Genomic DNA, 228,093 nt, shown 5'->3' with positions numbered 1-228,093 from the left:
TCCCGGGGCCGTGGTGACTTCCTCGTCGGACAGTGGTCGTGATGTGGCAAGTCCCGCCAGCAGTCCCGCGCCGGCTGTCACCGTGGTGAAGCTCAGGGCATTGCCGACCGACGCGACGACGGCCAGGGCGGCCAGGGTCGCGCCCGCCGTGAGGGCGATCGGTGTGGGACGCGGCGAGCGCCACAGCGCGTACAGGACCCAGCAGAAAACCGCCGCGAGCAGCAGTACGCCGATAACGCCCTGCTCGGCCGCCTGCTGCAGTGGCGCCGAGTGGGGCTTGCCGTCCGGCAGGAGCGACTGCGTGACCGTCGGGCTGAGTTCCCCGTAACGCCCGGGCCCGGCGCCCAGAGCCGGATACTCGCGGGCGAGGTGCAGCGCGTCGCGCCAGAGCAGGATCCGATGCTGGGTGAGCGGGCCTTCCAATGTGGCGGTGAGGCCGTCAGGCAGCACGTCCTCGGCGATCGCCAAGGACACTCCGGTGGTCAGAGCCGCGGCGAGTGCGAGGCACGTCAGGCCCAGCGCGCGGCGACGTATACGGGCGGCGGAGAGGGAGCACAGCAGCACCCCCGTGCACAGGACGAAGCCAGTTGTCGAGCCCAGCACCGCCGCGGTCACCACGACCCCGGCTGCCAGCAGGCGCAGCGTGAGGCGCAGCACCGGGGGATGGGCCGCCCATGCCGCGCAGCACGCGGCTCCGGCGGAAAGGGCCAGCAGCGCGGCCGTGGCGCCACTGTGTCCGAGTGGCGAGGTGAGCAGCGCGGCGGGAGTGGTGTGCGGGGCGGCCACCGCGAGGCCGAGTCCGGCGAGCGCGCCCGCGCAGGGTGCGGCGACGGGCAGGAGCGCCCCGAGGATCCGTCCCGAGGCGTAGCCGGCTGTCACGGCGAGTACCGCCAGGAGCACGCCCTCGGGTCGGCCGGCGTGCGCGCCCGCCGTTATCAAGGCCCAGATCGCGCACGCCGCCAGCACGATCACGCCCGCGACATCGGACGCGTTGCGTCTGTCGCCCGCGGCCGCGGAATCGGCCGCAGACGCCGTCCCCGTGGACCCCACCCCGTCGCCCCCCGACTGTGCCGGGCCCTTGCCGTCGCGGCTGTCCGGCCGCACGTCAGAGGCTCGGGCACACCGTAACGGGTGATGCGCCGGTTTGTGGACAAGTTGCGCAGGAACGTTGCGGCAGATGTCGAGGACGCGCGGTCGGGCAGGGGCCCCCCGCCGGACCGGTTCCTGTCAGGGGCCGGGTGGACCACGCTGTCGGCGCCCAGGTCACGCGCCGTACACTCCCGGAGTGACCGCCACCGCGACATCCGTAGACGAGCCGGAACAGCTCGAACCCCAGGCCGTGCCCGCATCGCGCGTGGCCAGACTGGCCCTCCGTCTCGTTCCGGCCGCCTCCGCGGCGCTCTCCGGCGTCCTGCTGTACGTCAGCTTCCCGCCGCGCACGCTCTGGTGGCTGGCCCTTCCTGCCTTCGCGATCTTCGGCTGGACCTTGCGCGGTCGGACCTGGAAGGCGGGTCTCGGGCTCGGCTATCTGTTCGGCCTCGGGTTCTTTCTGCCGCTGCTCGTGTGGACCGGTGTCGAGGTCGGCCCCGGGCCGTGGATCGCTCTCGTCGTCGCGGAGTCGGTCTTCGTCGCACTCGTGGGCGCGGGCATCACGGCCGTCTCCCGGCTGCCGGGGTGGCCCCTGTGGGCGGCGACACTGTGGATCGCCGGCGAGGCCGCACGCGCGCGCGTGCCGTTCGGCGGGTTCCCCTGGGGAAAGATCGCCTTCGGGCAGGCGGACGGGGTCTTCCTTCCGCTCGCCGCGGTGGGCGGCACGCCGGTACTCGGCTTCGCGGTCGTGCTCTGCGGCTTCGGGCTGTACGAGGCCGTACGCCTGGTTCTCGAAGGCCGCCGTACCCGGACCGTGCGGCGCGGGGCCGCCGTCGTCGCACTGCTCAGCGTCGTCGTCCCCGTGGTCGGGGCGCTCGCCGCGCGGTCGTTGGTGAGTGACAAGGCCGAGGACGGTACGGCGACCGTCGCGGTCATCCAGGGCAATGTGCCGCGCGCGGGGCTGGAGTTCAACGCCCAGCGGCGTGCCGTTCTCGACTACCACGCGCGGGAGACCGAGCGGCTGGCCGCCGAGGTCAAGGCGGGCAAGGTCGCCCAGCCCGACTTCGTGCTGTGGCCGGAGAACTCCTCCGACATCGACCCGTTCACCAACCCCGACGCCCGCGCGGTGATCGACGGCGCGGCCAAGGCGATCGGCGCCCCCATCTCGGTCGGCGGTGTCGTCGAGCGGGACGGCAAGCTCTACAACGAGCAGATCCTGTGGGACCCGGTCAAGGGCCCGGTCGACACGTACGACAAGCGGCAGATCCAACCGTTCGGTGAGTACCTGCCCATGCGTTCGCTCATCGGGGCCATCAACAGCAACTGGACGTCCATGGTGAGCCAGGACTTCAGCCGTGGCACCAAAGCGGGCGTGTTCACCATGGACGGCACCAAGGTCGGCCTCGCCACCTGCTACGAGGCGGCCTTCGACTGGGACGTGCGCGACACCGTCATCGACGGCGCGCAGATGATCTCGGTGCCCAGCAACAACGCGACCTTCGACCGCAGCGAGATGACCTACCAGCAGCTCGCCATGTCGCGTGTCCGTGCCGTGGAGCACAGCCGCACCGTCACGGTGCCGGTGACCAGCGGCGTCAGCGCCATCATCATGCCGGACGGGAAGATCACCCAGAAGACCGGGATGTTCGTGGCGGACTCGCTCGTCCAGAAGGTGCCGCTGCGATCCTCCGAGACCCCTGCCACACGCCTGGGGATCCTTCCTGAGATGGTCCTGGTGCTGGTTGCGGCAGGCGGGCTCGGCTGGGCGGTGGCGACGACGGTGCGTGGACGACGTGGCAGCGGCGTTCAGGCCACGGTCTCCGGACGGTAACGGAGCTGTGGAACCGGGCCGTTAGGGTCGGTGCATGGCTACTCCCGACTTCATCCATACGATCCGGGCCACCGCCGGCCACCAGCTGCTCTGGCTGCCCGGAGTCACCGCCATCGTCTTCGACGACGAGGGCAGAGTGCTGCTGGGGCGCCGCTCCGACACGGGCAAGTGGTCCGTGATCGGCGGTATTCCGGACCCGGGGGAGCAGCCTGCTGCGGGAGCGGTGCGGGAGGTTTTCGAGGAGACGGCTGTGCGGTGCGTCGTCGAGCGCGTCGTGCTCGTGCAGGCTCTTGCGCCGGTCACCTACGAGAACGGCGACACCTGTCAGTACATGGACATCACGTTCCGGTGCCGGGCTGTCGGCGGTGAGGCGCGCGTCAACGACGACGAGTCACTGGACGTCGGCTGGTTCGACGTGGACGCGTTGCCGGAGCTGAACGAGTTCTGCCTGCTGCGAATCAAGCAGGCACTCTCCGACGCCCCCACATGGTTCGACCCTACGACCTGAGCGTGAAGTGTGTGCGGTGACCACATGTATTGGGTCCGGGGCCTTGCTTAGGGTCGAGACATGACCGTGCCCAGCACCCTCCCGGGAACCCAGTCCCCCGCACTCGACCTCGGCGGCCGCACCGCCCTCGTCACGGGCGCCGCGGGTGGTATCGGCAGTGCCTGCGCGCTGCGGCTCGCCGCCGCCGGGGCCACGGTGAGAGCGGTCGACCGGGACTCCGCGGGGCTGGGCACGCTCGCCGAGCTGGCCCAAGGCCTCGCGGGCGCCGTCGAGCCGCACGTCCTCGACCTCACCGACCTCGATGCGGCGGAGCGGTCAGCCGCGGGCACCGACATCCTCGTGAACAACGCAGGGCTGCAACTCGTCCGCCCCATCGAGGAGTTCCCGCCCGACGTCTTCCACACCGTGCTGACCGTGATGCTGGAGGCACCGTTCCGGCTCATCCGCGGAGCGCTGCCCCACATGTACGCGCAGGGTTGGGGCCGCATCGTCAATGTGTCGTCGGTCCATGGGCTGCGCGCCTCGGCGTTCAAGTCGGCGTATGTGGCCGCGAAACATGGTCTTGAGGGGCTCTCGAAAACCGCCGCCCTGGAAGGCGCACCCCATGGGGTCACCTCGAACTGTGTGAACCCTGCCTATGTGCGCACCCCACTGGTCGAGAAGCAGCTCGCCGACCAGGCGCAAGCACACGGGATTCCGGAGGAACGGGTGCTCGCCGAAGTGCTGCTCCAGGACAGCGCTGTCAAACGGCTCATCGAACCGGAGGAGGTCGCCGAGGCCGTCGCGTATCTGTGCGGTCCGCAGGCGTCCTTCATCACCGGTACGTCGTTGGTGCTGGACGGCGGCTGGACCGCGCACTGAGCGGGGGCGACGGGTGGCTACGGTGAGTTATCCACAGGCTGGCGGCGGCGATCCGCCGATGGGTGATCCTGGGAGCATGTCCCGCGATCACACGCAGTCCGCCGAGGCCACTGCCCACAGCGCCGAGGCCACGGTCTACAGCGCCAAGGCCGCCACCGACAGTGCCGAGGCGCCGTTCCTCGAGCTGCTGGCCACAGGCGCGTCCGCCGACGCCTACGAGCAGCCGGTGCTGCTCGCCCGCGCCGAGGGCCTGCCCGCCGAGCGCATCACCGCCCTCGAACAGGCAAAACTGCTCGCGCTGCGCGTGCGCTCGGAGATGGAGGGACGGCGCCGCCGCGAGGCGGAGCTCTCCGCGCTCTTCGAGACCGCCCACGATCTGGCCGGCTTGCGCGACCTCGACGCCGTGCTGCGGGCGATCGTGCAGCGGGCCCGGTCACTGCTGGGCACCGACGTCGCGTATCTCAGCCTGAACGACGCGGGCAGGGGTGACACCTATATGAGAGTCACCGAGGGCTCGGTCGCCGCGCGCTTCCAACAGCTGCGGCTCGGCATGGGCGAAGGGCTCGGCGGGCTCGTCGCGCAGACCGCCCGCCCCTATGTCACCGACGACTACTTCAAGGACGAGCGTTTCCAGCACACCCGAACCATCGACGCGGGCGTCCGGGACGAAGGCCTGGTCGCGATCCTCGGCGTGCCGCTCATGATCGGGCCCCAGGTCATCGGCGTGCTCTTCGCCGCGGACCGTCGTGCACGGGTCTTCGAGCGGGAGCAGATCGCTCTCCTCGGTTCCTTCGCCGCTCTCGCCGCGGCGGCCATCGACACGGCGAACTGGCTCACGGAGACCCGCTCGGCCCTCGACCGCCTGGGCCGCGCCAACGAGATCATCCGCGACCGCAGCGGGGTCATCGAGCGGGCGTCAGACGTCCACGACCGGCTCGCCGAACTCGTCCTGCGCGGCGGCGGAGTCCATGACGTGGCAGCCGCGGTGTCCGAAGTCCTCGACGGCACGGTCGAGTTCGCCGAAACGGGCACCGCACCCGCCGCCGCACTGGAGGCATCCAGGGCTGAGGGACACGCTGTGCGACACGGGCACGATTGGGTCGTCGCGGTGGCGGCCGGAGGTGAGCTGCTCGGCGCGCTGGTGCTGCGTGGCCATCCGGGCCTCGACCCCGTCGACCAGCGCACCTTGGAGCGCGCCGCGATGGTCACCTCGCTCCTCCTGCTCGCCAGACGCTCGGCCTCCGAGGCCGAACAGCGCGTCCGCGGCGAGCTGTTGGACGACCTTCTCGACGCCCGCGACCGTGACCCGCGGCTGCTGCGCGAGCGTGCCGCCCGGCTGCACGCCGACCTCGACGGCGCCCACGTGGTGCTGGCCGCCCGGCTGGAGACACCGGCGGCCGACGCCGACCAGGAGGCCGCCGCCCGCAGACGCCTGTGGTCGGCCGCCTCCCACCTCGCCACCACCCGGCGCGGACTGGCCGCCGCCCGCGGCGGCGGCACCGTCCTGCTGCTGCCCCTGCGCCCCGGCGACACCGCGACGGACCTGGCCCGTCGCACGGCCAAGGACCTCGGCACCGCCGTGCACGAGGAGGTCACCGTCGGCGCCTCAGCGCCCATCGAGCAACTCGTCCAGCAGCTTGCCACCCGCCCGGGCGCCGTGGCGGCGGCGTATGCGGAGGGACAGCGCTGTCTGGAAGCCCTGCGCCTGCTCGGCCGCGCCGGGGACGGAGCCGCCGCCGAGGACTTCGGGTTCCTGGGACTGCTGCTCGCCGGGGACCGGGACATCTCCGGCTTCGTCGACCGCACCGTCGGCCAGGTGGTCGCCTACGACGAACGGCGCGGTACGGATCTACTACGAACCCTCGACGCGTACTTCGCGTGCGGCATGAGTCCGGCACGCACCAAGGACGACCTGCATGTGCATGTGAACACGGTTGCGCAGCGGCTGGAGCGCGTGGGCCGACTGCTCGGGGACGACTGGCAGAGCCCGACCCGCGCGCTGGAGATCCAACTCGCCCTGCGGTTGCACCGGTTGTCGTCAGCCGCCCCAGACTGACCTGAGCGGACCCCGCATGTCGGCCGTCCGCATGGCCCCCCGCATTTCGGCGTCCGCATGGACCCGCGCGCGCGGGCGCGCCCACCGCGACTGAGGCGAACTGGGCGCCAACAGGAACGTCCACAGGCCCACCGGCCGCGCCCTGCAGAAGGCTGCTTGTATCCGCGGGCGACTGCGTGTACGCCGACGACCGCTCCGCGTTCCACGTCCACGGACTCCACTGCGCGATGCCGCTGGGCTCGAAGGACGCCGCCCGCGAGAGGCCGTGGTCGCCCGTTGTAGCATGAACCGGAAATTTACCCCCTCTCTGGGAGTCAAACGATCGAGATGGCGTCGAGCCCCGGGACTGACAGGCCCCCGCTGCGCCGGGACGCCGAGGCGAACCGCCGCCGTATCCTCACCGCGGCCCGTGAGGTGTTCCGGGAGCGGGGGACGGAAGCGAGCCTCAGTGACATCGCCGCTCACGCGGGGTTGGGCCTGGGGACCGTCTACCGGCGCTTCTCGAACAAGGAAGAGCTGCTGGACGCGCTCTTCGACGACATGATCGACACTCTCGCGGCCGTGGCGGAAGAGGGGCTCGCCGACCCGGACCCGTGGCACGGACTGGTGACGAGTATGGAGAAGGCCTGCGAGATCCAGGCCTTCGACCGGGGACTGCGCGAGGCGCTGCTCGGAGCCGCGGCCAGCCCGCGGCGGCAGGCCCAGGTTCTTACCCGGATCACGCCCATCATGGAGGCCCAGATCGCGCGGGCGAAGGAGCAGGGCGCGCTGCGCGCGGACGTCGTGCCCGTGGACATTCCCATGATCCAGCTGATGGTGGCCGCGGTCACCGACCGTACCGGGCAGCCCGACCTGTGGCGCCGCTATCTGCGACTGCTTCTGGACGGTCTGCGGGCGGAACCCGGCGTGCCCACCCCCCTGCCCGAAATGGTCATCGGTGACACGGGGTTCATGGACGCGATCGACGAGTCGATCGCACGCGAGGCCCGCGAACGGGCTCCTCGCTAGTTCCGCGTTCACCCGGGGTATTCCCCTGTCCGCCCGAGCCTCCGGCCAGGCCCCGCCCTCCAGAGCCTCCGGCCACACCTTCCCGCTTCCCGGCCTCCCATGGCGCTCAACCACGCCTCCACACTAAGTGGGAATCGAATTCCCACTTAGTGCTATCGTGACCCGAGAAGTGGGAATCACCTTCCCATTTATTGTGTGCGGACGACCAGAGGAGTGGCATGGCCAAGGACGAGAACATGAAGGCGGCCGGGAGCCGGAGGCGCAAGAAGGCCGGTGTCGGACTCGCGGCATCCGTGGTGCTCGGGCTGGCCCTCACGGCCTGCTCCTCGGACAGTGAAAGTACGGCCTCCAGCGCGTCGGCCTCCTCGAAGACGACGGACTGCCCGGCATCCCAGGCGCCGGGCGGCGCCGGGGGAGGAGCTCCCAGCGGGGCCCCCAGTGGGGGAGCTCCCAGTGGTGCGGCGGGAGGCGCGTCCATATCCATCGCGAAGACCGTCAAGGCGAGCGACACCAGCACGAGCACCGTCATCGACCCCACCGGTGCACAGATCCAGTGCGGGAAGACGGAGGTCGCGACACACAGTGACGTCGTCTACTCCTCGCCGACGACCAACGGCAAGAAGGCGGAGCTGAAGCTGGATCTCCAGGTGCCGGAGGGTGAAGGCAAGAAGCCGCTCGTCGTTTACATGACCGGCGGCGGCTTCGCCATGGCGGACAAGACAGGCAACCTGAATCAGCGGACGTACGTCGCCGAGCAGGGATACGCCGTCGCCAGCATCGAGTACCGGACCGTCACCAGCGGCGCCACCTACAAGGAGACCTTGCAGGACGTGAAGTCGGCGATCCGCTACCTGCGCGCCCACGCCGACGAATATGGCATCGACTCGGCGAACGTCGCCGTATGGGGGCAGTCCGCCGGTGGTTACCTCGCCGCGATGGCCGGCACCACCAACGGCGTCAAGGAGTTCGAGGCCGGCGACAACCTGGACCAGAGCAGTGACGTGCAGGCGGTCGTCGACGAATTCGGCCCCTCCGACCTGTCCAAGACCGCCTCCGACTTCGACGCCGCGACCCAGAAGACGTACCTGGCAGCCGGAACCAACACCGCGCAGTTCGTCTTCGGTGCCGGTACCAAGAACACGCTCACGGACGATCCCGCCGCCATCAAGGCCGCCGATCCCAGCACCTACGTCGACTCCTCGGACCCCGCGTTCGTACTGCTCCACGGAAGCGACGACCACCTCGTCTCACCGAGTCAGACCCTGACCCTGCACAACAACCTGCTGGCCAAGGGCGTCGACAGCACCCGCTACGTCCTCAAGGGCGCGGATCACGGCGACCTGTCGTTCATGGGGGGCGACTCCTCGGCAGGGCTCAAGTGGTCGACGGAGCAAGTGATGGGCGACATCGTGACGTTCCTCGGCAAGCACCTCGGCAGCTGACCGACCCGCCCAGGCCACCCGGAAATATCCCCCCACCCCCTGTCACCCGTAAATTGCGGCCCCGCAGGCCGCGCATTTACGGGTGAAGAGAACTTCATCAGGCGAACCAACGGCGAACTGACGCTCCCACTCCCCCTAGTGCACCGCACTCCCACTCCGCTCCCACCCAAGGGGTCGACGATGACTCTTCCCGGCACCACTGACGCGCTCCCGACGCGCCCCCAGCACACTTTCCGTTCCGTCTTCCCGGTGCTGGCCCTGTGCTGGCTGGCGGTGTTCTTCGACGGCATGGACGTCAATATCTATGGGGCTGTCATGCCGCACATGCTCGAGGACGACGGCCTCGGCCTGACCACCTCGACCGCGGGCACCATCGGCAGCTGGACCACTTTCGGCATGCTCATCGGCGCGCTCACCGCGGGCAACGTCACGGACTGGCTCGGCCGCCGCCCCGTCCTGGCGTGCAGCATGACGCTCTTCTCCATCGGCTCCGCCCTCTGCGCCATGGCCGGGACGACCACTCTGTTCGGCGCCGGACGGTTCATCGCCGGACTGGGGCTCGGCGGTCTGATGCCGCTCTGCCTGGCCATGGTGATGGAGTTCGCCCCGCCCCGCCGGGCGGCGCTCACCACGGGGCTGCTGATGACCTCGTACCACGCCGGAGGTATGGCGGCGACCGTCCTCGGACTGACCGTCGCCCCCTCGGCGGGCTGGCGCTGGGTGTTCTGGGCCGGCGTGCTGCCGGCCATGATCGCCGTCCCCCTGCTGCTGAAACTCCTGCCCGAGTCGCCAGGTGTCCTGCTCTCACGGGGCCAACGCAAGCAGGCCGACCAGGTCGCCGACCGCTACGGTCTGCCCCGGCCCACAGCGGTCGCGAGCCCGGCGGCCGGAGCCCGGGGACGACTGGACGCCGTCCTCGCGCTGTTCCGCCCCGAATCCCGTTGGGCGACCCCGCTGTTGTGGCTGGCGTCCTTCTGTGGGCTGCTCCTGGTCTACGGAGTCAGCACCTGGCTGCCCACGATGATGAAGGCGTCCGGCTACGGAATGACGTCCTCCGTGAGTTTCCTGCTGGTCATCAACGCGGGCGGAATCGTGGGCATGTTGATCGCCGGCCGGGCCGCCGACCGCTTCGGTCCGGTCCGGGTCTCGGCGATCTGGTTCACCCTGACCGCGGTAGGCGCGCTTCTGCTGAAGTCGCACCTGTCGCTCGGCCTGACGTATGCCGTCGTGGCGGTGACCGGAGTGTGGCTGTTCAGCGCCCAGGTGATGGTGTATGCGACCTCCAACTCCCTCTACCGGGACAGTGAACGGGCCACCGGACTCGGCTGGGTCACCGGTGTGGGCCGCGCCGGTGCCGTCGTCGGACCCTCGCTGGTCGGCACCCTCGCCTCCAACGGCAGCGAGAGCTGGGGTTTCATCGCCTTCGCGCTGGCCGGAGTGACCGGCGCGATCGCCATCGCCCTGGTACCCGCCGCAGGCCGCCTGGGCAGTCGCGCCCGTACCGGCCCGGTGCCCGAGACCGTTCCTACGGACGCCTGACCGGTTCAAGTGAGTTGCCTCGGCCTCCGCTAGAGTCGGCGCTTCCCCGGTCAGACGCTCTGTCGCGGGTGGGTTCGCGCTGGGGGATGACGGCACGATGGGGTTCGAACGACTGGAACTGTCCGGCTACGAGATCCAAGGGGTCCTGGGGCAGGGCGGGTTCGCCACGGTGTACCGGGCGTCCCAACTCGCCGTGGGCCGCGAGGTGGCGCTCAAGGTGGACAGCAGGGTGCTCGCCTCGCCCCGGGACCGGCAGCGTTTCCTGCGGGAGGTGACCGCGGCCGGCCAGTTGTCCGGGCACCCGCATGTGGTGTCCGTGTACGACGCCGGGGTACTCGGCGACAACCGTCCGTACATGGTGCTGGAGTTGTGTCCCGGCGGCTCGTTGGGCGACCGTCTGCGCCGCTACGGGCCGCTGTCCGTCAAGGAGGCGTGCGACATCGGCGTGGGCATAGCCGACGCGGTGGCCGCGGCCCATGCCGCCGGTGTGCTCCACCGCGACATCAAACCGGGCAACATCATGATCAACCGGTACGGCGGTGTCGCCCTCGCCGACTTCGGACTGGCCGCCATGCCCAAGCCGGGCCGGGAAGTCTCGGTCACCCGGGAGGCGTTGACCCCGGCGTACGCGCCGCCCGAGGCCTTCCACATGGTCGAACCGACCGCGGCAGGCGATGTGTACTCACTCGCCGCGACGATCTATGCCCTGCTTCTTGGCCGCCCGCCACACTTTCCCGAGGACGGCGGGCAGCTCAGCATCGCGGAACTGATCGTGCGTCACGCCTGGCCCTACCCCGATCTGCCGGGAGTGCCCCCGGGCCTCAACGAGGTCCTCGGACAATCCCTGGCAGCGGACCCGGCGTACCGGATATCCGACGCCGGCGTACTGCGTGACGCCCTCGCCGCCATGCACACGGGCGCCGTCCATCGCAGCGGCTTCGCGCAGACATTCCCCACGACCGCCACGCTTCCCGCCGACCGGGACGCCGCCCCGTCGCACTACGCCCTTCAGGACTCCGTACCCCCAACGCTGGCTCCCCGCATGCCGGATCGGCCGGACCAGGCGGGAACGACGGGCCCCGTCACGGGGTCGGGCGACCGGCAGCCGAACAGAAAACGCCCCCAGTTGATTGCCGTGCTGGCGGCGGTGGCGATCTCGGTGAGCGTGTCGGTCACGGTGATCACGTATCAGAACGGGACGTCGGACACCCCGGGGACCGCCTCGACCGCGACTCCGTCCACGGACACGAGCGCGAGTACGGGTACGAGCACCGACCGGAACGCGGGTTTCGGTGGAGTGTCGACCAGCACGCGGGACTGCCCGGCCGCAGCGGTCGAGGGCGTGGGCGGCAGGTGTGTCACGACCCCCGAGTGCTGGAGCGGCATCACCGACATCTCGGGGACCATCACCGTCAGCCGCGCGGACTGTCAGGTGAAACACGTCTGGGAGACCTTCGCCATCGCCCCGCTGCCCGAAGACGGCATGACGAACAACGCCCGGGACCTGATCAAGCACCCCGACGTCCGGTCCCTGTGCTCGCAGGAGGTCATGCTCAAGTCCAGGTCGACCGCGGGCCGGGAGGTGACCGCGCAGTGGAGGGCCGACATAATTCCGCCGTCCGCCCAGCAATGGGCGGACGGTCTGCGGGTCTTCCGCTGTGTCGGAGCGGCGAGCACGGAAGACGGCGAAATCACGGCCAGCCGCTTCGGCGCAGCAGGCTGACCCCCGACATCGTCACCTTGGTTTCCCCGACTTCCGTGGCGAACAAGGGCATCCGTCGAACGGCGTAGTGCGGGATGAACGCATGCCGGTGACTCCCGGTGAGGGTACGAGTCCATCCTGAGCTTGGAGTACGGGTGCGGCCCGCGCGCTCGGCCTCACCGGAGGCGCCGGTACGGGTCCTGCGAGCGCACGCGATCGAGTCGGAGGCGGTACTGCCCTACACCGTGCTCGCCGACCTGCGTCGAGCCAACGCAGGGCGCCGGAACGGTGCTTCGTGCTTGTCGACGCCGATGAGCCGAACCCGTCCGCAGTGTGCGCCGGGCCCCTGGGTGTGCTCGCTGCCGCCGGTGCCTGAGGAGCGTGTCCTTCATCTGAGTGCTGCGTGACCATGGGATCGAGCGTTGAGCCGACGACGCCCGGCCCCTTCCATCACCGCGGTGTTGCGCCGGCCGACGCGTAGCGCAACGGGACTCTGAGCCAGGGCTACTTGACGATGGTCGACCAGTCCGGCGACTGGGCCGGGTCGAGGCTGCGCAGGTGCTCCAGGACCTCGGGCTTCTGGACGTCCATCCAGTCGGCCAGTTCACGGAAGGAGACACAGCGGACCTCCTTGCGCACGCACACGTTCTTGATGACGTCGTCGATGGCCTTCATGTAGATGCCGCCGTTCCAGTCCTCGAAGTGGTTGCCGATGAACAGGGGCGCCCGGCTGCCGTAGTACACGCGATTGAAGCCGGCGAGATAGGAGTCGACGGTCTCCTTCCGCCACAACTCGTACTGGGCCGGGTCGCCTTCGGTCTCACCGTCGGACTGGTTGTAGAGGAAGTTGAAGTCCATGGACAGGCCCTGGTACTCGCCCCCCTCGTAGGGAAGCATCTGGAGCGGGAAGTCCCAGAGGCCGTCCTTCTTGGTGGGCCATATCTGGAAGTCGCCCGGCGAACTGGCGTCGTAACGCCAGCCGAAGCTCTTGGCCGCCTCGAGCAGGTTCTTCTGGCCCTCCAGGCACGGCGCCCGGCCGCCGATGATCTCCTTGTCCGCGTCGAAGGGAAGCGGTGGTAGGTCGGTGTAGCCGGTGTTGGTCTTCCAGTTCTCCACGAAGGAGTAGAACTGGCTGATCTCGCTCTTCCACTCCGCGACACTCCAGTCGCCGCCGCCCTTGGCCTCGCAGAAGTGGCCGTTGAAGTGGGAACCGATCTCGTTCCCTTCCTCCCAGGCCAAGGAGAGCTGCTCCAGAGTGGTGCGGATGTGTTCGTCGGTGGGGTAGCTGATCGCCGCCGCCCCTGGATCGTGCATCGGCGGATCGTAGAGCGTCTTCTTGTCCTTCGGCAGCAGGTAGATGCCGGTGAGGAAGAACGTCATATGGGCGTTGTACTCCTTCGCCAACTCCCGGTAGTGCGAGAAGAGTTGGTCGTCGCCCTCCAGGGCGCCGTCCCAGGAGAAGACGACGAACTGCGGAGGCTTCTCTCCCGGCTTGAGCGGCTCGGCCTTGAGCTCCTCGGTCTGCGGTCCGGTGTACGACGTGGAGCCGTCCCCGATCACCTTCGTCTTGCCGTCCCAGGAGGGTTCCGTGTCACTCTTCGTGGAGTTCTCCCCGTCTGCGGCGGCCTTGTCGTCCGACGACCCGGTGGCCACCGGATCGTCTCCGTTTCCCAGCACCAGCAGGGGTACGGCGATGCACACGATGGCGAGAGCGATGGCGGCGATCAGGATTCTCGGGCGGGCGGTGAGCCGGCCGAGGACGTGAGCACGGTTCCGTCGGCGGCGACGGCGGTGGGCGTTGGAGGTCATCGGTGGCGCATTCTGCGAGAAGGGATGCGGAATGGGGCTCTGTCGCCGTCGCGGCTCGCGTCAGCTGAGCGGGCTGGTGGCGCTCGACCAGATACCGAAGGGAACGTCGGTGGCGGGGGAGCCCGCCACCCCCTTCAACGGCAGCGGTTCGAGGCTCTTGGTCAGATCCATGCGGTAGATGACGATCGCCGTCGACACCGACGCCTGTGTGCCGACGTACCAGGCGGCCGTGTCCTTCTCGGTGGTGCCGCCCTTGCCGGCGACCTGGGCCGTCTCCTCAGCCGCGTCGGGGTGCTGGGTGACGAACGACTCCGTGAGCGCCTCGGTGACCTGGCCGGCGACCTTGGAGCTGATCGCGCGGTCCGACGCGGGCTTGTCCAGGAGGACATCGGTTCCGTTGCGGGTAATGCGGTGTACCGAGTACGGCTCTGTGTGGATGCCCTCGGCCGCGAACGTGGCGTAGGAGTCGGCCATTCGGATGGCGCTGGGCGTCGAGCTGCCCAGGGTCAGCGCGGGTACCTGCGAGCCCATGCTGGACGGCAGCATGCCGGCCGCCTGAGCCGTGAGGCGGACCTTGTCCAGTCCGGTGTCCATGCCGAGCTGCATGAACGGGGCGTTGACGGAATTGGCGAGAGCCTTGTGCAGGGAGATCTGCCCCCAGGACGTGCCGTTGTCGTTGTGGGCGGCGACCTTCTTGCCGCTGCGGTCCCAGTAGGGGCCCTCGGGTGTGCTGACAGGCACGTCACTGTCTCCGTTGTACAAGGAGTCCGGGCTGACAGGAGTCGCCGGCGCGCCCCGTTCCGTGCTGACCCCGTTTTCCAGGCCGGCGGCGTAGACGAACGGCAGGAACGCCGAACCGGCAGGGACTGTCGTCGCGTTGGACTCGTTGAACCCCTGCTTGCGGTGGTCGGGGCCGCCGTAGACGGCGAGGATCCGGCCGTCGTCGGCGACCGAGGCGGCGCCGTAGTGCGCGGTCTTCGCCGTCGAGGCGTCGCGCTCCTCGGCATCCTTGCGGGCGCTGGTGACGGCCTTCGTGAGGGCGTCCTCGCGCTTACGGTCAAAGGTGGTGTAGATCTGGTAGCCGCCCAGGTCGAACTGCTTGTCCGAGATATCCGCGGCCCCCTTGGCGTACTTGGTCGCCAACTCGACCAGATAGTCGCTCTGGTGGCCGGTGTCGTAGACCTGGGACTGCTTCAGGGGCTCGGGGAAGTCCTTGTACTTCGCGCGCTCCGTCGCCGACAGCTTGCCGATCTCCACCATGCGGTCGAGGATCCACGACCACCGCTCGACGGCGCGGTCGTGGTTGCTCGCACTCAAGGCGGGGTCGAAGAGGCCCGCTCCCTTCAACAGGGACGCGAGGAACGCGGCCTCACTGACGTTGAGTTCGCTGACCTCCTTGCCGTAGTACGCCTGCGAGGCCCGCTGGATGCCGTAGGTGCCCCGGCCGAACCAGCTGGTGTTGAGGTAGCCCTCCAAGATCTCGTCCTTGCTGAGCTGCTGGTCGAGCTTGATGGCTATCGTGGCTTCGGTGAGCTTGCGGCTGACCGAGCGGTCCTGGGACAGGTAGACGTTCTTGACGTATTGCTGGGTGATGGTCGAACCGCCCTGCGTGTCGCCCTTGCCCACCGTGTTCCACAGCGCGCGGGTGACGCCGCTGAGGGAGACTCCGGGGTCGGAGTAGAAGTTCGCGTTCTCCGCTGCCAGCACGGCCCAGCGCACGTCCTCGGGGATGTCCTCGAGGGGCATGTCCTGCCGCTGCACCCAGCCGGTACGGGCCATGGGGGTCCCGTCCGACCAGAAGAAGACGTTGTCCTGCTGGGTGGCGTACGTGTTGAGGTCCTCGGGGATGTCCGTGGTGACGTAGAGGATGGCCAGCAGGGAACCGGTCACCGCGAACAGCGTCAGGCAGGCACCCAGCCAGTGACGCCAGGACGGTATCCATCGCCGCCAGCCGGTGCGGCCCGGTCGCGGGTAACGGGGACGAAGGCGGCGGGTCGCGGGTGCGATGCCTTGGAGGACCGGCGCAAGGCGTGCGGTGACGCTTGCCGCGACGCGGCGTGCGGCTGTGGGTGGCGCGGGTTTGCGCCGTGGGCCGGGGCGAGGCGCTGTGGGCCTGCGGACCACCCGGAGCATGATGGTGGAGTCCGGGTCCGCCGGTGGCGCAACGGAGGAGCCTGCTTTGTCCTGCGCGTCGGGTTCATTGCCGGGCGCGGGAGGAGGGGAACCGGCCTGGGGATGCGAGGAGTCCGCCTCGGGGCGCGGGGAGTCGGCTGGGGGGTGAGAGGAGTCCGTCCCCTCGACGCCGTTGCGGCTGTTGCCATGGCGAAACCTGGCCTGTCTCGCTGCGGCCAGGCGGCGGCCCAGGCTGCTGCCTTCCTCCGGCCTAGTCATGGACAGCTGCCGGACGTGAGCCCCCTCCGGGGCGCACCTGATGTGTTCGCTGCCGTGGCCTGGCCATGCCTGCGTCTCCCTCCGCGCTCGTGCTTGCTCGCGCGGGTAGATGCAGCTGCCGCAAATGCGGCTGCGACCCCCCTCCCCGACCTTTCGGTACATCGCGGCTTCCATAAATTATCAGCGGTATCTGTGACCTCTTCGGTCGGATGCGGGACAGAATGTGGCCAACAGTGATCCATTTGTGTCGGATGCAGAGTTTTCGCGAAAAGTAAGGCCGGACGGCTCGCCCGGACGTCGCCGGGCGGAGAGGCGAGCAGGCTTGAAGATCGGCTGGAATTGATCGGGTGCCAAGAGGACTTGGCCGGTGCCAGGAACAGGCACGGCATTGAGGGCCGGGCGAACCGATACGCGTACGTGGCCGGATGAGCGGCCGAAGGAACTCAGTTGTTCCAGCTCTCGTCGTACGGATCGCGCGGTGCCGTGACCGGCTTGGCCTCGCTGACCTTGATGAAGGGGATGACACCGTCGTTGACGGGGTCCTTGGTCTGCTTGCTGGTGTAGGTGCCGGTGACCTCGAGCCAGGAGTCGGGTTGCAGGACCGGAGGAATCGTTCCGGTCAGGCCGATCTTGACGGGCTGGGCGTCGGCGGCGCAGCAGTTGAGGGCCATGCGGACGAGGTAGGGAGTGCCGTCGTGGTCCAGGGCGATGAAGCCGGTGACCTTGATCCGCCGGTCGCCGAGGGTGTGCCCGTGGTCGTAGGCCGCGCGGCCGGCGTAGTCGACCAGGCTGAGCGGAAGCGGGTCGGTGGCGGGCAGGGTGGCGTAGCCGAAGGGGGGCTGCAGGGCCGTGCCCGTGCGCATCGCGCTGTAGGAGCCCAGGGCGGGCGGGGCGACCAGGATGAGGGCGAGCAGGGGGAGGACCAGGAGCCAGGCGATGCGGGGCTCGCGGTGGGCGTGGCCGTGGGCGTCGTCATGACCGTCGTCTTGTGCCTTGTCGTCCCGGCCCTCGCGGTGGGCGCGCCCCTGCCGCAGCTCGTACCACACCGTGGCGATGGCCGTGACGATCAGGACGACGCCGGCCCCCAGCAGCAACGGGCGCAACCCGGCCTTGACGTACCGCAGATAGAGGTCGCTGGAGCCCGCCTTCAGCACCGCCGCGCCGACGAGGAACAGGACGGCCGCCTGAGCCTGCCGGTTCACAGCAGCACCGCCCCGACGAGCAGCGACATGAGGATCGCCAGGGTGAAGGTGGCGGGGGCGAACCGCAGGGCGAATCCGCGGCCGAACGTGCCGACCTGCATGGCGAACAGCTTCAGGTCGATCATCGGCCCGACGACGAGGAACGCCAGCCGGGCGGTGAGCGAGAACTGGGTCAGTGAGGCGACCACGAAAGCGTCGGCCTCGGAGCAGATCGACAGCAGTACCGCGAGGATCGCCAGGGCGAGGACGGACACCAGGAAGTTGCCCGCCGCGGCCTGCAGCCAGCTCTCCGGCACGACGGCCTTGAGTGTGGCCGCGGCCATCGCGCCGACGACGAGGAAGCCGCCCGCGTGCATCACGTCGTGCCGTACGGACCCCCAGAACGCGGCGCCCCTGCCGAGCCCTTCGTGTGCCGGGCGCGTCGGCGGGCGCAGCCAGTCCGCGCGCCCCAGCCGCTGCCAGAGCCAGCCCATCGAGCACGCGACGAGCAGACTCGCCACGAACCGGGCGAGGACCATCTCCGGATTGCGCGGGAACGCGACCGCCGTGGCGGTCAGCACGATCGGGTTGATCGCCGGTGCGGACAGCAGGAAAGCCAGCGCCGCCGCGGGCGTGACGCCCCGGCGCACCAGCGCCCCGGCCACCGGAACGGAGGCGCACTCGCAGCCGGGCAGGATCGCCCCGGCCATCCCGGCGACCGGCACCGCGAGGGCGGGCCGGCTCGGCAGGGCGCGGGCGAAGAACGAGGGCGGGACGAACACCGCGATGACCGCCGACAGGAGTACCCCGAGGACGAGGAAGGGGAGAGCCTGGATGATCACCGCGACGAACACGGTCATCCAGCTCTGCATGACCGGCGCGGACAACGCCTGCCGGATCGATCCCTGCAAGGTGACCAGCAGAAGCAGGACCATGGTCAGGACGAGAGGGGAGCTGAAGTGCCAGCCCCGCCGGCCCTGCGGGTCGCCCGCGTCGCGGTGCTCGACCGGGGGCGGGGCCGGCTTGGTGATGGTCACGAGTGAGGTACCTCCGGTAAGGAAGGGCTCGGTGGCTTGGTGCCCCTCCACCCTTCAGTACGCCGGTTCGGGCACAGCTTCTCATCGCGGCGGGCAACGTCCGCGGGCCGGTCCCCGGTTCGCTCGCACCCCTTGACGACGACGGGCGGCCGACCTAGCCTCCACTGGACACGTCTAGACAGGTAGGTCGAAGATGACGGACTCCCGAGACTCCTCCGAGAACAGCCCCGAGAACAGATCCGGGGGCAGGCAGCTCCAGGTGGAGAAACATGGCCTCGACGTGATCGGCGACGCCGAACGGAAGGGCACTCCACGGACCCTGTTCTGGCCCTGGTTCGGAGCCAACGTCTCCATCCTCGGGCTGAGTTACGGTGCCTTCGCGCTGGGCTTCGGTATCTCCTTCTGGCAGGCGTTGATCGCCGGAGTGCTCGGCATCGTGTTCTCCTTCCTGCTCTGCGGCTTCGTCGCCGTGGCGGGCAAGCGCGGGTCCGCGCCGACCATGGTGCTCAGCCGGGCCGCGTACGGCGTACGCGGGAACCGGCTGCCCTCGGTGATCTCGTGGATCCTGACCGTCGGCTGGGAGACCGTGCTCTGCGCGCTCGCGACGATGGCCACCGCGACCGTCTTCGGGCGGCTCGGCTGGGGCGGCGGCACGGAGACGAAGGTGATCGCCCTCATCCTGGTCGGCGCGCTGATCGTGGTCGGCGGTGTGATGGGCTTCGACCTGATCATGCGCCTACAGACAGTGATCACCGTCGTCACCGCGGTGCTCACGGTCGTCTACATCGCGCTGGTCGCCGACCACATCCACTGGAGCGCTGTCAGCGCCGTACCGTCGGGCTCCGCGCAGGAGTTCATCGGCGCGCTGGTCTTCATGATGACCGGCTTCGGACTCGGCTGGGTCAACGCCGCCGCTGACTACTCCCGCTATCTGCCGCGCGGATCCTCCAGCCGGGGCGTGATCGGCTGGACCACCTTCGGCGCCTCGGTGGCGCCCCTGCTCCTGCTGGTCTTCGGCCTGCTCCTCGCGGGCTCCTCCGGCGACCTCAGCAAAGCCATCGCCATCGACCCGATCGGCGCGCTGACCACGATCCTGCCCACCTGGTTCCTGGTCCCCTTCGCGATCGTCGCCGTGCTCGGCCTGGTCGGCGGGGCGGTCCTGGACATCTACTCGTCAGGTCTGGCCCTGCTGTCCGCCGGGCTGCCCGTGCCGCGCTATCTGGCGGCGCTCGTCGACGGAGTCCTGATGATCGCGGGCTCGGTCTACATCGTCTTCCTCACCGACAACTTCCTGGGCCAGTTCATCGGCTTCCTCACCACACTGGGCGTTCCCGTCGCCGCCTGGTGCGGGATCATGCTGGCCGACCTCGCGATGCGCCGCCGCGACTACGACGAGCGGGACCTGTTCCGCACCGGCGGCCGGTACGGCGACGTCGCGCTCCAGCCGCTGCTGCTCACCCTCGCCGGCACCGCGCTCGGCTGGGGCCTGGTCACCAACTCGGCCGCGAGCTGGCTGGACTGGCAGGGCTATCTGCTCGACCCGTTCGGACTCGGCGGCAAGACGGGCGCCTGGGCCTACGCCAACCTGGGTGTCCTGGTCGCACTCGCCCTCGGTTTCCTCGGCACGCTGGCGCTCGGCCGCGGCCGGGTGCACGCCCAGGAGCGGCAGGACCCGAGCGAGGAGGTGCTCAGCGCCGCATGAATGCCGAACCGGTTCACGGACTGCTCACCGTCATCGACATGCAGCGCGTGTTCGCCGAGCCCGACAGCCCCTGGGCGACGCCACGCTTCGACGAAGCCGCCCAAGGCGTACGTCGACTGCTGCCGGCCTTCGGTGACCGCGTCACGTTCACCCGCTTTCTCGCGCCGGAGAAACCCGTCGGCGCCTGGCGTGCGTACTACGACCAGTGGCCGTTCGCGCTGCGGCCGGCCGACGACCCGCTGTGGGAGCTGACGGACGAATTCGCCGAACAGGCGCGGCACTTGGTGGATGCCACCACCTTCGGCAAGTGGACCCCCGAGCTTGCGGCGCGTGTCGCCGCCGACGGGCGGCTGGTCCTGGCCGGAGTGAGTACCGACTGCTGCGTCCTGTCCACCGCCCTCGCCGCCGCCGACGCCGGAGCCGAGGTGCTGGTAGTGGCCGACGCCTGCGCGGGCGTCGACGACGACTCGCACGCCAAGGCCCTCCATGTGCTCGATCTGTACCAGCCGTTGATCCGGGTCGTCACCGTCGACGAGATCCTCGCCGGAGGTGCGGCATGACCGGAATCCCGCTGAAGCACCAGCAGATCACCGAGGAACTCGCCAAGGAGATCCGCAGCGGACACCGGCCGGCGGGGGAGCAGTTGCCGGGCGAGCACGCCCTGGCCCAGCGTTTCGGCGTCAGTCGCACCACGGTGCGCGCCGCGCTCGCCGAGCTGAACGACGCCGGCCTGATCGCCACCCGGACAGGCAAGGGCTCGTACGTACTCTTCGACGGCCGCCCACTCGACGTCGGGCTGGGCTGGGCGCATGCCCTGGCCGTCCAGGGCATCGACACGCGCGTTCGGACACTCGCGGTCAGCGAAGTCCACGACAAGGAGCTGGCCGGTCAACTCGCTCTGGACATAACGACGTTCATACGGGTCGAGCGGATCCGGGAGCTTGTCGCCGACGGCTCTGTGATCTCGTACGAACGCAGTTGTCTGCCGCCTGTTCCCGGTGTCAGGGAACTTCCGGGGCGCGGTCTCGGCGACCTCTCCCTCACCGAGGTGCTCCGGCAGGCCGGGCTCCGCCCCGACCACGGCGAACAGCGGCTGGCCGGGCGGCGGATCGACGTCCGGGAGGCGGAGGTGCTGCGCCGCGAACCGGGCGACTGGTTCCTCGACACCCGGCGCACGAGCCGCGCGGTCGACGGCTCCTTCGTCGAACATGTCGCGAGCCTGCTCGACCCCGAACACTTCCAGCTCTCCCTCGAGTTCGGCTGATCACTGACAGACAGTCCTTCGAACTCGGCCAACCCCATACGGAAAGTGCCCATGACCCTCCAGAGCCGCGCCGCCGGAGCCCTGTACGGGCTCGCCCTCGGGGACGCACTCGGCATGCCGACCCAGATGCTGTCGCGCCCGCAGATTCTCGCGCGGTACGGGCCGGTGCTGACCGGGTTCCACCCCGCCGACCCCGACCACCCGCTGGCCGCCGGGATGCCGGCCGGGGCGATCACCGATGACACCGAACAGGCTCTCCTGCTCGCTCAGTTGCTGCTTGATGGCAAGGGGAGTATCGACCCGGCGGAGCTGGCCCGGCGGCTGGTGGCCTGGGAGGAGGACATGCGGGCCCGTGGCTCGCTGGATCTGCTCGGCCCCTCCACCAAGCGCGCTGTCGAACAGGTCCTGGCGGGTACGCCCGTGGACGAGGTCGGACGGTACGGCACCACCAACGGCGCGGCGATGCGGATCGCGCCCGTGGGTATCGCCGTGGCCGCGGCGGATCCGGTCGCGCTGGTGGACCGGGTCGTGGAGGCCAGCCGGCTGACCCACAACACCGGGGTCGCCCTCGCGGGCGCGGCAGCCGTGGCCGCCGCGGTCAGCGCGGGACTTGACGGTGCGTCGGTTCCGGAGGCTGTCGAAGTCGCCGTGTCGGCTGCCCGGTCGGCGGCGGACCGTGGCCACTGGGTGGCCGCTGCCGATGTGGCCGAGCGGATCGTGTGGGCCACCGAGCTCGTACGAGGTCTCGATGAGGCCCAAGTCTGCGACCGGGTCTACACGTTGGTGGGCACCAGCCTCGCGACCCAGGAGTCCGTGCCCGCCGCCTTCGCCGTCCTCGCGGCCCACCCGGACGACCCGTGGCGGGCGACGCTGCTCGCCGCGTCCGTCGGCGGCGACTGCGACACCATCGCCGCGATCGCGGGTGCCGTCGGCGGCGCCTGCCACGGAGTGGACGCCTTCCCGGCCGACGCCCGGACGACCTTGGTGCGAGTGAACCCGCACCTGGATCTGGACGCGACCGCCGCCGCGCTCCTCACCCTGCGAGGCCGGCCGTGAGCCGGCTCCTGCATCTCGGCAACGTGATGATGGACCTGGTCCTGGAAGTTCCGGCGCTGCCCGAGCGCGGTGGCGACGTCCTCGCCACCCGCACCGACCGGACGCCGGGCGGCGGCTTCAACGTCATGGCGGCGGCGGCCCGCCAGGGACTGCCCGTGACCTACGCGGGAGCCCACGGTACGGGTCCCTTCGGAGACCGGGCCCGGAGCGCGCTCAACGCGGAGGGCATCGATGTCCTGCTGGCCCCCCGCCCGGACCTCGACACCGGCCTCTGCGTCTGCCTCGTCGACGCCGAGGGCGAGCGGACTTTTGTCACGAGCCCAGGCGCCGAAGCCACGCTGTCCTTCACCGATCTCGCCGAACTGCGGCCAGAGGCAACCGACTTGGTCTACGTCTCCGGCTACGGCCTGATGTACGAGGCCAATCGCGCCGCGCTCGTCGAATGGGTGCCCCTGCTGGACCCGGCCGTCACGGTGATCGTGGATCCTGGTCCATTGGTGGGTGAAATCCCTCTTGAGGCGCTGGAGTTGCTCATGGCCAGAGCCGACTGGTGGAGCTGCAACGCCCGCGAAGCCGCGCTGCTCACGGGAGTCGACGACCCTGCCGCCGCGGCTCACGCCGTGCGGTCCCGTCTGACGCGCGGCTCGGCCCTGATCCGTACCGGACCGGACGGCTGCCTCCTGCACCACGAAGGCACGCTCACCGCGGTCCCCGGATTCGAGGTCCGGGCCGTCGACCTCAATGGCGCGGGCGACGCGCACACCGGCGTCTTCATGGCCGCTCTGGCGGGCGGTCTGCCCCCGTCCGACGCCGCCCGTCGCGCCAACGCGGCCGCCGCGATGGCGGTCACCCGGTCCGGGCCCGCCACCGCGCCCGACGCGCACGCGCTCGACGAGTTCCTCCGTCAGTCGCGCCCGGCGCCCCGGTAGAGGTCCAGCTCCCCGTCCAGTTCGACGGCCAGCACGGTGGCGTACTCGTCGAGGTCGGCCGAGGCGGGAGCGTCGATCCAGGTCACGCCGGGTACCTCGTCCAGGCCGCCGGTGATGTGGTGACCCAGTTCGGTGCCTGTGCCCAGCACGGACACCCGGCGCACCGCGTTGCGCAGGCCACGGATCGACACGGCATCGCGCGGTGCGTCGAAGCAGGTCAGGTACAGCGTGCGCCGGTCGGCGGACAGGGTGCTGGGGCCGTAGTGGTGGCCGGCCGGCAGCCCGGCGACCGTCCCGTACACGGCGTCGGCGTGCTTCGCGATCCACGCGCCGAGGCCCTCCAGGCGTTCGACCTGCTCCGCGGGGATCGTCCCGTCCTCCATCGGGCCGACGTCGAGCAGCAGATTGCCGCCCATGCCGATCGTCTCGGTGAAGTAGCGCACCAGCTGGCGTACCGACTTGTGGTCGTGGTCGGTGGGCCGGTAGCTCCACGAGTCGTTGATCGTCAGACACAGCTCCCACGGGCCGTCCGGGGCGTGGAGCGGGACGCCCTGCTCGGGGGTCGCGTAGTCGCCGTGACTGAGCATGCGGGCGTTGAGAACGGTGTCCGGGTTGCCCGCGAGTACCAGCTCGGCCAGTTCGCGCATCCGCCACTGGTCCTCGGTGCGCTCCCACTCGCCGTCGAACCAGAGGAGGTCGGGGCGGAAGCGGTCGACGAGTTCGCCGACCTGGCCGTCGCGGTGGGCGAGGTAGCGCTCCCAGGCCACCGGGTCCTCCTTGCCGGGCTCGGCGTGGGAGAAGGGGCTGGGGGGCTCACCCGGCCTGACGTGCCGGATGCTCGGGTAGTCGGGGTGGTTCCAGTCGGAGTGTGAGTAGTACAGGCCGACCTTGAGGTCCTGCTCGCGCAGGGCGTCGACGAAGCCGGTGACGAGATCCCGGCCGGCGGGCGTGTCCCGGACCACGTCGAGACCGCGGTGGCCGGTGTCCCACAGGGCGACGCCGTCGTGGTGCTTGGTGGTCAGCACCGCGTACCTGGCGCCGACGCGGGCGAACAGCTCCGCCCAGCCGGTCGGGTCGTAGCGCGCGGCGGTGAAGCGGTCGAGCTGTTTCATGTACCGCTCGTGCGTGACCTCGCCCGTGTAGAAGGACCAGGACTCGGCCCATCCGTCCACGGCGTAGATGCCGTAGTGGATGAAGATGCCCAGCTTGGCATCGGCGAACCAGGGTTGCATCGGCATGTGCCCAAGCTAGGCGCGGGTGCGCGGCCCGCGCGTGGGCGTCGGTCACCACTACTGGTCGGTTTTCACCCTGCGGCCCGGACACTGGGGGATCCCTGGTCGAGGTCGGCGGATGAGAAGGGTGAGGAATGGCCTGTTCCTGGGTGGGTACGCGAAGAGGGTGTGCCTGGGGCGGACCCCGTCCCAGGCGGCCCGTCCGCACTACCCCGGGATTTGCTATGGACACCCCTTTGAACAACCACACCACGCCCACGACACCCGCCCAGGAGGCGTTGGACGTCCTCGCCCGGAACACCGAGGACGCGGTGGCCCTGGACACGCTCGCCGGCAGCGATGTGCTTGTCCCCGTGCCCGACGACGTCAGCGAGGAGGACGTGGCCGACCCGTCGGCCGTCGCGCTGCCCGTCCTGGAGGCGCCGGGCGGTGAGCAGGTCGTGCCGGTCTTCACCTCGGAGCTGGAGATGGCCGAGCTGCTCCCGTCCGTCTCCCGCTACCGCATGGTGCCGCTGGGCGCCCTCGCCTCGCAGTGGCCGTCCAGCGACCTGGCGCTCACGATCGACGGCAGTTCGCCGCACGGCCTGACCCTCACCTCCGAGGGTGTCCGCACCCTGCTTGTCAGGCCCCAGGCGTAGACCTGTCTAGAGGCTCTTGCCGGGATTGAGGATCCCGCGGGGGTCGAAGGCGTCCTTCAGGCGCCGTTGCAGCGCGTGGGCCGCGGGCCCCAGTTCGTCCGCCACCCACTGCCGCTTCAGGATCCCCACCCCGTGCTCGCCCGTCAGCGTGCCGCCGAGGCGCAGGGCCAGCGCGAAGATCTCGCCGGCCGCCTCCCAAGCGGCGTCCGGCAGGACGGGCAGCGACGGGTCCACGACGATGATCGGGTGGAGGTTCCCGTCCGCGGCGTGCGCGATCGTGAAGACGGGCACGTCATGGCGCGCGGAGATGGCGCGGATCTCACGGGCCGCCTCCGCGAGGCGGGAGCGGGGTACCGCGATGTCCTCGATCAGCGGACGGCCCAGGCGCTCCAGCGCCGGCAGTGCGAGGCGGCGGGCGGCGAGCAGCGCGTCGGCCTCGGCCGGGTCCGCCGCCGTCTCGACCGTCGTGGCCAGCGGTGCCAGCAGCCGGGCGACCGTCTCGGCCTCGATCGCCGCACCCGCACCGTCGCACTGCACGAGCAGCAGGGCCGCACCGCGCTCGCGCAGCGCGGGGTCGATGGCGTGCAGTACCGGCCCGTCGACCAGCTCCGCCAGCGCGGGCTCGACCCCGGCCCGCCCGATCGCGTACGAGGCCTCGGCGGCGTCCTCGAAGGAGGCGAAGTACGCGGCGAGCGTGGCCGTCGCCACCGGAACGGGCCGTAGCCGCAGTGTCGCCGACGTGATCACGGCGAGGGTGCCCTCGGAGCCGGTGAGCAGCGCCGTGAGGTCGTAGCCGGTGACGCCCTTGACGGTACGGCGGCCGGTACGCACGACGGTGCCGTCCGCGAGCACCGCCTCAAGACCGAGCACGCTGTCCCGCGTCACGCCGTACTTGGCGCAGCGCAGACCGCCCGCGTTGGTCGCGATGTTGCCGCCGATCGTGGAGATGGCCGCGCTGGCAGGATCGGGCGCGTAGCGCAGACCGTGGGCGGCGGCCGCCAGGTCCAGCTCGGCGGTGATCACACCGGGTTCGACGACGGCGAGCTGGTCGTCCGGCGACAGTTCGAGGATGCGGTTCATCCCGGACAGGTCGAGGACGAGTGTGCCCTCGCCCGCTGTCGCGCCGCCCGACAGGCCGGTGCCCGCGCCGCGCGGCACCACCGGCACGCGCAGTTCGTGCGCGTGTCGGAGGGTGACGGTCACGTCCTCGGTCCGTCGGGCGTGCACGACAGCCAGCGGGCTACCGTCGAGGCGGGTGCCGGAGCGGTCGGTGGCGTGCGCGGTGAGCGTGGCCGGGTCCGTGGTGAGCCGGTCGGGCGGCAGATCACGGGCGAGGAGGCCCAGCAGCTGGGCCGAGGCGGTGATGGCTGGTGCTGTCATGGGATCAGAGCCTTCGTGTCGGTCAGCGCCTTCGTGTCAGTCGGCGCCTTCGCTTCCCCCGGCGCTTTCGTTCCGTTCAACGCTTTCGTTCCGATCGCGAGCAGGGAGATGTCCTCCTGGGGTGCGTGCACGGGCGCGCACTGGATGTCGCGGAAGTGCCGTTCCAGGGGGTTGCCGCGGGCTAGACCCGGGTTGCCGAGCAGCCGTACGGCCAGTTCAACGGCTCGCACGCCGTGCCGGTCGGCCAGCACGCGCGCGCCGAGCGCCTGTTCCGGGGTGTACGACGAGTCGCCCGCGTCGACCAAAGCGGCGCCGCCGAAGACCAACTGCTCGGCGGCGGCGAGCAGTACCTCGATCTCGCCGGCCGTCCGCCGGAAGCGTTCCGTACGGGCCACCGGATGACCGAGGTTGGCCGGGACGCGTGCGTGCGCGAAGGTGTGGAAGAAGGCCTGCGCCGACCGGGCGACTCCCAAGTAGAGGGCGGCGAGCGGGAGATGGAGAGCGGCGCCCGCGCGGTTGTCCTGCTCGGAGGCGGGGCCGTGCGGGCCCAGGCCGATGACGTGCTCGTACGGGATCTCCACCTCGCGGAAGGTCACGTCATGGCTGCCGCTGGCCCGCAGTCCCAACTGGTCCCAGCTGCCGCTGATCTCGATGCTGGGGGAACCGCCAGGAACCAGAAAGGTGCCGACGCGCGGTTCCGGTTCGTCCGTGGTGGCCCACACCAGGAACCAGTCGAGCCCGTCGGCCCCCGTCACGAACCGCTTGGTGCCGCTGACCGACCAGCCGTCGGCGGTGCGCCGCGCGAGCGTGGCGGGCAGACCGCCCCGCGCGGGGGAGCCCAGATCGGGCTCCACACGCGCGTGGTTGATGAGAACGGGCCGCTCCGCGGACTCCTTGAGCACACGCGCGTACAGCTCGTCGGGCCAGTGCGGCTGGACGGCCTGCCGGGCGTGGGTGTTGAGGGTCATCGCCGTGATCAGGGCGACGGAGGGGTCGCCCTGGCCGAGGGTGTGCAGGATGTGCGCGGTCTCGGCGACACGGCCGCCCCGGCCGCCGTAGCGTTCGCCGACCGTGGCGGTGAGGAGTCCGGCCTCGTGGACGGCCTGGACGGACTCGGTGGGGAAGGTGGCCGACCGGTCGTATTGGGGGGCCAGTTCGGCGAGGAGTGCCGCTACCTGCGAGGTCACAGTGTCTTCTTCAGGTCGGTGGTCAGGGCGGTGTTGAGCTTGGTGGACCAGAAGGACTTGACGTCCAGGTGCGACTTCAGCGCGCCCAGTTCGGTGAAGACGTCCGCCACTTTCTGCTGGGAGGCGATCGCGTCGTCGCCGACCGTCCTGGCCTGCGTCGGACGCTGGGCCTGCTGGGCGAGGAAGTCCTTCTCCGCCTGCGCCTCGGGCTGGTGGGTTGTCTCCGCGATCACCTTGGCGAATTCGCTCTGGTGCCCGTCACGGACGTACGCGTACGCCTGGCTGATCCGGGCGATCAGATCGGTCGCCGCGGCACTCTGGGCAGAGCTGTCCAGGACGCTGTCGCGCGCCGACCAGAGGAAGTTGCCGGACAGGATGTCCTTGCCCGAGCCGACCGTGGTGGCGCCCCGCTGGTGTGCGGTGATGATCGAAGTGCCGTAGGAGGCGAAGGCGTCGATGCCGCCGCCGTTCAGGGCCGCGAGCCCGTCGTTGGGGAGGAGCGGCTTGGCATCGATGTCGGACCACTTCAGGCCGGCCTGCTTGAGCAGCTCGTACAAGAAGTAGTGCGCGGTGGTGTTCTGGACGTAGCCGACCTTCTTGCCCTTCAGGCCCGCGATGTCGGTCACCTGGGAGCCCTTGGGGACGACGACCTCCTGATTGAGGGTCGAACCGCGCTGTACGGCGACCACCTTGAAGTTCGGTTTGCCGTCGGCCGCCGCGAAGACCGGCGGGATCTCGCTGGAGTAGGCAAGGTCGAGCGCTCCCGCCCGGACGGCCTGGAGCTGCTGGTCACCGCCCTGGAAGACGCTCCACTTGACCTTGTACGGGGTGTCGTCGAGGTGGGCGAACTTGAGGACCGCCTCCTCGGTCTTCCAGCCGGTGGCGCCGACGCGCAGGGTGACCGTGGAAACGTCGGACGACGACTCGGCCTGCGCCTGGCTCCCGCAGGCGGCGGTCAGCGCGAGGAGCAGTACGGCGGCGGTCGTACGCAGGGTGCGCTTAGGGGTACGAGAGAACACGGAAGCTCCATGGGGTTCAGGCTGCCTGGGAGGTGGCGGCGCGGTGGGCGAGTTCCTGCCGGACCAGCGGGAGGACGTAACGGGCGTAGTCGATCGCGTCGTTGAGCGGGTCGTAGCCGCGGATCGACAGCAGGTCGCAGCCGATGTCGACGTAGTCGAGCAGCGCCTGGGCAACGGTCTCCGGGGAGCCGACCAGCGCGGTCGAGGCGCCGGCGGCGTTCGTCGCGATGGCCGGGGCCGTCCACAGGCAGCGGTCGTGGACCTCGCCGCGCTCGGCGATGTCCAGGAGCCGCTGCGAGCCGACGTTGGCCGGTCGTCCGGTCGTCCTGTAGTGGCGCAGCTTCTCCGTGCCGGCGGCCTGTTCCTTGAGCACGCCGAGGGTACGGTGCGCCTTTTCCCAGGCCAGCTCGTCGGTGGGCGCGATGATTGGGCGGAACGACACCCAGATACGGGGGTGGGGGCGCCCGGCGGCGTCGGCGATCGCGTTGACGGCGGCGATCTGCTCGGCCGTCTCCTTCAGCGGCTCGCCCCACAGTCCGAAGATGTCGCCCTGCTGCCCGCCCACCCGGTACGCGTCCTGCGAGGAGCCGCCCACCGAGATCGGCACGAGCCCGTTCACCGGGCGTACGTCGGAGTGGAAGCCCTCGAACTTGTAGTGCTTGCCCTCGTGCGAGACCGGCCCGTCCGCCGTCCACACCTTCCGCAGGATCTGGATGTACTCGTCCGAACGCTCGTACCGCTCGGTCTTGTTGAGGTAGTCGCCCTCCCTGTGCTGCTCCTCGTCACTGCCGCCGGAGATGATGTGAACGGACAGGCGTCCGTTGCTGATCCGGTCGAGCGTCGCGAAGGCGCGGGCCGCGTGGGTCGGGAAGATCACGCCGGGCCGGTGTGCCAGGACCGGGCGGATCCGCTCGGTGTGGTTGACGACGAACTGGGCGAGCTGGAGGGCGTCCGGTGAGGCCGAGTGGTAGGCGACCAGTGTGTGGTCGAAGCCGCCGTCGTCCAGGGCGCGGGCGTAACGGCGTACGTAGTCGGGATCGAAGCCGGTGCGCGCGCTGGCGGCGGGACCGCTGGCTCCCGAGTCGGTGTGGACGGCGCTGATGAACTCTACGGGCATGATGAACTCCTGGTGGTCAAAGGCGACTTGATGCCAGAGGCGATGTGATGTCGAAGGCGCCTCGCTGTCACAGGTGACTTGCTTCCAAAGGTCACTTGAGGACGGACGTGTCGGCCGACTTCGCCACGTCGACGTTCGGTTCCAGTACGCCGATGCCGTTCATGAGGTCGGCGACGTCCTGGACCTTGGAGGTCACCTCGGAGGTGATGGGGAGAACCTTGCTGTAGGCGGATGTGGAGAGCGTTTTCGCGACCGAGGGGTCGGCGCCGTTCAGCTTCACGATGGCGTCCGCGTACGCGGTCTGGTTCGTGTCCGTCCACTCCAGGGCCGTACCGAGGCGCTTGAGGAAGTCTCCGAGCGCGGTCTTCTTCGCCGGGCTCGCGAGGGCCTTCTCGGAGGCGCCGATGAAGCCGTATCCACTGATGCGTCCGTCGGTGCCGTCGACGAGGAGCCGGCCCTCCTGTTGCAGACCGACGGCCATGTACGTCCCGAAGGTCGCCCAGACCCCGATCTTCCCGGAGACGAAAGCCGCCTGCGCGTCGGTCGGCAGGAGGTACTGCACCTTCACGTCGGAGTAGTTGAGGCCGTTCTGCTGCAGGACGTTGGCCAGCAGGTACTCGGCGATGCTGCCCTTCGCCGAGGACACCACGACCGTCTTGCCCTTGAGGTCCTTGACGCTCTTCACGTCGGAGTTCTTGGGAACGATGATCCCGGTGCTGTGGCCGTCGTTCTTGAGCGCGGCGATGTTCTTGAACTTGACGCCGCCGCTGAGCGCCTGGAGGGCGGGCAGATCGGCGGAGTACGCGGTGTCGGTGGCGCCCGCCTGGACGGCCTGGTAGAGCGGCGCGGCGCCCTCGAACTCGGCCCACTTCACCTTGTACTTGGCGCCCTTGAGGGCGCCGGAGGCGTCGAAGATGGTCTGCAGTGTCTTGGCCTGGTCGCCGATGGTCAGGGTGACGTCGTCCTGGCTGGTGGCCGTGTCCGCGGAGGAGTCGGCGCCGCAGGCGGTCAGCGCCAGCAGTGCGGTGACGCTCAGGGCGGCGGCTGCGATTCTGCGTATCACGAGGGGGTTCCTTCGAGGGTGGGGGTGACACCGAGCCAGCCGAGGACGCGGGCGCGGAGGGTGACGAACTCGGGGGCGGTGAGATCGCGGGGGCGGGGCAGGTCGACGGTGAGGTCGTGGGCGATGCGCCCCTCGTCCATCACCAGCACCCGGTCGGCGAGCAGCAGCGCCTCCTCAACGTCATGCGTGACCAGGAGGATCGCGCAGCCGTGCCGCTTCCACAGCTCGCCCACCAACTGCTGCACCTTGCCCCGGGTCAGCGCGTCCAGCGCGCCGAACGGCTCGTCCAGGAGCAGGAGTTCGGGCTCGCGGACGAGAGCGCGGGCGAGTGAGACGCGCTGTGCCTGACCGCCGGAGAGGGTCTTGGGCCAGACGGTCGCGCGTTCCGCGATGCCGACCTCGTCGAGCGCCTTGTCGGCAAGCGCGCGGTCGGGGCGGCCGGGCAGCCCGAGGACGACATTGCGCCACACCTTCAGCCAGGGCAGCAGCCGAGGAGACTGGAACGCGGCACTGCGCCGCGCGGGCACGGTCACCTCGCCGCCGATCTCGTCGTCGAGCCCGGCGAGGATGCGCAGCAGCGTCGACTTGCCGCAGCCACTGTGTCCGAGGAGGGCCACGAACTCGCCCTCGCGGATGTCGAGGTCGAGGTCGTGCAGGACGGTGTTGCCGTCGAAGGCCCGTGAAAGCCCCCGTATTTCCACGCTGTTGGTCATGATCAGACCTCGCCCTCGAAGTTGGCGCGCCAGGTCAGCAGGCGGCGCGAGAGAACCCGTACGGCGAAGTCGCAGGCCAGACCGAGCAGCGCGTACACAGCGAGGCAGAGCACGATGATGTCCGTGCGGAAGTACTGCTGGGCGTTGCTCATCAGATAGCCGAGACCCGCGTCGGCGTTGATCTGCTCCGCGAAGACGAGCGCGAGCCAAGCGGTGGAGAGCGCGTACCGCAGGCCCACGAGTGCCCCCGGGAGCGCGCTCGGCAGGATCACGTATCGGATGAGGCCCAGCCTGCCGAGCCCCATCATTCGTGCCGCTTCGACGAGTTGGGAGTCGGTGGACCGGATGCCGCCGTAGATGTTGAAGTACAGCGGGTAGGTGACGCCGAGTGCGACGAGCGCGATCTTCGGGGTCTCGTCGATGCCGAACCAGACGATGAACAGCGGGATCAGACCCACCCACGGGATCGCCCGGAACATGCCCATCGACGAGTCGATGACGTCCTCGCCGAGCCGGAACAGCCCGGCCAGCAGGGAGAGGCCCAGCGCGATCGTCGCGCCGATCAGGAACCCGATGGCGGCCCGGCGTCCCGACGCGGCGATGGCTCTGGGCAGTTCACCGTCCTTGGTCAGATCCACGGCCTGGCGCAGTACGTCCACGGGCGAGGCGAGCACGGACTCGGGGAGGACGCCCGTTGCCGAGGCCAGGAACCACAGGAGTACGAGCCCGACGGGGCCGGAGGCGCGGCGCACTGAGCGGGGGACGGTGAAGCGGCGGGTGGAGCGGGCGGTGCCACGGATGATGACGCGGGGCGTGCTCTTGGGGGCCGGAGCGGCGGGGGTGTCGGGGGTGGGGGCGGGCAGCACGGCTGGTGCCGGGCTCAGGGGTTTCGTCGTCATGGCGGGGTTCCTCTCGCGTCGCCTCAGGACGGCAGGGGGCCGGTCGCGGCGGGGCGTGCGGGATCGGCGGACCAGGCGGACCAGGAGCCGGCGAAGAGGGTCGCCTCGTAACCGGCTATGGCGAGTGCGGCGATCTGATGGGCTGCGGTGACGCCGGAACCGCAGTAGACGCCGATACGCGCGGTCGCGTCGGCACCCTTGTCCGCGAACCTCTTGCGCAGCTCGTCGGGCGGCAGGAAGGTACCGTCCGCCGCGAGGTTCTCCCCGGTCGGCGCGGAGACCGCACCCGGGATGTGGCCGGCGCGCGGGTCCACCGGCTCGACCTCACCGCGGTATCGCTCGGCAGCGCGGGCGTCCAGCAGCAGCCCCGTCGTGGCGAGGTCGGCGGCCCCGTCCACGTCGATGGTCTGGAGACTGTCGGGACTCAGGACGACGTCACCCGGCGGCGGATCGGCGGGTGTGCCCGACTCCAGCGGCAGTCCGGCCGACCGCCACGCGCCCAACGCCCCGTCCAGGAGCGTCACGTCGGCCACCCCGGCGTAGCGCAGCAGCCACCACGCCCGGGCCGCGGCCGTGTTCCCCAAGTCGTCGTACACGACGACCGGTTGACCGGCCCGCACACCCCACCTCCGTGCCGCCGCCCGCAGATCATCGAGATCCGGCAGCGGATGGCGTCCGCCCTCCGGACTCGGCGGTGCGGCCAACTCGGTGTCCAGGTCGACATACACGGCGCCGGGGATGTGCGCGTCCACGTAGTGGTCGCGGCCGTGCGGATCACCGAGCGCCCAGCGGACGTCGAGGACCGCGGGCGGTTCGGCGGAGCGCAGCAGGGCGTCGAGCTCGGCGACAGTCGTCGTCACCCGGGCGGTCATGCGAGGCCCTCGGCGATCAGGGGCAGCTCGGAGGAGAGGCGCAGCCGCTCCAGGAAGAGGACCACCGTGGCGGCGACCGTGCGGTGCTGGGCGTCGTTCAGTACGTCATGACGGCCGCCGTCGAACGTCACGGTCCGCACTCCGGGGTGGCCCGCATACAGGCTCAGCGCCTGGTCGAGGGGGCTGACCGTGTCGTCGGCGCCGTGCAGGGCGAGGACCGGGACGCGCAGGAGACCGAGGCGCAGCTCCGGCAGATCGACCGTCGCGTCGAGTGCTCCGCGCCGGAAGTCCGGGTCGTTCGTGAGCCGGCCCTGGTGCGTGGTGCAGGCGGTGCGGGCCTGGACTTCGGCGTCCCAGCTGCCGGACTCCCAGGAGACGGTCGGCAGACCGACGAGGATCAGCGCGTCGATCCCCGGCGTCTGCTCGGCGACCAGGTGGGCGGCGTACCAGGCACCGGTGTCCGAACCGACCAGCACCTTCGGGCCGGGCAGCGACTCGTCGGCGAGGAGCTTGGCGGCCTGGTCCAGCACCGACGGGTCGGTGCCGGCATCGCCGAGGGCGCGTACGCGGTAGGCGTCGAAGCCGAGCCGGCGGCCGAACCGCTCGTACAGGCCGCCGTGCTCACCGCGCCCGGCCAGCACGATGAGCGTGCCGCGTGCGGCGAGGCCTTCGGGTTCGTTCCAGGAGGACAGGGCTGGGGATGCGGGCATGAGGGGGTGACTCCCTTGGCGGGGCGGGGCAGCGTGGGGGATGGACATACGGAGGTACGAGGGCGCGGCTCAGGACCGTTGTCACGTGTCATACGCGCAACCAGAAGTGGCTCGCGGGAAGTGTGAGTGCCGAACGCCTCAGAAAGGGCAGGCGGCGGAGTGCTTCAGCAGGTCAGCGACAGCGCGCGCTGCACGCCACGCCGAAGTCGATGACTCGGCGCTGCGTCAGGAAGGCAGCGGAAGCGGTGGCATGAAGCATGGCCTCATCATGACTGGCCGTGGCCGCGCACGTCCAACGACGATTCCGCATCGAAATCGATCAGCAATCGCGATCGGTGCCGGAATCGGGCTACGTTCGCAGCATGTCCCAACCTGTGCTCGACATCGTGGCCCTCCGCAGCCTGACCGCGATAGCCGACTGCGGCGGCTTCCATCGCGCGGCCCACTCCCTCGCCCTCAGCCAGTCCGCGGTCAGCCAGCACGTGCGCAGATTGGAGAAGACGCTGGGCCGCGCGGTCGTCGAGCGTGAGGGCCGCGGGATGCGCTTCACCACCGACGGACGCCTGCTGGTGGAGCAGGCCCGCCGGATCCTCGCCGTCCACGACGAGGCCGTACGCGCCCTCCTCGACGTGGACGGCGACACCGTGACCATCGGTTCCACCGAGCATGCCGCCGACCAGTTCCTGCCCCGGCTCACCGCGGCCGTGCAGGCGGTGCGGCCCGGCTGCCGGGTGCGCTTCCGCATCGACCGCTCGGCACGCCTCGTCGAGGCTGTGGAGCGGGGCAGCGTGGACGTCGCGGTGTATGTCACCGAGGCCGCCGCCACCGAGGGCACTCCGGTCGGCGGCCTGCCGCTCACCTGGCACGCCACACCCGGCTGGACGCCGCCCGGCACCCCCGATCCCGTGCCGCTGGTCGCCATCGAGGACCCCTGCGCGATCCGCCGCCGGGCCATCGCGACCCTGGCCGCGCACGGCGTCGCGGCCAGGGTGGTGGGCGACGCGGGGTATCTCGCGGGCGTCCTCGACATCGCGCGCACCGGTCAGGGCGTGGCCCTGCTCGCCGCGGTCGGACCCGCGCCGGACGGCCTGACACCGTACGACGGGCTGCCCCCGGTCACCCCGATCCCCATGAGCGCGCTGGCCCGCCGCGGCGCGGACCCGGCGACGGTCACGGCCGCGTTCGACGCCGTACGGGATCTGCTGCGGTGACGCGGGGCGGATGACACGGGGCGCGTGACGCAGGGCGGATGACGCAGGGCCGACGACGCGGGGGTGAGGACACAAGGCGGACGACGCAAGGCGCGTGACCTGAGGCTCAGGTGCACAGCGTGACAATGACCCCATGAAATGGATCTCGGGTGTGGCCGGGACACTGCTCCTGGTGGTGGTTCTCGTCAGCGTGCTGCGTACTCTCGTGGTGCCCCGCGGGCTCTACTCCTCGCTGGTGATCCGCTGGTGGCGCTCCCTTCGGCTGCTTCTGCGGCTCGCCGCTCCGGGCGGCAGTTACTCCGCCCACGACCGTGCGCAGACCTGGCTGGCCCCGCTGATGCTGGTCGGCATGCTGGCGACCTGGCTCGGCGGGGCGCTGCTCGGCTTCGGGCTCCTGCTGCACGCCGTGTCGACGCTGACCTGGACCAATGCCGTTCGAGAGGCCGGTTCCAGTCTGTTCACGCTCGGCTTCGCCAGTGGTGACCGGCTGCATCTGTCGGTCGTGGACTTCCTGGCGGCGGCCACGGGACCGGTCGTGATCGCGCTGCAGATCGCCTATCTGCCGACGCTGTACGCCGCCTACAACCGCCGGGAACTGGAGGTGACCCTGCTCCAGTCGCGCGCGGGCGAACCTGCCTGGGGGCCGGAGATCCTGGCCCGGCAGTGGCTGGTCGACACCGAGACCGCACTGCCCGAGCTGTACAGGGCCTGGGAGCGGCTCGCCTCGGACATCGGTGAGAGCCATTCCACGTACCCGATTCTGCTGACGTTCCGTTCACCGCGGCCCTACCGCAGCTGGATCGTCGGGCTTGTCGCCGTCATGGACGCCGCCGCCATGCAGCTCTCCCTCGCGCCGAGCAGTGCCCCGCCCGAGGCCCGCCTGGTGCTGCGCGCGGGCTTCACCGCGCTGCGCGATGTCGCCCGCGCGCTGCGCTTCGGCTTCGACACCGACCCGAACCCGGACGCGCCGATCCAGCTCACCTTCGCGGAGTTCGAGGCGGCAGTGGCGATGACCGAGGCGGCCGGGTTCCCCGCGGAGCGGTCGGCGAAGCAGGCGTGGCCGCACTTCCACGGCTGGCGGGTCAACTACGAGGCGATCGCCTACGAGTTGTGCCGTCGTTGTGACGCGGTACCCGCTGTGTGGACCGGGCCGCGGGACTTCGCCGCCGGCCCGGTCGGTCCGCTACGGCCGATGGACCGGCGCCCGGGCGGCGAGGGACGTTCGGGTAGCGAGGGGCACTCGGGCAGCGAGGGGCGCCCGGAACAACGCCCGCCTTCCGCCGGATAACCGGCCCCGGCTCGGTGCTATCCGTCCAACATGCGGGCGAGGGCGGCGCGTTGCAGTGGGTGTACCTCGGTGTGCAGGTCGTGTCCCTTTGCGGTGAGCGCCACCCACACTCCGCGCCGGTCGTCCTCGCAGAGGGTGCGCTCCACCAGGCCGTCCCTCTCCAACCGCCCGATGAGGCGGGACAGCGCGCTCTGGCTCAGATGGACACGGTCGGCGATGTTCTGCACACGGCACTGCGCTCCGGGCTCCGCGGCCACGCCCGAGGCGAGGATGTCGAGGACCTCGAAGTCGCTGGCGCCGAGACCGTAGGGATGCAGCTCGCGGTCGATCTCGCACATCGTGCGCGCGTGCACCGAGAGGATGTCCCGCCACTGGTCCTCAAGCCGAGCGCCCGGAGTATTCGCTGCCATAACTTAACGGTAACAGAGATCCGGCCAGTAATTGAGCGTGCAACTAGTGCAGCTGCATCCAGTCGCCGCGCGGCGACTGGATGCACGCGTTGCCTAGGTCGATTCCCGTCGCACCAGCTCCGTAGGCAGGATCACCGCCGCCGGATCCTCGCCCCCGATCTGCGCGAGCAGCACCCGCACCATCTCTGCGCTGATGCGGTCCCAGGGCTGGCGGATGGTGGTGAGGGCGGGCGTGGCCGCGGTGGCCGCGGGGGAGTCGTCGAAGCCGCCGACCGACACGTCCTCGGGGACACGGCGACCGGCCTTGCGCAACGCGGCAAGGACGCCCTGCGCCATCAGGTCGGAGGCGACGAACACGGCGTCCATGTCCGGTACCCGCGCCAGGAGTTGCTCGGCGCCCGCTTCGCCGCTCGCCCGGCTGTAGTCCCCGGAGACGACAAGCCTGTCGTCCGCCTCGATGCCCGCCTCGGCGAGCACCTCCCGGTAGCCCGCGAGACGTTCGACACCGCCCGGGGTGTCGAGCGGGCCCGTGACCATGCCGATCCGGCGGCGGCCGAGGGACAGCAGGTGTTTCACCATGTCACGGGCGCCGTCCCGGTCGTCCGCGGCGACGTAACTCACCTTGGACCCCATGCCGATCGGCTTGCCGCAGGCGACCAACGGCACGCCCGCCTCCCGCAGTTCCTCTGCCACCGGGTCACCGGAGTGGCTGGAGACCAGCAGTACGCCGTCGACATGGCCCGCGGTGATGTACCGCGTGATGCGCCGCCGTTCGTCCTTCGTGCCGGCAAGCATCAACAGGAGTGGTACGTCGTGCGCGGCCAGCGCCTGTGTACAGCCGCGCAGCAGGACGTTGAAGTTGGGGTCCTCGAAGAACCGCTCCTGAGGTTCCGTCAGCAGGAAGCCGATCGAGTCCGAGCGGCCGGTGATCAGCGAGCGGGCGTGCCGGTTCACGACGTAACCCGTCCTGCGGATGGCGGCGTTCACCGCTTCCTGGGCCGCGGGGCTGACGTAGTGCCCGCCGTTGAGCACACGCGACACCGTGCCCCTGGACACACCCGCCTCGCGCGCGACGTCATGAATCGTCGGCGGTCTGCGCCGGCCCCCCGCGTTGGTCATGGTCACGACTTTACGGCTCCCGACAGCAGATCGAGACTCCAGAAACGCTGGATGACCAGGAACAGCGCGACCAGCGGGATGATCGCGAGCAGCGCGCCGGTGATCACCAGCGTGTACAGCGCCGGGGTGTTGGAGCCCTGTTCGAGAAGCGTGAACAGACCGAGCGTGATCGGGAACTTCTCGTCGTCGCTGAGCATGATGTACGGCAGCAGGAAGTTGTTCCACACCGCCACGAACTGGAACAGGAACACGGTCACCAGGCCGGGCACCATCATCGGCAGCGCGATCCGGGTGAAGATCCGCCACTCGCTCGCGCCGTCCATCCGCCCTGCCTCGACCACGTCACCCGGCACGGCCGCGGCGGCGTAGATCCGGGCGAGATAGACGCCGTACGGGGAGAGGACGAGAGGCAGGAGCACGGACGCGTACGAGTCCGTCAGGTCCGCCTTCGCCAGCAGCAGGTACTGGGGGATCGCGAGGATCACCGGCGGCATCAGCACCCCGGCCATCAGGATGCCGAAGATGGTCTCGCGGCACCGGAAGCGGTACATCGCGAGCGCGTAGCCGCTGACCGCCGAGACGGCCGTCGACAGAAGGGCGCCGAGACCGGCGTACAGGGCCGAGTTGCCCATCCACTTCCAGTAGATGCCGTCGCGGTAGGCGTTGAGATCCCGCACGTTCTGGGTGAAACCGGTGCCCGGCAGGAAGGTGAAGGTGGAGAACAGTTCGCTGCCCGACTTGGTGGCCGCGATCACCACCCAGGCGACGGGCAGCAGACAGTAGAGCGCGCCGAGCAGTAGCGTCAGCGTCGGGACGAAGGCGATACGGCGGCGCGGCGGCGGCCCTTGGGCGGTCCCGGGTGTCGTACCCGCGGCCGGTGCAGCCTTACGCAGGGCAAGAGAACTCATCGTGCTTCCTCCTGCTTGTTACGGGAGTTCGCGGCGCGCAGGAATCCGAAGGACAGGACGAGGGTGATGACGGCGATGAGCGCGGCCTCCGCGGCGGCGGAGTAGATGTCACCCCTGCCGAAGGCGTCCTCGTACACCTTCATCAGCGGACTCCAGGTCGTGGAGACGGAGTTGGTGAGCGGTTTGAGGGTGGTCGGCTCGCTGAAGACCTGGAGCGTCGCGATGATCGAGAAGAAGAAGGTGAGCACCAGCGAGGGCGCCACCATCGGGATCTTGATCCGCAGCGCGATCTGCAGCGGTGTGGCGCCGTCGAGCTTCGCCGCCTCGTACACCTCGGCCGGGATGGCCCGCAGCGAGGTGTAGATGACGATCATGTTGAAGCCGGTGCCGCCCCAGACCGCGATGTTCGAGAGGGCGATGTACAGCGGACCGCCGTCCAGCAGGTCCGGCTGCGGCATGCCCAACTTGTCGAGGACGAAGTAGAAGGGGCTGACGTCCGGGAGGTAGAGGAAGCCCCAGAGCAGCGCGGCGACGACGCCCGGAATGGCGTACGGCAGGAAGATCGCGAGCCGGGTGAAGGGGGTGAGACGCACCCTGTCCGTGTCGAGCATCAGCGCGAAGAGCAGCGCCAGGCCGAGCATCACCGGGATCACGATGGCGCCGTAGCCCACCACGCGCAGCGCGCCGTCGAGCAGCTCGGAGTCGCTGAGCGCGTCGGTGTAGTTCTCCAGACCCGCCCACACCTCCTTGCGGGCACCGGCGCCCAGGCCGAGGCCCGAGACCTGGGCCTTGTGGAGGCTCAGCCAGAGCGCGTATCCGATGGGCAGCGCGAAGAAGAGGGCGAAGAGGATCGTCGCGGGGAGAAGGAAGGCGTACGGGGCCCCCTTGACCCCGTACGACTTCCGGCGTGCCTTGGTCACTGGGCGACCCCGAAGCCCTGCTTCTTGAGGTCGGCGACCGTGTCGTCCTGCATGGACTTCAGGGCGGCACCGAAGTCCGACTTGTCCTTGGCGGCGGCGCCGAAGGCGTCCCGGAAGGTCGTGTAGGCGACGTTCACGTTCGGGCCCCAGGCGGACGGCGCGGTGGTCTTCGCGATCTCGGAGGCCTTGGCGTAGAAGTCGGCCTGGTTGGAGAAGAAGGCCGGGGGCTCGGCGAACGCGCCACCGGTCTGCGCGCTCGTGGCGGCCGGGTAGATGCCACCTTCCTTCGCCATCGCGGCCACCGCCGTCGGGTCCGTGTTCAGCCAGGCGGCGAACTTCGCGGCGGCGGACTTGTTCTTGGAGTCGGTGGTCACCGCGGTGGACGAACCGCCCCAGCTCCCCGTGACGTTGTCACCGGCCGACCACTGCGGCAGCGGCGCCATCGCCCACTTGCCCTCGGTGTCGGGAGCCGCGGTGGTGAGGGTGCCCGGCGCCCACACGGCACTCATCCAGGCGATCTGCTTGCCGGTGTTCAGCGCCTTGTTCCAAGACGGCGTGTACATCGGCTGGTTGTCGATCGCGCCCTCCTTGACGAGACCGCCCCAGAAGTCGGCGACCTTCCGCGTCGCCGCGTCGTCGATCCCGACCTTCCACTTCTCGCCCTCGGTCGTCCACCACTTGGCGCCGGCCTGCTGCGCGAGACCGGCGAACAGGCCGGAGTCGTTGGCCGAGAACGTGGTCAGGTCCCTGTCCGGGGCCTTCTCCTTGAGCGCGCGGGCGGTCTCCGCGAACTCCTCCCAGGTGGTGGGAACCGTCAGGTCGTACTGCTTGAAGAGGTCTTCGCGGTAGTAGAACATCATCGGCCCGATGTCCTGCGGGACCGCGTACACCGCGTCCGTGCCCAGCGTCGTCTGCTGCCAGACCCCCTCGGCGAACTTGTCCTTCGCGCCGTCCACATCACCCGATATGTCGGCGAGGGCGTCGTTGCTGACCAGTGTCGGCAGCGCCTGGTACTCGGCCTGCACCAGGTCCGGCGCCTTGTTCGCCTTGTGCGCGGTGAGGATCTTGGTGACCAGCGTGTCGCCGGACGCCTGCTTCTTCACCGTCACGGTGATCTGCTGCTCTTTGCCCGGCCCCTTGTTCCACAGGTCCACGACCTTGTCCATGCCCGGCGCCCAGGTCCAGTACGTCAGAGACGCGGGACCGGACTGGGCGTCGCTCGTGTCGTCGTCGGACGAGCCGCAGGCCGCCAGCGCGGTGGCGCCGAGCGCGACGGCGATGGTGGTGGCCACGAGGCGGCTGTGCTTCGTGATGGGCATGGTTGTTCTCCCCTGACCTGGGCCCCCGCCTGCTGCGGACGACCTGTCATGCTTCTGTGAGCGTTCACAGTAGAGAAACATCCCGGACACTTGTCAATGGTTGATGCTGTGCGGTTATGTTGGGCTCTCGCCGACGGCGATGTCTGTGCACGTTCCCAAATGATCGACCAAACGGGAGAGATCCATGCCGGAGACCACCCCCAAGGGCCTCACCAGGCTCGCCTTCGGTGGGGACTACAACCCGGAGCAGTGGCCGGAACGCCTCTGGCCGGAAGACGTGCAGCTGATGCGCGAGGCGGGCGTCACGATGGTGAGCGTCGGGATCTTCTCCTGGGCGCTGCTCGAACCGGCGCCGGGCACCTACGACTTCGGCTGGCTGGATCGCGTACTCGACCTGCTGCACGAGAACGGGATACGCGCCGACCTCGGTACGCCGACGGTGGCGCCGCCCGCCTGGTTCTACCGCGAACACCCCGACGCGCTGCCCGTGACCGCCGACGGAACCCGCTACGAGTTCGGCTCACGCGGCGCCATCTGCCACAGCAACACCCACTACCGCGCCGCCGCCGCGAACATCGCCACCCAACTTGCCACCCGGTACGCCGACCACCCCGCGCTCGCCATGTGGCACGTCCACAACGAATACGGCGTGCCCGTCTCGGCCTGCTACTGCGAGTCCTGCGCCGCACACTTCCGCCACTGGCTCACCCGGGCCCACGGAACCATCGACGCGCTCAACGAGGCCTGGGGCACCGCCTTCTGGGGCCAGCGCTACACCGACTTCGACCAGATCAACCCGCCGCGCGTGACGCCGACCGTCGGCAACCCGGGCCAGGCGCTCGACTACAAGCGGTTCGCCGACGCCACCCTGCGCGAGAACTTCGTGGCCGAGCGGGACATCCTGCACCGCCTCGCACCCGGCATCCCGGTCACCACCAACTTCATGACGGCCCTGAGCCAGTGCGACTCCATCGACTACTGGGCCTGGGGCCGCGAGGTCGACCTCGTCACCAACGACCACTATCTGATCACCGACGGCCGCCGCACCCACGTGAACCTGGCGATGTCCGCCGACCTCACCCGCTCGGTCGGCGGCGGCGCCCCCTGGCTGCTGCTCGAGCACTCCACGTCCGGCGTCAACTGGCAGCCCCGCAACCCCGCGAAGGGACCCGGCCAGATGGCCCGCAACTCCCTCGCGCATGTCGCGCGCGGCTCCGACGGCGCCATGTTCTTCCAGTGGCGGCAGTCCCGGCGCGGCGCCGAGAAGTTCCACTCCTCGATGCTGCCGCACGCCGGAACGGACTCCCGTGTGTGGCGCGAGGTCGTCGAACTCGGCGCGTCTGTCGACTCGTTGGCCATGGTCAAGGGGACCCGCACCGTCGCCGACGCCGCCGTGCTCTGGGACTGGCAGTCCTGGTGGGCGCAGAACCTCCAGTGGCGGCCGAGCGAGGACCACGACCCGCGCGAGCGCGCCGACGCGTTCTACGAGGCGCTCTACGACCGCCACCTCACGGTCGACTTCGCCCACCCGGAAGCCGATTTGTCGGCGTATCCCCTTGTCGTCGTGCCCGCCCTGTATCTGATGACCGAGGCCGCCGGGAACAACGTCAGGGAGTACGTCGAGAACGGCGGCACCCTCGTCGTCTCGTACTTCTCCGGAATCGTCGACGAGCACGACGCCGTGCACGAGGGCCCCTACCCGGGCGCCCTTCGTGACGTACTCGGCCTGGCCGTCGAGGAGTTCTCGCCGCTCCTCCAAGGCGAGAACGTCCGTATCACCGGGCCCGACGGCTCCGGACTCACCGGCGACGTGTGGACCGAGTTCGTCGTCCCGCGCACCGCCGAGACCGTCTGGACGTACGCCGACGGGCTCACCGCCGGCCACCCGGCCGTCACCCGGAACCGCCTCGGCGAGGGCTCGGCCTGGTACGTCTCCACCCGTCTTGGCGCCCCGGGCCTGGACGCCCTGATCGGCTGGGCGGCCGACGACGCGCGCATCGCACCGCGCGCCGACCTGCCCCGCGATGTCGAAGTGGTGCGCCGCACCGGTGAGTCCGGCACGTACGTCTTCGCCATCAACCACACCGCGTCGGACGCCAAGGTGCCGCTGGAGGCGCACGGCACCGAACTCCTCACGGGCGAACGGGCCGCGGGCCGGCTCGCGGTGCCCGCGGGGGCGGTCCGGGTCGTACGGCTCGACGGCTGAGCAGGTTTGTTCCTTTCGCCCCCGCCGCCCCTACCTGTCCCGTACCTGGGGGCTGCCGCCCCCAGACCCCCGCTGTCGGCCTGAACGGCCTCGTCCTCAAACGCCGGACGGGCTGAAACGGGGCGGAGCCCCGGAAGGATGGGACGGGTAGGGGCGGAGGGGGCGAAAAGCCCACCCCTCACACCTGTACCCGCGGCTCCCGCGTGAACAGTGCTCCCAGCTCGGGTGCGTTCACCCGGCGGTCTGTCAGGCGTAGGGCCTCCCAGACGGTGACCTGGTTCGCGGTGAGGACCGGCTTGCCTAGTTCCTTTTCGAGGGACGGGATGAAGGACGCGGTGTGCAGGGCCGTGTCGGGGAGGAGGATCGCGTCCGCGTCCGGGTGGTCGGCGGCGCGGGCGAGGGCGAGGGTCTCGGCCTCGCCCCAGGTACCGACCTCCGCGGCGGTGATGATCCCGGAGGCACGCACCGCGACCACCTCCACCCCGGCGTCCTTCAGGAACGCGGCGAAGAGGGCCGTGACGTCGTCCGGGTACGTCGCCGCGATCGCGACCCGGCGAACCCCCATCTCCCGTACCGCGTGCGCGAAGGCGAACGACGTGGAGGAGGCGGGCAGCCCGGCCGCGCGGGCGAGGGCACGGACCTGCTCGTGGGCGCCCGCCCAGCCGTATACGAAGCTGCCGCTGGTGCACGCCCACACCACCGCTTCGGCGCCCGACAGCCGCAGCTCCTCGACGCCCGCCACGAGCCGGTCCTGCGAGCCCATCTCCAGCAGCGCGTCCACGCGATGCGCGTCCTCGCCGATGTCCGTGTGAACGAGCGGCAGCCGGATGTCGCTGCCGAGCAGCTGCTCCATGCGCGGATAGTCGTCCTCGGCCGAATGGCCCGGGTAGAGGAATCCCAGTGCGGTCATGCCCAACCTTCCTGCTGGTTCTTTTCCGGCAGTACGGGACCCCGACGAGCCGACTCGTCCAGCAGCGCCTGATAGGGGCCCACCGCTCGGGTACCCAGATGCCGCAGGGCTGCCCACATCGTGACCTGGTTGGCCGAGATCACCGGGATCCGCAGCTCCGCCTCCAGCTGGGGGATGACGTCGTACGTCGGAAGGTTGGTGCAGCTGATGAAGAGCGCGTCGGCGGAGTCCAGGACGCTCGCGCGGGCCATTTCGACCACCTCGCGGTACGGGACCTTCCAGATATGGCTGGTCAGGCCCATGTACGCGCGGCCGGTGACGGTGATGCCCGCCTCCGAGAGGTACTCCTCCAGGGACTGCGTGACGGAGACCGTGTAGGGGGTGACGAGCGCGATACGGCGGGCACCCAGCTCGTCCAGCGCTTCGAGCAGGGCGCCCGAGGTGGTGAGCGAGGGGACCGCGCCGGCCCGTGTCATCGCCTCGCACATCGCGCGCTCGCCCGCGACACCGCCGACGAAACTGCCCGAGGTGCACGCGTACGCGATGATCTCGGGCGCGACCGCGTTCAGCGCGCGCACCGCGTCGCCGAGCGTCTCGTGCTCGGAGACCAGGCGGGCCAGATCCAGGCTGACCTCGACCGGCACGAACGGGGTGCGGGTCAGGTGCAGCGAGACGTCGTCCGGGACCCAGCGCCACAGTTCGCGGTCGAGGGCGAAATCGAAGGGGGCTACGACGCCGACACCGCGTTGCGGACGAGGTCCGCCGAGAAAGGAGACGTCCATGGCAGGCACCGGCCTCACGAAGGGAAACGGGTGAGCAACGGACCGTAGGCGGGTCCGTGTTGACGAAGGTAGGTTCGGGTGCGAGCGTGGTCAATCCGCGCATCTCAGACGGCTACGGCCCACCTTCACCTCTTCAGCGAAGCCCCCTTCGACGAAGCACCCCTCCAGAGAAGCGGACCCGTATTGCGAAACGGTTTCCCGACGATGCCCGATACGACTCTGCTTGTCCTCGACGCCGAACCACTCCCCCGCCTCGGCAAGCTCACCGGGCGGGTGCGGATCGAGCACGCCGACGCGTCCACGCTGGCCGACCGGTTGCCGGGTGCCGATGTGCTGCTCGTCTGGGACTTCAGCTCGCACGCCGTGCGCCACGCCTGGCCCGGTGCGGGTCCCAGACCGCGCTGGGTGCACACGGCGAGCGCGGGGGTCGACCACCTGATGTGCCCCGAACTCGCCGCGTCCGACACGGTGGTGACCAACGCGCGCGGAGTCTTCGACCAGCCGATCGCGGAGTACGTCGCCGCGCTGGTCCTCGCGATGGCCAAGGATCTGCCGAGGACTTGGGACCTGCAACGGCGGCGGGAGTGGCGGCACCGGGAGTCCCAGCGGGTGGCGGGCACCCGCGCGTGCGTGGTGGGTTCCGGACCGATCGGGCGGGCGATCGTCAAGTCCCTCAAGGCACTTGGCATCACCACGGCCCTGGTGGGGCGTACCCCGCGCACCGGTATCCACGGCCCCGAGGAGCTGGACCGGCTGATGGCGCGTGCCGACTGGGTGGTGTCCGCGGCGCCGCTCACCGAGGACACACACGGCATGTTCGACGCGCGGCGCTTCGGGATGATGCAGCCGTCGGCGCGGTTCATCAACGTCGGACGCGGGCAGCTCGTCGTCGAGGACGCACTCGTCGAGGCGCTGTCGAAGCGGTGGATCGCCGGAGCCGCGCTGGATGTCTTCCAGCATGAACCGCTCGGCGCCGAAAGCCCGTTGTGGGAGGTTCCCGGGCTGATCGCGTCTCCCCACATGAGCGGCGACACGATCGGCTGGCGCGACGAACTCGGCACGCAGTTCGTGGAGTTGTTCGAGCGCTGGGAGGCGGGGAAGCCTTTGGCGAACGCCGTCGACAAAAAGCGCGGGTACGTGCCCGGTCACTGAACTCCCGTCACCACACCCACCATGCTGAACTCCCTTTGGAGGGGCCGATGTCGGAACTCACCGAGCTGACCGCCGTGCAACTCGTCGACGGCTACCGCAAGGGCGAATTCAGCCCCGTGGACGCCACCCGCGCGGCCCTCGCCCAGGCCGGTCGAATCCAGCCCGCCGTGAACGCGTTCGTACGGCTGGACACGGACGAAGCGCTCACCCAGGCAGGGGAGTCGACGGAGCGGTGGCGGCGGGGTGAGCCCTCGGGCCTCCTCGACGGGGTCCCGGTCACCGTCAAGGACATCATCCTGCTGCGCGGCGGCCCGACCCTGCGCGGCTCCAAGAACACTGATCCGCACGGCAGTTGGGACGAGGACGCGCCGTCCGTCGCCCGCCTGCGGGAACACGGCGCGGTGTTCCTCGGCAAGACGACGACACCCGAGTTCGGCTGGAAGGGCGTCACGGACTCACCGCTCTCCGGTGTGACGCGCAATCCGTACGACGTCTCACTCACCGCGGGCGGCTCAAGCGGCGGGAGCGCGGCTGCCGTGGCGCTGGGCGCGGGCCCGCTGTCCCTCGGCACGGACGGGGGCGGCAGTGTCCGTATCCCGGCCGCCTTCTGCGGGATCTTCGCGCTGAAACCGACGTACGGGAGGGTGCCGCTGTATCCGGCGAGCGCGTTCGGGACGCTGGCGCATGTGGGGCCGTTGACCCGGGACGCCGCCGACGCCGCGCTGATGATGGACGTGATCAGCGGGCCCGACGCCCGTGACTGGTCGGCGCTCGGGCCGGTGAGCGGCTCCTTCGTGGACGCGCTGGACGGCGGGGTGCGGGGGCTGCGAGTCGCGTACTCGCCCTCGCTGGGCGGGCAGGTCGCGGTCCAGCCGGCCGTCGCGGCGGCGGTACGCCGGGCGGTGGAGCGGCTCGCGGGGCTCGGCGCCTACGTCGAGGAGGCCGACCCCGACTTCACCGATCCGGTGGACGCCTTCCACACGCTCTGGTTCTCCGGCGCGGCCCGCGTCACCCAGCATTTCGGGCCCCACCAAAGGGAGTTGCTCGACCCCGGCCTCCGCGAGATCCGCGACCTCGGCGCCCGCTACAACGCGCTGGAATACCTCGCCGCGGCGGACGTCCGCATGGACCTGGGCCGGCGGATGGGCCTCTTCCACGAGTCGTACGACATCCTGGTCACGCCGACGCTCCCGCTGACGGCTTTCGAGGCGGGCGCCGAGGTCCCCGCCCGGTCGGGCCACCGCCGCTGGACAGGCTGGACCCCCTTCACGTACCCCTTCAACCTCACCCAGCAGCCCGCGGCGACGGTCCCGGTCGGGGTGGACGGGGACGGACTCCCGGTGGGCCTGCAGATCGTGGCCGCCCGCCACCGGGACGACCTCGTGCTGCGGACGGCGCACGCGCTGTACACGGCGGGCGCCGCGGGAGTCCCTGCCCCGAGCTCGCCTGACGCTGACGCTAGGCCCGCCGGAAACTGAGCGTCTCGCCCAGCGCTCCCGAGCGCCACAGGTCGTTGCAGGCCTCGGCCATCGCGTCGAGGCCCTCGGTCACCTGGCCCCAGACGATGCCAGGCACCCAGCCGACATCCCCGTTGAGCAGCAGGTTGTTGCGCTCGTAGAAGAGCGCGAGGTCGACGACGGTGGTGCCGGGGCGTACGTCGGCGTCGTAGCCGTACGACTTCGTGCCCAACTCCGTACCCGCGAAGGCGAAATAGCACAGATCACCCGGTATCGGGGTGACTGTCGGGTTCTCCAGGGGTGGCTCGGTGGGTGCGAAGGGCGGGAACAGGGCGTAGATCTCGTTGCGCGCGTACTTGGCGTGGTAGACGTCGCCGCTCAACGGGAGGGCGTCCCACACCGCGGCGCAGGTGATCGGCGCGCGGTCGTCGAGCAGTTTCGCCGTGCAGTGGACTCCCCGCTTGACCAGGGAGATTTCGATGTGCCGTGCGGTATCGCGGTCAGTCATGCATTCCATGGTCCCGCCGCGGTCAAGGGGGCGTCCGAGACGCAAGGAGCCGTACGGGGCTGAAATAGATCCGAATAAGTCGCATCGTCTCGGGTAGCCGCGCCGCCATGGCTCCACCACTTGAGAAAGACGCGAAGGGCAGACAGGAACGAAGGCCGAGCCGGCGGGCGCTGCTCGCCGGCGCTTCGGCGATCGGTGCCGTCGGGGCGCTGGGCGCGGCCGGTTGCAGCCGGGTCGCCACGGCCTCCGGCGCGGGCGGCGGTGAGCTGCTCGACCGGCTGCGGGCGCAGGGTGTCGTACGGCTGGGTATCGCCGGCGAGATCCCGTTCGGCTACATCGACACGAACGGCGAGCTGACCGGTGAGGCGCCCGAGCTCGCGAAGGTCATCTTCAAGCGGCTGGGGGTGGATCGCGTCCAGCCGGTGCCGATCGAGTTCGGCTCGCTCATCCCCGGGCTACAGTCGCAGACCTTCGATGTGGTGTCCGCCGGGATGTACATCAACCCCGAGCGCTGTGCGCAGGTCATCTTCTCCGACCCGGACTATCAGATGCTCGACGCGTTCATCGTGCGCAAGGGCAACCCGAAGAACCTGCACGACTACAAGGACGTCGTCGAGGCCAAGGCCAAGTTCGCGACCGGGACCGGTTACGCCGAGATCCAGTACGCGGTCGAGGCCGGGTACAAGGAGAGCGACATCCTGATCGTGCCGGATCAGGTCGCCGGGCTGAACGCCGTCGAGGCGGGCCGCGCCGATGTGTTCGCGGGGACCGCGCTGACCGCGCGCGAAGTGGTGAAGAAGTCCGCCAAGGCCGAGAGCACCGAGGCCTTCGCGCCGCTGGTGGGCGGCAAGCCGCATGTGGACGGCGGGGGCTTCGCGTTCCGGCCGACGGAGACGAAGCTGCGGGACGCCTTCAACGTGGAGCTGAAGAAGCTGAAGGCCGGCGGTGAGTTGTTCCGCATCCTTCAGCCCTTCGGTTTCACCAAGGCCGAGATGACCGACATGACCGCGAAGGAGTTGTGCCGCGGATGACCTCGGGACTCTGGGAACTCGTACTCGAAGGAGTCTGGGTCACCGTCCAACTGCTGTTCTTCAGCGCCCTGTTGGCCGGTGCCGTCTCCTTCGTCGTGGGCATCGCGCGCACGCACCGACGGTGGATCGTCCGCTTCCTCGCGGGCTTCTACACCGAGGTGTTCCGCGGTACCTCCGCACTGATCATGATCTTCTGGGTGTACTTCGTGCTGCCGCTCGCCTTCGGCTGGCAGCTCGTGCCGATGTGGGCGGGCACGCTCGCGCTGGGACTGACGTACGGGGCGTACGGCAGTGAGATCGTGCGCGGCGCGCTGAACGCGGTCGATCCCGCGCAGCGCGAGGGCGGGGTCGCGCTCAGCTTCACGCCCTGGCAGCGGATGCGGCTGATCCTGCTGCCGCAGGCGATACCCGAGATGATCCCCTCCTTCTGCAATCTGCTGATCGAGCTCCTCAAGGGCACGGCCCTGGTCTCGATCATGGGGATGGGCGACCTGGCGTTCAGCGGCAACCTGGTGCGCCTCGCGTTGCAGGAGAGCGCGGAGATCTACTCGTACATCCTGCTGATCTATTTCGTGATCGCCTTCCTCCTCACCCGGGTCATGCGCGGTCTGGAGAAGCGGCTGAAGGCCGGGGTCGGGAAGGCGCCGGAGCGTGGTGTGTCCCAGCGTGAGCCGCGCAGGGCCGAGGCCACCGGAGTCGGCGGAGGTGCCGTATGACCTGGGACTGGAGCGCTGTCGGCGACTTCATGCCGCACTTCTGGGACGGCCTGCTGGTCACCCTGCAGGCGCTGGCTCTCGGTTCGGTGATCTCCTTCGTGCTCGGCCTGGTGTGGGCGCTGCTGATGCGGACGCCCAGCATGGGGGTCCCCCCGCGCGAGCGAAGCCGAGCGTGGGGGATGGTGCGCTGGCCGGTCGGCGTCGTCACGGAGTTCATCCGCAACACCCCGCTGCTGGTGCAGCTGTTCTTCCTCTTCTATGTGCTGCCCGAGTGGGACATCACGTTCTCCGCGCTGACCACGGGTGTCGTCGCGATCGGGCTGCACTACTCGACGTACACGATGCAGGTCTACCGGGCCGGTATCGAGGGCGTGCCCGCCGGCCAGTGGGAGGCGGCCACGGCGCTCAGCCTGCCCCTGGCGCGCACCTGGACGGCGGTGATCCTTCCGCAGGCCATCCGGCGGGTGGTCCCGGCGCTGGGCAACTACGTCATCTCGATGCTCAAGGACACACCGCTGCTGATGTCGATCACCGTGCTGGACATGCTCGGTGAGGCGCGGCTGTATTCGCAGCAGCACTTCCAGTTCACCGAGCCGCTGACCGTCATCGGCGTGGCCTTCATTGTCATTTCCTATCCGGCCTCCCTCCTCCTGCGAGCTTTGGAGCGACGTCTTGTCCGCTGACACGAACCCGATGAAAGACACCGGCCTCGCGAGTGCCGCGGAAAGCGCGGCGAATCCGGCGGTGGACGGCAGTGAGCTGATCCGTTTCGACCACGTCACCAAGCGCTTCGGGGACAACACCGTCCTCGACGGGCTCGACTTCTCCGTCAACTCCGGCAAGCACGTCACGCTGATCGGCCCCTCCGGCTCCGGCAAAACGACGATTCTGCGGATGCTGATGACGCTGACCCAGCCCGACGAGGGCACCATCACGGTCGCCGGGGAGCGGCTCTTCCCGGCCGGGGAGAAGGAGATCCGCGAGGTCCGCAAGAAGATCGGGATGGTCTTCCAGCAGTTCAACCTGTTCCCGAACATGAAGGTGGGCAGGAACATCACGGAGGCGCCCGTCACCGTCCTCGGGCTGTCCAAGGACGAGGCCGAGGCGCGCGCCCGCGAACTGCTCGACCTGGTCGGTCTCGCCGACAAGTGGGACGCGTACCCGAGCCAGCTGTCCGGCGGCCAGCAGCAGCGCGTCGCGATCGCGCGGGCGCTGGCCATGCGCCCGCAGGTGCTGCTGCTTGACGAGGTGACGTCCGCGCTCGACCCGGAACTGGTCGCGGGAGTCCTCGATGTCCTCCGTGACATCGCCCACACCACGGACATCACGATGCTTTGTGTGACCCACGAGATGAATTTCGCCCGGGACATCTCGGATCAGGTGCTGATGTTCGATTCCGGCCGTGTCATCGAGTCAGGACCGCCGGAGAAAATCTTCAGCGATCCCGGCCAGGAAAGGACCCGGGAATTCCTCAGCGCGGTCCTCTGATTGCGGGGAGTGAACACGGCCGCGTACGAGAAGGCGCGAGGTCCGGATCGTGGGGCATGCCCGAAGTGCCATGACGTGGGCATATGCCAAGGTGGCGCGTTCCTGATGGGCGGTAGGGGGCGCGCCACCAATCTCGTCAACGGACGCTCACAGTAAGGGCTTTGACGGCTATCGTGGTGGAAGCTCAGCTGTCCTAAATACGGCCCAGAAAGCCAGGGAGAAACCGTGGCGCTGAAGCACGAGCCGACCGCGCCGTACCACTCGGCCCAGGACGCCCTCCGCGTCCTGGAGACGGTGTCACGGCACTCCACCGGCGTCCTCGACGCCGAAATCGGCCGCCGGACCGGACTCGGCGCGGACCGCCTGACGATACTGCTGCGGATGCTGCGCCGGGAGGGGTACGTCGAGCAGAACGCCGACGGCGCTTACGTCAGCGGCGCCGCCCTCGGCCGCCTCGCTACCGCCCATGGCCGCGACCAGGCTCTGCGCGAGCAGCTCCAGCGGACCATGGACAGGCTGCGCGACACGGTCGGCGCCGCGATCTACCTCAGCCGGTATGTCGACGGCGAGATCCACATCTCCCAGTACGCCGACGGCCCGTCGACCCCCGCGGTCAACGAGTGGGTCGACTTCCGTTCCTCCGCCCACGCCACCGCGATCGGCAAGAGCCTGCTCGGCCAGCTCGACCACAACGGCCGCCGCGACCATCTCTCCCGCCACAAGATGGCCCGCCTCACCTCGCGCACCATCACGAACGAACGGCTGCTGCTCTCCCGGCTCGGCGCCCAGCCGCCCACGGTCCCGGTCCTCGACCTCCAGGAGTACGCGATCGGCACGGTCTGCGCGGCGGTCCCCATCACGGCGGGCTCCTCCGTCGGCTGCCTCGCCCTGTCCCTGCCCGTCGAGCACGCGCACCGGCTCCGCGAGGCGGCGGACTCGCTGAACCGAGGGGCGGCCCCGGTGCTCCTTTCCATGGCTCTCTAGCGCGGCGTTCCCCGGTCGGAGCGTGGTCCGGAGCATCCGCGAGGACCAGGTAGTATTTCTTTTGTCGTCATCCGCCGAGTGCGGGAGGCGAGAGTCATGCGCCGCTAGCTCAGTTGGTTAGAGCAGCTGACTCTTAATCAGCGGGTCCGGGGTTCGAGTCCCTGGCGGCGCACAACTGATGAAGGCCCTCCACGATGTGGGGGGCCTTTCACGCATGTCCACCATCTGCCGGGGGCGGGCTCAGCCAGCTGTTCTCTGTCAGCTGTTCTCAGCCGGCCGTGACGAACTCCGTGAGCACCCGGGTGAGCAGCCCCGGGTCGCGCGCCCCGCACAGTTCGCGCGCCGAGTGCATCGACAGACCGGGTACACCCACGTCGACGGTGGTGACGCCGAGGCGGGCCGCGGTGATCGGGCCGATCGAGGTGCCGCACGGGATGGCGTTGTTGGAGACGAACGGCTGCCACGGCACCCCGGCCCGTTCCGAGGCGGCGGCGAACGCGGCGACGCCGGTGCCGTCGGTGGCGTACCGCTGGTTGACGTTGACCTTGATGACGGGGCCGCCGTTGGGGAGCGGCCGGTGGTCGGGGTCGTGGCGCTCGGCGTAGTTGGGGTGGACGGCGTGCGACATGTCGGAGGAGACGCAGAAGGCACCCGCGAGGGCCCGGTTCCAGTCCTCACCGCTGCCGCCGCGCGCCGCGACACCACGGCCGAGGACCCGTTCCAGGAGCGGGCCCTGGGCGCCGGACTCCGAGCCGCTGCCGACCTCCTCGTGGTCGAAGGCGGCGAGTACGGGAATGTGCGCGGGCGGCCGGGAGGTGGCCGCGGCGACCAGCGCGGTGACGCCCGCGTGCACCGAGACCAGGTTGTCCAGCCGCGGGGAGACGATGAACTCCTCGTCCGCGCCGAGGTAGCCGGGCGGCTGGATGTCGTGCAGCATCAGGTCCCAGCCGAGGATCTCGGAGGAGCCGGCGTCGGCCTCCTCGGCTATCCGGCCGAGCAGGGCGCCGGGTTCGCTGCCGCCGAGTCCCCACAGCGGGGTCATGTGCCGCTGCCGGTCGAGGGCGAGGCCCTCGTTGACGGTCCGGTCCAGGTGGATGGCGAGCTGCGGCACGCGCAGCAGCGGCTTGTCGACGCGGACCAGCCGGGTCGAGCCGTCGCGCAGTGTCAGCCGCCCCGAGACGCCGAGGTCGCGGTCGAGCCAGGTGTTGAGCGGTACCCCGCCGTAGATCTCCACGGCGATCTGCCGCCACCCCGCCGAGCTGGTGTCGGGCGAGGGCTTGATCCGCAGGTTCGGCGAGTCGGTGTGCGCGCCGATGATGCGGAACGCTGTGCGGGCGGGGGCGCCGTGCGGGACGTACCAGGCGATCAGCGCGCCGCCCCGTACGACATAGCGGCCGCCCTCGGCGCCGGACCAGTCGTCCGTCTCGCTCAGCTCCTCGAAGCCCGCCTTCTCGAGGCGCTGGGCGGCGCTCGCCACCGCGTGGTACGGCGAGGGACTGGTCCTGACGAAAGTGAGCAGGTCATCGCTGTGACGGCGGTCGTAGGCGGGGTCATACGCGGGGTCATGCGTGGGGGACATGAGTGCCTTTCAGGTGGTGTCGAGGGTTGTCATAACAGGCAGGCACATGACAACCGCTTATGAGGGAAGGCCGGGCGCCGACGCGGTTGTCGGGGTGCATCCTCCCCCCGTCGAGCTCGGGGGATTCCTCGCAAACTCACGGATCTGCCGGACTTTGGATCCACGGATCCACAGAGCTGTGGACCGGCGAATCCAAGGCCGCCGACCGAGCCCGGCGGTCAGGCCCTGGTCCCGTGGACAAGCCCCGGCCCCCTGGATAAACCCTGGTCCCGTAGATACGCCCTAGTCCCGTAGATATGCCAGTACGGCCAGCACTCGCCGGTGCGTGTCCTGCGCCGGGGGAAGATCCAGCTTCCCCAGGATGTTGCCGATGTGCTTGCCCACGGCTGCCTCGGTGACGACCAGTTGACGGGCGATCGCGCCGTTGGACTTGCCCTCGGCTACCAGGCCGAGGACCTCGCGCTCGCGCGGAGTCAGCGCCTGAAGCGGATCTCGGCGACGCCGCAGCAACTGTCGTACGACCTCGGGGTCCACGACCGTGCCTCCCTCGGCGACCCGCCGCACCGCCTCCGCGAACTGCTCGACCTGGCCGATGCGGTCCTTGAGGAGGTAGCCGACGCCGGTGCCGTCCCCGGTGTCGAGGAGCTCGGCGGCGTACGCGCGCTGGACGTACTGGCTGAGGACGAGCACCGGCAGCCGTGGGTCCGCCGCGCGCAGGGCGAGGGCCGCGCGCAGTCCCTCGTCCTGGAAGCCGGGGGGCATGCGTACGTCGGTGATGACGAGGTCGGGAGTGTGCGCCGAGACGGCGTCGCGGAGTGTGTCCGCGTCGCCGACCGCTGCGACGACCTCGTGCCCGAAGCGGTTCAGCAGCCCCACCAGTCCCTCGCGCAACAGCACGCTGTCCTCGGCGAGTACGACTCTCAGCAAGGGATCTCCATCGTCAGGACGGTCGGCCCACCGGGCGGGCTGTCGACGGCCAGTGTCCCATCGAGGACGGCCAGCCGGTCGGCGAGACCGGTGAGCCCGGAGCCGGATCCGGGGTCGGCTCCCCCGCATCCGTCGTCCCGCACCGCGATCCTCAACCGCCCCTCCTCGTAACGCCCTTGGATCCACGCCCGCCCCGCCCCGCTGTGTCTGCCGACATTGGCGAGCGACTCCCGCACCGCGAAGTACGCGGCGGACTCCACGGGTTCGGCGAACCTCGGCAGCTCCACGTCCACCTCCACCGGTACGGCGGACCGGTCGGCGGCGTCGGCGATCGCGTCGCCGAGGCCGTAGTCGGCGAGCACCTGCGGATGGATGCCGTGGATCAACTCCCTCAGCTCGACGAGGACTTGATCCGCCTCCGCGTGGGCTTCCGCGAGGCGCTCCGCCAGCGCGGGCGGCGCGTCGAGGCGGGCAAGGCCCAGCCTCATGCTCAGCGCCACCAGCCGCTGCTGCGCCCCGTCGTGCAGATCCCGCTCGATCCGCCGCCGCTCTGCCTCGAACGCCGCGACCAGACGGGCCCGGGACTTCGTCACCTCCGCGAGCCGCCCCTCGGCCGCGCGCGGTGCGAGGAGCAGCCGGGTGAGAGCGGCGCGGGCACGGGCGTACCGCACGAGGGGCCGCAGGAGTACGAGGATGAGGGCGGCCCCGCCGGCCGCGCACAGGAACGCCTGCCCGTAGCTATCGATCAGCCACAGCTTGACGCTCCGGGTTTCGCCGCCCGTGAGCGCGAGTTGCACCGGCGTCCCGATCATCGCGCCGGGGATCGCGAGCGCGACGGTCAGCACCAGCACGTCCAGCGGCCACAGCACGACCGCGAGCAGCACGGCGTACCCCAGTTCACGCCAGGTCGCCTGCTCCCTGAACCGGAGCCTGGCCCAGGCGGCGGGGCCGGGCTCGTCCGGGGTCCGGTGGGGGGTGGGCACCGGCGCCGGGTCGACGAGCCGCAGCCGCCGGCGCTCCAGCGCCCCGACGGGTACGCCGGTCAGCGCGAGCAGCGCAAGGAGCGGCAGTCCGACAAGCACGGGAGTCAGCGCGGCTCCGGCGATGCCGAGCAGCAGCATCCCGACGAGCAGCGGGGCGCCGACCAGAACGCCGCCGATGAGGTACCGCACCGAACGGATCACGCGCTCACGGTAGGCGGCGCGTGCCCCCACGGACCATGGAGGCAGTGGGCGTATCAGGGGTAGGGCTGGACTTACCTCGCCAGCAACTCCTCGCGTATCAGGAGTAAGACCGGGCCTACGTCGTCAGCGACTCCTCGCGCATCAGGAGTGAAGCCGCCCTACCTCGTCAGCAACTCCTCGCGCCCGCGCGCCCGGTACTCGGCGAGCAGCTCCTCGATCTCCTCCTCGGCCAGCCTCCGGTACGCGCACTCCCCTGGCGGCCGCCACCAGACCGGGTCCGGACACCTGAAGCCCTCGCGCCGCAGCCCGACCCGGTGGACCTTGTTCGTCGCCGTGACGGGCATCCGCCGCACGATCCGTACGAAGCGAGGGGCCATCTTGGTTCCCAAGTCAGGCTGGGACAGCAGGAATTCACCGAAGTCGAGCGGATCGAAGGAGATGGCGGACCGCAGGGCCATGGCCGCCATGACCTGGTCCCCCGCGACCGCGTCCGGCACGGCGTACACGGCCACGGCGGCAGCGTCCTCGTACCGGGCGAGGATGTTCTCGATGACGGCGGCGGCGAGGTTCTCGCTGTCGACGCGCAACCGGTCGTCGGTGCGCCCCGCGAAGTACAGGAATCCCTCGGTGTCCCGGTAGAAGAGGTCGCCGGTCCAGTACCAGCCGTCGCGCTGCCGGGCGGCGTCCGCGTCCGGGTTGCGCCAGTACCCCTCGAAGGGGTTGGGGCCCCGGTTCACCAACTCCCCTATCGCATCTGCCCCGTTGAGGAGTCTCCCGTCCCCGGTGAAGGCGGCGGCCGGGCACTCTCGTCGCGTCGCCGGGTCGACCACGGCCAGGTCGTCGCCTGGCGCCGCCCGTCCGATCGCCCCGGCCGGGGTCCCGGACGTCCGCTGGATGGCCGCGCCGCCCTCCGAGGAGCCGTACCCCTCCACGAGGCGCGCCCCGAAACGCCGCTCGAAGGCGGCCGCGTCGACAGCGCCGGCCTCGGTCCCGAAGCCCATGCGCAGCGGGTTGTCGCGGTCGTCGGGGCGGGCCGGGGTCGCCAGGATGTACTGGACGGCCCGCCCCACATAGGTGAAGTACGTCGCCCGGCACGCCCGTACGTCCGCGAGGAACCCGGAGGCCGAGAAGCGCCGCCGCAGCGCCACCCCCGCACCTGCGGCCAGCGCGGGCGCCCAGTCGGCGATCACCGCGTTGCCGTGGAACATCGGCATGCAGATGTAGTGGGTGTCCTCCCGGCGCACCCCGAAGTGGTCCACGAGCGACTGCCCCGCGGCGGCCAGCCGGCCCTGGGTGCAGATCGCGGCCTTGGGGGCGCCGGTCGAGCCGGAGGTGAAGTAGAGGAGCAGACGGTCGTCCGGGGAGGCCGCGGACGCGTCGGGCCTGGCGCCCTCGTACGGCGTGAGCAGGTCGGCGTACGCCTCCGTGTCGGTCACCAGGAGACGTACGCCCGGGAGTTGGAGACCGTCGAGCAGGGGCAGGTGGGCCTGTTCGGTGATCAGGACGCGGCACTCGGTGTGCAGGATGTCGCGGGCCAGTTCGGGGCCGCGCCGGGTCGGGTTGATGCCTGCGACGGCGGCGCCGTCGAGAGCGGCCGCGCCCAACCACATCGGGTACTCGGGGGTGTTGTCGAGCAGCACACCGAGGTGCGGCGGGTCGGCCTTCGGCGGCAGCAGGTCGGCGAGCAGCGCCGCCCGGGCCGCCGCGCCCGCCGCCACCCGGTGGTGAGTCAGGACCTGCCCCTCGAACCACAGCCCCGGCCGGTGGTCGTTCCACCGTTCCTGTACGAGCTCCGCGACGGTACGCCTCAGGGATCCCATGAAGGCGCACCATAATTGACGTACCGTCAGATGGGGAGACTCGCGGGTACGGAGTCTCCGGGAGGGGCTACGGCATGCCCGCGAAGGGGTCGTCGGACGCGAAGGCCGTGTGGAAGGTGACCATGAAGCCGATACAGAAGACGACGATCACGCCGAAGAACACCAGCATGCCGATCGTGCCCGCGGCGGCCTTGACCGGGCTCGGCGCGTGGGCGGTGGCCTTCTCGGGGCGCTCGGCCGCGTAGTGGACCGTGACGATGTCGCCCTCGACGACCGTGGAGGGACCGCCGCTCTCGTCGAAGCGGACCTCCCGGCCCTCGCGCGTCCGGAACTCGTAGACATGGTGCAGCGTCGTGGACGCGGAGCTGTCGCCGGCGCCGCCGCTGGTCTTGGTGTAGGTGCGCAGGCAGCGCGCTTCGGCGGTCAGCCCGCTGTTCCAGGCGTGCCGCAGCTCCAGCGAGCGGCGGATGATCCCGACCGCCGCGAATACCACCACGGTGATGATCAGCCCTGGCACGGCATAGAAGAACACGTCCATCACGAGCCCCCGGTGTTCGGTGCGGTTCCGCGCACGCCGGCACGGTCATGTCGGCGTGCGGGGAACTTACCCGCTGGGGAAGGGGGTGCAGCTCAAGGGAGCCTCAGAAAACAAGGTCCCTTCAGGACACCCTCGAACGTGACGACCGGAAAGCCTTGGAACGTGACGTCCAGAAGGCTTTAGAACGTGACGTCAGCGCAGGAGTAGAACGCGTTCGCCGTGTCGGCGATCGTCCACACCGCGACGATGACCTGGCGCCCGGTACGGCCCGTGGGAATCGTGCCGCTGTGCGAGATCGTGGACGGCGGGCGCGCGTTGTTGTAGGGGACGGTGAGGAACGGCGTGGTGTTCAGGTCCGCGCGGGTCAGCGCATGGCCCGCGTTCCAGCCCTGCTTGGTGAGGTAGTACTTGAAGTCGGTCGTGGCGTGCGAGGCCGTGAACTGCCAGCGGAACGTGTAGCTGCCCCCGGCAGTGACCTTGGTCGTCGGCCAGGCGCCGCCCGAAGGCGTCGTCGGGCTGTTGAGCGAGCCGAATTCGGTGTGGTTGGCCGAGCAGATCTGGCCGTCGGCCGGACCCGCCGCGGGGAAGCCCTTGGGACCCTCCACGCTCTGCGGTTCCCACTGGATGTTGCCGCAGTTGGCCACGGTGCCGTTCTGACACAGCTTCTGACGGCTGAGGGGAAGGTCCGTGTAGCCGTGGCCACTGGCACCGCCGCTGGAGAGCACGAGCGCTCCCGTCGTGGCGAGGCCGACCATGCCCGCGTACCACTTCGCTTTTCTCGTCGCACGTATGCGCATCCTGCTGCTCCTGAGGACGTGGGGGAGGTTCACATGAGCTGTGCGCGCTGTGTTGCAGGTCTAGACCAAGTCTTAGATTATTGCCAGTTGTTGAACATGTCCATACCAATCATCAAGTCGTTTACCCGTCACTCATCAAGACGTACCCCGACCGCTCAGGAAGACGAGTCCCTGCGGCCCGTGTAGAACGCCACCGTCAAGTCCTTGACCAGCGCCTTGCGTTCGTAGTCGTCGAGTTCGACGAGCCCCCGCACGGTCAGCCGGGTCACCGTGTCCTCGACCGAGTCGACGACGGAGGTGAGCACGGTGTCGCGGTGCTGGGCGTCCAGCGCGGCGATCCGGCGGCGCTGCATCACGGCGGCGACCTCGGGCGCGTAGTCGATCTTCGTCGGCTGCGCGGAGAAGACCTCAAGGCCGACCGGCGCCGTGTCCGCGGCCACCAACCGGGTCAGCGCCTCGCCGACCGCCTCGGTGTTGCGCAGGGTCGCGTCCTTGACGACAGCGGGCGGCAGTTCGGCCGGGAGCCGCGAAAGCACCCGCGAGAGCGCCGCCTCCACGCACTCCCGCAGATACGTCTCGTGGTCCTCCACCCCGAGCGTGGCGCGCGCGGTGTCCCTGACCCGCCAGACGACGAGCACGACCACCCGCAGCGCGACCCCGTTCGCGTCGACCACGGACATCGGCTCACTGCGCCAGTGCCGCAGCCGTACGTCGACCCGGCGGCGCAGCACCAGCGGGTTGACCCACATGAGCCCGGTACGCCGGACCGTGCCGCGGTAGCGCCCGAACAGTCCGAGCACCCAGGCCCGCCCGGTCCGCCCCCGGGCCAGACCGCCGAAGCCGAACAGACCGAGCGCGCCCGCCCCGGCGTACGCCGCCCACTGCGCCGGTCCGAGCCCGGCGCCGCCGCGCCATGGCAGCTCCAGCGCCTGGGCCACCGAGGGCGGCAAGGTGCCCGCCCACCACGAGGTGAGGACACATCCGGCCACCCCACAGGCACCGGCCAGCACTCCCGCCGCTCCGGGCAGCACCCGTGCGGGGCGCTCCACCAGTTCGGGGTCGATCTCCGGCACCGGGCGCGGAGCCGCTCCGGCTGCCGGACGCCGGATGCGCGGCTGCTCCCCCGTACCGCGCCGCCGCCCCACGACGGCGGGCGCGAGCGGGACGGACACCGGCTCGGGATCGTCCCTGAACAGCAGGTGGACGGGGATCTCGGTGGTCACCTCGTTGTGGATGAGCCGGGTGGACCGCGTGCCGCCCTCGCGCACGCCGCCGCCCTCCGGCGCCGATTCCGGACCGGGCGCCCGGAAGGACGGCCCTTCGGACTCCGGGGTGTGTCCGGACTCCGGGGTGTGTGAAGTCGTCGTACTCATATCTGCCTCCATGCCTCCGCGCCTGGAAGATTCGTGAGAAGTCGGGAACGGGAAGCGGTCAGGAGAACAGCCGCCGCCAGGTCTCCGGCCCCGGATAGCCGTCCGCCGCACCACCGCGCCAGCCCTGCGCCCGCTGGAACGCCTCGACGTTGCGCCGGTCCGCCTCGCCCCAGTGCGGCCCCGGGCCCGAGGTGTAGTACTTGCCGAACCCCTTCTTGACCAACTGCTTGCCGAGCTGGGTGACGTACGCGTTGGTCGCGCCCGGGCGGAACATCCCGCGCCCCGGATAGCCGGGCACCCCGTGCGAGGACGCACCCGGGCCGTGCGCCCCGCTCACGCCGGACCCGTTCACGCCGGAACCATCCGCCCCGGAGCCAGTCGTCCCCGACCCGTTCGCCGCCGGTCCGTTCGGTTCCTTCGGCCCGGGGCCGCTCGCCGGAGGAATGTCCTTGCCTTTCTTCCCCACCAGGTACGACCACGTCAGCGGCCCCGGCAGCCCGTCCGCGTCCGCCCCCGTCCAGCCCTGCGCCCGCTGGAACGCCTGGGTGGCCCGCCCGTCCGCGGCCGACCAGCGGGGGCCGGGACCCGAGGTGTAGAAGCGGCCCGCGCCGCGCTCCACGAGGAGCCGGCCCAGCTGGGTGACGTACTTGTTGTTCGCACCGGGCCCGAAGTACGCGGCCCCCGGGAAGCGGCCGGTCTCCTTCGACTCCGACGGCCTCGCCCCGCTCGCGCTCTCCGCCAGGCCCTTGTAGCGGTAGGCCAGATAGCGGTCCGCGTTCTTCCAGTACGGGTACGGAGTGGCCTGCTTCCGGGCGTGCGGGGGTGTCGCCTCGTAAGCGACGTAATAGGTGTGCGTGTAGTCCGTCCAGCCGCCGAAAATGACGACGTGCGAACCCTTCTCCGGGTTCGCCGGATTGTGGAAGAGAAGAATGTCGCCGGGCTGAAGCTGGTCGCGGGTAATACGGTCGCTGACGGTGTCGAGACTGCCGGTCCATTCGTTGCCCGGCAGGTTCCAGGCCATCGAGACAAAGCCGGAGCAGTCCTGCCGGTAGCCGTCCGACCAGTACTCGTTCATGCTGTACGGCACTTCCGCGTCGATCCATGTCTTGGCCCGGTTGATGATCTCGGCCCTGGTGGTCGCGGGTGCCTTGGACACCGTGCCGGGCTTTGTGGCGGTGGCCGGTCTGCCCGCCGGGCCGTGCAGCGGGGCCTTGCTCCCTTGCGGGGTGTCGGGCTCGTCACCTGTGGGGATGCCCGGCCGGGCGGGTGCGTGGGCGGCCGCGACCGCCGTCATCGACGGGCCCGCACCGAGGACCGTGCCCGCCGCCGCGGCCAGGACGAGAGCCCTGCGGACCGCCGGACGGCCCACGGCACCGGATACACAGGAAAAGGAGGAAGGAGGGGAAGAGGAAGGGGAGGAGGAATAGGGCACGATGCGTCGCCAGTGCGCGCATCCGGGGCAGTCGCAGTCACTCGCGGCATCGAATTCCTCGAATACCGGAGCCTTCATGCGAATCCCCTCACACTCCAGGTCGAAATCTCCGCGCTTGTGCACAGGCGCCAGTTTCTCAACTGTCATCCGGTGTCGCATGTTGACGGTCCGAATGATGTACAAGGGCGTACACCGGGGCCGCCCGCACCAGGGCACGGGGCCGGGGCACCCTGCCTGGTCAGGTACAGTTCCCGGGTCAGCACGCGCCGCTAGCTCAGTTGGTTAGAGCAGCTGACTCTTAATCAGCGGGTCCGGGGTTCGAGTCCCTGGCGGCGCACCGACCGGAAGACCCCTCGCAGCGGCGAGGGGTCTTCCGTCATATGCCACTACACCCCCTTCGTCGTACACACGTCTCAATTAGCGCGTATGACCGGTTAACACCGCGTTTCGCATCTTGCGATCATGATGTAAGGCGTAGAACCCTGGGCTTCAAGGGACTGTCGATACCTGACAGTTGGGGGCAAGGCCGGTTGCACGTGCGATGGGGATGGATGGGGGCCCCGTTCACGAACAGGTGCCGAGGGGGGCATCATGCAACCGGAAGGACATCGTTCCATGTCTCTGTGGTGGAGATGATGTGGTGACGCCGGCCTGCCAGTGATGCGTCCGGGACGGTCGAGGGGGACCCGACCGGACGACTGAACCGACGAACACGCGGACATCCGCGTGCGGGGGGATGACTCATGACGTCGACGCCGACGGGCGCCCGACAGGATTTCGACCCGTCAGAGACGACACAACTCCGGGTGCCATCGCACCGGACGGGTGGCTTCCGAAGAATCAAGAAGACGCTTCCGAGATACGACTACGAGCACTACAGCCGACTCGCGGGGCCCCTCACACAGCCTGATCCGACCAAACCGTACAAGGTGCAGTACCGCACGCTCCTGTCGCAGGAGCCGCACCGCATACGCGCGGCGCTCATGCTGGGTGCCGCGCCGCTGCTCTCGCTGGTCCTGCTCGTCTGGCTGCTCCAGCCCGCGCACTGGACCGAACGCGACTATCCCGCCTACGACTTCCTGCCCGCGCTGGACATCGTGATGCTGGTCTCGATCGGCCTCATCGAGCTCTTCCGCTGCCTGAACGTGCTGTCGAACGCGCACGCCACCCTGGTCGCCCGCGACCCGATCCCGGTGGTGCCCGAGACCGGCACCAGAGTCGCCTTCCTCACCTCCTTCGTACCCGGCAAGGAGCCCCTCGCCATGGTGACGAAGACCCTGGAGGCGGCCGTCAAAATCCGCCACCGGGGTCTTCTGCACATCTGGCTCCTCGACGAGGGCGACGACCCGGAGGTGAAGGAGGTCTGCGCACGCCTGGGCGTGCACCACTTCTCCCGCAAGGGTGTCGCGAAGTGGAACATGCCCAAGGGCCCGCATCGCGCCAAGACCAAGCACGGCAACTACAACGCCTGGCTGGACGCGCACGGCGGCGACTACGACTACTTCGCCTCGGTCGACACCGACCACGTGCCGCTGCCCAACTACCTGGAGCGGATGCTCGGCTTCTTCCGCGACCCCGACGTCGGCTTCGTCATCGGCCCGCAGGTGTACGGCAACTACGACAACATCATCACCAAGGCCGCCGAGTCCCAGCAGTTCCTCTTCCACGCCCTGATCCAGCGCGCCGGAAACGCCTACGGCTCCCCGATGTTCGTGGGCACCTCCAACGCCGTACGCATCAAGACGCTGAAGCAGATCGGCGGTCTGTACGACTCGATCACCGAGGACATGGCGACCGGCTTCGAGATCCACCGCGCCAAGAACCCGGCCACCGGCAGGAAGTGGCGCTCGGTCTACACGCCGGACGTGCTCGCGGTCGGCGAGGGCCCCAACGCCTGGACGGACTTCTTCACCCAGCAGCTGCGCTGGTCGCGGGGCACGTACGAGACAATCCTCAAGCAGTACTGGAAGGGTCTCTACTCGCTGCCGCCGAGCAAGTTCTTCAACTACACGATGATGATCATCTTCTACCCGATGTCCGCCCTCAACTGGATCCTCGCGGCGCTGAGTTGCGCCCTGTTCCTGGGCCTGGGCGCCTCGGGTGTGGACATCGACCCGACGGTCTGGCTGATGCTGTACGGCAACGCGTCCGCGCTGCAGATCGGGCTCTACATCTGGAACCGCCGCCACAACGTCTCGCCGCACGAGCCCGAGGGCAGCGGCGGCGTGGCGGGCATGATGATGTCGGCGCTTTCCGCACCGATCTACGCCCGCTCGCTCATGGACGCCGTGCTGCGCCGCAAGAGCAAGTTCGTGGTGACCCCCAAGGGCGATTCGGCGAGCCCCGACACGCTGTTCGGGACCTTCCGGATCCACCTGTTCTTCATTCTGGTCTTCGTCGGCTCGATCACCGCCGGTTTCCTGCTCGGGCACTCCCACCCCGCGATGATCATCTGGGCCACCTTCGCGCTGCTGATAACCGCCTCGCCGATCTTCGCCTGGCGCTGGACGATGCGGCAGGACCGGAAGAAGCCCAAGCCGGCCGAGGCCGAGCCGGCCCCGCTGCCACCGCAGGCCTCGGTGCCCCAGCAGGAACAGCACGCCCCGCACGCACCGCAGCACAAGCCTCACTGGGCCGCCGCGAACAGCGGGAACGACCAGACCATGCAGATTTCCCTTGGGGGACATAAGAAATGAAAGACGGTGCCAGCCGCCGCCGTGCCCGTCGTCTTGCGATAGGCGCGGCGGTGGTCCTCGCGCTGGCCGGGATGAACGGCCCGTGGCTCTATCGCTTCGGGACGGAGCAGTACCACCAGTACAAGATCAACAAGCCGGAGTACAAGGCCGAGAACGGCCACTGGGACGTCATCGACTTCCCCGAGGAGTTCCGCCAGAACACCATCCACGCGGCCCTGCTGCACACCGGCAAGATCCTGCTGATCGCCGGCTCCGGCAACGACCAGGACAACTTCGACGCGAAGAAGTTCGACACCCGGATCTGGGACCCGGTCAAGGGCACCATCAAGAAGGTCCCGACGCCGGCCGACCTCTTCTGCACGGGCCACACCCAGCTCGCCAACGGCAATCTGCTGATCGCGGGCGGCACCAAGCGCTACGAGAAGATGAAGGGTGACGTCACCAAGGCCGGCGGCCTGATGGTGGTGCACAACGAGAACCCGGACGAGCCGATCACCCTGCCCGCGGGCACCAAGTTCACGGGCAAGGAGAACGGCAAGACCTTCGTGTCGAAGGACCCGGTGCTCGTCCCGCGCGCCAAGAAGGTCTTCGACCCGGACACCGGCGCGTTCCTGCGCAACGACCCCGGCCTCGGCCGCATCTACGTCGAGGCGCAGCAGAGCGGCACCAAGTACGAGACGGGCACCCAGGACAACTACCGTGTCCAGGGCCTCACCGGCACCGACGCCCGCAACACGTACGGCATCGCGGAGAAGCTCGCCCTGGACAAGAAGGACTTCCAGGGGATCAGGGACGCCTACGAGTTCGATCCGGTCGCCGAGCGGTACATCAAGGTCGACCCGATGAACGAGGCCCGCTGGTACCCGACGCTGACCACCCTCTCGGACGGCAAGGTCCTCAGCCTCTCCGGTCTGGACGAGATCGGCCAGCTGGTCCCCGGCAAGAACGAGGTCTACGACCCGAAGACCAAGAAGTGGACGTACACCGAGGGCGTCCGGCAGTTCCCGACCTACCCGGCGATCTCCCTGATGCAGTCCGGCGAGCTCTTCTACTCCGGCTCGAACGCGGGCTACGGCCCCGACGACGTCGGCCGCGACCCCGGCATCTGGGACCTGGACACCAACAAGTTCACCAAACTGCCCGGCATGAGCGACCCGAACCTCCTGGAGACCTCAGGGACGGTGCTGCTGCCACCCGCGCAGGACGAGAAGTACATGGTCATCGGCGGCGGCGGGGTCGGCGAGTCCGACAAGTCCAGCGAGAAGACCCGGATCATCGACCTGCTGGCGGACGACCCGGCGTTCGTGGACGGGCCGTCGCTGGAGAAGGGCACCCGCTACCCGCAGTCCTCGATCCTCCCCGACGACACCGTGCTGATCTCGGGCGGCTCGGAGGACTACCGCGGGCGCGGCGACTCCAACATCCTCCAGGCGCGGATCTACGACGCGAAGTCCGGCGAGCTGGACCAGGTCGCCGACCCGCTGGTGGGCCGTAACTACCACTCGGGCTCGCTGCTGCTGCCCGACGGCCGTGTGATGTTCTTCGGCTCCGACTCGCTCTACGCCGACGCGGCCGACACCAAGCCCGGCGTGTTCGAGCAGCGCATCGAGATCTACACGCCGCCGTACCTGTTCCACGGCTCGCAGCCCACCCTCTCCGGCGGCCCGGAGACGATCGCCCGCGGCGACTCGGGAACCTTCAAGACACAGCACGCCTCGTCCATCAAGACGGCCCGGCTGATCCGGCCGAGCGCGTCCACCCATGTCACCGACACCGACCAGCGGTCCATCGCGCTGGACCTGAAGAAGACGGCGGACGGGATCACGGTGACGGTTCCCGAGAACCGGAACCTGGTCGAATCCGGCTGGTACATGCTCTTCGTCACGGACGACGAGGGGACGCCGAGCAAGGCGCAGTGGGTGAAGGTGCCCTGATTCATTGAGAGTTACGTGACTGGGGGCGCCCTTCGGAAAGAAGGGCGCCCCCAGTTTCGTATCGACCAGCCTTCAGTCACGTACGGACTAGCTCGAAGCCTTCGCGAGCTTGAGCGCGTAATCCGCCCACCACTCACCGGCCTTGGGGCCGCCCTTGCACTCGCCGTCCGACTCACCCGGCCGCTTGACCCACAGATACGCGGCGACGAGGGGATCCGCGGTCTTGGTCGTCGGTGTCTCGCCCAGCGCGCGGCCCGGCGGGTTGCACCAGTTCTCGTCGGCCTCGCCTTCCGTGTACGGGCCGTTGCCGTTGCGGCTGGTGTCGATGACGAAGGGCTTGCCGCCGACCTTCGCGGAGAGCTGTTTGCCGTACGCGATGGAGTCCTTGGTCGAGTAGAAGTTGGAGACGTTGACCGAGAAGCCGTCCGCCGCCTCGATGCCCGCCCACTTGAGGGGCTCGAAGATCTGGTCGGGGTGGCCCCAGCCGGCGTTGCCCGCGTCGACGTACACCTTCGTGTTCTTCAGGGCCTTGAGTGCGGTGATGGCGCCCTTGAGGAGGTCGTAGCGCTCCTCGTGGAACTCCTCCGGGGTGCACTGGTTGACCAGGTGCAGGACGGCGTCCGGCTCCAGGATCACCGTGGCGGGCCGGTCCGCGATGCCCTTGGCGACCCCGTCGATCCAGGTCCGGTAGGCGTTGCCGTCGGCGGCGCCGCCCTGCGAGAACTGGCCGCAGTCGCGGTGCGGGATGTTGTAGAGGACCAGGATCGCGTCCCGGTCGGCCTTCTCGGCGGCCTCGGTGAAGCCGCGCGCCTCCTGTTCCGGGTTCTCCGGGCCGATCCACTCACCCGTCGGCTGCTGGGCGATCTTGCGGATCTGCTCGGCGTCGTCGTCCTTGCCTGCCTTCACGTACGCGGCGACCTGCGCTGCCGCGTTGCCGTCCGGGTTGACCCAGAACGGGTCCGCGTTCTTGGGCTGTTGTGTGACCTTGGCACCGGAGTCGTTGTTCTCGTCGCCGTCGCCCCCCGACGAGAAACACCCCGCGAGCAGCAGTGCCGCCCCCGCCATCGCCACGGACGCCCGTGCACCGGCGTGCATGCTGCCGTACATCCAACTCCCCCTTGGGTGCACTGTCCGAAAGGTCAATCCTGACATAGTTCTCGCCTCGCCCACGAGATCGTCCGAGCCTTGGTGGAGAGCTGTTACAGCCCCGGGCCTCCGGGTAGGCGCGGGCTGAGCCGGGAGGCGGGGAACGACGGAATCGGGGTAGGTCACATGCACCTCAGTACCCGGGAAACGCTGCTGGCAACGGCCCTCCTCGATGCATCGGACACGCTGTCCGACAGTTTCGACGCCGAGCGCTATCTGCAGCGCCTGTCCGACCACTGCGTGGAGATGCTGGGCGCGCGGGCCGCCGGCGTCATGCTGATCGACGGCGGCGAGGCGGTGTCGCTCGCCGGGAGCAGTCGCCGGCAGGAGATCGCGCTCGATCTGCTGGCCGTCCAGCACCTCGGCGGGCCCTGCCTGGACAGCTACGGCACGGGTCGGCCGGTCGCACCCGTCTCGATCAGCGTCGCCCATGCCGCCGCCCGCTGGCCCGACTTCACGGAACGGGCGCTGCGCCACGACATCGCCGCGACCTTCGCGGTCCCGCTGCGCCGCCGCGAGACGCGGCTCGGCGCACTCAACGTCTTCGTGCCCACCCTGCCCGAGCACGCCTCACCGCCCGAGGACCACTGGAGTGTGCACCTGGCCCAGGTCCTCGCCGACGCCGCGGCCGTCGGGCTGCACAACCACCGGCTGTACGCGCAGTACCGCACCCTGGCCGAGCAGTTGGAGGGCGCCCTGTCCAGCCGCGTACGCATCGAGCAAGCGAAGGGCATGCTCGCCGAGCGCTGGAACATCGGGGTCGATCAGGCGTTCCGCACGCTGCGGCAGTACGCGCGCCGGCAGCGGCTGCCGCTCGACGAGGTGGCCACGAGGGTGATCGACCGCTCGGTGGACCGCGAGGAAATGGGCGGAGGGCCGGGCGGGCAACCGTCGTAGGGCCCCGGGAACGGTCCGCAAAGCACGCTCCACCTGCACGAACCGCACGAGGCGAGCACTGTCGACTTGACGTCAAAAAGACCCTAGGCCGGAGCCCTGATCCGTTCTACAGTTGGCTCAAACGGCCCCAGTCCCCGGCCAGTTGGCCGGACCGCGATATCTGCGGATTGGTCCCCCTACCTCCCGCGACGGACGCCGGGTTTCTCCCGCAGCCCGGGCGCGCGCGGTCGAGGACCAGCCCGGTCGGCGGCCCCGGGGGGAGCGGGTCGTCGACCGGGCCAGGTGACCCGGCGGGCTGGGTGACCCGACGGACTGGGAGCCGACATCCTGCGCCATCAGAGTCCGCCGGCCTGCCTCCTGCGCGATCTGAGTCCGCCGGCCGGTCTCCCGCGCGGTCAGAGTCCGCTTCCCGTGAGGTACGCCGACACGATCACGTTCGCCGTATAGGTGCGGCTCGTCGCGTCGAAGGTGCCGCCGCAGGTGATGAGCCGTAGCTCGGCCCGCCCCGACTGCCGTGTGCCGTAGGCCTGTTGGGCGTCGAAGTGGTCACGGGAGAGGACCTGTACGTCGTCCACGGTGAACTCGGCGACCGTCCCGTCGTCGCGGATCACCCGGACGGTCTCGCCCGGCCGTACCGTGCTGAGCTTGTAGAAGACCGCGGGCCTGGTCTCGGTGTCGACGTGCCCCACGAGCAACGCGGTCCCGGCCGCCCCCGGTTTCACCCCGGCGCCGTACCAGCCGACCACACCCGGCTGGTCGAAGGGCGGCGGATCGATCGCACCCTGCGGATCGAGCCCGCGGGCCACGACGGGCGCCTGCACCCCCATGGCGGGTATGTCGACGCGCTGCGGTTTCGCGTCCCCCAACGGCTTTCGCGCAGGCGGCAGTCGCACCTCCGGCGGCCGTCCGACCGCCGCCATGTCCCCCGTGGTCGGCGCCGATATCCCGGGCCGTACGTCCGTCACCTCACGACCCCACAGCCACAGCCCGAGCAGCAGTACCACCCAGGCGACACCTGTCATCAGGCGCCCGGCGGCGGAGGAGCGTTCCTGTCCGGACACGTCAGTCGCGGGCGTCGCCGTGCCGGCTCCGGCGGGCGCTGCGTACCGCCACGGCCACGGCGGCGACGCTGGCGAGGACCAGGCCGATCACCGCGTGCCAGGTGCCGGGGCCGGTCTGCCGGGCGTCCACCATGGCGAGCTGCGTCGCGGCACCTCCGCCGCCCGCGCGCACGGGGGCGACCGGCGAGGCATGGGCGGAGGGACTGGCGCTGCCGCCGGCGGCGACGGTGACAGAGCCCTTGATCTTGTCGTCGTAGCCGTCGCAGCTGACCTTGATGTCATAGGTGCCGGGCTCGAGCGAGGTCGGCACGCGGGTCTCGCCTGCGAGTGCGCCGTCCTTGCCGGTGAGCCGCGTGTCCGCGACGAAGGCGGCCGATTTCGCGGTACCCGTCTGCCCCGCGCAGCCCGTCGCCCACAGCTGGATGTCGCTGCCAGGGGCCGGGGAGGCGGGCGTCACCCGAACGCCCGCGTCAGCCGCGTAGGCGGTGGGGGTGAACGCGGCCGCCACCACCGCCCCGGCACAGAGAGTGATTCGCACTGAGCGCATCGTGAACCTCCAGATATCTGGAGACTCCTCCTCGGGGCGCCGGGGCGCATCTCCAGAGGGGTACGACTAGTGCGTACGGGTCCTGAATGGTTTGGATCGCGGGGATGGGCCAGGAGATCGCGGGGATGGGCCAGGAGTCGGGACACCGGCTTTCGACGGCGCATGACAGCCCCTCCCTCGGGGCAGCGCACGGCAGCCCCCTCCCTCAGGGCGATGCGGCAGGTCACGACTACGCTTGTGACACGTCGCACACCCCGAATCCCGCAGGAGCACCTCTCATGCCAGAGCGCACGCCGATCGAATCGTGGCTGACCGACATGGACGGTGTACTCATCCACGAGGGCGTGCCAATCCCTGGCGCCGACTCGTTCCTGAAGCGCCTGAAGGAGTCCGGGAAGCCCTTCCTGGTCCTCACCAACAACTCGATCTACACGGCGCGAGACCTGCACGCCCGACTGCGCCGCATGGGCCTGGTCGTACCGGAGGCGAACATCTGGACCTCCGCCCTCGCCACCGCGAAGTTCCTGGACGACCAGCGGCCCGGCGGCTCCGCCTACGTCATCGGCGAGGCGGGCCTCACCACGGCCCTCCACGACATCGGGTACATCCTCACCGACCACGAACCCGACTTCGTCATTCTTGGCGAAACACGGACATATTCCTTCGAGGCGATGACGAAGGCCGTACGGCTGATCAACAACGGCGCTCGGTTCATCGCGACGAACCCCGACGAGACCGGGCCATCACCAGAAGGCGTGCTGCCCGCCACGGGCGCGGTCGCGGCGCTGATCACCGCGGCGACAGGCAAGAAGCCGTATTTCGTCGGCAAGCCGAACCCGCTGATGATGCGGGCGGGCCTGAACGCGATCGGGGCACACTCCGAGTCCAGCGCGATGATCGGCGACCGGATGGACACCGACGTCCTGGCGGGACTTGAGGCCGGGATGGTGACCTACCTCGTCCGCACCGGCTTGACGGCGGACGCGGACATCGAGCGGTACCCCTTTCGGCCGTCGAGGGTCGTGGACTCGATCGCGGATCTCGTCGACCTTGTGTGACCGTCCTTCAGCAGCGCCTCTCCGCTTTCTGAGGTCGTGGACTGCATCTGATTCGAGCCTCCGCAGGAGGCAGTGCCATCCGGGAATTCACCGCATCGGAAGAATCGCAAGAATCGCAAGAAGAGACTGCGGTGAATCCCGGCGGCTGAGGCGGCGAGACGTGTTCCCCCCTCGCCCTAGTGCGGCTCATGCCTCCGCTCCCCCAGCAGGGAGGGCAGTTCGGCGACGGAACCGAGGACGGACGTGGCTCCGGCCGCCCGCAGTGCCACCTCCCCGTGCGCCCCGGTGAGCACGCCGGCGACGACCCCGGCCCCGGCGCGTACACCGCTGAGCATGTCGTACGAGGTGTCGCCCACGACCGCGACCTGCCGTACGCCCTCCGCGGCCCGCGTCCGCAGGAACGCTTCCAGCACCATGTCGGGATACGGCCGCCCGCGGCCCCCGGCGTCGGCGGGACACAGCGTCAGCGGCACCAACTCCCGCCAGCCCAGGGCGTCGAGGATGGCGTCCTGGGTGACCCGGGCGAACCCGGTGGTCAGCACCACCGTCCGCCCGGACTCCGTCAGCTCCTCGATCGCCTCGCGCGCACCGTCGATCGGTGCGATGAGCCCGCCGTCGACGAGTTCGCCGTACGCCTTCTCGAAGGCGGAGTTGGCCCGCTGGGCGAGCGTCTCGTCCCCGAACAGGTGCCGGAAGACGGAGATCTTGGACTCGCCCATGGTGGCCCGGACGTAGTCGAGCTTCTCCGCGTGGTCGGCAGAGCCGGGTTCGACGCCCAACTCCCCCGCGGCCGTGGCGAATGCCCGCTCGACGAGTCCGCCGTCGGCGACGGTGGTGCCGGCCATGTCGAGCACGACGAGTCGTATGTCGACGGCTTCCTGGGCGGTCTGTTCTGCGGTCTGTTCTGCGGTCTGCTCCGGGGTCCGCTTCGGGGTCCGCTCAGTGGTCAATTCCCTCACCATCCCAGTTCGTTGGCGGTCGTCTCGGCGATCGCGGGTGAGCAGGTCATGCCGCGCCCGCCGGGTCCGGTGACCAGCCACACCCCGTCCCGCACCTGCTGCCGGTGCACCACCCGGCTCGGGTCGGTGCACTGCGCGTAAACCCCGGCCCAGCGCCGTCGGATCTTCGGCAGCGGCCGTCCGAGGAAGGACTCGACCACGCCGGTCAAGTGGTCGTACGGCTCCTCGACGGTGTCGAAGGCGAAGGGGTGCTCGTACTCGTGGGTGTCGCCGATGGTCAGCCCGCCGTCCGCGCGCTGCACCATGAGCAGTTGCATACGGTGGGCGGCGGCCGTCTCGGCCTGCGGTTGCCCGGAGTTGAGCCGGTCTAGCGCTTCGCCGCGGTAGGCCGGGTAGTAGCGGAAGCTGTCCGCGTCAGCGACCGAGGTGGTGAGCGGCTCGCCCAGCGGCTCGGTCTGCATCATCTGCAGCCGCACGCGCCGCACGGGCAGCTCAGGACCCGCCAACTCCCGTACGAGACCGCTCAGCCAGGCCCCCGTGCACAGCACCACCACGTCGCCGCGGTGCACCTCCCCGTGGTCGTCACGGACCGCGTGCTCGCCGACGACATCGCGGACCTCGCGCCCCGGCAGGAAGGTGTAGCGGGGCGACTTCCGCAGCTCCTCCCGGAGGGCGAGCTGGGCGACGCGCGGCTCGACGGCCGCGTCGCGCTCGCAGTACAGGGCGGCGTCGTACGCGCCTCGCAGCGCCGGGTTCACGGCGCGCGCCTCGCCCGCCGTCAGCAGCTTGTAGCCGCGGGCGGCGGCGTCCGGTCGGGCCACGGCCGCCTCGGCGACGGCGAGTTCACGCTCGCCGCGCAGGGGGGTCAGGGACCCGTTCGCCCTGAAGCCGACCCCCGGGACGCGTGCCCCGATCGACTCCCACAACTCCCTTGCCCGCAGGGCGGTTTCGAGTTCCTCTCCGCCGGCGCGACCACTGACCCAGATCTGTCCGAAGTTGCGCAGGGAAGCCCCGCGGGCCTCCGCCTCGCGCTCGATCTGCACGACCTCGTGGCCGCGCTCCACCGCGTGCCAGGCATGCAGGGTGCCCACCACGCCGGCTCCGACGACTATCACTCTCACAACGGCAACACTCCTCGGAAGGGGGGAATCGAAAGGGACCGCACAGCATCCAAAGGGTGAACCGCCTATCAAGTTTGGGCTAGACCTGTTATGTTTTCGTTATGAAATCAGGCGGGCCGCAGCCCGCCCGGGAGTACTTCCGGGAGTACCCCCGAAGTCCGGAGGATCAGCCGCGTAGGTGAGCGGTGAACGAGAACCGATCCCCCCGGTACAGCGTCCGCACCCGCTCCAGCGGCTCCCCCGCCGTGTCCCGCGAGACCCGGTGGATCAGCAGCATCGGCAACGCGGGCGGCGTACCGATGAGCAGCGCCTCGCGCGGAGTGGCCAGCACCGTCTCGATGCGCTCGTCGGCGTCACCGAACGCGATGCCGAGCCGGTCGTGGAGGTAGGCGTAGAAGGAGGAGTCGGGGGTGAAGTCGCGGTCGAGGTGCGGTACGCGCGCCACGGCGACGTACGTGCTCTCGAGCCCCACCCGCTCGTCATCGGCGAGCAGGACGCGCTCCATGTGCCAGACAGGTTCGCCGCGCGTCATCCCGGCCTCGGCGGCGAGGGCCTCGGGGCAGGGGAAGCGGTCGAGGCTGATCAGCGTACGGCCGGGGGTGCGCCCCTGCCGCCGTACGCCCTCGGTGTAGCTGGCGAGCGAGAGCGGCTGCTCCAGCTTCGGCCCCGCGACCACCGTGCCCCGCCCCTGCCGCCGCACCTTCCCCTCCAGCAACAACTCCCGCAGCGCCTGCCGCACGGTCTCCCGCGCGACCCCGTACTTCTCCGCGAGATCCCGCTCGGGCGGCAACGGCCCGCCCTCGCCCAACTCCTCGACAAGCAGGGCGATATGCGCCTTCACCGCGTAGTACTTCGGGATGCGGCCGTGCTCCGGGATGCCGGAGCGGACGGGGGCGCCGGGGGCCTGGTCGTTCGGGTAGTCCACGGGGAGGATCGTCGCAGACGGGTTCTCCGCGAGGAGGTCCAGGTGTCACCGGCGCAGCCGCGCCTGCCGGTACACGCCACGAGCTCCTGGTGTCACCGCCGCGACGACAGCCATCAGAATGCGCCACGACGTCCGTGTCGTGGCGCGTGCAACCACACCCGCCGGGACGCGCCACGACCGCCGGGTGTCACCGGCGCGATCGCGCCCGCCGGGACGCGGCGAGGAGGACGGCTCCCGTGACGAACAGCCCGAGGCCGGCGGTCACGCCGAACCCGTGCGAGGTGGGCGGACCGGTACTGGCCAGCTCCTCCGCGGCCGGTACTCCGTCCTCTTCCCGTACGACTCCACTGTCGCCGTCGCCGGTCCCGTTCCCCCCGCCGCTGTTACCGCTCTCGCCCGCACCCGCACCCGCGTCTTCCTCTTCGCCGGCGCCCTCGTCCTCGATGCGGAACCGGTAGTCGTTCGACTCCCCCACCCAGTCCCCGTCGTCGTCGTGCCGCTGTACGACGGCCGCGTTCGCGACGACGTCGTTCGGGACGGCCGCGTCGGAGGTGACGGAGAGGCGCATCTTCACGGTGAGCGTCCGGCCGGGCCCCACCGTGAACCCCGGGAACCCGTCGTCGAACGCCCCCACGTTCTCGTCCTCGTCAGTCTTCTCGAACTCGACCGGATGCGGCTCCTGCCCCTCACTGCCACCCCCGCCCCCGTAGAACTCCAGCCGGGCCTGCTCGGGCCGCAACGCCCGCTTCTCATCCACGAGGACGACGATCGGGTGGATGTCGCCGCAGGTGTGCGCGGTGGTGTTGGTGAGGTCGATGTACCAGGTCCGGTAGTCGCCCCCGACGTCATAACGGGTGGGACCGCCGTGGATCCGGGTCTGCACAGGGAAGGCACGGGTCTCGGGGGCGGCGCAGGTGGGACGGGGGTTCGCCAGGGCCGTACCGGGCGTGGCGAGCGTGAGAGGGAGGGCGGCGGCCGCAGCTGTCACGGAGAGGGGCAGGAACGTGCGCGGTCTCAATCGCGCTGGCGTTCGCGTTCGCATTCGCATGAGGAGCCTTTGCCGATCGGGAGCGTGAGCGGTACCGGGCTGCGGCCCGTGACCCTGCCACGCGCGACCGGCTGCACCGGGGCGCCACGCCCGCCGTGGGCCCGATCGGCCGCGAGTGTCCCCCTCGATCAGCGGAAACGTTTTAGCCCGTACGGGGCGTGAGATCTTCTGGCCCGGCCGCAGCGCCCGGGATCTCCAAGGGGCTGCAGCTGTACGCACTGATCAGTCCGCGTCGGTGTCGGTGGCCGCCAGCACCGCGACCCGGGTACAGGTGGGACCGAGGACGGCGAAAGCCGCGTCCGCCGTGTCGTGGTGGAACCAGTCCGTGAACGCCATGAAGCGCAGCCACCGGTGGTCGGCGGCGCGCCGCACCGCTTCCAGGAACGGGGTGTCGGCGGGCAGGCCCATCAGCGCGTACAGACTGCCCCAGGCATACAGCCGGGCGTACGCGCCGCCCTGCTCCTGGCCGTTCACTCCACCGTTGTACGCCGCCGAGAACAGTTCGTTGAGCACGTCGTCGGGCGTCGTCCGGCAAGTGACGGGGCCGCCCCGGCGCGTGCCTTCGCCCGCCAGACAGTCCAGAGGCAGTTCCTTGATGAGTGAGATGTTGAAGTCGTCCGGGGCCGGCGGGCTCGGCAGTGTGAAGAACCGCGCCTCAGGCTCGCGCGCCCATCCGCTGACGGTGAAGGGTTCAGCGGCCGCCCGCGCGCGGCGGCCGTCGGGGGTCTCACTGGCCGTACGTCCGGCTGCCGCACCGTTTTCGGTGGCGGGAATCTCCGGGAAACGAGACCGGAGCTGATCCGGGGTCTTGACGTACCCGAGGCCCCGGACGCGGACCCCGAACCGGTGCTCGATGTCCAGCAGCGTCCTGGGCAGCCGTGCCAGCGGGTGCCCCAGCTCGCCCAGTCTTTCCGCATACGCGTCCAGGACGGGCCGGCCACGCCCCGCGCTGATCAGGGCGAGCTCCCCGAGAACGCAGGCCCGCACCTCCACAGCCGGGTCCTGAACTCCATCCGGAAGCTCCTCGAACAGAGCCTCCAAGTCGCGCAGTTGCTGGACCTTGACCAGCTTCGCGGCCACCGAGCGCCGCAGCCGGTCGCCTTCCTCCCGGTACGCGGACCCGGGCGGCAGCAGTCGGCCCACGATGCCCGCAGCAAACCTCACGCAGTCACGGGAGCGCGTGTCGGCAAGGGCCTCGGCGATCCGTCCGACCGTCCGCGCCGCAACGGATCCGTCGGGCCCTTCACCGGCCACCCGGTGGCACAGCTGCTCCGCCGCTTCGTACAGTTCCTCCGGGCGGGACTCGGCAAGCTGCTTCAACTCCGCCGGGCCGAGCCGCTCCCAGAGATGCTGACGGGAAGCATCGTCGCCCGGCGTCACATGGTTGTCGTTCACGCCCGAAGTCTACGAGCGGAGCATCCAGTAACTTTGCTGCGGCATACGTGCGTTGAGTGAAGCAGTGCATCGGGGGACGAACGTGGGAAATCGGCCGAGTGATTGGCATGTCCTGGACCTGGACAAGGACCCCACTCCCGGTGATCCGGATCGGGTGCGTCACCTCGCCAAGAATCTCCAGGACTTCGCCGATGACGTCGGGGACGCGCTGCGTCTGATCAAGGGGATGGCGGACGAGGAAGCGGTTCTGCAGTGGGCGGGGAAGTCCGCGAAGGCGTTCCAGGATCAGTTTTCGGGTGTGCCGAAGCAGCTGAAGAAGCTGAAGACGTCGTACGACATGGCGGGGGGTGCGCTGGCGGCGTACTGGCCGAAGCTGGAGCGTGCCCAGGCTCTCGCGGACAGGGCGTTGGCAAACGGCCGCGCGGCGCAGACCGACCTGAGCTCGGCCAAGTCCCGCCTCACATCAGCCGATTCGTGGGTGACGACGGCCGGCAAGGAAGCCGACAAGTACAAGGACGACCCGACCGGCAGCAAGAACACCGAGAAGCCGGACGAGGCCAAGGTCCGCGCAGCCACCCGGGACGCGCAGCACGCCAAGTCGGCCCAGACGTCCGCCCAGTCGGACGTGTCCTCCGCGCAAAGTGCCCTGGACGCGGCGAAGAAGATGGCCGAGGACGCCCGCACCATGCGCGAGGAGGCCGCGCGGGAGGCCAAGACCAAGATCGACGAAGCCTCCGATGCGGGGATCCGCAACCGGAAATGGTGGGAGGAGGTCGGGGACTGGTTCTCCGACAACTGGGACACCATCGTCACGGTCTGCAAAGTCGTCGTCGCGGTTGTCGGCATCATCGCGCTGATCATCGGAGGGCCGATCCTCGGCGCGATCCTGCTGGTCGCCGCCCTCGTCGTCCTCGCCGACACCCTCAACAAATACGCGAAGGGGCAAGCGTCCCTATGGGACGTGGCGTTCGCCGCGCTGGACTGCATACCCGGCGGCAAGGGCATCACCAGCCTCGGCAAACTCGCCAAGGGCATGAAGGGCCTGGGCAAGGTGGGGCTGAAGGGCATGGCCAAGGGGCTGAGGGGCGGCCTCCGTCGAGGGGCTGACGACGCGGCAGGCGCGAGCAAGCCCGCCAAGGCGCGCTGCAAGAACGGCGACCCGGTCGACATGGTGTCCGGCGAGATGCTCATGGAGGAGACCGACGTCGAGCTTCCCGGTCTCCTACCGCTCGTTCTGCGACGTACGCACCTGTCGACGTACCGGTGGGGGCAATGGTTCGGCCCGTCCTGGGCCTCCACGCTCGATGAACGCCTCGAACTGGACAGCGACGGCGCCGTCTTCGCGGCCGACGACGGCATGATCCTTCTCTATCCCGTTCCCACGCCCGGCGCCTCGGTCATGCCGTTGGAGGGTCCGCGCTGGCCGCTGGACTGGGACGGCGCACCCGGCGCACCTATCCGCATCACCGACCCCGCCACGGGCCATACCCGTCACTTCGCCCCGCTCGGCAAAGCCACCGCGGCACACGCCGTGTTCAGCCTCCCCCTAGCCGCGGTGACCGACCGCGGCGGACGGCGCATCGACTTCGACCGGGACGAGAGCGGCTGCCCCACCGCCGTCCGTGACTCCGGCGGCCGCCACCTGTACATCGACACCGAGGGCGACCGCGTTGTCGGGCTGCGGCTACGCGACGAGGAAGAGGGGCCCGAGGGCACGACGCTGCTGCGCTACGGATACAGCGGCGACGGACATCTCACCGAGATCCACAACTCCAGTGGTCTTCCGCTCAGGCTCACCTATGACGACCAGGCGCGCATCACGTCCTGGACCGACCGCAACGGTTCCTGGTACCGCTTCACCTACGACGACCAGGACCGCTGCATACGAGGCGAAGGCGCCGACGGGTACCTCTCCTGCTCCATCGCCTACGCCCCGGAGACCCGGGAGACGCGCTACACCGACTCGCTGGGCCACACCACCACCTACCGGCACAACGAGCGCCGGCAGCTCGTCGCCCAGACTGACCCTCTCGGCCACACCACGTATGCCGCGTGGGACGTATACAACAGGCTGCTCTCACGGACGGATCCGCTCGGCAACACGTCCCACTTCACATACGACGAGCGCGGCAACCTCATCTCGGTGATCCGACCCGACGGCACGGCCACCACCGCCGAGTACGACACCTTTGACCGACCGCTGTCGGTCACTCTGCCGACCGGCGGCAGGCGCGGTTACGCGTACGACGAGCAGGGCCGCCCGACTGCGACGGTGGACCCCGACGGTGCCGTCACCACGTTCGCCTACGACGCGTCCGGTGGGCTCCTCGGCGTCACCAACGCGCTGGGGGCAGCCCACCACGTCGAGTCCGGCCCGCTGGGCCTGCCCGTCTCCACCACCGCGCCGCTGGGCGGTACCACCCGTGTCGGCCGCGACGCCTTCGGGCGCATCGTCGAGTCCGTCGACGCCACCGGGGCGACGACGCGGACCGCCTGGACGGTGGAGGGCCGCCCTGCCGAGCGGACCATGCCCGACGGGAGCAGCGAGCGCTGGTCCTACGACGGCGAGGGCAACACAGTCCGCTACACCGGCCCCGACGGCCGCAGCGTCACGCACGCCTTCACGCACTTCGACCGGCTCTGTGCCCGTACCGACGCGGACGGTTCGACCGTGCGGTTCGTCTACGACACCGAGTTGCGGCTCACCTCCGTGACGAGCGCGTCGGGCGCTGTGTGGTCGTACATGTACGACCCGGCGGGCCTGCTCGTAGCCGAGACCGACTTCAACGGCCGTACCGTTTCCTACACTTACGACGCCGCAGGCCGTCTGCTCGAACGCACCAACGGCGCGGGCGAAATCACCACCTACGTGCGCGACGCGTGCGGACGGGTCGTCGAGCGGCGCTCCGGCGACGCGATCACGACCTTCACTCACGACGCCGCAGGCCGCCTGGTCGAAGCCGTCACCCCCGATACAACTCTCACCCTCAGCCGCGACGCGGCGGGCCGTGTCGTCACCGAGGTGTGCGACGGCCGCGCTCTGCACACGACGTACGACATCCTCGGCAGGCGAGTGGAGCGGCGCACTCCGTCGGGCACCGTCAGCCGGTGGGATTGGGATGCGAACAACCGCCCCACGCGGGTCCGGCTCGCCGACAACGAACTGTCCTTCGGATACGGGGCGTCCGGGCACGAGACCGAGCGGCGGCTCGGCCAGACGGCGGTGCTGACCCAGGAGTGGGACGCGGGTCACCGCCTGACCGGCCAGACAGTGGTCGGACAAGCCGCCCCCGATGCGGGCCCGTCCGGCGAACCGCTGCTGCACCGCTCGTACACGTACGGGCAGGACGGCGGCCTGACCGCCATCGAGGACCAGACCTACGGCACGCGCCGATTCACCCATGACCGTCTCGGCCGGGTGGAGTCGGTCTCCGCCACCGGATGGTCGGAGCGCTACGCGTACGACGCCGCGGGCAATGTCAGCCGGGCCGACGCCCCCGAGGGACCCCAGGGGGAGCGGGTCCACGACGGCACGCTCGTGCGCCGGGCCGGCCACGTCACCTACGTCCACGACGCGCAGGGCCGCCTCGTCCGGCAGTCCCGCAAGCTGCTGTCCGGTGGCACGCGGGAGTGGACGTACACATGGGACGCCGAGGACCGGCTCACCCAGGTCACCACCCCGGACGGGCGCCGCTGGGCATATGTCTACGACGGTCTCGGCCGACGTACCGCCAAACGCCTGCTGTCCGACGACGGCCGGACGGCCGAGGAGACCGTCTTCACCTGGGACGGCTCGCACCTGGCGGAACAGAGCAGCTCCGCCGGCGGTCCCACCAGAAGCTGGGAATGGGCCCCCGGCACCGACCGCGCGCTGCTTCAGATCGACCAGGACACCGACCAGGACGAGGTCGACCGCCGCTTCTACGCCATCGTCACCGACCTCGTCGGCACCCCCACCGAACTGGTCGACGAGAAGGGCCGGATCGCCTGGCGTGCCCGCACCACCCTTTGGGGTACGGCCCTCGGCGGCTCGGACGACCCGGTGGACTGCCCGCTCCGTTTCCCGGGGCAGTACCACGACGCCGAGACCGGCCTCCGCTACAACTTCCGGCGCTACTACGACCCCGAGAACGCCCGCTACATCAGTCCCGACCCGCTGGGCCTGGCCCCCGCACCGAACCATCACGCGTACGTCAGCAACCCGCTCCGCTTCACCGATCCCTGGGGTCTGGTGAGCTGCGAGCGCAATCACGGGATCACCACGGCGCGCGAGAACCACATCGAGGGCCAGCACGGCCCCGGCGCCCAGGACCGGGTACGGGAAGCGGCGGACCCCACCGGTCCTGAGCCCTCACTGCCCGGTGAGTTCAACGACAACTTCCTCTGGGACGGCGACAACTTCGCGCTGGGCCAACGGCTCCGGGAAGGCATCGACGGAACGCCGGCCATACCCAACCCACGGGCACGGGCAGGACAGGACACCCACATTCACCGCTTCGACTACGGCAGCCCCGTCGGCGTGAACGGCAGCGGACAGTCGACCAACGTCGTCGAAGTCGTCATCCGCGACGGCAACATTCACACGGCGTATCCGATCTGAACCCGTCCCGGGAAGCAGTGCCCCCACCAAATCGTGGCGGCGCAGTTCCGAGGTACGGGAATGGGCGGGGGGTGGGGTGACGGGAGGGGCGGAAACCCACCCCCGTCACCCCACCCCCCGCCCGAACAACGGCGCCAACAACAACTGCGCAGCCCCCTCCGCGACCCCCCGCGCCCCACCGGGAGCAACCCGAACCGGCACCCCCGCCTCCAGCCCCTCCCGCCGAGCCCGCTCATCCAGCACCGCACCGACACCCCGTACGAAGTCCCCTTGATGGGCCGCCACCGTACGACCGCCCAGCAGCACAAGGTCGATGTCCAACAGCCCCACCAGATTCGCCGCCCCCACCCCCAGCACCCGCGCCGCCTCCCCCACCGCGCCCCGAGCCACCGCCGCCAGGCACAGCACCTCGATACACCCCCGGTCACCGCAGCTGCACAAGGGCCCGTCCAACTGGATGACCTGGTGCCCGAATTCCCCGGCGCCCGTACGGGCCCCGCGGTGCACGGCCCCACCGATCACGAGCCCGGCCCCCAGCCCCGTACCAAGATGCAGATAGGCGAAGGAGCGGTTGCCGACCACCCCTGTACCAAGGCCGCCCCCCACCGCCAGCCCCAGCGCAGCCGCGTTCGTGTCCTTGTCCACGACCACCGGCAGCCCGAGCCGCCCCGCCAACGCGTCCCGCAACGGAAACCCGTCCCATTCAGGAAACCCGGTGACCCGGTGCAACACGCCCCGCGTGTGGTCGAGAGGACCGGGCAGCGCGACCCCCACCCCCAGCACGGCCCCCACCCCCGCGAGCAGCGCCTCCACCTCCGCGGCCGCGCCCTCGACCACCGCGTCAGCCCCGCCGCCCAGGTCCAGCGGAGCCCGTCGCTCGCCCACCACCGTTCCGGTGAGGTCGCAGAGCAGCGCCGTCAGCTCGTCCCGGTCGAGGTGCAGCCCGACCGCGTGGCCGGCCTCCGGAACGAGCCGCAGCACCGTACGCGGCTTGCCGCCCGTGGAGGCACGGCGGCCCGCCTCCGCCACGAACCCGTCGGCCCGCAGCCGGGCCGTGATCTTGCTGACGGCCTGCGGAGTCAGCCCGGTCCGCTCGGCGAGTTCGAGTCGGCTGATGCCGGCCGGGCCTGCCGTGCGCAGCAGGTCGAGCACGAGCGCGGCGTTGTGGCTGCGCAGGGCGAGCAGATTCACTCCCGCGCCGCCGGCCTCCACGCCCTGCCCCCGACCTCGCACGCCCGGCAGACCCGCCCCCGACCCCGACCTCGATGCCGATGCCGATCCCGATGCCGATCCCAACCCTGACCCCGATCCCGTATCGCTCCTGTTCACGTACGTCATTGTCCTCCGCGCTTGCACTTTGGCAACAGCGTTGCGAAAGTGGACGTATGACTGGCACAGGTTCTGACCCCGGCACGCCCGCCACCGCGGCAGCCACCGGCACCCCGGCGGGCCCGGGTGGCTCGGGTGGCCCCCTCCGCGTAGCCCTCGTCGGCTACGGTCTGGCGGGCTCCGTCTTCCACGCCCCCCTGATCACGGCGACCGAGGGACTGACCCTCGACACGGTCGTCACCTCGAACCCTGAGCGGCAGGAGCAGGCCCGCGCCGAGTTCGGTGACGGGCTCCGTTTCGCCGCGAGCCCCGACGACCTGTGGGCCCGCGCCGACGAGCTGGACCTGGTCGTCATCGCGTCCCCGAACAAGACCCATGTCGCGATCGCGACCGCCGCCCTCAAGGCGGGCCTCCCGGTCGTCGTCGACAAACCCCTCGCCGGTACGGCGGCGGAGGCCCGCGAGCTGGCCGCCCTGGCCGACGAACGCGGCCTGCTCCTCTCGGTCTTCCAGAACCGCCGCTGGGACAACGACTTCCTGACGCTCCAGAAGCTCATCGCCGAGGGCGAGTTGGGCGACGTATGGCGCTTCGAATCCCGTTTCGAGCGCTGGCGCCCACAGCCCAAGGGCGGCTGGCGCGAGTCCGGGGACCCCGCAGAGATCGGAGGTCTCCTCTACGACCTCGGCAGCCACGTCGTCGACCAGGCGCTGGTCCTCTTCGGCCCCGCGACCTCCGTGTACGCCGAGTCGGACATCCGCCGCGCGGGCGCCGAGACGGACGACGACACGTTCATCGCGATCACCCACGAGAGCGGCGTCCGCTCCCACCTCTACGTCACCGCGACCACCGCCCAACTCGGCCCGCGCTTGCGCGTGCTGGGCTCACAGGCCGGTTACGTGAAGTACGGCCTCGACCCGCAGGAGGCGGCCCTGCGCGAAGGCAAGCGCCCCACGGACACCGCCGAGGAGTGGGGGGTCGAGCCCGAGTCCCTGTGGGGCCGGGTAGGTGCGGGCGAGTCCCCGCTCACGGGTGGCGGCCGGCCCGAGCCGACGCTGCCGGGCGCGTACCCGGCGTACTACGCGGCCGTCGCCGCCGCCCTCCGCGACGGCGGCCCGAATCCGGTCACCGCGCACGAGGCCGCGGCCGCGCTCGACGTACTGGAGGCGGCCCGTCGCTCGGCTCGCGACGCAGTGGTGGTGTCCCTGTGAGCGCCCCCACGACCACGCCCACGATTCCCGAACTGGAGGAGCAGGAGCGCCGGTTGACGCTCCCGCACTTCACCCACGACGACGCGTGGGCCCTCGGCACCCTGCTCGTGGACCTGGCCCGCGAACAGTCCGCCCCCGTCGCCATCGACATCCGCCGCGGCGGCCAGCAGCTCTTCCACGCGGCCCTGCCCGGCTCGACCCCGGACAACGACGCCTGGATCGACCGCAAGCGCCGCGTCGTCGAACGCTACGGCTGCTCGTCCTACCTCGTCGGCTCCCGCTTCCGCGCCAAGGGCACGACCTTCGAGGAGTCCTCGCGCCTCGACCCCGACACCTACGCGGCCCACGGCGGCGCGTTCCCGATCGCCGTCGAGGGCGCGGGAGTTGTCGGCACTGTGGTGGTGTCGGGGCTGCCGCAGGTGGAGGACCACGCGATGGTGGTGGCGGCGCTGGAGCGCTTCAAGGACTGAACTTACGTACGGAGTTGGGGTGCGCCCCGAAAGGGGCGCGGGGCGCGGGGAACTGCGCGACCAGCCACGGACAGCCCGCGGCCGACAGACCAGCGCAGTTCCCCTGCCCCCCCAGCGGAGTGCCTACGCGTCCTTGAGTTCCTGCCGCTGCCGGCCGAGCCCCTCGATCTCCAGCTCCACCACATCTCCGGCCCGCAGGTAGGGCTTGGGCTCGGGCGCGCCGAGGGCAACTCCCGCCGGCGTACCGGTGTTGATGACATCGCCCGGGTACAGCGTCATGAACTGGCTTACGTACCGCACCACTTCCGCGACCGAGAAGATCTGCTCGGCCGTCGTCCCGTTCTGCTTGAGCTCGCCGTTGACCCAGAGCTTCAGCGCCAGGTTCTGCGGGTCGGGCACCTCGTCGGCGGTCAGCAGCCACGGCCCCAGCGGGTTGAACGTCTCGCAGTTCTTGCCCTTGTCCCAGGTCCCGCTGCGCTCGAGCTGGAACTCGCGCTCGGAGACGTCATGGGACGCCGCGTACCCGGCGACGTGCGCGAGCGCCTCCTCGTGGGACCCGAGATAGCGGGCGGTACGGCCGATGACGACCGCGAGCTCGACCTCCCAGTCGGTCTTCACGGACTTGCGCGGCACGAGCACGGTGTCGTTCGGGCCGATCACCGTGTCCGCCGCCTTGAAGAAGATGATCGGCTCGACGGGCAGCTCGGCGCCGGTCTCGCGGGCGTGGTCGTGGTAGTTCAGCCCGATGCACACGACCTTGCCGATACCGGCGAGCGGCGGACCGACCCGGAGCCCGTCCTGGTCCAGCGCGGGCAGCTCACCGGCCTCGGCGGCGGACCGGATCCGGCCGAGCGCCGCGGCATCGGCGAGCAGCGCCCCGTCGATGTCCGGGACGACGCCCGACAGGTCACGCAGGGTTCCCTCGGCGTCCAGCAGCGCGGGCCGCTCCGACCCCGCCGTACCGACTCGAAGCAGCTTCATGATCACTATCTCCTAGATCTCGGGCAGTCGTCCGACGGGTGCAGCCATCGGATGACTGGTCGATCGTCCAATTTCGGCGTCCAGTCCGCAAGTCCCTGATCACAGACTGGACCGACCTCATGTGTTCAAGGAGTGCTCACGGGCGTGTTCGCGGGGGTGTTCACGGGGTACAGCAGCGCCCGCTCCACCGCGCTCCACGTCGTACTGGTCACCATGTACAGCGCGGCCGCCAGCGGCATCACCGCGACGGACACGAGCGTGACGAAGGACATGAACGGCATGACCTTGGTCATCGCCGCGAGCCCGGGCACCGGCTGGGCGCCGTCACCCGCCGAGGCGGCGACCATCGAGGCGTTGGCGGCCGTCATCTGCTTCGTACGCCGGTAGTTGAAGGTCGCGACGGCCGCGACGAGGGCGAAAAGGGCGACGTAGACGAGTCCCGGCGCCCCGAGGAGCCCGCCGTCGCCGAGCGCGTCCGCCCAGCGGTTACCGAGGGGCGCGGCGAAGAGCTGGTGCGCCAGCAGGCCGTTGGCCTCGCCGCCGATCGTCGAGCTGGAGAACAGGTGGTAGAGCAGGAAGAAGGCCGGCATCTGGCACAGACTGGGCAGCAGCCCGGACAACGGCGACACCTTCTCCGCCGCATGCAGCTCCAGCACCGCCTGCTGCAGCTTCTGCGGATTCTTCGCGTGCTTCTTGCGCAGCTCAGCGACCCGCGGCTGGAGCCTCGTCCGCGCCCGCTGCCCACGGGCCGCCGCCCGGGACAGGGGATGCACGAGAAGTCGTACGAGCGCGGTGAACAGGATGATCGCGGCGGCCGCCGCGGAGGCGTGGAACAGCGGCTGGAGCAACTCGGCGAGCTGCTCGACAAGGCGGGCGAACGCGGACAGGAATGTGGACATGGTGAGCCCTCCGGGGGTCTCGTCGTGCCGGGAGTACGAGGCGGGCTGCGGCTGCGGCTACGGCTACGGCTACGTACGGGATGGCGGCATGACGACCACGCGGGGGGGTGCACGGGTGATGCCCGGGCGGTGCACGGATGTGGCAGTGCCCGGGCGGTGCACCGGCGGTGCACGGATGTGGCTTGGGAGATCCCCTACGCGGCGGCCGTCAGGAGGGCACGCCCCGGCGCCCGGGGGCGCGAACGCCCCGCCGCGTCGGGATCACGTTGGGGCAGGAACGCCGTACGGTGCTCGCGGTCGCGCATGGCCGTCCGTACGTGCGTACGCGGTACGGCGGGCGCGCAGCGCGAGCCGATGAGCGCGCAGACGGCGAGCGCGGAGCCTGCCGCGGCGGTCGCGGTGAACGCGACGGCGACGGCAGCGGCGAGGCTGCCGGTGTCGAGCAGGGCGACCTCGACGAGCAGCAGGAGCAGCACGGCGGCGGGACGCATGGCGCCTTTGCCCCAGGTACGGATCATGGGCTGCTCCTCCCTTCGTGGTCGTTCACGGTCGCTCACGGGCGTTCCCGCTGTACGGGCTATATGAGTTATACGGGATCCGTCGCGACCGACTCAAGCAGGCACTCGCCCGGGCCCCTCCCCGGTGGGTTGTCCTGGGCCATCGAAGTTGAGCGGCGTGGATCACTGGGGTTCATGGACGTCGTGCAAGGAAGACGAACTCTCTGCCTGGTCGGTCAGGCGCATCGCGAACGTTCTCCACTACGTAGCCGTGCGCGGCCAGGTCCTTCTCCACCTCCGGTGGCTCACGGAAGCGCAACGTCGAATCCGACGTCAGCACTTGGCCGTCCGTAGCGAACACGTAGGTCCACCGGAATGTCACCAGCGGCCAGCTCACCTCGATCAGTTGGACCCAGCTCTCAACAGCGCCGATGCCTGGAATCTCCGTCACGCTGTATGAGCGCTCGCGATTCCACTCCTCCCAAGCGCGCCTCGCAGGATCCCGGGTCTCGAACACCAGATGCCCACCTGGTCGTAGTGCTTCGTAGGCTCCCCGCAGAGTCCTCTGCCATGCCCGCGGATCAACGATGGCCTGGGCGACATTCGCCGTCATCGTCGCAAGGTCGACCCGCAGAGGCGGGAGGGCTGTCGCATCACCGCAAATCCAGCGCACTCGCTCACTGTCCGGCTTGCTGCGGGCCACTTCGATGGACGCCTGGGCGGGATCGACGCCGACGACCTCGATCCCGCGATCAGCCAGCAGGAGAGCGAACACACCTGTCCCGCAGCCGATGTCCAGCACCCTGTGCGCCCTGAACTCCTCCGCTGCCATCAGGACGTATGCGTCGAGATCGCTGCGATCAGGGTCGAGCGGGTCATAGATCGGGGCGAGCCGTGGATGCCCGAAGCACTCGTCAGCCATGCTGCCGAACGTATGCGGTGCTGGGCCCGAACAACTACTCGGTTTCACCAGCGATCGGCGGCGTTGGTGTCCCCAGCGCTGAAGATGTCCGCGACGGCGAGATGGAGACCATTGTTGTAGCCCGTCCGGTTGGTCTCATCGCACGGCTCGTCCACCAGGACAGTGGAGGGGTTTCAGCGGGTGGGCGGGACGAACTCGGGCTGGTCGAGCAGGCGCAACCAGCTTCCGTCAGGCTGGCGCCGGACAACCTGCGCCCGGGCGCCGGCCCCGTCCTTCGGCGGGGTCGAGGTGAGGGCGATGTCGCCACTGATCAGTGTCGGCAGTGATTTCTCCAGCTCGAAACGAGGACGGCCGGCCAGCACCTTCTCCCACAGTGCATGGATCGCCTCCCGGCCCACCGTCTGGTCGCCGGACGGGTAGGCCATCACCGCATCCTCTTCGTAAAGTGCGGCGACCCCGGCCGCGTCGCCGGCATTGGATCGTTCGACGAACAAGCGGGTGATGTCTTCGGGCCGCATGGCTTTCTCGTATTCCGGCATGGGTTCCTCCTGACGTCGGGCTTCGGTGCTTCGGTGCTTCGGTGCTTCGGTGCTTCGGTGCTTCGGTGCTTCGGTGCTTCGGTGCTTCGGTGCTTCGGTGCTTCGGTGCTTCGGTGCTTCTTAGCGTGGTCGCCCGATCATCAGAAGTCCAACAGATGATTCCGCTAGAAGCTAGAATCTCCAGTCATGGAACTGAAGCAGCTGGAGTACTTCGTTGCGGTCGCTGAAGAGCAGAACTTCACCAGGGCGGCCGAGCGGGTGCACATCAGTCAGTCCGGCGTCAGCGCTCAGATCCGCCAGTTGGAACGTGAACTCGGTGCCGAGCTGTTCGACCGGTCGGCACGCACCGCCACCCTCACCGTTGCGGGAAAGGCTGCGCTCGAACACGCCCGCGCGGCGCTCGCCGCGGCTGGGGCGGTCGGCCAGGCGGTGAGCGAGGTGACCGGCCTGATCCGAGGTCGGCTCACGGTCGGGATGGTCATCGGCTGCACCCTCACACCGCTGTTCGACGCACTCTCTGTGTTCCACCGGGCGCATCCGGGAGTGGAGATCTCGCTATTGGAGGACAATTCCGACCGGCTCGTCGAGGAGGTGCGCGCCGGCACCGTCGATCTGGCTCTCATCGGCACCGCAACCGCCACTCCCGACGGGCTGGAGGCGCTGACGATCATCAGCGAGCGGCTCGTCATAGCAGTTCCCGCTGGGCACCCCTTGGCGGAACAGCGGCGGGTCACTCTGCGCGAGCTGGTCGCCCACCCGATCGTGTGCATGCCGCCCGGCACCGGCCTGCGCACCGTGTTCGACCGTGCCTGCGCCGCGCAGGGCCTCCGACCCGCGATCACATTGCAAGCCAGCGCCGCGGATGCCATTGCCGACCTCGCCGCCCGTGGACTCGGCGTCGCTGTCCTCAGCGACTCGATGGCCACGAGCTATCGCGACCGGATCATCGCCCGCACCATCGACGACATCGAAGCACCCGCTCTGCTCGCCCTGATCTGGAAGAGCACGCACAGCCCTGCGGTGCGTGAGTTGCTCATGCACAGCCGACAAGCGTTCACCAAGCCCGACCCTGGATTGCAGGAAAACTCTTGAAGATCTGACGTGGGCCTACTTGGGCTGCGCCAGTAGACGCGTTGTGGTGTGGTCAGCGGGACAGGATCACGTTGTGGATATCCCGGTCGTCGTCGGCTGTGAACGTATCGCCCCACGTGCCCTCGCCCTGTCCAGCTTCGGCCAGGTCTGCGGCGCGGAAGGCATAGGACATGGGTTCTACCGCGGCCGCATGGAGGTGAGCTTCCCCCACACCACCAGACGGTACGTGGAGGTGTACTCGGGGGTGCAGGTGGTGAGCGTGATGTAGTACCCGGGCTCGCTGTACCCATAGGCGGGCCGGACGCCGCTGCGCGGCACCGCGCCGATGACCCCACCGTCCCCCGCCGAGGTCTGCGGAAGGGTCTTGTCGACGACGTACGTGTAGAGGGCGGCCTTGGTCTCGACGCTGATCTCGTCCCCGGGCTTGAGCCGGTTGATGTACCGGAACGGTTCGCCGTGGGTGTTTCGATGTCCGGCAAGCGCGAAATTCCCTGCCTGGCCTGGCTGTTGGGAGTCCTCGTAGTGCCCGACGTACCCCTTGTTGAGCACCTCCGGCTTGCTGACACCTTCGGCGACGGGGACGCGGAGGCCCAGACGGGGGATCACGAGGACGGCGTAGGCCTGGGACCAACTGGGTTGCGGGTGTGGGCTGTTGAGGGCAGCCGATGGCTCCGGGGCACCACCCTCCGCGGGCGTGGCGGCCACTCGCGGCGCCCCCGCCCCCGCCCCCGCCTCCGATGGCGCCGCGGTCCCCCACTCCCTCTCCAGGGCCTGCACCTCGCGCTCGGCGTTTTGCTGGGCCTGTCGGTTGGTCCACCACAGCTGATGGGCGACGAGGAGCAGCAGAACGACCCCGACCGTGACGAGGAGCTCACCGCAGCTCCACAGGACGCGCCGCCCGACGGCCCGCCGTCGCCGGGTGCTGTGCCGCACCACGGGAGCCCGCATGACCCGCATGACCCGCATGCGTACGCCTCCTTCGCCGGGCGGTCGCCGGACAGCCTCAGGACGGTCACCGGGGCGGCACGCACGATAAGGGGCGCGGCTACAAGTCACCAGCCTCGCAACCGTCCATACCCTCGCGGAGCTATCGCTGTGGCTGGCGGCAAGTCGCTGAGCGTGCCGTTCGCGGCGGGGCGGTGCAGACGCCGCAGATCGACGGGGTGGTGGTGTGAGCGGTGCGGTGTGAGCCGGCGCACCGCCCATGAGGGCAATGCGCGGGTGTGTGACTCTCTGCCCCTCTGACTCCTCTGATGCCTCTGGCCTGCGGATCCCTCTCGTTCGCAGGCCGACGGCAGTACGGTGTCCACCATGCGCCCCGACACGCCTGCCGAGAACGTCGACCACACGGCCGAAGCAGCCCGCCTGGAACGTACTGCCGGCCTCTACCCCGAAGACGCCGAACACCTGCTCGTGCAGGCCGCGGCCCACCTCGAACTGGCCGGCGACCGCCCCGCCGCCACCGCGCTCTACGACCGTCTGCTGTCATCCGCGGCTTCCCTTGAGAACCTCCACCTGGTACGCGCCCTGAAGGCCTCCAACCTCTGGGAGTACGGCCACGAGGCGGAGGCCCGCGCGATCATCGACGGAGTCCGCGCCGCGTCCCCGCGCGATCCGGCCCCCTGGGTGATCGTGGCAGAGTCCCTCGAATCCCACGACGAGCTGGAATCGGCCCAGGAAACGTTCACGCAAGCGGCCACCCTCCTGCTGACCGACGTAGCCGAACCCCCGTACGCCACCCACCCCGTCCTCTTCGGCCGCCACCGCGTCCGCCGCATGCTGGGCGCGGCCCACGACGACTGGGACCTGCTGGCGGACACCCTGCACTCGTCCCCGGTCTCCCTGGACGAACTCCACGACCCGAAGCGCGTGTGGTCCCTGGGCTCGGACAACCCGGACGAACTCCAGGCAGAAATCTCCCGCCTACGCGCCGAACTGGGCACATACAGGCAGGCCCTCTCCCGCCCCTTCCCGGTAGCAGTCCTCCACTGGCCCGCAGAGGAACTGACCGAACTCCTCGCCGCCTATCCGTCCCTCGAGTCGGAATACCCGTCCCACGAGGAACACCTCGCGACGATAGAGGCGTCGTTGCGGGAGCTGGCGGCCTCCGGCACGCCGAACCTCGGGATCGTGACCGGGACGGTGCCCTCGTACGAGGCGTTCGCGGCGTCCGAGGCTTCGTCCCCGGCTGACGCGACGCTGCTGCCGCAGTATGCGACGACGCTGGCGGCACGGGGGCTGGCTGTGGCTTGGCCGCCGCAGCGGGGGGCGGGGTGTTGGTGTGGGTCGGGGCGGGTTTACGGGGAGTGTCACGGGAACTCCGCCTGACCGGCCGGCGATCTTCCCGTCCGGTGCCATCCGGACCGGGTCCGGACCCGCCCGCTCCTCTCCACTCCCATCCGGTCGCCTGCGTAAAAGCGTGGGATCGGCGTGTCCGGGTTGGTCGGGCGAGGGGCGGCGAACAGAATGCACGGGTCTTTCTGCCCCGCAATCCGCGCATTCCGCAATTCTGGGCCGCTCTCTTCTCACCGGTGCTGGAGCGGCCCGTGATACGGGTTGCGGAAGCACGACAGAGCCAAAGAAGCGGGACGCCCAACATCCTCTTCGGATCAGGCTTGGCGGCCTGGCCCCGAGTACTTGATCACCTTTCGGCACAAGGCCTTCGAATGTCAGTGACTCCTGTTAGAACTGATCCATATCGACACCGGGGATCAGAGGAGCGGGCGTGGCTGAGTCGGGGGAACTGAAGCATCCAGGCGTCTACGAGAAGCTCGTCACGCGTGACCTGCACGATCAGCTAACCAAACTCGAAGCCGCGGGATGGAAGGCCATCGACGCGGAGGTCAGCGAAGAGTCGACACCGAATGTGCTCGCCCGACACATCGGCGAGGCCGTCGGGCGCCGGTTGGCTCAGCTGCCGCATGCGAAGCAGGTGGCAGCCGCCAACCAGATCATGCAGTCGCTGGCCGCTAACGCGCCCGACCCGGATGCAGACGGGATCGACAGCACCATCACCGATGGCCCTCGCCAACTGCTGGCACTCGCCAAGCAGGAGGCTCCCGGCGTCTACGCGATCCGCCCCCTTACGCCTCTCTCCGAAACCTCGCTGATCACGAACTCCCCGGAAGACCCCAGCCTGGGCGCGGAGTTGAGAGCCGAGCTGGCCACGGCAGACCGCATCGATCTTCTCTGCGCCTTCGTGAAGTGGTACGGCATCCGAGTCCTGGAAGCCTCCCTGCGCGCCGCGAAGGAGCGAGGCGTACCGATCCGTGTCATCACGACGACCTACATCGGTGCCACTGATCGCCATGCCCTCGACCGACTCGTCCGCGATTTCGGCGCCGAGGTCAAGGTCAACTACGAGCTCCGGTCTACGCGACTGCACGCGAAGGCATGGCTGTTTCGCCGGAAGAGCGGCTTCGACACCGCGTACGTGGGCAGCTCCAACCTGTCGAAGGCCGCGCTCCTCGATGGCCTGGAGTGGAACGTACGGCTGTCGTCCGTCGCCACGCCTGCGGTACTCAACAAGTTCGAGGCAACCTTCGATGCGTACTGGCACGACATCGCCTTTGAGTCATACGACCCCGACAACCACGGCGAACGCCTTGACCAAGCCCTGACGCAGGCAAGCGGAACAGGACCCAAAACCGACCTGAAAATCAACCTCTCGGGCTTGGAAGTACGCCCTTTCCCGCACCAACGGGACATGCTCGAACGCCTCCGCGTCGAGCGAGAGATCCGAGGGCGGAACCGCAACCTCCTCGTCGCAGCCACCGGCACTGGTAAGACCGTGATGGCTGCCTTGGACTACCGAACCCTGTCCAAAAAGCCTGGCAACGGTCATCCGCGACTGCTGTTCGTGGCCCACCGCAAGGAGATCCTCAAGCAGTCCTTGCGCATGTATCAGGAGGTCCTCGATGACGCCTCCTTCGGAGAACTGCTCTATGGCGGTCAGGAGCCACAGACTTGGGACCACGTATTCGCAAGCGTCCAGTCCCTCAACGTCCGACGCCTGGAACAGCTGGCACCTGACCACTTCGACATCATCGTCATCGACGAGTTCCATCACGCCACCGCCGCCACCTACCGGCGAGTCATCGACCACTTCGAACCGAAGCAACTGCTGGGCCTCACAGCCACCCCCGAGCGGATGGACGGGCTCAATGTCCAGGACGAGTTCTTCGACGGTCGCATCGCTGCGGAGATGCGCCTCTGGGAAGCCCTGGAGAATGACCTCCTCTGCCCCTTCCACTACTTCGGAGTCCCAGACGGCACGGACCTGACCAACCTGGGGTGGAGCAAGGGAACCTACGCCGACAACGAGCTCGGGAACCTCTACACCGGCGACCACGCCCGCGCCCGCATCGTGGTCAGGCAGATCCGGGACAAGGTGTCCAACCCCGGAGCAATGCGCGCTCTGGGCTTCTGCGTGACCAAGTCCCACGCTCGCTTCATGGCCGACTTCTTCCGGAAGGCTGGCTTCCAGGCCGTGGCGCTGGACAGCGACTCGCCGGCCGCCGTACGTGCCCAGGCACTCGCCGACCTACGCGACGGCAAGCTCCAAGTCATCTTCTCCGTCGACCTGTTCAACGAGGGCCTCGACATCCCTGACGTCGACACGCTGCTGCTCCTGCGGCCCACCAACAGCGCCACGATCTTTCTCCAGCAGCTCGGTCGAGGGCTACGCCGCACAGAGACGAAGCCGGTGCTCACCGTCCTCGACTTCATCGGCCAGCACAGGGCGGAGTTCCGCTTCGAGGAGCAGTTCCGAGCCCTGACGAACCTCTCCCGCAACCGGCTCGTCGATCACATCGAGCACGATTTCCCACAGCTCCCCTCCGGATGCCAAATCATCCTTGAGGGCAAGTCCAAGGACCTCGTACTCGACAACATCCGCACCCAACTGGGCGCCACGATCAAGACTTTGGTCAACGAGGTCAGGGCGTACAGCACGCACCGCCTGGCTGACTACCTCCACGAGAGTCGCCGTGAGATCAAGGAGCTGTACAAGAGCGACAACTCGTGGACGTCCGTCCTCCGGAGGGCAGGCCTGGTCAAGGACCCCGCTCCCTCGGAAGAAGCGGCCCTCCTCAAACGTGTCCACGCCTTCCTCCACGTCGACGACCCCGACCGAGCCGAGGCCTACCTCCGCCTCCTCTCCGACGACGCTCCGCCCTATGACTCACTGGGTCCAACCGACCAGGCATACGCCCGCATGCTGTTCTTCAACTTGTGGGACAACGCGGGTGGCTTCACGAGCTACCAGGAAGGCCTCGAATCTCTGCGCTCCCAGCAGGTGTTCCGCGACGAACTCCGGCAGGTGCTGTCGTACGTCATCGAGCAGTCCGACCACTTCCCGATCGCCCTGTCGGGCCCTCACAGCCACATCCCCTTGAAGGTCCACAGCGCATACAACCGCTCCGAGATCCTCGCCGCGCTCAGTGTGGCCCGCTTCGGAGGCCAAATGCCCAGGTCCTTCGCACAGGGAGTGCAGTGGGTCGAGGACATCAAGACCGACGCCCTGCTCATCACCTTGGAGAAGAACGAGAAGGACTTCTCCCCCACGGTCCGCTACAAGGACTTCGCTGTGAGCCCCACGCTCTTCCACTGGGAGTCCCAGAACGCGACTGCCTCCAACTCACCAACAGGTCTGCGCTACCAGAACCACAAGCAACAGGGCAGCCACGTCCTCCTGTTCGTGCGCCGCTACAAGAACACGGACATCGGCAAGTCCCAGCCGTGGATGCTCCTGGGCCCTGCGGCCTATGACGACCACACGGGCAGCAAACCGATGGCGATAACGTGGCAGCTGGAGCATGAATTGCCGGCTGACGTGTGGACGTATACTGCCATCACAGCAAGCTAAGCGGCTTTCCACTCAGACAACCTCACTGATCTCGGCCTCGAAGTGATTCTCTGCCTGGTCGATTACGTCATCGGGGTCATAGCCGTGTGCACGCAGCCAGTGCAGCACGTCGGTCACCACCCCGACGACAGCCTCTTCTGCCGCCGCCACGCTCAGCGCTCTGCCGCTACCAGAGATAGCCCCACCGTGTGGGAGTTTCCACGCCCCACAAAGGTCAAGGATCGCCTCGGCCCGCGTGACACGGGGGCCGCTATTCCGGCCACACCCAGCGGGCGCATCAGTAGCAAGCTCACACCACGCCACCTTGGAACCGCCTCGAAGGAATAAACCCCACCGGTAATCCACTCTTGGAGGAGAACTCCGGATGATCCCGCCGTCGAGCATCCCGTGGCGCAGGAGAAGCTACAACAACGGCATGGGGGGTGAGTGCTTGGAGGCGGCCGCACTCGCCAGGGCAGTCGCGGTACGCGACTCCAAGGCCCCATCCGGACCGCAACTCATGTTGAGCACTGCCGCATGGCAGAGCTTCATCCGCACTCTGCCGCCAAAGAACCAAGAACCCACTAGCTGACCGGCTGCCGCGGGTCACGGACGATTTCTCCAGCTCTCTGAAGGAAGGCGGCATGGGCCACCGTCATCTCTTCTCTAGCCCGGTCAAAGCTGGACCAAGCTGAACTCAAGCCTGCAGACCCCGCACCCTCCACCTGCAGCAAGGAGCTCACCGCCGCCACCGACTTCCCCATCAGCGCGTAAGCCAATACATTTGCCTCACTTGGCCCCCATAGTGCCAATTGGCTTATTTTGGCCTGTAGTTCAAGCGCGCGCTCCCGCAACTCACGCCCTGCCGCCTCATCAAGTCCAACTCCGTTTCGCACCTCGGGTGCGATGCGTGCTAGCACTTCATCGAGGGCGGCATAAGCCGCAAAGAGGGCACCAAAGGACTGGTGTCGCTGACTGCGCACCCACTGCCAATGCTCCGCCGCCGCTTGGCCACGTACCTGCGCTAGCGCTGCCTCAACTGCCTTACGGCCGCCGGCTTCTGCTCCGCGCTTGGCGTACCTACCGGCAATCACAGCCCCGACGACTGCGGATGCGAAAGCGATACCACCCGCGATGACCGTACCTGTCACCTCACCCATCACACCATCCTCACCTGAGCCTGGCACTGCCACAACGCCTGCCCTGGCGACCTACGTCACTTGCCGCACTTCGCGACCATTGAAACCATTAACCTCGAGTCATGACGACGCCCACGTCCGGGTTCCAACCCGGCGACATCCTCACGCGCGCACAGATCCATCCCGCACTCGGCGGCAGCAGCTACGCCGGAATCTGTCCAGCAAAGGAAAAGCGGAACGTCCTAATTTTCTCCGACAGCAAAGTCGGTGAGCGTTACGGGTATCGTGACGGATGGCTTGCCGAAAACGACGACCTGGGTCCCATATTCACCTATACCGGAGCCGGGAAGCAGGGCAATCAGAACTTCGAGGGCGGAAATTCTTCAATTCTAGAACATGCCGAAAAGGGGCGCACCCTGCATTTATTTATCGCTGTGGGCAAGGTTCCAGGAAGCGACACACGAACCCACAAATATATAGGGAAGTTCAAGATTGATGAGCGTAAGCCATTCGAGATACGAGAGGCCAAAGACGAACTAGGTCAAGATCGCAACGTAATTGTCTTCCGACTGCGCCCCATCGACCCTTACATCCGTGAAGCTTTCGACACTCTTCAACCGGCACCCGAATCCGTGTCTCGGTTCAATCGGACCGCAGGCCGCTTCGCCCGGGCGACTCGACGTCAGAGGCGCGAACGCCAGCATCAATCCGACGTCGACCAGGTGGGGGCAACCCGCGATGATCTGGCGGACACCTTCGAGGAAGGTAGGGCCGCTGCAGGGGAAACGATTGGCCAACTGGAGTTGTCGATGCGCAACTCGACAACTCAGCTCTTATTCGACCTCTACGACAAGACGAACAACACTGTCTATGAGCCGACGGGCAGTGCAGCAAGCGAGTCGATCACCCAAGCTCTTGCTCAACTCCTCCTTGCAAAGCGCTATTTGAGCAGCCTCGCACACAATCAGCCCCTCCACCTCATGGTGCTCACACCAGCGCTCCCCCGCGAGGATCTCCGTGACCTGCTCGCTGAACACGGGATTGGCCTCGTGTACCGCAACGACGGCGGCGGCTTCTCTGAGTTCGAGGGAAGCGCCACCGCCTCAAGCAGCGCTCCTCAGTCCTTCCGCTGCTTGGACTGCCCAGTGCCCACCTACAGGTAGTTTCTGCATTGCGCCCTCGCTACCCTGCCCCCATGATTCGCGCAGTGGTCTTCGACGTCGGTGAATGCCTCGTGGACGAGACCCGTGAGTATGGAGCTTGGGCCGACTGGCTGGGTGTGCCGCGGCACACCTTTCATGCGATGTTCGGGGCCGTCATCGCGCAGGAGCGCGACTATCGAGACACCTTCCAGGAGTTCCGTCCCGGGTTCGACCTCTACGAGGAACGCGAGAAGCGGTCGGCAGACGGGCAGGCGGAGACGTTCGGGGAAGAGGACCTGTACGCGGATGTGCGTCCCGCCCTCACCCAACTCCGCGCCGATGGACTGTGGCTTGGCATCGCGGGCAACCAGACCGTGCGGGCCGGTCGCATTCTCCGCTCGCTGTTCTCCGATGACGTTGATCTGATCGGGACGTCGGACGACTGGGGTGCCAGCAAGCCCGACCCGGAGTTCTTCAAGCGGGTGGCTGCTGTGGTGCCCTTCGACGGCGACGAGATCCTTTACGTCGGGGACCGGTGCGACAACGACATCCGCCCCGCTGTTGAGGCCGGGATGCACACCGCGCTCGTGCGCCGTGGTCCTTGGGCCACGATCCAGTGGAACAGTTCTGAGGCTCGGGAGCTGCCGACGTTTCGCGTCGACAGTCTCCTCGAACTGTCCGGTCTCATCCTCAACTTCAACGGCTCAGCGCGCTGACGGTCGTCGCCCATCCGTAGAGCCGGTCGTCGAGGTCTCGTACGCAACGCTCGTGCTGGCGGGGCGCGAGCGCGCGCCGCACCTCGCGTACACGATCCATGCCGGTGGCGTACCAGGTGAGCGCCAGTTGATCGAGGGCTTGTCCTGCATATGCACACGCCTGCTCCGGATTCCCCGAAGCTGCCTCGACAGCGGCCAGGTCGCCGAACACGACGCTTCGCTGCTTGTCCTCGCTCGCAGGCATCTCGTCCAGGACGCCGAGCAAGGTGTCACGCGCCTGAGGAAGGTGTCCGGCGATCAACTGCGTGTTGCCCTTGAACGCGGCAAGTCGGGCTGGGGAGAACCAGTCCATCCACTCGGGCGAGGGGTGCTCGTTCCCTGTGCCGAGGACGTCCTCGGCATGCCCGATCAGGTGCAAGGCAGTGCGGGTGTTGCCACATCGTGTCTCGCACTCCGCTTCCACTGCGTCGAGCCAGGCAAGAAGCTCCGCGGAAGCGAGCCCACGACGAGCGTACGTACGTGCCGCGATCATCCGCTCCAGCGCCGCGTCGCGGTCGCCCGCCCAGCCCGGAATGAACGCCATGTGGGCGATGATCGCCGAGCCGAGCAGCGGGTCGTCCGCTTCGCCTGCGGCTTGGAGAGCCAGCAGAAGTGTGTCGCTCGCGCTGCTGGGTTCTCGGCAGTCGAAGAAGTCGATCCGGCCCGCGAGGAGATACGACTCGGCGAGCGCGGTCGCGACCGTACGGCGAGTGGAGCCTGCTGTCTCCGGAAGCAGCGCGCATCCCAGTGTCGCGTGGGCAAGAACGGCCGGGTGCAGCTTGGCGGGGGCGACGGACCAGTAGAGCCGACGATGCGAACGCGTCACAGCGGCGAAGTCCGAACCGGCAGTGGCTGGTTGTGTCGCAGCGGCAACTGCCTGCCCGGGGACAGCAACCAGGCCGAAAGCGGCCACACCACCTGTTACGAGGGCACGCCGCGTACGGTCAGGCTGAGTGCCGTCGGAGTCCCACGGCGGAGTAAACCCGAGTGACTCCATGTTCTGGCCCAGCAAGTGCACCAATAGCCTCTGGCAATCCGGTTGGGGCCAGGGAGGACTGTCCGACTCCCAGCGCCGGACCTGGCGTACGCCGATCGACAGTCCGCGAATGCCGATCTGCTTCGCGGCCCCGGACAAGGCATCAGCCAAGTCCTGTTGCGAGTTGAAACCGGCGGCCACACGAGCGGCCTTCAAACGGACATTGCCAGTGGGACGGGGCATGAGCACCTCCTCGAGGAGACTGCACTGTCTGTCCCAGAGTAAGTCCGGTGTACGACGCCCTGTCACCCTTGTGCGCTAAGTAGGCCCTATTAACGCCCTCTTGAGGACCTTCTGAAGTCCTAGAGTTGAGCAGATCCTGCGTCCAGGCTAGCTCCAAGTCCTACGAGCCGAGTACTGATGACGAGAGGTGGCGCAGTGAACGACGCGCAGCAGCAGGCAACGGAGCGAGCGATTGCCGAGTGGCTCACCTGGGAGCACCCCGTGCCAGCGCAGGTGTGGACAGAATGGACAACGCATGGAGTCGCGTTGCTGCCTCTAGGGAAGCGGTTCGCCGCGGTGCGGATGCCCATGGACGTCGTCCATGCCGCCCTCGATACCGAACAATCGACTCAAGTGGCCTTACCTCTAGGGCAGTTACTCTGCGGTCCCGTCGTCTATGACCGCCGGGTCGTGGGCGTGACGTACTACGCCTTGATCCAGTGGAATCCCGATCTCGTGTGGGCTCACGACGAGGTCGCTCCGTGCCTTGGACGGGGCATCTACCTGGGAGTGCCACGCATTGACCGCCGTAGGCCTCCCGGCACCTATTGGGTGGTGGCACCGAGGTACGCGGGGAATCTATGCGCGCCACAGGCCGTGGCCTCCTTGATTGAGACCGGTCGGCAGCGCCTCATCCAATCAGCGGAGTTGTCGCTGAGCGAGGGGCCTGGGGTGCCATAGCAACGGCGGTTCTTGGCCGGCTCGACAGGGGTGTGACGGTCGGCGTCTGCCTACAGGCACCAAGCTCACCCCGCTCGCCGACCACCCCTGAACGGCCTTGCGCGAACGAGGCCCGCCGCGCGCCGGCGGAGGACTTCGGCATCGACGCGCCCGAGGGCCTGACGCTACTGAGGTGAGGGCGGCCCGGTCGTGGTGGCGGCGCCGCCCACGCGGGCCTCGACGCACTCCCGTTCGGCGTTGGCCGATGCGGGCCGGAAGCAGGCCCGGACGGTGCTGCCGGGGTGGGCCGCGGCCATGCCGGTGTAGACGTAGGTCTTCGTGTCTTCCTTGTCCTCGATGCGCACGTCGTGGGTCGGGCCGCCCGCCGTGAACTCCACGCGGTCGCCGATCCGGGTCCCCCACACCCGGGCCCAACTCGCGCCGCACTTCTCGCTGTAGCGCAGTTCCACGTGGGCGCCGGTGGCGGTGCGGTACGTGGTGAGGGTGTCAGGGGCGTAGCCGCAGACCATGCGTATCGGGTCCAGGCCCTCGCAAGCGGCTCCGTGACATTGGGGGGCGAGAGAGTACGGGGCGGAGGCCGACAGTGGTTCGTCCTCCGGGGCCTCCCGGTCCGGCAGCAGGAAGAGCACCAGTGCCACACCACCGACGATCACGGTGTACGCCGACGCCAGCACCACCATGAGTCTGCGGCCGCGCGGCCTCCTGGTCTCGGGGGGTCGGGGCGGTTCCTGCGGCTGTGGCCGCGGCTCGTCGGCGGCAGGGGCGGGGACCGCCGCGCGTCCGCTCCAGTCCGACTCGGCTATCTCCCACAGGGCCAACAGCCGCCGCCCGTCCGGTTCGTTCGCGACCCGGCACAGTTCCTGTACGGCGTGACGAGGGGGCAGGCTCTTGCCGTTGAGGTAACGCTCCCATGAGGACTTGCTGTACGTCGTCCGCTCCGACAGCGCCGCCAGGCTCAGCCCCGTACGGGCCCGCAGCTCCCGCATCGCCGCGGTCAACCGGGTGTGTTCCGCGGTCACTTGGGCGCCGCCTCCCGCAGGGCCTTCCAGGTGTGCGGACCGATGACACCGTCCACAACCAGCCCGTCCCGTGTCTGGATGCTCTCGACCGCGCGTTGTGTCTTCGGGCCGAAGACGCCGTCGATGTCCCCCGGCGGGATGCCCGCCCGGCGCAGCAGGCACTGTGCCTCGGCCACTTCCGGGCCCATGTAGGAGTAGGCCAGGATGGCGTCCGTGGTACGGCTGAGGCCCGCGTACCAGCGGCCGTCACTCTGCTCCAGCCGGCAGGTGTAGATGAGCGGTACCGAGGACTCCGACACGATGGCCGGGGTCGCCGCGACCGTACTGGCGCGTTCGTTCGCGAGCTGGGTGCGGGCGTCGGCGAGCCGCACGGCCAGCAGGAGCGCCGCGGAGACGGACAGCACCAGGGCCACCGCTCCCGCCGTGACCGCGACGCGCAGGTAACGCCCGTACGGCTGCTGCCCCGTGGGCGTGTGTGCCGGTGTCGCAGGGGCGCTCTCCGGGGCATCGGTGGTGATCACGCGTCCCTCCGCCCAGTGTTCGGCGGCGATCTCGTGCAGCACCAGCAGCCGGATCGGATCGTCACCGCCGATGCGGGCCATCGCCTCGACGGCCTTCCGGGGCGGCAGCGACCTGCCGTTCAGATACCGCTGCCACGACCTCGCGCTGTACCCGGTCTTCGCGGCCAGCTGACGTGTGCTCAGTTCGCTGCGGTCCTTCAGTTTGCGCAACCGCACGATCAACTGGTGGACGTGTGGGTGCAGTTCAGCAGACAGCTCTTTCCAACGCGACATGCTTCCCCCGCTCGCGTTCGGACCGCTGGACCGGCCCCCGTATCCCGGTCTCATTCTGCATCAGCCGTCACGGCGCTCACGGAGCAGCGACCCTGCCCCCATGCGGAATCGGCCATCCCTGCTCACGGTCGTCCCGCTGCACCGACTCGGCGGGCGGCGTCCCAGCAGGTCAGCGAGTGGGACGTCCCGGCACGACGCCACTTCTACGTCAACTGTGGCTGACCGGCGCGCCGCACCCGCAGTCTCGTTGCGGAGCTGGCCGGTGCGGTCGGTTCCGTTCATCGCACGTCAACGGAGGAGAACAGCATGCGAGCTCTCACGAAGGCACTCGTCAGTGTCACCGCCGCGGTCGGGATCGCCGCCGGCGGCCTGGCCACCGCGGGCACGGCCACGGCGGCTCCCGCCTCCGCACAGCAGCAGGCGGCGAGCGCCGAGGTCGCGCCGCTCGCGGTGGTCAACCTGGGGCTGAACATCGCCCATGCGAAGAGCTGGCAGTGCTGGCTGCGCGACACGGGTTACGACCCCGGCACGATCGACGGGATGCTGGGCACCAACAGCTGGAAGGCAGCGCAGGAGAAGTTCGAAGCCATGGGCTACTACGACGATTCCATCGACGGAATCGTCGGACCCAACACGATAAAGGCGCTGCAGAGGTACCTGAACCTCCACGGCGCCAAGCTCGATGTCGACGGGATCGCCGGGTCGGCGACAACGGACGAGTTCTGGGACTTCGCCGGCACCAACCGCTGCTGAGCCGACCCGCCGACCGCACACACGCCGCGGCCCGTCCTCCCGCCAGGGAGAGGACGGGCCGCGTACCGTGTCCCGACGTGGCTCAGAGCCGCTCGGCCGTCCGGATGCCCAGCAGGGCCATGCCTCGGTGCGGCGTGCGGGCCGTGACGTCCCACAGGAACAGGCGGTTCGCCACCTGCTTGAGCGTCTCGGCCTTCAGGACCGGGCACTTGTCGTAGAAGGACGTGTACAGCGACGCCACCTGGTACAGGTACGCCGTCAGCTTGTGCGGGACGTACTCCTCCGCGCGGCTTGCGGTTGTCGGGTGGGGCGCGAGCCGAAGGGGCGTCCGTGGCCACCTCCTGTGGCTACGGACGCCCCGCCGAGCCGGCGTCGTTCACTGCCCTCTAGTCAGGCCGTGCTGAGCGCACATCCCGCTCCGCCGCCTCGGCGACCCGCTTGATGTTCGCCAGCCGCCGGTCCCAGTCGGCCGCAAGCCCGGCCATCCACCGCGCTGTCGCGTTCAGCGCCACGGGCCGCACCGCGTACCGCACTTCGCGCCCGACCCGGCCGCCGGAAACCAGCCCGGCGGCGTCCAGGACGGCGAGGTGCTTGACCACCGCCTGCCGCGAAACGGGGAGTTGTTCGGCGAGCGTCGTCGCGGTGGCCTCGCCCTGTGCGGCGAGCAGGTCAAGCAGTTGGCGTCGTGTCGGGTCGGCCAGCGCGCCGAGGACGCTGTCGACGGCCTCGGCGACATCGGAACCTTCTTCCGTCACGTGGAGGGCTGTTCGGCGCGCGTCTTGAGTGCGCCGAGCTCCAGGGGCCAGCCTTCGCTGTGGTCCTTGAAGTTCTGACTGCGCAATTCCTCGGACCCGGCCAGCACCGCGAACCCACTCTCGACGACTCGGAGCCGCGTCTGGTCGCCTTCCTGGGTCAACGTGAACTCCACGAGGGTGCTGTTGTCCTCGCGCAGCTCTTCTCCGGGGAACGCGCTGGTCCAGCGGTACGCCAGGTACGTCGGCGGCTCGACCTTCTCCACGCGCACCGGGAAGTCGCCGTGCTCGGCGTTCTTCGCCACCATCGACTCACCTTCCTTGGCCACGGTGCCGGGCAGGCTCGCCTTGTCGGCCACCCAGAATCCGGGTTGGGCCACCAGCGACCAGACCCGCTCCAGGGGTGCCGCGATCAGGGTTTCGCGTTCGATCCGGTCCTCGCTCATGAGGGGACTCCATTCACTGCCGCCATTGGGTGCAACTCCAGGGTTGCACGTCGACCCCCCAGGCGCAACCTTAGAGTTGCACTTCTTCGGCAATGCCTACGCCGGACGGACAGGCAGACGGACAGACAGGCAGGCAGACAGGCAGACAGACGGGTAGACGGGTAGACAGACGGACGGACAACGCAACCGCTCAGCCGTGCTGCCGCTCAGTGCGGAAGCTCCACCGCCACATATGGGCTCAACGCCCGCAGGAAGTCCGCCGCGTCGAACATCGCGCCGGCCGAGGCCACACCCGTCGTCCGTGTCTTCCCGGCCAGGATCCGCTCCACCGCCTCCACCACCAGCGGCGCGGTGACCGCGTAGATGTCCTGCCCGCGAGCCGTGGCGCGGCGCTCGACGCCGCCCGCGCTGACGACGACGTCGACGACGAACTTCTGGTCGGACCGCCCCAGTTCGTCGACCGCCTCCGGTGCCGGTGTGTCCGTCCCGGCCAGGTCCCGTGCGGCCTCGACGGCCATGTAGGTGGTGACCGTGGGCACATCCAGGTGGCTGGGAACCGTCACGACATCGGCCATCGTGAACTCCGCGATCACGGTGCGCAGGCCCAGCGGCTCAGGGAAGTCCCAGTCCTGCTCCACCACCTTGTCGTCGTGGTACTGGAGCTCGCCGTCCGCGAACCGCACCCGCTGGCCCGCGCGCCGCTCATGGGACACCCGACCGGCGGTCCTGGTGCCCGCCGTGGGACGCCAGTTGCTCAGCCCGTACGCGACATGCGCCTCGTCCGCCGCGGTCCACTCGCCCATCGCCGCCGTCACCAGCAGGTCGCCGAGTCCGCCGTAGAAGGCCATCGCCGGAACCACGGCGGTTTCGGTTCCTCCGGCTTCCTCCGCGTAGTCGGCGAACATCGCCGCGTTCGCCTCGATCTCCGCCGCTACGTCGACGTACGGAATCCCCGCGCGCAAGGCCGCCTCGACGACCGGGCCGCCGGTGATCGCGAACGGCCCCGCGCAGTTGATTACGGCCGCCGCCCCGGCAAGGGCGCGGTCGAGGGCAGCCGGGTCATCCACGGTTGCCGGCCGTACGACAAGATCCGGCCACTCGGCAGCCAGCGCCTCCAGCTGCGCCGCGTTGCGGCCGGAGATGACGGTGGTGAAGCCGCGCCTTCTCAGCTCGGCGACGATGAAGCGGCCGGTGTGACCGGTCGCCCCGTAGACAACCACTGCTGCTGCCGTCGTGCTCATGCTTCCCCCCATGTCGATGTTCGCGGGTTCGCGAACTCCCAAGCTCCCGAACTCCCGAGCTCCCGAGCTCCCGATGAGTGCAAGTCTCGCTGCGAACAGGGGCCGACCGAGAGGGTCCGGAACGACAATATGCGTACACTTTCGGACGTGCCTACTGTCGCGCTGCTCGCCGCCGGTCATCCGCTGCACTTCGAACTGGGAGTGGCCTACGAGATCTTCGGCAACCCTCCGCGGGAAGCAACCGAGGGCTGGTACGACGTACTGCTCTGCGGGCCGGGACCGGTGCGGGTCGGCCCGTTCACGGTCAAGCCCGACCACGGCCTGGAGCGGGCGGTCGGCGCCGACACCGTGATCGTGCCCGCGTGCGCCGACGTCGACGAACCACTGCCGCCGGAGCTGGTCGAAACCGTACGCGCGGCCCACGCGGCGGGCGCCCGGGTCGCCTCCCTCTGCACCGGGGCGTTCGTGCTCGGCGCGGCGGGTCTGCTGGACGGCCGTCGGGCCACCACCCACTGGGCCCACACCGACGAGCTGAGCGCACGTCATCCGCTGGCCGAGGTCGACCCGGACGTGCTCTACACGGACAACGGCAGTGTGCTCACGGCCGCGGGCAAGGCCGCCGCCGTGGACCTGTGCCTCCACCTGATCCACCTGGACCACGGCGCCGCCATCGCCAACTCCGTCGCCCGGCGGCTCGTCATGCCGCCGCATCGGCCGGGCGGCCAGGCCCAGTTCGTGTCCACGCCGATCCAGGCCACCGGCGACCACAAGCTCGCCCAGCTGTTCGCCTGGGTCCAGCAGCGCCTCGACCAGCCGCTGACGGTGACCGACCTGGCCCGGCGGGCGAACACGAGCCCGCGCAACCTCGGGCGGCAGTTCCAGTCGGTGATCGGACAGTCCCCGATCCAGTGGCTACTGGCCCAACGGGTGCGCCGCGCCCAGGAGTTGCTGGAGGCCACGGACGAGAGCATCGAGGCGGTCGCCCTCGCCACCGGCATGGGCACCGCGACGACACTCCGGCGCCAGTTCAAGCGGACCGTGGGAGTGCCGCCGGACAGCTACCGGCGGGCGTTCCGCAGCGCGCGCCCCGCCTGACGCACCTCGCCGGACAGACACCTCAGGGCTTTGACTCGTCACACTTGGGTCCGGCGAGGACGGCGTGCCAGTCCTGGCGGAGGAATCCGGCGAAGCCCCGCACGGGCCCAGGGCCGTTGGTCTCGGCCTCGCGGACCAGGTCGGCGAGGAGATGTCCTCGCCGGTCGCGGACCAGGCCGGTGAAGACGCGGGCCAGGTCGCAGGCGGTGGCGATGTCCGGACAGGCGATGCGTACCGGTTGATCATGATGGCCACTCGAACCTCGCCATCGTCGCCACCATCCGCTCCAGGCGGGCCAGCCGGCTCTTCTCGGTGCGGGCGGTGACCAGGCGGAGGTACAGGGCGAACTGGTCGGACTTGCCGAGTGTCTCGTAGAACGCCCGCGCGGCCGGGTTCGTGTCGAGCGCCTCGACGAGATCCGGCGGTGCGGTGGCGTTCTTCTGCGAGGCGTATGCCGCCTCCCAGCGGCCGTCCGCCCGCGCCACCTCGACCTCGGCGAGGCCGCGGGGGCGCATCCGGCCTGCCGCGATCAGGGCCTCGGCCTTGCCGACGTTCACCTGCGACCAGGGCGAGCGGGGGCGGCGTGGTGTCGTGCGCTGCAGGAAGTACGTGTCGTCGAAGCCGCGCCGCAGACCGTCGATCCAGCCGAAGCAGAGCACCGTGTCGACCATCTCTTCCCAGGTGAGCGACGGGATGCCGGTATGCTTCTTGGCGATCTTCACCCAGAGCGCGGTCCGCTCCTCGTGATGCTCGTCGAGCCATGCCTCCAGCTCGGCCGGGCTCGCGGGGACAAGGATCTCGACGCCGTCCTCGATTTTCTGCATAAACCGCAGGCTAGAGCCCATATAGGACAGATGCTGACCTACTTAAGCGACCCGTGATGGCACTGTCGGAAACGGCCAGGGATGCGGAGTCCGTCCGTCTCGTCCGCTCAGCTGTCCTGCGCTGCCAGTGCCGCGACCGCGGGGATCGCCGCGAAGGCTTCGTGCATGTGCCGGGTGAGTGCCGCACGGTCCTGCTGTACGGCGTCCGAGGCCGTCCACGTTTCCAGCGCGCGGTGCCAGGCGGCCAGCATGAGGTCGAGCAGCAGGCGCAGTTCGGTGCGGCCGGGGGACTGTCCGGCCAGCCGGTCCGCCACGATCCGAACGACGTTCGCGGAGACCTCTGAGCAGTCGCGCAGGCTGTGGGCGGTGAGCGCGGGGGTGCGGTCGGCCAGGCTGCGGCTGGCGAGGAAGCGCTGCTCCCAACCGTCCGACATGTGCTCCAGCGCCGCGAACAGTGCGTCCTTGTAGGCGCCGAACAGGTGCTCGCCGGTCAGGGGCCGGCCCTCGATGTGCTTGACGTAGGCGGCCCACAGTTCCTTCTCCGGGGCCAGGGCCACGTCTTCCTTCGAGGTGAACGTGCGGAAGAAGGTGCGCTTGGAGACGTCCACCGCCTCGACGATCTCGTCCAGGGTGACCGCGGCGAAGTCCCGCGCGGTGAACAGCTCAAGGGCCGTACGGACCAGAGCTTGCCGGGTCCGCAGCTTCTTGCGCTCACGCAGCGGCAGTTCCTTCAGGTCCTTCTGCATAGCTCGAAGCCTACCAGCCGCATTTGCCACTTGTGAGCTTATGCCACTCAGTGGCACTATCGCTCGCCATGAAGGCACTGACGATTGATCACTCAGCTCCAGGACACCTCGCGCTCACCACGGTCGCCGACCCCGAACCCGCTGCCCACCAGGCCCTGGTGCAGGTCCATTCCTTCTCCCTCAACGCCGGCGAGGTCCATCACGTGGTCCCCGAGGGCGAAGCCGGCACGGTGCCCGGCTGGGACGCCGCGGGCGTGGTGGTCCAGGCAGCCGCCGACGGCTCCGGTCCCGCAGCCGGCACCCCCGTCGTCACCTTGGGCGCCGAGGGCGCCTGGGCCGAACTGCGCGCCGTGGACACCGATCTGATCGGCACCGCGCCCGAGGGCGCCGACCTCGGCCCGATCAGCACACTGCCGGTCGCAGCGGGTACGGCACTGCGCGTCCTGCACCGCATCGGCCCGATCCTGGGACGGCGCGTCCTGGTGACCGGCGCGGGCGGCGGCGTGGGCCGCTTCGCCCTACAGCTCGCGGCCCGAGGCGGCGCACATGTCACGGCGGTGACCAGCGACCCGGCGAAGGCGGACGCACTGCGCGCGCTCGGCGCCCACGAGATCGTCACCGACCTGGCCGCGCTCCAGCACCTCGAACCGGTGCACGGCGTGGTCGAACTGGTCGGCGGCGCCCACATGATCGCCGCCCACGGCGCCCTGGTCGAACACGGCGTGCTGGTGGCCGCGGGTCACATGTCCGGCGACGGCGAGCAGTTCCCCTACGGAGCCCTCTTCGGCAACGGCAACCGCCACAACCGTCAGATCGCCACCTACTTCCTGCTGGACGACTCCATCGGGCTGGGCGCAGACCTCACCTGGCTCGCCGCGCTCACCGCCCGTGGTGAGCTGGACCCGCAAGTCGCCCTGCGCACCGACTGGACGCAGGTGGCGCGGGCAGCCGCCGAACTGGCCGCCCGCCGCGTGCCGGGCAAAGCCGTCATCGACGTCCGCTGAGCAGACAGGAAGACGTCCGGCCCACCACTCCGCCCCACAACCCACCACCGCGACCCGGCGAGCTAGCCTCGGTTCGTCCGAGACACGTAGCAGCGGAGGCAGTGATGGCGAAGGTGACGAAGGTACCGGCCGCGGTGGTGGCCGCGAGTGGGCTCATCGGTGGGTACGGCGTGGCCCGCTGGACCAAGAAGCGGCAGCTCGGCGGGGTCGTGCTGGCCGCCGCCGGGGCAACGGCCGCGCAGCAGTGGCGGCAGCAGGCCGGCGGGAAGGCCGCCGGGGCGCTGACCGTCGCGTACGTCGCCGCCTTCGCCGGGTCCCATCCGCTGGCCAAGAAGGTGGGCGCCTGGCCCGCCGTCTTCGGTGTCGCCGGGGCCGTCGCCCTCGCCTCGTGGGCCGTGGCCGACCGACGGGCCGCCTGAGCGGCGCCGGGCCCCACCCTCGCCCACCTCAGGCAGCGCTGTCCCCCGCCCCCTGAAACGCCCGCCGATACGCGTACGGACTCGTCCCCACCACCCGCTTGAACCGCTCCCGGAACGCCGTCGGTGAGCCGAACCCCGCCTGGGACGCGATGCGTTCGACCGGGTACGTGGTCGTCTCCAGGAGGTACTGGGCGCGCCGCACCCGGGCCCGGTGCAGCCACTGCAGAGGTGTGGTGCCCGTCTGTTCGCGGAAGCGGCGGTTGAGCGTACGGGTGCTCATGTCGGCGCGGGCGGCGATGTCCTCCAGGGTCAGTTCGCGCTCGGCGTTCTCCTCCAGCCAGTTGAGGAGGGGCTCCATGGTGGCGCCGGCCGGTACCGGTGGCTGGGTGTGGATGATGAACTGGGCCTGGCCGCCCTCCCGTTCGAGCGGTACGACGGACATCCGGGCCGCGTACGCGGCGACCGCCGAGCCGTGGTCCTTGCGGATCATGTACAGGCACATGTCGATCGCGGCGGCGGCGCCCGCCGAGGTGAGGAACTGGCCGTTGTCGACGTAAAGGACGTTCGGGTCGACGGTCACGGCGGGGTACATCTCCGCCAGGTCCCGGGCCGCGATCCAGTGCGTCGTCGCGCGCAGCCCGTCCAGCAGGCCGGTGGCCGCGAAGACGAAGGCGCCCACGCAGACCGAGGCGATCCGGGTGCCGTTCGCGGCCGCCGCGCGCACCGCCTCCGCGACGCCCGGCGGGAGCGGGACGGTCGGGTCGGCGACACCCGGCAGGATGATCGTGTCCGCCTCGGCCAGCGCCTCAAGCCCGTACGGGGCTCGCACCGCGAACGGACCCGCGCTCACCTCCTCCGTCGCCGAGCAGACCCGAACCCGATACGCCTCCCGCCCGTCCGGCAGCCGCGCCCAGCCGAAGGTGTCGATCGGGGCGGAGAGATCGAACGGGATGACCTGGTCGAGCGCCAGTACGGCAACGGTGTGCATGGCAAAAGAGTAGGGGTACGACGGATTTCGGTCAGCAGGGCATAGGCGGGTATCGAGCCACGCGTATCCGGCACGCGTATCCGGCACGTTTACCTGGCACGCATACCCGGCAGCACCTGGAATCGGCGAATCGGCAGGCTCCGCCAACCCCGTACCTCTCACAAACCACCGCTGGCGAGAATCCGTTGAGTACTGGCAAAACCGCCACTTCTGGAAGATCCCCGCCGCCCCTACCGTCACCCCGTGACCAAGTTCCTCCTCGCCGTCCACGTCATCGTCGCGATCGTCGCCATCGGGCCCGTCACGGTCGCCGCCAGCATGTTCCCGCCCACAGCGCGCAAGGCGCTCGCCGAACCGGGGGACGCACAGACCCTCGCGACCGCGCGCCTGCTGCATCGCATCTGCCGGGTGTACGCCACCGTCGCCGTCGCCGTCCCCGCCTTCGGGTTCGCCACGGCGAGCAACATGGGCGTACTCGGCGACACCTGGCTGATCGTCTCGATCGTGCTGACGGCCCTCGCCGCGGTCGTCCTCGCCGCGCTGGTGCTGCCGAGGCAGGCGTCGATCATGGAGGGCATCTGGGACGCCGGGGGCCGAGCGGTCGTGGTGACCCCGCGGGCGACCGCACGGCTCGCCATGTTCACCGGGATCTTCAACCTCCTCTGGGCCACCGTCACGATCCTGATGATCATTCGGCCAGGGTCCACAACGGGCGCATAGGATCCCGCCCATGAACTCACCGCACGGACCGCACGGACCGCACAGTCAGCCGGAGCAGACGTCGTCGGCGGCCTATCTGGCCCTCGTGGAGGGCCGGTTGGCCGCCGACGGATGTGCCACACGGTGGGAGGACTGGGCAGGGGTCCCCGTACTCGTCGGGCGGCGGGCCGACTTCCGGCTGAGCTGGATGGCGACGAAGCTGCACCTGTTCACCGTGGCCGCCGCGGTCCCGGAGATAACCGTCTCCACCGTCGCGGCCTTCACCGACCAGGTGATGAAGTACGCCAAGGACACCAAGGGCGGCCTGCCCGTCGGCCTGCAGAACGGGGTCGGTTCCTTCCCCGTGCTGGTCAGCGACCGGGTCGAACCCGCCGCGGTCCAGTGGGCCGAGGAGCAGCAGCGCGTCAAGTTCAGCAGTATGGCGCGGCCCGTCGTGGTCGACAACGCACGGCAGTACGTGGGGATGTACCGCGGCAAGCCGGCCCTCGGACGCGTCTACGCCAACTACTTCATCGAGAAGGGTTCGCGTTACTTCTACGGCCAGCAGTGAGCCGGCGGCGACTCAGCCCTCAGCCGCGAACCGGGTTCCTGTGCCGGTGCCGGTGCCTCAGCCGGTGCCGGTGCCGGTGCCTCAGCCGGTGCCGGTGCCTCAGACATCAGCCCCGATGCCCCAGCACATTCACCATCCGCCCGTTCGGATCCCGTACGAAGAAGCGCCGTACGCCCCACTCCTCGTCGCGCAACTCCCGTACGACCTCCGCGCCCGAGGCGACCACCTGCGCGTACACCGCGTCGACGTCCTCGACCTCCACGCTCAGGTCGGGGACGACGGGGGCGGTCCGCTCCTCGGTGAAGAAGCTGATCTGGGCGGTGGGGTTGGAAGGGGAGGCGAGGGTCATGGCCCAGCCCAGGTGCATGACCTGCTCCAGGCCGAGCAGGCCGTAGAAGTCACGGCTGGTCTCCATCGACTCCTCGGAGTCGACCTGGATGTCGGGGACGATCCTTCGGACGGTCATCGGGAGCGGCTCCTCACGTGAGGCGGGCGTACAGCAGGCCGTCCGTCGAGTCTTCCTCGGCCGGCCTGAACCGGCGGGCCACCGTGGCCGCGACGAGTACCGCGGCACCGATCAGGAACGTGCAGAACCCCCACGTCAAGGGCCACGAGTGTGCCATGCCGTCCGGTGGTCCGGGGTTCGTGCGCAGGGAGATGTGCAGCAGGGCCGCAGGGGGCCCCGCCACCAGCAGCAGGGGCCAGCCCAAGTAGTCCCGGTGGCCGAAGTAGGCCGCCAGCGTCAGCAGGACCAGGGCCAGGCCGGCGACCCCGACGGCCGTCACCGGGGTCGTCTCGTCGAGGGAACCGGGCGTCCGGGCGCGGTTGTTCAGATCCCACGGGACACAGACGAGGTACGTCGCGCAGGAGAGGGCGGCGCCGAGCGTGCGCGTCAGCCAGCGTTCCGGCCAGGGGCGCGTTCGCAGAGGGCTCAACAGCTTCTCGGTCATGCGTACGAGGTTTGCGCGGCCTGCGGGGGCCCGACAGAGTACGCGTACTCAGGCTCTCCGCCCGGCTACTCAAGCTCCCCCGCCGGAAGTCCCGCCCCATCACGTCGCCGGTGCCGAAGTCGGCGACTCCTTCTCGACCACCGACAGCGGCGTCGCGATGTCCTCCAGCGAACGGCCCTCCGCCCTCACCGAGAAGAACACCGCGACCAGACCCGCCGCGCACATCAGGCCGGCACCGATCTGGAAGGCGAGCACCGTGTCGCCGACCACGCCGGACTCCGTGAGGTCGGCGAAGACCAGCGGGCCGCTGATACCGCCGGCGGCCGTGCCGAGCGCGTAGAAGAAGGCGATGGCCATGGCGCGGGTCTCCATCGGGAAGATCTCGGAGACCGTCAAATACGCGCTGGAGGCACCCGCCGACGCGAAGAACAGCACCACGCACCAGCAGGCCGTCATCGTGACCGCGCTCAGCGAGCCCCGGTCGAAGAGCCAGGCCGTGCCGAACAGCAGGATGCCGGAGAGGAGATACGTCGAGGAGATCATGATGCGCCGGCCGACCGTGTCGAACAGCTTGCCGAGCAGCAGCGGGCCCAGGAAGTTGCCGGCCGCGATGACGGCGAAGTAGTAGCCGGTGCTGCCGGTCGGCACGTCGAAGAACGTGGTGAGGATGGCGCCGAAGCCGAAGGTGATCGCGTTGTAGAGGAACGCCTGCCCGATGAAGAGCGCGAGGCCGAGCGTGGCCCGCTTCGGGTAGCGGCCGAAGACGGTCTTGGCGATCAGGCCGAAGCCGATGCTCTTGCGCTGCTGGATGGTGATCTCACGATCGGGCTGCGGCAGCTGTTCGCCCTTCTCCTGCTCGATCTCGCGCTCCACGGAGGAGACCAGGGCCTCGGCCTCCTCGCCGTGGCCGTGGATGAACTGCCAGCGCGGACTCTCCGGCACATGTCGCCTGACCAGCAGGATCACCAGGCCCAGTACGACGCCGAGCGCGAAGGTCAGTCGCCAGCCGACGTCCTTGGGGAAGATCGACGTGTTCAGCATCAGGACGGACAGCAGCGCTCCGCCGATCGCGCCCAGCCAGTAGCTGCCGTTGATGATCAGGTCGACCCGGCCGCGGTACTTGGACGGGATCAGCTCGTCGATCGCCGAGTTGATGGCCGCGTACTCGCCACCGATACCGAAGCCGGTGAAGAAGCGGAAGACGAAGAACCACCAGGGCGAGAAGGACAGCGCCGTGAGAGCCGTCGACACCAGATAGACCGCCAGGGTGATCATGAAGAGCTTCCGGCGGCCGTACCGGTCGGTCAGCCAGCCGAAGAACAGCGCTCCCGCACAGGCACCCGCCACGTAGAGCGCCGCCGCGAGACCGGTGATCTGCGCGGAGGAGACGGCAAGACCGCTGCCCTCCTCGGAGAGGCGGCCGGCGATGTTGCCGACGGTGGTGACCTCCAGGCCGTCCAGGATCCATACGGTTCCCAGGCCGATCACGATCATCCAGTGCCAGCGGGACCACGGCAGCCGGTCCAGACGGGCCGGTACTGCCGTGGTGATCGTTCCCGTAGAGGCGGGCACAGCGCCCGGCGTCGCTGATGCTGTCATGGCTCCCTCTCCGTCGAGTGACCCTGAGTGATCGACGAGCGATCAGTGAGTGATCCGTGGGTGACCCAACCAGAGTGCCCTGATCTGCGCTTCGCACGCCCGGCGAGCAGCGCGTGGCGAGCGCCACCTGGCGGCACGCGGGGCGCACCACCCCAAGCCGCACCCGAAGCGGAAGCCGCAACCGCAGCCCGCCCTCACGCCCCCAACGCCCGCGACACCGTATAGATCAGCAGCCCCGCCAGCGACCCCACCACGGTGCCGTTGATCCGGATGAACTGCAGGTCGCGCCCGATGTTGGCCTCGATCTTCCTGGTCGTGTGCTCGGCGTCCCAGCCCGCGACCGTGTCGGTGATCAGGGAGGTGATCTCGCGCCGGTACGTCGTCACGACGTACACCGCCGCACCCTCGACCCAGCCGTCCACCTTGGCCTGGAGTTTGGGCTCCACCGCCATCCGGGCACCCAGCGACAGCAACGACGCCCGCACCCGCAGCCGCAGTTCGCTCCGCTCGTCCTCCGCGGCGGACACGATCATGGACCGTACGGCCGTCCAGGCGGACGCGATCAGGTCCTGGACCTCGCCGCGGCCGAGGACCTCGCCCTTGAGGCGTTCCACCCGGGCGCGGGTCTCGGTGTCGGACTGGAGGTCGGAGGCGAAGTCGGTGAGGAAACGGTCCAAGGCGCCACGGGCCGGGTGCGAGGGGGCGTCGCGCATCTCGGTGACGAAGCGGAGCAGTTCCTTGTAGACGCGCTCGCCGACCCTCTTGTCGACGAACCGCGGGGTCCAGCCGGGGGCGCCGCCCTGCACCGCACCCATGACCTGCTCGTCGTGCAGCACCAGCCAGTCGTGGGCGCGCGCGACGACCAGGTCCACGACGCGCTTGTGGCCGCCGTCCGCGACGATCTTCTCCAGCATTTTTCCTATCCCGGGCGCGATCTCGGCGGCGTCCGCGCGCCGCGTGATCGCCTCGCCGACCACCGCCTGCACATCGGAGTCGCGCAGCACGGTCAGCGCCCCCCGCAGCGCGGCGGCCAGCTCCGCCGTCACCCGGTCGGCGTGCTCCGGTTCGGCGAGCCAGGCACCGAGACGGCTGCCGATGCCGACGGCGCGCAGCCGGCCGCGTACGACCTCCTCCGACAGGAAGTTCTCCCCGACGAACTCACCGAGCGAGACGCCCAGCTGGTCCTTCTTGGTGGGGATGATCGCCGTGTGCGGGATGGGCAGGCCCAGTGGGTGGCGGAAGAGGGCCGTCACCGCGAACCAGTCGGCGAGCGCGCCGACCATGCCGGCCTCGGCGGCCGCGGCGACGTATCCGGCCCAGGGGCCCGCGCCCTCGTTCGACGCCCACTTGGCGAGGACGTACACGACCGCCACGAAGAGCAGCAGGCCGACCGCCGTCGCCTTCATCCGGCGTACGCCCCGCTGTTTCTCCTCGTCGGCGGGGCTGAAAGAGGTCATCGCACGGCGCGCGTCGGCCTTGGGGGCGCCCTCCCGGTTCATCGCGGCGTCGGGCAGGGCATGCTGCCCTTCGGCGCCCGCGCCCGCTTCATCCGGATTCGTACGTTCCATTCACTCCACCCGTTCGCGTCCCCCGTACCCGTACACATTGTCCCTTCCTGACCGACTCCTGGAACGGAACAGGAGTTCCCGTCGTCTGTCAGGTCGGGGAAAGTTCCGGGGCAAGTCGCGCGGGAATTTACGGGGGAATTTACGGGGGTGTCGCAACTTCGCCCCACCCCATGGCGCATCATGGGGTGATCACACCGGAGCCTCGGGCTCCCATCGCCCGAGGAGAAACGCACCGCATGACCAAGCGTCACGGTTATGCCTTGCTGGCCGCGATCGTCGCTGTGATCGTGGTCATTTCCGCCGCCATATACGTCGGTGTCGCCACCGACGAGGGCGGCGGGCAGAGCAACCTCGCCAGCGGTCGCACGGCCCCGCAGGGCCCGGCCGCCCCCGCCTCCACCGGCCTGTGGGTCGGCACCTGGTCGGCCTCCCCCGTCGGAGCCGAGCCCGGCACCGAGACGAACGGCATGGCGGGCAAGTCGGTCCGCAACGTCGTCCACACGAGCGCCGGCGGTACGAGTGCCCGGATCACGTTGTCCAACCTCTACGGACAGCAGCCGCTCACCCTCACACACGCCACGATCGGCGTCGCGGCGACCGCGAACAGCGCCGCCGCCACGGCCGGCACCATGACCCGCCTCACCTTCGGCGGCAGCACCTCGGTGGTCATCCCCTCCGGGCAGCAGGTGATGAGCGACGCGGTACGCGTACAGATCCCGCCCGACTCGGACGTACTCGTGACCACGTTCTCGCCCACACAGTCGGGCCCGGTCACCTACCACCCGCACGCACGCCAGATCTCCTACGCCGCCGAGGGCGACCTCGCGGACGACGCGAGCGGCACCGCGTATACGGAGGAGACTCCGTACTGGCGCTATCTGACCGCCGTCGACGTGCTGAGCGACGACTCCGAGGGCACCGTCGCCGCCCTGGGCGACTCCCTCACCGACGGCGACGCATCCACCGTGGGCGCCAATCACCGCTGGACCGACTACCTTTCGGACCGGCTGCGCGCCGCCGCCGGCACCGACGGAGTTCCCCGCTACAGCGTCGTCAACCAAGGCATCGGCGGAAACCAGATCCTGTCCTCGGGGCTCGGCCGGCCCGCCGACAACCCGAGCGCCCTGTCCCGTTTCGGCCGCGACGTCCTCGGCCGTACGAACGTCAAGGCCGTCGTCATCGACCTCGGTATCAACGACATCCTGCGCAACCCGGACGCCGACCCGGACACGATCACCGAAGGCCTGCGCACGCTGGTCCGGCAGGCGCACGCCCATGGACTGCGCGTCGTCGGGGCGACACTGATGCCCTTCCAGGGCCACGGCGGGTACTCCAAGCAGCGCGAGGACGAACGGCAGGCCATCAACGCGGAGATCCGGTCGGGGACGGTGTTCGACGCGGTGGTCGACTTCGACAAGGCGGTGCGGGATCCCTACAACCCGCGCAGGTTCCGGTCCGAGTACGACTCCGGGGACCATCTGCACCCCAGCGACAAGGGCTACGAGCGGATGGCGGAGGTGTTCGACCTCGGTTCGCTGAAGGGGGCGGTGTCGGCCGCGTTGTAATCACCGCGGACCGCAATGGCTGGTCGCGGCGCGGCGCGGGGCCGTAGGAAGACCCAGCCCCGCTCCGGGGGCGGCTCCCCCGAAGAACCCACCCGGCCGGAACTCAGTGACCCTCGTGACGCCGCGGATGCCGGTCACATCCCACCGCAGAGCCGCACGGAGACACAGCCCCGCACCCCCGAAGAACCTCGCCGGAACTCAGTGGCCCCCGTGACGCCGCCGATGGCGCTCGTCGCGGCGCGCCTGATGCCGTTCCCGGCGCTCCTCGTCCCGGTCCCTGCGGTCCTCACGCCGTTCGCGAACCATGTCGCGGGCCTCCTCGAGCGCGTCGAACGCGTCGCCGAGACCGTCACTCCGTGAACCCTGCAACTCCTTGCGGGCCTCGCGCCGCTCCAGCTTCTCCTGGCGGCGCTCCTCCTTCAGCCGCAGGCGCTCGGCTCGGGTCAGCTTCCGCTCCACGCCCACGCCGCCCCAGAAGGCGAACCCCGTGACGATCACCCGCGGGGCGCCGGGCTCGCCCGGGACACCCTCCTCACGGTGGTCGAAGCCGCCCATGATGCCGATGCCGCGCACGACGACCTCGACACCCGGCGGTACGACGACATTCATACCGCCCATGATCGCGACACAGTTGACGACCACCTCGCGGTCCGCGAAGTACGCCTCGCGCAGGTCGATCTCGCCGCCGCCCCAGAACGCGAACGAGTTGAACCGCTTCGGCATCGTCCAGCGCCCCTTGCGCTGGAACCCCGCCATGATCGCGACACCCCACTCGGAGGAACCCTCGCCGCCGACGATCCGGTCCGCCCACGCCCCCGTCCCGCTCCCGGCGGGCTGCTTGACCATGTTCACCACGGGCGGCGTCACACCCGGGGACGGCAGATCACGAGTGATCGGCGCCAACTCCCCGTACGTACGCGCCTTGTACGTCGCCTCCAGCCGTTCCTCGAACTCCTCCATGTCGAGGCGGCCCTCCGCGAGGGCGTCCCTCAGCACTTCGGAGACTTGCTCTCGGTCCGCATCTGACGCCCGGAGTTCGGGGAGGTCCTCGGTCATGGAGCCAGCCTACGAGACCGACTTCTCCGCGTACATGCGGCTGATGACCGCCTCGATGTCCGGCTCCCGCACCGAGAGGTCCACCAACGGGTACTCCGCCGCGATCCGCGCCACCAGCGGAGCCGCCGACTCGGCCGCGGGGAACGCCAGCCACTGCCGCGGCCCCTCCACCTTCACCACCCGCGCCGACGCCACCTCGATCGGCGGAAGCTCCCGCTCCAGGTCCACCACCAGCGTCCGCTCGCTCTCCCCCACCTCGTGCAGCCCCGACAGCGCCCCGTCGTACATCAGCCGCCCGTGGTCGATGACCATCACCCGCTTGCACAACTGCTCGATGTCGGTGAGGTCATGGGTGGTGAGCAGGACCGTCGTACCGCGCTCGGCGTTCAGGTCCCGCAGGAACTCCCGCACCCGCGCCTTGCTGATCACATCGAGCCCGATCGTCGGCTCGTCGAGATACAGCACCTCCGGATCGTGCAGCAGGGCCGCCGCGATGTCACCGCGCATCCGCTGCCCCAGCGAGAGTTGGCGTACCGGCACGTCCAACAGGGCGCCCAGCTCAAGGAGTTCGACACACCGGTCGAGGTTCTCCCGGTAACGGGCGTCCGGGATCCGGTACATGCGGTGCATCAGCCGGTACGAGTCGATCAGCGGGAGGTCCCACCACAGGGTCGTACGCTGCCCGAAGACGACGCCGATGCGCTGCGCGAGCCGGGTCCTCTCGCGCGACGGGTCGATGCCCGCGACCCGCAACCGGCCGCCGCTCGGCGTGAGGATGCCGGTCAGCATCTTGATGGTGGTCGACTTGCCGGCGCCGTTCGGGCCGATGTAACCGACCATCTGCCCACGCGGCACGGTGAAGGAGATCGAGTCGACGGCCCGCACCTGCCGCCGCTCACTGCGCAGGAACCCGGTCTTCTTGCGCACGTCGAAGACCTTCTCGACCCCTTCGAGCACGATGAAGTCACCGTCCACGCCCGCGAGTTCGCTGTCCACGTCCACATCGGCGTACAAGAAAATCCCCTAACTCCCCGTGCTCCGGTACGAACGAAGGCCCGCCCGCCAGGCAAGGCCCGCCAGCACGCAGCAGCCCGCGGCCACCAGCGGCGAGGTGAAGGCGACCCACGTCGGCAGGTCGAGCGGATAGGGCCGCCCCAGCACATACAGCGCGGGCAGCCAGTTGACGAAGGCCAGCGGGAACACGAAGGTCACCCCGCGCACCAGGTCCTTCGCGAAGACGGTCGGCGGGTACTGAAGGAGCGTACTGCCGCCGTACGTAAAGGAGTTCTGCACCTCGGACGCGTCCTGCGCCACGAACTGGAAGGCCGCGCCCGCCACGAACACGGCCCCGAAGATCGCGCCGCCGCTGAGCAGCATCAGCGGGATCAGCAGCACCTTGAGCGGCGTCCAGGACACGTCGATTGCGGCGAGCGCGTACCCGAGGACCAGCAGTCCCTGGGTGACCCGGCCGATGCGGCGCACCGCGAAACGGTCGGCGGCGACCTGGGCGAGGACGGGCACCGGCCGCACGAGAAGCGTGTCGAGCGTGCCGTCGCGCACCCGCCGCCCCAGCCGGTCCATCGTGCCGAACCCCAGGTCCGCCAGACCGAAGGCGGTGCCCCCGAGGCCGTACAGGAAGGCGACCTCGGGAAGCGAGTAACCGCCGAGCCGGTCGACCTGCGAGAACATCAGCAGGATGGTCACGAAGTCGAGGCCGGTCATCACGAAGTTGCCGAAAAGGGTCATCGCGAAGGAGGCGCGGTAGGCCATCGTGGAGCGGATCCACATGGCGGCGATCATGCGGTAGGCGCGCAACCCGTCACGCACACGGGCGTACACCCCCTGCCTGGGTGTGGGCCACCGGGTGTCCGGCACCCGCTCGTCGACCTGGCTAGCCACCCTGGACCACCACCCTCCGCGTCGCCGCCGACTGCACGAGCCGCCCGGCCGCGAGCAGCGCGACGGCCCAGGCGATCTGGAAGACGTACGTGCCCAGCGGATCGGCCGTACCCAACAGCACATCCGCGGGCGCCTGGATCAGGGACGACCAGGGCAGCGCGCGTACGACCTCGCCGAGCACGCCCGGAAAGACGTTCAGCGGCAGCACCATCCCCGAGCAGAAGATCCCGAGGATCCAGGCCATCTGCGCCACGCCCGCCCCGTCCATGAGCCAGAACGCGGACAGCGCCACCAGATAGCGGATCGCGAAGCTGACGACCACCCCGAGGGCGACCGCGACCAGAGCCGCGATCCACGTCAACAGGTCTGCGGGCAACGCGAGTTCGAAGAAGAGCGCGCCGAACGCCAGCGGAACCGCGCCGCGCGCCAGCAGATGGAACAGCGCCCGGCCCATGTCCTGCGCCAGATACCACAGTTGCAGGTCGGCGGGCCGGTACAGGTCGATCGCGATGTCCCCCGTACGGATGCGCTCGATCAGCTCGTCCTCGAAACCGCCGCCCATGACCGACACCACCGTGAGCAGCGCCTGCCCCAGCCACACATAGGTGAGCGCCTGCGTCTGGTCGTAGCCGCCGAGGTGCGGCTTCTCGTCCCAGAGCGCGATGAAGGTGTACGCCAGGATCAGCCCGAAGACGGTGTTGGTGAACAGGCCCGCCGCCGTGGCCACCCGGTAGGTGGCGTACCGACGGAAACCGCCGACCGCGACGGCCACGTACAACCGCGCTGTGCCCACAAAGTGTCCCTCCCTCAGCGCGTCAAGGCCGAAGCGCACGAGCCTAGCCGCCGGGTGACACGCCCCGCCAGGCATTTTCCCGGCGCGACGCGTGCCGAGGTGAGGGAACTGAACGCATGGTGCGACAGTCTTCAAGAGGGGGCGTAAGAGGCGTACGAGGGCGTACGGCAACGTACGACGCGAAACGGGAGTCCGGCGAACAAATGAGTGACGAGCCGCATCCGCAGCAGAACCACCAGGGCTGGGCGCCCAGGGAACCGGGACCGGGACGAGGACAGACACCTGGTCAGGGTCCGGGTCCGGGTTTTGGTCCCGTGCCGCAGCCGGCGCCCGGCGGGAAGCAGAAGCAGAAGCAGAAGCAGAAGCAGAAGCGCACCGGCTGGCGCCGGATCATCCCGACCTGGCGCATGGTGCTCGGCACCTTCCTCACCGTGGTCCTGCTCCTGATCGGCCTCTTCGCGCTCGGCTACTACCTGGTCAAGATCCCGCCCGCGAACGCCGCCGCGACCAAGCAGAGCAACGTCTACCTCTACGCGGACGGCAGCCAGCTCGCCCGCGACGGCGAGGTCAACCGCGAGAACGTGGCACTCGCACAGATCTCCAGGGACGCCCAGCACGCGGTACTCGCCGCCGAGGACCGGGACTTCTACTCCGAGTCGGCCGTCGACCCCAAGGCGATGATCCGCGCCGCCTGGAACACCGTCACCGGCAAGGGCAAGCAGTCCGGCTCGACGATCACCCAGCAGTACGTGAAGAACTACTACCTGGGCCAGGAGCAGACGGTCACCCGGAAGGTGAAGGAGTTCTTCATCTCCATCAAGCTCGACCGCGAGAAGAGCAAGGACGACATCCTCGAGGGCTACCTCAACACCAGCTACTTCGGCCGCAACGCGTACGGCATCCAGGCCGCCGCCCAGGCGTACTACGGCGTCGACGCCATCGACCTGACGGTGGGTCAAGGCGCCTACCTCGCAGCGCTGTTGAACGCGCCGAGCGAGTACGACGTGATCGCCCACCCCGAGAACAAGGCCGCGGCCGAGGCCCGCTGGAACTACGTACTCGACGGCATGGTCAAGAAGAAGTGGCTGAGCGCCTCGGACCGCGCCGCCGTCAAGTTCCCGACGCCGAAGGAAGCCAAGGGCTCGGCGGGCATGTCCGGCCAGCGCGGCTATCTGGTCCAGGCCGTCAGGGACTACCTCACCACCAACAAGATCATCGACGAGGACACCCTCTCCACCGGCGGCTACCGCATCACCACCACCATCCAGAAACCGAAGCAGGACGCCTTCGTCGAAGCCGTCAACGACCAGGTCATGGACAAGCTCGACAAGGAGAACCGCAAGGTCGACACCTACGTCCGCGCGGGCGGCGTCGCCATCGACCCCTCCACCGGCAAGGTCGTCGCGATGTACGGCGGCATCGACTACACCAAGCAGTACGTCAACAACGCCACCCGCCGCGACTACCAGGTCGGCTCCACCTTCAAGCCCTTCGTCTTCACCTCGGCCGTCCAGAACGACTCACAGACCCAGGACGGCCGGACCATCACCCCGAACACGCTCTACGACGGCACCGACCGGCGCCCGGTGGAGGGCTGGAACGGCGGCACCTACGCACCCGAGAACGAGGACGGCGTCTCCTACGGCGACATCACCGTCCGCACCGCCACCGACAAGTCGGTGAACGCGGTGTACGCGCAGATGGCGGTCGACGTCGGCCCCGCCAAGGTCAAACAGACCGCGATCGACCTCGGACTCCCCTCCAACACCCCCGACCTGACCGCCACCCCGTCCATCGCACTCGGCCCGGCCACCGCCAGCGTCCTCGACATGACGGAGGCCTACGCCACCCTCGCCAGCCACGGCAAGCACGGCACGTACACCCTGGTCGACAAGATCACCAAGGACGGCGCGGCGGACGTACAGCTGCCGCAGCAGGACACCCAGCAGGTGGTGAGCCGCGAGGCCGCCGACACGACCACGTCCATGCTCCAGAGCGTCGTCGACGGCGGCACCGGCACCGCCGCCCAGGGCGCCGACCGGCCCGCCGCCGGCAAGACCGGCACCGCCGAGGAGGACCAGGCCGCCTGGTTCGCCGGCTACACCCCCGACCTCGCCACCGTCGTCTCCGTCATGGGCCAGGACCCCGACACCGGCGCGCACAAATCCCTCTACGGCGCCCTCGGCCAGGCCCGCATCAACGGCGGCGGGCCCCCGGCGCAGATCTGGGCCCAGTTCACCAAGGCCGCCCTGGACGGCACCGAGGCGACCGACTTCGACCTCGAACTCCAGCCGGGCGCCGAGGAACCGCCGCCCCCGACCGACGAGCCCACCACCGAACCCCCCGCCACCGGCGGCCAGGACAACGGCGGCACGACGACGGGCGGCTCGCAGCCCCCGTCCCAGACCCCGGGCCAAACAAACGGCCAGACCCAGGGCCAGACGGACGGCGGCACCACCACGACAACGGGCGGCACCACCACGGACGGCACCACCACAGACGGCGGAACCACCACCACCGGCACCACCGACGGCGGCGCGACCACCGACGGCACCACCACGGACGGCGGCACAACCACCGACGGCGGAACAACGGACGGCGGGACGGACACCGGGGGGACGGACGTGGGGGCGATCGCTGGGGCGGGGCCGCTGAACCGCCCCGCGACCCGAAAACCGTAACCGGGCCTCAGGGGCCGGAGGTGACCTCAGGCCCTCAGTGGCCGGAGGTGACCTTCAGCCCCACCACGGCCACCAGCAGCAGACACACGAAGAAGATCCGGGCGGCGGTCGCCGGCTCACCGAGCACGACCATGCCGAGCACTGCCGCACCGGCCGCGCCGATCCCGACCCAGACGCCGTAGGCGGTACCGATGGGCAGCGACTTCGCGGCGTACGACAGCAGCATCATGCTCGCGACGATGCCCGCACCCGTGAGCACGCTCGGCACCAGCCGCGTGAAACCTTCCGTGTATTTCATCCCGATCGACCAGCCGACTTCGAGCAGACCGGCGACGAGCAGCAGAACCCAGGCCATGAGAGGCACCTCCGTGATGGAACAACAGGGGGTGCGTCGTCTTTGCCGGTGTATTCACGGGGCCCGGTACGGCGCGTCTCGTCGGGGTCCTTCCAAGGTAGCAAAGGAACGACAAAGGGGCTGGTGACGATGGTCACCAGCCCCTCACAGGCAACGAAGCGCAGGTCACGTACTTACAGGTACAAGCCCGTCGAGTCCTCGGACCCCTCGAAACGGTCCGCGGCCACGGCATGCAGATCCCGCTCGCGCATCAACACGTACGCCGTCCCGCGCACCTCGACCTCGGCGCGGTCCTCGGGGTCGTACAGGACACGGTCGCCCGGTTCCACCGTCCGTACGTTCTGCCCGACCGCGACAACATCCGCCCACGCCAGGCGCCGGCCGACGGCCGCCGTCGCTGGGATCAGGATGCCGCCGCCGGAACGCCGCTCGCCCTCGGCGGCGTCCTGCCGCACCAGCACACGGTCGTGCAGCATGCGGATGGGCAACTTGTCGTCAAGGTCGGTGCTCTGCTTGTCCCGGTTGGCGCTCACGCCCCGAACCTACCTGCCTTCAATCGGTCGGTACGTCGCCGGGTCAGCGCTTGCGCCGACGCGAACCGACGGCGAGCAGCCCGACGATCCCGACCACGACAAGGGCCACCGGCACGATGCGTTCGAGCCGCGGCGCGCCTTCTTCGCTGACGAACTGGCCCTTCACATCGCTGACGACCCGGTTGACGCCGACGTACGCGCGCCCCAGCGTGTGATCGATATTGGAGGCGACCTTGGCCTTGGCGTCCCCGACGATGGTCTTCGGGTGCACGCGCACGCCGATCTCGTCGAGTGTCTCGGCGAGGGTTTCGCGGCGGCGCTTGATGTCCGCCTCGATCTGCGCCGGAGTCCTGGTATCCGACGTGTCCGACGTGTCCGGCACCGCGCTGCCTCCGTGGTCGTGTATCTGGCCCTTTGCTCCCGACAGTCTGTCAGCTCGGGCGGCGACGCACCCCTCGGCACCCCCATTACGCTCGTTCCGTAGTCCGCAACCCATATCCACCCACCCCCGGCCACGTGAGGTACCGATGAGCGAGCGACTCCAGCCCGGCGACACCGCCCCCGCCTTCACCCTGCCCGACGCCGACGGCAAAGAGGTCTCCCTCGCCGACCACAAGGGCCGCAAGGTCATCGTCTACTTCTACCCGGCCGCCCTGACCCCCGGCTGCACGAAGCAGGCCTGCGACTTCACCGACAACCTCGACGTCCTGGCGACCGCCGGCTACGACGTCATCGGCGTCTCCCCCGACAAGCCCGAAAAGCTCGCCAAGTTCCGCGAGAAGGAGAACCTGAAGGTCACCCTGGTCGGCGACCCGTCCACCAAGGTCATCGAGGCCTACGGCGCCTACGGCGAGAAGAAGAACTACGGCAAGACCTACGTCGGCGTCATCCGCTCCACCCTCGTCGTCGACGAACAGGGCAAGATCGAACACGCCTTCTACAACGTCAAGGCGACGGGCCACGTCGCGAAGATCATCAAGGACCTGGGGGTCTGAGGCCGCTGCCGCTGTCACTGTCGCTTCAGGAACGGCCCGTACCGGCGTGATCCGGTACGGGCCGCTTTACGTTTCGGGCGTGACTGTCCGATAAACGGTTCGTTACTCCGTACGAGGTCACGAACGTGTGGCCGGAACGGAGGGGAATCATGCCGGTCAGCCCGTACACCAGGGAGCGTCTGGAGGAGGCGGCCAGGTCGTCGCGGACGTTGTCTGAGGCGTTGGGGAAGTTGGGGGTGGATCCGAAGAGCTGGAAGCGGCGGTACATCTCCGATCGGATGAAGAAGCTGGGGGTCAACGTCTCGCACTTCGAGCGGGAGGGTGCCAAGTGGACGAGGGACATCCTTGAGCCGGTGGTCGCAGCGTCGACAAGCGTCAACGAGGTTCTACGGCGGCTCGGGCTCGAGGTCGTCGGCGGACACCATACGAACATCTCCCGCCGCATCAAGGCCTACTGCATCGACACCTCGCACTTCACGCCAGTGGTCCGCACAGAGCGGCAGCGGTACAACCAGCGCCGCCGGACGGCCGAGGAGATCCTCACCGAGGACACGTCGGAACACGCCACGCGGGTCCCAAGCAGCCGTCTGAAGCGGGCGATTGGTGAACTGGGCGTAGCGGAGCGCTGCGCCCTGTGCGGGATCGAAGGAGTGTGGCTCGGGGAGCCGCTCCCCTTGGAGGTCGACCACGTCGACGGCAACTGGCGGAACAGCCGCATCGAGAACCTGCGGCTCCTTTGCCCCAACTGCCACTCGACAACTGACAGTTATCGGGGGCGCGGCAAGGGGCGCGCCTCGTGACCAGCGGCGTGCAGTACACCCGCGAGCGCCTGGCCGAGGCAGCAGCTCGGTGTTCCGACCTCGACGAGGTCATTGCCTTCTTCGGCACCCGGCCATACGGCTACCTCCGCAATTACCTCACCAAGCGATTCGCCCACTTCGGTATCGACATCTCGCACTTCGGCCCCTGCGGCCGACCCGCCCTACCCGCCCTCTACGAGTTACGGGCGGCCGTCAGCGAGTCTGCCTCCTTGGCGGAGGTGCTGCGCCGTCTGGGTCTCACGGACAACGGTGCGCAGCGGAAGAAGCTGCGCGAGTGGATCGCCGACGATCGTCTCTCGACGGAACACTTCCTTGGGCAGGCACACCAACGGGGACGGCGAGCCCCGAACGCGAAGCGACCTGAGGATGTTCTGGTACAGCACAAGGGCAAGCAGCGGACGACGACAAAGCGCCTACGTCGAGCCCTCAACGAGGTCGGCGTAGCAGAGGAGTGCGCCAGGTGCGGCACTGGCCCGGAATGGCTCGGCAGGCCCATGACCCTGGAGGTCGATCACATCAACGGTGACTGGGGTGACGACCGGCGCGAGAACCTGCGGTTGCTCTGCCCCAACTGCCACGCGATCACCAGTACCTGGTGCCGGGGAGGCAGTCGAAGCCGGGAAACGGCGTGACATAAACCCCCGCGCACCGGCAGCCGCGTGACCGGTACGATGACAAGCGTCCGGCGGCGGTGGTGCAGAGGTGACACAGCAGACTTAGGATCTGTGGCCCGTGAAACGGCTTGAGGGTTCGAATCCCTTCCGCCGCACAGTAAACGGCCTGCGAATCGAAGGATTCGCAGGCCGTTCCCGTATCTGCCCTCAGCCCAACAACTCCCGAACCACCGGCACCAACCCCCGAAACGCCTTCCCCCGATGGCTGATCGCGTTCTTCTCCGCGGGGTCCATCTCCGCGCACGTCCGGGTATCCCCCTCCGGCTGGAGGATCGGGTCGTACCCGAAGCCGTTCGTGCCGACGGGAGCGTGCCGGAGGGTTCCGCGCAGCTGACCCTCGACCACCCGCTCCGTGCCGTCCGGCAGAGCGAGCGCCGCCGCGCACGCGAAGTGGGCGCCCCGGTGTTCGTCGGCGATGTCGCCCAGCTGGGCCAGGAGCAGGGCCAGGTTCGCGACGTCGTCGCCGTGCCGTCCGGCCCAGCGGGCGGAGAAGATGCCGGGGGCGCCGTTCAGGACGTCGACGCAGAGGCCGGAGTCGTCGGCGACGGCGGGGAGGCCGGTGGCCTGGGCGAGGGCGTGGGCCTTGAGGAGGGCGTTTTCGGCGAAGGTGACGCCGGTTTCCTTGACGTCGGGGATGTCGGGGTAGGCGTCCGCGCCGACGAGGTCGTGGGTGAGACCTGCGTCGGCGAGGATCGCCTTCAGTTCGGTGAGTTTTCCGGCGTTGCGGGTGGCGAGGATCAGGCGGGTCATGCCCCTCAGTATCCCCAAGCCCCTGCGTAGCAGTTTCCCCAAGCCCCCGCGTGACGGTTACGGCGTGCAGACCTTCGTCAGTTCGCCCGCCGCGTCGGTGACCGGGCTGATGTCGGGTGTCTCGTCGCCGTTCTTGATGGCCGTACGGACGTTGGAGACAGCCTTGTTGAGGTCGTCGACCGCTTTGTTGATGTCGGCGTTGTCGGTCTTGTCGCCGATCTTGTCGAGGTTCTGCTCGATCGAGTTGAGGGACTCGTCGGTCTGCGTCGGGTCCTCCGCCGCGTTCTCGACGGCCTGCTGGAGGTCGGTGACGCTGTCGGCGATGGCGTCGGCGGTCTGGACGCAGTCCAGGGCCTTGTTGACGGCGTCGCAGCCGACAGCCGTCGGTATGGCGACGAGTGCGGCGATGACGGCGAATGCGGCGGTGCGTCGGCGTTGGCGCGCGGCCATGGAACGGTCCCTCCCCGTGGGCAAGATGTGGTCAACCTCTTGGTGTGATCGACCTCTTGACGTGGTCGATCACGTGACGTGGTCGACCCTTTGGTGCGGTCGGCCGGCCCCCGTGCTGGGGCCGGGCCGGGACGCACGGCTGGACCGTACGCCCGTACCCCTTAGAACGCGAAGGGTTAACTGGTGGTTGCCTCAAGTGCCGCGAGTTGTACGGCGGCGAGCTCGTCGCAGCCCGCGACCGCGAGGTCGAGCAGGGCGCCCAGTTCCTTGCGGTCGAAGGGCTCGGCTTCGGCGGTGCCCTGGATCTCGACGAAGCGGCCGTCGCCGGTGCAGACGACGTTCATGTCGGTGTCGGCCCGTACGTCCTCTTCGTAGCAGAGGTCGAGGAGGGGGATTCCGCCGACGATGCCGACGGAGACCGCGGACACTGTGCCGGTGAGCGGTTGGCGGCCGGCCTTGATGAGCTTCTTGCCCTGGGCCCAGGTGATGGCGTCGGCGAGGGCGACGTATGCGCCGGTGATCGCGGCGGTGCGGGTGCCGCCGTCGGCCTGGAGGACGTCGCAGTCGAGGACGATGGTGTTCTCGCCGAGCGCCTTGTAGTCGATGACGGCGCGCAGGGAGCGGCCGATGAGGCGGGAGATCTCGTGGGTGCGGCCGCCGATCCTGCCGCGGACGGACTCGCGGTCGCCGCGGGTGTTGGTGGCGCGCGGGAGCATCGAGTACTCGGCGGTGACCCAGCCCTCTCCGCTGCCCTTGCGCCAGCGCGGGACGCCTTCGGTGACTGAGGCGGTGCAGAAGACTTTGGTGTCGCCGAAGGAGACGAGGACGGAGCCCTCGGCGTGCTTGCTCCAGCCACGCTGGATGGTGATGGGGCGCAGCTGTTCGGGGGTGCGGCCGTCGATGCGAGACATGGCGATGAGCCTAGCCGTATACGGGTGAGGGGCTGCCGCCGGTTACGGAAGCAGCCCCTCAGGGGTGAGTCACGGTGTTAGAAAACGTGGTGGTTCACATCATGTCTTCGATGTCCGCCGCGATCGGGTCGGCGTCGGTGCCGATGACGACCTGGATGGCGGTGCCCATTTTGACGACGCCGTGGGCGCCGGCGGCCTTCAGGGCGGCTTCGTCGACCTTGCTCGGGTCGATGACCTCGGTGCGGAGGCGGGTGATGCAGCCTTCGACTTCTTCGATGTTCTCGATGCCGCCGAGTCCGGCGACGATCTTCTCAGCCTTGGTGGCCATGTCCTACTCCCTGATCCGAACCGCTTTGTCGCAGTAACCCACAGTTGGCCCATCTTCGCGAGCGGTCATGTCATGGGTACCGAATCATGGCGTTCACGACAGTGCGACCGTTCGCGGACTGGTCTACACCAGTCTACGAATGGGCGCCAAACCCGGTTCCGCCCGGAGGACGCTCATGAGTGCCAGCAGTGCCGCCGCGCCCGCGCGCACGCCGTGGAACAACTTGTTCCAGGGTCTGCAGAAGATGGGACGGAGTCTTCAGCTTCCCATTGCCGTACTGCCGGCCGCGGGCATCCTCAACCGGCTCGGCCAGCCGGATGTGTTCGGTGATGACGGCCTGGGCTGGACGAACGTCTCGAAGGTGATGGCGGGCGCCGGTGGCGCGCTGCTGGACGGGTCGCTCGGGCTGCCGTTGCTGTTCTGTGTGGGTGTGGCCATCGGGATGGCGAAGAAGTCGGACGGGTCGACGGCGCTGGCGGCGCTGGCGGGGTTCCTCGTCTATTACAACGTGCTGCGCCAGTTCCCGATCGACTGTGCGAGCGGTGCGCAGAAGGTGGCGGCCGGCTGTCAGGCGTCGGACGGCACGGTGGCTGTCTTCTCGTATCAGAATCCCGGGGTGTTCGGCGGGATCGTCATCGGGTTGCTGTCGGCGTACTTCTGGCAGCGTTTCCACCGTACGAAGCTGGTGGACTGGCTCGGCTTCTTCAACGGGCGCCGGCTTGTGCCGATCATCATGTCGTTCGTCGCGATCGCGGTCGCCGCGCTGTGTCTGTGGGTGTGGCCGCCGATCGGTGACGGTCTGCAGAGCTTCAGCGACTGGCTGGTGGGGCTCGGCGCCTGGGGTGCGGGTGTGTTCGGTATCGCCAACCGCGCGCTGCTGGTGATCGGTCTGCACCAGTTCCTGAACGTGCCCATCTGGTTCCAGTTCGGCACTTACACCAAGCCGGACGGGACGGTGGTGCACGGTGACATCAACATGTTCCTGGCGGGCGACCCGAACGCGGGTCAGTTCACCTCGGGCTTCTTCCCCATCATGATGTTCGCGCTGCCGGCCGCCTGTCTGGCGATGACGCACTGCGCAAAGCCTCATCGCCGCAAGGAGGTTGGCGGTCTGATGTTGTCGATCGCGCTGACCTCGTTCGTCACGGGTATCACCGAACCGATCGAGTACTCCTTCGTGTTCATCGCGCCGTTGCTGTATGCGGTGCACGCGCTGCTGACCGGTGTTTCGATGGCGGTGACGTGGGGTCTGGGGGTGCACGACGGCTTCAGTTTCTCCGCCGGTCTGATCGACTACGTCATCAACTGGAACTTGGCGACGAAGCCTTGGGCGATCATTCCGATCGGGTTGTGCTTCGCCGTCGTGTACTACGTGATCTTCCGTTTCGCGATCACCAAGTTCGATCTGAAGACTCCGGGGCGGGAGCCGGACGAGGATCGCGAGGACATCACCAAGGCGTGAGTCCATAGCACACCAGAGAGTAAGTGCCCCTGGTCAAGGGCCCCCGGACCTGCTGGTCCGGGGGCCCTTCGTCATGAACAAGACCACTTACGACCGCTTCATCCACTATGGCCCAGGCCACAAAATTGGCGGGTTCCTTATCCCACCTTCACCGTGCTAAAACAGGTCTACACCACTAAGTGGTGTAGACCACGTGGTAGCTGCCTACCCCCTGCTTCATCCCCGTTTCCCCCTTCTCGTCCCCATTTCGTCCCCCCGGGCAGCTCCGGTACATGGAGGAACTATGAGCACCGCCAGCACAACGGCGGCACCCGCGAAGAAGCGGGGATCCGGTCTGTTCCAGGGCCTGCAGAAAGTCGGCCGCAGTCTCCAGCTCCCGATCGCCGTGCTGCCGGCGGCGGGCCTCCTGCTGCGGTTCGGGCAAGCGGACTCCCAGGAGAGGTTCCACATCCCCGCCGATGTGGCGAAGGTGTTCGCCGGAGCCGGCGGCGCCCTGCTGGACAGCTCCTTCGGGCTGCCCCTGCTGTTCTGTATAGGCGTGGCCATCGGCTTCGCGAAGAAGGCCGACGGCTCGACGGCCCTCGCCGCCGTCGTCGGCTTCCTCACCTACTACGCGGTGATCCACCAGTTCCCGATCAAGGACGGCCACGAGGGCGCCACCTACACGGCGACCGGACTCGGCGGCGGCTTCTGGCAGAAGGGCACCGAGGCCGCCACTACCGCGACCTTCCAGAACCCGGGCGTACTCGGCGGCATCATCCTCGGCCTGCTGACGGCCGTGCTGTGGCAGCGCTTCCACCGCACCAAGCTGGTCGACTGGCTGGGCTTCTTCAACGGCCGCCGTCTCGTGCCGATCATCACCTCCGTAGTCGGCGTCATCCTCGGTGTCCTGGTCGCCCTCGGCTGGCAGCCCATCGGTGACGTCATCACCAACTTCGGCGAGTGGATGACCGGCCTCGGCTCCTTCGGCGCGGCCCTCTTCGGCCTGATCAACCGCGCGCTGATCCCGATCGGCATGCACCAGTTCGTCAACTCCGTGGCCTGGTTCCAGATCGGCGACTTCACCGACTCCGCGGGCACCGTCGTCCACGGCGACCTGCCGCGCTTCTTCGCCGGCGACCCGACCGCCGGTCAGTTCATGACGGGCTTCTTCCCGATCATGATGTTCGGCCTGCCGGCCGCCGCCCTCGCCATGGCGCACACCGCCCGCCCCGAGCGCCGCAAGGCCGTGATGGGCATGATGGTGTCGCTGGCCCTGACCTCCTTCGTCACCGGTGTGACCGAGCCGATCGAGTTCTCGTTCATGTTCATCGCACCAGTGCTGTACGCGATCCACGCGGTGCTGACCGCGATCTCGATGGCCGTGACCTGGGCGCTGGGCATGCACATGGGCTTCAGCTTCTCGGCCGGCTTCATCGACGTCTTCATCAACTGGGGCATCTCCACCAAGCCATGGCTGCTGATCCCCGTCGGCCTGGTCTTCGGCGCCATCTACTACGTCGTCTTCCGCTTCGCGATCGTCAAGTGGAACCTCCCCACCCCGGGCCGCGAGCCCGAGGAGGAGGTCGAGGACCTCACCAAGGTGTGAGCCTCCTCCCCCGGGCATGAGCCCGTACGGCAACAAGGAGGGCCCCGGAACCGATCGGTTCCGGGGCCCTCCTTGTTGCCGGTTCTAGATCTCGTACGTCGCCCTGGGCGCTGCCAGCTCCACCGGTCCGGTGTACACACCGCGCGCGTCCGCCAGGTTGATCTGGGGGTCCGTCCACGGCGGGATGTGAGTGAGGACGAGCTTGCGGGCGCCGGCGCGGGTGGCGGTTTCGCCTGCCTCGCGGCCGTTGAGGTGGAGGTCGGGGATGTTCTCCTTGCCGTACGTGAACGCGGCCTCGCAGAGGAACAGGTCGCTGTCGCGGGCGAGTTCGTCGAGGGAATCGCACACGCCCGTGTCCCCGGAGTAGGTCAGGGCGCGTCCGCCGTGCTCCACGCGGATGCCGTACGCCTCCACGGGGTGGCGCACCCGCTCCGTGTGCAGGGTGAACGGGCCGACCTCGAAGGTGCCCGGCTTGACCGTGTGGAAGTCGAACACCTCGCTCATCGACGAGGCGGTGGGCGTGTCCGCGTAGGCGGTGGTGAGGCGGTGCTCCGTGCCCTCGGGTCCGTAGACGGGGATCGGGCCGGCGCGGCCCCCGTCGTGACGGTAGTAGCGCGCGACGAAATACGCGCACATGTCGATGCAGTGGTCGGCGTGCAGATGGCTGAGGAAGATCGCGTCGAGGTCGTAAAGACCGCAGTGGCGCTGCAACTCGCCAAGGGCACCATTGCCCATGTCGAGAAGCAGCCGGAAGCCGTCGGCCTCTACGAGGTAGCTCGAGCAGGCCGATTCCGCGGACGGGAACGACCCCGAGCAGCCGACGACGGTGAGCTTCATATGAGCTGGAACCTCCGCGCTGACAGGAAGTGCAGAGAGTAGATGCGGTGAGCGGATCCTCAGCGCAGACACTCGGAGCAGATGCGGGAAACGGGGGTCGTGCGGTCCGTCGAGCGTAAGGCGCAAAAGGGCCGGTCGCTCCTCCACCAGGGGCTGTTGTGGGCGAACTCACCTGTGCTGTCACCGGTTCGGATGGACCTCGGGCGGGGTCCGGGCGGGGCGGCCCCGTCCGGGTGGGGGGGCGGCCAGGGTGACGCACCGGTACCTTCGTTGCTATGGACACGTCCTGGTGGATCGCGCTGGCGGCCGTGGTGCTGCTCGCGCTGGTCGCGACTCTTGTGGACGGCTGGGGGCGAGGGCGTAAGCCGTCCCGGCGTACGCGGCCGCCCGGCCGGCCGGGTGGGCCGCGGCGGGGGCGGGTGCCGCGGCCTCAGGCGGCGGAGATCTGGTGGGCGAACGTTCCCTACGAGGACGGGCCGGGGGGCAAGGACCGGCCGTGTCTCGTGCTGGGTGTGCGGGGCGAGGTGGTCACCGTCGCGAAGATCACCAGCAAGTACCACGACGAGCGGGCCGGGGTGATTCCGCTGCCGCCCGGCGCGGTCGGCGATGCCCGGGGGCGGCCGAGCTTCCTTGAGACGGATGAGCTGCGGGAGGTCGCGGTGCGGGACTTCCGGCGGCGGGTGGGGGTGGTGGATCCGGTGCTGTGGGATCAGGTGAGGTATCTGGCGGGCTGAGCCTGGAGGCTTTCAGCCCGTCCGGCGTTTGAGGACGAGCGCGTTCAGCGCGACAGGGGGGTCTGGGGGCGCAGCCCCCAGGAACAAGGGACGGGTAGGGGCGGAGGGGGCGAAAAAACCCACCGCTACACCCCTACGCCCACAACTGCCCCTGCAACGTCTCGATCGCTTCCTCCGTCGTCGCGGCCGTGTAGACCCCCGTCGACAGGTACTTCCAGCCTCCGTCGGCCACGACGAACACGATGTCGGCTGCCTCCCCCGCGGCGAGGGCCTTCTTGCCGACCCCGATCGCGGCGTGCAGTGCGGCCCCCGTGGAGACGCCCGCGAAGATGCCCTCCTGCTGGAGCAGCTCCCGGGTGCGGGTGACCGCGTCCGCCGAGCCGACGGAGAAGCGGGTGGTGAGGACGGACGCGTCGTACAGCTCGGGGACGAAGCCCTCGTCGAGGTTGCGAAGCCCGTACACCAGGTCGTCGTAGCGCGGCTCGGCGGCGACGATCTTCACGTCCGGCTTGTGCTCGCGCAGGAAGCGGCCGACGCCCATGAGGGTGCCCGTGGTGCCGAGGCCCGCCACGAAGTGGGTCACGGAGGGGAGGTCGGCGAGGATCTCGGGGCCGGTGGTGGCGTAGTGGGCGCCCGCGTTGTCGGGGTTGCCGTACTGGTAGAGCATCACCCAGTCCGGGTGCTCGGCGGCGAGCTCCTTGGCGACGCGCACGGCGGTGTTGGAGCCACCGGCCGCGGGCGAGGGGATGATCTCCGCGCCCCACATGCCCAGCAGCTCACGCCGCTCGTGCGAGGTGTTCTCCGGCATGACGCAGACCATGCGGTAGCCCTTGAGCTTCGCCGCCATGGCCAGCGAGATGCCCGTGTTGCCGGACGTCGGCTCCAGGATCGTGCAGCCGGGCGTCAACCGGCCGTCCTTCTCCGCCTGTTCGACCATGTGCAGTGCCGGTCGGTCCTTGACCGAGCCGGTCGGATTGCGGTCCTCCAGCTTGGCCCAGATACGCACGTCCTGGGAGGGCGAGAGCCGCGGCAGGCGCACCAGCGGGGTGTTGCCCACCGCGGCGAGCGGGGAGTCGTAACGCATCAGTGATCAGAGCCCGATCAGACCATGCCGCCGGCCACGGCCGGCAGAATCGTCACGTTGTCGCCGTCGGTCAGCTTGGTGTTGATGCCTTCGAGGAAGCGGACGTCCTCGTCGTTCAGGTAGACGTTGACGAAGCGGCGCAGTTCGCCGCCGTCCACGATGCGGGCCTGGATGCCCGTGTGCCGGGTTTCGAGGTCGGCGAACAGCTCGGCGAGGGTCTCCCCGCCGCCCTCGACGGCCTTCTGGCCGTCGGTGTAGGTGCGGAGGATGGTGGGGATGCGGACCTCGATGGCCATGGTTGCGGGCTCCTGTCGGGAGGAAAGTCAGGTCGGTGGGCGCGCGGCAGCGCGGTGGATCAAGGTGTACGCCGGTTTGCGGAGCCGCGGCTCACGGCCGTACGGCGGCGGCAGGAGTCAGCGCGTACAGATGGCACTCTGCAGCCTGCACAGGTCGACGTGCAGCCGCGCCACGAGCAGTATGCCCGGCGTCTTCTCGCTCACGTCGTGGGAAACCATGGGGTCATCGTATCGATTCCCGGTCCGGGTCCCGGACTGTGATATCAGATGGTGGACGGAATCCGACCGAAATGCGGGACCGGACGCCTTCGCAGAGACTCAGGACCCCTTTGCGGGGACTCAAGTACGCCTTTCCTGAGGCTCAGTACGCCTCCACCACCTTGATCTCCTCCTCCGTCACCACGCCCTCGACGATCCGGTACGAGCGGAACTGGAAGGGCCCGGCGTCGTCCGAGTCCGCCGTGGAGACCAGCACGTAGTGGGCGCCCGGCTCGTTGGCGTACGCGATGTCGGTGCGGGAGGGGTATGCCTCGGTCGCCGTGTGCGAGTGGTAGATGACGACGGGCTCCTCGTCGCGGTCGTCCAGCTCGCGGTACAGCTTGAGCAGGTCGCCGGAGTCGAACTCGTAGAACGTGGGTGAGCGGGCCGCGTTGAGCATCGGGATGAACCGCTCGGGGCGGTCGGTGCCCTCCGGGCCCGCTACGACGCCGCATGCCTCGTCGGGGTGGTCCTGGCGTGCGTGCGCGACGATCTGGTCGAACAGGGCCTGGGTGATGGTCAGCATGCTGGCCAGGATAAGCAGAAGGCCGCCCCGTACCGAAGAGTGGTACGGGGCGGCCCACATAGTGAACCGAAGGGGTCAGCCGGTCTTCTCGAAGACCGGGTCGCGGCGCTCGGCGACCTGCGGGTTCCGCACCTTGAGGATGGCCCAGCCGATGCCCAGGACGGCGGCCCAGACGGCCATCACGTAAAGGCAGACGCGGGAGTCGGCGTCGTACGCGATCAGGCAGGTGACGAAGAGCAGGAAGACGACCGCGACCCAGCTGAGCTTCGCGCCGCCCGGGGCCGGGAAGGAGGAGGCGGGCAGGCGCCCGGCGTCGACCGCGCGGCGGTACAGGATGTGGCTGATCAGGATCATCAGCCAGGTCCAGATGCCGGCCGCGGTGGCGACCGAGACGACGTAGCCGAAGGCCTTCTCCGGGACGATGTAGTTCAGGATCACGCCGATGCCCATGAAGAGCACGGAGACGGTGATGCCGAACGCCGGGGTCTTGGTCGAGGAGAGCCTGCTGAAGACCTTCGGGGCCTCTCCGCTGTCCGCCAGGGTGCGCAGCATGCGGCCCGTGGAGTACATGCCCGAGTTGCAGGACGACAGGGCGGCGGTGAGGACCACGAAGTTGACGATGGCCGCGCCCGCCGGGATGCCGATCTTCGCGAAGGCCTCGACGAAGGGGCTGACTCCCGGTGCGAACTCCGTCCACTTCACGACGCAGAGGATGACGGTGAGGGCGCCGACGTAGAAGAGCGCGATGCGCCAGGGCAGGGTGTTGATGGCCTTGGGGAGGGTCTTCTCGGGGTTCTCGGACTCGCCCGCCGTGACGCCGACCAGTTCGACCGCCAGGTAGGCGAACATGACGCCCTGGAGGGTCATCAGGGAGGAGCCGATGCCCTTGGGGAAGAAGCCGTCGACCTGATAGAGGTTGGCGACGGTGGCGGTGTCACCGGCCGCGCTGAAGCCGAAGGTGAGGACGCCGAGGCCGATCACGATCATGCCGATGAGCGCGGTGACCTTGACCATCGAGAACCAGAACTCGATCTCGCCGAAGAGCTTCACCGAGATCAGGTTGGCCACGAAGAGGACGACCAGGAAGACCAGGGCCGTCGCCCACCGGGGGACCGACGGGAACCAGTAGTTGACGTAGATCGCGGCGGCGGTGAGCTCCGCCATGCCGGTGACGACCCACATCAGCCAGTACGTCCAGCCGGTGAAGTAGCCGAAGAACGGGCCGAGGAACTCGCGGGAGTACTCCGCGAAGGAGCCCGAGACCGGGCGGTAGAGCAGCAGTTCGCCGAGCGCCCGCATGATGAAGAAGATGATCACGCCGGCGAGGGCGTACATGAGGATGAGGCTGGGCCCGGCCTTGGCGATGTTCGCCCCGGCGCCCAGGAAGAGGCCGACGCCGATGGCGCCGCCGATCGCGATCATCTGGACCTGGCGGCTGCCGAGCCCGCGCTCGTACCCCTCTTCGGGGGCGTCGCCGCCCACGACCTCACTGCCGTCGCTGTCGTACTGCTTGTCGACCTGCGATGAGGTCATGTGTGGTGCGCCTTTCTCCATGCCGGTCCGGGCCAGTCGTCTGGCCTCGGATCGGGTTCCGATCCCCCCGGATACGTGGAGCTGTGCCTGGCCGGCGATCCGCCGGCTCGGTGGCGCACCCGACCGGACGTGGGTGGTGTCCTGTCGGGCGGTCGTGAAGATTTATCACGGCCGCAATGTTGATCGACGGGGGGTCGTGTTGCGCACACCACAGAAAGACCCGGACAAACGACGAACCGCGCCCCATAGGACGCGGTCATGGTGACGTGATCGTTATCCGGATTTGAGCGTCCTCTGAGCGTCCTCCGAGCGAGCGCGGACCTCGTCGTGGATCAGGGCATCAGGGCTTCGACGAGCGTCTCATGAGCGAACGCGGACCCCGCCGCGACTCAGGGCATCAGGGCTTCGACGAGCGTCTCCTGGAGCCCGCCCAGCCACAGATACGCCATCACCATCGGCTTGCGCGGGTCCTCGTCCGGCAGCCGGTAGAGGAGGTCGGTGTCCTCCTCGGCGACGACGTCGAGCCGGGCGCCGATCGCCAGGCGCAGGTCGTTCAGCGCGCGCAGCCACTGCTCGGCCTCGTCGGCGGACAGCTTGACGACCGCCCCGCCGTCGCCGGATGCCACCGCGTCCAGCGAGCGGACCACCGTGAGGGCGCATCCGCGCTTGCCCGCGCGCAGGTCGTTCTCGGTGAAGCGGCGGAACTCCGAGGAGTAGGCGCGCTGTTCCTCGGCCTGTTCCGGCGAGTGGGCCTCGACGTCGGGGCCGCTGTACGCGTCGGGGAAGAGGCGTTGCAGCACGGGGTCGGAGGGCGGCTCGCTGGGGCCCTCCGCGAACAGTTCGGCGAGCGGGTCGTCGGGGGTGTTCTCGGCGGGCCCGGGACCGATGAGCTCCAGGAGCTGGACGGCGAGGGAGCGAATGATGGAGATCTCGACCTCGTCGAGCGCGACGGCCGCGCCGCCGCCGGGGATCGGTTCGAAGTGTCCAGGCATCAGGTTGCGTCGCTGCTTCCGGTCCGCTCGGTGCTGTTTCCGGTTCTCGCCACGTGGGCTCACTTGCGGTCCTGCTGAAGGGTGGCCCACAGACCGTAGCCGTGCATGGCCTGTACGTCGCGCTCCATCTCCTCGCGGGATCCGCTGGAGACCACCGCCCGGCCCTTGTGGTGAACGTCCATCATGAGCTTGGTGGCCTTGTCCTTGGTGTAGCCGAAGTACGTCTGGAAGACATACGTCACGTAGCTCATGAGGTTGACCGGGTCGTTGTGGACGATCGTCAGCCAGGGAACGTCGGGCTCGGGTACGGCGAAGACCTCCTCCGCCGACTCGGTCTTCTCGGTCTCTAGGGGTGCGGGAGCCGTCACACGGCCCATGCTGCCACCAGAGGGGGGTACTCGCACAAACGGACCACACAACGCCGGTCGGTCCCACAAACCCCGACCCACAAATCGTCAGAGTGACGAGATGGGGGTACGATCCGGTCCTATGAACACAGCGGACCTTGGGCTGCCGGTGGACGTTCCTTCTACGGCGCTCTTCACCGACCAGTACGAGCTGACGATGCTGCAGGCCGCCCTGGCGGCGGGGACGGCCGAGCGGCGCTCGGTCTTCGAGGTCTTCACCCGGAGGCTGCCCGAGGGGCGGCGCTACGGCGTGGTGGCCGGGACCGGGCGCGTTCTCGACGCCGTCGAGAACTTCCGCTTCGACGCGGACGTCCTCGGCTTTCTGCGCGAGCGTGAAATCGTGGACGAGCCGACCCTGGACTGGCTCGCCGGCTACCGCTTCGGCGGGGACATCTGGGGCTACCCGGAGGGCGAGGTGTACTTCCCCGGCTCGCCGATCCTGCGGGTCGAGGGGTCGTTCGCCGAATGCGTGCTCCTGGAGACGGTGATCCTCTCCATCCTCAACCACGACTCGGCGATCGCGGCCGCCGCCTCCCGGATGGCCTCGGCGGCGGGCGGGCGCCCGCTGATCGAGATGGGGGCCCGGCGCACCCACGAGCTGGCCGCCGTGGCCGCCGCACGGGCCGCGTACGTCGGTGGCTTCACGACCACCTCCGACCTGGCCGCCGGTTTCCGCTACGGCATCCCGACCGTGGGGACCTCCGCGCACGCCTTCACCCTGCTCCACGACCACGAGCGGGACGCCTTCCAGGCCCAGGTGAACTCGCTCGGCCGGGGCACCACGCTGCTCGTGGACACGTACGACGTCGCGGCGGCGGTCCGGACGGCCGTCGAGGTGGCGGGGCCCGAGCTGGGCGCCGTCCGCATCGACTCCGGGGACCTTCTCCTCGTCGCGCACCGGGTACGGCAGCAACTGGACGAGCTGGGCGCGACCGGCACGCGGATCATCGTGACCTCCGACCTGGACGAGTACGCGATCGCCTCGCTGGCGGCGGCGCCCGTGGACGCGTACGGCGTCGGCACCCAGCTGGTGACGGGATCCGGCCATCCGACCTGCTCCATGGTCTACAAGCTGGTCGCACGCGCCGAGTCGGCGGACCCGAGGGATCCGCTGGAGGCGGTGGCCAAGAAGTCCTCCGGCGGCAAGACGTCCATCGGCGGGCGCAAGTGGGCCGCGCGGCGCCTGGACGAGCACGGGGTCGCCGAGGCCGAGGTGATCGGCATCGGTCCGGTGCCGGGCGAGCTGGCCGACCGGCAGCTCCTGGTCGAGCTGGTCAAGGGCGGTCAGGTCATCGCCCGCGAGCCCCTCGACGTCGTACGGGAGCGGCACGCGGCCGCCCGCGCCAACCTGCCGCTGTCGGCCACCCAGCTCTCGCGCGGAGAGGCGGTCATCCCGACCGAGTACGTCTGACGTACTCCGTACGGCTACGGCGCGAGCGCATGAACAACCGGTGAGCGGGAATGCAACGGCCACGCCCCTGCACACCGCACAAGCGGCTCCTCCACACCGCGCAAGCGTCGCTTCCACACCCCCTTGGGCACAGCGCGGCAGCCCAACGCCCCTCCCGGAGGGCACTCGAAGTCTCTAGGCTCGGTAACTCACAGGCCGGGCCCGCACCCCCCCATCGACGCCACCGATCGCCCGCCGAGCCGAAGGACACCGACCATGCGCCGCGCCTTGATCGTCGTAGACGTACAGAACGACTTCTGCGAGGGGGGCAGCCTCGCGGTGGCCGGAGGTGCCGACGTGGCCGCCGCCATCACCGAGCTGATCGGGCAGGCCCCCGCCGGCTACCGCCATGTCGTGGCGACCCGCGACCACCACATCGCCCCCGGTGGCCACTTCGCCGACAACCCCGACTACGTCCACTCCTGGCCCGCGCACTGCGTGGCCGGCACCGAAGGCGTCGGCTTCCACCCGAACTTCGCTCCGGTCGTCGCCTCCGGCGCGATCGACGCCGTCTTCGACAAGGGCGCGTACGCGGCGGCGTACAGCGGCTTCGAGGGCGCCGACGAGAACGGGGTGACGCTGGCGGACTGGCTGCGGGCCCGGGAGATCGACGAGGTGGACGTCGTGGGCATCGCCACCGACCACTGCGTACGCGCCACCGCCCTGGACGCCGCCCGCGAGGGCTTCCGTACACAGGTCCTGCTCGACCTGACGGCCGGAGTGGCCGAGGAGACCACGAACCGCGCTCTGGAGGAGCTGCGGATCGCGGGCGTGGAGCTGACCGGCAAGCCGGTGGTCTGAGCGGTCCAGCGCGCCCTGGAAGCCCCTACAGGCCTTGGGGCGCCGTGGGTCTGCGCATCAGCGCCCGGATCGGGTGCCACAGCTCCTGGACGAGTTCCGGGCCCATGGTCGGGCTGACGGAGACACCGTTGTCAGGGACCGGTGCCGTGCGCCATATCAGGCCGTCGGGATGGTGCAGGACCGCGGTGATCTCGTCCGGGCTGGGCGGCTGGGCGTTGCCCCGCAGGTACACCGCGCGCATGCCCAGGTTGCGCAGCCTCGTCAGCGCGCGGGCCCGGTTCTGGGCCACCACGAGTACCCGTACGCAGCCGGCGCCCGTGGCCGACAGGGCAGCCGGGCTGGACGGGCTGGGCAGGTTCAGTGCCACCACCACGCTGCCGTTCGGCAGCTTGCAGAAACCTCCTGCGGCCATGAAAAGTCACACCCCCGTGCGGTCCGGTGTCAATAAGGGAATCACAGGACGCACCTAAACACGATCGGCCGCGACCCGCCAGGGGGTCGCGGCCGATCATGCTCTGACCTGGGGAAATGACGCTTACTTCACCGCAGGGCCGACCTGGAGCGAGATCGTGGAGCCGTTCAGGGCCTCCTTGACGATCGTGATCTTGGTGTTGGTGTCAGTGATCTTGACCCCGGCGAGCGGGGTGCTCGTGTCGTAGTAGGTGTTGGTGCGGTCGTTGAAGACCGAGACACCCTTCTTCGAAGGGATCTTGGTCGCGACGTCCGCGTTGTGCAGCGTGATGCCGTCGGTGCGGTACAGGCTGAAGGGCGAGTCGTACGTCTGGATGCGGCTGCGCATCAGCGTGCCGTTGGACCACTTCAGCGCCGCCGGGTGGGCGTCGATCGGCAGCACCAGACCGGCGCCCGGGTGGACGCTGGTGTTGTTGTCCGCCTGGGAGGTGTCCCACTTCCAGATCAACAGGCCGTTCTGGTACGGGAAGTGCTCCACCCAGTCCGGACGGGTCGTCGCGAAGCCGAAGTTGTACGGGCCGACCTTGAGGGTCTTGTCGTACGACACGTACTGGCGGTTCTCGGCGATGTAGTACTGCGGGTAGTCGTCCGTGATGGCCGCGCCGATACGGGAGAAGCCGTCGACGGTCCAAGCCGCGTCCGCGGTCTCCGCGTTGTCCGAGAAGAGGGCGGTGCCGTCCGCGGTGACGCTGATCTCGTCGGCCGCGAAGCCCTTCTGGGCCACGCCGCCGTCGGTCGCGTAGCGGAAGCGCAGGCCGATGTTCTGGCCCGCGTAGGCGTCCAGCGGGTACGACAGCTTCGTGTACGCCGCCGTCGTGCCGTCGAGCGCCGGCTTGCCGCTGCCGTCACGGCTGATGGCCGCGCCGTCCGCGGTGCCGTCGATGGCCGTCCAGGTGGCGCCGCCATCGGTGGAGACCTCGGTGTAGAGGTAGTCGTAGCCCGCCTCGATGTCCCACCAGCCGTCAAGGGTCAGCGTGGCCGCCGACTTGCCCGTCAGGTCGACCGAACGGGTCAGCGTGTTGGAGAGGTTGTCGCCGCTGCCGCTCCACCACTGGGTCGCGCCCTGCGCCGGTTCGACGATCTCGTTGGTGACCGTCTTCTCGGGCAGCTCGACGACGAGCGCCTGCGCGTTCTTGGTGTTGTACTCGGCGACGCCCAGGGTGTGCTTCGACTTCGTCGCGGCCTGCGCCGTGTCGTAGTTGAGCCAGCCGAGCTGCAGCTTGTCCCAGGCGGTCATGTCGCCGGGCAGGTTGCCGATCTCGCCCTCGCCGGTGCCGAGCCAGGAACCGGACGACATCAGGGTCCAGAAACCGGTGGAGTTCTCGCCGCCGCTGGTGTCGTAGTGGTCCGGCAGACCGAGGTCGTGGCCGTACTCGTGGGCGTAGACGCCGAGTCCGCCGTTCTCCGGCTGGATGGTGTAGTCGCCGACCCAGATGCCGGTGTCGCCGATCGCGGCGCCGCCGAGCTTGTTGCCCTCGGGTCCGGTGGCACCGGCGTCGGTGCCGAACGCGTACCAGCGGTGGGCCCAGATGGCGTCCGCGCCCTGGGCGCCGCCGCCCGCGGACTCGTCCTCACCGGCGTGCACGATCTGGAAGTGGTCGATGTAGCCGTCGGGCTCGTTGAAGTTGCCGTCGCCGTCGAAGTCGTAGCGGTCCCACTGGTCGTACTCGGCCAGCTGCGCCTTGATCTCCGCGTCGGTCGCGCCTGCTGCCTCCTGCGCCGCGACCCAGGCGGTGACGCCGTCCTGCACCGCGTACCAGGCGCCGGTGTTCGCGTCGTTGGAGCCGTAACGGGCCTCGTTGTAGGGGACCGTGACCCAGTCCGCGACCTCACCGTCGACCGAGTAGCGGCCCGAGGACTGCTTCTCGTAGTACGTCTTCAGCGAAGCGGTGCCCTCGCCGAAGTACAGGTCCTGGAAGTGCTCCTGGTTGTAGTCCGCCTGCCAGGCCGTGCTGTTGTCCTTGGTGGGGTCCGGCTCGGCTATCTCGTTGTGCTGCGGGCCGACGGTGCCGCCGTAGCGGGGGTCGACCTGGTCGCCGAACTCGACCAGGATGGTGAAGATCTTGTCGGTCTTCTCCCGGGCGAGCTCGACGTACTTGCCCTTGCTGAGCTGCACGACCTGCGAGCCGTTGCGCTCCTGGGCCTTGGCCTCGCCGGATATGACCTGCTGAAGGGCCTCTTCGCGCTGAGCCGCCTCGCTGTCCGTGAACGGGCCCTTGAGGTCGTGCTCGGTGTCGCTCGCGGCAGGCGCTGCCGGGTCACGGCGGTCCACCGTCGGGGCCGACGCGCCGGCGTCGGCCTGCGCCACGGCGAACGTCGAGAACGTTGCGGTGGCTGCCGCGAGGGCGACGCCCACCGCCGCCCCTCTGAACGTCCATGATCTGCTGGTCACTTGATGTCCTCCCTCGCGCCCGTCCGCGCGGATGGAGGGGTCCAGGTCATGGGGTCCGCGCGCGTATACGCGTGTCAAGTGACGACATTGGACAGGAGTTGCCAAAGAAAAGACAGATCTTGACTTGAACCTGGCAACTGCACTATGAGGGGCAGTCGTTCGCCATCCGATCACCATCCGGAGTGCCACCGCACCGCTCAACAGGCGCGCCCGGACGTCCACTTCCTGGACGTGATGACTCCGTGCGCCCCCTGTGCTCCGGCACCGTGGGTTAGGTCACGCTTACCGGCCGTTCCACTCGGGCATGCAGGCGAATAGAGTCGGCTGGCGGCACGTCGGATATTCGATGGATTGCCAAGTCGACACCGTTGTCGGCCCCCGATTCGCAGCCCCACCCTCAATGCTTCATCCGCCCCCTCCCCCATCGCGAGAGGCACCTGGGGGGAGCACCCCCAGCCGAGGAAACGATTGCCATGCCGCGAACGACTGACATGCCTCGTCCGACCGCCGCACAGCTCGCCTACGGTTCCTGCACCGTGATCTTCTCCACCCTCGCCATGCTGCTGCTGTCTCAGACGAGTTCGGGCGTGGGGATCGTGGCGATCACCCTCTCGGCACTCGTTCTCGGACTCCTCGTCGCCATGACGGTTCCGCTGCCGAAGCCCGCGCGCACCGTGCAGGTGCCCGTCGTACCCCTGCTGGCGAAGCGCGTCCCCGCACAGCGGGAGACCGCGTCCATGGCCGCCTCCGTGACCTCCGAGCCTGTACGGGAGCCGGCGAACCCGTAACCCCGGAAATCCCAGATACCCGTAGAGCGTCACCACATACGAGAACCGGCGGGCCCGTGTCTCACGGACCCGCCGGTTCTCGTTGCCGCCCGGGCGGTCAACCGGCGTTGACCACCACCGTCTTGGCCGCCTTGTCGTGCAGGCCCTGCTTGTAGGGCTTGTCGAAGAAGCTCCAGCCGCCCGCGATCGCTGTCCAGATGCACGCGCAGCAGAACGCGAACGGGATCCACAGGACCAGGGAGCGGATCAGCGTGGTCTGCACGGAGGGCGTGGCGCCGTTGTCGAGGTTGGCCACCCGCTGCTTGAACAGCCTCTTGCCGAAGGTCTGCCCCGTGCGGCTGATCATCACGGTGTCGTAGCCGATGTAGAGCACGGCGGCGACGAGCGACTGCCCGAAGGACTTGCCGGTGTCGATCTTGTCCGTGTCGTACTCGGTGACCCCGAACGCCCATGACAGCAGCCACACCACGATGCCCACGAGGATCATGTCGAGGATCCGCGCCAGGACCCGCCTGCCGCTGTCCGCCAGCGGCGGCATACCGGCGAGCGGATCGCCGCCGTAGGGGCCTCCGCCGTAGGGATCGCCGCCTCCGCCGTCGAAGGGGGGCGGCTGGTCGCCGGGCGGCGGGGTCTGGCCGCCGTACGAGGGGTCGTACGGGGAGCCGCCGCCCTCGGCGGGCGGGGGCTGCTTCCTGAACGGGTCGTCGTCCGGTGACCGGCCGGAGCCCGGAGGCGGCGGTTCGCTGCTCATGGCCCGAGTGGACCGCGAACCCTCCGCCTCCGCATCCGGCGAGCGGCCGTCCGGGCTACCGGGCTACCGGGCTACCGGGCTACCGGGCTACCGGGCTACCGGGCTACCGGATCGTCTACGTCCGATGAGCCGCGGCTGTACACGTCCGCCGCGCCCACCGCTTCGTACCGCCCCTTACTACCGCGCCGCCACGAAGGTGTGGGCCGCCTTGTCGTGCCAGCACTGGCGCCACGGCTTGTCGAACAGGCACCACAGGACACCGAGGACGCCGATGCCGAGGACGCCCGTGACGGCGTAGACGAGCCAGCGGCGCAGGGCCGCGCCGAAGGACGGGGGTTCGTGGCCCTCGATGTCGCACACCTCGATGCCGCAAAGCTTCTTGCCGAGGGTGCGGCCCCACCGGGCGGTGGGCAGCGCGTCGTAGAGGACGCCGAAGACGAGCAGGACGGCCAGGACGATCCCGAGGTAGACGGTGGTCGTGCCGTCCAGCAGCCAGACCGTGACGGTCTCGCCTGAGAGCTTGGCCGCGTCGACCTTCTCGTTGACGTGATCGATCGCCTTGGTGCCCAGCGGTACGGCGGCCACGGCGGTGACGCCGGCGAGCACCACGGTGTCCACGAGCCGGGCGGCCAGTCGCCTGCCCAGGCCCGCGGGACGCGTCGCCGACTGCCTGCGCGCGGCCGCCGTGAAGATGTCCTCGACCGGCGGCTTCCACGGCGCGACGGGCTGCCCCTCCTCACCCGCGAGCCGGTGCACCTGCTGGGCCCAGGACGGCTGTCCGCCGCCGATGCCGGACGTCGTGGGGGTGCCGCCGACCTGCTGGGGAACGGCGGGGGCCCGCGCGGCGGCGGGAGCGGGCCGGGCGGCGGCCTGGGCTGACGATGCTTGGTCCACCTGAGCTGCCGAGGCTTGGTTTGCCTGGGCGGCGGCTGCCTGGCCGGCTGCGAAGCCGCCACCCGCCGAGGAGGCGGCCGGGCCCGTGTTCCCCTGCTCCGGCGCAGTGCGCGGGGAGACCGGACGGAAGGTCATGGTGCCCTCGGACGGGAGGTCCTCGGCACCGGGTCCGGTGGACGTTCCGGCGCTGGACGTACTACCGCCCGTGCCTTCCGACCCCGCGGGCCGTACCGGCCCGGTCGGGCGCCGGAACACCACGCTGCCGCCGGACGCCGGGGGTTGGGGGCTGCCCGAGTCCGCGGGCGGGATCGTCGCCGTGCCGTCCGTACGTGAGGACCGGCCGTCGGGCTGGACGACCTGGTCGGCCGGTCCCGAGGCCCGGGGTACGCGCGGGTCGGCGGTTCCCGGGGGCGCGCCCCAGGACACCCGGCGGTCCTGGTCGCGGCCGAACCCGGACTGGTGGGAGCGGTCGGCGCCCCACGCGGCCGCGGGCTCCGGACGGCTGCCGTGCTGGGCCTCTGCGGGACTCACCTGCCGGACACCGCCCGACAGTTGCGGGTCCTCGTCGAAAAAGAACGGGCCGGTCTCCTCGGCGAGAGCCGGCGCCTGGGCCTGCCCTGGCACGGACGCCTGAGGCGTGCCGGGCGGTACGCCGTCGGACGGCGCAGGACGGCTCGTGCCCGGTACCCAGGAGGAACCGTTCCAGTACCGGACATATCCAGGAATGGAGGGATCCGGGTAATACCCTTCGCGGGGCCTGTCGTCACCGGGTGCCGGGGTTGGGGCGCTCATGTCCGTCGTCCCGTATCTGCTCGGGGGCTTTTTGGGGGGTCCACATCTATCAGACGGGCGCACCCGCCACTGCCGCTCCCGCCGTACCCACCCCATTCGGGCATGGATCTGCTACCTCCAAAGACCGTCCGGAAAAACTTCTCGGAACCCGCGTAATGATTCCGCCTTCACGCGCTCTCCACTCGTACGGGCCCGCCCAGGGCCCCGTACGAGAAAGGAAACGCATCGACATGCACACCGTGGTGGAACGCGAACTCGAGCTCAATCTCGTCCTGTCGCCAGAGCGCAGCATCCCTGTCCCGGCTCGGCTCAGTTACCGCACCGACGATCCGTACGCCGTCCACATCACCTTCCACATCGGCTCCGACCATCCGGTCAGCTGGACCTTCGCCCGCGAACTCCTCGTCGAGGGGGTGTTCCGGCCGTGCGGGCACGGCGATGTGCGGGTGTGGCCGACGAAGGTCGCGGGCCGCGGTGTCGTGCTGATGGCACTGAGCTCGCCCGACGGCGACGCGCTGCTCGAAGCGCCCGCCGCGCAGGTGTCCGCCTGGCTGGAACGCACCCTCCGGGCGGTCCCCCCGGGCTCTGAGGCGGAGCAGCTCGGCATCGACGACGGCCTCGCCGAGCTGCTTGCCCCGACTCCGGCCGACGATCTGTGGCTGCGGGATCCCTGGCCGTCCGACGAATCCAAAGAAGGTGGTGAGTGAACCACCTCAGCCATCAATTGAGGAACCACAACGGCGATCAGCCAGGTCCGCGAGAGCGGCGGCGGTTTAGCCGCAAGAAAGGTACGTCAGAAGAGCTTGCCGGGGTTGAGGAGCCCCAGTGGGTCGAACGCCGCCTTGACCGCCCGCTGCATCTCGACGCCCACCGGGCCGAGCTCGCGCGCCAGCCACTCCTTCTTCAGGACGCCCACGCCGTGCTCGCCGGTGATCGTGCCGCCGAGTTCCAGGCCGAGGGCCATGATCTCGTCGAAGGACTCGCGGGCACGCCGGGACTCGTCGGGGTCGGAGGCGTCGAAGCAGACGGTGGGGTGGGTGTTGCCGTCGCCGGCGTGTGCGCAGACCCCGATGGTCAGGGCGTACTTGTCGGCGACGCGCTCGATGCCTTCGAGCATGTCGCCGAGCCGGGAACGCGGCACGCACACGTCGTCGATCATCGTGGTGCCCTTGACCGCCTCGAGCGCGACGAGCGCCAGCCGCCGTGCCTGGAGGAGGAGTTCGGACTCGGCCGCGTCCTCCGCCGGTACCACCTGGGTGGCGCCCGCGGCCTCGCACAGGGCGCCGACCGCGGCGAGGTCGGCGGGGGGGTCGTGGGTGTCGAAGGCGGCGAGGAGGAGGGCCTCGGTGGTCTCCGGGAGGCCCATGTGGGCCAGGTCGTTGACGGCTTTCACCGTCGTACGGTCCATCAGTTCGAGGAGGGACGGCACGTGACCGCCCTCCATCACCTTGACCACGGCGTCGCACGCGGCCCGCGCAGACGGGAACTCGGCGGCCAGCACCAGTTGCTCGGGCGGCTGCGGCTTGAGCGCGAGGATGGCCCGTACGACGATGCCGAGCGAGCCCTCGGAGCCCACGAAGAGGCGGGTGAGGTCGTATCCGGCGACGCCCTTCGCCGTGCGGCGGCCGGTGGTCATGAGCCGCCCGTCGGCGAGTACGACGTCCAGGCCGAGGACGTACTCGGCCGTCACCCCGTACTTGACGCAGCACAGGCCGCCCGACGCGGTGCCGATGTTGCCGCCGATCGTGCACATCTCCCAGCTGGAGGGGTCCGGCGGGTAGTACAGGCCGTGTTCGTTGACGGCGCGGGAGAGGGTCGCGTTGATGACGCCCGGTTCGACCACCGCGATCCGGTCGACCGGGTTGATCTCGAGGATCCGGTCCATCTTCACCAGGGACAGCACGATGCAGCCGTCCGAGGCGTTGGCGGCGCCGGACAGGCCGGTGCGGGCGCCCTGCGGGACGACGGGGACGCGCAGCTCGGTGGCGGTGCGCATGACGTGCTGGACCTGCTCGACGGTGCGGGGAAGGACAACGACGGCCGGCGTGCCCGCCTCGCAGAAGCTCGCCATGTCGTGTCCGTACGAGGCCGTGATGTCCGGGTCGGTGAGGACGGCTTCGGCCGGCAGGCCGGCGAGGAGACGGTCGACGAGGTTGCCCGTCACCTCATCACGCGGGGCTTCGATACGGCTCATGATCACAGCGTCGCACTCGCGGCCATCGGTGTGAACCCCGTCGGCGGCACCCAACGCATGCCGTGATGTGGTCTTCGTACTGACGCACAGTGAGCGCCATGGAGATCGAAGAGCAGCGACCGGCGACAGCGCGGCCTCAGGATTCCGAGCCTCCCGGGTCCCGTTTCTCCCCTTTCGTCAAGCGCGCGCTGATCGGCGCCGTCGCGGGAGGTGTCGTACTCGGCGCTCTGCTGTTCCTGCTGCCCTCGGCGGGGCGGGACCCGGCGCCGCCCGCCCCGGGTCCGGTGGCGCGGGCGCAGACGGCGGTGGGCGCCGGGGTGCCCGCAGCGCTGCCCGATCTGGCGGCGCTCATCGGCGACCGCGAGACGCATCTGCGGGCCCATCCGGGCGACGACCAGTCGTGGGCCGTGCTCGGCGGTGCCTATCTGGAGCAGGGGCGGCGGACCGCGACGCCCGCCTACTACCCGAAGGCCGAGCAGGCGCTGCGTACGTCGCTGCGGGCCCGGCCGAAGGGGAACGTGGAGGCACTCGACGGCCTCGCGGCGCTCGCCAACACCCGCGGTGACTTCCGGGAGGGCAAGAAGTGGGGCGAGGCGGCCGTGAAGCTGTCGCCGAAGCGCTGGACGACGTATCCACTGCTGATCGACGCGTACACCGGCCTCGGCGACTGGAAGGCCGCCCGCAAAGCCCTCGACAAGCTGCTGGAGCTGCGCTCAGGGCCGACGGTGACGGCGCGGGCCGCGCGGGTCTACTGGGACCGCGGCTGGCGCGAGGACGCGGCGGCCGCCGTGGCCGACGCCGCGGCGCACGCGGCGACCCCCGCCGAGCAGGCGGCCTTCCTCCAGCAGGCCGGCGAGCTGGCCTGGGAACGCGGCGACCGCGAGGAGTCGCTGGGCTACTACGAGCGCGCGCTGCGCACCGACCCCGACGAGTACGGGGCGCACGCCGGGCAGGGGCGCGCGCTGGCGGCGCTGGGGCGCACGTCGGAGGCGCTGCGGGCGTACCAGACGGCGCTCGCCAAGCGGCCCGAGCCGCGGTACGCGCTGGAGCTGGGCGAGTTGTACGAGAAGCTCGGCGTCGATGGGGCCGCACGCGTCCAGTACGACCTGCTGCGGGAGCGGGTGCGGCAGGAGGCCGCCGGGGGTGTGGACGACGAGCTGGTCCTCGGGCTCTTCGAGGCGGACCACGGCGATACCTCGACCGCCGTGGCGCTGCTGCGCGACGAGTGGAAGCGGCACCCCGGGATCGCCGTCGCGGACGCGCTGGGCTGGGCGCTGCACCGGGCCGGGGAGCATGAGGAGGCCCTGAAGTTCGCCACCAGGGCGATGGACAAGGAGCACGGCGGCGGCGTACGCAGTGCGCTGTACGCCTACCACCGCGGCCAGATCGAACGCGCCCTGGAGCAGTACGGTCCCGCCCGCCGCCACCTCGCCGAGGCCCTGCGCATCAACCCGTACTTCTCGCCGCTCCACGTCCCGGCGGCCGAGGCGGCGCTCGATGCGCTGGGTGAGCCGGCGGTGGAGGAGGAGGCGCCGGGCGAGCCGGCGGATTCGGACGAGTCGCCGGATTCGGACGCGCCGTCCGGGAAACCGTCGGGGAATCCGTCAGGGAATCCGTCGGCGGAGCCCTCGAAGGCTGCCGCTACAGGTTCCCCCGCCTCTCCTGCTCCCGCTCGATCGCCTCGAACAGCGCCTTGAAGTTGCCCTTGCCGAAGCCCATCGAGCCGTGTCGTTCGATGATCTCGAAGAAGACGGTCGGGCGGTCCTGGACCGGCTTGGTGAAGATCTGCAGCAGATAGCCGTCCTCGTCGCGGTCGGCGAGGATCTTCAGGTCGCGCAGGGTGTCGACGGGGACGCGGGTGTCGCCGACCCACTCGCCGAGGGTGTCGTAGTAGGAGTCCGGGGTGTCGAGGAACTGGACCCCGGCCGCGCGCATGGTGCGTACCGTCTCGACGATGTCGCCCGAGTTGAGCGCGATGTGCTGGACGCCCGCGCCGCCGTAGAACTCCAGGTACTCGTCGATCTGGGACTTCTTCTTGGCGATGGCGGGCTCGTTGATCGGGAACTTGACCTTGAGCGTGCCGTCCGCGACGACCTTGGACATCAGCGCGCTGTACTCGGTCGCGATGTCGTCGCCCACGAACTCCTTCATGTTCGTGAAGCCCATGACCTTGTTGTAGAAGCCGACCCAGTCGTTCATGCGGCCGAGTTCGACGTTGCCGACGCAGTGGTCGATGGCCTGGAAGGTGCGGTGGGCGGGCGGCGTGACGATCGGCGCGGCGGCGGTGAAGCCGGGGAGGTAGGGACCGTCGTAGCCCGAGCGCTCGACCAGGGTGTGCCGGGTCTCGCCGTACGTGGCGATCGCGGCGAGTACGACCGTGCCGTGCTCGTCCTTCACCTCGTACGGCTCGGCGACGGAGCGGGCGCCGTGCTCGATGGCGTACGCGTACGCGGCCCGGGTGTCCGGGACCTCGATGGCGAGGTCGACGACGCCGTCGCCGTGCTCGGCCACGTGTTGGGCGAGGAAGTGGCCCCAGGTGGTGGCGGGCTTGATCACCGAGGTGAGGACGAAGCGCGCCGAGCCGTTGGTGAGGACGTACGAGGCGGTCTCGCGGCTGCCGTTCTCCGGTCCGGAGTAGGCGACCAGCTGCATGCCGAAGGCGGTGGAGTAGTAGTGCGCGGCCTGCTTGGCGTTGCCGACGGCGAAGACGACCGCGTCCATTCCCTTGACCGGGAAGGGGTCTGCCTGCCGGGCGGTGTCGGGAGTGCGGTGCTCTGTGGTCTGGCTCATGTTCGCAGGCTCCCGCTGCTTGGCAAGGTGCGCAATAGTTTGCTTATCTGCTGGACACTCTGCTCATCCAGTTGCCCGATTCAGCGGGCGATATGTACAAGATGACCACCCCGGAGGACACCATGGCGATCGATCATCTGGACGGCGGGCTCATCGTGCTGCTCGCCGAGGAACCGCGCATCGGCGTCCTGGAGATGTCCCGGCGGCTCGGCGTCGCGCGCGGCACCGTGCAGGCGCGGCTCGACCGGCTTCAATCGAATGGAGTCATCCGGGGGTTCGGGCCGCAGGTGGATCCGGCCGCGCTGGGCTACCCGGTCACGGCGTTCGCGACCCTGCAGATCAGGCAGGGACAAGGCACGGACGTACGAGCCCACTTGGCGACCGTCCCCGAGGTGCTGGAGCTGCACACGACGACGGGCAGCGGCGACATGCTGTGCCGGCTGGTCGCCCGCTCGAACGCCGATCTCCAACGTGTGATCGACCGGGTTGTCGGTTTTGATGGCATCGTCCGGGCCTCCACGGCGATCGTCATGGAGAACCCCGTTCCGCTGCGGATCATCCCGCTGGTGGAACAAGCGGCGACCGAGCAGTGACCGAGGACCGGGGTGACGTGGGGTGAACTTCTGGGAGTACCTGAGCAGCCGCCACCAGCAACTGCTCACGGACGCCTACCAGCACGCCAGCGCCGTCTTCCAGTGCATGGTCGTGGCGACCGTCATCGGTGTGGTGATCGGTGTCGTCACCTACCGCAGCGACTGGGCGGGCAGCCTCGCCACCACGACCACCTCGATGATCCTGACGATCCCGTCGCTCGCCATGATCGGTCTGCTGATCCCCGTGGTCGGACTCGGCGTCCCGCCGACCGTCATCGCGCTGACGCTGTACGGACTGCTGCCCATCGTGCGGAACTCGATCGTCGGCCTGCGCGGGGTCGACCCCTCGCTCGTGGACGCGGCGAAGGGCATCGGGATGTCGCGCCTGGCCCAGCTCGTGCGGGTGGAGCTGCCGCTGGCCTGGCCGCCGATCCTCACCGGTATCCGGGTCTCCACGCAGATGCTGATGGGCATCGCGGCCGTCGCGGCGTACGCCTCCGGGCCGGGCCTCGGCAACGAGATCTTCCGCGGTATCGGCTCCCTGGGCAGCAAGAACGCGCTCAACCAGGTCCTCGCGGGCACGCTCGGGATCATCATCCTGGCGCTGCTGTTCGACGCCGTGTACGTCCTCATCGGGCGGCTGACCATCCCGAGGGGGATCCGTGTCTGAGACGACCGAGGCCTCCGGTGCCGAGGTCGCGTCCACATCGGGCGCCACCATCGAGCTGGAGAACCTCACCAAGCGCTATCCGGGCAGCGGCGACCCGGCGGTCGACAACGTCAACATGGAGATCAAGGCGGGCGAACTGGTCGTCCTCGTGGGCCCGTCGGGCTGCGGAAAGTCCACCACCCTGAAAATGATCAACCGGCTGATCGAGCCGACCGGCGGGCGCATCCGTATCGGTGGCGAGGACGTCACCGACATGGACCCGGTGAAGTTGCGCCGCAAGATCGGGTACGCGATCCAGGCCTCCGGGCTCTTCCCGCACATGACGGTCGCTCAGAACATCGCCCTGGTACCGAAGATGACCGGCTGGCCGAAGTCGAGGATCAAGTCGCGGGTGGAGGAGATGCTCGACCTGGTCGGGCTCGACCCGGGCGAGTTCCACGGCCGCTATCCACGTCAGCTCTCCGGCGGACAGCAGCAACGCGTGGGCGTGGCAAGGGCGTTGGCCGCCGACCCGCCCGTCCTGCTGATGGACGAGCCCTTCGGTGCCGTGGACCCGATCACCCGCGACCACCTCCAGGACGAACTGATCCGACTCCAGCACGAGTTGCACAAGACGATCGTCTTCGTCACGCACGACTTCGACGAGGCCATCAAGCTGGGCGACCGGATCGCGGTGCTGCGCGAGCGCTCGCACATCGCGCAGTTCGACACCCCGGAGGCGATCCTCACCAACCCGGCCGACGACTTCGTGTCCGGGTTCGTGGGCGCGGGCGCCGCCCTGAAGCGGCTCAACCTCAGCCGCGTACGGGATGTCGCGATCACCGACTATCCGACGGTCACCGTCGACGACCCGCTCCAGGACATCTTCAACAAGCTCCGCTCCAGCGGCACGAACGAGATCCTTCTGCTCGACAGACGCGGCCGCCCCTACAAATGGCTGCGGCGCGGCGACCTGATGCGGGCCAGGGGTTCGCTGGCGCGGGCGGGCACGCTGGTGCACGACACGGTGACCCGGGACGCGACCCTGCGCGATGCCCTGGAGGCCGTACTCACGGACAACACGGGCCGGGTCGCGGTGACCGGGCGGCGCGGCGAGTACATCGGCGTCGTCGACATGGAGACGCTGATGAACTCCGTGCAGGAACTCCTGGAGGCCGACCGGCTGGACGCCATGGAGCACCAGCACGAGCTGGAGGAGGCGCGCGTCCACCAGACCCATTTCGAGCAGGAGGGCGCCGAGGACGGGGAGGCGAAGGCGTGAACACTCCCCCGCCCAGGCAGCGGCCCGAGGGCGAGCACGAGGTGAAGGGCCTCGCCTTCCGCGACGACAGCGAGGGCGCGGGCCTGAATTCGGGCGCCGTCGAGCCGGGGCCGCCGCCATCGCCCGACGGCCGCCCGAAGCGCCGGATCACCTGGCAGAAGCTGACCTTCCTGCCGGCCTTCCTGGCGGCCGTGCTGCTGGCCACCTGGCTCTGGTTCGAGCAGGCGCACCTGGACTCGATCTCCGAGAACGCGATCTCGGGCGGCCAGGTGGGGAAGGCACTGAGCCAGCACATCCAACTGACCTTGATCTCCACGTTCTTCGTGCTGATAATCGCGATTCCGCTGGGCATTCTGCTGACCCGCAAAGCGTTCCGGAAGGCCGCCCCGGTCGCGATGACGTTCGCCAACATGGGGCAGGCGACCCCGGCCATCGGCCTCCTCGCACTCCTGGTCATCTGGCTGGGCATCGGCGAGAAGGCGGCCCTGATCGGCATCATCATCTACGCGGTCCTGCCGGTCCTCTCCAACACGATCGCGGGCCTGAAGGCGAACGACCCGACCCTGCTGGAGGCCGCGCGCGGCATCGGCATGTCGCCGCTGGGCGTCCTGTCCCGGATCGAACTCCCGCTGGCCGTCCCGCTGATCCTCGCGGGCGTCCGCACCGCGCTCGTCCTGAACGTCGGCACCGCCACCCTCGCCACCTTCGGCGGAGGCGGCGGCCTCGGCGTACTCATCACCACCGGAATCACCACCCAGCGCATGCCGGTACTGGTCCTCGGCTCGGTCCTCACGGTGGCACTCGCGCTGCTCGTGGACTGGCTCGCCTCGCTGGTCGAACTGCTGCTGCGGCCACGGGGGTTGGAGGTGGAGTCGTGAGGCGTACGTCTCTGGCGCTGGCCGGGGTTCTGGTGGCGGCGTCCGGTTGCGGGCTGACCAGTGGCTCGCCCATGGTCGACGACGTCAAGCCGGGCTCGATCGGGCAGGGCGAGCCGCTGAAGGGCGCCGATCTGACGGTGACGTCCAAGGAGTTCACCGAGCAGCTGATCCTCGGCGCGATCATGGGCATCGCCTTCGAGGCGGCCGGCGCGGAGGTGCTCGACCGCACGGGCATCCAGGGTTCGATCGGCGCCCGCGAGGCGGTGAAGAGCGGGGACGCGGACAGCATGTACGAGTACACGGGCACCGCCTGGATCACGTATCTCGGCAACAGCGCACCCATCGCCGACCCGCAGAAGCAGTGGGAGGCCGTGCGGGACGCGGACGCGAAGAACGGCATCACCTGGCTGCCGCCGTCCACTCTCAACAACACCTACGCGTTCGCCATGAACCGGTCCAACTTCAAGAAGTACGGCACGAAGACACTCTCGGAGGTGGCCGCCCTGGCCAAGTCGGATCCGGGCGCGGTCACGGTGTGTGTGGAGAGCGAGTTCGCCAACCGGGCGGACGGGCTGCCGGGCGTGGAGAAGGCGTACGGGATGAGCGTCCCCGCCGGGAACGTCACCCAGATGGACACCGGGATCATCTACACCCAGGTGGCGAAGGGGACTTGCACGTACGGAGAGGTGTTCACCACCGACGGGCGCATCAGGTCGATGAACCTGGCGGTGATGGCGGACGACAAGAAGTTCTTCCCCAACTACAACGTCGCACCCGAGATCAACTCCAAGGCCCTGAAGAAGTATCCGGCGATCGCCGAGGTCCTCGAACCGATCACCAAGAAGCTCAACAACACGGTGGCGCGGGACCTGAACGCGAAGGTGGACGTCGACGGGGACGACCCGCATCAGGTGGCGCTGGACTGGATGAAGGAGGAGGGGTTCGTGAAGGCGGGATGAGGCGTTACGCGGGCCGGGGCTGGGCTAAGGGATGGGCTGAGGTGGGCTAAGGGGTGGGCTGAGGCCTGACTTAGCAGCTCGGGACCGAGCCCGTCCCCTTCTCAAGGGCCAGCAGGGAATCCACCGCTCCCTTGAGGGTGGTCACCGGAACCAGGCGCAGCCCCTTGGGCAGTTCCGTCCCGGCGTCCGAGCACTCCGCCTTCGGAACCAGGAAGACCGTCGCGCCGTCGCGCCGGGCGGCCTGCGTCTTGAGGGCGACGCCACCGACCGCGCCGACCTTGCCGTCGGCGTCGATCGTCCCCGTACCCGCGATGGTGCGTCCGCCGGTGAGATCGCCTCCGCTGCCGTCTCCGTTCAGCTTGTCGACGATGCCGAGGGAGAAGAGCAGTCCGGCGCTGGGGCCGCCGACGTCGGCGAGGCTGAGGGTGACCTTGACGTCGTTCTTCTCGCCCAGGTACGAGAGCGCCGCCTCGGTGGCCGTGTCCTGCGACTCCTTCATCTCGTCCGCGTTGTACTGCTCGATCTCCTTGACGCTGTTGCCGCTGGGGTAGACCGAGTCGCGTGGCATCACGGCCTGGTCCGTACGGAACCAGGCGTCGAGCAGGTCCCCGAGGTGGACGCTCGTGTCCGGTCCCGTCGCCTCGATCGTCGTCATCCGAAGCTGCCCAGTCGTCTTGCGCGTGGCCGCGCCCGTGATCGTGATCACCGGGTCCCCCTTGTTCTCCCCGAGAACATTCGCCGTCATCCCCGGCTGCGTCACAGAGAACGGCAACGGCGCGAACACCGCCACCGCGAGCAGAGCCACAACGGGAACAGCGCAGACGGCAACGGCCTTGGGGCGCGTGAGACGAGAGAGCACGGGGTCAATCTAACGTGAGGCTGTAAGCGTCCTCGCTGTGGGCTGCGCGCCGCTGCAACCGTCCTCGCTGTGGGCATGCGTGCCGCTAGGGGCGGCGCCCGTCCCAAAAGAGCGGCACCCTGCAAGCGCCGGTAAGCGCACCCACCCCGACGGCAACCCCGACACCGGGTGCCCGTTCAGCCAAGCTCACGCCTCGACCCCGCACACCCGCGCTCAGCGCAACGCGTCCGCCACTTCCCGAGCCGCATCCAACACCCGCGGCCCCACCCTCTCCGGCACCGCATCCGCGAGCATCACCACACCCACGCTCCCCTCGACCCCGGTCACACCGACCAGCGGAGCCGCAGCCCCACTGGCCCCCGCCTCCAACTCCCCCTGCGTCAGCGTGAACCCGCACTCCCCGACCGGCGCCTGCCGAGCGGCGAGAATCGCCCGCCCCGCGGCACCCCGCTCCAGCGGATGCCGGAACCCGGCGCGGTAGGCGACGTGATAGTCCGTCCACGTGGGCTCGACGACGGCGACGGCAAGCGCCTCGCTGCCGTCGACAAGCGTGAGATGAGCCGTCGCCCCGATGTCCTCCGCGAGCGAGCGCAACGCGGGCAGCGCGGCCTCCCGTACCAGCGGATGCACCTGGCGACCGAGCCGCAGCACCCCGAGCCCGACCCGGGCACGGCCGCCCAGATCACGGCGTACGAGAGCGTGCTGCTCCAACGTGGCGAGCAACCGGTACACAACGGTCCGGTTGACGCCCAGTTTGTTCGAGAGTTCGGTGACGGTCAGCCCGTGATCCGTGTCGGCGAGCAACTTGAGGACGCGCAGTCCCCGGTCGAGCGTCTGAGAGGTCTCCGCGGTCACGACGCCCACTCCTTAGTGGTGAGGTCGACGGCCTCCTCACGGCGATTGCGGCACCGAGTCCCGTCGGCGACGCGCTTCAGAGGCCGCCGGTCGGCTGGCGACCCGGTGCTCCCGGGCGGAGTCGCTTCACGGCTGCGCTCCGCGGCTGCGCTGCCACGGGGCGTGTGCGTAGCGGGACAGTAGCGAGCCGGTTCGCTCAGCGGAAGGCTCCGTCCAGAATCCGGGCATCGGCTGGTACGGACTCATTTCGTTTGCCCCGATTCGCACGGTGCTCGCCACCCGGCGTACACCACCCTTACACACAGCGCACACGTCGCGATGCGCGCCGGAGCCAAGAAAACACGCCCCGCGCACGCGCCCGTACACACGCCCCGCCCGGGCACAACAGCCAGGCACAGCACCCGGGGCAGAGCAACCCGGGCACAGCACCCGGCGTCGGCCAGGCGCAGCGCCCAGGCCCAGCGCCCAGCGTCACCGCATCCGCGTAGCCCACTCCTGCACCTTGGCGATCCGCTGCCGCAGCTGCCCCGCCGTCGCCTCCGCGCTCGGCGGACCCCCGCACACGCGCCGCAGCTCGGTGTGGATCACGCCGTGCGGCTTGCCGCTCTGGTGGACGTACGCGCCGACCATGGTGTTGAGCTGTTTGCGGAGCTCCAGCATCTCCTTGTGGGAGACCACGGGCCGCCGCTCGGCGGGCAGTTCGAGAAGGTCCGCCTCGTCGTCCGGCTTCTTGCGGCTGTGCGCGATCTGCCGGGCCTGCCGCTTCTGCAGCAGGAGCTGGACCTGGTCGGGTTCGAGCAGCCCGGGAATCCCCAGGTAGTCCTGCTCCTCCGCGCTCCCCGGATGGGCCTGCATCCCGAACTCGGCACCGTCGTACAGCACCCGGTCGAAGACGGCCTCGGACTCCAGCGCCTCGAAGGAGAACTGCTCCTGCTCCCCGGTGTCCTCGTCCTCCTCCCGGTTCGCCTCCTCCATCTCCTTCTCGGACTCGGCGTACGGGTCCTCCTCGCCCTCCTTCTTGGGCTTGTCGAGGACGTGGTCGCGCTCGACCTCCATCTCGCTCGCGAAGCCGAGGAGGTTGGGAATGGTCGGGAGGAAGACGGAGGCGGTCTCGCCGCGCCGCCGGGAGCGCACGAAGCGTCCGACGGCCTGTGCGAAGAAGAGGGGCGTGGAGATGGTGGTGGCGTACACACCGACGGCGAGCCGCGGCACGTCCACGCCCTCGGACACCATCCGCACCGCGACCATCCACCGGTCGTCGCTGTCGCTGAAGTCGTCGATACGTTTCGAGGCGCCGGTGTCGTCCGACAGGACGAGGGTGGCCTTGGTCCCGGTGATGTCGCGGATGAGCTTGGCGTAGGCGCGGGCCGACTCCTGGTCGGACGCGATGACCAGCGCACCGGCGTCCGGGATGCTCTTGCGTACTTCCGTCAGCCGCTGGTCGGCGGCCCGCAGCACGCTCGGCATCCACTCGCCGCGCGGGTCGAGAGCGGTGCGCCAGGCCTGCGAGATGGCGTCCTTGGTCATGGGCTCGCCGAGCCGGGCGGCGATCTCGTCCCCCGCCTTGGTGCGCCAGCGCATGTTGCCGCTGTAGCTGAGGAAGATGACCGGCCGCACGACGCCGTCGCCCAGCGCGCTGCCGTATCCGTAGGTGTAGTCGGCGGAGGACCGCCGGATCCCGTCCCTCCCCTCCTCGTACGTCACGAAGGGGATGGGGTTGGTGTCGGACCGGAAGGGCGTACCGGTGAGCGCGAGGCGTCGGGTGGCGGGCTCGAACGCCTCCAGGCACGCCTCGCCCCACGACTTGGAGTCACCGGCGTGGTGGATCTCGTCGAGGATGACCAGGGTCTTGCGCTGCTCCACCCGGTTCCGGTGCAGCATGGGCCGCACCCCGACACCGGCGTACGTCACGGCGATGCCCTGGTACTCCTTGCTGAGCGGCCCCGCGCTGTACTCGGGATCCAGCTTGATCCCTATCCGCGCGGCCGCCTCCGCCCACTGCTTCTTCAAATGCTCGGTCGGCGCGACCACGGTCACCTGCTGCACGACATGGTGGTGCAGCAGCCAGGACGCGAGCGTCAGCGCGAACGTGGTCTTGCCGGCGCCGGGTGTGGCGACGGCCAGGAAGTCACGTGGCTGCTCCTGGACGTACCTGTCCACCGCCCTCTGCTGCCAGGCACGCAGCTTGCCCGCGGTGCCCCAGGGGGCGCGGCCAGGGAAGGCAGGTGAGAGGTGGTGGGAAGAAGAAGAGGAGGCGGCGGCACTGGCGGCGGTGGTAGTCACGGTCTCCGTGTGTGGGGTCGAGCGGCTCGGCTACGTATGACAACCGGGCCACCCTACCGGCGCGCCGGTGGTGTCAACGCGCGGACGACACCGGGTCACCCGTGGATGGGACTCAGGTCACACCGCCTCGCGCAACGCCCTCAAACGCAGGGCGATCATCGCCACGTCCTCCAAGCTGCCGGCGGCCACCTCGATGACGAGCTTGTACGCCTCTTCCTGATCGACGTCGATCATCTCAGTGCCGTTGAAGTCAAGGAAGACGACGGTGGACATCCACGCCATGCGCTTGTTGCCGTCCACCAGAGGATGGTTCACGGCGAGCGACTGCAGCAGTGCCGCAACCTTCGCGAAGAGGTCCGTGTACGCCTCGACGCCGAACATCTGCGACTGGGGGCGGTGGACAGCCGAGCTGAGCAGGCCCAGGTCGCGCACGGCAACCTGCGTCTGCTCCCCACACGCCAGCTCCGCCAAGTCCAGGACCTCTAGGACCGTGAGGTACTTCATCTACTCCCCCAGCCTCCGCAGCAGGTCGGCGTGGCCCGCCGCATACTTGGCCCCCAGGCGGCGAACCGTGGCCCGATCCGCCTCCTGCTCCAGATACCGGTCGATCGCCTGAAGCACTATGGCGTGCATGCTGCGCCCCTCCTCCTCGGCACGCAGCTTGAGCGCCTCCTGCTGGTCGTCGCGCAGACGAAGATTCATAGCCATACCACGACGGTACCACTAGTGGGGTCACAGTGGTACCACTCAAGAGTGTGCGCCCCGCACCCGCGTGGTGACCCACGCCCCCACCAACGCCACCACCGCCATCGGCAGAAACACCGCCGCGAAGGCCGCCGGATGGGAGCCGGACGCCGAGGTGGCCGCATGGGTCACCGTGCCCCCGCCCAGCGCGGCGAACGCGGCGCCGCCCGCGGCGAGCAGCAGCACGTTGGCCAGGCCGTCGGAGATCTGCAGCGAGGCGGAGTTGGTGCCGGCCTCCTCGGGTGCCGAGAGGTGGAGCAGCAGGACGCTGGTCGAGGCGATCACCAGTCCCATCCCCAGGCAGCCGAACCCCCAGGCGACGGCGACGATCCATACGGGCACGGCGTGGATCAGGACGCTCGGCGCGGTGGCGATCGCGGCCGCGACCAGCACCATGCCGAGGAACATCAACCGCTCCCGGTACGGCTCCACACGCGGCCTCGACTGGATGTAGGACCCCAGCGCCCAGGTCCCGCCGCCCGCCGCGAGCGAGAACCCGGCGAGTGTCGGCGACAGCCCCCGTTGGGTGACCAGCATGAGCGGTACGAAGGACTCGGCGGCGATGAAGGAGCCGGCCGCGACCCCGCGGAGCAGCACCACGGACGGCAGTCCGCGCGCCGCCCGATAGGTGCCGCGGGGCAGCAGCCCGAGAGCGGCGGGGACGAGCAGCGCGACGCCCACCGCGGCGGGGACGAGCGAGAACCAGGTCAGATCCTGAGCGGCGTACTGGAGGATCCCGGCACCGCACGAGATGCCGAGCGCGAGCCGAATACGCCGCCGGTCGAAGGGCACACGCCCTTTCCCTTTCCCCTCCGGGCTGGACGTCCGCCGCCGTATCTGAGGCAGCGCGAGGGCCAGCGGCAGGACGACCAGGACGGGTATGCCGATGAACACCCAACGCCAGCCGAGGTGTTCGGTGACCGCGCCCGCGGCGAGCGGCCCGACCACGGACGGGATCACCCAGCTCGCCGCGAACGCCGCCATGATCGACGGCCGCAGCCGCTCCGGATAGGCCCGCCCCACGACCACGTACAACGCGACGATCACCAGCCCGCCACCGAACCCCTGCACCGCCCGCCCGAGGATGAACAGCCACATGGCCCCCGCGGTGCCGCACAGCAGCAGCCCGACGGCGAAGGCGGATATCCCCGCGGTCAACGAAGCCAGCGGCCCGTCCCGGTCCGACCACTGCCCGGCGAGCACCATCCCGAACAGGCTCGTCGTGAAGTACCCCGAGAACGCGAAGGCGTACAAGGACACCCCGTCCAGCTCCCGCGCCGCGACCGGCATGGCCGTCCCGACCGCCGTCGCCTCGAACGCGATCAGCAGCACGACGGAGACGATCCCGATACTGAGCGCCCGATACGCCCGGCCCAGCACACCGTCGTCGATGCCGGAGGCGGCATCGACCCCCGCCGGAACCGTTGCGGCATCACGTGCGTCCAGTCCAGTCATGCCCGTCAGCGTAAGGGGCATAACCCTCCGTGACCCCTGTCCGGAGACCGTGATCGACTGAGCCTTTCGTCGTACGACCACCCCTACGAGATGGCCCACACTCCCGCCCACCCGTTCATGAACGGCACATGGCAGTCCCGTTGCAACGCCCGCCCACCCCTTGAGCCCCGCCCCCACCCCCGCTTACGGTCGATCCATCAGGTCCGGAACGAGTGAGCCGTGCCGCACCTGAGAACGGCCGTGTGCCCGAGTGGTTTAGGGACTCGCCTGCAAAGCGAGTTACGTGGGTTCGATTCCCGCCACGGCCTCAAGCGTCTTGACCAGGCAAAACGACAGGGCGGCATCCCGAAGGGGGTGCCGCCCTGTCGGTTCTCCGGCTCCGTCTTCGTCTCAGTTGGCCTCGAGGACACCTCCGTGCCGGACCGCAGGACGATGCTCGGAGTGTGGGGAGACAGACATCGCGCTCTGGGCCCAGCGGCACGGCGCCAGGTGGGTGACCGGGCCCGTAGCAGGCCGCTAAGGTCGCGGCATGGGTGGGGAATCAGGCGCCGGGGGGCGGACCCGGCCGTGCAAGTGGTGCCAGACACCGGTCCCGCAGCCGGGGCGGTGGCGTCGACGGCGTTTCTGCAGCCGCGGGCACCGCGTGAAGTACCGCGGCCTGTCGGCCGTCGGCCGATTTCTGGACTGGCTGTAGCCGGTCAGGCGGTTCGCTGTTCCTCGGCGCTGATGCACATGCCGCCCTGCCGCAGATGCCGTACTGGGGCGGGATGCAGTAGCCGACATCGAGCAGCCCGCGGGGGCGAGCAGACCCTGGCGTACGGAAAGGGCGGTCCTCCCCGGGGAGGACCGCCCTTCCGCATGGCTCACGTCCGGCGGACCGGCTCGATGGGTCAGGCGTACGGGTTGAACGCAATTCCGGACGGCATCGAGTAGGCGAGGTTGTCGTTGAACGAACCGTCCTTGATTTTAATCGTGGCGTCACCGAAATTGGCGTTCATGAGCTTGTCGCGGTAACCGGACGGGTAGCCGTCCCAGCCGACGAGGCGCGGGAAGAACCAACCGCCGGTGGCGTTTTCCGCCGGTTCGTCGTTGGTGTTCGCGAAGCGGAAATCGTGCGTTGACGCGCCGTCCTTGTGGTAGACGATTTTCGCGTGGTTTCCGTCGAAGCGTATCGAGGAACTGGGAAGCACCTGATAGCTGCTGTGCTGCGACACCGAGACGTACTGGACCTGGTTGTTGTAGATCCACACGATGACGTGTTCCCAGTCATGCCGGTGCCCGATGGCCGCCGGCCCCAGAGTGGCCTGGTCCTTCTCGAAGTAGCTGGCGTACATGACCGCGCACCAGCCGTTGTTGCACTTTTCACGCGAGTACGCGTTGGCGTTGTTCAGCTGGCCGGGGTCGTGACAGTGACCGTTCACGTCGCCGCCCAACGACAGACCGGGGTTGAGGGTTCCGTCGGCGCCGATGGCCGCGGTGGCATAGCAGCCGTCCCCGTCGTAGTCGTAGGCCGGGGAGAACGTCTGCTCCAGACCGGAGGCGTTCTGCGGCAGTTGCTGGAGGACGTCGGCGTGTGCACTGGTCGGCAGCGCGACGACCAGAGCCAGGGCGCTGAGCGCGCCGACGATCGCGGAACGACTCAGCCCCTTGGCGGAGCGCTTCGAACGAGGTGCCGTTCCCTCGGGGGGCACGGTCGACTGCAGCGTGCTGGGCACACCAACTCCTCAACGATAAAAGGGGGGCAAAAACCACACAAGGATTCCCTGCATCGAGATCGGGATCGGTGGTCTTTGCGCGACAGAGTGACGCGACTTCAAATTAGCTCAGGGCGACCGGAGTTACAAGAAAGAGCGCGAGCATCGGCACATGCCTCAAAACGGCATTCCGGATATTGCCCAGAATCAGGCGGGGTCGAGAAGTGGAGAAATTTAACATTGGGCCTATTCCAGGCCGCCAGATCGCCCGTCGAGGTGATGTGGGGCGCTTGCACGGTAAGCGGTAGAACTCCCGGTAAACAGAGCAACCCACCGAGAACAACCTGTGAATTACCTTTGAAGGCGCGCTTCGGCGCGGGCAGCCGCGGCTTACCGATACAGCGTTCCGCTCGCCTGGTCCTCGAATATCTCCGGCCAGTAGCGCCAGCCGTCGTCGCCGGGCAGGGCCGGAGTCGGGTCACAGGCGAGAGGGTCGACCGTGGCCAGGGTCTGGGACATGGTGGCGGCGAGTTGTTCGTAGGCGCCCGTGAGGTCGTGGGCCGCGTCCAGAGACTTCTCTCGGTGCAGCAGCCAGAGGGTGAACGCGAGTGTGGAGATGTCGGCGTTGAGAGGGCGGAGGATGAGGTCCGGCTCGCTCCAGGCCAGCACGGCGCCGGTGGAGCCGTCCACTACGAGGCTGGTGTCCTCCAGCAGGTGGCCGAGGCGTATCAGCCGGTCGGCGGCAGCGGGGAGTTCGGCGGCGGTGAAGTCGCCGGGGCGCAATTCCGCGTAGTACTCGCTGAGCGCCGACAGGGGCACCTCAGTGTCCAGCTGGAAGACGAAGCCGTCCTCCGGGAGGCCCGTCTCGCGCAGAAAGCGGCGCGTCGGCTCGTGCGTGAGCGCGGTCGGGAAGTCGACGTCCTCGAAGCGCATGATCCCGCCCGTGCCGAACTCCTCGTCCAGCAGCCGCTTCGGCAGGTCCAGGACGAGTCCGTCGCCGGGTCCCGCTATCCGGGCCAGCGGACGGATCAGCGCGGCCATCCTCCAGAACGGCGGCACCTCGCCGCCCGCCGCGCCCTCGAAGACGGCGGCCAGCCGGTCCGACACCTCCGTGACCGCCTTCGGGCCGAAGCGTGTCCCGTACGACGCGAAGGGGCCGCGGTAAGCCGTCAGATCCTCCGTGGCTGCCGCGAAGCGCACCAGCGCCTCCAGGGAGGGGGCCAGCGGCGAGAGGTCCAGCGGCGTCGCGCTCCGGTGGAGGTACGTCGTGGAAACCTCCCCCGTCACCCCGTCGAGGACGATCGACTCCAAGTCCCTGTCGAAGGTCCGCAGGGCCCCTATGACCAGCTGGTCCTGGAGCTCCGCCGCGAGCCTCTCCGCGTCGCCGGCCAGGTCCACGAGCCTGCGCAGCCCGTGCTCCCGCAGTGTGCCGAACCCCACCAGCGTGCCGTCGCCGGGCAGTCCGGGCCCCGCCAGCCAGTGCCGCGTCCCCTCGTGCGTGATGTACGGATACAACTCGTCGTCAGTCAGTGTGATCGCGCCGCCGACGCCGGTGTCAGTCGTGCTCATGGCTCCCCCGCGCATGTGAACGCATTGTGCTTCCCCCGAGCAAGGAACACCCCGTCGTCCAGGGGCAGTTCCTACTGAGTCAGAACCATACGCCGCACCACTGACAACGCCGGAAACATTCAGGCATAGGCAGCGCAAAGGTGGCGTACAGCCACCGCACGCGCCGCAAGCACGAGAACAACGGCAGACCCGCCGCCCCGAATCACCCGGTTCGCGCCACCCCGGTCACCCCACCCGGCTCACCCGCGCCCGCCACGATCGCACCACCCCGTTCACCCCACCCGCGCCCGCTCCCGCCCCGCCACGATCGCCTCCACCGTCTCGGCCACCGTCAGCTTGGAGCTGTCCAGCCACAGCCCGATCCGCGGGGTCCCGGCACGCAGTCCCCGGTCCAACTCCTCGACCGTCCACGCCCCGTACCCGGTCTTCGCCCGCCCCGTCTCACGCGCCGCGACGGCCTCGGGACGGGGGGCCAGCACGACGACGTACAGGGGGCGGGTGCGGACCAGTCCGACGTACGCCGTCAACTGCTCGCCCAGGACGACGTCCTGCACGACCGCCGTGAACCCGGCCCGCGCGTACGCGTCCGCGGTGGCCGCCGACAGCCCGTACCGCAGCCGTAACTGCGCCTCCGCCTCGCCGCCCGCGCCGGGTTCGTACTCCTCGCGTCCGGACACGATCATGCGCCGGAACACATCACCGCGTACATGCGCCGCCCGCGGCAGCCGCTCCGCGAGTGCCTGCGCGACGGACGACTTCCCCGCGGCCATGATCCCCGTGATCAGGACGACACCGTCCATCGAACGCCCCCGTCCGGCAAGGCCACCGCCCATCAGGCGAAGTACACGCCACCCACGACAACCACCACCGCGGCCACCACGAACAGCAGCACCCAAAGCGCCAGCTTCCCGACCCCGGGCGCGGGTTCGTAGCGCGGCGGCTCGGGTTCAGGGCTGCTCGTCGGCTCGGGCGCGCCGCTCATGACGTCATCACGGGCGCGCTCACGGCGTCGTCACCACAGCCGCCTGCGGCCTTATCGGCAGCCGGTTGACCGGCCGCCCCGTAGCCGCACGCACCGCCGAGGCCACCGCCGCCGGGCACGTCACGACCGGCACCGCGCTGGCCGCCTTCGCGCCGAAGGGGGCGACGACGTCGCGCTCCTCGACGAGCTTGACGATGCGGATGTCGGGGGCGTCCAGGGAGGTGGGAAGGGCGTAGCCGGTCAGGTCGGGGTGGCGGACGAGCCCGCGCGCGGTGCGCAGGTTCTCCGTCAACGCGGCGCCGACGCCCTGCGTGACGCCCGCCTCGATGCGGGCCACGAGCTGGGCGGGGTTGAGGATCCGGCCCACGTCCTGGGCGAGGGCAAGTTCCACGACGCGAACCGAGCCGAGTTCGATGTCGACGTCGACCACCGCGCGGATCGCGCAGAAGGCGAGGCCCACGAAGGCGTCGCCCTGGCCGGCGGCGTCCAGCGGCTCGGTCGGATGGGGGCGGCACTGGGCGGTGGCCCAGAGTTCCTTGCCGTCCATCGCCTCGGTGACGGTCGTGGACAGCACTCCGTCGTACGACGTGATCTTGCCGTCGGTGATCTGGAGCAGCTCGGTGGACATCCCGAACTTGTGCGCCAGGGGCTGCAGCAGCTGTGTACGGACCATCTTCGCCGCGCGTTCCACCGCGCCGCCCGACACCCAGGTGTGGCGGCCGCGGCAGCTCGGGCCCGCCGGCGGCTGGTCCGTGTCCACGGGGGCCACATGCACCTCGTCGATGCCGAGCGTCTCCTGGACGATCTGCCGGGCCAGTGTGGTGAAGCCCTGGCCGGTCTCCACGGCAGCGCAGAGCACCGTGGCGACGCCGTCGTGGACCTTCACGGTGGCCGTCGAGACCTCGTCCGTGCCCTCGGCGCCGAGCATGTGCACCATGCCGAGGCCGTAGCCGACGCCACGGCGTACGGCGCCGGGTTCGCCCGCGCCTTCGGGGCCGCCCGGGAGCAGCCACTCGTCCTCGGGGGTGTCCTTGGGGAGGGCGGGAAGCGGGTAGTCCCGTACGGCCTGGAGCAGTTCGGCGACCGGGGCCGGGCAGGTCACCGTCTGGCCGGTGGGAAGCACGTCTCCTGTAGCCATCACATTGCGCAGCCGCAGCTCCGCCGGGTCCATGCCCAGCTTCTTCGCCAGCTTGTCCATCTGCGCCTCGTAGGCGGCGCAGACCTGCATGGCGCCCTCGCCGCGCACATGGCCGGAGGGCGGGTTGTTGGTGCGGACGGCCCAGCCCTCGATGAAGGCGTTCGGGACGACGTACGGGCCGCAGGCGAAGGCGACGGCGGCGGCCAGCGACTCCGAGGAGGTGTCCGCGTAGGCGCCCCCGTCCAGGAGGATCTGCGCCTCGACCTTCACCAGCTTGCCGTCGGCGTCCGCGTGGTGGCGGTAGCGGAGCAGCGTGGGGTGTCTGTGGGCGTGGCCGAGGAAGGACTCTTCACGCGTAGCGGTGATCTTCACCGGGCAGCCGGTCTTCAACGCGAGCAGGCCGAGCGGGAGTTGAATGCCCTGGTCCTCGCGGTCGGCGGTGGCTCCGGGCACGCCGGTGACGACGACCTTCACGCGCTCGGGCTCCAGGCCGTAGCAGGCGGCGGCCGTGTCGCGGTCGGTGTGCGGGTCGGTGGACGCCACGTAGAGCTCGACTCCACCGTCGGGGCGGGGCACGGCGAGACCGGCCTCGGCACCGATGGGGGCGGGGTCCTGGCGGCCGATGCGGTACTGGCCCTCGACGACGATCTCGCCGGCCGCCGCGGGGTCGCCGTGGCGCAGCGGGATGTGCCGGATCAGGTTGCCGTCGGGGTGCAGCGCGTCGGCCTCGAAGGCCAGCTCCGGGTCGGTCACCGCGTCGAGTACTTCGTACTCGACGATGACGGCCGCGGCGGCCATCCGCGCGGTGTCCGGGTGGTCGGCGGCGACGGCCGCGATGGGCTCCCCGTGGTGGCGTACGACCTCGGAGGCGAACACCGGCCGGTCGGCCCTGCCCCGGCCGTGCACCGGGGTGCCGGGCACGTCCTCGTGGGTGATGACAGCCCGTACGCCGGGCATCTCGCGCGCGTGGCTGGTGTCGATCGACACGATGCGCGCGTGCGGGTGGGGTGATCTCAGCACGGCGGCCCACAGCAGGCCCTCGGCCCACAGGTCGGCCGCGTACGGGAAGGTGCCCTCCGTCTTGGCGCGGGCCTCCGCGGCCGGCAGCGAGACGCCGAGCCCGTGCGGGAGGGGCTCGGAGCCCGTCTCCGGCACCGTGGGTGACGCGGTCGCGGTTTCGTTGCTCACGCCTGGCCTCCGTCCTGGCCGTACGGCTGCTCATGCGGCGTCTGGGGGTCGTACGACGGGTCGTACGGGGCGTTGTACGAAGAAGTGTCCCCGTACGCCGCGGGGTTGACGCCGCCCGCGCCCGGACCGGCCTGGTGCGGGATGCGGGCCTCGTCGGTGTCCGGCGCGGATTCGGCGGTGGCGGCCGAGTGCGCCTCGCGTTCGGCGACGACCTCGCGTACGGCGTCCAGGACGCCGCGGTAGCCGGAGCAGCGGCACAGGTTGCCGCACAGTGCCTGGCGGGTCTCCAGCTCGTTCGGCGCGGGGTTGCCCTCAAGGAGATCGTGCACGGTCATGGCCATGCCGGGTACGCAGAAACCGCACTGCACCGCGCCGCACTTGGCCAGCGCCCGCTGTACGTCGGAGGGCTGCCCTTCGGCGGCCAGGCCCTCGACGGTGCGCACCTCGCTGCCCGCGGCGGTGACGGCGGGCACCAGGCAGGACGCCACGAGCCGTCCGTCCACCTGCACGTTGCAGGCGCCGCACTCGCCCTGCGAGCAGCCGTCCTTGGCGCCCGCGAGGCCGAGGCGCTCGCGCAGTACGTAGAGCAGCGATTCGCCGATCCAGGCGTCGGTCACCGGACGGTCGGCGCCGTTGACGCGCAGGACGTAGGAGGCGAGGGGGTGTTCGTCGTGCGGGGCCGTGCCGGGGGTCTCGGTGTCCGCGGCCTCCTCCGCCTCCGCCGCGGCATCGGTGGTCTCGGAGTCCTCGCGAGCCCGGTCCGTGTCAGGCGCCTCAGGGGCCTCGCGAGCGGGCTCGGTGACCTGCTGGGCGGCCTGCGCGGGCGATTCGGCCGGTGACTGCACCGACGGCCGTACGAGGCTCTCAGCGGGCGTCTGGGCCGATGGCCGTACGGCGTCCTCGACGGCCCGTTCCTGCGGTTCGGCGGACCATGCCTGTCCGATGTCCTCCGTCGCCCAGGGAGCGGACGCTCCGCCGGGAAGCGTGGCCGGCGGCGTCCCGCCCCACTGCTCGACCAGCGCCGAGGTGGTGAACTCACCCGATTCGTCCGGTAGATCCCCACCGGCCACCGGAATCGACCACTGTCCGGTCACGTCGTTGCCGGAGGGTCCGGGCCCACCGGGATACCCGGCCTGCCCGGATCGGTCGACCTGCCCGGGCCCGGCGCCGTCCCGCGCGACGTCCCCGAAGTCCCACTGCCCGGTGACCGCCGGGTTGTAGCCGTATCCGTTGCGACCGCCGTCCGTGGGCGCGCCGTTCGGGTCCGGCCACTGGACGGCGTCGGACTGCGCGGCCCACGCGCCCCCCTGTGCCGGATCCGCCGCGGCGGGCGCCGTGGGCGGCACCTCGATCTCCGGGGGCACGTAACCGTTTCCGGGCGCCGCGAGCGGCCCGCGCTCCGCGAAGAGTGCCTCGAGGCCGCCCTCGGGGAGCTTGACGAAGGCGGTGGCTCCGTCGTCGTAGTCGCCCTGGGGCAGCGGATCCCAACGGCCGCCCTGAGGGGCGCCCTCCGCGTGCTGGTCGTCGGTCATGACAGTGCCCTCCCCAGTGCTCGTCGGGCCAGCGCGGCGACGGTGCGCCGCAGGTGCAGTACGGCGGGCGGAAGCGGTTGCACCGAGCCGTCCTCTTCGGGGACGGGGTCGGGGATGCAGGCCGCGGCGACGTACTCCCCGAAGGCGTGGAGCGCCTCCGGCACCAGCGTGCGCTCCCCGTCCCAGTCGATCAGCTGGGCGACCCAGGCCTCGGCGTCCAGGGGCCGCAGCGGCATCGGCGCTATGGCACCGACGGCGCACCGCACTCCGCGCCGGGCGGGGTCGAGGACGAGCGCGACGGACGCGATGGCGCGGCCGGGGCCGGTGCGTCCGGTCGCCTTCAGGAAGACCTGGGGTGCGTGCAGCAGCGGCACGCGCACGAAGCCGATGAGTTCGCCGGCGCGGAGCATCTCCACGCCCGCGAGCAGGTGCGAGACCGGGATCTCGCGGCGGGCTCCGCCCGGGCCCGCGATGATCAACGCGGCTTCCAGGGCGGCCAGTACCGGCAGCGCGTCCCCGGTGGGGGACGCCGAGGCGATGTTGCCGCCCAGGGTGCCCGCGTTGCGGATCTGCGGCGGGCCCGCGGCGCGCGCCGAGGCGGCGAGCGCGGGGATGAGGGCCGCGAAGTCGGGGCGGCCCATGCGTGCGTGGGTGAGGCCTGCGCCGAGCAGCGCGTGGCCGTCCAGGTACTGCCAGCCGCGGATCTCGCTGATCCTGCCGAGGCCGACGAGCGCGGCGGGCCGCAGCTGTCCGGAGTTGATCGCGGCCATGAGGTCGGTGCCGCCCGCCACGGGAACGGCTGCGGGCATGGCGGCCAGGGCCGCGACCGCCTCGTCCAACGAGCCGGGCAGCGTCACGGCCTGCGCCGCCTGCGTCGCGTGCGTGGTCAAACCGGCTGCCCCTTCCCGCTGCCCCACCTGGTCCCACCTGTGCTGCCGTACGGTACGTGCTGACAGGGCGGACGTGGCAACTCTGGCACATCTTCGCCGGTCCCTGACGCGGGGGTCCGCTAGGAGGCATTCGCCCCCCTCACCAGGGAGATGGTCCGTTTTCGCACGGCATCACCGGTGAGCGTGAAATGCCACTCTTCGGTGACTCCTGGGCGTCTTGTTCCTCGTGGGGCCACTGTTGCGGAGGGAACACCCCGGAGACGCGGTACGCCTCCGGGGCAGGCACCTCACACGTTCGGGGGCTCCCCCTCGATCGGGCGCCCGAGCACTCCGGGGCGCCGCTGCCACGGCAGCGGCCCGGTAGGCGGGCGATACCCCACCCCCAGGGCGTCAAGTCGCCCGTAGTGCACGGTCATCCGGCGCTCGAAGTCCGCGAAGTCCCGTTCCGCGGGGGCGGGCAGGGCGCTCCATGCGACTTCGGCGAAAGCGGCCAGCCTCGGGAACGTCTGGTAGTCCACGCGCGCCTGATCCTCCATCACCTCGGTCCACACATTGGCCTGAGTGCCGATCACATGCCGCGCCTCCGTCTCGGTGAGCTGCGGTGGCACGGGCTCGAAGCGGTAGACGTTCTCCAGGGTGCGCACGTAGCCGATGGGCACCGGCTCGTCCTCGCCCGCGTCCTGACGGTGGTCCAGGTACACCTGCTGCTCGGGGCACATCACGACGTCGTGGCCCGCGCGAGCGGCGGTGACGCCGCCCGCATAGCCGCGCCAGGACGAAACGGCGGCACCTTCGGCAAGGCCGCCCTCCAGGATCTCGTCCCAGCCGATCAGCCGACGCCCGCGCGCGGAGAGCCAGTTGTCGAAGTGCCGGATGAACCAGGACTGCAACTCGTCCTCGTCCTCGAGCTCCAACTCCTTGATACGCACCTGCGCCGTCTGTGACTCCTTCCACTGGTCCTTGGCGCACTCGTCGCCGCCGACGTGAATGAACTCCGAGGGGAACAGGTCGAGGAGTTCCTCGAAGACCCCCTCGTAGAAGCGCAGGACGTTGTCAGTGGGGGCGAGTACGTTTTTGGAGACGCCCCAGGTGTCCCAGACGGAGAGGGAGGTCGTGTCGATGACGTCGATGTTGCCGAGTTCCGGATACGCGGCGATGGCCGCCTGGCTGTGCCCCGGGATGTCGATTTCGGGGACGACGGTGATATGCCGCTCGGCCGCGTACGCCACGATCTCGCGGATGTCGTCCTGCGTGTAGAAGCCTCCGTGCGGCTTCTCCTCCCACAGCGGCGAGGCCCGATGGCCGAATTTCGTGCGCGCACGCCAGGACCCGACCTCCGTCAGCTTCGGGTAGCGCTTGATCTGGACGCGCCAGGCTTGGTCGTCGGTGAGGTGGAAGTGGAAGACATTGAGTTTGTGGGCGGCCAGCAGGTCGAGATAGCGCAGCACTCCGTCCTTGGGCATGAAGTGCCGGGCGACGTCGAGCATGAGGCCGCGCCAGCCGAATCGCGGGGCGTCCCGGATGGTCTGGTGCGCGATGCCGTACTGGACGTCCGGCCTGATGGGAGCACGCCGGAAGGCATCGGCTCCGATGAGCTGACGCAGCGTCTGGGCGCCCCAGAAGACCCCGGCCGCGCTGCCGCCCCTGATCTCGATGCCCCAGTTGGTGACGACGCTGAGCTGGTAGGCCTCCGGCTCCAGGGCGTCGTCGAGGCGCAGCCGTACGGTGTTGGTGCCCTCCTCCTCACCGGGCGGCAGCGGCAGCCCCAGCGCCCCGCCGAGGGTGGAGCGCAGCCAGCGTTCCGTGGTGCCGGTGCCCGGCGCGGCCCACAGTGCGGTGCGCGAGTCGAGCAGAACACCGCAGCGCGTGGGTCCCTCGATGGCGCTCGGCGCCGGAATCAGATCCATTTCCCTGTCCCCCATGCTCATCAGTCCTTTACCGCTCCGCCGAGGCCCGAGACGAGCCTTCGCTGTACGAGTACGAAGAAGATCAGCACCGGAATCGTCATCACCGTGGACGCTGCCATCACGCCGCCCCAGTCCGACTCGTCCGGCTTGTAGAAGACGAGGAGGGCCATCGGCAGGGTGGACTGCGCCGTGTCGCTGATGATGAAGGACTTGGCGAACAGGAAGTCGTTCCAGGCCGAGATGAACGAAAACACGCTCGTGGCCACCAACCCTGGGAAGACCAGCGGGAAAAGGATCTGCCAGAGGAATCGCGCACGGCTCGCCCCGTCGATGTACGCGGCCTCTTCCAGCGCCTCCGGAACCGCCTTCACAAAACCCCTCAGCATCCAGATCGCGAACGGCAGCGAGAAGGCGATGTGCGGCAGGATCAGCGAGCCCAGCGTGTTCAGCTGACCGAAGTCCCGCATCAGGAAGAACAGCGGGATCGTCAGCGCCTCCACAGGCACCATCTGCGCGACCAGGAACATGATCAGCAAAGTGGTCCGGAAACGGAAACGGAATCGTGTCACCGCCGTCGCCGCGAGAAACGCGATCAACGCAGAGACGACGACCACGGTGCACGCCACAACAAGGCTGTTGAGGAAGTACCGGCCGAATTCCTGCTGTCCGAAGACCCGCCGGAAGGAATCCAGCGAGGGCGCCAGAGTCCACGGCCTGGGCTCGGTGGACTCGATCTCCCCGGCCGGTTTGAAGGCGCTGAGCACCATCCAGTAGAGGGGGAAGGCGACCAGGACCGCGATCAGCAGCGCGGACACCTCGGCGGCAAGCCGCCAAGGGCGCCGCGGACGCCGTATGAGTGTGCTCACCGAACTCACAGTTCCTCCCCCTGTCTGCGCAGCAGCCACAGATACACCAGCGTGACCCCCATCAGGATCAGCAGCATCACCACGCCTATCGCCGAGCCGAGGCTGTACTGCGAGGAGGCGAACGCCTTCTGGTACGCGTACACGTTCAGCACGAGGTTCTGTCCGGCGATGCCGCCGCCGTTCGTCATCACGTAGATCTGTGTGAAGAGCTTGAAGTCCCAGATGACCGACTGGATGGTGACGACCACCAGGATCGGCCGGAGCATCGGCGCCAGCACCGAGCGCCAGATCCGCCACTGCGACGCACCGTCCAGGGCCGCCGCCTCCAGGACTTCGGACGGTACGGCGCGGATGCCGGCGTACACCGTCACCATCACGAACGGGAAGGAGCACCAGACCACTTCGAGGAGTACGAGCGCGAAGGCGCTGTAGCGGCCGTACGTCCATGAGTGGTCGCCGAGCCCCAGCACCCGGTTGACCGGGCCGAAGTCGGGGTCGAAGAGAAGCAGCCAGACAGTGGATCCGGTGACGGCCGGGGTCGCCCAGGCCCCGAGCGCGGCAACCATCAGCGCGAGCCTCGGCACCGCCCGTACCCGTGTGAGGAGCACCGCGAGCGCGCAGCCGACGGTCAGCGTGGAGACCACGCAGGCTGCCGCGAACACGACCGTGGCGAGCAGCACCTGCCAGAACTGTTCGTCGGCGAAGAGCGTCGCGTAGTTGCCGAAGCCCTCGAAGGTGGTCGGTTCGCCGCCGCTGACCTGGGCCTGGGTGTACTCCAGGAAGGAGATCAGGCCGAGCTGGTAGATGGGGTAGACGAGCAGGCCGCCGAGGACGACGAGGGCGGGGGCGAGGTAGAGCCAGGGGGTCCAGCGGGGGCCATGGCGCCCGGGTCGGGCGGGTCGCCCGGATCGGGCGGTTCGCGCCTTGGTCACTGTGCCGCGCTCGGCGAGCGCGTCGTGCGTTGTCATCCGCTCAGCCCACGGAGCTGAACGCGTCGTCCATCTTCGTCGCCGCGTCCTTCGAGGCCGCCGCCACGTCCTTCTTGCCGCTGACGATCTCCTGGAACATCGTCGGCAGGACGAGCGAGGCGTCGATCTGAGCCCAGGCGGGCGAGGCCGGCACGAACTTGGCGCCCGCGGCGAGCGTCTGCACGAAGGGCTTCACGAACGGCTCCCTCTCTGCGACGTCGGCCCGCACATCGGTGTACGTCGGCAGGAACCCCATGGCGTCGAACAGCTCACCCTGGGTCTTCTTCGAAGCCAGCTCCTCCATCAGGTCGACGGCGAGCGTGCGGTGCGAGGTGCTCTTCAGCACGCCGAGGTTGTTGCCGCCCGCGAACGCCGGTGCTATCTCGCCCGACTTCAGGCCCGGCAGCGGCACGACGGCGTACTTGCCCTTGACCGCCCCCGCCTCGACCGCCGCGTGACTGAAGTCACCGCCGATGGCCATGCCCGCCTTGCCCGACGCGAAGGCCGTCACCGTGTCGTTGCCGCCCATGCCCGCACACTTGGCGGCCGGACAGTTGTCGTCGCCGAAGAGGGAGGTGTAGGCCTTGATGCCCTTCTGGGCGGCCGCGCTGTCGATGGCGGAGGCGTACGAGCCGCCCTTGCCGTTCGCGATCTCCCCGCCGTTGGACCAGATGAACGGCATCGCGCCGTACGTGTAGGCGCCGCCGACCGCGAGGCCGTACAGGTCCGGCTTCGCGTCGCGGATCTCCTTGGCCGTGGAGATCAACTCGGCCTGTGTCTTCGGGACTTCGAGGCCGAGTTCCTCGAAGATGTCGGTGCGGTAGTAAAGGGCGCGAATGCCGACGAAGTAGGGGGCGCCGTAGATCTTCCCGTCCACCGTCACGGACTGCTTGGCCGTCGGGTCGGTGTCCTCGGCCTCGCTCCAGTCGGCGAAGTCCTCGGTGACGTCGGCGAGTCCGCCGTCCTTCACGTAACCGGCGGTGTCCGTGTTGCCGTACTCGATGAGATCCGGGGCGCTGTTCGGGTCGTTGAAGGCGGCCTTGATGCGCTGGGCGCGGGTCTCGACGGGGATGTACTCGATCTGTACGTCGGCGCCCTCATGGGCCTTCTCGAAGGTGTCGACGGCCGCGTCGACGACCTTCTGCTTCGGCGCGTTGTTGACCTCCTGGAAGAGCCAGACCCGCAGCGTGCCGGACTTCTCGTCCTTCTCGGAGGAGGAGTCGTCGGAGGTCTGGGGGGCGCAGGCGGCAACGACCGCAAGAGCGGTGACGGCGACGGCTGTTCGGACAGAGAGCTTCATGGAGCATCCTCCGGTGGGGGTGCGTTGCAACATACGCAATGGCTGTTTCGCTCTGCACAACACACTGGAGGCTATGGACTACATGAACATGCCCACAAGAGGTCTCAACCACTTCGTGACCACGCGACGCACTCCGTGCAACGGTCACCCGTCGACGGCCCTCTTTTCCGGCTCGACAGGCCCCTGGCCAACAGGCTTCCTCTCCCACTCGGCCGGCGCCCGGCTCTCGCGGAACTTCCGCGCCACCGCCAGTTCCCGCGCCCGCTGCGACAGCTCCACGCCCACCCCCGGGTACGACAAGACCGCGGCACCCCGCACCGGGATGCCGCGGCCGTGCTCGGTCCACCTACGCGGCGTACTGCGCCGAAGAACCCGGCGGCGTTACTTCTTGTCGCCGTCCTTGCCCTTGTCGCCCCCGCCGGCGCCCATGGACTCGTAGATCTCCTTGCACATGGGACACACGGGGTACTTCTTCGGGTCGCGGCCCGGCACCCACACCTTGCCGCAGAGGGCCACGACGGGCGTGCCGTCCAGGGCGCTCGCCATGATCTTGTCCTTCTGGACATAGTGGGCGAAGCGCTCGTGGTCCCCGTCGCCGTGCGACACCTGCGGTGCCGGCTCTACGAGGGTCCCCGTCCCAGTGCCTCGCTGGGGCTGGGTCTCAGGCTCAAGAGTGCTCATAACAACCAAGAGTACTGAAGCTCACAGACGTCAGTTGAGGGAAGGGTCGTCCGGATACGTCGCCACCATCGCCAGTTCGTTGCGCTGGCGGCGCAGGACCTCGCGCCAGAGCCGTTCGGGGGACGGGGAGGAGACGTCTCCGGGTTCCGACTCGACGACGTACCAGGCGCCCTCGGTCAGTTCCGCCTCCAGCTGGCCCGGGCCCCAGCCCGCGTACCCGGCGAAGATACGGAGCGAACCGAGGGCGGCGGCGAGGAGTTCCGGCGGGGCCTCCAGGTCGACGAGGCCGATCGCGCCGTGCACACGGCGCCAGCCGAGCGGGATGCGCTCGCCGGACGCGCCGCCGGGGATGACCGCGACGCCGAGCGCCGAGTCCAACGAGACCGGGCCGCCCTGGAAGACGACGCCGGGTTCGCCCGCCAGGTCCGCCCAGCCCGCCAGGATGTCGCCGACCTCCACGGGGGTCGGACGGTTGAGGACGACGCCGAGCGAGCCCTTCTCGTCGTGGTCGAGGAGAAGCACCACCGCGCGGTCGAAGTTCGGGTCCGCCAGGGCCGGCGTAGCCACGAGCAGCCGCCCTGTGAGCGAGGACACCTCGGTCATGCGAGACATGATCCCGCATCTTCCCCGTGAGCGGGGAGCCAATGCGGGTACCTGTGTGAATGCAGTTCAGGGCGCAGACAAGCGCCCCCCGCGTACGCCGGTGCCGGTGACCCCGTGTGCCCGATTACGAACGGTTCGTGTTGTGGCAAAGCTATGACGGAGCTGAGTGGCCCTTGGGCTTACTGAAGGGGGGTAGACGGCCATTACCCTTACTCTCCGGCTCCTGCAACGACTTGCCTGCCGACGAATCACTCCTGCCCAACTCATCGGATCGCGAGATACATGACCGTCAACGGCTCTGACGACGTACTGCTTGTCCACGGCGGAACCCCGCTCGAAGGCGAGATCCGGGTCCGCGGTGCGAAGAACCTCGTACCGAAGGCCATGGTCGCCGCCCTGCTGGGCAGCGCGCCGAGCCGACTGCGCAATGTCCCCGACATCAGAGACGTGCGGGTCGTACGCGGACTGCTCCAGCTGCACGGGGTGACGGTCCGTCCGGGAGAGGAGCCGGGCGAGCTGGTGCTCGACCCGTCGCACGTCGAGAGCGCGAACGTCGCGGACATCGACGCGCACGCGGGTTCGTCCCGGATCCCGATTCTCTTCTGCGGCCCGCTGCTGCACCGTCTGGGCCATGCCTTCATCCCGGGCCTCGGCGGCTGTGACATCGGCGGTCGGCCCATCGACTTCCACTTCGAGGTGCTGCGGCAGTTCGGCGCGAAGATCGAGAAGCGGGCGGACGGCCAGTACCTGGAGGCCCCGCAGCGGCTGCGCGGCACGAAGATCCAGCTGCCGTACCCGTCGGTGGGCGCGACCGAGCAGGTGCTGCTGACCGCGGTGCTGGCGGAGGGCGTCACCGAGCTGGCCAACGCGGCCGTGGAGCCCGAGATCGAGGACCTCATCTGCGTACTGCAGAAGATGGGCGCGATCATCGCCATGGACACCGACCGGACGATCCGCATCACCGGTGTGGACTCGCTCGGCGGCTACACCCATGCGGCCCTGCCGGACCGTCTGGAGGCCGCCTCCTGGGCGTCCGCGGCGCTGGCGACCGAAGGCAACATCTACGTCCGGGGCGCCCAGCAGCGCTCGATGATGACGTTCCTGAACACCTACCGCAAGGTCGGCGGCGCCTTCGAGATCGACGACGAAGGCATCCGCTTCTGGCACCCCGGCGGCCAGCTCAAGTCGATCGCCCTGGAGACGGACGTCCACCCCGGCTTCCAGACCGACTGGCAGCAGCCGCTGGTCGTCGCCCTCACCCAGGCGACCGGCCTCTCGATCGTCCACGAGACGGTGTACGAGTCCCGCCTCGGTTTCACCTCCGCGCTCAACCAGATGGGCGCACACATCCAGCTCTACCGCGAGTGCCTCGGCGGTTCGCACTGCCGCTTCGGCCAGCGCAACTTCCTGCACTCCGCGGTCGTTTCGGGCCCCACCCGGCTCCAGGGCGCCGACCTGGTCATCCCCGACCTCCGCGGCGGCTTCTCGTACCTCATCGCGGCACTGGCGGCCCAGGGCACCTCACGCGTGCACGGCATCGACCTGATCAACCGCGGCTACGAGAACTTCATGGAGAAGCTGGTGGAACTCGGCGCGAAGGTCGAACTCCCGGGCAAGGCTCTCGGCTGACAGGCTGACACGCTGACAAATCGAGTAACAGAGATCGAGCAACAGAAGCAGTCGTACGTACGACGATGGGGCGGCCACCCGGTGAAGGGGGCCGCCCCATTGGCGTACTGCTCTTGCCGAGCGCCGCCCCTGACGCGGGCGGCGTAGGCCTTACTTGCCCTTGGCGGCTTCCTTGAGCTTCGAGCCCGCGGAGACCTTCACGCTGTAGCCCTCCGGGATGTCGATGGGCTCACCGGTCTGCGGGTTGCGCGCGGTGCGCGCGGCACGCAGGGTGCGCTCGAAGGTCAGGAAGCCGGGGATGGTGACCTTCTCGTCGCCCTTGGCGACGATCTCGCCGACGGTCTCGGCGAGGGCGGCCAGAACGGCGTCGGCGTCCTTGCGAGTCACCTCGGCGCGGTCGGCCAGCGCGGCCACCAGCTCACTGCGGTTCATGTCGTTACTCCCGTGTTCTTCTTGCTGTTGAGGCGTGCCACGCGGCGGAGCCGCATACCGGGCACAGTGAAGCCGATGCTGCCAGGGTCCTCGGTCGGTCCCCGGACCCGGGTCCGTCGCCAGACCCTCGCGCCCGAAGACGCATCCTGCCCCCACCTGCGGCGGGAAAGCCAATCCGGCACCCCTGGGGAGTCACAGGAACACCCTTGGGGGTCACACGAAAAGGCCTGTGCAAGGCGTGAACAAGGCGTGAGCCTGGCCGCCACCATAAAGGTGGTCACAGGCCCCGCCTTCCACGACGCGCCGGAGCTGTGGCGGTCGTGGTGCCCGTCACAACGTCACAGCGGCCGCAGGGCCCCGCTCACGCGGTTGTGCGCCCCGCTCACGCCGGTTTGCTGCCCTGCTCCGTCACCCCGGCCGCCTTGGCGGCGTCCCGCACCGCTCCGGCGACCGCGCCCGCGACCTTGTCGTTGAAGACGCTCGGGATGATGTAGTTCGGGTTGAGCTCGTCCTCGGTCACCACGTCCGCGAGGGCGGTCGCGGCGGCCAGCATCATCTCCGTGTTGACGGTACGCGACTGGGCGTCCAGGAGGCCACGGAAGACGCCCGGGAAGACCAGGACGTTGTTGATCTGGTTGGGGAAGTCCGAGCGGCCGGTGGCGACAACTGCCGCCGTCTGGCGGGCGATCGCCGGGTCGACCTCCGGGTCGGGGTTCGCGAGCGCGAACACGATGGCCTGGTCGGCCATCGCGGCCACGTCGTCGCCGTCAATGACGTTCGGGGCCGAGACGCCGATGAACACGTCGGCGCCGCGCACGGCCTCCTTCAACGTGCCCTTGAGGCCCTCGGGGTTGGTGTTGTCGGCGATCCATCGCAGCGGCGAATCGGCGGCGGCGTCCACGAGGTCCGTACGGTCCGCGTGCACGACGCCGTGGATGTCGGCGACGACAGCGTTCTTGACGCCCGCGGCAAGGAGCAGCTTGAGGATGGCCGTACCGGCCGCGCCCGCACCGGACATGACGACGCGGATGTCGCCGATCGCCTTGCTTGCGACCCGCAGGGCGTTCGTGAGGGCGGCGAGGACGACGATCGCGGTGCCGTGCTGGTCGTCGTGGAAGACGGGGATGTCGAGGGCCTCGCGCAGCCGGGCCTCGATCTCGAAGCAGCGGGGCGCCGAGATGTCCTCCAGGTTGATCCCCGCGAAGCCGGGGGCGATGGCCTTCACGATCTCGACGATCGCGTCGGTGTCCTGGGTGTCCAGGCACAGCGGCCAGGCGTCGATACCGGCGAAGCGCTTGAAGAGCGCCGCCTTGCCCTCCATCACCGGGAGGGCGGCCATCGGGCCGATGTTGCCGAGCCCGAGCACGGCCGATCCGTCCGTCACGACCGCGACGGAGTTGCGCTTGATGGTCAGCCGGCGGGCGTCCTCGGGGTTCTCGGCGATCGCCATGCAGACGCGGGCCACGCCCGGCGTGTAGATCATCGAGAGGTCGTCGCGGTTGCGGATCGGGTGCTTGGACTGCATCTCGATCTTGCCGCCGAGGTGCATGAGGAACGTTCGGTCGGACACCTTGCCGAGCGTCACGTCGTCGATGCCACGCAGCTGCTTGACGATCTCGTCGGCGTGCGCCGTGGAGGTCGCCGCGATGGTGACGTCGATCCGGAGCTTCTCGTGGCCGGATGCGGTCACGTCGAGGCCGGTCACCGAGCCTCCGTGGGACTCTACGGCCGTGGTGATCTGGGAGACCGCCGTTCCGCTCGCGGGCACCTCCAGGCGGACCGTAATCGAGTAGGAGACGCTGGGCGCCGTTGCCATGGCCGACTTCCTCTGCTTTCACCGTGTACTGCTGGGTCGCGCTGTCTCGCGGGTATGCCGTCCGATCGTCGCACCTACCCCTGAGTACGTGGTAGCCGCCCCGGGTTGCGAACGTTTTGTTCGCAGACGGTGAGACTTTCGGAAAACCAATTCCACCATACGAGAGTGTAGGCGACGACGTGCGGGGCGCCCGGCGGGAACCCGTGCCGGAACCGTGCCGGAACCCGCGCCGGAACCCGCGCCGCGGAAATGAACTTTCGGGACGGGAATTGCCTTGCGGGGATCGTTTGTTACCTTTGACGTGACACCGGCCCGATCCAAGCCCCCGGGCCCAACCTTCGTCGCTACGAGCGACCTCTTGCCGCGAGGCGAGCATGGCGGGTCGGTGTCGCTGAACGAACGAGAGGCCCAGGTCACCGCAAGGTGACCTGGGCCTCTCGGCGTTGCCGGGGGCGTCAGTCCCGCAAGAGGTCAGGCACCCCGTTCCCGTCCGGCTCGTCCCGGTCCGCCGAGACGATGGTCAGCTGCTGGGTCGCCCGGGTCAGGGCGACGTACAGCACGCGCAGGCCGGCCGGTGATTCGTCGGCGATCTCCGCGGGCGAGACGACGACCGTCGCGTCGTACTCCAGGCCCTTCGCCTCCAGGCTGCCCAGCGCCACCACACGGTCGCCCAGCCCCTTGAGCCAGCGGGCGGCCTCCTCACGCCGGTTCATGGCGACGACGACGCCTACAGTGCCGTCCACGCGGTCCAGGAGGCCGGCGGCCTCCGCTCGTACGGTCTGCGCGAGTGAGTCCCGTACGACCGCGCTGTGTCCCTTGTTCGTTGTCACGCCGTGTCCATTGTTCGTTGCCACGAAACGGGGCTCGACGCCCGTGGACCGTACGGCGGACGGGGATACCGACCCCGGCATGGCGAGGGCCAGGATCTTGGCGGCCAGTTCGGCGATCTCGGCCGGGTTGCGGTAGTTGACGCTGAGGGTGAAACGGCGCCGGGGGCGGGTGCCCAGGGCCTCGTCCCGGGCCTCGGCGGCCTCTTCGGGGTCGGACCACGAGGACTGGGCGGGATCGCCCACCACGGTCCAGGTGGCGTGCCGGCCCCGGCGCCCGACCATCCGCCACTGCATGGGCGTGAGGTCCTGCGCCTCGTCGACGATGACGTGCGCGTACTCGGTCCGCTCCTGCGCCAGCCGCTCGGCGCGCTCCCACTGCGTCTCCTCGCGCGTGGGCATGAGCTCTTCGAGACCGGTGAGCTGGTCGAGCGGGTCCAGGTCGCGCCGCTTCTTGGGGCGGGCGGGGCTGCCGAGGATGGCGGTCAGCTCGTCGAGCATGGCCACGTCGTGCACGGAGAGCCCGTCCCGCTTGAGGGAACGCGCCACCCGCCGCACTTCACCCGGATTGAGGATCCGCCGCGCCCACCGTCCAAGACGCCGCTCGTCCGCCATGGCGGCAAGGACGCCCCGCGGGGTCAGCTCCGGCCACCACACGTCCAGGAACTCGATGAAGCTGTCCTCGGACGTGACGTCCTCGTCGAACGACGAGCGCAGCTCGGCCGCCAGCTCCGGGTCCGAGTGCCGCGTACCGGCCCCCGAACGTGCCCACAGCGCGTCGAGCAGCAGTTTGCGGGCCCGCGGCCGCAACAGGTTCACGGGCGCCGTACCGCTCAGCGCGTTGTTGCGGATCCGCTCCAGCTCGGGGGCCTCCAGCTCCAGACGGCGCCCGAAAGCGACGACGCGGAGCCGGGTGAGGGGACCGGTGGGGGCCTGCGGGCGGGCGTCCCCGTCGTCGTCGGAATCCTCGCCGAAGTCTCCGCCGGAGTTCCCACCGAAGTCTCCGCCGAAGGAGAGCTGCTGGTCCGCGGCTCCCGCGGCGGACCGGCCGCCGTTGGACGACCGGCCTGCGCCACCGCCGGAGAACCCCGAAGGCGCCTCCAGCGCCCCGCGTGCCGCCTTCCGCAGCACCTTGAGCATCCGGTACGACCCCTTGGCGCGAGCCACCGCCGGGGAGTCGTACAGGGTGGCCTCCGCACCGTCGACGAGGGAGCCGATGGCGCGGATGGCGACCTGGCCCTCCTCGCCGAGGGAGGGCAGGACGCCCTCGGTGTAGGCGACCAGCAGAGGGGTCGGGGAGACGATCAGGATGCCGCCCGCGTAACGGCGGCGGTCCTGGTAGAGGAGATAGGCGGCGCGGTGCAGGGCCACGGCGGTCTTGCCGGTGCCCGGGCCGCCCTCGACATACGTCACCGAGGCGGCGGGGGCGCGGATCACCATGTCCTGCTCGGCCTGGATGGACGACACGATGTCCCGCATGGTGTGGCTGCGGGCCTGGCCGAGGGCGGCCATCAGGGCGCCGTCACCGATCACCGGGAGTTCGTGGCCGTCGAGGGTGGCCTTGAGCTCCGGGCGCATGAGGTCGTCCTCGACGCCGAGGACCTTGCGGCCCTTGGAGCGGATGACCCGGCGCCGCACCACCCGGCCCGGTTCGACCGGGGTCGAACGGTAGAACGGGGCCGCGGCGGGCGCCCGCCAGTCGATGACCAGCGGCGCGTAGTCCGTGTCCAGGACACCGATACGGCCGATGTGCAGCGTCTCCGCGATGTCGGCGGTGTTGTTGTCACGCACGGCGCCCTCGGCGGGTTCCACCGCCGTGTACGCGCCGTCCGGACCCTTCGTGCCGTCCTTCCCCAGGAGTAGGTCGATCCGGCCGAAGAGGAAGTCTTCGAACTCGTTGTTCAGGCGGTTGAGGTGAATTCCCGCCCGGAACACCTGGGCGTCGCGCTCGGCGAGCGCCCCCGGTGTCCCGACCTGACCGCGCTTGGCGGCGTCGTTCATGAGGAACTCCGCCTCGTGGATCTTCTCCTCGAGGCGCCGGTAGACCCGGTCGAGATGTTCCTGTTCGACGCTGATCTCACGGTCCCGTACGGAGTCGTCCCTGAGGGAGTTTTTCCGTGCGGAATCGTGGACCGAACCGAGCGCGGTTTCCTGCTGAGCCTGAGCGGCCACCGGGCCCCCTTCTGACGTGCTGGGCAGCCGTCAACCGTACGCGAAGGGGGGCCCTCAGGGCTACGCGCGCGCTCCAGGTTCGCTCACGCGTCCCTTTATGCGTCCGCTTCCATGAGCATTTATTGACTGTTTCGACGAGTTACACGAGTTAGGCGTCCACTTCCACGAGCTGCTTCCCGTCGAAGGTCATGACCTCGAAGTGGTCGATCTCGTTGGGGGTGAAGGCCGCGCCGCCGTTCACGTAGAGCGGGGACTTGGCCTGGTCCGTCTTGGCACTGGGGAGGCCGTAACCCCACTCCGGAACCGACCAGGAGGTGACCGTCTCGCGTTCGCCGTTCTTCCCGACCGCGATCAGGGAGCACTTCTCCGGGCCCGCGACGTTCTTGAGCTCCAGGACGGCGTGGGTGCCCCAGGGCTTGGACTCCATGGCGACCACGGCGGTGACCTTGGTGCTCGCGTCCGTGGCCGTGACCTTGTCGGTGATGTCGTCGAAGGCTTCCTTGGCGGTACTGGCGGGCTGCGCCACCGGGGCCTTGGTGCCGTCACTGCCGCCGTTGACCGCGATCACGGCCAGCGGTCCCGCGATGATCAGCGCGGCTGCGGCCGCCACCATGTAGAAGCTCTGCCGGCGCTTCTTGGCGCGCCGGTCGGACACCTCGTCGACCAGCCGCACCGAGAGCTGTGAGCTCGGGCGTGCGGCCAGCGACTCGCCGATCGCCGGGCTGCCCTGCGAGGCGGGCAGATCCGCGAGCGCGGCGAGCATCGGCTCCATCCCGGCGAGCTCGTCGAGCTGCTGGGCGCACCACTCGCAGCTGGCGAGATGACCTTCGAAAGCGGTTGCCTCGGCGTCGTCGAGAATGCCGAGGGCGTAGGCGCCGACGGTCTCGTGAATGTCACCGGGGTTCTGCTGTCCCCGTGAACCCTGCATGGCTCCCGGCCCACCCGTTCCGTATCCCCCGTATGTACTCATGCCGTCACCCCCCGCTCCTCCAGCGCCAGCTTCATCGAGCGAAGGGCGTAGAACACCCGAGAGCGCACGGTGCCACTGGGGATGCCGAGCGTCTCGGCCGCCTCATTGACCGTACGCCCCTTAAAGTACGTTTCGACCAAGACTTCCCTGTGAGCAGGGGTCAGGTCGTCCAGCGCGTCCGACAGTGTCATCAGCCACAACGCCTTGTCGATCTCGTCCTCCGCGGGGATGACCTCCAGCGGTGACGGGTCCACCTCCTGCGGCCGGGCCTGCCGACTGCGGTGTCCGTCGATGACGATGCGCCGTGCCACCGTCACCAGCCAGGGTCGTACCGAACCGGTTGCCCGATTGAGCTGCCCGGCATTCTTCCAGGCACGGATGAGTGTTTCCTGTACGACGTCCTCGGCACGTTGCCGGTCGCCCGCGACCAGCCGCAGCACATAGGCAAGCAGGGGTCCCGCGTGTTCTCGATAGAGCGCACGCATCAGCTCCTCGTCAGGCTCAGAGGACTGAGACGCGCGATGTCGTGCCCTTGGCGGGCGTTCATCAGCCACGGCGGAATCCTTGCGCACGCCTACCTCCGGTGTCCCCGATTCGACCGGGGTCTCCCAGTCGGTCGCTCACCCCGGGGTACGGATATGGGTACGCGCGTGTTCAAAGGGGTCGCACATAATTCTTGAGCAGGATGTGAAGAAAATCTCCTGTTCACGCCCTGCGATTCCTTGATCACCGTCAGCGTTCGTTTTTGGCCATCGCCGGCTGCTCTCGGAGGTTCACGCGCGGGCGAGTGCCGCCCGTCGGCGGTGCCGGGCCACACGCTCCCGGTTGCCGCACACCTCGCTGGAACACCAACGTCTGCGCCGGCCCCGGGAGGTGTCGAGATAGACGATCGGACAGGTGTCGCCCTCGCACTGGCGCAGGCTCGCCCTCGCCGCCGGGTCCGTGAGGAGTTCGAGTGCGTCCCGGGCGACCAGGGAGAGCAACTCGGCATGGCCGGGCGGCGCGTGCAGCCGGGGGCGCAGCGAACCGTCGTCCGCGCGTACGGCCCAGGGCGCGGGCGGGGTGCCGAGCGCGACCGCGTTGACGCGGGCGAGGGCCGCGTCGGCGGGCCGGGTGGCGAGCTCGCCGCGCACCAACCGGTCGATGTGTCCACGCAGTTCACGGAAGCCGACGAGCCACGAGGAGTCGGCGCCCGCCAGGGGCGTGCCCGCGGGGACCAGCCCGGAGCGGGCGATCCAGGCGCGCAGCCGGTCCACCGAGTCGAGCCGTTCCTCGGGGTGGGTGGTCGCCAGGAGGTCCAGGCAGATCCGCCCGGAGTCGAACCGCAGCTCGTACGAGGCCGTGGCCATGCCCGATGCCATGTGCCTGTCACCGCCTAGGGGTTACCGCCATGAGCCTTTGGGATTGCCTTGGGGACTCCTCAAGACCATTCTCGGGACTGCCTTGGGGACTGCCTTGGGGACTGCCTTGGGGAGTAGATACCCCCACAGTGCATGTCCGCACGCCCGGCCGGAAGACCTTGTACCGTCTGCGCCCTGGACGTCCGCTTATGGGGCCGCGCGGCTCGGCCATGTCGCCCGTGCCGTGGCGCCGGTTGACTGAGGGACATGACAGACAACAGCACGGGGCGGCGCGGGAGCGCCGGAGGTGTACTGGTTGCGGCCACGGTCGCGATGGGCCTGTTCGCCGGGGTCTTCTACATTTTCGCCTGCAACATCATGCCGTCGCTCTCCCGCAGCGACGACCGCGTCTTCATCGAGGTCATGCAGAACATCAACGACCAGATCCAGAACCCGGTGTTCTTCCTGAGTTTCCTGGGCGCGCCGCTCCTCGCGGCGATCGCCGCCTGGCAGTCACGCAGGTCGCCGTACCGGTGGTGGGTGTTCGCGGGCTTCGCCGCCGTCGCGCTCGCCTTCCTCCTCACCGTCACCGTGAACATCCCGCTCAACAACGAGATCGTCGACGCCGGCGACCCCGCGCGGATCGCCGATCCGGCCGCCGTACGCGAGGAGTTCGAGGACCCGTGGGTGGCGTGGAACATCGTACGAGCGCTGCTGTCGACGCTCGCGCTGGCCTGCCTCGCGCGTGCCCTGATGCTGTACCGAGGCCCTCACACGTCGGCGTACTTGGAGTCCGCGGCCGGGTCGAGTGCGAGCCGGTAGCCGCGCTTGACGACCGTCTGGATGAGCTTGGGCGTGCCGAGCGCCGTACGCAGCCGGGCCATCGCCGTCTCGACGGCGTGCTCGTCCCGTCCGGCGCCCGGCAGCGCGCGCAGCAGTTCGGCCCGGGCCACCACCCAGCCGGGCCGACGCGACAGGGCGCGCAGCAGTGACATCCCGGCGGGCGGTACGGGCCGCAGCGTGCCGTCGACCACCACGGCGTGCCCGCGGATCTCGACCCGGTGGCCGGCGATGGGCAACGTACGGGCCCGGCCGGGGAGTTCCTGGCACAGCACCTGTACGAGGGGGCCGAGCCGGAAGCGCTCCGGCTGGACCGTGTCGATGCCGTGGGCCTGCAGCGGCAGCGCGGTGACCGGGCCGACGCAGACGGGCAGTACATCGCGGTGGAGGGCGGCGAGCAGGTCGGGCAGCAGGCCGCGGAGCTCCGCCCGGGACAGCAGGGACGCGGCGGCGGGCGCGCTGGTGAAGGTGATCGCGTCCAGGCCGCGGGTGACGGCCACATCGAGGAGCCGGTCGAGGGGCGCGATGTCCTCGGGCGGCATCCACCGGTAGACGGGGACGACGACGACATCGGCTCCGGCGGCCCGCAGCGACTCCACGAACCCGGGTACCGGTTCGCCGTGCAGCTGGATGGCGATACGGCGGCCCTCGACGCCCTCCTCCAGCAGCCGGTCGAGTACCTCGGCCATGGATTCGGAGGAGGGCGACCAGTACTCGGTCAGCCCCTGGGCCCGTATCGCACCCTTGACCTTGGGGCCGCGGGCGAGCAGTTCGACGCCGCGCAGCCGCGCGAGCAGGTCCTCGCCCATCCCCCAGCCGTCGGCGGCCTCGACCCAGCCCCGGAAGCCGATGGCGGTCGTGGCCACCACCACGTCCGGTGCCTGGTCGATCAACTCCTTGGTGGCGGTGAGCAGTTCACTGTCGTCGGCGAGCTGCACGATCCGCAGGGCGGCCGCGTGGACGACGGAGGCGCCGCGCCGCTGAAGCAGCGTCCTGAGCTCGTCGGCCCGGCGGGCGGCCGTCACGCCCACGGTGAAGCCTGCGAGGGGGCCGTGCGACGGGGCTTCCGGCCGCGGTTGTTCGTCGTACATGGCTGTCGTCCCGGCTCTCGTCTTGCACTCGAGTCGTCGTGCACTCAGGGCTGGCCGTAACTGGCTCGCCTTACGGCTGACCGAGCCTGCCAACGCCCCGTGACAGGCCCGGATCAGCCGCGTGTCGCCGGTGTTACGTCACACCTCGGCATGGCTGAGCTGGAGCTTCTCCTCCTTGGCCGGTACGGAAGCCTCCGCGGCGGTGGCCGGGCGGCGAAGGTATACGGCCCAGGTGACCACGAAGCAGAGCGTGTAGAAGGCGAGGAAGGCCACGAAGGCGCCGGTGCCGGAACCCACGCTCAGGAAGGACTGCCGGAAGGCGAGGTTGATACCCAGCCCGCCGAGCGCGCCCACCGCGCCGATGAGCCCCATGGAGGCACCGGAGAGCCGACGCCCGTAGGCGGCCGCTCCCTCTCCGCTCAGCCCCTTGGCCAGGGCCTTGGCCTGGAAGATGCCGGGGATCATCTTGTACGTGGACCCGTTGCCGAGGCCCGTCAGCACGAACAGCACGATGAACGCGGTGGTGAACAGCGCCAGCGACTCCTGCATGGAGGCGACGACGATGACCGCGGTCGCCGCGGCCATCCCGACGAAGTTCCACAGGGTGATCTTCGCGCCGCCGTAGCGGTCGGCGAGCCTGCCGCCCACGGGCCGGATCAGCGAGCCGAGCAGCGGCCCGATGAAGGTGACGTACGCGGACTCCAGCGGCGTACGCCCGAACTGTGTCTGGAGCACCAGACCGAACGCGAAGCTGTATCCGATGAAGGACCCGAATGTCCCGATGTAGAGGAAGGACATGATCCAGGTGTGCGGGTCGCGTATGGCTTCCTTGGCGGCGCCGGTGTCGTTCCTCACGGACGAGATGTTGTCCATGTAGCGGGCGCCGAGGACGGTGGCGATGACGATGAGCGGGATGTAGATGCCGAGCAGCACCCTCGGCCCGCCACTCGCCCCGATGACCGCGAGCCCCACGAGCTGCACCACCGGCACGCCGATGTTGCCGCCGCCCGCGTTGAGCCCGAGGGCCCAGCCCTTCTTCCGCAGCGGGAAGAACGAGTTGATGTTCGTCATGGACGAGGCGAAGTTGCCGCCGCCGACGCCCGCGAGCATCGCGCAGACCAGGAAGGTCCCGAACGACGTGCCCGGCTCCATCACGACGAACGCGGCGATGGTCGGCACCAGCAGCATGCTCGCGGCGATGATCGTCCAGTTCCGGCCGCCGAAACGGGCGACGGCGAAGGTGTAGGGGACGCGCACGATCGCGCCGACCAGCGTCGCCATCGACACGATGAAGAACTTGTCGGCCGGGGTGAGCCCGTACTCCGGCCCCATGAAGAGCACCATCACCGACCACAGGGTCCAGATCGAGAACCCGATGTGCTCGGACAGCACGGAGAAGAAGAGGTTGCGGCGGGCGACCTTCTGCCCGGTCTCTTCCCAGAAGGTCTCGTCCTCGGGATCCCAGTCGTCGATCCAGTGGCCTTCGGCTGTCGTCGGTGCGGGGGCGGTGGGCACGGTGGCGGCGGTGGGCCGGGGGCCTGGACTTGGGGCTGGGGGTGGGGTTGGGGCTGTCATGACGCCTCCACGGATCTCCGGTGCTCAGGTCTCGTACTTGGGGATGAGTCCCGAAGGTAGGGAGGGCGCGTTTCCGTGCTGTGCCTGTGGGTGACCGGAAGGGAACGTTGCTCTCACTCTGGTGGGGGGTGGCTTGGTGAGGTCGGGGATGCCGGAGATCCTTGGCACGTCCCACGAGCTGCTGTGGTGGTACATCGAGGAAGTCCGTGGCCTGTTCGGGACGACTTCGGGGACAACTTCTGGGACGACCCGGAGCATCCGCGGGCCCGGCTGTGGCCTTCGGAGACGAAGCCCGCCTCACGGCGGATCCCCTCCGCCCGATGCGGCTGTTCGGGGTCGGTATCGGCGCCGCGATGCGCTACGGCGCTGCCGCTCATCCCGAAAGATGCTTCCGGCCACTTCGCTGATCCGACCGTGGGATCCGATCACCGGACGAGGCGGGCAGAGTCAGACGGCATCCAGGGGCCTGTCGCGCACTGTCCCAGACGGCCGCCGTGGTGGCCGTGCCCGCGCCGGCACGCAACTCCGACGCCGGGGCACGCGTACCGGGTCAGTTGCCCTTGCCGCTGACCGGCGTGGCCGAAAACCCGTTGTGCCAGGCCGCCTTCGCACCCGAGTCACCGATCCGGTAGACCTGCACGACGCAACCCGCGGCGACGACCACGGACAGCACGATCGCGGCCACGCGCACCGGCATGCCCAGAGGAACAGCCCCGCTCATCCCCGCACGCGTGTGCCTGTGCATGCTCGCCGACGGGTGAGCCATGGCTCTGCGGCCGAACCACCACACCGCCACGGCGACGACGAACAGCGCCGCCACCCAGGGCAGCAGGCTGTCCCCACGGTCCGTGTGCGTGCGGACCAGAGGGCCGCTGGGGATGCGTTTCTCCAGCCACTCGCCGGCATGGGTCGTGATCGGCACGCTGATCAGGGTGACCAGGGCGGAGAGGGGCAGCACCACGCCCAGCCTGCGGATCCACGTGGTCCACAACGTGGCGACCACCAGCACCAGCGCGACGAGCGGCACGAGCACGATCACGAAGTGCACGAGCAACACATGGGCCGGAAGCCCGTTGATGAGAGTGGGGCCCACGGAAGACTCCTTCAAGAACAGACGCTGAGGAGCGGCAACCGACTACAAGCTGTAGACGAAAGCATGAAGCCCTTCTGCCTCACTGTTCACTTGTACCCCGACGACTCCCCGGGAGGTCGGACTGGGCGCGTTCGGCGCGCGGGCGTCCCCTCTACGGCGGTAACAAGAGCTGGGCCAGTAGCTGGGCCAGCGGGTCCTCGTGTCCCGGCTCGACGTTGAGGTCCGCGCGCACGTGCACTTTTCTTCCCCGTCATGCCGCGCGGGACGGACGTCCGTGACCAGCATCGAGCACCGTCGGGAAGGTCTCCACCGCCGGCATCGTAGGCATACTCGGCTTCCGAGGAGCTGGCATACGGGTTCCAGCCCGCATCGTTCAGTTCTGGGTGCCGCACGCGTCTGGTACAGAGAGCTGACGTACGGTTTCTGGGCGCATTCCATGCGACCTGGCTCATGGACTCCGTGAACCTGCGCGTTCGCTCCGCTGCCTAGCCGATCAGGGCCTGGGTGATCTGACGGGTGGTCTGCGCGGCGACCCGGGGGTCGACAGCGGCGTACGAGACGTGGGCGTTCAGGCCGGTGGCCAGGGCCCAGCCACGGCCCCGGATCCAGGTGGCGTCGTCGACGCCGAGCGCGGCCCGGAAGGCGGCGCGGGGTCCGGCCGACATCAAGGTGAAGGCGATGGTCAGATCGCAGGCCGGGTCGCCGACGCCGAGCTCTCCGAAGTCGATGACCGCACTGAGCCGGCCGTCAACGGTGAGCAGGTTGCCGGTGTGGAAGTCGCCGTGGAACCAGACCGGAGGGCGTTCCCATCCGGGGGCGCTCAGGGCCGCGTCCCACAACTCGGTCATGGCCGCGGCGTCGAACGTGCCACCGACCTCCGCGATGGCGGCCCGTGTCGCGCGGTCCCGGTCGGCCAACGACCGGACGGTGAGGTCCGGGTCGTCATGGGCGTCTCCGGGCGCGAACCGCTGCAAGGCGCTCAGGAAGTCGGCCAGTTCGACGGCGGCCCGGGACGAGTCGGCCAGCGCCTCGACGGTCGCCACCTCGCCGTCCAACCAGCGGGACACCGCCCACGGCCACGGATAGCCGAAGTCCGGTTCCCCGACGGCCACCGGCACCGGGACGGCCAGGGGCAGATGCGGGGCGAGCCGGGGCAACCACCCGGACTCCTTCCTCGCCTGCCCGGTTGCCCCGCCATGACCGGGCAACCGGACGGACAACTCCTCCCCCAGCCGATGGATCACATGGTCCGAGCCGGCCGGTTCAAGCAGCTCCAGCGGGAGCCCCGCCCACTGCGGAAACTGCGTATCGACCAGGCGCCTGACCAGTGCGATATCGATCGAGGGGCGGGTATCCGCGATACTCCCGGTTGCCAAAGAAACGCTCCTGGGGTCGGCCCGCTCGGTGCGGCGGACGGTGGGGCCATCAGAGTGCGTGGTGGGCTTGCTGTCGACCGGATTTCTCCAGCGGCACACGAGTCTCGGCGTACGCCAACTGCGCCAGGATCTCCGGCGTGATCGCCTCCGGAATGTCCGCCGACGGCGGGTCACCGGCGTCCACCCAGAAGATGTCCGCGTCGCGGTCGAGCGCGCCCGGGTCACCCTCGCGGCCCTCGGTGACGTACAAGAGCCACACTGTCCAGTCCCCCTACATGAGCCGGAAGGCCAGGCAGACCACGGGAGTGCGGTCCTCAACCGGGGTGCCCAAGCGATTCCAATAGCGGCGGTGCCCGTCGCGCCACTCCTCCAGTGAGGCATCGCCCTCCCCCTCGGCTTGGGCATGCTCCCAGGTCACCGCGCTGAAGGGCTTCACCTCCACACCGGTGATCTCAATGACGGCGATGGAATGCCCCTGGCTGTCCAACAGCGCCAGCCGTTCGCCAAGGTATTCCAGGCCTTCAGTCTCCTTCGCGTAGTCCTCCAGCAAGCCGGTGGTGGCGGTCTTCTTCCCAGCCAGCACCAAGGAGTTCAGCTCTGCCCGCATCCCGTCCGGAGTGCCGAGCTCCATCGACCGCATGCCATCAGCCCGTGGCCACATTCCTGCTATCGCCTCTCTCGAGCGCCGCCGACAGGTGGATCATCTCCACCCGCTGACAGGAGGAATCCGCCCCTGCGACCGGCGGCCTCGCTCATGAGACTCCCAAGACCGCTCGCGGAACAGCCCACTTGACGCCCGAACGCCATGAGGTGTCTGAACCTGAGCCTTGGCGAGGCTGAACCCCCCTACGGCAGCTCGCCGAGAACCCCACTCACGCGGACTTGGCCTGCCCAGCCCCGGACCCGCCGACCTCGAACCACAGCAGCTTCCCGGCACCCCGCCCAAGCGCGTCCCCACCCCACAGATCCGCCCACGCCCGCACGAGAAGCAGCCCGCGCCCGTTGACAGCATCCACCGGAGCGGGCCGCGGCCGGCCACCCGGAGGCTCGTCAAAGGGCGCCGGAACGTACGGGTTCGCATCCCACACGCCCACCCGCACCCGCCCACCACCGAGCCCCGCCAGCCGCAGAGACGCGGGCCCCTTCGCGTACTGGTAGGCATTGGTGACCAACTCCGACGTCAACAACTCGACCACGTCGAGCACTTCACGCATGCCGTGCCCATTGAGCGCAGCCCGCACGGTCATACGGGCGACGCGTGCGGCGCGGGGGTCATGGGGCAGGCGAAGGGCGTACACCCAGGTGTCGGGCGCGGCTACGGTGACCATGAATACCTCCGGGAGGGAAGGGGACTTGGGCTCGCTCAACGTCAGCGCCATGCGGCGGCAATGCCTGGATTGGTGCGCTTCCGGCTTATGGGCGTGGGCAGTTGAGTGGTTTGCCACTCACAACGTAGCCAAGAAAATGTAAGGTCTTCCATAAATTGGACGAAGATCTACCAATCCCACTCGTGTGGGTGACGCCTATGGCCTGCCTCACGGAGAGAAGCACCTCGCCATGCCGCCCAATCCAACTGTGACCCTGCGCCAGCAGCGACTTGGCGCCGAGCTGCGTAAACTCCGCGAGCGCGCGGGACTCACGTCGACCGCGGCCGCCACACTCCTGGGCGGCCCTCAGGCGCGGATCAGCAACATCGAAGCCGGACGGTACGCAGTGAGCGCCGACCGGGTACGCACACTGGCGCGCAACTACAGCTGCGCCGACGATGAGTACGTCGACGCCCTCGCCGCGATGACAGGCGGCCGCAAGCATGGCTGGTGGGCGGAGTATCAGGACACGCTCCCATCCGACCTGCTGGACCTGGCCGAACTGGAGCACCACGCCACCGCACTCCGCGTGGCCGTCACCATCCACATGCCCGGGCTACTGCAGACCACAGAGCACGCCCGCGCGATGATGCGAGAAGCCGTTCCACCTCTGAGGCCGTACGAGATCGAACACCGCGTCTCACATCGCGTAAAGCGTCAGGCCGTCCTCTTCGAGGGAATTCCAACCCCGTACATGGCCATCGTGCACGAGGCAGCGCTGCGCATGGGCTTCGGTGGCCCGGACATCACCCGAGCCCAACTCATCCACCTGCTGGAAATGAGCGATCAGCCCACCATCACCATCCTGGTGATCCCTTTCGGAGAGGCCGGTTTCCCGGCGTCGGGCCAACCCATCACCTGCGCTGTCGGGCCCGTTCCACAGCTCGACACCGTCATCCTGGACACCGACCACGGCTGTGAATACCTCGACGCAGAAGCCCAGTTGAACCGCTATCGCTCTGTACTGGACCGCATGGAATCGCGAGCCCTCCCTGAACCAAAGTCCCTCGACCTCATCCAGCGCATCGCCCGAGACCTCTGAGGAGCCCTCCATGCATGAACTCGCGTGGCAGAAGTCCACGTACAGCGCCGAGGCGGCCAACTGCGTGTACCTGGCCGCGACGCCTGCGAGAACGATCCGTCTCCGCGAGAGCGATGAACCGGACGTCATGGTGACAACAACCCTCGGCTGCCTCCACGCCCTGATACAAGGCATAAAAACACTCCCGGGCGTGGGCCACGCCTGACCAATTGGAGACTTTGGGCCACCGGCTGGCGACCGAGACACCGAGAAAGCAAGACGACACGGCACCCCCGTAGCGGCACAGAGCTACCAATCACCGGCGACGCCGTCAGCCAACGCCCGCTCCCCTCTCCGATACGAGCCCCTTGTATCGGACAAGGCGGAACGGACGCGCACCTTCCGGCTCGGCAGCCACGCCACCCTGGTGCGGATGCCCCGCGCACCACAACTGGGTAAGCCGCGCATTCACGAAGCGCCTATACGGCGCGGCCGTCAGTAGCACGTCATTGATCCGCAGGACGGCCGGCACCTTGACTTCACGACCAGGCATCTGGTCCGCGAGTTCAACGAGCCGTCTTCCCTGCCGGGTGACCGGGACCACCTCACATTCGACCCGCCTCCACGAATGCGTGCTGAGCACTCGATGCATACGGAGGGCAGAAACCGCAGACCAGATGTTCAGCGGGAGCAGGACCGGCGCGAGAACGCACATGACCATGCCGAGGATGGGAACGAACCGCTCGTTGCCTGAAGCCGCTCCCAGGAGCGGGATCAGGATGAGCGCGGGCCACATCACCAGGAGAAGTACCCCCTGGCGCAAAAGCCGGCGCCGGATCGCACGGCCGGTGGGTGGGTGCTTAATGGCCGGTTGCGACGCCCAGGGAAGCTGCGCGGAGGTCACGATCGACGTCCCTTCCCCTCGGTCGGGGCGAGCGGGTCTTCGAAGCTGACCATGTCGGCGAACTGATGGAGGATCGCGCGGTACTGCTCTCGGCGGGCCACAGCCGTCGTGCTCAGCGTGAGCACGACCAGACGCTTGCAGTCCGGGTGGGGCAGGTGCGCGTGGGCCTGGAGGAGTGGCAGCTGCGCGAAGCCGCTGTCGGCGGAGGCAGTGCGTACAGCCTCACTGAAGGTGGCCGGGCCGCAGGGCAGTTCGAGGTACTCGATGTGGGAGTGACCCTCTGCCGAGGTCACAGCGCGGGCGGCAGTGACGGCGCGTGGGGCCACGGCCGTGTCTCGCCAGGAAAGTGTGAAGAGGGAGAGCAAGGATTGGCCATTGCCGCTCCCGGTTTCGTCTATGTCGTCGCGGTGCAGACCGATCGAACAATGGACGGTGCCGACCTCGCGCAAGGCCCCCAACAATAGCTGCCCCTCGGCGAATTGGGCGATGAACTGCTGTCGGAGCACGTCGTTCGGCGCCGCGTCCAGAAAGGGGGCCACAGCGGTGCGCAGTTTGTCGGCAGCCGGGGATTCGGGCGAGGGCAGCAAGGCGTCAATCGGCAGTGCCATGAAACCTGGCGGTTCGGCGAACCAAATTTCAGCGATGGGATCCTTGACGGACTCGTGAAGCGTAAAGTTGGGGACGGTCATCAGGGTGCCTCTTCCCGGCGCCGATCAGGATTGGGCAGGGTGAATACCGACACGTCGGCCACGTTCGATGTCCTCCGGAGCAGCTCCCCAGTCCGCGAAGCTGCGGCCGTCTTCCGCGCCCATCTGCTGCTGGAGAACATGCATGCGGCGGGGCGCCTCGCCGTTCAGAGTGGGCGCGGCAATGAGACCGATGAAGCGCGGGTCGCCGGCGAACCACACCACCTCGATCTGCGCCTTCAGCTCAGGCTTGGCACGAGGCGCGATACGACGGCTCCACCACTCCACACGCAAATGCCGGGAAAAGACGAGCGGTAGCCGTTGCCCCGGATGGGCCGGGTTCTGGATTTCAAACCACCCATACTGCCTGCCGAGAACATCTGGATGCTTTGTCAATCCACTTGGAACGTTTCGCAGCACCTGCCACGGATACGTTCGAAGGATGCGCCGCATGCGAAGGGCCGCCGGAAAGTAGCGCACCTGGATATACGCGCGATAGGGGCCGTACACGAAGTAAGGCATGAAGATCCATACAACCCAGTTGGGCGTGTAGGTCGAGATACCGAGCAGTGCGGCCCAGCCTCCGATCCAACCAATAAGGCCAACAACGTTCATGACCATATGCCCCACCCAAGCGCGCCTAGTGGGAGAGTGGTCCCAGGCCGTGGGGTAGTCGGCAGGGTTCACTGGCGCACTCTTTCTACGGGAAGAAATTCAGAAGACATGGTTGACGAGATTCAGGATTCCAGCGTTGTCGAGGATGAGTCGCGAGCCATCGATTCCGGCAACGGAACCGTCTTTGATCCCGTCGTCATCCGCGTCCACCAGACTGCCTCCCAGACCGACGCCGCCGGTGCCCAAACCGACACCTCCTGAGACGCCTGCGACCCACCTGCCAGCCTTGCCGGCGTCGCTGGCACCACGTACCAACCATCCGACGAGCGGATTCTCCATTCCTGAGATGGCTTGTGCCTCTTCCATGGTCCTGCTCCCGAAGGTAGCCAGCTTCTGCCCGAGACTCAACGCTCCGGTTCCTGTTCGCACCGCTTGCACTGCCTCAACTCCTCCCTTGGCCACAGCCCCCAGCCCCGGAATTACGCCAGCGGCATCAGCTCCCACAGAGACCGCGTTACTCCAGAAGTCGGAGTCGAATTCCCCCTTGCTGATGCCGTCCCACAGAGACGCACGAACTTCCGGATCCGAGATCCGGAGCGCGAGTGCCCCTGCACTGAGTGCCGAGGTCGTGAGTAGCAATGCCGCGACCATCGCGATTCCCAGGGGCCCGGCGAAGACGATCGCTACCAAGGCGACGACGCCCGCCACGAAGCTGAGAATGTCAGGCAGGTTCTCGCCTAGCCAGTCGAGCGCCGAGTCGAACCACCCCGGCTCGTGCGGCGCCAGCTTCTTCGTGGCGTCGCGGATCTTGCCTGCCCGGTACTGAGCTTGATGCTCGTGCTCCTCCGCGAGCTTCCGGGCCTTGCTCCGGATCTTCTCCAGCTCGTCCTCGGCGTCGTCCACCGCCGTGTTCGCCTGCGTCAGGGCCTTCTGCGCGTCGTCGTGCTTGGCGCCCTTCTTGTCCAGGTCAGGACTGTTGCCCGCCTGGGTGGCGTGCCCCTTCGCTCGGCCAACGGCGGCCTGCGCGTCCTTCGCGTCTTCCTCAAGGCGCTTCGCTCGGCGCTGGAATTCATCCAACTCCCCGTCCCAGAGGTGGAGTTGCTTGGCCGCCTTACGGATGGAGTGAGCGGCGTTCTTCAGGTTCAACGGCAGCGGACCGCCGTCAAGCTGCTCACGAAAGGCGACGGCTGCATCGCCCTCCCAGTAGCTGCCGTCCATCAGCTTGGTGACAAGCTCATGTGTCTCTTCGAGGACCTTGGCGCACCCGACGAGCTTCTTGTGGAGGCCGCTCACTGTCTCGGTGCTGCCGGGCACCGGGTTGAAGCCCAGGTGCGGGTAGTCAGGGTTCGGGATTTGCGGGGCGGAGTTGAGTCCCTGGGGTTTGCCGAGGTCGGCTCGGGACTGCGGGTCGAGGGCAGCTCCCGAGTCCCGGCTACCGGACGGATCTGTCACTTCGAACCCCCGCCCTTGCCCGCTCCAGGTTTCTTGAGCGCTTCCTCCAGGGCCTTGTCCACCTCGCGGTAACTGTCCTTGCTCTTCCCGATGATCTTGGCGAGATCTTCGGCCTGCTCGCCGATCTGATCGGCTCCGTACTTCCATTCGTCCTGGAAGTCCTCGCAGGCGCGGTCGAGGTCATCGGTGCCGAGGCCTGTGACGGTCGCGTCTTCCAGCGCCCTCCGTAGCCCCCTCAGCGAGTCGGTCGACTTCCTGAGCATCTTCATGAAGTGCGCCAACTCGTCACCGTCAACGGCCAGCCGATCCGCCACGTCTCTCCCGAATTCTTCCCGGCGTGTCCGGTTTCCCCGACGTCAGCGGTTGACGGCCTGGATCTCCTGCACGACGACGGCCTGCTCCGCCCCGAACTCGCCGTCCGGCAGGGGCTGTTCCTGGGCCACACCGGTGCCGGTCCAGTGAATCTTCCAGGTGATGGTCGCCCTGAGCTCGTACGAGTCATCGCCAGAGGAGCGCAGGTACTTCACTCCACACGGCGGGGTCTCATCCGACTTGCCCGCGGCGTACGCCTCACCGATCGAGCCGCCGTTGATCTCACAGACACCGGACGCTGGATACGTCGTGGCGTCGGCCGTGCCCGGCTCAATCTTCAGCGAGACCGGCTCCGCAACGGTCGTCGCCTCGACGCCGAGCAGCGGAACCGACGCCGTGACCGACACCGGCTCGAACTGGGCGGTGTCCAGCCACGCCCACGTCGGCAGATTCACCTTCGTGGTGCCCGCGGGAGCCAAGTCCACCTTCGTCGAGGGAACACGAATCTCGGCATACGCCAACTGCGCCAGCATCTCCGGCGTGATCGCCTCCGGAATGTTGGCCGGCGGCGGGTCGCCCGTGTCCACCCAGAAGATGTCCGCGTCACAGTCAAGCGCACCCGGATCACCCGCGCGGCCCTCGGTCACATACGAGGACCACCAATAACCGTCGCCGGCCTTTTCCTTGTTGAAGTCCTTGTACGGATTGCCATCGACATAGTGATCACGCTGCTTCGCATCCCACTCATAACTCGTCGAATCAACCGCCCAGATCGGCTCCAGATACTCCTGCAACTGAGCAGGCGAGTACTTCGGCGCGTAGTAACAGGCAGGCGGCGTCCACGTACTGGCACTGGACGTCACCGGACCCGCCGACTCACCCGAACCATTCTTCGAACGGTCAAAGACAACAGCACCCGCAGTCGCCGACAAATTGCCTTTGCCGTCGGAATTTCCGGACGCGTTCCCGCTGGGAGGAGGCGTCTGGGCACCACCACCGATGGTGTTGTCGGCCATGGCGGGAGTAGCTCCCATGACGACGGAGCCAATCACTAGAGAAGAAATCAAGGCTCGTGAACCGGCGCTCAGGGCTGGCACTTTGCGCTCCCCCTCTGGGAAAGAAGCTTCTCGATGACCCAGACACCTTCGTCGTTCTTGTGCAGCTGGGTGTTGTAGAGCACGTAGCTGTTCTTGGTGACGTCGGTCTTGTCGACCTTCTTCGTCTCCAGATACATGTCGTACGCCTTGCCCTGGTCCTCGCAGTACACAAGGGACGCACTGTCGGGGTCGCTGACGTTGACCACCGCGTCGTAATAGCGGTAGGTCCCAGTCGCGCGGGCCTTGGCTTCGACGTACGCCTCGATGAACTTCTGGGTGCTCGCGGCCGCCTCCCCCTCGTAATAGAAGAGGTACGCCTTGTCGAGGGCGTCCTGGTTCGCGATGGCGAGGTCCACCGCCTTAATGGACTGCTCACTGTCGCTCAGGACCGCGTCCTTGTCCTCGTCACCCGTCTTGGGCCAGTCAAAGGTGTACGTGAGATCCGACGGCAGCTCGATCTTCGGCCGCTCAGCCGCATCCGTCGCGCTCGCACTCGGCGAAGCCGACGTCTCACCCCCCGTATCAGCCCCAGCGATCTTGTCGTTGTCCGCAGAATCACCGTCACCGCCACCGCAGCCGGTCAGAACGAGGGCCGTGGCCGCACCGAGGGCGGCCGTGGCGAGCAGGCGGGGACGGCGGTTCACGGCAGACTCCTGTGCGGCGTGGGGTTCGAGGGGGCAGCGATACGGTATCGGGGTCACGCACGACGACACCAGAGCGAATAGCACCAACAGGGACCGCAAGTCGGGCATAGCTGTGCAGAACATGCCTAGCCGACGGCACGGACCCTTCGATTGAGTGATGCCAGAGGTCAGGATGCGTCACCTCGTTGGCCACCGCAAAGGGTCGCAACCACTCCCCACGACCCAAAGCCTCCACCGGAGCGTGCCGCGGCCGACCGCCCGGAGGCTCATCAAAAGGCGCTGGAACGTACAGGGGTTCGCATCCCATACGCTCACCCACAGCCGCCCGTCACCAAGCGATGTCAGCCGCAGAGAGGCGGGCCCACACTTCGTCATGGTTGACGGCAAGGGCTGCGGGCAGCCTTGTGGCGTCATCCCGCAAACTCACACCATAAGGAGACTTACGTCGTGTTGCGCCGATCTGTTCTCACCCTCTTCACCGCAGCGGGCCTGGCCATGTCCGCGGCACTGACCGCGCCGGCCGTCGCGGCGACTCCGGCTACGGCCGTCGCCTACCCCACCACCCGGGTCTACGTAGCCGACGGCGCCGGCAGTTACATCTCGGGCACTCTGACCTGGTACAACCGATCGGTGGGCTTCACAGGGACCTTGAAGTCCGTCGGCTGCCGCAGAGCGTGGTACAGCGTGTTCGATGCCTATGCCAACCCGCTCGGCCCCAGGAGCAGCAGCACTCACTGCAACACGGTGACTTCGGTGCCCACCACACTTCCCGCAAATGTTGTCGGCGGCGGCTCGTACGCCGGGGTCTGCCTTGACGACGCGAACGGCAAGCCGGTGACGTCGTGCGGCGTTTACCCCCGTCCATGACCGATCACCAGCCCCTCCCAACAGCGTCCGACCGGGGAAGGCGGGTCGTGGGCCGGTCAGTGCGGTAGCGAGGCCGAGGAGAGCGAGGAAGTGGCCGCCTTTGCGGTCGTATCGGATGGAGACGCGGCCATAGCCGAAGAGCCAGGCGACGGACCGCTCGATCTTCCATCGGTGCCGCCCGAGTCATTGCGAGGACTCGGGCGGCACAGGCGCTCCGGGGCGTGATGCCGTGTTTGCGCCGCCAGAGCGGCCCACGCGACTCAGCTGCCGCTCAGCGGTTGACGGCCTGGATCTCCTGCACGACGACGACCTGCTCCGCCCCGAACTCGCCGTCCGGCAGGGGCTGTTCCTGGGCCACACCGGTACCGGTCCAATGAATCTTCCAGGTGATGGTCGCCCTGAGCTTGTACGAGTCGTCACCGGAGGAGCGCAAGTACTTCACCCCGCACGGTGGGGTCTCATCCGCTTTGCCCGCCGCGTACGCCTCACCGATCGAGCCACCGTTGATCTCACAGACACCGGACGCCGGATACGTCGTGGCATCGGCCGTACCCGGTTCGATCTTCAGTGAGACCGGCTCCGCAACGGTCGTCGCCTCGACGCCGATCAGCGGAACCGATGCCGTGACCGACACCGGCTTGAACTCCGCCGTGTCCAGCCACGCCCACGTCGGCAAGTTCACCTTGGTCGTGCCCTCGGGCGCCAGGGTCACTTCCGTGCTGGGCACGCGGATCTCGGCATACGCCAAATGCGCCAAGATCTCGGGCGTGATGGCGTTCTCGATGTCGGCGGGTGGGGGGTCACCCGTGTCCACCCAGAAGATGGGCTCCTCGCAATTGTCCCAGCCTGGCGGGTAGTTCTTGTTTACGTACGAGTCCCAGAAATAGCCCTCGCCCGTCTTGTCCTTGTTGAAATCCTTGTACGGATCACCATCGACATAACGCTTACGCTGCTCCGCGTCCCACTCGTACCCGGTCGACCCCGCCTCCCAGGTCGGCTCCAGATGCGCCTGAAGCTGCTCCGGCGTGTATTTCGGGGCGTACCAACAGGCAGGGGGAGTCCAGGACGTAGTCGAAGTGACGGCCCCGACGGAACTGCCGCTGCCGTTCTTCGAGCGATCGAAGACAACGCCACCGGCGCCGGCGGAGATGGTGTCGCCATCTACGTCACCAGACGGGCCGGGGCCCGTTCCACCACCGACCGACCCACCCCCAGGCGGGGTTCGGTCGGCGTTTGCCGCAGGCGCAGAGATCGTCACGGCAAAGCCCGCCACGAGCAGGGTTACGGCGAAGCGGGAAAGCCGACTCATGACTGGCACCTGTCCGCCCCTCGGGTAGAGACGATCTTCACGAGCTCCCAAACCCCCTTCTCGTTCTTCTCCACCTGCACGCCGTATGCGACGTAACTGTCCTTGGTGACCTTCGTCTTCTTGACCTCACCAGTCTTGATGACCTTGCTGAAACCCTTGCTCTCGTCCGCGCAGTAGCTGAGCGACGCGGATTCCTTGGACTTCACCGTGACCTGCCGGTCGAAGTAGCGCACGGCTCCGGTGACCGTCCAGCCAGCATCCGTGTAGGACTCGACCCACTGTTGAGCGGCCACCGCGCCCTCACCTTCGGTGTAGAACTCCAGGGCGGGTAGCCGGGGGTTCTGGGCATCGATCGCCGCATCAAGCGCGCGAATGAACTCTGCGTTGTCCTTCAAGACCGCGTCCTGGACGGCGTCACCGGTCTGCTCCGGAGTGAAGGCGTACGTGAGATCCGACGGCAGCTCGATCTTCGGCCGGTCGGCGGCTTCCGAGGCAGAGGCGTTCGGCGAAGCCGACGTCTCACCCCCCGTATCAGCCCCAGCGATCTTGTCGTTGTCCGCAGAGTCACCGTCACCGCCACCGCAGCCGGTCAGGAGGAGGGCCGTGGCCGCGCCGAGGGCGGCCGTGGCGAGCAGGTGGGGACGGCGGTTCACGGCAGACTCCTGTGCGGCGTGGGGTTCGGGAGGGCAGCGATACGGTACCGGGGGCCTGCATGGCGACACCAGAGCGAATTGCGTCCGAGGGGGAACGCACCTCGGGCATAGCGGCACAGAACAGGCCTAAATAGAGGTCCAGGACCTTCGATTGAGTGACGGTGAGGTGCGAGGAGCGTCACCTCGTTGGCCACCGCAAATTCCAGACTTCCGCGGTCGCCCCTCGTCGCCTGTGTCACCCCGAGCCGGCCGGGACGCTGCGTCATCGGCGGGGTCACTCCTTGGGTCGCGTCGGCAAGGTGGAGGCGGAGGCGGGTAACCGGGACGCCCCCGCCCCGTCCCGCCCGACTCACCCTTCACCACACGCCCCCAACCCACAACGCGTCACGTACTCAAGTACGTACTCAGCTCAACCCCTTCGCCGAGACCGGGAAGCCCCGCGCTTCGCCCCGTTCGGCCACAACCTAGGACTCCGCTTCGCCGCGAGGTCCTCGACCCAGCCCACGGAGATGATCGCGAGGCCTATCAGGGGCCAGACGAGGACGAACATCCACAGCATGTAGGTGGAGTCCAGCAGGCCCGTCGCCCCCGCGCTCTGCATGAACGGCAGGTTGTACGCGAGGTCGATGATCGGGACCGTGGCCATGATCAGCAGGTTGTGCCAGAGGTAGATCGTGACGGCGCGGTTGTTGGAGAGGGTGACCAGCTTGTCCAACTTGGCCAGGCGGCCCGGTAGTTCCTGCCACGAGCGGGCGTACTGGAGCAGGATGACGACGAAGCCGAAGGACCAGGTCGCCTGGGCCAGCGGGATGTCGTTCAAGTCCCATCCGTCCGGGCCCAGATGGCCCGAGGCCCACCACAGGCCGAAGGCCATGAGCAGGGCGGAGCAGGAGATGGCGAGGTAGCGGGGAACCTTCGCCAGGATGCCCTCGTGGTGGGCGAAGCCCAGGACCCAGCAGCCGCCGAAGACCGCGAAGTCCGTGACGGCGTTGCCCGTTTCGCCGGGGATCGACACCACGCCGGTGCCGACCACCGCCGTCAGGGCCAGGGGGGCGAGGAGCGTGGGCCAGGGTGCGCGACGGAACGCCCACAGCAGCAGCGGAGAGGCGATCACGAACCACAGATACGCACGCAGATACCAGAGCGGGCCCGCCGCCTGGACCGCCCAAGTGTTCTCCAGGAGGCCGGACTTGGAGCCGATGCTCCAGGGGAACGGTGGGGCGCCGATCGGGATGACGTAGTTGATCATCTCGACCAGGCCCCATGTGCCGCCATGGTCGGGGTCCTTGGACAGATTCCAGCCGCCCGCGAACAGCAGGATCAGTACCACCGCGCTGAACACCCAGAGAGGTGGCAGCAGTCGACGGACACGGCCACGGATCACACCCCACGCCGGACGGCTCAGTGAGCGCGCCATCAGCGAACCCGCCAGCGCGAACATCACGCCCATGGAGGGGAAGAGGACCGTCAGCCAGGCCCAGCCGAAGAGGTGGTACGCGACCACGCGGACCAGAGCGATCGTGCGCAGCAGGTCCAAGTAGCGGTCACGGCCCGGCCTCTTCACGGACGGAGCCACATCCGCAACGCCGCTCGCGGCCGGCGCCCGTTCAGACACGACCACCCTCGCCGACCCCAACGGCGGTGTCGTACCCGCCGTGTAATCCTGCGCCGTCATCCGACCGGCCTCCGATCGTTCGAGCTCCGGTCACGCGAGTCACGGTCCGGCTGTCGTGGGATGGACCCCGGCGCCTCCACCACACCCGTGCGCCGGAGCTTCTGCCAGCGCAGCCGGCCTCCGGTGAGCGCGGTGATCCAGGACTGGAGCAGAACCACGTACATCAGCTGCCGGTAGAGGATCTGCTGGAGCGGAAGGGATACCAGGTGCGTCATGCGTTCCCGGTCGAGGCGGAAGGCGTACGCCGCGCACACCGCCTGGATCGCCAGGACTCCCAGCCAGGCCACGATCGTCTTCTGTGTCGGGCCGAAGACGAGCCCGTAGAGGAGGAACACGTCGATCAGCGGGGCGAGGAGCGGGGCCAGGACCATGAAGAGGGACACCAGGGGGAGGCCCACTCGGCCGAAGCGGCCCGACGGGCCTCGTTCGATGATCGCCCTGCGGTGCTTCCAGATCGCCTGCATCGTGCCGTACGACCAGCGGTAGCGCTGGGACCAGAGCTGCTGGACGGATTCCGGTGCCTCTGTCCACGCGCGTGCCTTCTCCGCGTAGACGACCCGCCAGCCGTCGCGGTGCATCGCCATGGTGATGTCGGTGTCCTCGGCGAGCGTGTCGTCGCTCATGCCGCCGACGCGTTCCAGGGCGGAGCGGCGGAAGGCCCCGACGGCGCCGGGGATCGTCGGCATGCAGCGCAGCATGTCGTACATACGGCGGTCGAGGTTGAAGCCCATCACGTACTCGATGTGCTGCCAGGCACCGATGAGGGAGTCGCGGTTGCCGACCTTCGCGTTGCCGGCGACGGCGCCCACGGTCGGGTCGGCGAAGGGCTGGACCAGTTCGCGTACCGTCGCCGGTTCGAAGACCGTGTCGCCGTCCATCATCACGATGAGGTCGTAACGGGCGTTCGCGATGCCTCGGTTGAGGGCGGCGGGCTTGCCGGCGTTGAGCTGCCGTACGACGCGTACGTTCGGCAGGCGCAGGTCCTCGACGATGCGGGCCGTACCGTCACTTGATCCGTCGTCGATGACGATGATCTCGATGGGGTGCTCGCTCGCCATCAGCGAATGCACCGTGTTCTCGATGCACTTGGCCTCGTTGTACGCCGGGACCAGCACCGACACCGGTTCGATGATCGGTACCGGACCCCAGCGGAAGCCGGTGCGCCGCACCCGGCGGGCGTGCAGGACGGAGAGCAGGAGCATCAGGCCGAAGCGGGTGAAGACCAGGACGCCGATGACGGCGATGCCGACGACAAGGGCGTCGGTGGTCTTCTCGGAGGCCCGGACCAGGTTGACCCAGGCCTTGCCCTTCCACAGGTCGAGTCCGGTGACCTTGGTGCTCGCGCTGGGGGCGTCGAGCGCCTCGGTGAGATTCTCGAACTCGTAGCCCCTGTCCTGGAGTCGGGGCAGGAACTTGTCGAGCGCCTGGACGGTCTGGTGGCGGTCGCCGCCGGAGTCGTGCATCAGGACGATCGCGCCCCTGCCCCGCTTAGGCGTGGCGTTTTCGATGATCTTGCGGACGCCGGGCTTCTTCCAGTCCTCGCTGTCGGTGTTGTTGACGACGGTGATGTAGCCGCGGCTACCTATGTATTTCGTCACCGGCCAGGATTTGTTGTCCATGGCGTCGGAGAAGGACGAGTAGGGAGGCCGGAAGAGAGACGTACGGATGCCCGCCGCGCCCGCCAGCGCCAGCTGGTTCTGGGAGAGCTCCCAGTCGATGCGCTTCTTGGACTGGTATGAGAGGTCGGGGTGGTTGAAGGTGTGCAGGCCGACCTCGTGCCCCTCGTCCACCATGCGCTGCACCAGGTCCGGGTAGCGCGAGGCCATGGTGCCGGTGACGAAGAAGACGGCGTGCGCGTGGTGTTTCTTCAGGACGTCGAGGACTTTCGGCGTCCACTTCGGGTCCGGGCCGTCGTCGAAGGTGAGGACGAGACGGTGGTCCGGGATTCTCAGGGTCTCCGTACGCCCGCTTCGGGTGTCGATGACCGGGCCGCCCTTGAGGATCTTGTCGGGCACCTGGTCGTAGGACACCGGGGGGCGGACGCGATGGTCGGCGAGGATCTCGCTGTGTGTGTAGCCGCGCAGCATCAGCATCGCCAGCAGGGCGACGAGGATGAGCGAGGGCAGCAGATAGCGCATGGGCAGGCGGCGGCGCCCGGCGCTGGGTTCAGGTCGCCTCGCGCGGGGCGCGGAGGCGTGACGGCTGGTGCGGGATGCCATCAGAGGGTGTTCTCCGGGGACGAGGAGCTGGTGGTGCTCGGCTCTGGCTCAAGGGTCGCTACGGGGTTCTGCTCGGCGGGACCGTCGGCGACGGCCGGCGGGTCGCCTCCGATGACCGGGCTGTCCGACGGGGTGGGCGTCGTGGGGGTGACCGGAGGACTGGGGTCGGGGGAGGTGGTCGCCGTGGCGGTGGGATCGGGGTCCGGGTCCGGCGTGGTGCTGGTGACCGGGTCCGGCACGTCCGGGGCGGACAGCGAGGGCTTCGGGTCCGTGGACGTGCCCGGGTTCGCTGCACTGGCCGAGGCGCCTGGCGTCGGGCTGCTGCCGGGCGTCGGCGTCGTACCGTCGCTGGCCGTCGCGGTCGCGCCCGGCGAGACACTCGCCGTGCCGGTCGGGCTCGCCGTCTCGGCGGGCAGCGGTGACGTGTCGACCTGACCTGCCGGCTGGTCCTCCTGCTGGCCCGGCATCGGGATCCAGGGCGCGTTGGAGTTGCCCGACAGGAGGGTGACGACGATGACGACGGCGTAGACAGCGCAGGCCAGGCCCACGAGCATGCCGAGGCGGCGGTATCTGCGGCTGCGGCGGCCCGACTCGTCGACGAAGACCGGGCCGTCCGAGCCTTCCTGGGCAGCCGGGGCGCCCTTGGACTGCTGGACCAGCCAGTCCTCCAGCTGGCGTCCGGCGCCGTCGAGCTGGATCGTCACCTCGTGGGGATCGTGGGTGTGGCCGGGTTCGTCGGGCTGCTCCCAGGTGGGCTGCGAGTCCTCCGAGGCGGGGCCGTGCTCAGCGCCCGACCGGGGCTCCGGCGCCGACCCCGGCGTCAGTCCTGGTTCCGGCCCGCGCTCCGCGCCGCTCGACCCTTGTCGTTGGATGAGCGGCCAGGACGAGGTTCTGCCACCGGCCTCCGGCCAGACCACCGGCTCGCCGGGCTCCGGTCGCGAGAACCGATCGGCGCCACGCGACTGCGCCGGACCGGTTCCGGTCCCGTTTCCGTTTCCGTTTCCGTGCGACTGCGACGGACCGGTTCCATTTCCGTTTCCGTGCGACTGCGACAGCGACGGACCGGATCCGCGCGGCTGCGACGGACCAGACCCATACGACGACGCCTGTGATGGTGACTCTGACGATGGCTGCGACGGATCCACTCCAGGCCCATTCGGCTGATCGACATCTCGTCCGATCGGTTGGGCGTCTTTCCGCCAGTTCTCTACGTGCACGCGCATCCCCCCACGGGACAGTTACTGGGTGCGCTCACGACGCCGGGCCTTGCTCGTTTGTCGTCCGGATCGGGCCCCCACCCGACCCAGCGCCCCCCATTACCACACTGCGCCCGGACTCAGAATGTAGCGCACGCCAGTGACACAAGATGCCGAGTGTCAGCTGTGACTCATCATGATGAGTGCATCTGTGGCCGGAATCCACCCCTCCGCGGGGCACCGCAGCCATCCTTCCTCGCCCGCAAGTTCGACAGCCGCACGGCGGAGTGCGTCGATCCCTGGATGCACCAGTCCCTTGCGCCACACCAGCGACACCGGTGACAGGGGGACAGGGTCTATGAGGGGTTTCAGGACAGTTTCCGGCATGGCTGGAAACTGCACCACGGCGAGGACAGGGATCCGTGTCCTCGCCATGACCCGCCGGAACTCCTCCGCTCCGACGGCCACCGGAGCGGGTGGCGCGAGTTCGATGTCACGTCCCTCGAACAGGTGGCGGGCCAGGTCGGTCCACTCCAGCGTCCGCGGATTTCCCGCACCGGCGTATACGGTCTCGCCCGCGAGCGCGGCCAGCGGCACCTCGTCGAGCGCGGCGAGGTGGTGGTCCTCGGGCAGCACGACGGCCATCGGCTCGTACCGTACGGGCTGCTGCTCCAGCCGGGCCCACAGCACCGGGTCGAGCCCCGCGAACCGCCCGAACGACGCGTCCAGGCGGCCCGCGAGCATCTCCCCCGCCGCGCCGGTGAGCCCGCTCTCGAAGCGGGCCATCAGTTCGCTGCCGGGGGCGAGCTCGCGGGCCCGGTCGAGGACCCGGCCGGAGATCAGTCCCGGAGAGTTGACGTCGACGAGCAGAGGGCGTTCCCGCTGCCCCCGCGTGAACGCGGACAGCAGTTCGTCCTGCGCCTCCAACACGCGCCGCGCGTACGGCAGCAGCCGCTCACCGTCCGCCGTCAGCGTCACCTGCCGGGTCGTGCGTACGAAGAGGTCGGCGCCCAACTCCCGTTCCAGGCGCCGGATGTCCCGGCTCAGGGCCTGCTGGGCGACGTACAGCCGGGCGGCGGCCCGCGTGAAGTGCAGCTCTTCGGCGACGGCGAGAAAGGCGCGGAGGAGTCGGGGATCAAGGGTCGGCTGCTGAGCGGGCATCACGCGAACTTACAACCCAGGCGCGTGAATCACCACGGACCAGGTGTTGGACCCCGAGCACCGCCCGGCGTGACGGTTGATCCATGCCGCAACAGCCCTCTGAACAGCCACACTTGCCGCCGGTCACCGCCACAGGCGACACCCCCTTCACCGTCACCGGCGACGCCCTCCTCACCGTCACCGGCGACACCCTTCCCACCGTCACCGGTAACGCCTTCGTCGCCGCCACCTTCGCCACCTCCGGCACCCTCGCCACCGCCAACTCCCGCCCGCGCCGCAAGCAAGGGCGCCCACCGGGCCCGTACCGCCGCCTCTTCAGCACCCCCGGCACCCGCGCCTTCACTCTCGGGAATCTCCTCGCCCGGCTCCCCATGGGCATGTTCAGCGTGAGCGCGGTCTTCATGATCGCGGGGTCGCGGGGGTCGTACGCGCTTGCCGGTGCCGTGACGGCGACGGGTCTGGCGGCGACGGCGGTGGCCGGTCCCTGGACCGCGCGTCTCATCGACCGCCACGGTCAGGCGCGTGTCGCCGTGCCTGCGACGGCCTTCGCCCTGCTGGGCATCATCGCGCTGATGCTGTCGGTGCACTACGGAGCGCCCGACTGGACCCTCTTCGCCGCGTACGCCGCCACGGCCACGATCCCCAACACGGGCGGCATGTCGCGCGCCCGCTGGGCCCACCTCCACAAGGGCGACGACGAGGCCCTGCACACCGCGAACTCCTTCGAACAGGCCGCGGACGAGCTGTGCTTCATGCTGGGCCCGGTCCTCGCGGCCTTCCTCTGCGGGACGTTGTTCCCGGAGGCGGGCACGCTGGTCGGGGGCGTCCTGATGATGACGGGCGTACTGCTCTTCGCCGCCCAGCGCTCGACGGAACCGCCACCCCAGCCGCGTACGAACACCAAGTCCCCTGTCCGCGCCCGCGGAATGGCCCCGCTCCTCCTCGGATTCCTCGCCACCGGCGCGGTCTTCGGCTCGATGGAGGTCGTCACGATCGCGTTCGCGGACGGACAGGGCCACAAGTCGGCCGCAGGCGCCGTCCTGGCTCTCCAGGCCGCGGGCTCGTGCACGGCGGGTCTGCTGTACGGGGCCCGTAGGCCGACCGGTCCCGCCGAACGGCGATACGTGATGTGCGTCGCCGTCATGACAGCGCTGCTGACCCTCCCCCTGCTCGCCGCCTCCCTGACCGGCTCACTCCTCGCCCTCGCCCCCGCCCTCCTCCTCGCCGGCATGGCGACCGCCCCGACCATGGTCACCGGCATGGCCCTGGTCCAACGCCGCACTCCCGAGGGCCGGTTGAACGAGGGGATGACCCTCGCTGTGGCCGGCCTGCTCGGCGGGATCGCGTGCGGCGCGGCGGTCGGGGGGTGGGTGGTGGAGCGGGTGTCGGTGACGGCGGGGTACGGGGTTCCGCTCACGACGGCGGCGCTGGCCCTGTTGATCGCCCTTCCGGCCGCGGCATCCGCGGCATCCACGGCTTAGCCGAACACGCCAACGCCCTTTCACCAAGGCCGCCTTCAAGCGCCTGCGCCGGATCAGCCTCGCCGATGCGCACGTCGGCTGCGATGTTCCCCATGCAAGAGAGCTGCGATGTTCCCATGCAAGAGAATGGCGGCTACGCGCCGTCGGGGCCACCCCGGCCGGCGGCCCACCAGTCCGTGAGGACCTGGACTTTGTGGTCGAAGCGGCGGTCCAGGAGTGACATCGGCGCGCGCAGCACTATCCGCCTTCCGTCGGACACCGCCACGACGACCGTCCGGATCCCCGCGGCCTTCCGAATCTCCAGGCCGATGATGTCCCGCCACGCGATCTCGCGACGCCTGTTCCCGAGCACGACAAGGCAGTTGTGGGTGAGCGTGACTCCGTAGCGAGAAGGCAGCGCCGGAACGACCACGCTCGCGATCACAACCGCTGAAAGGCACGACCACACCTCCTCCGACGTCATTCGCCCACCAGTGGCCGCCACGAGGACGTACGTCAGCGCGGTGCCGGCCAGCAGGCCGCCCAGAATGGGGACAGCGACCTGCAGTGCCCCAAGTCGAAACGTCGGCGCCGGTCCACCGGGGCTGCCTGGGGAAAAGGGGCTCGCAGGGCCATTTATCCGGATCACCTATCTCGAAAGCGGTTCGGCGCGTATCTCGAAAGCCGGGCGAGTCCCTCTCGCCGCATGGCAAAGGCCCCGTCGCTCGAAAGCGACGGGGCCTTTGCGTTGTATTCACGTAAAACATGGGGTGAGTGGAGATGGCGGGAATCGAACCCGCGTCCACCGGTGCAGAATCAGGGCTTCTCCGAGCGCAGTTCGCTGTGATTTTCTCGGCCCCGGTGATCTCGCGAACAAGTCTCCGACGGGCCCAGTCACTGTTTGATTTCCCACCGAGCCCCGTGACCGGGCTCGGCGGTTTAGTTCCCTAGATTATGCCAGGATCCGGGTCGGGAACACCCCCGGGCTGACACCCTTTTAGGGTCCTTCAGTCGCTGTTATTAGGCAGCGAGGGCGAAGGACTGGGAATCGCTCTTGGAATTGGCGATTATTGGTTGCGACATATGGTTAACGAGATCATTGCCGCTTCCTCGGCTCGCTTCCCCTGCTTCGACAGCCGCTGTCGAAACCGATCATCCCCATGTTGTTTTTTCAAAGCGCGCACCCGCTGTGAGGTGCAGGACCCATCGTACGTGACCAACGCACGACGGCGCCAACCTTATTCCTACTCGCCCCGCTGCTTGCGCTTGGCCGCCGCGATCGAGCGGTCCGACTCCCGCCGGTCCTGCTTCTCGCGCAGGGTCTGCCGCTTGTCGTACTCCTTCTTGCCTCTGGCGAGCGCGATCTCGGCCTTCGCCCGGCCGTCCTTGAAGTACAGGGCCAGGGGCACGATCGTGTGACCCGTCTCCTCGGACTTCGACGCCAGCTTGTCGATCTCCTCGCGGTGCAGGAGCAGCTTGCGCTTGCGGCGCACGGTGTGGTTCGTCCAGGTGCCCTGGCTGTACTCGGGGATGTGGGCGTTGTGCAGCCACGCCTCGTTCCCGTCGATCTGGACGAAGCCGTCGGTCAGTGAGGCGCGGCCCTGCCTCAGCGACTTCACCTCGGTGCCGGTCAGGACGAGCCCGGCCTCGTAGGTGTCGATGATCGCGTAGTCGTGCCGTGCCTTCTTGTTCTGCGCGACGATCTTGCGCTTGCCGTCCTTGACCTTGCCGGTTCCCGCCTGGCCGCCCTGCTTCGGCTGGGACTCCTTCGGTACGTACATTCCCTTACTCATAGTGCTGGCCATTTTCGCACTACAGGGGGGCAGGAAGGAAAGCCGATTACCGGGGACGGTGCCGGTCGGCCAAGAAGGGGCGCCCGGTCGGCTACGAAGGGTCGCCCCGTCGGCAAAGAAGAAGCCCCCGGTCGGCTACGAAGGGTCCCCGAGCCCGCTGAGCACCGTCTCGGCCCGCTCCAGCGCCTGCGCGTCCACATCCAGGTCGGGAGTGATGCCCTGCCCGTCGACGCCGCGCCCGGAGGGGGTGCGGTAGTGCCCCACGGTCAGCTCGGCGACGGAGCCGTCCGGCAGCCGGCTGGGCATCTGGACCGAGCCCTTGCCGAAGGTCTGGGAGCCCACCACGACCGCGCGGCCGCGGTCCTGGAGGGCGCCGGTGAGCAGCTCGGCCGCGCTCATCGTGCCGCCGTCGACGAGCACCACCAGGGGCCTGCTGGTGTCCCCGCCGGGATCGGCGTGCAGGGCGCGCTGATCGCCGTCGACGTCGTACGTGGCGACCAGGCCGCCGTCGAGGAAGGCGGAGGCGGCGGTGACGGCCTCGGTGACCAGGCCGCCGGAGTTGCCGCGCAGGTCGAGGGCGATCCCAGCGCCCTTGGGTGCCGCGTCGACGGCGGTCCGTACGAGATCGCCCGAGCCCTTGGTGAACGCGTCGACCTTGATCACGGTGACGCCGTCGGCGAGCTTGCGCACGGTCACGGAGTCCGTGGACAGGCGGGCCCGGCGCACCGTCTCGCTCCACGCGCGCGTGCCCCGCTGTAGACCGAGCGCGACCTTCGTACCGGCGGCGGCGTCCTCCGCGTCGCCGCGGAGTAAGGAGACGACCTCCGTCACCGGACGGCCGTCGACCTTCTCGCCGTCGACGCTGCGCAACAGGTCACCCTTGCGGATCCCGGCGGCGGCCGCGGGCGAGCCGGCCTGCACCTGGGTCACTTCGATACGTCCGTCACTCTCGCGCCTGGCCCACAGCCCGACGCCGGTGTACTGGCCGTCGAGGGCTTGCTCGAACTCCTCGTACTCGCCCTCGGAGTAGACCGCGCCCCAGCGGTCACCGCTGCGGCTTACGGCACGCTCGGCGGCCTCCATGGGGGACTTCCCGGCGGCCATGGCCTCCTCGGCGGCCTCGGTGACGTCCTCGGAGTCGCTCGTGGACGTGGACCGGTCCCCAGAAGAAGCCGAGGAGGGGGCGGCAGTGGGTTTCCGGCCGGGGTCCGGGAAGGACCCGGTCGCCGCACCGGCGACGAAGACACTGGCGAAAAGCAATGTCAGGGCGGCCCCGCGGCGGATGCGGCGGGGCTCACAGAACAGGTCACGGCCTGACATGCCGGTGAGTCTAGGACAACGCGAAGGGGCCGCACCGCCGGTTGGCAGTACGGCCCCCTTGTCATGCGTCACACCTTCAGGTACTTGCGCAACGCGAAGAACGCGGCCAGCGCCGGCATCAGCAGACTCGTCGCCAGGATGAGCGGAAGCTTCGTCAGAACGGCGTCCCAGCCGATGAAGTTGATCAGATTCAGCTTCTCGGACAGCGCCAGACCGTGGTCGATGATGAAGTACCGCGCGATCACCAGGAAGCCGCACGCGACCGTACCGCCGATGAGTCCCGCGACGGCCGCCTCCATGATGAACGGCGCCTGGATGTAGAAGCCGGACGCGCCGACCAGCCGCATGATCCCGGTCTCACGCCGTCGGCTGAACGCCGAGACGCGCACCGTGTTGACGATCAGCATCAGCGCGACGACGAGCATCATCGCCATGACCGCGCGGGCGGCCCAGTTCATCCCGTTGAGCAGTCCGAAGAGGTTGTCCAGGATGCCCTTCTGGTCCTGCACGGACTGCACGCCGTCACGCCCGTCGAAGGCGGTCGCGATGACCTGGTACTTCTCCGGATCCTTCAGCTTGATCCGGTACGACTCCTGCATCTGGTCCGGTGTGAGGGACGCGGCCAGCGGGGAGTCGCCGAACTGCTCCTTGTAGTGCTTGTAGGCCTGGTCCGCCGACTCGTAGGTGACGTTGTCGACGACCGTGGACTTGTCCAGGTCGGCGAGGATCTCCTTCTTCTGGTCCGACGTGACCGCGCCCTTGGCGCAGTTGGGGTCGGACTCCGCGTCGCTCTTGTTGCAGAGGAAGATCGAGACGTTGACCTTGTCGTACCAGTAGCCCTTCATGGTGCTCACCTGGTCGCTCATCAGGAGCGAGCCGCCGAACAGGGCGAGCGAGAGGGCGACCGACACGACGACCGCGAAGGTCATGGTCAGGTTTCGGCGGAGACCGACTCCGATCTCCGACAAGACGAACTGGGCGCGCATGGCGTCTACTCAGGCCTTTCCATGGACAGGTGCGGGAGTGTCGCGGTCAGTGCTGGTAGCCGTAGACGCCGCGCGCCTGGTCGCGGACGAGACGGCCCCCCTCCAGCTCGATGACGCGCTTGCGCATCTGGTCCACGATGTTCTGGTCGTGTGTCGCCATCAGTACGGTCGTGCCCGTCCGGTTGATGCGGTCGAGCAGCTTCATGATGCCGACGGAGGTCTGCGGGTCGAGGTTTCCGGTCGGCTCGTCGGCGATGAGCAGCTTGGGCCGGTTCACGAACGCTCTGGCGATCGCGACACGCTGCTGCTCACCACCGGACAGCTCACCGGGCATCCGCTCTTCCTTGCCGCCGAGCCCGACGAGGTCGAGCACCTGGGGCACGGACTTGCGGATCTCGCCGCGCGACTTGCCGATGACCTCCTGCGCGAAGGCGACGTTCTCGGCGACCGTCTTGTTCGGCAGCAGCCGGAAGTCCTGGAACACGGTCCCCAGTTGGCGGCGCATCTGCGGCACCTTCCAGTTGGAGAGACGCGCGAGATCTTTGCCCAGGACGTGCACCTGGCCTTGGCTGGTCCGCTCCTCGCGGAGGATCAACCGCAGGAAGGTGGACTTTCCGGAGCCCGAGGACCCCACGAGGAACACGAACTCACCACGCTCGACCTCAAGGGAGACATCCCTGAGCGCGGGACGGGTCTGCTTGGGGTAGACCTTGGAGACATTGTCGAATCGGATCACGGATGCACCACGGGTCGCCGGGGGTAGGTGTGCGTGACCATACGCGAACCGGGTGGGCGAGCGCAGTCGCCGGTCGGGGTTGCGTGCGGGTTGTGCGTTTTTGTACGGGTCACGAAGGCGCCTTTGTACGGGTCCCGAAAGCGCCCCGTCATGAAAGCGCACGGTCACGGCGGCGCCCCCTAGGGCTGGGGCACTGCGCGAGCAACCACGACGCCGCCGCAGCCGCGGGACAGAGCCCAGCCACCCCGACAAGAGCGTTCTTTTCACGGCTAACCAGCGGAGCGTCGGGGCAGGATAAGGCGAACCGCGCCGAAATCCACGGAACCTGGCACAGTGGAGGGGGAACGGTTGCGTTCCCCGCAGCGTTGTGTCAGCGGAGAGCCGGCGCAAGGAGGGCAAGCCATGACGTACGACCGACTGGTGTGCGCGAACTGCGCGGGGCCTGTGAGCGAGGGCCGCTGCCGCGTCTGCCGCGCGAACCGGGAGCGACTCCAGCAGGAGAGCCCGTTCGCCGGCCTGAACCCCATGGCACTGATCTCACTGCTGGTCGTGCTGGTCGCGGCACTGGCACTGGTGGCCCACCAGACGGTGTGAGACCTACGGATTCCGGCATTACGACAGCCACCGCGCTCCTCACCTGAAGGGGCCCGGAGTCGCCCCGTAGCACCGCAGCCATGAGAGCTGAGAGCTGACGTGAGACTGAAATAAGAAGGGCCCGGAGCATTTCCGCTCCGGGCCCTTCTTTCACGCGCGTGTGCGTCAGGCGACGGCACCGCCACGGCCGCCCATGAGGCGCGGCAGCAGACGGAAGCCGATACCGCCGGCGATCATCGTGGCCGCACCGATCACCAGGAAGGTGGTCTCCGCGGCACCCGTCTCGGCGAGCTCGCCGCCCGAGCCCTGCGCCGAGGTGTCGGAGCCGGTGTCGGTCAGGGACGAGGAACCCTCGCCCTGCTCGACGGGCTGGTTGCCGCCGTCGGGGTCGGCGTCGTTGCCGCCGGTGCCGGAGCCGTCGGTCGGGTCCGCCGTGGGCTCGGTCGGCCCGTCTGTGGGCTCGGGCGTCGTCGGCGTGCCCGGGTCGGTCGGACCCGGGTCGGTCGGACCCGGATCGGTCGGACCCGGATCGGTCGGACCCGGATCGGTCGGACCCGGATCGGTCGGACCCGGATCGGTCGGACCCGGATCGGTCGGGAGCCCGGTGTCGGTCGGACCCGGATCGGTCGGGAGCCCGGTGTCGGTCGGCAGCGGCGGAGTCGGGTCGTCGAGACCGAGGCTCACGCCGAGGTCGGTCCCGTCCGCCCCGGCGCTCCCGCTCAGGCCGAGTTCGAGAGCCGAAGCGGCGCCCGCAGCGGTCAGCGAAGCGCCCGCGGCGATCAGGGCACCCGCGGCTATCCGCGCCACGCGAATCCGCGTCTTCTTGGTCATCTGCTTGCTACCCCCAGTAGCTAAATCGTCAATGGAGCAGCGCCCGGGGCCACGGCGTCACAGGTGGCTTTGCTCAAGCCCCCCGGTTCACATGCGCCCCAGAGATACGCATGCCACGCGTTACCATCCCCATTTTTCAAAGCAACGTCAAGGTCGTTGCGTACGCGATGTCCGGATCAACATCATTTGACTGGCGTGAGTCATGTGACTGTGATGTAAAACCCAGACAACCCACACACAAAAGGCAACTGCCGTCGGCGTGACGGCAGTTGCCTTGTCGACAAAGCGGTGTTAAAGCTCCCGCTTACTTCTCCTGCTGCTTGCGCCAGCGAATTCCGGCCTCGAGGAAACCGTCGATCTCACCGTTGAACACGGCCTCGGGGTTACCGACTTCGAACTCGGTGCGCAGATCCTTGACCATCTGGTACGGGTGCAGAACGTACGAACGCATCTGGTTTCCCCAGGAGTTGCCGCCGTCGCCCTTGAGGGCGTCCATCCTGGCCTGTTCCTCCTGGCGGCGCCGCTCCAGCAGCTTGGCCTGGAGGACGTTCATGGCGCTGGCCTTGTTCTGGATCTGGGAGCGCTCGTTCTGGCAGGACACCACGATGCCGGTGGGGAGGTGGGTGAGGCGGACCGCGGAGTCGGTCGTGTTGACGCCCTGGCCGCCCGGTCCGGACGACCGGTACACGTCCACACGCAGCTCGGACTCGTCGATCTCGAGGTGGTCGGTCTGCTCGACGACCGGCAGGATCTCGACGCCGGCGAACGACGTCTGGCGGCGCCCCTGGTTGTCGAAGGGCGAGATCCGGACAAGCCGGTGGGTGCCCTGCTCGACGGAGAGCGTTCCGTAGGCGTACGGAACGTGCACGACGAAGGTGGTCGACTTGATGCCGGCCTCTTCCGCGTACGAGGTCTCGTAGAGCTCCGTCTTGTAGCCGTGGCGCTCCGCCCAGCGGAGGTACATGCGCTGGAGCTTTTCGGTGAAGTCGGAGGCGTCGACGCCGCCGGCCTCGGCGCGGATGGTGACGACGGCCTCGCGGGAGTCGTACTCGCCGGAGAGCAGGGTCCGGACTTCCATCTCGTCCAGCGCCTTCTTCACGGCCGTGAGCTCGGTCTCGGCCTCGGCGCGGGTGTCCGGGTCGTCCTCCTCCTCGGCCATCTCGAAGAGCACGCTCAGATCGTCGATACGCCCGCGCAGCGCTTCGGCCTTCCTGACCTCCGCCTGGAGGTGGCTCAGCTTGCTGGTGATCTTCTGCGCCTCGTCCGGGTCGTCCCACAGGGACGGCGCGGCCGCCTGCTCCTCGAGCACGGCGACATCTGCCCTCATCTTGTCGAGGTCCAGGACGGCCTCGATCGACTCCATGGTCGAGGAGAGGGACTTGAGCTCTTCGGATACATCGACGACTGCCACGCCTCCAGCGTAACGGCAACGACAACCGGGGCCGGCCCCTCGGTCCAGAGGGCGATCTTTCAGCCCGTCCGGCGTTTGAGGACGAGGCCGTTCAGGCTGAAAGCGGGGGTCTGGGGGCGGCAGCCCCCAGAACCAAGGGACGGGTAGGGGCAGAGGGGGCGAAGAAAACCAGGGTCACGGAGCCGCGGGGGCCGAGTTCTTCGTGTCCGGCGACGGTGTCGACCCGCCGTCCTCCCCCGAGGTGGCCAGCCACGTACCGACACCCACCGCGGCCACCAGGGCGACGGCCGCCGTCCCGAGCGTGATCCGCCGCCGCCGAGCGGAGGCCCTATGCCGGGCGGACCCAGGACGCGGCGCCCCCGCGGCCCGCGGCACGCGAGCCGTCCCGCGCGCACCCCCCGCCAGCTCATCCGGTCCTGGCACCCGCATCGACGTATGGGTGTCCCGGTTCGAGTCGGACACAGCCCCCGGCACGAGCGGCACGGCCCCCCGCCGCACCGGCGACGGATCCCGCGGCGCAGCCGGCTCCGCCTCCTCGTACCCCTCGTCCTCCCCGGACTCCGAGTCCGGGGAATCGACGTCCAACGGCGGCATCCCGGCCAGCATGGGCAACTGCTCCCGCAACCGCGCCCCCAGCTCGGACGCCCGGAGCCGCGACGCCGGCGCCTTCGCCAGACACTGCACGAGCAATTGCCACAGCTCGTCCGGGATCCCGGGCAGCGGAACGACCGTCTCGGTCACATGCCGCCGCAGCACCGCCCCCGGATGCCCGCCCCCGAAGGGCGTGAATCCGGCGAGCAGTTCGTACAGCACTGTCGCCAGCGCGTAGATGTCGACGGCCGCGCGAGGCGGCAGCCCCTCGATGATCTCGGGCGCGAGATAGTCCGGCGTACCGATGATCTTTGTCGCCTTGGTCCGCCGGGGCGAGTCGATGAGCTTGGCCACACCGAAGTCGGTCAGCAGCGCGGGGTGCGAGCCGCCGGGCCCGAGCGGCCCCTGCATGTCGAGCAGTACGTTCTCCGGCTTCACGTCCCGGTGGACGACCCCCGCGGCGTGCGCGGCCGCCAGCGCGTCCGCGATATCGGCCACGATCGCGACGGCGGCCTCGGGGGCGAGCCGCCGCTCCCGGTCCAGCCGGGTCCGCAGATCCGTGCCTCGTACGAGATCCATGACGAGCGCGAGGTCGTTGCCGTCGACGACGAGATCCCGCACCGCGACCACATGCGGATGATCGAGCCCGAGCAGCGCCGTGCGCTCCTGCACGAAGCGCCCCACGAGCTCCTGGTCGGACGCCAGGTCCTCGCGCAGCAGCTTGACGGCGACGGGCCCATCGGGCCCGTCACCCAGCCACACCGTGCCGGCGCTGCCCCGCCCAAGAATTTGGTTCGCGGTGTACCGGCTACCGATTTTCCGTGCCAAGACTGCTCCTACGGACGCGTGTTGTCGCTAAAAGTACGCGTCCGAAGAGCCAACCTTCACGCCGGAGCCGGAAATCACCCGCCAGGTGTCGACAAATCCCCAGAGTCGGTTCCCAGAAGTCCCGAATTACTGCCCGGAACCTGCATCCGAGCCCTGACCGAGATCCCCGATCCACCCGGAGACGGTGTTGTACATCTCAGTCACCTGGCCCCAGAAACTCCTGGTGCTCCCAATCCATTCCTGAAGGGGACTCAACTCCCAGATCAGCCAAGCGGCGACAAAGAGGATGACGATGGTGAACAGACACCCCTTGAGGCAGCCGAGCCCGGGAATCTTCATCGGGTTGGCACTGCGCTGCCGCGGCTCGCGGGGTTCACGCGGCGCGGGCTGCTGCGGTTGCTGCGGCGCGGGAGCGTACCTCTGGGGCTGCTGATGCTGCGGCGGAGGCTGCTGCTGCCGCCGGGGCTGCTGTTGCGGCTGCTGCTGAGGCGCGTACTGCTGCGGCTGTTGCTGCTGCGGATATCCGTATCCGGGCGGCGGCTGCTGACCCTGCTGCGGCCGCTGCTGGGGCCGTGCGACCTGCCGCTGGGGGCGGCGGCGCAGCGGGTCCTCGTTCGGGTCGAGGTACTGGACCTGCGTCGCTTCGTTGCGGTCGCGGGCCGCGCGCAGCTGGTTCTGCCAGGGGTGCGGGTCCTCGGGTCCCTGCCCGCCCGGCTGGTTCTGCGGCACGGGCGGCATGACGGCGGTCGGGTCGGCCGCGCCACGGCCCGGAAGTACGGAGGTGGGGTCGGCGGCACCGGTGTGCGGGAGGTAGCTGGTCGCGGCGTTCGGGTCGTACGAGCCGGCGCCCTGCGGCAGCACCTGGGTGGGATCGGCGGCGCCGGGCATCCCCGGGACGGTCGCCGGGGACAGGTCGGGGGCGAGCAGCGCCCCCACGCCCTCCGCGGCCATGATCTGCGCGGAGCTCGCGTGCACACCGACGCCCGCGGCGACCGTACGCAGCCCGCGCGCGAGGTTCTCGGCGCTCGGCCGCTCGTCCGGGTTCTTGCGCAGGCAGCGCTCGATGACGGTCCACAGGGGGTCCGGGACGGTCGACGGGCGGCGCGGCTCGGCGCTCAGGTGCTGGTGCAGCACTTCGAGCGCGGACCCGCCGCCGAACGGCGGACGCCCGGTGACCAGCTCGTACATCAGGATTCCGGCGCCGTAGATGTCGACGGCGGACGTCTGCGGACGTCCTTCCGCGGACTCGGGCGCGACATACGCGGGCGTGCCGACGAACTCGTGGGTCCGGGTCAGCCCCGGGGAGTCCGCGAGCCGGGCGATGCCGAAGTCCGTCAGCATCGGGTGCATCTGGCCGCCGTGCTGCGTGAGCAGGACGTTCGCGGGCTTCAGGTCGCGGTGGACGACGCCGTCGGCGTGGCTGGCGGCGAGCGCGTCGGCGACCTGGGCGGTCAGGAGGGCGGCGGCGACGGGACTGAAGGGACCGTTCTCGCGGAGGTAGCGGTGCAGGTCGGGGCCGTCGATCAGGTCCATGACGAGCGCGAGCAGATCGCCTTCGACGACGAGATCCCGTACGCGCACGATATTCGGGTGGGTCAGCCGCAGGAGGACGGAGCGCTCCCGCAGGAACCGCATCACGATGTCGGGGTCGCTGGCGAGCTCTTCCTTGAGGACCTTGATCGCCACGGTCTCGCCGGGCTGGCCCTGGACCGCCGCCTCGGCACCCGCCGTCTCCCGCTGGCGGGCGCGCCAGACAGTGCCTGTGGCGCCGCGCCCCAGCGGTTCCTCAAGGAGGTACTTGCTCCCTACCGGCCGCACGTCATGCGCTCCCTGTTGCTTGCTGCTCGCCTGCTGATTCCGACCCACTGTAGTGCCGAGGCACATGGCGCCGGGCTGTCGTCCTCCGGTGCTGCACCCCGCATCCCGTGCGCCTCATAGTCGCTTACGTACCAGTTGCCGTACATGTTCGATGGAAAGACGCTCGGTCCGGTCGCTTGGTTGCCGAGACCTGAACGTGACCGATCTCAAGCGGGCACCGGACGGACACGGGTAGGGCACTGGTCAGGAACTTTTACGGGCAGAGCCGACCAATCAAGATCACTTACAGGTGGGGGGCGGGCGTGTTGTCAGTGGCAGGTGCGAGGATGCTTTCACTACTGGCCGACGTGCCCGTGTGCGGTGGGGGAATCTGCGCTGGAGGGACCACAGCGCAGCCTCGTCCTCGTCGCGGACACCCGCGCGGAAGGGACCTCTGACGGCGATGCAGATCCGGCTGACCGTCGTAGACCCGCTGGGCCCGCCCTCGGAGCCGCGGGGACGTGCCGCGGCCTGCGATGTGCTGGTCACCGCCCCCGCCGGGACGGCGCTGGCCGCGGTGGCGTCCGCGCTGGCCTCGGCGGTCGGCGGAAGCGACAGCCAGGTCGTGCTGTACGCGGGCGCCGAGCGCCTCGACGCACAGCGCTGCACTGTGGGCGAGCCACCGCTGACGGACGGCGCCGTGCTGTCCCTGGGCTCCCCCGCGGAGCCCGGTCCCGACGTGGACGACGTCGCGGCCCAGCTCCAGGTGGTCGCGGGCCCAGACGCGGGCGGCGTCCACCTCCTGCACGGCGGCCAGATCCACATCGGCCGCTCCGCCGACGCGGACGTACCGCTGGACGACCCCGATGTCTCCCGCCTGCACTGCGCCATCACGGTCACCCCCGAGGGCCGCGTCTCGGTCGCCGACCTCGGCTCCACGAACGGCACGATGCTCAACGGCACCCGCGTAGGCACCCGCCCGGTCCGCTTCGCCCCGGGCGCGCTCCTGCGCGTGGGCGAGTCGGCCCTGAGGCTCGCTCCGCCCGGGAGTACGAGGTCTGTGGGCACGACACCCGACGGAGAAGGACATGTCCGGGTGACGGTCCAGGGCGATACCGGCACTGCCGGTGCTCCCGGCACTGCCGGTGCTCCCGACGATGCCGCCGGTCAGGCACGCTCCGCCCCGACGGCGAGCGTGCCCCACGCGCGCGTGGGCGGCGCCACCCTGGACGCGGGCGCCCCGGTCCCGCCCGGCGGGGAGACGCATCACGCCTATGGATCATCGGAGTGGGGAGCCGCGGGGGGCGACACCGCGGCCCAGGAACACGGCCCGGTCGTACCGGTACAGGGCAGGGCACCGCGGATCGAGAACAGGGAATCGTCCAGTACGGCCACGGCTCCTCAAGGCGAGGACACGCACACCGACGCCGAACCCACTGCCGCCGCCGACGCTTCTGGCGCGGGCGGCACACGGAAAGGCACTCCCCCCAGGGGTACGGACATCCCATCGGGCGCACGCAAGCGAGCCGGACTCGGAGCATGGGCCCGGCGGCTGGCCGGGGGACGCGGAGAGCCCACCGAAACCGAGCAGGACGCCTACGGCGAAGAGGAAGCCGCGGAGGAGAAGGACCCCTCTCCGGTCACGCGGTCACCGGAGAGCTGGCCCGACCCCGCGACGCTGCTGCTCACCGCACTGGGACCGGGACCCCGCCTGTGGGAGCGCGGGCCGGGGCACCCGGAGACGCTGACGGTACGGCTGGGTACGGCGGACCGGGCGGCGCCGGACGGTTCCGGCCTGCTGCCCGCCGTGCCGGTCACCGCCGACCTGCGAGAGGCCGGCGCGCTGGGCCTCGCCGGCCCGCGGGAGCGCCTCATGGGGCTGGCCCGCGCGGTCGTGGCCCAGCTCGCCGCGCTGCACTCGCCCGACATACTGGAAATCGTCCTGATCAGCGCGGACCGTTCCCGCTCTGTGGAGGACCGCACCGCCGAGTGGTCCTGGCTCGGCTGGCTCCCCCATGTCCGCCCCACCCACGGCCAGGACTGCCGCCTCCTCCTCGCGTACGACCGCGAGCAGGCCACGGCCCGCACCGACGAACTCCTCCGCCGCCTGGACGACCACCCGCCGACGCCCACCGCTCCCCCTGCCGACGAAGCCCGCGGCGGAGCCCGACGCCCGTCGTGGGCACGCTCCGACGACCCGGCGGACGGCGCCTTCGACGGCCCGTACACGGTCGTCGTCGTGGACGGCGACCCCGGTGGCGCCGACGTACGGGAGTCCGTGGCACGGCTGGCCCACGAGGGTTCGCGAGCCGGCATCCATGTCATCTGCCTGGCCGAGACGGCATCGGCGTCACCCGCGTCCCCGGTGACGGACACATACGAGGCGGCGTGCGAGACGTCACCACCGTTCCGGGAGTGCGGGGCGGTAGCGCTGCTCAGCGGGGATGTGGCGACGGCGCTGCGGCTCCTACGAGTGGCCCCGGGCGGGTCACCGGAGGAGACGATTCCAGATCGGGACGAGGCCCCGCGTGCCGGGTCTACACATTCCGGGTCCACGCACTCAGGGTCCACACACTCCGGGTCCACGTACTCCGGGTCGGCACGGTTCGGATCCACCCATGGCGAGCCCAGGGACGGCGGGCCCAAGGACAGCGGGACCACGGACGACAGCGGTTCCGCACACGACGACCTCTCACGCGGCGAACGCGCCCAGGACGGCTCGCCGACACCACAGGCAGGTCGCGCCGACAACGGGTCTACGCACGGGGGTTCGGCCCTCGGGGGCTCGGCCCTCGGAGGTTCGACGCACACCACATCCGCCCGTCCCAGGCCGCTCCACCCCACTTCCCCTCTCCCTATCCCTCACCCTCTCCCCACCCCCTCCGGACAACTGCCCCGTGGGCCCGTGGGCCCTGGGTCGGTGGCCCGTGGGCCCGTGGGTCGTGGCATCGTCGCCGCGGTCGACGCGGTGTCGGTGGCGTGGGCGGAGCGGTTCGCTCGGGCGCTGGCTCCCCTGCGTACAGATGGTGCCGGTGCACAAGGGGAGCGGCATGCGCGGGTGTCCGTGCCGCTGCCTCAGATGGCGCGGCTGCTGGATGAGTTGGGGCTGGCACGGGCCACCCCCGCGTCGTTGATGGCCCGTTGGGCGGACGCAGGCGACGACGCGGAGACGCTGGGCGGGCGCGGCTGGGCCGTGCTCGGCGCCGGCCCCCGCGGCCCCGTCTGCGTGGACCTCGCGGCCGACGGCCCGCATCTGCTGATCGAGGGCCCGTCGGGCAGCGGCCGTACGGAACTGCTGCGCTCCATCGCCGCCTCCCTCGCCGCCGCAGAGCGCCCGGACCGGCTCGGGATCGTCCTGATAGACGGGCGGGACGGCACCGGAAGCAACGTCGCCGGGCAGGGCGAGGGGCTGCGCGTCTGTACGGACCTCCCTCACGTCACCACGCACCTCGCCGCCAACGACCCTGTACGGATGCGGGAGTTCGCCCAGTCCCTGAGCGCCGAGCTGAAGCGGCGGGCGGAGTTGCTCGGCCGGCTCGACTTCGCGGAGTGGCACACCCGGCGCGAGGTGTCGGGGCGGATGGTCACGCAGCGCTCGGCGGGCGGCGGGGGCTCCTCCGGTGCCGGGGATCTTGACGCGGCGCCCAGTTCGACGCTGCGGCTGCGGCCGGCGGCGGCTGCGGCACGGGAGCGTACGGAGTCGGGGCCGCCCCTTGCCCGTCTCGTCGTGGTCGTCGATGACCTGGATGCGCTGCTCTCCCCCGCGTTGGGGTCGCTGGGGCGGCCTTCGGCCGGGTCGGTCGTACGGGCGCTGGAGGCGGTTGCCCGTGAAGGGCAGCGGCTAGGGGTGCATCTCGTGGCGGCCGCCGGTTTGGAGGGGCGTACCGCGGATTCCGAGCTGGCTCGTTCCGCGGCGCTGCGGGTTACGCTCGATGCGGCGTCGGCGGCGTCTGTGTCGGAGGGGCCCGCGCCCGGGCGGGGGCAGTTGCTCGGCCCCGACGGGCGGGTCACGCCCTTCCAGGCCGGGCGGGTCACAGGGCGCATCCCCCGTACGGCCACCCTTCGCCCCACGGTCGTTCCCCTGGAATGGCACCGCATGGGCGACCCTCCGGCTCGCCGCCCCGTCCGCGAACTCGGCAACGGCCCCACAGACCTGGCCCTCCTGGCCAGCGCCCTGGAACGCGCCGCCCGCTCAGTCTCCGCAACCGAGGTCCCCTCCCTGCTCTGACCTCCGGCCTGCTCCAACCCCCGGCGCGGGTGCCGACCTCAATCTCTTTCGCCCCCTCCGCCCCTACCCGTCCCGTACCCGGGGGCTGCCGCCCCCAGACCCCCGCTATCGGCCTGAACGGCCTCGTCCTCAAACGCCGGACGGGCTGAAAGATCTGTCCTCGGCCGGGGATGAAGAGAGACACCTCCACGGGTGGGTGGGGGGATCGGGCGGGCGGGAGGGAACCGGTGGGCGGCGCCCCACCCTCGAACGCCCGCCGGACTCAAGGCCTCCCACCGGACTCAAGACCGCTGGCCGGGCTCAAGACCGCCCGGCCGGAGATGAAGAGCGCGCCCTCGGCGGAGCTGAAGAGCCCTCCCCGCCGGAGCCGGAAAGCGTTGCCATGCCGCCCGCAGCCGGAAAGCGCTGCCGCGGCGGCCCGCACCCGAAAGACCACGGAAGGGGGCGTGCCGGTACGTCCAGATGCCCGTCGCGTACGTCCGCGTCACCGGACCCGTCACTTCCTGCCCGACGTCTGATCCGGCGGCGACGGGCGGGACCGCCAGAT

General features: G+C 69.2%; 208 protein-coding genes, 4 tRNA genes, 1 other RNA gene, 2 pseudogenes and 1 riboswitch (1 of these 216 only partly in view). Of the genes and pseudogenes, 73 read left to right on the top strand and 142 right to left on the bottom strand.

All coding sequences use genetic code 11. The features are described from left to right. Positions 1–1,104 carry the 5' portion of an O-antigen ligase family protein gene (locus AB0N66_RS09250; RefSeq protein WP_365430633.1) on the bottom strand. Its footprint begins 33 nt before the window's first position, so the window shows 1,104 of its 1,137 coding nt (coding positions 1–1,104); its start codon is at positions 1,102–1,104; its stop codon lies beyond the left edge, outside the window. A gap of 181 nt (positions 1,105–1,285) precedes the next feature. Here AB0N66_RS09250 and lnt point away from each other — a divergent pair, with 181 nt between their 5' ends. The 8 genes from lnt (at position 1,286) to AB0N66_RS09210 (ending at position 12,057) form a co-directional block, all read left to right on the top strand. Next, entirely contained in the window at positions 1,286–2,920 is a 1,635-nt protein-coding gene (gene lnt / locus AB0N66_RS09245; protein WP_365430631.1) for an apolipoprotein N-acyltransferase, read from the top strand. A 34-nt stretch (positions 2,921–2,954) separates the two neighbouring features. Further along, positions 2,955–3,428, top strand: coding sequence for an NUDIX domain-containing protein (locus AB0N66_RS09240; protein WP_365430629.1), 474 nt, complete (start codon positions 2,955–2,957; stop codon positions 3,426–3,428). 60 nt (positions 3,429–3,488) lie between these two features. After that, complete coding sequence (locus tag AB0N66_RS09235; protein WP_365430627.1) at positions 3,489–4,289, top strand: 3-hydroxybutyrate dehydrogenase; 801 nt, start codon at positions 3,489–3,491, stop codon at positions 4,287–4,289. A gap of 76 nt (positions 4,290–4,365) precedes the next feature. Then, positions 4,366–6,345: a GAF domain-containing protein gene (locus AB0N66_RS09230; RefSeq protein ID WP_365430625.1), complete on the top strand. Its 1,980-nt coding sequence runs from the start codon at positions 4,366–4,368 to the stop codon at positions 6,343–6,345. 327 nt (positions 6,346–6,672) lie between these two features. Next, positions 6,673–7,353 (top strand): helix-turn-helix domain-containing protein, encoded by a 681-nt coding sequence (locus tag AB0N66_RS09225; RefSeq protein WP_365430623.1) that lies wholly within the window; start codon positions 6,673–6,675, stop codon positions 7,351–7,353. Positions 7,354–7,571: 218 nt separating this feature from the next. Beyond that, entirely contained in the window at positions 7,572–8,795 is a 1,224-nt protein-coding gene (locus AB0N66_RS09220) for an alpha/beta hydrolase (RefSeq protein ID WP_365430621.1), read from the top strand. 180 nt (positions 8,796–8,975) lie between these two features. After that, a complete protein-coding gene (locus AB0N66_RS09215) occupies positions 8,976–10,334 on the top strand; it encodes an aromatic acid/H+ symport family MFS transporter (RefSeq protein ID WP_365430619.1) in 1,359 nt (452 codons plus the stop codon). A gap of 97 nt (positions 10,335–10,431) precedes the next feature. After that, on the top strand, positions 10,432–12,057 hold the full coding sequence (locus AB0N66_RS09210) for a serine/threonine-protein kinase (protein ID WP_365430617.1): 1,626 nt from the start codon (positions 10,432–10,434) through the stop codon (positions 12,055–12,057). A gap of 483 nt (positions 12,058–12,540) precedes the next feature. Here AB0N66_RS09210 and AB0N66_RS09205 read toward each other — a convergent pair whose 3' ends face one another. From AB0N66_RS09205 to AB0N66_RS09190, 4 genes are all read right to left on the bottom strand, one after another. Next, positions 12,541–13,845, bottom strand: coding sequence for a hypothetical protein (locus AB0N66_RS09205; protein ID WP_365430615.1), 1,305 nt, complete (start codon positions 13,843–13,845; stop codon positions 12,541–12,543). A gap of 60 nt (positions 13,846–13,905) precedes the next feature. Further along, positions 13,906–15,978 (bottom strand): transglycosylase domain-containing protein, encoded by a 2,073-nt coding sequence (locus AB0N66_RS09200; protein ID WP_365430923.1) that lies wholly within the window; start codon positions 15,976–15,978, stop codon positions 13,906–13,908. A 701-nt stretch (positions 15,979–16,679) separates the two neighbouring features. After that, positions 16,680–17,438, bottom strand: coding sequence for a TIGR03943 family protein (locus AB0N66_RS09195; RefSeq protein ID WP_365430613.1), 759 nt, complete (start codon positions 17,436–17,438; stop codon positions 16,680–16,682). After that, on the bottom strand, positions 17,435–18,454 hold the full coding sequence (locus AB0N66_RS09190) for a permease (protein WP_365430611.1): 1,020 nt from the start codon (positions 18,452–18,454) through the stop codon (positions 17,435–17,437). Before AB0N66_RS09190 ends, AB0N66_RS09195 begins: the two co-directional genes overlap by 4 nt. Before the next feature lie 193 nt (positions 18,455–18,647). Here AB0N66_RS09190 and AB0N66_RS09185 point away from each other — a divergent pair, with 193 nt between their 5' ends. From AB0N66_RS09185 to AB0N66_RS09165, 5 genes are read left to right on the top strand one after another with little or no spacing between them, the layout of a single operon-like run. Beyond that, positions 18,648–20,156, top strand: a complete 1,509-nt coding sequence (locus AB0N66_RS09185; protein ID WP_365430609.1) for a cytosine permease — start codon at positions 18,648–18,650, stop codon at positions 20,154–20,156. After that, the gene (locus AB0N66_RS09180) at positions 20,153–20,716 is read left to right on the top strand and encodes an isochorismatase family cysteine hydrolase (RefSeq protein WP_365430607.1); all 564 of its coding nucleotides are present in this window, start codon (positions 20,153–20,155) and stop codon (positions 20,714–20,716) included. Before AB0N66_RS09185 ends, AB0N66_RS09180 begins: the two co-directional genes overlap by 4 nt. Beyond that, positions 20,713–21,420 carry a GntR family transcriptional regulator gene (locus AB0N66_RS09175; RefSeq protein ID WP_365430605.1) on the top strand — a complete coding sequence of 236 codons (708 nt, stop codon included), beginning with the start codon at positions 20,713–20,715 and terminating at the stop codon, positions 21,418–21,420. The genes AB0N66_RS09180 and AB0N66_RS09175 overlap by 4 nt, the downstream gene beginning before the upstream one ends. A 51-nt stretch (positions 21,421–21,471) precedes the next feature. After that, the gene (locus AB0N66_RS09170) at positions 21,472–22,476 is read left to right on the top strand and encodes an ADP-ribosylglycohydrolase family protein (protein ID WP_365430603.1); all 1,005 of its coding nucleotides are present in this window, start codon (positions 21,472–21,474) and stop codon (positions 22,474–22,476) included. Then, positions 22,473–23,405, top strand: coding sequence for a PfkB family carbohydrate kinase (locus AB0N66_RS09165; protein ID WP_365430601.1), 933 nt, complete (start codon positions 22,473–22,475; stop codon positions 23,403–23,405). Before AB0N66_RS09170 ends, AB0N66_RS09165 begins: the two co-directional genes overlap by 4 nt. On the opposite strand, the gene AB0N66_RS09160 is transcribed toward AB0N66_RS09165, so the two are convergent. Further along, on the bottom strand, positions 23,381–24,643 hold the full coding sequence (locus AB0N66_RS09160; RefSeq protein WP_365430599.1) for an alpha-L-fucosidase: 1,263 nt from the start codon (positions 24,641–24,643) through the stop codon (positions 23,381–23,383). The two genes, AB0N66_RS09165 and AB0N66_RS09160, sit on opposite strands and share 25 nt — an antisense overlap. Before the next feature lie 218 nt (positions 24,644–24,861). Here AB0N66_RS09160 and AB0N66_RS09155 point away from each other — a divergent pair, with 218 nt between their 5' ends. Then, positions 24,862–25,275, top strand: coding sequence for an SseB family protein (locus tag AB0N66_RS09155; protein ID WP_365430597.1), 414 nt, complete (start codon positions 24,862–24,864; stop codon positions 25,273–25,275). A gap of 6 nt (positions 25,276–25,281) precedes the next feature. On the opposite strand, the gene AB0N66_RS09150 is transcribed toward AB0N66_RS09155, so the two are convergent. The 9 genes from AB0N66_RS09150 to AB0N66_RS09110 all read right to left on the bottom strand — a co-directional run bounded on the left by AB0N66_RS09150 (position 25,282) and on the right by AB0N66_RS09110 (position 34,235). Then, complete coding sequence (locus AB0N66_RS09150; RefSeq protein ID WP_365430595.1) at positions 25,282–26,655, bottom strand: FAD-linked oxidase C-terminal domain-containing protein; 1,374 nt, start codon at positions 26,653–26,655, stop codon at positions 25,282–25,284. Then, on the bottom strand, positions 26,652–27,842 hold the full coding sequence (locus AB0N66_RS09145; RefSeq protein WP_365430593.1) for an acyl-CoA dehydrogenase family protein: 1,191 nt from the start codon (positions 27,840–27,842) through the stop codon (positions 26,652–26,654). Before AB0N66_RS09145 ends, AB0N66_RS09150 begins: the two co-directional genes overlap by 4 nt. After that, positions 27,839–28,861, bottom strand: coding sequence for an ABC transporter substrate-binding protein (locus tag AB0N66_RS09140; protein ID WP_365430591.1), 1,023 nt, complete (start codon positions 28,859–28,861; stop codon positions 27,839–27,841). The genes AB0N66_RS09145 and AB0N66_RS09140 overlap by 4 nt, the downstream gene beginning before the upstream one ends. Before the next feature lie 16 nt (positions 28,862–28,877). Then, positions 28,878–29,978 (bottom strand): LLM class flavin-dependent oxidoreductase, encoded by a 1,101-nt coding sequence (locus tag AB0N66_RS09135; protein ID WP_365430589.1) that lies wholly within the window; start codon positions 29,976–29,978, stop codon positions 28,878–28,880. A gap of 91 nt (positions 29,979–30,069) precedes the next feature. Further along, on the bottom strand, positions 30,070–31,041 hold the full coding sequence (locus AB0N66_RS09130; protein ID WP_365430587.1) for an ABC transporter substrate-binding protein: 972 nt from the start codon (positions 31,039–31,041) through the stop codon (positions 30,070–30,072). Then, the gene (locus AB0N66_RS09125) at positions 31,038–31,754 is read right to left on the bottom strand and encodes an ABC transporter ATP-binding protein (protein ID WP_365430585.1); all 717 of its coding nucleotides are present in this window, start codon (positions 31,752–31,754) and stop codon (positions 31,038–31,040) included. Before AB0N66_RS09125 ends, AB0N66_RS09130 begins: the two co-directional genes overlap by 4 nt. 2 nt (positions 31,755–31,756) lie before the next feature. After that, entirely contained in the window at positions 31,757–32,653 is an 897-nt protein-coding gene (locus tag AB0N66_RS09120) for an ABC transporter permease (protein ID WP_365430583.1), read from the bottom strand. Between the two features lie 23 nt (positions 32,654–32,676). Beyond that, positions 32,677–33,525 (bottom strand): sulfurtransferase, encoded by an 849-nt coding sequence (locus tag AB0N66_RS09115; protein ID WP_365430581.1) that lies wholly within the window; start codon positions 33,523–33,525, stop codon positions 32,677–32,679. Next, complete coding sequence (locus AB0N66_RS09110; protein ID WP_365430579.1) at positions 33,522–34,235, bottom strand: lysophospholipase; 714 nt, start codon at positions 34,233–34,235, stop codon at positions 33,522–33,524. The genes AB0N66_RS09115 and AB0N66_RS09110 overlap by 4 nt, the downstream gene beginning before the upstream one ends. A gap of 362 nt (positions 34,236–34,597) precedes the next feature. On the opposite strand from AB0N66_RS09110, the gene AB0N66_RS09105 reads away from it, so the two are divergent. Continuing rightward, positions 34,598–35,446, top strand: a complete 849-nt coding sequence (locus tag AB0N66_RS09105) for a LysR family transcriptional regulator (RefSeq protein ID WP_365430577.1) — start codon at positions 34,598–34,600, stop codon at positions 35,444–35,446. A 133-nt stretch (positions 35,447–35,579) separates the two neighbouring features. Beyond that, positions 35,580–36,734, top strand: a complete 1,155-nt coding sequence (locus AB0N66_RS09100) for a hypothetical protein (RefSeq protein WP_365430575.1) — start codon at positions 35,580–35,582, stop codon at positions 36,732–36,734. Between the two features lie 17 nt (positions 36,735–36,751). Here AB0N66_RS09100 and AB0N66_RS09095 read toward each other — a convergent pair whose 3' ends face one another. The 5 genes from AB0N66_RS09095 to AB0N66_RS09075 form a co-directional block, all read right to left on the bottom strand. Further along, positions 36,752–37,144 (bottom strand): MarR family transcriptional regulator, encoded by a 393-nt coding sequence (locus tag AB0N66_RS09095; protein ID WP_365430574.1) that lies wholly within the window; start codon positions 37,142–37,144, stop codon positions 36,752–36,754. A 93-nt stretch (positions 37,145–37,237) separates the two neighbouring features. Beyond that, positions 37,238–38,269: a LacI family DNA-binding transcriptional regulator gene (locus tag AB0N66_RS09090; protein WP_365430572.1), complete on the bottom strand. Its 1,032-nt coding sequence runs from the start codon at positions 38,267–38,269 to the stop codon at positions 37,238–37,240. Further along, complete coding sequence (locus tag AB0N66_RS09085) at positions 38,266–39,171, bottom strand: carbohydrate ABC transporter permease (protein WP_365430570.1); 906 nt, start codon at positions 39,169–39,171, stop codon at positions 38,266–38,268. The genes AB0N66_RS09090 and AB0N66_RS09085 overlap by 4 nt, the downstream gene beginning before the upstream one ends. Next, positions 39,168–40,091, bottom strand: a complete 924-nt coding sequence (locus tag AB0N66_RS09080; protein WP_365430568.1) for a sugar ABC transporter permease — start codon at positions 40,089–40,091, stop codon at positions 39,168–39,170. Before AB0N66_RS09080 ends, AB0N66_RS09085 begins: the two co-directional genes overlap by 4 nt. Further along, positions 40,088–41,410, bottom strand: coding sequence for an extracellular solute-binding protein (locus AB0N66_RS09075; RefSeq protein ID WP_365430566.1), 1,323 nt, complete (start codon positions 41,408–41,410; stop codon positions 40,088–40,090). The genes AB0N66_RS09080 and AB0N66_RS09075 overlap by 4 nt, the downstream gene beginning before the upstream one ends. A 184-nt stretch (positions 41,411–41,594) precedes the next feature. Between AB0N66_RS09075 and AB0N66_RS09070 the strand changes: the two genes are divergently transcribed. Beyond that, positions 41,595–43,616: a beta-galactosidase gene (locus AB0N66_RS09070; RefSeq protein ID WP_365430564.1), complete on the top strand. Its 2,022-nt coding sequence runs from the start codon at positions 41,595–41,597 to the stop codon at positions 43,614–43,616. Positions 43,617–43,794: 178 nt separating this feature from the next. Here AB0N66_RS09070 and AB0N66_RS09065 read toward each other — a convergent pair whose 3' ends face one another. Then, positions 43,795–44,526: an aspartate/glutamate racemase family protein gene (locus tag AB0N66_RS09065; protein ID WP_365430562.1), complete on the bottom strand. Its 732-nt coding sequence runs from the start codon at positions 44,524–44,526 to the stop codon at positions 43,795–43,797. After that, positions 44,523–45,308 (bottom strand): aspartate/glutamate racemase family protein, encoded by a 786-nt coding sequence (locus AB0N66_RS09060; protein WP_365430560.1) that lies wholly within the window; start codon positions 45,306–45,308, stop codon positions 44,523–44,525. Before AB0N66_RS09060 ends, AB0N66_RS09065 begins: the two co-directional genes overlap by 4 nt. Positions 45,309–45,512: 204 nt before the next feature. On the opposite strand from AB0N66_RS09060, the gene AB0N66_RS09055 reads away from it, so the two are divergent. Next, positions 45,513–46,460: a D-2-hydroxyacid dehydrogenase gene (locus AB0N66_RS09055; RefSeq protein WP_365430558.1), complete on the top strand. Its 948-nt coding sequence runs from the start codon at positions 45,513–45,515 to the stop codon at positions 46,458–46,460. A 47-nt stretch (positions 46,461–46,507) separates the two neighbouring features. Then, positions 46,508–47,938: an amidase gene (locus tag AB0N66_RS09050; RefSeq protein WP_365430556.1), complete on the top strand. Its 1,431-nt coding sequence runs from the start codon at positions 46,508–46,510 to the stop codon at positions 47,936–47,938. Here AB0N66_RS09050 and AB0N66_RS09045 read toward each other — a convergent pair. Next, positions 47,919–48,425 (bottom strand): DUF3830 family protein, encoded by a 507-nt coding sequence (locus tag AB0N66_RS09045; protein ID WP_365430554.1) that lies wholly within the window; start codon positions 48,423–48,425, stop codon positions 47,919–47,921. The genes AB0N66_RS09050 and AB0N66_RS09045 overlap by 20 nt on opposite strands. Positions 48,426–48,532: 107 nt before the next feature. Here AB0N66_RS09045 and ehuB point away from each other — a divergent pair, with 107 nt between their 5' ends. The 6 genes from ehuB (at position 48,533) to AB0N66_RS09015 (ending at position 52,816) form a co-directional block, all read left to right on the top strand. Beyond that, on the top strand, positions 48,533–49,456 hold the full coding sequence (gene ehuB, locus AB0N66_RS09040; RefSeq protein WP_365430552.1) for an ectoine/hydroxyectoine ABC transporter substrate-binding protein EhuB: 924 nt from the start codon (positions 48,533–48,535) through the stop codon (positions 49,454–49,456). Further along, positions 49,453–50,172: an ectoine/hydroxyectoine ABC transporter permease subunit EhuC gene (ehuC, locus tag AB0N66_RS09035; RefSeq protein WP_365430550.1), complete on the top strand. Its 720-nt coding sequence runs from the start codon at positions 49,453–49,455 to the stop codon at positions 50,170–50,172. The genes ehuB and ehuC overlap by 4 nt, the downstream gene beginning before the upstream one ends. Beyond that, entirely contained in the window at positions 50,169–50,855 is a 687-nt protein-coding gene (gene ehuD / locus AB0N66_RS09030; RefSeq protein ID WP_365430548.1) for an ectoine/hydroxyectoine ABC transporter permease subunit EhuD, read from the top strand. The genes ehuC and ehuD overlap by 4 nt, the downstream gene beginning before the upstream one ends. Positions 50,856–50,865: 10 nt before the next feature. Then, positions 50,866–51,660 (top strand): ectoine/hydroxyectoine ABC transporter ATP-binding protein EhuA, encoded by a 795-nt coding sequence (gene ehuA, locus AB0N66_RS09025; protein WP_365430921.1) that lies wholly within the window; start codon positions 50,866–50,868, stop codon positions 51,658–51,660. A gap of 225 nt (positions 51,661–51,885) precedes the next feature. Then, the gene (locus tag AB0N66_RS09020) at positions 51,886–52,644 is read left to right on the top strand and encodes an IclR family transcriptional regulator C-terminal domain-containing protein (protein ID WP_365430546.1); all 759 of its coding nucleotides are present in this window, start codon (positions 51,886–51,888) and stop codon (positions 52,642–52,644) included. 98 nt (positions 52,645–52,742) lie between these two features. Further along, positions 52,743–52,816, top strand: a tRNA-Lys gene (locus AB0N66_RS09015). Between the two features lie 96 nt (positions 52,817–52,912). Here AB0N66_RS09015 and AB0N66_RS09010 read toward each other — a convergent pair. The 8 genes from AB0N66_RS09010 to AB0N66_RS08975 all read right to left on the bottom strand — a co-directional run bounded on the left by AB0N66_RS09010 (position 52,913) and on the right by AB0N66_RS08975 (position 62,372). Continuing rightward, a complete protein-coding gene (locus AB0N66_RS09010; RefSeq protein ID WP_365430544.1) occupies positions 52,913–54,223 on the bottom strand; it encodes a M18 family aminopeptidase in 1,311 nt (436 codons plus the stop codon). A gap of 282 nt (positions 54,224–54,505) precedes the next feature. Continuing rightward, the gene (locus tag AB0N66_RS09005) at positions 54,506–55,150 is read right to left on the bottom strand and encodes a response regulator transcription factor (RefSeq protein WP_365430542.1); all 645 of its coding nucleotides are present in this window, start codon (positions 55,148–55,150) and stop codon (positions 54,506–54,508) included. Further along, a complete protein-coding gene (locus tag AB0N66_RS09000; protein WP_365430540.1) occupies positions 55,144–56,334 on the bottom strand; it encodes a sensor histidine kinase in 1,191 nt (396 codons plus the stop codon). The genes AB0N66_RS09005 and AB0N66_RS09000 overlap by 7 nt, the downstream gene beginning before the upstream one ends. Before the next feature lie 158 nt (positions 56,335–56,492). Further along, positions 56,493–58,154, bottom strand: a complete 1,662-nt coding sequence (locus tag AB0N66_RS08995) for an AMP-binding protein (protein WP_365430538.1) — start codon at positions 58,152–58,154, stop codon at positions 56,493–56,495. 67 nt (positions 58,155–58,221) lie between these two features. Then, a complete protein-coding gene (locus AB0N66_RS08990; protein WP_365430536.1) occupies positions 58,222–58,692 on the bottom strand; it encodes a DUF3592 domain-containing protein in 471 nt (156 codons plus the stop codon). Positions 58,693–58,871: 179 nt separating this feature from the next. After that, positions 58,872–59,489, bottom strand: coding sequence for a lytic polysaccharide monooxygenase (locus AB0N66_RS08985; RefSeq protein WP_365430534.1), 618 nt, complete (start codon positions 59,487–59,489; stop codon positions 58,872–58,874). A gap of 155 nt (positions 59,490–59,644) precedes the next feature. Further along, a complete protein-coding gene (locus AB0N66_RS08980; RefSeq protein WP_365430532.1) occupies positions 59,645–60,862 on the bottom strand; it encodes an SPFH domain-containing protein in 1,218 nt (405 codons plus the stop codon). A gap of 58 nt (positions 60,863–60,920) precedes the next feature. Beyond that, entirely contained in the window at positions 60,921–62,372 is a 1,452-nt protein-coding gene (locus tag AB0N66_RS08975) for a peptidoglycan-binding protein (RefSeq protein WP_365430530.1), read from the bottom strand. 185 nt (positions 62,373–62,557) lie between these two features. Between AB0N66_RS08975 and AB0N66_RS08970 the strand changes: the two genes are divergently transcribed. From AB0N66_RS08970 to AB0N66_RS08960, 3 genes are all read left to right on the top strand, one after another. After that, positions 62,558–62,631, top strand: a tRNA-Lys gene (locus tag AB0N66_RS08970). A 406-nt stretch (positions 62,632–63,037) separates the two neighbouring features. Beyond that, a complete protein-coding gene (locus AB0N66_RS08965) occupies positions 63,038–64,990 on the top strand; it encodes a glycosyltransferase family 2 protein (protein WP_365430528.1) in 1,953 nt (650 codons plus the stop codon). Then, positions 64,987–66,924 (top strand): kelch motif-containing protein, encoded by a 1,938-nt coding sequence (locus tag AB0N66_RS08960; RefSeq protein ID WP_365430526.1) that lies wholly within the window; start codon positions 64,987–64,989, stop codon positions 66,922–66,924. The genes AB0N66_RS08965 and AB0N66_RS08960 overlap by 4 nt, the downstream gene beginning before the upstream one ends. Positions 66,925–67,011: 87 nt before the next feature. On the opposite strand, the gene AB0N66_RS08955 is transcribed toward AB0N66_RS08960, so the two are convergent. Further along, entirely contained in the window at positions 67,012–68,031 is a 1,020-nt protein-coding gene (locus AB0N66_RS08955) for a glycoside hydrolase family 6 protein (RefSeq protein WP_365430524.1), read from the bottom strand. A 165-nt stretch (positions 68,032–68,196) separates the two neighbouring features. Between AB0N66_RS08955 and AB0N66_RS08950 the strand changes: the two genes are divergently transcribed. Continuing rightward, the gene (locus AB0N66_RS08950) at positions 68,197–68,967 is read left to right on the top strand and encodes an ANTAR domain-containing protein (RefSeq protein WP_365430522.1); all 771 of its coding nucleotides are present in this window, start codon (positions 68,197–68,199) and stop codon (positions 68,965–68,967) included. Between the two features lie 395 nt (positions 68,968–69,362). Here AB0N66_RS08950 and AB0N66_RS08945 read toward each other — a convergent pair whose 3' ends face one another. Together AB0N66_RS08945 and AB0N66_RS08940 are read right to left on the bottom strand one after the other, a co-directional pair. Beyond that, positions 69,363–69,989, bottom strand: coding sequence for a class F sortase (locus AB0N66_RS08945; protein ID WP_365430919.1), 627 nt, complete (start codon positions 69,987–69,989; stop codon positions 69,363–69,365). A gap of 40 nt (positions 69,990–70,029) precedes the next feature. Further along, the gene (locus AB0N66_RS08940) at positions 70,030–70,575 is read right to left on the bottom strand and encodes a hypothetical protein (protein ID WP_365430520.1); all 546 of its coding nucleotides are present in this window, start codon (positions 70,573–70,575) and stop codon (positions 70,030–70,032) included. Between the two features lie 278 nt (positions 70,576–70,853). On the opposite strand from AB0N66_RS08940, the gene AB0N66_RS08935 reads away from it, so the two are divergent. Next, positions 70,854–71,633: an HAD-IIA family hydrolase gene (locus AB0N66_RS08935; protein WP_365430518.1), complete on the top strand. Its 780-nt coding sequence runs from the start codon at positions 70,854–70,856 to the stop codon at positions 71,631–71,633. A gap of 176 nt (positions 71,634–71,809) precedes the next feature. Here the strand turns inward: AB0N66_RS08935 and AB0N66_RS08930 are convergent, their stop codons facing one another. The 5 genes from AB0N66_RS08930 to AB0N66_RS08910 form a co-directional block, all read right to left on the bottom strand. Continuing rightward, positions 71,810–72,499 carry an HAD family hydrolase gene (locus tag AB0N66_RS08930; protein ID WP_365430917.1) on the bottom strand — a complete coding sequence of 230 codons (690 nt, stop codon included), beginning with the start codon at positions 72,497–72,499 and terminating at the stop codon, positions 71,810–71,812. Positions 72,500–72,588: 89 nt separating this feature from the next. Next, entirely contained in the window at positions 72,589–73,713 is a 1,125-nt protein-coding gene (locus AB0N66_RS08925; protein WP_365430516.1) for a TIGR03364 family FAD-dependent oxidoreductase, read from the bottom strand. A 166-nt stretch (positions 73,714–73,879) separates the two neighbouring features. Further along, positions 73,880–74,638 (bottom strand): GntR family transcriptional regulator, encoded by a 759-nt coding sequence (locus AB0N66_RS08920; protein ID WP_365430514.1) that lies wholly within the window; start codon positions 74,636–74,638, stop codon positions 73,880–73,882. A gap of 187 nt (positions 74,639–74,825) precedes the next feature. After that, complete coding sequence (locus tag AB0N66_RS08915) at positions 74,826–75,626, bottom strand: hypothetical protein (protein WP_365430512.1); 801 nt, start codon at positions 75,624–75,626, stop codon at positions 74,826–74,828. Positions 75,627–75,908: 282 nt separating this feature from the next. Further along, positions 75,909–77,081 carry a DUF6183 family protein gene (locus tag AB0N66_RS08910; protein WP_365430510.1) on the bottom strand — a complete coding sequence of 391 codons (1,173 nt, stop codon included), beginning with the start codon at positions 77,079–77,081 and terminating at the stop codon, positions 75,909–75,911. Positions 77,082–77,163: 82 nt separating this feature from the next. On the opposite strand from AB0N66_RS08910, the gene AB0N66_RS08905 reads away from it, so the two are divergent. Beyond that, positions 77,164–81,681: a DUF6531 domain-containing protein gene (locus tag AB0N66_RS08905; RefSeq protein ID WP_365430508.1), complete on the top strand. Its 4,518-nt coding sequence runs from the start codon at positions 77,164–77,166 to the stop codon at positions 81,679–81,681. A gap of 105 nt (positions 81,682–81,786) precedes the next feature. Here the strand turns inward: AB0N66_RS08905 and AB0N66_RS08900 are convergent, their stop codons facing one another. Further along, entirely contained in the window at positions 81,787–83,019 is a 1,233-nt protein-coding gene (locus tag AB0N66_RS08900; protein ID WP_365430506.1) for an ROK family transcriptional regulator, read from the bottom strand. Positions 83,020–83,066: 47 nt separating this feature from the next. Between AB0N66_RS08900 and AB0N66_RS08895 the strand changes: the two genes are divergently transcribed. Further along, entirely contained in the window at positions 83,067–84,218 is a 1,152-nt protein-coding gene (locus tag AB0N66_RS08895; RefSeq protein ID WP_365430504.1) for a Gfo/Idh/MocA family oxidoreductase, read from the top strand. Then, a complete protein-coding gene (locus tag AB0N66_RS08890; RefSeq protein WP_365430502.1) occupies positions 84,215–84,688 on the top strand; it encodes a heme-degrading domain-containing protein in 474 nt (157 codons plus the stop codon). The genes AB0N66_RS08895 and AB0N66_RS08890 overlap by 4 nt, the downstream gene beginning before the upstream one ends. Positions 84,689–84,811: 123 nt before the next feature. On the opposite strand, the gene AB0N66_RS08885 is transcribed toward AB0N66_RS08890, so the two are convergent. The 5 genes from AB0N66_RS08885 to AB0N66_RS08865 form a co-directional block, all read right to left on the bottom strand. After that, positions 84,812–85,669 carry a fumarylacetoacetate hydrolase family protein gene (locus AB0N66_RS08885; RefSeq protein WP_365430500.1) on the bottom strand — a complete coding sequence of 286 codons (858 nt, stop codon included), beginning with the start codon at positions 85,667–85,669 and terminating at the stop codon, positions 84,812–84,814. A 125-nt stretch (positions 85,670–85,794) separates the two neighbouring features. Beyond that, entirely contained in the window at positions 85,795–86,556 is a 762-nt protein-coding gene (gene yidC / locus AB0N66_RS08880) for a membrane protein insertase YidC (RefSeq protein ID WP_365430915.1), read from the bottom strand. 206 nt (positions 86,557–86,762) lie between these two features. Further along, a complete protein-coding gene (locus AB0N66_RS08875; RefSeq protein ID WP_365430498.1) occupies positions 86,763–87,086 on the bottom strand; it encodes a DUF6412 domain-containing protein in 324 nt (107 codons plus the stop codon). Between the two features lie 172 nt (positions 87,087–87,258). Further along, positions 87,259–87,987, bottom strand: a complete 729-nt coding sequence (locus AB0N66_RS08870; protein WP_365430496.1) for a class I SAM-dependent methyltransferase — start codon at positions 87,985–87,987, stop codon at positions 87,259–87,261. 173 nt (positions 87,988–88,160) lie between these two features. Further along, positions 88,161–88,526, bottom strand: a complete 366-nt coding sequence (locus AB0N66_RS08865; protein WP_365430494.1) for a nuclear transport factor 2 family protein — start codon at positions 88,524–88,526, stop codon at positions 88,161–88,163. A gap of 186 nt (positions 88,527–88,712) precedes the next feature. Between AB0N66_RS08865 and AB0N66_RS08860 the strand changes: the two genes are divergently transcribed. Continuing rightward, positions 88,713–89,618: a LysR family transcriptional regulator gene (locus tag AB0N66_RS08860; protein WP_365430492.1), complete on the top strand. Its 906-nt coding sequence runs from the start codon at positions 88,713–88,715 to the stop codon at positions 89,616–89,618. Positions 89,619–89,795: 177 nt separating this feature from the next. Here the strand turns inward: AB0N66_RS08860 and AB0N66_RS08855 are convergent, their stop codons facing one another. Then, positions 89,796–90,566, bottom strand: a complete 771-nt coding sequence (locus tag AB0N66_RS08855; RefSeq protein WP_365430913.1) for a class E sortase — start codon at positions 90,564–90,566, stop codon at positions 89,796–89,798. A gap of 363 nt (positions 90,567–90,929) precedes the next feature. Here AB0N66_RS08855 and AB0N66_RS08850 point away from each other — a divergent pair, with 363 nt between their 5' ends. Both AB0N66_RS08850 and AB0N66_RS08845 read left to right on the top strand, forming a co-directional pair. After that, positions 90,930–91,946: an SEC-C domain-containing protein gene (locus tag AB0N66_RS08850; RefSeq protein WP_365430490.1), complete on the top strand. Its 1,017-nt coding sequence runs from the start codon at positions 90,930–90,932 to the stop codon at positions 91,944–91,946. 397 nt (positions 91,947–92,343) lie between these two features. Then, on the top strand, positions 92,344–95,484 hold the full coding sequence (locus tag AB0N66_RS08845) for a DUF3427 domain-containing protein (RefSeq protein WP_365430488.1): 3,141 nt from the start codon (positions 92,344–92,346) through the stop codon (positions 95,482–95,484). 12 nt (positions 95,485–95,496) lie between these two features. Here the strand turns inward: AB0N66_RS08845 and AB0N66_RS08840 are convergent, their stop codons facing one another. Beyond that, positions 95,497–95,634 carry a hypothetical protein gene (locus AB0N66_RS08840; protein WP_365430486.1) on the bottom strand — a complete coding sequence of 46 codons (138 nt, stop codon included), beginning with the start codon at positions 95,632–95,634 and terminating at the stop codon, positions 95,497–95,499. A gap of 214 nt (positions 95,635–95,848) precedes the next feature. Between AB0N66_RS08840 and AB0N66_RS08835 the strand changes: the two genes are divergently transcribed. Continuing rightward, entirely contained in the window at positions 95,849–96,055 is a 207-nt protein-coding gene (locus AB0N66_RS08835) for a DUF397 domain-containing protein (RefSeq protein WP_365430485.1), read from the top strand. On the opposite strand, the gene AB0N66_RS08830 is transcribed toward AB0N66_RS08835, so the two are convergent. Beyond that, positions 96,048–96,623, bottom strand: a complete 576-nt coding sequence (locus AB0N66_RS08830; RefSeq protein ID WP_365430483.1) for a hypothetical protein — start codon at positions 96,621–96,623, stop codon at positions 96,048–96,050. The two genes, AB0N66_RS08835 and AB0N66_RS08830, sit on opposite strands and share 8 nt — an antisense overlap. 101 nt (positions 96,624–96,724) lie before the next feature. On the opposite strand from AB0N66_RS08830, the gene AB0N66_RS08825 reads away from it, so the two are divergent. Beyond that, positions 96,725–97,765 carry a hypothetical protein gene (locus AB0N66_RS08825; RefSeq protein WP_365430481.1) on the top strand — a complete coding sequence of 347 codons (1,041 nt, stop codon included), beginning with the start codon at positions 96,725–96,727 and terminating at the stop codon, positions 97,763–97,765. 32 nt (positions 97,766–97,797) lie between these two features. Beyond that, complete coding sequence (locus AB0N66_RS08820) at positions 97,798–98,460, top strand: HAD family hydrolase (protein WP_365430479.1); 663 nt, start codon at positions 97,798–97,800, stop codon at positions 98,458–98,460. Here AB0N66_RS08820 and AB0N66_RS08815 read toward each other — a convergent pair. From AB0N66_RS08815 to AB0N66_RS08805, 3 genes are all read right to left on the bottom strand, one after another. Next, on the bottom strand, positions 98,441–99,718 hold the full coding sequence (locus AB0N66_RS08815) for a transcriptional regulator (RefSeq protein WP_365430477.1): 1,278 nt from the start codon (positions 99,716–99,718) through the stop codon (positions 98,441–98,443). The two genes, AB0N66_RS08820 and AB0N66_RS08815, sit on opposite strands and share 20 nt — an antisense overlap. A gap of 884 nt (positions 99,719–100,602) precedes the next feature. Then, positions 100,603–101,457, bottom strand: a complete 855-nt coding sequence (locus tag AB0N66_RS08810; RefSeq protein WP_365430475.1) for a DUF2690 domain-containing protein — start codon at positions 101,455–101,457, stop codon at positions 100,603–100,605. After that, the gene (locus AB0N66_RS08805; RefSeq protein ID WP_365430473.1) at positions 101,454–102,251 is read right to left on the bottom strand and encodes a peptidoglycan-binding protein; all 798 of its coding nucleotides are present in this window, start codon (positions 102,249–102,251) and stop codon (positions 101,454–101,456) included. Before AB0N66_RS08805 ends, AB0N66_RS08810 begins: the two co-directional genes overlap by 4 nt. A gap of 306 nt (positions 102,252–102,557) precedes the next feature. Here AB0N66_RS08805 and AB0N66_RS08800 point away from each other — a divergent pair, with 306 nt between their 5' ends. Continuing rightward, on the top strand, positions 102,558–103,004 hold the full coding sequence (locus AB0N66_RS08800) for a peptidoglycan-binding domain-containing protein (protein ID WP_365430471.1): 447 nt from the start codon (positions 102,558–102,560) through the stop codon (positions 103,002–103,004). Between the two features lie 82 nt (positions 103,005–103,086). Here the strand turns inward: AB0N66_RS08800 and AB0N66_RS08795 are convergent. The 4 genes and pseudogenes from AB0N66_RS08795 to AB0N66_RS08780 form a co-directional block, all read right to left on the bottom strand. Then, positions 103,087–103,290 (bottom strand): annotated as a pseudogene (locus AB0N66_RS08795) (DALR anticodon-binding domain-containing protein); the annotation flags it as partial. A gap of 100 nt (positions 103,291–103,390) precedes the next feature. Further along, positions 103,391–103,759, bottom strand: a complete 369-nt coding sequence (locus AB0N66_RS08790) for a metalloregulator ArsR/SmtB family transcription factor (protein WP_365430469.1) — start codon at positions 103,757–103,759, stop codon at positions 103,391–103,393. Continuing rightward, positions 103,756–104,202: an SRPBCC domain-containing protein gene (locus AB0N66_RS08785; protein ID WP_365430467.1), complete on the bottom strand. Its 447-nt coding sequence runs from the start codon at positions 104,200–104,202 to the stop codon at positions 103,756–103,758. Before AB0N66_RS08785 ends, AB0N66_RS08790 begins: the two co-directional genes overlap by 4 nt. 206 nt (positions 104,203–104,408) lie before the next feature. After that, a complete protein-coding gene (locus tag AB0N66_RS08780; RefSeq protein ID WP_365430465.1) occupies positions 104,409–105,443 on the bottom strand; it encodes a saccharopine dehydrogenase NADP-binding domain-containing protein in 1,035 nt (344 codons plus the stop codon). Between the two features lie 129 nt (positions 105,444–105,572). Here AB0N66_RS08780 and AB0N66_RS08775 point away from each other — a divergent pair, with 129 nt between their 5' ends. Continuing rightward, positions 105,573–106,538, top strand: a complete 966-nt coding sequence (locus AB0N66_RS08775; protein WP_365430463.1) for a helix-turn-helix domain-containing protein — start codon at positions 105,573–105,575, stop codon at positions 106,536–106,538. A 242-nt stretch (positions 106,539–106,780) separates the two neighbouring features. Here AB0N66_RS08775 and AB0N66_RS08770 read toward each other — a convergent pair whose 3' ends face one another. After that, positions 106,781–107,362 (bottom strand): YdeI/OmpD-associated family protein, encoded by a 582-nt coding sequence (locus tag AB0N66_RS08770; protein WP_365430461.1) that lies wholly within the window; start codon positions 107,360–107,362, stop codon positions 106,781–106,783. Positions 107,363–107,469: 107 nt separating this feature from the next. Then, on the bottom strand, positions 107,470–108,108 hold the full coding sequence (locus tag AB0N66_RS08765; RefSeq protein ID WP_365430459.1) for a helix-turn-helix domain-containing protein: 639 nt from the start codon (positions 108,106–108,108) through the stop codon (positions 107,470–107,472). Between the two features lie 68 nt (positions 108,109–108,176). On the opposite strand from AB0N66_RS08765, the gene AB0N66_RS08760 reads away from it, so the two are divergent. Together AB0N66_RS08760 and AB0N66_RS08755 are read left to right on the top strand one after the other, a co-directional pair. Then, positions 108,177–109,112, top strand: coding sequence for a zinc-binding dehydrogenase (locus tag AB0N66_RS08760; protein ID WP_365430457.1), 936 nt, complete (start codon positions 108,177–108,179; stop codon positions 109,110–109,112). Between the two features lie 113 nt (positions 109,113–109,225). Next, complete coding sequence (locus AB0N66_RS08755) at positions 109,226–109,531, top strand: hypothetical protein (RefSeq protein ID WP_365430911.1); 306 nt, start codon at positions 109,226–109,228, stop codon at positions 109,529–109,531. Positions 109,532–109,559: 28 nt separating this feature from the next. On the opposite strand, the gene AB0N66_RS08750 is transcribed toward AB0N66_RS08755, so the two are convergent. After that, positions 109,560–110,519 carry a helix-turn-helix domain-containing protein gene (locus AB0N66_RS08750; protein WP_365430455.1) on the bottom strand — a complete coding sequence of 320 codons (960 nt, stop codon included), beginning with the start codon at positions 110,517–110,519 and terminating at the stop codon, positions 109,560–109,562. 243 nt (positions 110,520–110,762) lie between these two features. Here AB0N66_RS08750 and AB0N66_RS08745 point away from each other — a divergent pair, with 243 nt between their 5' ends. Then, positions 110,763–111,239, top strand: a complete 477-nt coding sequence (locus AB0N66_RS08745) for a hypothetical protein (RefSeq protein ID WP_365430453.1) — start codon at positions 110,763–110,765, stop codon at positions 111,237–111,239. Between the two features lie 10 nt (positions 111,240–111,249). Beyond that, positions 111,250–111,789 carry a levansucrase gene (locus AB0N66_RS08740; protein WP_365430451.1) on the top strand — a complete coding sequence of 180 codons (540 nt, stop codon included), beginning with the start codon at positions 111,250–111,252 and terminating at the stop codon, positions 111,787–111,789. Between the two features lie 106 nt (positions 111,790–111,895). Here the strand turns inward: AB0N66_RS08740 and AB0N66_RS08735 are convergent, their stop codons facing one another. From AB0N66_RS08735 to AB0N66_RS08720, 4 genes are all read right to left on the bottom strand, one after another. Then, the gene (locus tag AB0N66_RS08735; protein ID WP_365430449.1) at positions 111,896–112,255 is read right to left on the bottom strand and encodes a VOC family protein; all 360 of its coding nucleotides are present in this window, start codon (positions 112,253–112,255) and stop codon (positions 111,896–111,898) included. Positions 112,256–112,268: 13 nt separating this feature from the next. After that, positions 112,269–112,739 (bottom strand): hypothetical protein, encoded by a 471-nt coding sequence (locus AB0N66_RS08730; protein WP_365430447.1) that lies wholly within the window; start codon positions 112,737–112,739, stop codon positions 112,269–112,271. Positions 112,740–112,838: 99 nt separating this feature from the next. Then, complete coding sequence (locus AB0N66_RS08725; RefSeq protein WP_365430445.1) at positions 112,839–114,338, bottom strand: MFS transporter; 1,500 nt, start codon at positions 114,336–114,338, stop codon at positions 112,839–112,841. Positions 114,339–114,532: 194 nt separating this feature from the next. Next, on the bottom strand, positions 114,533–115,906 hold the full coding sequence (locus AB0N66_RS08720; protein WP_365430443.1) for a DUF445 domain-containing protein: 1,374 nt from the start codon (positions 115,904–115,906) through the stop codon (positions 114,533–114,535). A 236-nt stretch (positions 115,907–116,142) separates the two neighbouring features. On the opposite strand from AB0N66_RS08720, the gene AB0N66_RS08715 reads away from it, so the two are divergent. Further along, the gene (locus tag AB0N66_RS08715) at positions 116,143–117,471 is read left to right on the top strand and encodes an SGNH/GDSL hydrolase family protein (protein ID WP_365430441.1); all 1,329 of its coding nucleotides are present in this window, start codon (positions 116,143–116,145) and stop codon (positions 117,469–117,471) included. Between the two features lie 198 nt (positions 117,472–117,669). Here AB0N66_RS08715 and AB0N66_RS08710 read toward each other — a convergent pair whose 3' ends face one another. From AB0N66_RS08710 to AB0N66_RS08695, 4 genes are read right to left on the bottom strand one after another with little or no spacing between them, the layout of a single operon-like run. Further along, positions 117,670–118,527 (bottom strand): DUF1707 domain-containing protein, encoded by an 858-nt coding sequence (locus tag AB0N66_RS08710; protein WP_365430439.1) that lies wholly within the window; start codon positions 118,525–118,527, stop codon positions 117,670–117,672. A 9-nt stretch (positions 118,528–118,536) separates the two neighbouring features. After that, the gene (locus tag AB0N66_RS08705; protein ID WP_365430437.1) at positions 118,537–119,541 is read right to left on the bottom strand and encodes an ABC transporter ATP-binding protein; all 1,005 of its coding nucleotides are present in this window, start codon (positions 119,539–119,541) and stop codon (positions 118,537–118,539) included. Between the two features lie 9 nt (positions 119,542–119,550). Continuing rightward, complete coding sequence (locus tag AB0N66_RS08700; protein WP_365430435.1) at positions 119,551–120,426, bottom strand: ABC transporter permease; 876 nt, start codon at positions 120,424–120,426, stop codon at positions 119,551–119,553. Beyond that, entirely contained in the window at positions 120,419–121,219 is an 801-nt protein-coding gene (locus tag AB0N66_RS08695) for an ABC-2 family transporter protein (protein WP_365430433.1), read from the bottom strand. Before AB0N66_RS08695 ends, AB0N66_RS08700 begins: the two co-directional genes overlap by 8 nt. A 203-nt stretch (positions 121,220–121,422) precedes the next feature. On the opposite strand from AB0N66_RS08695, the gene AB0N66_RS08690 reads away from it, so the two are divergent. Then, positions 121,423–123,900, top strand: a complete 2,478-nt coding sequence (locus AB0N66_RS08690) for a transglycosylase domain-containing protein (RefSeq protein ID WP_365430431.1) — start codon at positions 121,423–121,425, stop codon at positions 123,898–123,900. Between the two features lie 34 nt (positions 123,901–123,934). On the opposite strand, the gene sugE is transcribed toward AB0N66_RS08690, so the two are convergent. The 3 genes from sugE to AB0N66_RS08675 all read right to left on the bottom strand — a co-directional run bounded on the left by sugE (position 123,935) and on the right by AB0N66_RS08675 (position 125,170). Next, entirely contained in the window at positions 123,935–124,255 is a 321-nt protein-coding gene (gene sugE, locus AB0N66_RS08685; protein WP_365430429.1) for a quaternary ammonium compound efflux SMR transporter SugE, read from the bottom strand. 30 nt (positions 124,256–124,285) lie between these two features. Beyond that, a riboswitch (guanidine-III (ykkC-III) riboswitch) is annotated at positions 124,286–124,367 on the bottom strand. Positions 124,368–124,428: 61 nt separating this feature from the next. Further along, positions 124,429–124,731, bottom strand: coding sequence for a co-chaperone GroES (locus tag AB0N66_RS08680; RefSeq protein WP_326790934.1), 303 nt, complete (start codon positions 124,729–124,731; stop codon positions 124,429–124,431). Between the two features lie 100 nt (positions 124,732–124,831). Continuing rightward, positions 124,832–125,170, bottom strand: coding sequence for a DUF3618 domain-containing protein (locus tag AB0N66_RS08675; RefSeq protein ID WP_365430427.1), 339 nt, complete (start codon positions 125,168–125,170; stop codon positions 124,832–124,834). Between the two features lie 145 nt (positions 125,171–125,315). On the opposite strand from AB0N66_RS08675, the gene bcp reads away from it, so the two are divergent. The 4 genes from bcp (at position 125,316) to AB0N66_RS08655 (ending at position 127,373) form a co-directional block, all read left to right on the top strand. Beyond that, positions 125,316–125,783, top strand: coding sequence for a thioredoxin-dependent thiol peroxidase (gene bcp, locus AB0N66_RS08670; protein WP_365430425.1), 468 nt, complete (start codon positions 125,316–125,318; stop codon positions 125,781–125,783). A 149-nt stretch (positions 125,784–125,932) separates the two neighbouring features. Then, positions 125,933–126,583: an HNH endonuclease signature motif containing protein gene (locus AB0N66_RS08665; protein ID WP_365430423.1), complete on the top strand. Its 651-nt coding sequence runs from the start codon at positions 125,933–125,935 to the stop codon at positions 126,581–126,583. Continuing rightward, positions 126,580–127,236: an HNH endonuclease gene (locus tag AB0N66_RS08660; RefSeq protein ID WP_365430421.1), complete on the top strand. Its 657-nt coding sequence runs from the start codon at positions 126,580–126,582 to the stop codon at positions 127,234–127,236. Before AB0N66_RS08665 ends, AB0N66_RS08660 begins: the two co-directional genes overlap by 4 nt. A gap of 53 nt (positions 127,237–127,289) precedes the next feature. After that, positions 127,290–127,373: transfer RNA gene (locus AB0N66_RS08655), tRNA-Leu, on the top strand. A gap of 52 nt (positions 127,374–127,425) precedes the next feature. Here AB0N66_RS08655 and rdgB read toward each other — a convergent pair. The 4 genes from rdgB to AB0N66_RS08635 all read right to left on the bottom strand — a co-directional run bounded on the left by rdgB (position 127,426) and on the right by AB0N66_RS08635 (position 129,717). Further along, positions 127,426–128,028 carry an RdgB/HAM1 family non-canonical purine NTP pyrophosphatase gene (rdgB, locus tag AB0N66_RS08650; protein WP_365430419.1) on the bottom strand — a complete coding sequence of 201 codons (603 nt, stop codon included), beginning with the start codon at positions 128,026–128,028 and terminating at the stop codon, positions 127,426–127,428. Between the two features lie 57 nt (positions 128,029–128,085). Further along, a complete protein-coding gene (locus tag AB0N66_RS08645; RefSeq protein WP_365430417.1) occupies positions 128,086–128,478 on the bottom strand; it encodes a hypothetical protein in 393 nt (130 codons plus the stop codon). Positions 128,479–128,654: 176 nt separating this feature from the next. Beyond that, positions 128,655–129,389, bottom strand: coding sequence for a ribonuclease PH (rph, locus tag AB0N66_RS08640; protein WP_365430415.1), 735 nt, complete (start codon positions 129,387–129,389; stop codon positions 128,655–128,657). Positions 129,390–129,483: 94 nt separating this feature from the next. Continuing rightward, positions 129,484–129,717, bottom strand: coding sequence for a glucose PTS transporter subunit EIIB (locus AB0N66_RS08635; RefSeq protein WP_112449866.1), 234 nt, complete (start codon positions 129,715–129,717; stop codon positions 129,484–129,486). A 175-nt stretch (positions 129,718–129,892) separates the two neighbouring features. Here AB0N66_RS08635 and AB0N66_RS08630 point away from each other — a divergent pair, with 175 nt between their 5' ends. Both AB0N66_RS08630 and AB0N66_RS08625 read left to right on the top strand, forming a co-directional pair. After that, entirely contained in the window at positions 129,893–131,179 is a 1,287-nt protein-coding gene (locus AB0N66_RS08630; RefSeq protein WP_365430909.1) for a PTS transporter subunit EIIC, read from the top strand. A gap of 283 nt (positions 131,180–131,462) precedes the next feature. Next, on the top strand, positions 131,463–132,767 hold the full coding sequence (locus tag AB0N66_RS08625; RefSeq protein WP_365430413.1) for a PTS transporter subunit EIIC: 1,305 nt from the start codon (positions 131,463–131,465) through the stop codon (positions 132,765–132,767). A gap of 84 nt (positions 132,768–132,851) precedes the next feature. On the opposite strand, the gene AB0N66_RS08620 is transcribed toward AB0N66_RS08625, so the two are convergent. Then, positions 132,852–133,604: an MBL fold metallo-hydrolase gene (locus AB0N66_RS08620; RefSeq protein ID WP_365430411.1), complete on the bottom strand. Its 753-nt coding sequence runs from the start codon at positions 133,602–133,604 to the stop codon at positions 132,852–132,854. A 275-nt stretch (positions 133,605–133,879) separates the two neighbouring features. On the opposite strand from AB0N66_RS08620, the gene AB0N66_RS08615 reads away from it, so the two are divergent. Further along, on the top strand, positions 133,880–134,338 hold the full coding sequence (locus AB0N66_RS08615; protein ID WP_365430409.1) for a type II toxin-antitoxin system PemK/MazF family toxin: 459 nt from the start codon (positions 133,880–133,882) through the stop codon (positions 134,336–134,338). Between the two features lie 133 nt (positions 134,339–134,471). Here AB0N66_RS08615 and AB0N66_RS08610 read toward each other — a convergent pair whose 3' ends face one another. The 7 genes from AB0N66_RS08610 to clpS all read right to left on the bottom strand — a co-directional run bounded on the left by AB0N66_RS08610 (position 134,472) and on the right by clpS (position 139,404). After that, positions 134,472–135,422, bottom strand: coding sequence for a cysteine synthase (locus tag AB0N66_RS08610; protein WP_365430407.1), 951 nt, complete (start codon positions 135,420–135,422; stop codon positions 134,472–134,474). A 17-nt stretch (positions 135,423–135,439) separates the two neighbouring features. Continuing rightward, positions 135,440–135,718, bottom strand: coding sequence for a MoaD/ThiS family protein (locus AB0N66_RS08605; RefSeq protein WP_365430405.1), 279 nt, complete (start codon positions 135,716–135,718; stop codon positions 135,440–135,442). Between the two features lie 117 nt (positions 135,719–135,835). Continuing rightward, on the bottom strand, positions 135,836–135,937 hold the full coding sequence (locus AB0N66_RS08600; RefSeq protein WP_365430403.1) for a putative leader peptide: 102 nt from the start codon (positions 135,935–135,937) through the stop codon (positions 135,836–135,838). Between the two features lie 142 nt (positions 135,938–136,079). Next, the gene (locus AB0N66_RS08595) at positions 136,080–136,502 is read right to left on the bottom strand and encodes a M67 family metallopeptidase (RefSeq protein ID WP_365430401.1); all 423 of its coding nucleotides are present in this window, start codon (positions 136,500–136,502) and stop codon (positions 136,080–136,082) included. Between the two features lie 75 nt (positions 136,503–136,577). Beyond that, positions 136,578–138,035 (bottom strand): amino acid permease, encoded by a 1,458-nt coding sequence (locus AB0N66_RS08590; protein ID WP_365430399.1) that lies wholly within the window; start codon positions 138,033–138,035, stop codon positions 136,578–136,580. Positions 138,036–138,424: 389 nt separating this feature from the next. After that, positions 138,425–139,027 carry a DUF2017 domain-containing protein gene (locus AB0N66_RS08585; RefSeq protein WP_365430397.1) on the bottom strand — a complete coding sequence of 201 codons (603 nt, stop codon included), beginning with the start codon at positions 139,025–139,027 and terminating at the stop codon, positions 138,425–138,427. A gap of 59 nt (positions 139,028–139,086) precedes the next feature. Next, positions 139,087–139,404: an ATP-dependent Clp protease adapter ClpS gene (gene clpS, locus AB0N66_RS08580; protein ID WP_365430395.1), complete on the bottom strand. Its 318-nt coding sequence runs from the start codon at positions 139,402–139,404 to the stop codon at positions 139,087–139,089. 112 nt (positions 139,405–139,516) lie between these two features. Here clpS and AB0N66_RS08575 point away from each other — a divergent pair, with 112 nt between their 5' ends. Both AB0N66_RS08575 and AB0N66_RS08570 read left to right on the top strand, forming a co-directional pair. Continuing rightward, positions 139,517–140,845, top strand: coding sequence for a nicotinate phosphoribosyltransferase (locus AB0N66_RS08575; RefSeq protein WP_365430393.1), 1,329 nt, complete (start codon positions 139,517–139,519; stop codon positions 140,843–140,845). A gap of 255 nt (positions 140,846–141,100) precedes the next feature. Continuing rightward, positions 141,101–141,685 carry an isochorismatase family protein gene (locus AB0N66_RS08570; protein WP_365430391.1) on the top strand — a complete coding sequence of 195 codons (585 nt, stop codon included), beginning with the start codon at positions 141,101–141,103 and terminating at the stop codon, positions 141,683–141,685. 25 nt (positions 141,686–141,710) lie between these two features. Here AB0N66_RS08570 and AB0N66_RS08565 read toward each other — a convergent pair whose 3' ends face one another. Both AB0N66_RS08565 and AB0N66_RS08560 read right to left on the bottom strand, forming a co-directional pair. After that, on the bottom strand, positions 141,711–142,097 hold the full coding sequence (locus AB0N66_RS08565; protein ID WP_365430389.1) for a hypothetical protein: 387 nt from the start codon (positions 142,095–142,097) through the stop codon (positions 141,711–141,713). A gap of 123 nt (positions 142,098–142,220) precedes the next feature. Then, positions 142,221–144,548 (bottom strand): immune inhibitor A domain-containing protein, encoded by a 2,328-nt coding sequence (locus tag AB0N66_RS08560; RefSeq protein ID WP_365430387.1) that lies wholly within the window; start codon positions 144,546–144,548, stop codon positions 142,221–142,223. Between the two features lie 491 nt (positions 144,549–145,039). On the opposite strand from AB0N66_RS08560, the gene AB0N66_RS08555 reads away from it, so the two are divergent. Beyond that, complete coding sequence (locus AB0N66_RS08555; protein WP_365430907.1) at positions 145,040–145,336, top strand: hypothetical protein; 297 nt, start codon at positions 145,040–145,042, stop codon at positions 145,334–145,336. Positions 145,337–145,433: 97 nt separating this feature from the next. On the opposite strand, the gene AB0N66_RS08550 is transcribed toward AB0N66_RS08555, so the two are convergent. Continuing rightward, complete coding sequence (locus tag AB0N66_RS08550) at positions 145,434–146,087, bottom strand: RDD family protein (RefSeq protein ID WP_365430385.1); 654 nt, start codon at positions 146,085–146,087, stop codon at positions 145,434–145,436. 177 nt (positions 146,088–146,264) lie between these two features. Next, entirely contained in the window at positions 146,265–147,773 is a 1,509-nt protein-coding gene (locus AB0N66_RS08545) for an RDD family protein (protein ID WP_365430383.1), read from the bottom strand. 230 nt (positions 147,774–148,003) lie between these two features. On the opposite strand from AB0N66_RS08545, the gene AB0N66_RS08540 reads away from it, so the two are divergent. Then, the gene (locus tag AB0N66_RS08540; RefSeq protein ID WP_365430381.1) at positions 148,004–148,480 is read left to right on the top strand and encodes an SsgA family sporulation/cell division regulator; all 477 of its coding nucleotides are present in this window, start codon (positions 148,004–148,006) and stop codon (positions 148,478–148,480) included. An 86-nt stretch (positions 148,481–148,566) separates the two neighbouring features. Here the strand turns inward: AB0N66_RS08540 and AB0N66_RS08535 are convergent, their stop codons facing one another. Further along, positions 148,567–149,973: an FAD-linked oxidase C-terminal domain-containing protein gene (locus AB0N66_RS08535; RefSeq protein WP_365430379.1), complete on the bottom strand. Its 1,407-nt coding sequence runs from the start codon at positions 149,971–149,973 to the stop codon at positions 148,567–148,569. Between the two features lie 92 nt (positions 149,974–150,065). On the opposite strand from AB0N66_RS08535, the gene AB0N66_RS08530 reads away from it, so the two are divergent. Then, a complete protein-coding gene (locus AB0N66_RS08530) occupies positions 150,066–151,664 on the top strand; it encodes a tetratricopeptide repeat protein (RefSeq protein WP_365430377.1) in 1,599 nt (532 codons plus the stop codon). On the opposite strand, the gene hppD is transcribed toward AB0N66_RS08530, so the two are convergent. Further along, positions 151,609–152,757, bottom strand: a complete 1,149-nt coding sequence (gene hppD / locus AB0N66_RS08525) for a 4-hydroxyphenylpyruvate dioxygenase (protein ID WP_365430375.1) — start codon at positions 152,755–152,757, stop codon at positions 151,609–151,611. The genes AB0N66_RS08530 and hppD overlap by 56 nt on opposite strands. Before the next feature lie 122 nt (positions 152,758–152,879). Here hppD and AB0N66_RS08520 point away from each other — a divergent pair, with 122 nt between their 5' ends. From AB0N66_RS08520 to AB0N66_RS08500, 5 genes are read left to right on the top strand one after another with little or no spacing between them, the layout of a single operon-like run. Then, positions 152,880–153,350, top strand: a complete 471-nt coding sequence (locus tag AB0N66_RS08520; RefSeq protein WP_365430905.1) for an Lrp/AsnC family transcriptional regulator — start codon at positions 152,880–152,882, stop codon at positions 153,348–153,350. 22 nt (positions 153,351–153,372) lie between these two features. Beyond that, on the top strand, positions 153,373–154,020 hold the full coding sequence (locus AB0N66_RS08515; protein WP_365430373.1) for an ABC transporter permease: 648 nt from the start codon (positions 153,373–153,375) through the stop codon (positions 154,018–154,020). Beyond that, complete coding sequence (locus tag AB0N66_RS08510) at positions 154,013–155,281, top strand: betaine/proline/choline family ABC transporter ATP-binding protein (protein ID WP_365430371.1); 1,269 nt, start codon at positions 154,013–154,015, stop codon at positions 155,279–155,281. The genes AB0N66_RS08515 and AB0N66_RS08510 overlap by 8 nt, the downstream gene beginning before the upstream one ends. After that, positions 155,278–156,159 carry an ABC transporter permease gene (locus AB0N66_RS08505; protein ID WP_365430369.1) on the top strand — a complete coding sequence of 294 codons (882 nt, stop codon included), beginning with the start codon at positions 155,278–155,280 and terminating at the stop codon, positions 156,157–156,159. The genes AB0N66_RS08510 and AB0N66_RS08505 overlap by 4 nt, the downstream gene beginning before the upstream one ends. Then, positions 156,156–157,118 carry a glycine betaine ABC transporter substrate-binding protein gene (locus AB0N66_RS08500; RefSeq protein WP_365430367.1) on the top strand — a complete coding sequence of 321 codons (963 nt, stop codon included), beginning with the start codon at positions 156,156–156,158 and terminating at the stop codon, positions 157,116–157,118. The genes AB0N66_RS08505 and AB0N66_RS08500 overlap by 4 nt, the downstream gene beginning before the upstream one ends. 70 nt (positions 157,119–157,188) lie before the next feature. On the opposite strand, the gene AB0N66_RS08495 is transcribed toward AB0N66_RS08500, so the two are convergent. The 6 genes from AB0N66_RS08495 to AB0N66_RS08470 form a co-directional block, all read right to left on the bottom strand. Then, positions 157,189–157,977, bottom strand: a complete 789-nt coding sequence (locus tag AB0N66_RS08495; protein WP_365430365.1) for a S16 family serine protease — start codon at positions 157,975–157,977, stop codon at positions 157,189–157,191. A 213-nt stretch (positions 157,978–158,190) separates the two neighbouring features. Beyond that, positions 158,191–158,832, bottom strand: coding sequence for a helix-turn-helix domain-containing protein (locus AB0N66_RS08490; protein WP_365430363.1), 642 nt, complete (start codon positions 158,830–158,832; stop codon positions 158,191–158,193). A 471-nt stretch (positions 158,833–159,303) separates the two neighbouring features. Then, a complete protein-coding gene (locus tag AB0N66_RS08485) occupies positions 159,304–161,115 on the bottom strand; it encodes a DEAD/DEAH box helicase (RefSeq protein WP_365430361.1) in 1,812 nt (603 codons plus the stop codon). 117 nt (positions 161,116–161,232) lie between these two features. After that, positions 161,233–161,619: a type II toxin-antitoxin system death-on-curing family toxin gene (locus AB0N66_RS08480; RefSeq protein WP_365430359.1), complete on the bottom strand. Its 387-nt coding sequence runs from the start codon at positions 161,617–161,619 to the stop codon at positions 161,233–161,235. Next, the gene (locus AB0N66_RS08475; RefSeq protein WP_013003224.1) at positions 161,620–161,817 is read right to left on the bottom strand and encodes an Arc family DNA-binding protein; all 198 of its coding nucleotides are present in this window, start codon (positions 161,815–161,817) and stop codon (positions 161,620–161,622) included. 45 nt (positions 161,818–161,862) lie between these two features. Further along, positions 161,863–163,335, bottom strand: coding sequence for an MFS transporter (locus AB0N66_RS08470; protein WP_365430357.1), 1,473 nt, complete (start codon positions 163,333–163,335; stop codon positions 161,863–161,865). Positions 163,336–163,550: 215 nt separating this feature from the next. On the opposite strand from AB0N66_RS08470, the gene AB0N66_RS08465 reads away from it, so the two are divergent. Beyond that, positions 163,551–163,622 (top strand) — tRNA-Cys (locus AB0N66_RS08465). A gap of 582 nt (positions 163,623–164,204) precedes the next feature. Here the strand turns inward: AB0N66_RS08465 and AB0N66_RS08460 are convergent. From AB0N66_RS08460 to AB0N66_RS08400, 13 genes are all read right to left on the bottom strand, one after another. Then, positions 164,205–164,957: an NPP1 family protein gene (locus tag AB0N66_RS08460; RefSeq protein WP_365430903.1), complete on the bottom strand. Its 753-nt coding sequence runs from the start codon at positions 164,955–164,957 to the stop codon at positions 164,205–164,207. A gap of 441 nt (positions 164,958–165,398) precedes the next feature. Beyond that, the gene (locus tag AB0N66_RS08455; protein WP_365430355.1) at positions 165,399–166,577 is read right to left on the bottom strand and encodes an SUKH-4 family immunity protein; all 1,179 of its coding nucleotides are present in this window, start codon (positions 166,575–166,577) and stop codon (positions 165,399–165,401) included. A 272-nt stretch (positions 166,578–166,849) separates the two neighbouring features. Continuing rightward, positions 166,850–167,377, bottom strand: coding sequence for an AAA family ATPase (locus AB0N66_RS08450; protein WP_365430353.1), 528 nt, complete (start codon positions 167,375–167,377; stop codon positions 166,850–166,852). A gap of 32 nt (positions 167,378–167,409) precedes the next feature. Further along, the gene (locus tag AB0N66_RS08445; RefSeq protein WP_365430351.1) at positions 167,410–167,559 is read right to left on the bottom strand and encodes a hypothetical protein; all 150 of its coding nucleotides are present in this window, start codon (positions 167,557–167,559) and stop codon (positions 167,410–167,412) included. A 19-nt stretch (positions 167,560–167,578) separates the two neighbouring features. Then, a complete protein-coding gene (locus tag AB0N66_RS08440) occupies positions 167,579–169,885 on the bottom strand; it encodes a molybdopterin cofactor-binding domain-containing protein (RefSeq protein ID WP_365430349.1) in 2,307 nt (768 codons plus the stop codon). After that, positions 169,882–171,417 carry a 2Fe-2S iron-sulfur cluster-binding protein gene (locus AB0N66_RS08435; RefSeq protein WP_365430347.1) on the bottom strand — a complete coding sequence of 512 codons (1,536 nt, stop codon included), beginning with the start codon at positions 171,415–171,417 and terminating at the stop codon, positions 169,882–169,884. Before AB0N66_RS08435 ends, AB0N66_RS08440 begins: the two co-directional genes overlap by 4 nt. Beyond that, positions 171,414–172,307 carry an FAD binding domain-containing protein gene (locus AB0N66_RS08430; protein ID WP_365430345.1) on the bottom strand — a complete coding sequence of 298 codons (894 nt, stop codon included), beginning with the start codon at positions 172,305–172,307 and terminating at the stop codon, positions 171,414–171,416. The genes AB0N66_RS08435 and AB0N66_RS08430 overlap by 4 nt, the downstream gene beginning before the upstream one ends. A gap of 287 nt (positions 172,308–172,594) precedes the next feature. Beyond that, positions 172,595–174,235, bottom strand: a complete 1,641-nt coding sequence (locus tag AB0N66_RS08425) for a beta-N-acetylhexosaminidase (RefSeq protein ID WP_365430343.1) — start codon at positions 174,233–174,235, stop codon at positions 172,595–172,597. Further along, entirely contained in the window at positions 174,235–175,089 is an 855-nt protein-coding gene (locus tag AB0N66_RS08420; RefSeq protein ID WP_365430341.1) for a carbohydrate ABC transporter permease, read from the bottom strand. Before AB0N66_RS08420 ends, AB0N66_RS08425 begins: the two co-directional genes overlap by 1 nt. Next, the gene (locus tag AB0N66_RS08415; RefSeq protein ID WP_365430339.1) at positions 175,086–176,048 is read right to left on the bottom strand and encodes a sugar ABC transporter permease; all 963 of its coding nucleotides are present in this window, start codon (positions 176,046–176,048) and stop codon (positions 175,086–175,088) included. Before AB0N66_RS08415 ends, AB0N66_RS08420 begins: the two co-directional genes overlap by 4 nt. A 4-nt stretch (positions 176,049–176,052) precedes the next feature. Then, the gene (locus AB0N66_RS08410) at positions 176,053–177,348 is read right to left on the bottom strand and encodes an extracellular solute-binding protein (RefSeq protein WP_365430337.1); all 1,296 of its coding nucleotides are present in this window, start codon (positions 177,346–177,348) and stop codon (positions 176,053–176,055) included. Positions 177,349–177,729: 381 nt separating this feature from the next. Next, a complete protein-coding gene (locus AB0N66_RS08405; protein ID WP_266460965.1) occupies positions 177,730–178,029 on the bottom strand; it encodes a DUF3039 domain-containing protein in 300 nt (99 codons plus the stop codon). A gap of 30 nt (positions 178,030–178,059) precedes the next feature. Further along, on the bottom strand, positions 178,060–178,632 hold the full coding sequence (locus AB0N66_RS08400; protein ID WP_365430335.1) for a YqgE/AlgH family protein: 573 nt from the start codon (positions 178,630–178,632) through the stop codon (positions 178,060–178,062). Positions 178,633–178,914: 282 nt separating this feature from the next. On the opposite strand from AB0N66_RS08400, the gene murA reads away from it, so the two are divergent. Further along, positions 178,915–180,261, top strand: coding sequence for a UDP-N-acetylglucosamine 1-carboxyvinyltransferase (gene murA, locus AB0N66_RS08395; RefSeq protein ID WP_365430333.1), 1,347 nt, complete (start codon positions 178,915–178,917; stop codon positions 180,259–180,261). Positions 180,262–180,411: 150 nt separating this feature from the next. Here murA and AB0N66_RS08390 read toward each other — a convergent pair whose 3' ends face one another. The 6 genes from AB0N66_RS08390 to AB0N66_RS08365 form a co-directional block, all read right to left on the bottom strand. After that, positions 180,412–180,693: an HU family DNA-binding protein gene (locus tag AB0N66_RS08390; RefSeq protein WP_365430331.1), complete on the bottom strand. Its 282-nt coding sequence runs from the start codon at positions 180,691–180,693 to the stop codon at positions 180,412–180,414. A 382-nt stretch (positions 180,694–181,075) separates the two neighbouring features. Continuing rightward, positions 181,076–182,509: an NAD-dependent malic enzyme gene (locus AB0N66_RS08385; protein ID WP_365430329.1), complete on the bottom strand. Its 1,434-nt coding sequence runs from the start codon at positions 182,507–182,509 to the stop codon at positions 181,076–181,078. A 455-nt stretch (positions 182,510–182,964) separates the two neighbouring features. Then, entirely contained in the window at positions 182,965–185,508 is a 2,544-nt protein-coding gene (locus AB0N66_RS08380) for a UvrD-helicase domain-containing protein (protein ID WP_365430327.1), read from the bottom strand. 148 nt (positions 185,509–185,656) lie between these two features. Next, positions 185,657–186,478, bottom strand: coding sequence for a zf-HC2 domain-containing protein (locus tag AB0N66_RS08375; RefSeq protein WP_365430325.1), 822 nt, complete (start codon positions 186,476–186,478; stop codon positions 185,657–185,659). Beyond that, a complete protein-coding gene (locus tag AB0N66_RS08370) occupies positions 186,475–187,050 on the bottom strand; it encodes a sigma-70 family RNA polymerase sigma factor (protein WP_266460930.1) in 576 nt (191 codons plus the stop codon). The genes AB0N66_RS08375 and AB0N66_RS08370 overlap by 4 nt, the downstream gene beginning before the upstream one ends. A 201-nt stretch (positions 187,051–187,251) precedes the next feature. Further along, positions 187,252–187,839 (bottom strand): CGNR zinc finger domain-containing protein, encoded by a 588-nt coding sequence (locus AB0N66_RS08365; protein WP_365430323.1) that lies wholly within the window; start codon positions 187,837–187,839, stop codon positions 187,252–187,254. Between the two features lie 246 nt (positions 187,840–188,085). Between AB0N66_RS08365 and AB0N66_RS08360 the strand changes: the two genes are divergently transcribed. Continuing rightward, a complete protein-coding gene (locus AB0N66_RS08360; protein WP_365430321.1) occupies positions 188,086–188,640 on the top strand; it encodes a DUF1772 domain-containing protein in 555 nt (184 codons plus the stop codon). On the opposite strand, the gene AB0N66_RS08355 is transcribed toward AB0N66_RS08360, so the two are convergent. From AB0N66_RS08355 to AB0N66_RS08330, 6 genes and pseudogenes are all read right to left on the bottom strand, one after another. Further along, complete coding sequence (locus tag AB0N66_RS08355) at positions 188,589–189,749, bottom strand: uroporphyrinogen-III synthase (RefSeq protein WP_365430319.1); 1,161 nt, start codon at positions 189,747–189,749, stop codon at positions 188,589–188,591. The two genes, AB0N66_RS08360 and AB0N66_RS08355, sit on opposite strands and share 52 nt — an antisense overlap. Positions 189,750–189,887: 138 nt before the next feature. Then, a complete protein-coding gene (locus AB0N66_RS08350) occupies positions 189,888–191,324 on the bottom strand; it encodes a nitrate/nitrite transporter (RefSeq protein WP_365430317.1) in 1,437 nt (478 codons plus the stop codon). Between the two features lie 550 nt (positions 191,325–191,874). Then, positions 191,875–192,417, bottom strand: coding sequence for a DUF2231 domain-containing protein (locus AB0N66_RS08345; RefSeq protein WP_365430315.1), 543 nt, complete (start codon positions 192,415–192,417; stop codon positions 191,875–191,877). Positions 192,418–192,902: 485 nt separating this feature from the next. Further along, on the bottom strand, positions 192,903–193,793 hold the full coding sequence (locus tag AB0N66_RS08340) for an aminoglycoside phosphotransferase family protein (RefSeq protein WP_365430313.1): 891 nt from the start codon (positions 193,791–193,793) through the stop codon (positions 192,903–192,905). A gap of 91 nt (positions 193,794–193,884) precedes the next feature. After that, positions 193,885–194,400, bottom strand: a pseudogene (locus tag AB0N66_RS08335) (ASCH domain-containing protein); the annotation flags it as partial. 265 nt (positions 194,401–194,665) lie between these two features. Next, positions 194,666–195,121, bottom strand: a complete 456-nt coding sequence (locus AB0N66_RS08330) for an ATP-binding protein (RefSeq protein ID WP_365430311.1) — start codon at positions 195,119–195,121, stop codon at positions 194,666–194,668. Positions 195,122–195,350: 229 nt separating this feature from the next. On the opposite strand from AB0N66_RS08330, the gene AB0N66_RS08325 reads away from it, so the two are divergent. Continuing rightward, on the top strand, positions 195,351–196,202 hold the full coding sequence (locus AB0N66_RS08325; RefSeq protein WP_365430309.1) for a helix-turn-helix transcriptional regulator: 852 nt from the start codon (positions 195,351–195,353) through the stop codon (positions 196,200–196,202). A 10-nt stretch (positions 196,203–196,212) separates the two neighbouring features. Then, positions 196,213–196,407, top strand: coding sequence for a DUF397 domain-containing protein (locus AB0N66_RS08320; RefSeq protein WP_365430307.1), 195 nt, complete (start codon positions 196,213–196,215; stop codon positions 196,405–196,407). Between the two features lie 105 nt (positions 196,408–196,512). On the opposite strand, the gene AB0N66_RS08315 is transcribed toward AB0N66_RS08320, so the two are convergent. The 7 genes from AB0N66_RS08315 to AB0N66_RS08285 all read right to left on the bottom strand — a co-directional run bounded on the left by AB0N66_RS08315 (position 196,513) and on the right by AB0N66_RS08285 (position 201,891). Beyond that, positions 196,513–197,085: a hypothetical protein gene (locus AB0N66_RS08315; RefSeq protein ID WP_365430305.1), complete on the bottom strand. Its 573-nt coding sequence runs from the start codon at positions 197,083–197,085 to the stop codon at positions 196,513–196,515. Then, positions 197,082–197,774, bottom strand: a complete 693-nt coding sequence (locus AB0N66_RS08310; protein WP_365430303.1) for a hypothetical protein — start codon at positions 197,772–197,774, stop codon at positions 197,082–197,084. The genes AB0N66_RS08315 and AB0N66_RS08310 overlap by 4 nt, the downstream gene beginning before the upstream one ends. A gap of 24 nt (positions 197,775–197,798) precedes the next feature. Then, positions 197,799–198,392: a hypothetical protein gene (locus AB0N66_RS08305; RefSeq protein ID WP_365430301.1), complete on the bottom strand. Its 594-nt coding sequence runs from the start codon at positions 198,390–198,392 to the stop codon at positions 197,799–197,801. 93 nt (positions 198,393–198,485) lie between these two features. Then, positions 198,486–199,838 (bottom strand): hypothetical protein, encoded by a 1,353-nt coding sequence (locus tag AB0N66_RS08300; RefSeq protein ID WP_365430299.1) that lies wholly within the window; start codon positions 199,836–199,838, stop codon positions 198,486–198,488. Next, positions 199,835–200,152, bottom strand: a complete 318-nt coding sequence (locus AB0N66_RS08295; RefSeq protein WP_365430297.1) for a hypothetical protein — start codon at positions 200,150–200,152, stop codon at positions 199,835–199,837. Before AB0N66_RS08295 ends, AB0N66_RS08300 begins: the two co-directional genes overlap by 4 nt. Before the next feature lie 42 nt (positions 200,153–200,194). Further along, positions 200,195–201,166 (bottom strand): hypothetical protein, encoded by a 972-nt coding sequence (locus tag AB0N66_RS08290; protein ID WP_365430295.1) that lies wholly within the window; start codon positions 201,164–201,166, stop codon positions 200,195–200,197. 68 nt (positions 201,167–201,234) lie between these two features. Then, positions 201,235–201,891 (bottom strand): hypothetical protein, encoded by a 657-nt coding sequence (locus AB0N66_RS08285; RefSeq protein WP_365430293.1) that lies wholly within the window; start codon positions 201,889–201,891, stop codon positions 201,235–201,237. Between the two features lie 447 nt (positions 201,892–202,338). On the opposite strand from AB0N66_RS08285, the gene AB0N66_RS08280 reads away from it, so the two are divergent. Then, the gene (locus tag AB0N66_RS08280; RefSeq protein ID WP_365430291.1) at positions 202,339–202,758 is read left to right on the top strand and encodes a hypothetical protein; all 420 of its coding nucleotides are present in this window, start codon (positions 202,339–202,341) and stop codon (positions 202,756–202,758) included. Between the two features lie 271 nt (positions 202,759–203,029). Here the strand turns inward: AB0N66_RS08280 and AB0N66_RS08275 are convergent, their stop codons facing one another. From AB0N66_RS08275 to AB0N66_RS08250, 6 genes are all read right to left on the bottom strand, one after another. Then, complete coding sequence (locus AB0N66_RS08275) at positions 203,030–204,067, bottom strand: hypothetical protein (RefSeq protein ID WP_365430289.1); 1,038 nt, start codon at positions 204,065–204,067, stop codon at positions 203,030–203,032. Further along, on the bottom strand, positions 204,064–204,720 hold the full coding sequence (locus AB0N66_RS08270) for a hypothetical protein (RefSeq protein WP_365430287.1): 657 nt from the start codon (positions 204,718–204,720) through the stop codon (positions 204,064–204,066). Before AB0N66_RS08270 ends, AB0N66_RS08275 begins: the two co-directional genes overlap by 4 nt. 409 nt (positions 204,721–205,129) lie before the next feature. Next, positions 205,130–206,335: an acyltransferase gene (locus AB0N66_RS08265; protein ID WP_365430285.1), complete on the bottom strand. Its 1,206-nt coding sequence runs from the start codon at positions 206,333–206,335 to the stop codon at positions 205,130–205,132. A gap of 56 nt (positions 206,336–206,391) precedes the next feature. After that, on the bottom strand, positions 206,392–208,614 hold the full coding sequence (locus tag AB0N66_RS08260) for a glycosyltransferase (RefSeq protein WP_365430283.1): 2,223 nt from the start codon (positions 208,612–208,614) through the stop codon (positions 206,392–206,394). Continuing rightward, positions 208,614–209,531 carry a hypothetical protein gene (locus AB0N66_RS08255; protein ID WP_365430281.1) on the bottom strand — a complete coding sequence of 306 codons (918 nt, stop codon included), beginning with the start codon at positions 209,529–209,531 and terminating at the stop codon, positions 208,614–208,616. The genes AB0N66_RS08260 and AB0N66_RS08255 overlap by 1 nt, the downstream gene beginning before the upstream one ends. Positions 209,532–209,990: 459 nt before the next feature. Next, the gene (locus AB0N66_RS08250) at positions 209,991–210,971 is read right to left on the bottom strand and encodes a LysR family transcriptional regulator (RefSeq protein ID WP_365430279.1); all 981 of its coding nucleotides are present in this window, start codon (positions 210,969–210,971) and stop codon (positions 209,991–209,993) included. A gap of 83 nt (positions 210,972–211,054) precedes the next feature. Between AB0N66_RS08250 and AB0N66_RS08245 the strand changes: the two genes are divergently transcribed. Next, positions 211,055–212,452, top strand: coding sequence for an MFS transporter (locus AB0N66_RS08245; RefSeq protein WP_365430278.1), 1,398 nt, complete (start codon positions 211,055–211,057; stop codon positions 212,450–212,452). 133 nt (positions 212,453–212,585) lie between these two features. Here AB0N66_RS08245 and AB0N66_RS08240 read toward each other — a convergent pair whose 3' ends face one another. The 6 genes from AB0N66_RS08240 to ftsE all read right to left on the bottom strand — a co-directional run bounded on the left by AB0N66_RS08240 (position 212,586) and on the right by ftsE (position 217,266). Beyond that, positions 212,586–212,864 carry a hypothetical protein gene (locus AB0N66_RS08240; protein WP_365430276.1) on the bottom strand — a complete coding sequence of 93 codons (279 nt, stop codon included), beginning with the start codon at positions 212,862–212,864 and terminating at the stop codon, positions 212,586–212,588. 339 nt (positions 212,865–213,203) lie between these two features. Next, positions 213,204–213,591: a transfer-messenger RNA gene (gene ssrA / locus AB0N66_RS08235) on the bottom strand. Positions 213,592–213,675: 84 nt separating this feature from the next. Further along, positions 213,676–214,224 (bottom strand): SsrA-binding protein SmpB, encoded by a 549-nt coding sequence (gene smpB / locus AB0N66_RS08230; protein WP_365430274.1) that lies wholly within the window; start codon positions 214,222–214,224, stop codon positions 213,676–213,678. 135 nt (positions 214,225–214,359) lie between these two features. Then, positions 214,360–215,544: a S41 family peptidase gene (locus AB0N66_RS08225; RefSeq protein ID WP_365430272.1), complete on the bottom strand. Its 1,185-nt coding sequence runs from the start codon at positions 215,542–215,544 to the stop codon at positions 214,360–214,362. A 68-nt stretch (positions 215,545–215,612) separates the two neighbouring features. Then, entirely contained in the window at positions 215,613–216,530 is a 918-nt protein-coding gene (gene ftsX, locus AB0N66_RS08220) for a permease-like cell division protein FtsX (protein WP_365430270.1), read from the bottom strand. A gap of 46 nt (positions 216,531–216,576) precedes the next feature. Continuing rightward, entirely contained in the window at positions 216,577–217,266 is a 690-nt protein-coding gene (gene ftsE, locus AB0N66_RS08215) for a cell division ATP-binding protein FtsE (RefSeq protein WP_365430268.1), read from the bottom strand. A 402-nt stretch (positions 217,267–217,668) separates the two neighbouring features. Between ftsE and AB0N66_RS08210 the strand changes: the two genes are divergently transcribed. Then, positions 217,669–217,860, top strand: coding sequence for a hypothetical protein (locus tag AB0N66_RS08210; RefSeq protein ID WP_365430266.1), 192 nt, complete (start codon positions 217,669–217,671; stop codon positions 217,858–217,860). A 165-nt stretch (positions 217,861–218,025) separates the two neighbouring features. On the opposite strand, the gene AB0N66_RS08205 is transcribed toward AB0N66_RS08210, so the two are convergent. From AB0N66_RS08205 to AB0N66_RS08190, 4 genes are all read right to left on the bottom strand, one after another. Then, positions 218,026–218,691: a hypothetical protein gene (locus AB0N66_RS08205; protein WP_365430264.1), complete on the bottom strand. Its 666-nt coding sequence runs from the start codon at positions 218,689–218,691 to the stop codon at positions 218,026–218,028. Between the two features lie 304 nt (positions 218,692–218,995). Next, on the bottom strand, positions 218,996–220,102 hold the full coding sequence (gene prfB, locus AB0N66_RS08200) for a peptide chain release factor 2 (protein ID WP_365430262.1): 1,107 nt from the start codon (positions 220,100–220,102) through the stop codon (positions 218,996–218,998). Between the two features lie 174 nt (positions 220,103–220,276). Beyond that, complete coding sequence (locus tag AB0N66_RS08195; protein ID WP_365430260.1) at positions 220,277–221,521, bottom strand: serine/threonine-protein kinase; 1,245 nt, start codon at positions 221,519–221,521, stop codon at positions 220,277–220,279. 126 nt (positions 221,522–221,647) lie between these two features. Next, on the bottom strand, positions 221,648–223,339 hold the full coding sequence (locus AB0N66_RS08190) for a protein kinase (protein ID WP_365430258.1): 1,692 nt from the start codon (positions 223,337–223,339) through the stop codon (positions 221,648–221,650). A 442-nt stretch (positions 223,340–223,781) separates the two neighbouring features. Here AB0N66_RS08190 and AB0N66_RS08185 point away from each other — a divergent pair, with 442 nt between their 5' ends. After that, complete coding sequence (locus AB0N66_RS08185) at positions 223,782–227,546, top strand: FHA domain-containing protein (RefSeq protein ID WP_365430256.1); 3,765 nt, start codon at positions 223,782–223,784, stop codon at positions 227,544–227,546. A gap of 281 nt (positions 227,547–227,827) precedes the next feature. Here AB0N66_RS08185 and AB0N66_RS08180 read toward each other — a convergent pair. Then, on the bottom strand, positions 227,828–228,093 hold a 266-nt coding region (locus tag AB0N66_RS08180), incomplete at its 5' end, for a hypothetical protein (RefSeq protein ID WP_365430254.1).

Origin of the sequence: Streptomyces sp. NPDC093544 (assembly GCF_040683495.1) — a bacterium.
Classification (GTDB): domain Bacteria; phylum Actinomycetota; class Actinomycetes; order Streptomycetales; family Streptomycetaceae; genus Streptomyces.
Note: the sequence above shows the minus strand (reverse complement) of the source record. Positions and strands in the feature narration are given on the sequence as shown.

Excerpts from the sequence above, each read along its gene's own strand:
- AB0N66_RS08760 (WP_365430457.1), top strand. The coding sequence starts at position 108,177 with ATGAAGGCACTGACGATTGATCACTCAGCTCCAGGACACCTCGCGCTC.
- AB0N66_RS08750 (WP_365430455.1), bottom strand. The coding sequence starts at position 110,519 with ATGCACACCGTTGCCGTACTGGCGCTCGACCAGGTCATCCCGTTCGAT.
- AB0N66_RS08600 (WP_365430403.1), bottom strand. The coding sequence starts at position 135,937 with ATGGTTTCCCACGACGTGAGCGAGAAGACGCCGGGCATACTGCTCGTG.
- AB0N66_RS08765 (WP_365430459.1), bottom strand. The coding sequence starts at position 108,108 with ATGCAGAAGGACCTGAAGGAACTGCCGCTGCGTGAGCGCAAGAAGCTG.
- AB0N66_RS08545 (WP_365430383.1), bottom strand. The coding sequence starts at position 147,773 with ATGAGCGCCCCAACCCCGGCACCCGGTGACGACAGGCCCCGCGAAGGG.
- AB0N66_RS09160 (WP_365430599.1), bottom strand. The coding sequence starts at position 24,643 with ATGCCGATGCAACCCTGGTTCGCCGATGCCAAGCTGGGCATCTTCATC.
- AB0N66_RS08225 (WP_365430272.1), bottom strand. The coding sequence starts at position 215,544 with ATGTCAGGCCGTGACCTGTTCTGTGAGCCCCGCCGCATCCGCCGCGGG.
- AB0N66_RS09100 (WP_365430575.1), top strand. The coding sequence starts at position 35,580 with ATGAAATGGATCTCGGGTGTGGCCGGGACACTGCTCCTGGTGGTGGTT.
- AB0N66_RS08865 (WP_365430494.1), bottom strand. The coding sequence starts at position 88,526 with ATGCCGGAATACGAGAAAGCCATGCGGCCCGAAGACATCACCCGCTTG.
- AB0N66_RS09095 (WP_365430574.1), bottom strand. The coding sequence starts at position 37,144 with ATGGCAGCGAATACTCCGGGCGCTCGGCTTGAGGACCAGTGGCGGGAC.
- AB0N66_RS09120 (WP_365430583.1), bottom strand. The coding sequence starts at position 32,653 with ATGACGACGAAACCCCTGAGCCCGGCACCAGCCGTGCTGCCCGCCCCC.
- AB0N66_RS08385 (WP_365430329.1), bottom strand. The coding sequence starts at position 182,509 with ATGGCAACGGCGCCCAGCGTCTCCTACTCGATTACGGTCCGCCTGGAG.
- AB0N66_RS08575 (WP_365430393.1), top strand. The coding sequence starts at position 139,517 with ATGAACACAGCGGACCTTGGGCTGCCGGTGGACGTTCCTTCTACGGCG.
- AB0N66_RS08605 (WP_365430405.1), bottom strand. The coding sequence starts at position 135,718 with ATGGCCATCGAGGTCCGCATCCCCACCATCCTCCGCACCTACACCGAC.
- AB0N66_RS08365 (WP_365430323.1), bottom strand. The coding sequence starts at position 187,839 with ATGGCATCGGGCATGGCCACGGCCTCGTACGAGCTGCGGTTCGACTCC.
- smpB (WP_365430274.1), bottom strand. The coding sequence starts at position 214,224 with ATGAGTAAGGGAATGTACGTACCGAAGGAGTCCCAGCCGAAGCAGGGC.
- AB0N66_RS08355 (WP_365430319.1), bottom strand. The coding sequence starts at position 189,749 with ATGTACGACGAACAACCGCGGCCGGAAGCCCCGTCGCACGGCCCCCTC.
- AB0N66_RS08410 (WP_365430337.1), bottom strand. The coding sequence starts at position 177,348 with ATGAAGCTCTCTGTCCGAACAGCCGTCGCCGTCACCGCTCTTGCGGTC.
- AB0N66_RS09050 (WP_365430556.1), top strand. The coding sequence starts at position 46,508 with ATGTCGGAACTCACCGAGCTGACCGCCGTGCAACTCGTCGACGGCTAC.
- AB0N66_RS09055 (WP_365430558.1), top strand. The coding sequence starts at position 45,513 with ATGCCCGATACGACTCTGCTTGTCCTCGACGCCGAACCACTCCCCCGC.
- AB0N66_RS08480 (WP_365430359.1), bottom strand. The coding sequence starts at position 161,619 with ATGAAGTACCTCACGGTCCTAGAGGTCCTGGACTTGGCGGAGCTGGCG.
- AB0N66_RS08820 (WP_365430479.1), top strand. The coding sequence starts at position 97,798 with ATGATTCGCGCAGTGGTCTTCGACGTCGGTGAATGCCTCGTGGACGAG.
- AB0N66_RS08250 (WP_365430279.1), bottom strand. The coding sequence starts at position 210,971 with ATGCCCGCTCAGCAGCCGACCCTTGATCCCCGACTCCTCCGCGCCTTT.
- AB0N66_RS09225 (WP_365430623.1), top strand. The coding sequence starts at position 6,673 with ATGGCGTCGAGCCCCGGGACTGACAGGCCCCCGCTGCGCCGGGACGCC.
- AB0N66_RS08815 (WP_365430477.1), bottom strand. The coding sequence starts at position 99,718 with ATGCCCCGTCCCACTGGCAATGTCCGTTTGAAGGCCGCTCGTGTGGCC.
- AB0N66_RS08740 (WP_365430451.1), top strand. The coding sequence starts at position 111,250 with ATGAACTCACCGCACGGACCGCACGGACCGCACAGTCAGCCGGAGCAG.
- AB0N66_RS08955 (WP_365430524.1), bottom strand. The coding sequence starts at position 68,031 with ATGTACGGCAGCATGCACGCCGGTGCACGGGCGTCCGTGGCGATGGCG.
- AB0N66_RS08185 (WP_365430256.1), top strand. The coding sequence starts at position 223,782 with ATGCAGATCCGGCTGACCGTCGTAGACCCGCTGGGCCCGCCCTCGGAG.
- AB0N66_RS08690 (WP_365430431.1), top strand. The coding sequence starts at position 121,423 with ATGAGTGACGAGCCGCATCCGCAGCAGAACCACCAGGGCTGGGCGCCC.
- AB0N66_RS08530 (WP_365430377.1), top strand. The coding sequence starts at position 150,066 with ATGGAGATCGAAGAGCAGCGACCGGCGACAGCGCGGCCTCAGGATTCC.
- AB0N66_RS08855 (WP_365430913.1), bottom strand. The coding sequence starts at position 90,566 with ATGCGGGCTCCCGTGGTGCGGCACAGCACCCGGCGACGGCGGGCCGTC.
- AB0N66_RS09185 (WP_365430609.1), top strand. The coding sequence starts at position 18,648 with ATGACGGACTCCCGAGACTCCTCCGAGAACAGCCCCGAGAACAGATCC.
- AB0N66_RS08735 (WP_365430449.1), bottom strand. The coding sequence starts at position 112,255 with ATGACCGTCCGAAGGATCGTCCCCGACATCCAGGTCGACTCCGAGGAG.
- AB0N66_RS08900 (WP_365430506.1), bottom strand. The coding sequence starts at position 83,019 with ATGACGTACGTGAACAGGAGCGATACGGGATCGGGGTCAGGGTTGGGA.
- bcp (WP_365430425.1), top strand. The coding sequence starts at position 125,316 with ATGAGCGAGCGACTCCAGCCCGGCGACACCGCCCCCGCCTTCACCCTG.
- AB0N66_RS08835 (WP_365430485.1), top strand. The coding sequence starts at position 95,849 with ATGATCCCGCCGTCGAGCATCCCGTGGCGCAGGAGAAGCTACAACAAC.
- AB0N66_RS09125 (WP_365430585.1), bottom strand. The coding sequence starts at position 31,754 with ATGACCAACAGCGTGGAAATACGGGGGCTTTCACGGGCCTTCGACGGC.
- AB0N66_RS08610 (WP_365430407.1), bottom strand. The coding sequence starts at position 135,422 with ATGCGTTACGACTCCCCGCTCGCCGCGGTGGGCAACACCCCGCTGGTG.
- AB0N66_RS09180 (WP_365430607.1), top strand. The coding sequence starts at position 20,153 with ATGAATGCCGAACCGGTTCACGGACTGCTCACCGTCATCGACATGCAG.
- AB0N66_RS08260 (WP_365430283.1), bottom strand. The coding sequence starts at position 208,614 with ATGGCATCCCGCACCAGCCGTCACGCCTCCGCGCCCCGCGCGAGGCGA.
- AB0N66_RS08415 (WP_365430339.1), bottom strand. The coding sequence starts at position 176,048 with ATGACAACGCACGACGCGCTCGCCGAGCGCGGCACAGTGACCAAGGCG.
- AB0N66_RS09075 (WP_365430566.1), bottom strand. The coding sequence starts at position 41,410 with ATGCCCATCACGAAGCACAGCCGCCTCGTGGCCACCACCATCGCCGTC.
- AB0N66_RS08275 (WP_365430289.1), bottom strand. The coding sequence starts at position 204,067 with ATGAGTCGGCTTTCCCGCTTCGCCGTAACCCTGCTCGTGGCGGGCTTT.
- AB0N66_RS08305 (WP_365430301.1), bottom strand. The coding sequence starts at position 198,392 with ATGGTCATGAACGTTGTTGGCCTTATTGGTTGGATCGGAGGCTGGGCC.
- AB0N66_RS08945 (WP_365430919.1), bottom strand. The coding sequence starts at position 69,989 with ATGACAGGTGTCGCCTGGGTGGTACTGCTGCTCGGGCTGTGGCTGTGG.
- AB0N66_RS08720 (WP_365430443.1), bottom strand. The coding sequence starts at position 115,906 with ATGGAACGTACGAATCCGGATGAAGCGGGCGCGGGCGCCGAAGGGCAG.
- AB0N66_RS08590 (WP_365430399.1), bottom strand. The coding sequence starts at position 138,035 with ATGACCTCATCGCAGGTCGACAAGCAGTACGACAGCGACGGCAGTGAG.
- AB0N66_RS09235 (WP_365430627.1), top strand. The coding sequence starts at position 3,489 with ATGACCGTGCCCAGCACCCTCCCGGGAACCCAGTCCCCCGCACTCGAC.
- AB0N66_RS08950 (WP_365430522.1), top strand. The coding sequence starts at position 68,197 with ATGCACCTCAGTACCCGGGAAACGCTGCTGGCAACGGCCCTCCTCGAT.
- AB0N66_RS08980 (WP_365430532.1), bottom strand. The coding sequence starts at position 60,862 with ATGAGTACGACGACTTCACACACCCCGGAGTCCGGACACACCCCGGAG.
- AB0N66_RS08585 (WP_365430397.1), bottom strand. The coding sequence starts at position 139,027 with ATGCCTGGACACTTCGAACCGATCCCCGGCGGCGGCGCGGCCGTCGCG.
- AB0N66_RS08850 (WP_365430490.1), top strand. The coding sequence starts at position 90,930 with ATGCGCCCCGACACGCCTGCCGAGAACGTCGACCACACGGCCGAAGCA.
- AB0N66_RS08435 (WP_365430347.1), bottom strand. The coding sequence starts at position 171,417 with ATGACCGACGACCAGCACGCGGAGGGCGCCCCTCAGGGCGGCCGTTGG.
- AB0N66_RS08625 (WP_365430413.1), top strand. The coding sequence starts at position 131,463 with ATGAGCACCGCCAGCACAACGGCGGCACCCGCGAAGAAGCGGGGATCC.
- AB0N66_RS08985 (WP_365430534.1), bottom strand. The coding sequence starts at position 59,489 with ATGCGCATACGTGCGACGAGAAAAGCGAAGTGGTACGCGGGCATGGTC.
- AB0N66_RS09240 (WP_365430629.1), top strand. The coding sequence starts at position 2,955 with ATGGCTACTCCCGACTTCATCCATACGATCCGGGCCACCGCCGGCCAC.
- clpS (WP_365430395.1), bottom strand. The coding sequence starts at position 139,404 with ATGGGCCGTGTGACGGCTCCCGCACCCCTAGAGACCGAGAAGACCGAG.
- AB0N66_RS09150 (WP_365430595.1), bottom strand. The coding sequence starts at position 26,655 with ATGACAGCACCAGCCATCACCGCCTCGGCCCAGCTGCTGGGCCTCCTC.
- AB0N66_RS08570 (WP_365430391.1), top strand. The coding sequence starts at position 141,101 with ATGCGCCGCGCCTTGATCGTCGTAGACGTACAGAACGACTTCTGCGAG.
- AB0N66_RS09205 (WP_365430615.1), bottom strand. The coding sequence starts at position 13,845 with ATGACCTCCAACGCCCACCGCCGTCGCCGCCGACGGAACCGTGCTCAC.
- ehuB (WP_365430552.1), top strand. The coding sequence starts at position 48,533 with ATGGCTCCACCACTTGAGAAAGACGCGAAGGGCAGACAGGAACGAAGG.
- AB0N66_RS08830 (WP_365430483.1), bottom strand. The coding sequence starts at position 96,623 with ATGGGTGAGGTGACAGGTACGGTCATCGCGGGTGGTATCGCTTTCGCA.
- AB0N66_RS08800 (WP_365430471.1), top strand. The coding sequence starts at position 102,558 with ATGCGAGCTCTCACGAAGGCACTCGTCAGTGTCACCGCCGCGGTCGGG.
- AB0N66_RS08245 (WP_365430278.1), top strand. The coding sequence starts at position 211,055 with ATGCCGCAACAGCCCTCTGAACAGCCACACTTGCCGCCGGTCACCGCC.
- AB0N66_RS09230 (WP_365430625.1), top strand. The coding sequence starts at position 4,366 with ATGTCCCGCGATCACACGCAGTCCGCCGAGGCCACTGCCCACAGCGCC.
- AB0N66_RS08645 (WP_365430417.1), bottom strand. The coding sequence starts at position 128,478 with ATGGCCGCGCGCCAACGCCGACGCACCGCCGCATTCGCCGTCATCGCC.
- AB0N66_RS09115 (WP_365430581.1), bottom strand. The coding sequence starts at position 33,525 with ATGACCGCCCGGGTGACGACGACTGTCGCCGAGCTCGACGCCCTGCTG.
- AB0N66_RS08885 (WP_365430500.1), bottom strand. The coding sequence starts at position 85,669 with ATGAAGCTGCTTCGAGTCGGTACGGCGGGGTCGGAGCGGCCCGCGCTG.
- AB0N66_RS08210 (WP_365430266.1), top strand. The coding sequence starts at position 217,669 with ATGACGTACGACCGACTGGTGTGCGCGAACTGCGCGGGGCCTGTGAGC.
- rdgB (WP_365430419.1), bottom strand. The coding sequence starts at position 128,028 with ATGACCCGCCTGATCCTCGCCACCCGCAACGCCGGAAAACTCACCGAA.
- ftsX (WP_365430270.1), bottom strand. The coding sequence starts at position 216,530 with ATGCGCGCCCAGTTCGTCTTGTCGGAGATCGGAGTCGGTCTCCGCCGA.
- AB0N66_RS08775 (WP_365430463.1), top strand. The coding sequence starts at position 105,573 with ATGCGTACACTTTCGGACGTGCCTACTGTCGCGCTGCTCGCCGCCGGT.
- AB0N66_RS08895 (WP_365430504.1), top strand. The coding sequence starts at position 83,067 with ATGACTGGCACAGGTTCTGACCCCGGCACGCCCGCCACCGCGGCAGCC.
- AB0N66_RS08330 (WP_365430311.1), bottom strand. The coding sequence starts at position 195,121 with ATGGTCACCGTAGCCGCGCCCGACACCTGGGTGTACGCCCTTCGCCTG.
- AB0N66_RS08540 (WP_365430381.1), top strand. The coding sequence starts at position 148,004 with ATGCACACCGTGGTGGAACGCGAACTCGAGCTCAATCTCGTCCTGTCG.
- AB0N66_RS08290 (WP_365430295.1), bottom strand. The coding sequence starts at position 201,166 with ATGGCCGACAACACCATCGGTGGTGGTGCCCAGACGCCTCCTCCCAGC.
- AB0N66_RS08635 (WP_112449866.1), bottom strand. The coding sequence starts at position 129,717 with ATGGCCACCAAGGCTGAGAAGATCGTCGCCGGACTCGGCGGCATCGAG.
- AB0N66_RS08665 (WP_365430423.1), top strand. The coding sequence starts at position 125,933 with ATGCCGGTCAGCCCGTACACCAGGGAGCGTCTGGAGGAGGCGGCCAGG.
- AB0N66_RS08725 (WP_365430445.1), bottom strand. The coding sequence starts at position 114,338 with ATGACAGCATCAGCGACGCCGGGCGCTGTGCCCGCCTCTACGGGAACG.
- AB0N66_RS08325 (WP_365430309.1), top strand. The coding sequence starts at position 195,351 with ATGCCGCCCAATCCAACTGTGACCCTGCGCCAGCAGCGACTTGGCGCC.
- AB0N66_RS09070 (WP_365430564.1), top strand. The coding sequence starts at position 41,595 with ATGCCGGAGACCACCCCCAAGGGCCTCACCAGGCTCGCCTTCGGTGGG.
- AB0N66_RS08425 (WP_365430343.1), bottom strand. The coding sequence starts at position 174,235 with ATGAGCATGGGGGACAGGGAAATGGATCTGATTCCGGCGCCGAGCGCC.
- AB0N66_RS08870 (WP_365430496.1), bottom strand. The coding sequence starts at position 87,987 with ATGGCTGACGAGTGCTTCGGGCATCCACGGCTCGCCCCGATCTATGAC.
- AB0N66_RS09220 (WP_365430621.1), top strand. The coding sequence starts at position 7,572 with ATGGCCAAGGACGAGAACATGAAGGCGGCCGGGAGCCGGAGGCGCAAG.
- AB0N66_RS08350 (WP_365430317.1), bottom strand. The coding sequence starts at position 191,324 with ATGACAGCCCCAACCCCACCCCCAGCCCCAAGTCCAGGCCCCCGGCCC.
- AB0N66_RS09215 (WP_365430619.1), top strand. The coding sequence starts at position 8,976 with ATGACTCTTCCCGGCACCACTGACGCGCTCCCGACGCGCCCCCAGCAC.
- AB0N66_RS09085 (WP_365430570.1), bottom strand. The coding sequence starts at position 39,171 with ATGAGTTCTCTTGCCCTGCGTAAGGCTGCACCGGCCGCGGGTACGACA.
- AB0N66_RS08320 (WP_365430307.1), top strand. The coding sequence starts at position 196,213 with ATGCATGAACTCGCGTGGCAGAAGTCCACGTACAGCGCCGAGGCGGCC.
- AB0N66_RS08565 (WP_365430389.1), bottom strand. The coding sequence starts at position 142,097 with ATGGCCGCAGGAGGTTTCTGCAAGCTGCCGAACGGCAGCGTGGTGGTG.
- AB0N66_RS08450 (WP_365430353.1), bottom strand. The coding sequence starts at position 167,377 with ATGGACGGTGTCGTCCTGATCACGGGGATCATGGCCGCGGGGAAGTCG.
- AB0N66_RS08520 (WP_365430905.1), top strand. The coding sequence starts at position 152,880 with ATGGCGATCGATCATCTGGACGGCGGGCTCATCGTGCTGCTCGCCGAG.
- AB0N66_RS08555 (WP_365430907.1), top strand. The coding sequence starts at position 145,040 with ATGCCTCGTCCGACCGCCGCACAGCTCGCCTACGGTTCCTGCACCGTG.
- AB0N66_RS08935 (WP_365430518.1), top strand. The coding sequence starts at position 70,854 with ATGCCAGAGCGCACGCCGATCGAATCGTGGCTGACCGACATGGACGGT.
- AB0N66_RS08405 (WP_266460965.1), bottom strand. The coding sequence starts at position 178,029 with ATGAGCACTCTTGAGCCTGAGACCCAGCCCCAGCGAGGCACTGGGACG.
- AB0N66_RS08620 (WP_365430411.1), bottom strand. The coding sequence starts at position 133,604 with ATGAAGCTCACCGTCGTCGGCTGCTCGGGGTCGTTCCCGTCCGCGGAA.
- AB0N66_RS08965 (WP_365430528.1), top strand. The coding sequence starts at position 63,038 with ATGACGTCGACGCCGACGGGCGCCCGACAGGATTTCGACCCGTCAGAG.
- AB0N66_RS08730 (WP_365430447.1), bottom strand. The coding sequence starts at position 112,739 with ATGACCGAGAAGCTGTTGAGCCCTCTGCGAACGCGCCCCTGGCCGGAA.
- AB0N66_RS08475 (WP_013003224.1), bottom strand. The coding sequence starts at position 161,817 with ATGAATCTTCGTCTGCGCGACGACCAGCAGGAGGCGCTCAAGCTGCGT.
- AB0N66_RS09060 (WP_365430560.1), bottom strand. The coding sequence starts at position 45,308 with ATGGACGTCTCCTTTCTCGGCGGACCTCGTCCGCAACGCGGTGTCGGC.
- AB0N66_RS09175 (WP_365430605.1), top strand. The coding sequence starts at position 20,713 with ATGACCGGAATCCCGCTGAAGCACCAGCAGATCACCGAGGAACTCGCC.
- AB0N66_RS08400 (WP_365430335.1), bottom strand. The coding sequence starts at position 178,632 with ATGACCGAGGTGTCCTCGCTCACAGGGCGGCTGCTCGTGGCTACGCCG.
- AB0N66_RS08615 (WP_365430409.1), top strand. The coding sequence starts at position 133,880 with ATGGACACGTCCTGGTGGATCGCGCTGGCGGCCGTGGTGCTGCTCGCG.
- ehuA (WP_365430921.1), top strand. The coding sequence starts at position 50,866 with ATGAAAGACACCGGCCTCGCGAGTGCCGCGGAAAGCGCGGCGAATCCG.
- AB0N66_RS08975 (WP_365430530.1), bottom strand. The coding sequence starts at position 62,372 with ATGAAGGCTCCGGTATTCGAGGAATTCGATGCCGCGAGTGACTGCGAC.
- AB0N66_RS08710 (WP_365430439.1), bottom strand. The coding sequence starts at position 118,527 with ATGACCGAGGACCTCCCCGAACTCCGGGCGTCAGATGCGGACCGAGAG.
- AB0N66_RS08825 (WP_365430481.1), top strand. The coding sequence starts at position 96,725 with ATGACGACGCCCACGTCCGGGTTCCAACCCGGCGACATCCTCACGCGC.
- AB0N66_RS08390 (WP_365430331.1), bottom strand. The coding sequence starts at position 180,693 with ATGAACCGCAGTGAGCTGGTGGCCGCGCTGGCCGACCGCGCCGAGGTG.
- AB0N66_RS09170 (WP_365430603.1), top strand. The coding sequence starts at position 21,472 with ATGACCCTCCAGAGCCGCGCCGCCGGAGCCCTGTACGGGCTCGCCCTC.
- AB0N66_RS08785 (WP_365430467.1), bottom strand. The coding sequence starts at position 104,202 with ATGAGCGAGGACCGGATCGAACGCGAAACCCTGATCGCGGCACCCCTG.
- AB0N66_RS09135 (WP_365430589.1), bottom strand. The coding sequence starts at position 29,978 with ATGCCCGTAGAGTTCATCAGCGCCGTCCACACCGACTCGGGAGCCAGC.
- AB0N66_RS08630 (WP_365430909.1), top strand. The coding sequence starts at position 129,893 with ATGAGTGCCAGCAGTGCCGCCGCGCCCGCGCGCACGCCGTGGAACAAC.
- AB0N66_RS08360 (WP_365430321.1), top strand. The coding sequence starts at position 188,086 with ATGACAGACAACAGCACGGGGCGGCGCGGGAGCGCCGGAGGTGTACTG.
- AB0N66_RS08310 (WP_365430303.1), bottom strand. The coding sequence starts at position 197,774 with ATGACCGTCCCCAACTTTACGCTTCACGAGTCCGTCAAGGATCCCATC.
- AB0N66_RS08550 (WP_365430385.1), bottom strand. The coding sequence starts at position 146,087 with ATGAGCAGCGAACCGCCGCCTCCGGGCTCCGGCCGGTCACCGGACGAC.
- AB0N66_RS09045 (WP_365430554.1), bottom strand. The coding sequence starts at position 48,425 with ATGACTGACCGCGATACCGCACGGCACATCGAAATCTCCCTGGTCAAG.
- AB0N66_RS09210 (WP_365430617.1), top strand. The coding sequence starts at position 10,432 with ATGGGGTTCGAACGACTGGAACTGTCCGGCTACGAGATCCAAGGGGTC.
- hppD (WP_365430375.1), bottom strand. The coding sequence starts at position 152,757 with ATGAGCCAGACCACAGAGCACCGCACTCCCGACACCGCCCGGCAGGCA.
- AB0N66_RS09110 (WP_365430579.1), bottom strand. The coding sequence starts at position 34,235 with ATGCCCGCATCCCCAGCCCTGTCCTCCTGGAACGAACCCGAAGGCCTC.
- AB0N66_RS08470 (WP_365430357.1), bottom strand. The coding sequence starts at position 163,335 with ATGCCCCTTACGCTGACGGGCATGACTGGACTGGACGCACGTGATGCC.
- AB0N66_RS09200 (WP_365430923.1), bottom strand. The coding sequence starts at position 15,978 with ATGCTCCGGGTGGTCCGCAGGCCCACAGCGCCTCGCCCCGGCCCACGG.
- AB0N66_RS08960 (WP_365430526.1), top strand. The coding sequence starts at position 64,987 with ATGAAAGACGGTGCCAGCCGCCGCCGTGCCCGTCGTCTTGCGATAGGC.
- AB0N66_RS08715 (WP_365430441.1), top strand. The coding sequence starts at position 116,143 with ATGACCAAGCGTCACGGTTATGCCTTGCTGGCCGCGATCGTCGCTGTG.
- AB0N66_RS08875 (WP_365430498.1), bottom strand. The coding sequence starts at position 87,086 with ATGATCCGTACCTGGGGCAAAGGCGCCATGCGTCCCGCCGCCGTGCTG.
- AB0N66_RS08455 (WP_365430355.1), bottom strand. The coding sequence starts at position 166,577 with ATGAGCACGACTGACACCGGCGTCGGCGGCGCGATCACACTGACTGAC.
- AB0N66_RS09065 (WP_365430562.1), bottom strand. The coding sequence starts at position 44,526 with ATGACCGCACTGGGATTCCTCTACCCGGGCCATTCGGCCGAGGACGAC.
- AB0N66_RS08680 (WP_326790934.1), bottom strand. The coding sequence starts at position 124,731 with ATGCTGCACGACCGTGTGCTGGTGCGGCAGGACGCCGCCGAGGGCGAG.
- sugE (WP_365430429.1), bottom strand. The coding sequence starts at position 124,255 with ATGGCCTGGGTTCTGCTGCTCGTCGCCGGTCTGCTCGAAGTCGGCTGG.
- ehuC (WP_365430550.1), top strand. The coding sequence starts at position 49,453 with ATGACCTCGGGACTCTGGGAACTCGTACTCGAAGGAGTCTGGGTCACC.
- AB0N66_RS08990 (WP_365430536.1), bottom strand. The coding sequence starts at position 58,692 with ATGGACGTGTTCTTCTATGCCGTGCCAGGGCTGATCATCACCGTGGTG.
- AB0N66_RS09155 (WP_365430597.1), top strand. The coding sequence starts at position 24,862 with ATGGACACCCCTTTGAACAACCACACCACGCCCACGACACCCGCCCAG.
- murA (WP_365430333.1), top strand. The coding sequence starts at position 178,915 with ATGACCGTCAACGGCTCTGACGACGTACTGCTTGTCCACGGCGGAACC.
- AB0N66_RS08995 (WP_365430538.1), bottom strand. The coding sequence starts at position 58,154 with ATGGGATCCCTGAGGCGTACCGTCGCGGAGCTCGTACAGGAACGGTGG.
- AB0N66_RS08940 (WP_365430520.1), bottom strand. The coding sequence starts at position 70,575 with ATGCGCTCAGTGCGAATCACTCTCTGTGCCGGGGCGGTGGTGGCGGCC.
- AB0N66_RS08805 (WP_365430473.1), bottom strand. The coding sequence starts at position 102,251 with ATGTCGCGTTGGAAAGAGCTGTCTGCTGAACTGCACCCACACGTCCAC.
- AB0N66_RS08205 (WP_365430264.1), bottom strand. The coding sequence starts at position 218,691 with ATGACCAAGAAGACGCGGATTCGCGTGGCGCGGATAGCCGCGGGTGCC.
- AB0N66_RS09010 (WP_365430544.1), bottom strand. The coding sequence starts at position 54,223 with ATGTCCCCCACGCATGACCCCGCGTATGACCCCGCCTACGACCGCCGT.
- rph (WP_365430415.1), bottom strand. The coding sequence starts at position 129,389 with ATGTCTCGCATCGACGGCCGCACCCCCGAACAGCTGCGCCCCATCACC.
- AB0N66_RS08780 (WP_365430465.1), bottom strand. The coding sequence starts at position 105,443 with ATGAGCACGACGGCAGCAGCAGTGGTTGTCTACGGGGCGACCGGTCAC.
- AB0N66_RS09105 (WP_365430577.1), top strand. The coding sequence starts at position 34,598 with ATGTCCCAACCTGTGCTCGACATCGTGGCCCTCCGCAGCCTGACCGCG.
- AB0N66_RS08445 (WP_365430351.1), bottom strand. The coding sequence starts at position 167,559 with ATGAGCGGCGCGCCCGAGCCGACGAGCAGCCCTGAACCCGAGCCGCCG.
- AB0N66_RS08770 (WP_365430461.1), bottom strand. The coding sequence starts at position 107,362 with ATGCAGAAAATCGAGGACGGCGTCGAGATCCTTGTCCCCGCGAGCCCG.
- ehuD (WP_365430548.1), top strand. The coding sequence starts at position 50,169 with ATGACCTGGGACTGGAGCGCTGTCGGCGACTTCATGCCGCACTTCTGG.
- AB0N66_RS08375 (WP_365430325.1), bottom strand. The coding sequence starts at position 186,478 with ATGAGTACATACGGGGGATACGGAACGGGTGGGCCGGGAGCCATGCAG.
- AB0N66_RS08595 (WP_365430401.1), bottom strand. The coding sequence starts at position 136,502 with ATGCTGACCATCACCCAGGCCCTGTTCGACCAGATCGTCGCGCACGCA.
- AB0N66_RS08860 (WP_365430492.1), top strand. The coding sequence starts at position 88,713 with ATGGAACTGAAGCAGCTGGAGTACTTCGTTGCGGTCGCTGAAGAGCAG.